General features: G+C 31.9%; 213 protein-coding genes, 4 pseudogenes and 2 riboswitches (2 of these 219 only partly in view). Of the genes and pseudogenes, 115 read left to right on the top strand and 102 right to left on the bottom strand.

Annotated elements, in window-relative coordinates; genetic code table 11:
- Both AC1QSP_RS03955 and AC1QSP_RS03950 read right to left on the bottom strand, forming a co-directional pair.
- On the bottom strand, nucleotides 1-158 hold the 5' portion of the coding sequence (locus AC1QSP_RS03955; RefSeq protein WP_322969620.1) for a glutathione peroxidase. 433 nt of this gene lie to the left of the window's left edge; 158 of the gene's 591 nt are visible here — the first part of the coding sequence; the start codon lies at nucleotides 156-158; its stop codon lies off the left edge, out of view.
- Between the two features lie 391 nt (nucleotides 159-549).
- Nucleotides 550-3,828 carry a cytochrome c biogenesis protein gene (locus tag AC1QSP_RS03950; protein ID WP_484079891.1) on the bottom strand — a complete coding sequence of 1,093 codons (3,279 nt, stop codon included), beginning with the start codon at nucleotides 3,826-3,828 and terminating at the stop codon, nucleotides 550-552.
- 301 nt (nucleotides 3,829-4,129) lie between these two features.
- Here AC1QSP_RS03950 and AC1QSP_RS03945 point away from each other — a divergent pair, with 301 nt between their 5' ends.
- Nucleotides 4,130-4,552, top strand: coding sequence for a CC0125/CC1285 family lipoprotein (locus AC1QSP_RS03945; protein ID WP_484079890.1), 423 nt, complete (start codon nucleotides 4,130-4,132; stop codon nucleotides 4,550-4,552).
- A gap of 34 nt (nucleotides 4,553-4,586) precedes the next feature.
- Here AC1QSP_RS03945 and AC1QSP_RS03940 read toward each other — a convergent pair whose 3' ends face one another.
- Nucleotides 4,587-6,617: a M3 family metallopeptidase gene (locus tag AC1QSP_RS03940; protein ID WP_484080383.1), complete on the bottom strand. Its 2,031-nt coding sequence runs from the start codon at nucleotides 6,615-6,617 to the stop codon at nucleotides 4,587-4,589.
- Between the two features lie 97 nt (nucleotides 6,618-6,714).
- Here AC1QSP_RS03940 and AC1QSP_RS03935 point away from each other — a divergent pair, with 97 nt between their 5' ends.
- The 5 genes from AC1QSP_RS03935 to AC1QSP_RS03915 all read left to right on the top strand — a co-directional run bounded on the left by AC1QSP_RS03935 (nucleotide 6,715) and on the right by AC1QSP_RS03915 (nucleotide 10,945).
- Nucleotides 6,715-7,329 carry a methylated-DNA--[protein]-cysteine S-methyltransferase gene (locus AC1QSP_RS03935; RefSeq protein WP_484079889.1) on the top strand — a complete coding sequence of 205 codons (615 nt, stop codon included), beginning with the start codon at nucleotides 6,715-6,717 and terminating at the stop codon, nucleotides 7,327-7,329.
- Complete coding sequence (locus AC1QSP_RS03930) at nucleotides 7,326-8,252, top strand: 2-hydroxyacid dehydrogenase (protein ID WP_484079888.1); 927 nt, start codon at nucleotides 7,326-7,328, stop codon at nucleotides 8,250-8,252. Before AC1QSP_RS03935 ends, AC1QSP_RS03930 begins: the two co-directional genes overlap by 4 nt.
- The gene (locus AC1QSP_RS03925; protein WP_484079887.1) at nucleotides 8,252-9,145 is read left to right on the top strand and encodes a helix-turn-helix domain-containing protein; all 894 of its coding nucleotides are present in this window, start codon (nucleotides 8,252-8,254) and stop codon (nucleotides 9,143-9,145) included. Before AC1QSP_RS03930 ends, AC1QSP_RS03925 begins: the two co-directional genes overlap by 1 nt.
- A gap of 120 nt (nucleotides 9,146-9,265) precedes the next feature.
- Complete coding sequence (locus tag AC1QSP_RS03920) at nucleotides 9,266-10,258, top strand: beta-ketoacyl-ACP synthase III (RefSeq protein WP_322969627.1); 993 nt, start codon at nucleotides 9,266-9,268, stop codon at nucleotides 10,256-10,258.
- A 60-nt stretch (nucleotides 10,259-10,318) separates the two neighbouring features.
- Nucleotides 10,319-10,945: an alpha-ketoglutarate-dependent dioxygenase AlkB family protein gene (locus AC1QSP_RS03915; protein ID WP_484079886.1), complete on the top strand. Its 627-nt coding sequence runs from the start codon at nucleotides 10,319-10,321 to the stop codon at nucleotides 10,943-10,945.
- 16 nt (nucleotides 10,946-10,961) lie between these two features.
- Here AC1QSP_RS03915 and AC1QSP_RS03910 read toward each other — a convergent pair whose 3' ends face one another.
- Nucleotides 10,962-11,732, bottom strand: a complete 771-nt coding sequence (locus AC1QSP_RS03910) for a M15 family metallopeptidase (RefSeq protein ID WP_484079885.1) — start codon at nucleotides 11,730-11,732, stop codon at nucleotides 10,962-10,964.
- 50 nt (nucleotides 11,733-11,782) lie between these two features.
- Between AC1QSP_RS03910 and AC1QSP_RS03905 the strand changes: the two genes are divergently transcribed.
- Nucleotides 11,783-13,066, top strand: a complete 1,284-nt coding sequence (locus tag AC1QSP_RS03905) for a hemolysin family protein (protein WP_484079884.1) — start codon at nucleotides 11,783-11,785, stop codon at nucleotides 13,064-13,066.
- Nucleotides 13,067-13,147: 81 nt separating this feature from the next.
- Here AC1QSP_RS03905 and AC1QSP_RS03900 read toward each other — a convergent pair whose 3' ends face one another.
- Both AC1QSP_RS03900 and pepT read right to left on the bottom strand, forming a co-directional pair.
- The gene (locus AC1QSP_RS03900; protein WP_484079883.1) at nucleotides 13,148-13,819 is read right to left on the bottom strand and encodes a head GIN domain-containing protein; all 672 of its coding nucleotides are present in this window, start codon (nucleotides 13,817-13,819) and stop codon (nucleotides 13,148-13,150) included.
- A 92-nt stretch (nucleotides 13,820-13,911) separates the two neighbouring features.
- Entirely contained in the window at nucleotides 13,912-15,153 is a 1,242-nt protein-coding gene (pepT, locus tag AC1QSP_RS03895) for a peptidase T (protein WP_484079882.1), read from the bottom strand.
- A 63-nt stretch (nucleotides 15,154-15,216) separates the two neighbouring features.
- Between pepT and AC1QSP_RS03890 the strand changes: the two genes are divergently transcribed.
- Nucleotides 15,217-16,083, top strand: coding sequence for a beta/alpha barrel domain-containing protein (locus tag AC1QSP_RS03890; RefSeq protein WP_484079881.1), 867 nt, complete (start codon nucleotides 15,217-15,219; stop codon nucleotides 16,081-16,083).
- A gap of 127 nt (nucleotides 16,084-16,210) precedes the next feature.
- Nucleotides 16,211-17,557: a peptidylprolyl isomerase gene (locus AC1QSP_RS03885; RefSeq protein WP_484079880.1), complete on the top strand. Its 1,347-nt coding sequence runs from the start codon at nucleotides 16,211-16,213 to the stop codon at nucleotides 17,555-17,557.
- 61 nt (nucleotides 17,558-17,618) lie between these two features.
- Here AC1QSP_RS03885 and AC1QSP_RS03880 read toward each other — a convergent pair whose 3' ends face one another.
- The 5 genes from AC1QSP_RS03880 to porX form a co-directional block, all read right to left on the bottom strand.
- Complete coding sequence (locus tag AC1QSP_RS03880; RefSeq protein WP_484079879.1) at nucleotides 17,619-18,155, bottom strand: lipocalin family protein; 537 nt, start codon at nucleotides 18,153-18,155, stop codon at nucleotides 17,619-17,621.
- 177 nt (nucleotides 18,156-18,332) lie between these two features.
- Nucleotides 18,333-18,707 (bottom strand): hypothetical protein, encoded by a 375-nt coding sequence (locus AC1QSP_RS03875; protein WP_322969636.1) that lies wholly within the window; start codon nucleotides 18,705-18,707, stop codon nucleotides 18,333-18,335.
- Nucleotides 18,704-19,909 carry an alanine dehydrogenase gene (locus AC1QSP_RS03870; protein WP_484079878.1) on the bottom strand — a complete coding sequence of 402 codons (1,206 nt, stop codon included), beginning with the start codon at nucleotides 19,907-19,909 and terminating at the stop codon, nucleotides 18,704-18,706. Before AC1QSP_RS03870 ends, AC1QSP_RS03875 begins: the two co-directional genes overlap by 4 nt.
- A 12-nt stretch (nucleotides 19,910-19,921) precedes the next feature.
- Nucleotides 19,922-20,326, bottom strand: a complete 405-nt coding sequence (gene tsaE, locus AC1QSP_RS03865; RefSeq protein WP_484079877.1) for a tRNA (adenosine(37)-N6)-threonylcarbamoyltransferase complex ATPase subunit type 1 TsaE — start codon at nucleotides 20,324-20,326, stop codon at nucleotides 19,922-19,924.
- A gap of 1 nt (nucleotide 20,327) precedes the next feature.
- A complete protein-coding gene (gene porX / locus AC1QSP_RS03860; RefSeq protein WP_484079876.1) occupies nucleotides 20,328-21,881 on the bottom strand; it encodes a T9SS response regulator signal transducer PorX in 1,554 nt (517 codons plus the stop codon).
- Between the two features lie 166 nt (nucleotides 21,882-22,047).
- On the opposite strand from porX, the gene AC1QSP_RS03855 reads away from it, so the two are divergent.
- The 6 genes from AC1QSP_RS03855 (at nucleotide 22,048) to AC1QSP_RS03830 (ending at nucleotide 27,871) form a co-directional block, all read left to right on the top strand.
- Entirely contained in the window at nucleotides 22,048-23,259 is a 1,212-nt protein-coding gene (locus AC1QSP_RS03855; RefSeq protein WP_484079875.1) for an HD domain-containing protein, read from the top strand.
- A gap of 72 nt (nucleotides 23,260-23,331) precedes the next feature.
- Nucleotides 23,332-24,357 carry a UDP-3-O-(3-hydroxymyristoyl)glucosamine N-acyltransferase gene (gene lpxD, locus AC1QSP_RS03850; protein WP_484079874.1) on the top strand — a complete coding sequence of 342 codons (1,026 nt, stop codon included), beginning with the start codon at nucleotides 23,332-23,334 and terminating at the stop codon, nucleotides 24,355-24,357.
- Nucleotides 24,358-24,363: 6 nt separating this feature from the next.
- On the top strand, nucleotides 24,364-25,752 hold the full coding sequence (locus AC1QSP_RS03845) for a bifunctional UDP-3-O-[3-hydroxymyristoyl] N-acetylglucosamine deacetylase/3-hydroxyacyl-ACP dehydratase (RefSeq protein WP_484079873.1): 1,389 nt from the start codon (nucleotides 24,364-24,366) through the stop codon (nucleotides 25,750-25,752).
- 7 nt (nucleotides 25,753-25,759) lie between these two features.
- Nucleotides 25,760-26,554 (top strand): acyl-ACP--UDP-N-acetylglucosamine O-acyltransferase, encoded by a 795-nt coding sequence (gene lpxA / locus AC1QSP_RS03840; protein WP_484079872.1) that lies wholly within the window; start codon nucleotides 25,760-25,762, stop codon nucleotides 26,552-26,554.
- A gap of 21 nt (nucleotides 26,555-26,575) precedes the next feature.
- Nucleotides 26,576-27,142 carry an elongation factor P gene (efp, locus tag AC1QSP_RS03835; protein ID WP_484079871.1) on the top strand — a complete coding sequence of 189 codons (567 nt, stop codon included), beginning with the start codon at nucleotides 26,576-26,578 and terminating at the stop codon, nucleotides 27,140-27,142.
- Between the two features lie 120 nt (nucleotides 27,143-27,262).
- Nucleotides 27,263-27,871, top strand: coding sequence for a SanA/YdcF family protein (locus AC1QSP_RS03830; RefSeq protein WP_484079870.1), 609 nt, complete (start codon nucleotides 27,263-27,265; stop codon nucleotides 27,869-27,871).
- Nucleotides 27,872-28,187: 316 nt separating this feature from the next.
- On the opposite strand, the gene menD is transcribed toward AC1QSP_RS03830, so the two are convergent.
- A complete protein-coding gene (gene menD, locus AC1QSP_RS03825) occupies nucleotides 28,188-29,858 on the bottom strand; it encodes a 2-succinyl-5-enolpyruvyl-6-hydroxy-3-cyclohexene-1-carboxylic-acid synthase (protein WP_484079869.1) in 1,671 nt (556 codons plus the stop codon).
- An 83-nt stretch (nucleotides 29,859-29,941) separates the two neighbouring features.
- Entirely contained in the window at nucleotides 29,942-30,685 is a 744-nt protein-coding gene (gene fabG, locus AC1QSP_RS03820) for a 3-oxoacyl-[acyl-carrier-protein] reductase (protein ID WP_484079868.1), read from the bottom strand.
- 144 nt (nucleotides 30,686-30,829) lie between these two features.
- Here fabG and AC1QSP_RS03815 point away from each other — a divergent pair, with 144 nt between their 5' ends.
- Nucleotides 30,830-31,204 (top strand): hypothetical protein, encoded by a 375-nt coding sequence (locus AC1QSP_RS03815; RefSeq protein WP_484079867.1) that lies wholly within the window; start codon nucleotides 30,830-30,832, stop codon nucleotides 31,202-31,204.
- Between the two features lie 55 nt (nucleotides 31,205-31,259).
- On the opposite strand, the gene metK is transcribed toward AC1QSP_RS03815, so the two are convergent.
- Nucleotides 31,260-32,519: a methionine adenosyltransferase gene (metK, locus tag AC1QSP_RS03810; protein ID WP_484079866.1), complete on the bottom strand. Its 1,260-nt coding sequence runs from the start codon at nucleotides 32,517-32,519 to the stop codon at nucleotides 31,260-31,262.
- 417 nt (nucleotides 32,520-32,936) lie between these two features.
- Here metK and AC1QSP_RS03805 point away from each other — a divergent pair, with 417 nt between their 5' ends.
- Nucleotides 32,937-33,398, top strand: coding sequence for an Lrp/AsnC family transcriptional regulator (locus AC1QSP_RS03805; RefSeq protein WP_322969651.1), 462 nt, complete (start codon nucleotides 32,937-32,939; stop codon nucleotides 33,396-33,398).
- A 2-nt stretch (nucleotides 33,399-33,400) separates the two neighbouring features.
- Nucleotides 33,401-33,931 (top strand): peptide-methionine (S)-S-oxide reductase MsrA, encoded by a 531-nt coding sequence (gene msrA / locus AC1QSP_RS03800; protein ID WP_484079865.1) that lies wholly within the window; start codon nucleotides 33,401-33,403, stop codon nucleotides 33,929-33,931.
- Between the two features lie 120 nt (nucleotides 33,932-34,051).
- Here msrA and AC1QSP_RS03795 read toward each other — a convergent pair whose 3' ends face one another.
- The 5 genes from AC1QSP_RS03795 to AC1QSP_RS03775 all read right to left on the bottom strand — a co-directional run bounded on the left by AC1QSP_RS03795 (nucleotide 34,052) and on the right by AC1QSP_RS03775 (nucleotide 38,961).
- Nucleotides 34,052-35,524, bottom strand: a complete 1,473-nt coding sequence (locus AC1QSP_RS03795; protein WP_484079864.1) for a TrkH family potassium uptake protein — start codon at nucleotides 35,522-35,524, stop codon at nucleotides 34,052-34,054.
- Nucleotides 35,525-35,592: 68 nt separating this feature from the next.
- Nucleotides 35,593-36,960 carry a Trk system potassium transporter TrkA gene (gene trkA / locus AC1QSP_RS03790; protein WP_484079863.1) on the bottom strand — a complete coding sequence of 456 codons (1,368 nt, stop codon included), beginning with the start codon at nucleotides 36,958-36,960 and terminating at the stop codon, nucleotides 35,593-35,595.
- A 28-nt stretch (nucleotides 36,961-36,988) separates the two neighbouring features.
- Complete coding sequence (gene prfB, locus AC1QSP_RS03785; protein WP_484079862.1) at nucleotides 36,989-38,092, bottom strand: peptide chain release factor 2; 1,104 nt, start codon at nucleotides 38,090-38,092, stop codon at nucleotides 36,989-36,991.
- 12 nt (nucleotides 38,093-38,104) lie between these two features.
- Nucleotides 38,105-38,512, bottom strand: coding sequence for a hypothetical protein (locus AC1QSP_RS03780; RefSeq protein WP_322969656.1), 408 nt, complete (start codon nucleotides 38,510-38,512; stop codon nucleotides 38,105-38,107).
- A gap of 44 nt (nucleotides 38,513-38,556) precedes the next feature.
- On the bottom strand, nucleotides 38,557-38,961 hold the full coding sequence (locus AC1QSP_RS03775; protein WP_484079861.1) for a DUF6146 family protein: 405 nt from the start codon (nucleotides 38,959-38,961) through the stop codon (nucleotides 38,557-38,559).
- A 43-nt stretch (nucleotides 38,962-39,004) separates the two neighbouring features.
- On the opposite strand from AC1QSP_RS03775, the gene arsC reads away from it, so the two are divergent.
- Nucleotides 39,005-39,352 (top strand): arsenate reductase (glutaredoxin), encoded by a 348-nt coding sequence (arsC, locus tag AC1QSP_RS03770; RefSeq protein WP_484079860.1) that lies wholly within the window; start codon nucleotides 39,005-39,007, stop codon nucleotides 39,350-39,352.
- A 1,752-nt stretch (nucleotides 39,353-41,104) separates the two neighbouring features.
- Here the strand turns inward: arsC and AC1QSP_RS03765 are convergent.
- From AC1QSP_RS03765 to AC1QSP_RS03745, 5 genes are all read right to left on the bottom strand, one after another.
- Nucleotides 41,105-42,181, bottom strand: coding sequence for a peptidylprolyl isomerase (locus AC1QSP_RS03765; RefSeq protein ID WP_484079859.1), 1,077 nt, complete (start codon nucleotides 42,179-42,181; stop codon nucleotides 41,105-41,107).
- A gap of 37 nt (nucleotides 42,182-42,218) precedes the next feature.
- Entirely contained in the window at nucleotides 42,219-42,746 is a 528-nt protein-coding gene (locus AC1QSP_RS03760; RefSeq protein ID WP_322969661.1) for an FKBP-type peptidyl-prolyl cis-trans isomerase, read from the bottom strand.
- A gap of 1 nt (nucleotide 42,747) precedes the next feature.
- On the bottom strand, nucleotides 42,748-43,770 hold the full coding sequence (locus tag AC1QSP_RS03755) for a DHH family phosphoesterase (RefSeq protein WP_484079858.1): 1,023 nt from the start codon (nucleotides 43,768-43,770) through the stop codon (nucleotides 42,748-42,750).
- A gap of 110 nt (nucleotides 43,771-43,880) precedes the next feature.
- Nucleotides 43,881-44,708, bottom strand: coding sequence for an ABC transporter permease (locus tag AC1QSP_RS03750; protein ID WP_484079857.1), 828 nt, complete (start codon nucleotides 44,706-44,708; stop codon nucleotides 43,881-43,883).
- 2 nt (nucleotides 44,709-44,710) lie between these two features.
- The gene (locus AC1QSP_RS03745; RefSeq protein WP_484079856.1) at nucleotides 44,711-45,607 is read right to left on the bottom strand and encodes an ABC transporter ATP-binding protein; all 897 of its coding nucleotides are present in this window, start codon (nucleotides 45,605-45,607) and stop codon (nucleotides 44,711-44,713) included.
- A gap of 70 nt (nucleotides 45,608-45,677) precedes the next feature.
- Between AC1QSP_RS03745 and AC1QSP_RS03740 the strand changes: the two genes are divergently transcribed.
- From AC1QSP_RS03740 to AC1QSP_RS03705, 8 genes are read left to right on the top strand one after another with little or no spacing between them, the layout of a single operon-like run.
- The gene (locus AC1QSP_RS03740; RefSeq protein WP_484079855.1) at nucleotides 45,678-46,559 is read left to right on the top strand and encodes a ChaN family lipoprotein; all 882 of its coding nucleotides are present in this window, start codon (nucleotides 45,678-45,680) and stop codon (nucleotides 46,557-46,559) included.
- A 25-nt stretch (nucleotides 46,560-46,584) separates the two neighbouring features.
- Complete coding sequence (locus AC1QSP_RS03735) at nucleotides 46,585-47,955, top strand: Gfo/Idh/MocA family protein (RefSeq protein WP_484079854.1); 1,371 nt, start codon at nucleotides 46,585-46,587, stop codon at nucleotides 47,953-47,955.
- Nucleotides 47,939-48,862 (top strand): nucleotidyltransferase family protein, encoded by a 924-nt coding sequence (locus AC1QSP_RS03730; protein ID WP_484079853.1) that lies wholly within the window; start codon nucleotides 47,939-47,941, stop codon nucleotides 48,860-48,862. Before AC1QSP_RS03735 ends, AC1QSP_RS03730 begins: the two co-directional genes overlap by 17 nt.
- On the top strand, nucleotides 48,862-49,878 hold the full coding sequence (locus AC1QSP_RS03725; protein ID WP_484079852.1) for a phosphotransferase enzyme family protein: 1,017 nt from the start codon (nucleotides 48,862-48,864) through the stop codon (nucleotides 49,876-49,878). Before AC1QSP_RS03730 ends, AC1QSP_RS03725 begins: the two co-directional genes overlap by 1 nt.
- Nucleotides 49,866-50,348 carry a GNAT family N-acetyltransferase gene (locus tag AC1QSP_RS03720; protein WP_484079851.1) on the top strand — a complete coding sequence of 161 codons (483 nt, stop codon included), beginning with the start codon at nucleotides 49,866-49,868 and terminating at the stop codon, nucleotides 50,346-50,348. The genes AC1QSP_RS03725 and AC1QSP_RS03720 overlap by 13 nt, the downstream gene beginning before the upstream one ends.
- A 1-nt stretch (nucleotide 50,349) precedes the next feature.
- Nucleotides 50,350-51,237 carry a diacylglycerol/lipid kinase family protein gene (locus tag AC1QSP_RS03715; RefSeq protein ID WP_484079850.1) on the top strand — a complete coding sequence of 296 codons (888 nt, stop codon included), beginning with the start codon at nucleotides 50,350-50,352 and terminating at the stop codon, nucleotides 51,235-51,237.
- 29 nt (nucleotides 51,238-51,266) lie between these two features.
- Entirely contained in the window at nucleotides 51,267-52,361 is a 1,095-nt protein-coding gene (locus tag AC1QSP_RS03710; RefSeq protein ID WP_484079849.1) for a Nif3-like dinuclear metal center hexameric protein, read from the top strand.
- Nucleotides 52,362-52,363: 2 nt separating this feature from the next.
- Nucleotides 52,364-53,149: a zinc ribbon domain-containing protein gene (locus AC1QSP_RS03705; protein WP_484079848.1), complete on the top strand. Its 786-nt coding sequence runs from the start codon at nucleotides 52,364-52,366 to the stop codon at nucleotides 53,147-53,149.
- A gap of 104 nt (nucleotides 53,150-53,253) precedes the next feature.
- On the opposite strand, the gene AC1QSP_RS03700 is transcribed toward AC1QSP_RS03705, so the two are convergent.
- Nucleotides 53,254-54,579: an NAD(P)/FAD-dependent oxidoreductase gene (locus AC1QSP_RS03700; protein ID WP_322969673.1), complete on the bottom strand. Its 1,326-nt coding sequence runs from the start codon at nucleotides 54,577-54,579 to the stop codon at nucleotides 53,254-53,256.
- Nucleotides 54,580-54,764: 185 nt separating this feature from the next.
- Here AC1QSP_RS03700 and AC1QSP_RS03695 point away from each other — a divergent pair, with 185 nt between their 5' ends.
- The 10 genes from AC1QSP_RS03695 (at nucleotide 54,765) to brnQ (ending at nucleotide 66,757) form a co-directional block, all read left to right on the top strand.
- The gene (locus AC1QSP_RS03695) at nucleotides 54,765-55,838 is read left to right on the top strand and encodes an NADH:flavin oxidoreductase/NADH oxidase (protein ID WP_484079847.1); all 1,074 of its coding nucleotides are present in this window, start codon (nucleotides 54,765-54,767) and stop codon (nucleotides 55,836-55,838) included.
- A 5-nt stretch (nucleotides 55,839-55,843) separates the two neighbouring features.
- Nucleotides 55,844-56,233 carry an SMU1112c/YaeR family gloxylase I-like metalloprotein gene (gene gloA2, locus AC1QSP_RS03690; RefSeq protein ID WP_322969674.1) on the top strand — a complete coding sequence of 130 codons (390 nt, stop codon included), beginning with the start codon at nucleotides 55,844-55,846 and terminating at the stop codon, nucleotides 56,231-56,233.
- Nucleotides 56,234-56,238: 5 nt separating this feature from the next.
- A complete protein-coding gene (locus AC1QSP_RS03685; RefSeq protein ID WP_484080382.1) occupies nucleotides 56,239-57,387 on the top strand; it encodes an MFS transporter in 1,149 nt (382 codons plus the stop codon).
- A gap of 99 nt (nucleotides 57,388-57,486) precedes the next feature.
- Nucleotides 57,487-58,266, top strand: coding sequence for a LytR/AlgR family response regulator transcription factor (locus AC1QSP_RS03680; RefSeq protein ID WP_484079846.1), 780 nt, complete (start codon nucleotides 57,487-57,489; stop codon nucleotides 58,264-58,266).
- On the top strand, nucleotides 58,253-61,282 hold the full coding sequence (locus AC1QSP_RS03675; protein WP_484079845.1) for a sensor histidine kinase: 3,030 nt from the start codon (nucleotides 58,253-58,255) through the stop codon (nucleotides 61,280-61,282). The genes AC1QSP_RS03680 and AC1QSP_RS03675 overlap by 14 nt, the downstream gene beginning before the upstream one ends.
- A gap of 313 nt (nucleotides 61,283-61,595) precedes the next feature.
- The gene (locus AC1QSP_RS03670; RefSeq protein WP_484079844.1) at nucleotides 61,596-62,315 is read left to right on the top strand and encodes a 3-ketoacyl-ACP reductase; all 720 of its coding nucleotides are present in this window, start codon (nucleotides 61,596-61,598) and stop codon (nucleotides 62,313-62,315) included.
- Between the two features lie 91 nt (nucleotides 62,316-62,406).
- Complete coding sequence (locus AC1QSP_RS03665) at nucleotides 62,407-63,024, top strand: hypothetical protein (protein WP_484079843.1); 618 nt, start codon at nucleotides 62,407-62,409, stop codon at nucleotides 63,022-63,024.
- 9 nt (nucleotides 63,025-63,033) lie between these two features.
- Nucleotides 63,034-63,333, top strand: a complete 300-nt coding sequence (locus AC1QSP_RS03660) for a winged helix-turn-helix domain-containing protein (protein ID WP_484079842.1) — start codon at nucleotides 63,034-63,036, stop codon at nucleotides 63,331-63,333.
- Nucleotides 63,334-63,400: 67 nt separating this feature from the next.
- On the top strand, nucleotides 63,401-64,741 hold the full coding sequence (gene creD, locus AC1QSP_RS03655; RefSeq protein WP_484079841.1) for a cell envelope integrity protein CreD: 1,341 nt from the start codon (nucleotides 63,401-63,403) through the stop codon (nucleotides 64,739-64,741).
- 735 nt (nucleotides 64,742-65,476) lie between these two features.
- On the top strand, nucleotides 65,477-66,757 hold the full coding sequence (brnQ, locus tag AC1QSP_RS03650) for a branched-chain amino acid transport system II carrier protein (RefSeq protein ID WP_484079840.1): 1,281 nt from the start codon (nucleotides 65,477-65,479) through the stop codon (nucleotides 66,755-66,757).
- Nucleotides 66,758-67,097: 340 nt separating this feature from the next.
- Here the strand turns inward: brnQ and AC1QSP_RS03645 are convergent, their stop codons facing one another.
- On the bottom strand, nucleotides 67,098-67,871 hold the full coding sequence (locus AC1QSP_RS03645) for a hypothetical protein (RefSeq protein ID WP_484079839.1): 774 nt from the start codon (nucleotides 67,869-67,871) through the stop codon (nucleotides 67,098-67,100).
- Between the two features lie 383 nt (nucleotides 67,872-68,254).
- Here AC1QSP_RS03645 and AC1QSP_RS03640 point away from each other — a divergent pair, with 383 nt between their 5' ends.
- The gene (locus AC1QSP_RS03640) at nucleotides 68,255-68,692 is read left to right on the top strand and encodes an FKBP-type peptidyl-prolyl cis-trans isomerase (RefSeq protein WP_484079838.1); all 438 of its coding nucleotides are present in this window, start codon (nucleotides 68,255-68,257) and stop codon (nucleotides 68,690-68,692) included.
- A gap of 45 nt (nucleotides 68,693-68,737) precedes the next feature.
- Here AC1QSP_RS03640 and AC1QSP_RS03635 read toward each other — a convergent pair whose 3' ends face one another.
- The 5 genes from AC1QSP_RS03635 to AC1QSP_RS03615 all read right to left on the bottom strand — a co-directional run bounded on the left by AC1QSP_RS03635 (nucleotide 68,738) and on the right by AC1QSP_RS03615 (nucleotide 73,745).
- A complete protein-coding gene (locus tag AC1QSP_RS03635; RefSeq protein WP_484079837.1) occupies nucleotides 68,738-70,393 on the bottom strand; it encodes a B12-binding domain-containing radical SAM protein in 1,656 nt (551 codons plus the stop codon).
- Nucleotides 70,394-70,439: 46 nt separating this feature from the next.
- Nucleotides 70,440-71,144, bottom strand: a complete 705-nt coding sequence (locus AC1QSP_RS03630; protein WP_484079836.1) for a peptidylprolyl isomerase — start codon at nucleotides 71,142-71,144, stop codon at nucleotides 70,440-70,442.
- Nucleotides 71,145-71,157: 13 nt separating this feature from the next.
- Nucleotides 71,158-71,802, bottom strand: coding sequence for a PAQR family membrane homeostasis protein TrhA (gene trhA, locus AC1QSP_RS03625; protein ID WP_484079835.1), 645 nt, complete (start codon nucleotides 71,800-71,802; stop codon nucleotides 71,158-71,160).
- A gap of 71 nt (nucleotides 71,803-71,873) precedes the next feature.
- Nucleotides 71,874-73,103, bottom strand: a complete 1,230-nt coding sequence (locus tag AC1QSP_RS03620) for a response regulator transcription factor (protein ID WP_484079834.1) — start codon at nucleotides 73,101-73,103, stop codon at nucleotides 71,874-71,876.
- A 219-nt stretch (nucleotides 73,104-73,322) separates the two neighbouring features.
- On the bottom strand, nucleotides 73,323-73,745 hold the full coding sequence (locus tag AC1QSP_RS03615) for a PaaI family thioesterase (protein WP_484079833.1): 423 nt from the start codon (nucleotides 73,743-73,745) through the stop codon (nucleotides 73,323-73,325).
- A 96-nt stretch (nucleotides 73,746-73,841) separates the two neighbouring features.
- Between AC1QSP_RS03615 and AC1QSP_RS03610 the strand changes: the two genes are divergently transcribed.
- Nucleotides 73,842-75,104: an acetyl-CoA hydrolase/transferase family protein gene (locus tag AC1QSP_RS03610; protein WP_484079832.1), complete on the top strand. Its 1,263-nt coding sequence runs from the start codon at nucleotides 73,842-73,844 to the stop codon at nucleotides 75,102-75,104.
- Nucleotides 75,105-75,134: 30 nt separating this feature from the next.
- Here AC1QSP_RS03610 and AC1QSP_RS03605 read toward each other — a convergent pair whose 3' ends face one another.
- Entirely contained in the window at nucleotides 75,135-75,716 is a 582-nt protein-coding gene (locus AC1QSP_RS03605; protein WP_484079831.1) for a DUF6642 family protein, read from the bottom strand.
- A gap of 108 nt (nucleotides 75,717-75,824) precedes the next feature.
- On the opposite strand from AC1QSP_RS03605, the gene AC1QSP_RS03600 reads away from it, so the two are divergent.
- From AC1QSP_RS03600 to AC1QSP_RS03560, 9 genes are all read left to right on the top strand, one after another.
- Complete coding sequence (locus AC1QSP_RS03600) at nucleotides 75,825-76,679, top strand: helix-turn-helix domain-containing protein (protein WP_484079830.1); 855 nt, start codon at nucleotides 75,825-75,827, stop codon at nucleotides 76,677-76,679.
- 311 nt (nucleotides 76,680-76,990) lie between these two features.
- Complete coding sequence (locus AC1QSP_RS03595; RefSeq protein WP_484079829.1) at nucleotides 76,991-77,650, top strand: MarR family winged helix-turn-helix transcriptional regulator; 660 nt, start codon at nucleotides 76,991-76,993, stop codon at nucleotides 77,648-77,650.
- 205 nt (nucleotides 77,651-77,855) lie between these two features.
- Nucleotides 77,856-79,325, top strand: coding sequence for a phytoene desaturase family protein (locus AC1QSP_RS03590; RefSeq protein WP_484079828.1), 1,470 nt, complete (start codon nucleotides 77,856-77,858; stop codon nucleotides 79,323-79,325).
- A 6-nt stretch (nucleotides 79,326-79,331) separates the two neighbouring features.
- A complete protein-coding gene (locus AC1QSP_RS03585; RefSeq protein ID WP_484079827.1) occupies nucleotides 79,332-80,174 on the top strand; it encodes a phytoene/squalene synthase family protein in 843 nt (280 codons plus the stop codon).
- On the top strand, nucleotides 80,171-80,614 hold the full coding sequence (locus AC1QSP_RS03580; RefSeq protein ID WP_484079826.1) for a hypothetical protein: 444 nt from the start codon (nucleotides 80,171-80,173) through the stop codon (nucleotides 80,612-80,614). Before AC1QSP_RS03585 ends, AC1QSP_RS03580 begins: the two co-directional genes overlap by 4 nt.
- On the top strand, nucleotides 80,611-81,066 hold the full coding sequence (locus AC1QSP_RS03575; protein ID WP_484079825.1) for a sterol desaturase family protein: 456 nt from the start codon (nucleotides 80,611-80,613) through the stop codon (nucleotides 81,064-81,066). The genes AC1QSP_RS03580 and AC1QSP_RS03575 overlap by 4 nt, the downstream gene beginning before the upstream one ends.
- A gap of 1 nt (nucleotide 81,067) precedes the next feature.
- Entirely contained in the window at nucleotides 81,068-81,781 is a 714-nt protein-coding gene (locus AC1QSP_RS03570; protein ID WP_484079824.1) for a lycopene cyclase domain-containing protein, read from the top strand.
- A 42-nt stretch (nucleotides 81,782-81,823) separates the two neighbouring features.
- Complete coding sequence (locus AC1QSP_RS03565; protein ID WP_484079823.1) at nucleotides 81,824-82,366, top strand: hypothetical protein; 543 nt, start codon at nucleotides 81,824-81,826, stop codon at nucleotides 82,364-82,366.
- A gap of 8 nt (nucleotides 82,367-82,374) precedes the next feature.
- Nucleotides 82,375-82,836, top strand: coding sequence for an OsmC family protein (locus AC1QSP_RS03560; RefSeq protein WP_484079822.1), 462 nt, complete (start codon nucleotides 82,375-82,377; stop codon nucleotides 82,834-82,836).
- Between the two features lie 21 nt (nucleotides 82,837-82,857).
- On the opposite strand, the gene AC1QSP_RS03555 is transcribed toward AC1QSP_RS03560, so the two are convergent.
- A complete protein-coding gene (locus AC1QSP_RS03555; protein ID WP_484079821.1) occupies nucleotides 82,858-84,180 on the bottom strand; it encodes a metal-dependent hydrolase family protein in 1,323 nt (440 codons plus the stop codon).
- Between the two features lie 286 nt (nucleotides 84,181-84,466).
- Between AC1QSP_RS03555 and AC1QSP_RS03550 the strand changes: the two genes are divergently transcribed.
- Nucleotides 84,467-85,120: a hypothetical protein gene (locus AC1QSP_RS03550; RefSeq protein ID WP_484079820.1), complete on the top strand. Its 654-nt coding sequence runs from the start codon at nucleotides 84,467-84,469 to the stop codon at nucleotides 85,118-85,120.
- A gap of 122 nt (nucleotides 85,121-85,242) precedes the next feature.
- On the opposite strand, the gene AC1QSP_RS03545 is transcribed toward AC1QSP_RS03550, so the two are convergent.
- The 6 genes from AC1QSP_RS03545 to AC1QSP_RS03520 form a co-directional block, all read right to left on the bottom strand.
- Nucleotides 85,243-85,941: a DUF1826 domain-containing protein gene (locus tag AC1QSP_RS03545; protein ID WP_484079819.1), complete on the bottom strand. Its 699-nt coding sequence runs from the start codon at nucleotides 85,939-85,941 to the stop codon at nucleotides 85,243-85,245.
- 157 nt (nucleotides 85,942-86,098) lie between these two features.
- Nucleotides 86,099-86,263 (bottom strand): hypothetical protein, encoded by a 165-nt coding sequence (locus AC1QSP_RS03540; protein ID WP_484079818.1) that lies wholly within the window; start codon nucleotides 86,261-86,263, stop codon nucleotides 86,099-86,101.
- 173 nt (nucleotides 86,264-86,436) lie between these two features.
- Complete coding sequence (locus tag AC1QSP_RS03535) at nucleotides 86,437-86,904, bottom strand: hypothetical protein (RefSeq protein ID WP_484079817.1); 468 nt, start codon at nucleotides 86,902-86,904, stop codon at nucleotides 86,437-86,439.
- 427 nt (nucleotides 86,905-87,331) lie between these two features.
- Complete coding sequence (locus AC1QSP_RS03530) at nucleotides 87,332-87,841, bottom strand: DUF4269 domain-containing protein (protein ID WP_484079816.1); 510 nt, start codon at nucleotides 87,839-87,841, stop codon at nucleotides 87,332-87,334.
- A 192-nt stretch (nucleotides 87,842-88,033) separates the two neighbouring features.
- The gene (locus tag AC1QSP_RS03525) at nucleotides 88,034-89,584 is read right to left on the bottom strand and encodes a GMC family oxidoreductase (protein WP_484079815.1); all 1,551 of its coding nucleotides are present in this window, start codon (nucleotides 89,582-89,584) and stop codon (nucleotides 88,034-88,036) included.
- 24 nt (nucleotides 89,585-89,608) lie between these two features.
- On the bottom strand, nucleotides 89,609-91,024 hold the full coding sequence (locus AC1QSP_RS03520) for an aldehyde dehydrogenase family protein (RefSeq protein WP_484079814.1): 1,416 nt from the start codon (nucleotides 91,022-91,024) through the stop codon (nucleotides 89,609-89,611).
- A 117-nt stretch (nucleotides 91,025-91,141) separates the two neighbouring features.
- Between AC1QSP_RS03520 and AC1QSP_RS03515 the strand changes: the two genes are divergently transcribed.
- Nucleotides 91,142-92,029, top strand: a complete 888-nt coding sequence (locus AC1QSP_RS03515; RefSeq protein ID WP_484079813.1) for a helix-turn-helix domain-containing protein — start codon at nucleotides 91,142-91,144, stop codon at nucleotides 92,027-92,029.
- Between the two features lie 11 nt (nucleotides 92,030-92,040).
- Here the strand turns inward: AC1QSP_RS03515 and AC1QSP_RS03510 are convergent, their stop codons facing one another.
- A complete protein-coding gene (locus AC1QSP_RS03510; protein ID WP_484079812.1) occupies nucleotides 92,041-93,489 on the bottom strand; it encodes an FAD-dependent oxidoreductase in 1,449 nt (482 codons plus the stop codon).
- Between the two features lie 199 nt (nucleotides 93,490-93,688).
- On the opposite strand from AC1QSP_RS03510, the gene ytxJ reads away from it, so the two are divergent.
- A complete protein-coding gene (gene ytxJ, locus AC1QSP_RS03505) occupies nucleotides 93,689-94,018 on the top strand; it encodes a bacillithiol system redox-active protein YtxJ (protein WP_484079811.1) in 330 nt (109 codons plus the stop codon).
- A gap of 83 nt (nucleotides 94,019-94,101) precedes the next feature.
- Here the strand turns inward: ytxJ and AC1QSP_RS03500 are convergent.
- Nucleotides 94,102-94,641 (bottom strand): annotated as a pseudogene (locus AC1QSP_RS03500) (ferrochelatase); the annotation flags it as partial.
- Between the two features lie 181 nt (nucleotides 94,642-94,822).
- On the opposite strand from AC1QSP_RS03500, the gene AC1QSP_RS03495 reads away from it, so the two are divergent.
- The 7 genes from AC1QSP_RS03495 (at nucleotide 94,823) to AC1QSP_RS03465 (ending at nucleotide 99,409) form a co-directional block, all read left to right on the top strand.
- On the top strand, nucleotides 94,823-95,185 hold the full coding sequence (locus AC1QSP_RS03495) for a hypothetical protein (RefSeq protein WP_484079810.1): 363 nt from the start codon (nucleotides 94,823-94,825) through the stop codon (nucleotides 95,183-95,185).
- Nucleotides 95,186-95,191: 6 nt separating this feature from the next.
- Nucleotides 95,192-95,479, top strand: coding sequence for a WYL domain-containing protein (locus AC1QSP_RS03490; protein WP_484079809.1), 288 nt, complete (start codon nucleotides 95,192-95,194; stop codon nucleotides 95,477-95,479).
- 263 nt (nucleotides 95,480-95,742) lie between these two features.
- Nucleotides 95,743-96,576 (top strand): hypothetical protein, encoded by an 834-nt coding sequence (locus AC1QSP_RS03485; protein WP_484079808.1) that lies wholly within the window; start codon nucleotides 95,743-95,745, stop codon nucleotides 96,574-96,576.
- A 177-nt stretch (nucleotides 96,577-96,753) separates the two neighbouring features.
- On the top strand, nucleotides 96,754-96,951 hold the full coding sequence (locus AC1QSP_RS03480) for a hypothetical protein (protein ID WP_484079807.1): 198 nt from the start codon (nucleotides 96,754-96,756) through the stop codon (nucleotides 96,949-96,951).
- A gap of 339 nt (nucleotides 96,952-97,290) precedes the next feature.
- On the top strand, nucleotides 97,291-97,992 hold the full coding sequence (locus AC1QSP_RS03475; RefSeq protein ID WP_484079806.1) for a hypothetical protein: 702 nt from the start codon (nucleotides 97,291-97,293) through the stop codon (nucleotides 97,990-97,992).
- 571 nt (nucleotides 97,993-98,563) lie between these two features.
- A complete protein-coding gene (locus AC1QSP_RS03470; protein ID WP_484079805.1) occupies nucleotides 98,564-98,857 on the top strand; it encodes a GIY-YIG nuclease family protein in 294 nt (97 codons plus the stop codon).
- Between the two features lie 258 nt (nucleotides 98,858-99,115).
- Entirely contained in the window at nucleotides 99,116-99,409 is a 294-nt protein-coding gene (locus tag AC1QSP_RS03465) for a GIY-YIG nuclease family protein (RefSeq protein WP_484079804.1), read from the top strand.
- A 336-nt stretch (nucleotides 99,410-99,745) separates the two neighbouring features.
- On the opposite strand, the pseudogene AC1QSP_RS03460 reads toward AC1QSP_RS03465, so the two are convergent.
- From AC1QSP_RS03460 to AC1QSP_RS03450, 3 genes and pseudogenes are all read right to left on the bottom strand, one after another.
- A pseudogene (locus AC1QSP_RS03460) lies at nucleotides 99,746-99,916 on the bottom strand (hypothetical protein); the annotation flags it as partial.
- A gap of 210 nt (nucleotides 99,917-100,126) precedes the next feature.
- Nucleotides 100,127-100,507, bottom strand: coding sequence for a hypothetical protein (locus AC1QSP_RS03455; protein WP_484079803.1), 381 nt, complete (start codon nucleotides 100,505-100,507; stop codon nucleotides 100,127-100,129).
- A gap of 13 nt (nucleotides 100,508-100,520) precedes the next feature.
- Nucleotides 100,521-101,057, bottom strand: coding sequence for a hypothetical protein (locus tag AC1QSP_RS03450; protein ID WP_484079802.1), 537 nt, complete (start codon nucleotides 101,055-101,057; stop codon nucleotides 100,521-100,523).
- Between the two features lie 607 nt (nucleotides 101,058-101,664).
- Between AC1QSP_RS03450 and AC1QSP_RS03445 the strand changes: the two genes are divergently transcribed.
- Genes AC1QSP_RS03445 through AC1QSP_RS03430 form a run of 4 tightly spaced genes read left to right on the top strand, consistent with a single transcriptional unit; the run spans nucleotide 101,665 to nucleotide 106,815 of the window.
- On the top strand, nucleotides 101,665-104,325 hold the full coding sequence (locus tag AC1QSP_RS03445; protein ID WP_484079801.1) for a hypothetical protein: 2,661 nt from the start codon (nucleotides 101,665-101,667) through the stop codon (nucleotides 104,323-104,325).
- Nucleotides 104,318-105,112: a hypothetical protein gene (locus AC1QSP_RS03440; RefSeq protein ID WP_484079800.1), complete on the top strand. Its 795-nt coding sequence runs from the start codon at nucleotides 104,318-104,320 to the stop codon at nucleotides 105,110-105,112. Before AC1QSP_RS03445 ends, AC1QSP_RS03440 begins: the two co-directional genes overlap by 8 nt.
- Complete coding sequence (locus AC1QSP_RS03435) at nucleotides 105,105-106,289, top strand: hypothetical protein (RefSeq protein ID WP_484079799.1); 1,185 nt, start codon at nucleotides 105,105-105,107, stop codon at nucleotides 106,287-106,289. The genes AC1QSP_RS03440 and AC1QSP_RS03435 overlap by 8 nt, the downstream gene beginning before the upstream one ends.
- 4 nt (nucleotides 106,290-106,293) lie before the next feature.
- The gene (locus tag AC1QSP_RS03430; protein WP_484079798.1) at nucleotides 106,294-106,815 is read left to right on the top strand and encodes a condensin complex protein MksE; all 522 of its coding nucleotides are present in this window, start codon (nucleotides 106,294-106,296) and stop codon (nucleotides 106,813-106,815) included.
- Nucleotides 106,816-106,953: 138 nt separating this feature from the next.
- On the opposite strand, the gene AC1QSP_RS03425 is transcribed toward AC1QSP_RS03430, so the two are convergent.
- The 4 genes from AC1QSP_RS03425 to AC1QSP_RS03410 all read right to left on the bottom strand — a co-directional run bounded on the left by AC1QSP_RS03425 (nucleotide 106,954) and on the right by AC1QSP_RS03410 (nucleotide 109,558).
- The gene (locus AC1QSP_RS03425) at nucleotides 106,954-107,544 is read right to left on the bottom strand and encodes a hypothetical protein (RefSeq protein ID WP_484079797.1); all 591 of its coding nucleotides are present in this window, start codon (nucleotides 107,542-107,544) and stop codon (nucleotides 106,954-106,956) included.
- A 549-nt stretch (nucleotides 107,545-108,093) separates the two neighbouring features.
- The gene (locus AC1QSP_RS03420; protein WP_484079796.1) at nucleotides 108,094-109,032 is read right to left on the bottom strand and encodes a HipA domain-containing protein; all 939 of its coding nucleotides are present in this window, start codon (nucleotides 109,030-109,032) and stop codon (nucleotides 108,094-108,096) included.
- Nucleotides 109,032-109,355 carry a HipA N-terminal domain-containing protein gene (locus AC1QSP_RS03415; RefSeq protein ID WP_484079795.1) on the bottom strand — a complete coding sequence of 108 codons (324 nt, stop codon included), beginning with the start codon at nucleotides 109,353-109,355 and terminating at the stop codon, nucleotides 109,032-109,034. The genes AC1QSP_RS03420 and AC1QSP_RS03415 overlap by 1 nt, the downstream gene beginning before the upstream one ends.
- Nucleotides 109,352-109,558: a helix-turn-helix transcriptional regulator gene (locus AC1QSP_RS03410; protein ID WP_121934664.1), complete on the bottom strand. Its 207-nt coding sequence runs from the start codon at nucleotides 109,556-109,558 to the stop codon at nucleotides 109,352-109,354. Before AC1QSP_RS03410 ends, AC1QSP_RS03415 begins: the two co-directional genes overlap by 4 nt.
- Nucleotides 109,559-109,762: 204 nt before the next feature.
- Between AC1QSP_RS03410 and AC1QSP_RS03405 the strand changes: the two genes are divergently transcribed.
- Nucleotides 109,763-109,969, top strand: coding sequence for a helix-turn-helix transcriptional regulator (locus tag AC1QSP_RS03405; protein WP_121934665.1), 207 nt, complete (start codon nucleotides 109,763-109,765; stop codon nucleotides 109,967-109,969).
- A gap of 108 nt (nucleotides 109,970-110,077) precedes the next feature.
- Here AC1QSP_RS03405 and AC1QSP_RS03400 read toward each other — a convergent pair whose 3' ends face one another.
- The 23 genes from AC1QSP_RS03400 to AC1QSP_RS03290 all read right to left on the bottom strand — a co-directional run bounded on the left by AC1QSP_RS03400 (nucleotide 110,078) and on the right by AC1QSP_RS03290 (nucleotide 138,207).
- A complete protein-coding gene (locus AC1QSP_RS03400; RefSeq protein WP_121934666.1) occupies nucleotides 110,078-110,281 on the bottom strand; it encodes a YwbE family protein in 204 nt (67 codons plus the stop codon).
- Nucleotides 110,282-110,571: 290 nt separating this feature from the next.
- Nucleotides 110,572-110,727 carry a hypothetical protein gene (locus tag AC1QSP_RS03395; RefSeq protein WP_484079794.1) on the bottom strand — a complete coding sequence of 52 codons (156 nt, stop codon included), beginning with the start codon at nucleotides 110,725-110,727 and terminating at the stop codon, nucleotides 110,572-110,574.
- Nucleotides 110,728-110,732: 5 nt separating this feature from the next.
- Entirely contained in the window at nucleotides 110,733-111,971 is a 1,239-nt protein-coding gene (locus tag AC1QSP_RS03390) for an McrC family protein (protein ID WP_484079793.1), read from the bottom strand.
- 3 nt (nucleotides 111,972-111,974) lie between these two features.
- A complete protein-coding gene (locus tag AC1QSP_RS03385) occupies nucleotides 111,975-114,170 on the bottom strand; it encodes an McrB family protein (protein WP_484079792.1) in 2,196 nt (731 codons plus the stop codon).
- Nucleotides 114,167-117,304: a type I restriction endonuclease subunit R gene (locus tag AC1QSP_RS03380; protein ID WP_484079791.1), complete on the bottom strand. Its 3,138-nt coding sequence runs from the start codon at nucleotides 117,302-117,304 to the stop codon at nucleotides 114,167-114,169. Before AC1QSP_RS03380 ends, AC1QSP_RS03385 begins: the two co-directional genes overlap by 4 nt.
- Nucleotides 117,305-117,307: 3 nt before the next feature.
- Complete coding sequence (locus tag AC1QSP_RS03375) at nucleotides 117,308-119,725, bottom strand: AAA family ATPase (RefSeq protein WP_484079790.1); 2,418 nt, start codon at nucleotides 119,723-119,725, stop codon at nucleotides 117,308-117,310.
- Nucleotides 119,726-119,818: 93 nt separating this feature from the next.
- The gene (locus tag AC1QSP_RS03370) at nucleotides 119,819-123,085 is read right to left on the bottom strand and encodes a DEAD/DEAH box helicase (RefSeq protein ID WP_484079789.1); all 3,267 of its coding nucleotides are present in this window, start codon (nucleotides 123,083-123,085) and stop codon (nucleotides 119,819-119,821) included.
- 93 nt (nucleotides 123,086-123,178) lie between these two features.
- Nucleotides 123,179-124,279 carry a restriction endonuclease subunit S gene (locus tag AC1QSP_RS03365; protein WP_484079788.1) on the bottom strand — a complete coding sequence of 367 codons (1,101 nt, stop codon included), beginning with the start codon at nucleotides 124,277-124,279 and terminating at the stop codon, nucleotides 123,179-123,181.
- 4 nt (nucleotides 124,280-124,283) lie between these two features.
- On the bottom strand, nucleotides 124,284-125,843 hold the full coding sequence (locus AC1QSP_RS03360; protein ID WP_484079787.1) for a type I restriction-modification system subunit M: 1,560 nt from the start codon (nucleotides 125,841-125,843) through the stop codon (nucleotides 124,284-124,286).
- A gap of 244 nt (nucleotides 125,844-126,087) precedes the next feature.
- The gene (locus AC1QSP_RS03355; protein WP_484079786.1) at nucleotides 126,088-126,450 is read right to left on the bottom strand and encodes a hypothetical protein; all 363 of its coding nucleotides are present in this window, start codon (nucleotides 126,448-126,450) and stop codon (nucleotides 126,088-126,090) included.
- Nucleotides 126,451-126,625: 175 nt separating this feature from the next.
- A complete protein-coding gene (locus AC1QSP_RS03350) occupies nucleotides 126,626-127,120 on the bottom strand; it encodes a hypothetical protein (protein ID WP_484079785.1) in 495 nt (164 codons plus the stop codon).
- A gap of 3 nt (nucleotides 127,121-127,123) precedes the next feature.
- Nucleotides 127,124-127,966 carry a relaxase/mobilization nuclease domain-containing protein gene (locus AC1QSP_RS03345; RefSeq protein ID WP_484079784.1) on the bottom strand — a complete coding sequence of 281 codons (843 nt, stop codon included), beginning with the start codon at nucleotides 127,964-127,966 and terminating at the stop codon, nucleotides 127,124-127,126.
- 5 nt (nucleotides 127,967-127,971) lie between these two features.
- Nucleotides 127,972-128,271 carry a plasmid mobilization protein gene (locus AC1QSP_RS03340; protein WP_484079783.1) on the bottom strand — a complete coding sequence of 100 codons (300 nt, stop codon included), beginning with the start codon at nucleotides 128,269-128,271 and terminating at the stop codon, nucleotides 127,972-127,974.
- A 117-nt stretch (nucleotides 128,272-128,388) separates the two neighbouring features.
- Nucleotides 128,389-129,258, bottom strand: a complete 870-nt coding sequence (locus AC1QSP_RS03335; RefSeq protein ID WP_484079782.1) for a toprim domain-containing protein — start codon at nucleotides 129,256-129,258, stop codon at nucleotides 128,389-128,391.
- 197 nt (nucleotides 129,259-129,455) lie between these two features.
- The gene (locus AC1QSP_RS03330; protein WP_484079781.1) at nucleotides 129,456-130,709 is read right to left on the bottom strand and encodes a primase-helicase family protein; all 1,254 of its coding nucleotides are present in this window, start codon (nucleotides 130,707-130,709) and stop codon (nucleotides 129,456-129,458) included.
- 110 nt (nucleotides 130,710-130,819) lie between these two features.
- Nucleotides 130,820-131,101 carry a helix-turn-helix transcriptional regulator gene (locus tag AC1QSP_RS03325; RefSeq protein ID WP_484079780.1) on the bottom strand — a complete coding sequence of 94 codons (282 nt, stop codon included), beginning with the start codon at nucleotides 131,099-131,101 and terminating at the stop codon, nucleotides 130,820-130,822.
- A 79-nt stretch (nucleotides 131,102-131,180) separates the two neighbouring features.
- Entirely contained in the window at nucleotides 131,181-131,951 is a 771-nt protein-coding gene (locus AC1QSP_RS03320; protein WP_484079779.1) for a hypothetical protein, read from the bottom strand.
- Complete coding sequence (locus tag AC1QSP_RS03315) at nucleotides 131,948-133,090, bottom strand: tyrosine-type recombinase/integrase (protein WP_484079778.1); 1,143 nt, start codon at nucleotides 133,088-133,090, stop codon at nucleotides 131,948-131,950. Before AC1QSP_RS03315 ends, AC1QSP_RS03320 begins: the two co-directional genes overlap by 4 nt.
- 182 nt (nucleotides 133,091-133,272) lie before the next feature.
- Nucleotides 133,273-134,670, bottom strand: a complete 1,398-nt coding sequence (mnmE, locus tag AC1QSP_RS03310; protein WP_484079777.1) for a tRNA uridine-5-carboxymethylaminomethyl(34) synthesis GTPase MnmE — start codon at nucleotides 134,668-134,670, stop codon at nucleotides 133,273-133,275.
- 323 nt (nucleotides 134,671-134,993) lie between these two features.
- Nucleotides 134,994-135,728: an SIMPL domain-containing protein gene (locus AC1QSP_RS03305; RefSeq protein WP_484079776.1), complete on the bottom strand. Its 735-nt coding sequence runs from the start codon at nucleotides 135,726-135,728 to the stop codon at nucleotides 134,994-134,996.
- A 67-nt stretch (nucleotides 135,729-135,795) separates the two neighbouring features.
- A complete protein-coding gene (locus AC1QSP_RS03300) occupies nucleotides 135,796-136,404 on the bottom strand; it encodes a thiamine diphosphokinase (RefSeq protein WP_484079775.1) in 609 nt (202 codons plus the stop codon).
- Entirely contained in the window at nucleotides 136,397-136,963 is a 567-nt protein-coding gene (locus AC1QSP_RS03295; RefSeq protein ID WP_484079774.1) for a cob(I)yrinic acid a,c-diamide adenosyltransferase, read from the bottom strand. Before AC1QSP_RS03295 ends, AC1QSP_RS03300 begins: the two co-directional genes overlap by 8 nt.
- A gap of 26 nt (nucleotides 136,964-136,989) precedes the next feature.
- A complete protein-coding gene (locus AC1QSP_RS03290) occupies nucleotides 136,990-138,207 on the bottom strand; it encodes an MFS transporter (RefSeq protein ID WP_484079773.1) in 1,218 nt (405 codons plus the stop codon).
- Nucleotides 138,208-138,318: 111 nt separating this feature from the next.
- Between AC1QSP_RS03290 and AC1QSP_RS03285 the strand changes: the two genes are divergently transcribed.
- The 4 genes from AC1QSP_RS03285 (at nucleotide 138,319) to AC1QSP_RS03270 (ending at nucleotide 143,356) form a co-directional block, all read left to right on the top strand.
- A complete protein-coding gene (locus tag AC1QSP_RS03285; protein ID WP_484079772.1) occupies nucleotides 138,319-139,179 on the top strand; it encodes a DUF6929 family protein in 861 nt (286 codons plus the stop codon).
- Between the two features lie 139 nt (nucleotides 139,180-139,318).
- On the top strand, nucleotides 139,319-142,222 hold the full coding sequence (gene secD, locus AC1QSP_RS03280) for a protein translocase subunit SecD (RefSeq protein WP_484079771.1): 2,904 nt from the start codon (nucleotides 139,319-139,321) through the stop codon (nucleotides 142,220-142,222).
- A gap of 88 nt (nucleotides 142,223-142,310) precedes the next feature.
- Complete coding sequence (locus AC1QSP_RS03275) at nucleotides 142,311-142,775, top strand: Sec-independent protein translocase subunit TatA/TatB (RefSeq protein WP_484079770.1); 465 nt, start codon at nucleotides 142,311-142,313, stop codon at nucleotides 142,773-142,775.
- The gene (locus tag AC1QSP_RS03270) at nucleotides 142,775-143,356 is read left to right on the top strand and encodes a phosphatase PAP2 family protein (protein ID WP_484079769.1); all 582 of its coding nucleotides are present in this window, start codon (nucleotides 142,775-142,777) and stop codon (nucleotides 143,354-143,356) included. The genes AC1QSP_RS03275 and AC1QSP_RS03270 overlap by 1 nt, the downstream gene beginning before the upstream one ends.
- Before the next feature lie 118 nt (nucleotides 143,357-143,474).
- Here the strand turns inward: AC1QSP_RS03270 and AC1QSP_RS03265 are convergent, their stop codons facing one another.
- Both AC1QSP_RS03265 and AC1QSP_RS03260 read right to left on the bottom strand, forming a co-directional pair.
- Nucleotides 143,475-144,608, bottom strand: coding sequence for an AI-2E family transporter (locus tag AC1QSP_RS03265; RefSeq protein ID WP_484079768.1), 1,134 nt, complete (start codon nucleotides 144,606-144,608; stop codon nucleotides 143,475-143,477).
- Nucleotides 144,609-144,672: 64 nt separating this feature from the next.
- On the bottom strand, nucleotides 144,673-146,817 hold the full coding sequence (locus AC1QSP_RS03260; RefSeq protein ID WP_484079767.1) for a S46 family peptidase: 2,145 nt from the start codon (nucleotides 146,815-146,817) through the stop codon (nucleotides 144,673-144,675).
- Nucleotides 146,818-146,967: 150 nt separating this feature from the next.
- Here AC1QSP_RS03260 and AC1QSP_RS03255 point away from each other — a divergent pair, with 150 nt between their 5' ends.
- The 6 genes from AC1QSP_RS03255 to AC1QSP_RS03230 all read left to right on the top strand — a co-directional run bounded on the left by AC1QSP_RS03255 (nucleotide 146,968) and on the right by AC1QSP_RS03230 (nucleotide 152,681).
- Nucleotides 146,968-147,816: a hypothetical protein gene (locus AC1QSP_RS03255; RefSeq protein ID WP_484079766.1), complete on the top strand. Its 849-nt coding sequence runs from the start codon at nucleotides 146,968-146,970 to the stop codon at nucleotides 147,814-147,816.
- Nucleotides 147,817-147,841: 25 nt separating this feature from the next.
- Nucleotides 147,842-148,576, top strand: a complete 735-nt coding sequence (locus AC1QSP_RS03250; RefSeq protein ID WP_484079765.1) for a hypothetical protein — start codon at nucleotides 147,842-147,844, stop codon at nucleotides 148,574-148,576.
- 53 nt (nucleotides 148,577-148,629) lie between these two features.
- Entirely contained in the window at nucleotides 148,630-149,343 is a 714-nt protein-coding gene (gene lipB, locus AC1QSP_RS03245) for a lipoyl(octanoyl) transferase LipB (RefSeq protein ID WP_484079764.1), read from the top strand.
- Between the two features lie 209 nt (nucleotides 149,344-149,552).
- Nucleotides 149,553-150,959: an MFS transporter gene (locus AC1QSP_RS03240; RefSeq protein WP_484079763.1), complete on the top strand. Its 1,407-nt coding sequence runs from the start codon at nucleotides 149,553-149,555 to the stop codon at nucleotides 150,957-150,959.
- A gap of 852 nt (nucleotides 150,960-151,811) precedes the next feature.
- Nucleotides 151,812-151,994 (top strand): hypothetical protein, encoded by a 183-nt coding sequence (locus AC1QSP_RS03235; protein ID WP_484079762.1) that lies wholly within the window; start codon nucleotides 151,812-151,814, stop codon nucleotides 151,992-151,994.
- 75 nt (nucleotides 151,995-152,069) lie between these two features.
- Nucleotides 152,070-152,681 carry a hypothetical protein gene (locus AC1QSP_RS03230; protein ID WP_484079761.1) on the top strand — a complete coding sequence of 204 codons (612 nt, stop codon included), beginning with the start codon at nucleotides 152,070-152,072 and terminating at the stop codon, nucleotides 152,679-152,681.
- 50 nt (nucleotides 152,682-152,731) lie between these two features.
- Here AC1QSP_RS03230 and metF read toward each other — a convergent pair whose 3' ends face one another.
- The 4 genes from metF to AC1QSP_RS03210 all read right to left on the bottom strand — a co-directional run bounded on the left by metF (nucleotide 152,732) and on the right by AC1QSP_RS03210 (nucleotide 158,931).
- The gene (gene metF / locus AC1QSP_RS03225) at nucleotides 152,732-153,688 is read right to left on the bottom strand and encodes a methylenetetrahydrofolate reductase [NAD(P)H] (protein WP_484079760.1); all 957 of its coding nucleotides are present in this window, start codon (nucleotides 153,686-153,688) and stop codon (nucleotides 152,732-152,734) included.
- 245 nt (nucleotides 153,689-153,933) lie between these two features.
- On the bottom strand, nucleotides 153,934-154,911 hold the full coding sequence (locus AC1QSP_RS03220; protein ID WP_484079759.1) for an IS110 family RNA-guided transposase: 978 nt from the start codon (nucleotides 154,909-154,911) through the stop codon (nucleotides 153,934-153,936).
- A gap of 370 nt (nucleotides 154,912-155,281) precedes the next feature.
- Complete coding sequence (gene metH / locus AC1QSP_RS03215; RefSeq protein ID WP_484079758.1) at nucleotides 155,282-157,945, bottom strand: methionine synthase; 2,664 nt, start codon at nucleotides 157,943-157,945, stop codon at nucleotides 155,282-155,284.
- Nucleotides 157,933-158,931, bottom strand: coding sequence for a homocysteine S-methyltransferase family protein (locus AC1QSP_RS03210; RefSeq protein ID WP_484079757.1), 999 nt, complete (start codon nucleotides 158,929-158,931; stop codon nucleotides 157,933-157,935). Before AC1QSP_RS03210 ends, metH begins: the two co-directional genes overlap by 13 nt.
- 48 nt (nucleotides 158,932-158,979) lie before the next feature.
- A riboswitch (SAM riboswitch) is annotated at nucleotides 158,980-159,079 on the bottom strand.
- Between the two features lie 405 nt (nucleotides 159,080-159,484).
- A riboswitch (SAM riboswitch) is annotated at nucleotides 159,485-159,586 on the top strand.
- Nucleotides 159,587-159,734: 148 nt separating this feature from the next.
- On the opposite strand from AC1QSP_RS03210, the pseudogene AC1QSP_RS03205 reads away from it, so the two are divergent.
- The 3 genes and pseudogenes from AC1QSP_RS03205 to AC1QSP_RS03195 all read left to right on the top strand — a co-directional run bounded on the left by AC1QSP_RS03205 (nucleotide 159,735) and on the right by AC1QSP_RS03195 (nucleotide 162,077).
- Nucleotides 159,735-160,877: pseudogene (locus AC1QSP_RS03205) on the top strand (trans-sulfuration enzyme family protein).
- Nucleotides 160,878-160,898: 21 nt separating this feature from the next.
- Nucleotides 160,899-161,870, top strand: coding sequence for a homoserine dehydrogenase (locus AC1QSP_RS03200; protein ID WP_484079756.1), 972 nt, complete (start codon nucleotides 160,899-160,901; stop codon nucleotides 161,868-161,870).
- Nucleotides 161,871-161,873: 3 nt separating this feature from the next.
- On the top strand, nucleotides 161,874-162,077 hold the full coding sequence (locus AC1QSP_RS03195; RefSeq protein WP_484079755.1) for a hypothetical protein: 204 nt from the start codon (nucleotides 161,874-161,876) through the stop codon (nucleotides 162,075-162,077).
- Nucleotides 162,078-162,102: 25 nt separating this feature from the next.
- Here the strand turns inward: AC1QSP_RS03195 and AC1QSP_RS03190 are convergent, their stop codons facing one another.
- Together AC1QSP_RS03190 and AC1QSP_RS03185 are read right to left on the bottom strand one after the other, a co-directional pair.
- The gene (locus AC1QSP_RS03190) at nucleotides 162,103-162,555 is read right to left on the bottom strand and encodes a thioredoxin family protein (RefSeq protein WP_484079754.1); all 453 of its coding nucleotides are present in this window, start codon (nucleotides 162,553-162,555) and stop codon (nucleotides 162,103-162,105) included.
- Nucleotides 162,552-164,594 carry a TonB-dependent receptor plug domain-containing protein gene (locus tag AC1QSP_RS03185; RefSeq protein ID WP_484079753.1) on the bottom strand — a complete coding sequence of 681 codons (2,043 nt, stop codon included), beginning with the start codon at nucleotides 164,592-164,594 and terminating at the stop codon, nucleotides 162,552-162,554. The genes AC1QSP_RS03190 and AC1QSP_RS03185 overlap by 4 nt, the downstream gene beginning before the upstream one ends.
- A 99-nt stretch (nucleotides 164,595-164,693) precedes the next feature.
- Between AC1QSP_RS03185 and AC1QSP_RS03180 the strand changes: the two genes are divergently transcribed.
- On the top strand, nucleotides 164,694-165,350 hold the full coding sequence (locus AC1QSP_RS03180) for a metal-dependent transcriptional regulator (protein ID WP_484079752.1): 657 nt from the start codon (nucleotides 164,694-164,696) through the stop codon (nucleotides 165,348-165,350).
- A gap of 46 nt (nucleotides 165,351-165,396) precedes the next feature.
- Here the strand turns inward: AC1QSP_RS03180 and AC1QSP_RS03175 are convergent, their stop codons facing one another.
- Nucleotides 165,397-165,762 (bottom strand): DUF1573 domain-containing protein, encoded by a 366-nt coding sequence (locus AC1QSP_RS03175; RefSeq protein WP_484079751.1) that lies wholly within the window; start codon nucleotides 165,760-165,762, stop codon nucleotides 165,397-165,399.
- Nucleotides 165,763-165,871: 109 nt separating this feature from the next.
- On the opposite strand from AC1QSP_RS03175, the gene AC1QSP_RS03170 reads away from it, so the two are divergent.
- The 4 genes from AC1QSP_RS03170 (at nucleotide 165,872) to AC1QSP_RS03155 (ending at nucleotide 172,284) form a co-directional block, all read left to right on the top strand.
- Complete coding sequence (locus AC1QSP_RS03170; RefSeq protein WP_484079750.1) at nucleotides 165,872-167,488, top strand: LIC_10190 family membrane protein; 1,617 nt, start codon at nucleotides 165,872-165,874, stop codon at nucleotides 167,486-167,488.
- Between the two features lie 297 nt (nucleotides 167,489-167,785).
- Nucleotides 167,786-170,407 carry a valine--tRNA ligase gene (locus tag AC1QSP_RS03165; RefSeq protein WP_484079749.1) on the top strand — a complete coding sequence of 874 codons (2,622 nt, stop codon included), beginning with the start codon at nucleotides 167,786-167,788 and terminating at the stop codon, nucleotides 170,405-170,407.
- A gap of 123 nt (nucleotides 170,408-170,530) precedes the next feature.
- Nucleotides 170,531-171,547, top strand: coding sequence for a pirin family protein (locus AC1QSP_RS03160; RefSeq protein WP_484079748.1), 1,017 nt, complete (start codon nucleotides 170,531-170,533; stop codon nucleotides 171,545-171,547).
- Nucleotides 171,548-171,555: 8 nt separating this feature from the next.
- Entirely contained in the window at nucleotides 171,556-172,284 is a 729-nt protein-coding gene (locus AC1QSP_RS03155; RefSeq protein WP_484079747.1) for an alpha/beta hydrolase, read from the top strand.
- A 127-nt stretch (nucleotides 172,285-172,411) separates the two neighbouring features.
- On the opposite strand, the pseudogene AC1QSP_RS03150 reads toward AC1QSP_RS03155, so the two are convergent.
- Nucleotides 172,412-172,534 (bottom strand): annotated as a pseudogene (locus AC1QSP_RS03150) (TMEM175 family protein); the annotation flags it as partial.
- Nucleotides 172,535-172,949: 415 nt separating this feature from the next.
- On the opposite strand from AC1QSP_RS03150, the gene AC1QSP_RS03145 reads away from it, so the two are divergent.
- Together AC1QSP_RS03145 and AC1QSP_RS03140 are read left to right on the top strand one after the other, a co-directional pair.
- Nucleotides 172,950-173,147 (top strand): hypothetical protein, encoded by a 198-nt coding sequence (locus AC1QSP_RS03145; protein WP_484079746.1) that lies wholly within the window; start codon nucleotides 172,950-172,952, stop codon nucleotides 173,145-173,147.
- Between the two features lie 33 nt (nucleotides 173,148-173,180).
- Entirely contained in the window at nucleotides 173,181-173,840 is a 660-nt protein-coding gene (locus AC1QSP_RS03140) for a LysE family transporter (protein WP_484079745.1), read from the top strand.
- On the opposite strand, the gene AC1QSP_RS03135 is transcribed toward AC1QSP_RS03140, so the two are convergent.
- Together AC1QSP_RS03135 and AC1QSP_RS03130 are read right to left on the bottom strand one after the other, a co-directional pair.
- Entirely contained in the window at nucleotides 173,841-174,023 is a 183-nt protein-coding gene (locus tag AC1QSP_RS03135) for a hypothetical protein (RefSeq protein WP_484079744.1), read from the bottom strand.
- Between the two features lie 213 nt (nucleotides 174,024-174,236).
- Nucleotides 174,237-174,674, bottom strand: a complete 438-nt coding sequence (locus AC1QSP_RS03130; RefSeq protein WP_484079743.1) for a hypothetical protein — start codon at nucleotides 174,672-174,674, stop codon at nucleotides 174,237-174,239.
- A 51-nt stretch (nucleotides 174,675-174,725) separates the two neighbouring features.
- On the opposite strand from AC1QSP_RS03130, the gene AC1QSP_RS03125 reads away from it, so the two are divergent.
- Both AC1QSP_RS03125 and AC1QSP_RS03120 read left to right on the top strand, forming a co-directional pair.
- Nucleotides 174,726-176,138, top strand: coding sequence for an aldehyde dehydrogenase family protein (locus AC1QSP_RS03125; RefSeq protein ID WP_484079742.1), 1,413 nt, complete (start codon nucleotides 174,726-174,728; stop codon nucleotides 176,136-176,138).
- A 74-nt stretch (nucleotides 176,139-176,212) separates the two neighbouring features.
- Nucleotides 176,213-176,620: an RrF2 family transcriptional regulator gene (locus tag AC1QSP_RS03120; protein WP_484079741.1), complete on the top strand. Its 408-nt coding sequence runs from the start codon at nucleotides 176,213-176,215 to the stop codon at nucleotides 176,618-176,620.
- Between the two features lie 33 nt (nucleotides 176,621-176,653).
- Here AC1QSP_RS03120 and AC1QSP_RS03115 read toward each other — a convergent pair whose 3' ends face one another.
- The gene (locus tag AC1QSP_RS03115) at nucleotides 176,654-177,316 is read right to left on the bottom strand and encodes a hypothetical protein (protein ID WP_484079740.1); all 663 of its coding nucleotides are present in this window, start codon (nucleotides 177,314-177,316) and stop codon (nucleotides 176,654-176,656) included.
- Between the two features lie 37 nt (nucleotides 177,317-177,353).
- Nucleotides 177,354-178,157, bottom strand: a complete 804-nt coding sequence (locus tag AC1QSP_RS03110; protein ID WP_484079739.1) for an endonuclease I family protein — start codon at nucleotides 178,155-178,157, stop codon at nucleotides 177,354-177,356.
- Between the two features lie 61 nt (nucleotides 178,158-178,218).
- On the opposite strand from AC1QSP_RS03110, the gene tilS reads away from it, so the two are divergent.
- On the top strand, nucleotides 178,219-179,520 hold the full coding sequence (gene tilS / locus AC1QSP_RS03105; protein ID WP_484079738.1) for a tRNA lysidine(34) synthetase TilS: 1,302 nt from the start codon (nucleotides 178,219-178,221) through the stop codon (nucleotides 179,518-179,520).
- Nucleotides 179,514-181,607: a protein-disulfide reductase DsbD family protein gene (locus tag AC1QSP_RS03100; RefSeq protein WP_484079737.1), complete on the top strand. Its 2,094-nt coding sequence runs from the start codon at nucleotides 179,514-179,516 to the stop codon at nucleotides 181,605-181,607. The genes tilS and AC1QSP_RS03100 overlap by 7 nt, the downstream gene beginning before the upstream one ends.
- A gap of 37 nt (nucleotides 181,608-181,644) precedes the next feature.
- Here the strand turns inward: AC1QSP_RS03100 and AC1QSP_RS03095 are convergent, their stop codons facing one another.
- Complete coding sequence (locus tag AC1QSP_RS03095; protein WP_484079736.1) at nucleotides 181,645-181,986, bottom strand: hypothetical protein; 342 nt, start codon at nucleotides 181,984-181,986, stop codon at nucleotides 181,645-181,647.
- Nucleotides 181,987-182,111: 125 nt separating this feature from the next.
- Entirely contained in the window at nucleotides 182,112-183,212 is a 1,101-nt protein-coding gene (locus AC1QSP_RS03090) for an endonuclease (protein WP_484079735.1), read from the bottom strand.
- 114 nt (nucleotides 183,213-183,326) lie between these two features.
- On the opposite strand from AC1QSP_RS03090, the gene AC1QSP_RS03085 reads away from it, so the two are divergent.
- Entirely contained in the window at nucleotides 183,327-184,304 is a 978-nt protein-coding gene (locus tag AC1QSP_RS03085; protein ID WP_484079734.1) for a bile acid:sodium symporter, read from the top strand.
- Nucleotides 184,285-185,337, top strand: coding sequence for a DUF3810 family protein (locus AC1QSP_RS03080; RefSeq protein WP_484079733.1), 1,053 nt, complete (start codon nucleotides 184,285-184,287; stop codon nucleotides 185,335-185,337). The genes AC1QSP_RS03085 and AC1QSP_RS03080 overlap by 20 nt, the downstream gene beginning before the upstream one ends.
- 19 nt (nucleotides 185,338-185,356) lie before the next feature.
- Here AC1QSP_RS03080 and AC1QSP_RS03075 read toward each other — a convergent pair whose 3' ends face one another.
- A complete protein-coding gene (locus AC1QSP_RS03075; RefSeq protein ID WP_484079732.1) occupies nucleotides 185,357-186,328 on the bottom strand; it encodes a hypothetical protein in 972 nt (323 codons plus the stop codon).
- Nucleotides 186,329-186,486: 158 nt separating this feature from the next.
- Between AC1QSP_RS03075 and AC1QSP_RS03070 the strand changes: the two genes are divergently transcribed.
- A complete protein-coding gene (locus AC1QSP_RS03070) occupies nucleotides 186,487-187,296 on the top strand; it encodes a WG repeat-containing protein (RefSeq protein WP_484079731.1) in 810 nt (269 codons plus the stop codon).
- A 12-nt stretch (nucleotides 187,297-187,308) separates the two neighbouring features.
- On the opposite strand, the gene AC1QSP_RS03065 is transcribed toward AC1QSP_RS03070, so the two are convergent.
- The 3 genes from AC1QSP_RS03065 to prmC all read right to left on the bottom strand — a co-directional run bounded on the left by AC1QSP_RS03065 (nucleotide 187,309) and on the right by prmC (nucleotide 189,423).
- Nucleotides 187,309-187,878: a GNAT family N-acetyltransferase gene (locus AC1QSP_RS03065; protein WP_484079730.1), complete on the bottom strand. Its 570-nt coding sequence runs from the start codon at nucleotides 187,876-187,878 to the stop codon at nucleotides 187,309-187,311.
- A gap of 62 nt (nucleotides 187,879-187,940) precedes the next feature.
- Nucleotides 187,941-188,450, bottom strand: a complete 510-nt coding sequence (locus AC1QSP_RS03060; protein WP_484079729.1) for a hypothetical protein — start codon at nucleotides 188,448-188,450, stop codon at nucleotides 187,941-187,943.
- Between the two features lie 139 nt (nucleotides 188,451-188,589).
- Nucleotides 188,590-189,423, bottom strand: coding sequence for a peptide chain release factor N(5)-glutamine methyltransferase (gene prmC / locus AC1QSP_RS03055; protein WP_484079728.1), 834 nt, complete (start codon nucleotides 189,421-189,423; stop codon nucleotides 188,590-188,592).
- Nucleotides 189,424-189,557: 134 nt separating this feature from the next.
- Here prmC and uvrA point away from each other — a divergent pair, with 134 nt between their 5' ends.
- On the top strand, nucleotides 189,558-192,359 hold the full coding sequence (uvrA, locus tag AC1QSP_RS03050; protein WP_484079727.1) for an excinuclease ABC subunit UvrA: 2,802 nt from the start codon (nucleotides 189,558-189,560) through the stop codon (nucleotides 192,357-192,359).
- Nucleotides 192,360-192,425: 66 nt separating this feature from the next.
- Here the strand turns inward: uvrA and AC1QSP_RS03045 are convergent, their stop codons facing one another.
- The 4 genes from AC1QSP_RS03045 to AC1QSP_RS03030 all read right to left on the bottom strand — a co-directional run bounded on the left by AC1QSP_RS03045 (nucleotide 192,426) and on the right by AC1QSP_RS03030 (nucleotide 194,492).
- The gene (locus tag AC1QSP_RS03045; protein WP_322969844.1) at nucleotides 192,426-192,989 is read right to left on the bottom strand and encodes a TlpA family protein disulfide reductase; all 564 of its coding nucleotides are present in this window, start codon (nucleotides 192,987-192,989) and stop codon (nucleotides 192,426-192,428) included.
- Between the two features lie 84 nt (nucleotides 192,990-193,073).
- On the bottom strand, nucleotides 193,074-193,364 hold the full coding sequence (locus AC1QSP_RS03040; RefSeq protein ID WP_484079726.1) for a response regulator transcription factor: 291 nt from the start codon (nucleotides 193,362-193,364) through the stop codon (nucleotides 193,074-193,076).
- Between the two features lie 60 nt (nucleotides 193,365-193,424).
- The gene (locus AC1QSP_RS03035) at nucleotides 193,425-193,769 is read right to left on the bottom strand and encodes a PAS domain-containing protein (RefSeq protein ID WP_484079725.1); all 345 of its coding nucleotides are present in this window, start codon (nucleotides 193,767-193,769) and stop codon (nucleotides 193,425-193,427) included.
- 111 nt (nucleotides 193,770-193,880) lie between these two features.
- A complete protein-coding gene (locus tag AC1QSP_RS03030; RefSeq protein ID WP_484079724.1) occupies nucleotides 193,881-194,492 on the bottom strand; it encodes a thioredoxin family protein in 612 nt (203 codons plus the stop codon).
- Between the two features lie 112 nt (nucleotides 194,493-194,604).
- Here AC1QSP_RS03030 and recG point away from each other — a divergent pair, with 112 nt between their 5' ends.
- The 4 genes from recG to AC1QSP_RS03010 all read left to right on the top strand — a co-directional run bounded on the left by recG (nucleotide 194,605) and on the right by AC1QSP_RS03010 (nucleotide 199,410).
- Nucleotides 194,605-196,710, top strand: a complete 2,106-nt coding sequence (gene recG / locus AC1QSP_RS03025) for an ATP-dependent DNA helicase RecG (protein WP_484079723.1) — start codon at nucleotides 194,605-194,607, stop codon at nucleotides 196,708-196,710.
- A gap of 161 nt (nucleotides 196,711-196,871) precedes the next feature.
- The gene (locus AC1QSP_RS03020; protein ID WP_322969848.1) at nucleotides 196,872-197,033 is read left to right on the top strand and encodes a hypothetical protein; all 162 of its coding nucleotides are present in this window, start codon (nucleotides 196,872-196,874) and stop codon (nucleotides 197,031-197,033) included.
- A 279-nt stretch (nucleotides 197,034-197,312) separates the two neighbouring features.
- The gene (locus tag AC1QSP_RS03015) at nucleotides 197,313-198,836 is read left to right on the top strand and encodes a catalase (protein WP_484079722.1); all 1,524 of its coding nucleotides are present in this window, start codon (nucleotides 197,313-197,315) and stop codon (nucleotides 198,834-198,836) included.
- Nucleotides 198,837-198,897: 61 nt separating this feature from the next.
- A complete protein-coding gene (locus tag AC1QSP_RS03010) occupies nucleotides 198,898-199,410 on the top strand; it encodes an ankyrin repeat domain-containing protein (RefSeq protein ID WP_484079721.1) in 513 nt (170 codons plus the stop codon).
- 28 nt (nucleotides 199,411-199,438) lie between these two features.
- Here the strand turns inward: AC1QSP_RS03010 and AC1QSP_RS03005 are convergent, their stop codons facing one another.
- The gene (locus AC1QSP_RS03005) at nucleotides 199,439-201,313 is read right to left on the bottom strand and encodes an Nramp family divalent metal transporter (protein WP_484079720.1); all 1,875 of its coding nucleotides are present in this window, start codon (nucleotides 201,311-201,313) and stop codon (nucleotides 199,439-199,441) included.
- 261 nt (nucleotides 201,314-201,574) lie between these two features.
- Between AC1QSP_RS03005 and AC1QSP_RS03000 the strand changes: the two genes are divergently transcribed.
- The 5 genes from AC1QSP_RS03000 (at nucleotide 201,575) to ctlX (ending at nucleotide 207,155) form a co-directional block, all read left to right on the top strand.
- Nucleotides 201,575-203,818: a RelA/SpoT family protein gene (locus tag AC1QSP_RS03000; RefSeq protein WP_484079719.1), complete on the top strand. Its 2,244-nt coding sequence runs from the start codon at nucleotides 201,575-201,577 to the stop codon at nucleotides 203,816-203,818.
- Between the two features lie 3 nt (nucleotides 203,819-203,821).
- Nucleotides 203,822-204,094 carry a hypothetical protein gene (locus tag AC1QSP_RS02995; protein WP_484079718.1) on the top strand — a complete coding sequence of 91 codons (273 nt, stop codon included), beginning with the start codon at nucleotides 203,822-203,824 and terminating at the stop codon, nucleotides 204,092-204,094.
- Between the two features lie 151 nt (nucleotides 204,095-204,245).
- The gene (locus AC1QSP_RS02990) at nucleotides 204,246-205,223 is read left to right on the top strand and encodes an amidohydrolase family protein (RefSeq protein WP_484079717.1); all 978 of its coding nucleotides are present in this window, start codon (nucleotides 204,246-204,248) and stop codon (nucleotides 205,221-205,223) included.
- Nucleotides 205,224-205,300: 77 nt separating this feature from the next.
- Nucleotides 205,301-206,215, top strand: a complete 915-nt coding sequence (locus tag AC1QSP_RS02985) for a dimethylarginine dimethylaminohydrolase family protein (protein ID WP_484080381.1) — start codon at nucleotides 205,301-205,303, stop codon at nucleotides 206,213-206,215.
- Nucleotide 206,216: 1 nt separating this feature from the next.
- Nucleotides 206,217-207,155, top strand: a complete 939-nt coding sequence (gene ctlX, locus AC1QSP_RS02980; protein ID WP_484079716.1) for a citrulline utilization hydrolase CtlX — start codon at nucleotides 206,217-206,219, stop codon at nucleotides 207,153-207,155.
- Between the two features lie 47 nt (nucleotides 207,156-207,202).
- Here the strand turns inward: ctlX and AC1QSP_RS02975 are convergent, their stop codons facing one another.
- The 3 genes from AC1QSP_RS02975 to gldJ all read right to left on the bottom strand — a co-directional run bounded on the left by AC1QSP_RS02975 (nucleotide 207,203) and on the right by gldJ (nucleotide 210,763).
- Entirely contained in the window at nucleotides 207,203-207,745 is a 543-nt protein-coding gene (locus tag AC1QSP_RS02975) for a hypothetical protein (RefSeq protein WP_484079715.1), read from the bottom strand.
- Between the two features lie 58 nt (nucleotides 207,746-207,803).
- Entirely contained in the window at nucleotides 207,804-209,084 is a 1,281-nt protein-coding gene (locus AC1QSP_RS02970) for a UDP-N-acetylmuramoyl-tripeptide--D-alanyl-D-alanine ligase (protein WP_484079714.1), read from the bottom strand.
- A gap of 62 nt (nucleotides 209,085-209,146) precedes the next feature.
- Nucleotides 209,147-210,763 carry a gliding motility lipoprotein GldJ gene (gene gldJ / locus AC1QSP_RS02965; protein ID WP_484080380.1) on the bottom strand — a complete coding sequence of 539 codons (1,617 nt, stop codon included), beginning with the start codon at nucleotides 210,761-210,763 and terminating at the stop codon, nucleotides 209,147-209,149.
- 166 nt (nucleotides 210,764-210,929) lie between these two features.
- On the opposite strand from gldJ, the gene porU (AC1QSP_RS02960) reads away from it, so the two are divergent.
- From porU (AC1QSP_RS02960) to AC1QSP_RS02925, 8 genes are all read left to right on the top strand, one after another.
- Entirely contained in the window at nucleotides 210,930-212,126 is a 1,197-nt protein-coding gene (gene porU / locus AC1QSP_RS02960; protein ID WP_484079713.1) for a type IX secretion system sortase PorU, long form, read from the top strand.
- A complete protein-coding gene (gene porU, locus AC1QSP_RS02955) occupies nucleotides 212,041-214,827 on the top strand; it encodes a type IX secretion system sortase PorU (RefSeq protein WP_484079712.1) in 2,787 nt (928 codons plus the stop codon). Before porU (AC1QSP_RS02960) ends, porU (AC1QSP_RS02955) begins: the two co-directional genes overlap by 86 nt.
- A 207-nt stretch (nucleotides 214,828-215,034) precedes the next feature.
- Nucleotides 215,035-216,216 (top strand): type IX secretion system outer membrane channel protein PorV, encoded by a 1,182-nt coding sequence (gene porV, locus AC1QSP_RS02950; protein WP_484079711.1) that lies wholly within the window; start codon nucleotides 215,035-215,037, stop codon nucleotides 216,214-216,216.
- 110 nt (nucleotides 216,217-216,326) lie between these two features.
- Nucleotides 216,327-217,211 (top strand): pirin family protein, encoded by an 885-nt coding sequence (locus AC1QSP_RS02945; RefSeq protein ID WP_484079710.1) that lies wholly within the window; start codon nucleotides 216,327-216,329, stop codon nucleotides 217,209-217,211.
- A 3-nt stretch (nucleotides 217,212-217,214) separates the two neighbouring features.
- Nucleotides 217,215-217,610, top strand: a complete 396-nt coding sequence (locus tag AC1QSP_RS02940; protein ID WP_484079709.1) for an OsmC family protein — start codon at nucleotides 217,215-217,217, stop codon at nucleotides 217,608-217,610.
- A gap of 174 nt (nucleotides 217,611-217,784) precedes the next feature.
- Nucleotides 217,785-218,858, top strand: a complete 1,074-nt coding sequence (locus AC1QSP_RS02935) for a hypothetical protein (protein WP_322969863.1) — start codon at nucleotides 217,785-217,787, stop codon at nucleotides 218,856-218,858.
- 290 nt (nucleotides 218,859-219,148) lie between these two features.
- Nucleotides 219,149-219,769 (top strand): hypothetical protein, encoded by a 621-nt coding sequence (locus tag AC1QSP_RS02930; RefSeq protein WP_484079708.1) that lies wholly within the window; start codon nucleotides 219,149-219,151, stop codon nucleotides 219,767-219,769.
- Nucleotides 219,759-220,160, top strand: coding sequence for a hypothetical protein (locus AC1QSP_RS02925; RefSeq protein ID WP_484079707.1), 402 nt, complete (start codon nucleotides 219,759-219,761; stop codon nucleotides 220,158-220,160). The genes AC1QSP_RS02930 and AC1QSP_RS02925 overlap by 11 nt, the downstream gene beginning before the upstream one ends.
- 36 nt (nucleotides 220,161-220,196) lie before the next feature.
- Here the strand turns inward: AC1QSP_RS02925 and AC1QSP_RS02920 are convergent, their stop codons facing one another.
- Both AC1QSP_RS02920 and ligA read right to left on the bottom strand, forming a co-directional pair.
- The gene (locus AC1QSP_RS02920) at nucleotides 220,197-220,751 is read right to left on the bottom strand and encodes a hypothetical protein (RefSeq protein WP_484079706.1); all 555 of its coding nucleotides are present in this window, start codon (nucleotides 220,749-220,751) and stop codon (nucleotides 220,197-220,199) included.
- Nucleotides 220,751-222,745 carry an NAD-dependent DNA ligase LigA gene (gene ligA, locus AC1QSP_RS02915; RefSeq protein ID WP_484079705.1) on the bottom strand — a complete coding sequence of 665 codons (1,995 nt, stop codon included), beginning with the start codon at nucleotides 222,743-222,745 and terminating at the stop codon, nucleotides 220,751-220,753. The genes AC1QSP_RS02920 and ligA overlap by 1 nt, the downstream gene beginning before the upstream one ends.
- A gap of 119 nt (nucleotides 222,746-222,864) precedes the next feature.
- Between ligA and AC1QSP_RS02910 the strand changes: the two genes are divergently transcribed.
- The 6 genes from AC1QSP_RS02910 (at nucleotide 222,865) to AC1QSP_RS02885 (ending at nucleotide 228,658) form a co-directional block, all read left to right on the top strand.
- Entirely contained in the window at nucleotides 222,865-223,467 is a 603-nt protein-coding gene (locus AC1QSP_RS02910; RefSeq protein ID WP_484079704.1) for a hypothetical protein, read from the top strand.
- 79 nt (nucleotides 223,468-223,546) lie between these two features.
- Nucleotides 223,547-223,801 (top strand): hypothetical protein, encoded by a 255-nt coding sequence (locus tag AC1QSP_RS02905; protein WP_484079703.1) that lies wholly within the window; start codon nucleotides 223,547-223,549, stop codon nucleotides 223,799-223,801.
- 829 nt (nucleotides 223,802-224,630) lie between these two features.
- Nucleotides 224,631-225,335, top strand: a complete 705-nt coding sequence (locus AC1QSP_RS02900) for a phosphoadenylyl-sulfate reductase (RefSeq protein ID WP_484079702.1) — start codon at nucleotides 224,631-224,633, stop codon at nucleotides 225,333-225,335.
- Between the two features lie 12 nt (nucleotides 225,336-225,347).
- The gene (gene cysD / locus AC1QSP_RS02895) at nucleotides 225,348-226,253 is read left to right on the top strand and encodes a sulfate adenylyltransferase subunit CysD (RefSeq protein ID WP_484079701.1); all 906 of its coding nucleotides are present in this window, start codon (nucleotides 225,348-225,350) and stop codon (nucleotides 226,251-226,253) included.
- Between the two features lie 203 nt (nucleotides 226,254-226,456).
- On the top strand, nucleotides 226,457-227,695 hold the full coding sequence (locus AC1QSP_RS02890; RefSeq protein ID WP_484079700.1) for a sulfate adenylyltransferase subunit 1: 1,239 nt from the start codon (nucleotides 226,457-226,459) through the stop codon (nucleotides 227,693-227,695).
- 12 nt (nucleotides 227,696-227,707) lie between these two features.
- Nucleotides 227,708-228,658: a sulfite exporter TauE/SafE family protein gene (locus AC1QSP_RS02885; RefSeq protein ID WP_484079699.1), complete on the top strand. Its 951-nt coding sequence runs from the start codon at nucleotides 227,708-227,710 to the stop codon at nucleotides 228,656-228,658.
- A 175-nt stretch (nucleotides 228,659-228,833) separates the two neighbouring features.
- On the opposite strand, the gene AC1QSP_RS02880 is transcribed toward AC1QSP_RS02885, so the two are convergent.
- On the bottom strand, nucleotides 228,834-229,574 hold the full coding sequence (locus tag AC1QSP_RS02880; RefSeq protein ID WP_484079698.1) for a hypothetical protein: 741 nt from the start codon (nucleotides 229,572-229,574) through the stop codon (nucleotides 228,834-228,836).
- Nucleotides 229,575-229,813: 239 nt separating this feature from the next.
- Between AC1QSP_RS02880 and AC1QSP_RS02875 the strand changes: the two genes are divergently transcribed.
- On the top strand, nucleotides 229,814-230,686 hold the 5' portion of the coding sequence (locus AC1QSP_RS02875) for a hypothetical protein (protein WP_484079697.1). The gene runs 84 nt beyond the window's last position; only the first 873 of its 957 coding nucleotides appear in the window; it begins with the start codon at nucleotides 229,814-229,816; its stop codon lies beyond the right edge, outside the window.

The raw sequence follows: 230,686 nt of genomic DNA, 5'->3' as shown, positions 1-230,686 counted from the left end.
AATTGATCTCCATTAATGTCTTCGAACGTATAATCATAAATTGATTTCATCTTTTTTGAAGTTTGAGTGGTTGTTGGTTTTGTGGGCTTTTTCGTTTTCTTTTCTTGTGCATTGCAGGATGCAAAAACGCTTAATAAAGCAATTATTAAATATTTCATATCTATAAATTGTCTAACAAATTTACAATATATGATCAATTAATAAATTGATATACGTCAAAAAATGTTTTTCATTTTATAAAGTGCAATAAATTCGTAATTCCTCCGCTCAGATAAATGATAAAGCAAATTAAAGCCAATGCGAATAGAAGTAGAATTCGAATGATTGTCTTATTTTCAGATTTATCATCTTTAATTTTTTTATAATCAAATTTTTTTGGCTGTTTCATTCTATTCGTAAATCACGAGTTAAATATTAGTAATTTTAAATAATTTTCACAGTTTAAGGAATTGTGTTGTTAAATAGGTAATTATAAAGATAAATAATTATGAATCATAAAAAAAAGCTCATACTGAAAAGTATGAGCTTTAAAATTATATGCAATTTATTTTATTTTTTATGCAAGTATTTAGGTACTAAACGAGAGGCTAATGTCAAAATAACCATCATCGCTAATGTCCAATAAATCCAATCTGGAATTGGAACTGGATCTCCTGCTGCATATGAGTGTAAACCAGATAAATAGTAGTTTACTCCAAAATACGTCATAATCACTGACCATACGGCCCACATTGCTGCAACATTAAAAGTCCAAAATCCTCTTAAACCTGGCACTAATCGCATGTGTAATACAACAGCATAAACAATTACAGAAATAAAAGCCCAAGTTTCTTTTGGATCCCAAGACCAATAACGACCCCAAGATTCATTCGCCCACATTCCTCCTAAGAATGTACCAATTGTTAGCAAATAGATCCCAATGGTTAAGGACATTTCAGAGACATAAGACATTTCTTTGATTGAAACTTCAATTTTCTTATTCTGTTTAAACATCATAATAATTAAAGCAAAGAATCCTAAAACTGCACTTAATCCAAAGAATCCATAAGATGAAACAATAATGGCAACGTGTACAATTAACCAATATGATTTAAGTACCGGTACTAAAGGTGTAATTTGTGGATCTAGCATAGCTCCACCATGAGCAAATCCCATCATAATCACAGCAACCATTGCTCCCGTTGCAGGAATAAAAGCATTACGGTTTTTATGTAAAATTAAACCAGCTAATACACCTACCCAAGAAATAAAGATAATGGCTTCATATCCATTTGACCATGGCGCGTGTCCTGTTAAATACCAACGAATTCCTAATCCAGTAGCATGCGCCAGGAAGACGATAAAGGTTAAACCTAAAACGACATTAATGGCATATTTAACAAATTTATTTTCTGTAAATAATTGAACAAAGGCTAAAATGATCAAGATAGAAGCTACAACGAAGTAAGCAATCATTATCCAAAAGAACACATTGGCTTTGTTATAAAAAACTTCTAATTCTACCTTTTGTGCGGATGGCACAACATTTTTACCCCATTTTTGTTGGTATTCGTTGATGTAATCGATGGCATTATCAGCAGCTGTAAAATCACCTGACTTCATCCCCTCAGAAACCATGTTCATATAAACTGAAACCATTCCTAGAGCGAGAGTATCAATTTCAACAGGTTTTTCATTGGTTTGATAAATCCAAGATGTCCAACGGTTTGAAGGGTCATTTTGAACAGGGATTATTTTTAATTGATATCCTTTTGCTGTATTATCTAAAATATTAAAGCGTTCTGTAACCGCAATTACTTCTTCATCAAATTTAGAACGTTCTGCAGGTTTACGAGAAAAAGCTTCACTGTATAATTTATCTAACTTAAATCGTGTTGTTTGTGGATCAACTAAATTCATTAATGAAGTATATCCTTCATCATTAGCATTTGTTAATTGTTTCAATTGATCACCCCCTTTACTACCCACTTTAATTAATGGAGCATTTGCCCAATAAGCAGGATCCATTTGTAAAGAGATAAACCATTGATCAGATGTTAATCCATGAAACTTATCTTTTTTGTAGATTTTTCGTAAAATTTCTAAAGATTGTGTATTAATTGGTTTAATACGTCCTTCAATATCTTGAATCAATAAGTGACCAAAACGATCGGCATGCTCAACAGGAATTTTAAGGTTTTGTACTAATGTCTTCGGGTCAGACATTTCTTTCGAAACCCCGTGATTTGCATGAGGAGCTTTAATTTGTTGCTCTTTTGCCGGTTCTCCATGTCCTTCTCCTGATGCATGATCATGACCAGCATGAGGATCAGTCGCTTGACCAAAAGCTAAGATAGAGAAGAAGAAAGGAATTAAAATTAAAGTTTTCTTTTTGTGTAGATTTTTTAATAAATCATTCAATTGTAAGAAACGTGTTCCTTTCCAGAATAATGATACGAACATACCTCCAAATAATAAGAAATATCCAACATAGGTAATATTTGTTCCCCACCAGTCTTGATTTACAGATAAAACAGTACCGTTTTCTGTAGGGAAGTAACTTGATTGGAAGAAACGATACCCTTTATAATCCATTACATTGTTCATGTAAATGTGTTGAGGTGTTTCAACTCCCTCATCAATCACTGTAATTTTAGATTCAAATGATGATGGATTCGTTGAACCAGGATAACGATCTAAGATAAAGTCATCTAAACGTATGCTAAATGGTGTTTTTACAATACGAGCACCGTATCCTAATGAAATATTTAAACCATCGATTGAAACATCGGCAGTGTAATTTTGTTGACCTTGACCACCAACAATTGTAACTGTATCTCTTTTGTCTCCAACAATCACTTCGGCACGAATTGCACCAGGTAAATCTTTTTGTTCAGGATGATGTTTATTCCCTTCACTGTATACAACTTCCCCTAAGAATGCAGGGTTTGGAATTACAAATTGGGCGTTAAGTATTGAATATAATGAACGTAATTTTAAAGGTTCCATCACATTGAAACCTACTTTACCTGCTGATTCTTTTAATTTCGCTTCATCAGTAACAATACCTATTTGCTGTCCGGTCATTTGGACGTACTCTCCTTCGAATGGGGATTTGATGGTTAAATTTTCACCTTCACCCATTATTTGTACAGTACCTTCCATTGGACGGTTGAAAGAAACTAATGTTCCTCCTAAAGATTTAATTTCACCAGACTTGATGAATACAGATTGACGTCCATTTTGTCCAATTGTAACCAATTCTAAGATCGGTTTTCCAGTTGATTTTCGAACAATCGTGTCTAAAGCATGAGGGATATAATCGAACGTTTTTAACGTGATTAATTTATTTTTGAATTGATATTGACCTTCGAAATTGCGATAGAACATTGAATTTGTGCTATCCTTTCGGTCAAAATAAGTCATTTCGTAGTTGTGATTATCGTATGCTAAACGCTGATCACCATCATCTACGATTAATTTGAAGTAATTTTTATAGGATACAATTTCGTTTGTTGTTTCACCTTCTGGAATTTGCATATTTCCTTCAAAGCTGATGTAACGTGTAACTGCACCACCAATAAAAATGAATAAAAAGGCCATGTGAAAGACAAGTAAAGACCACTTTTCACGTCTCCATAATTGATATCTTTTGATATTGGCGATGAATAATACAATCAACCAAACCATCAAAATTTCAAACCATGTTGCCTCGTAAATTACAGCTTTGGCTGTTGCTGTATCATAATCATTTTCAACAAATGTAGCAATGGCCATTGAAACTGCATAAATCAGTAACAAAACGGACATGGTACGTGTTGAAAATAAATATTTTTCAAGTTTGTTCATGCTATAAAATTGATTTACAAAAATACTAGAGTTCTTAGGATAAACAACCAAATTTATCAATGATTTTTGTTATTCTATTTTAGTTAATGAATTGTTAATATTACATTATAAGTTATTTAATTAAGTTGATGTATATCAAATAAATATAATATTTTACATCTCTTTAAGACCAACAAAATTGTCTCTTTTATTAAGTTTTTTTTTAGAAATGTTAAATAATTGTAAAGTTAATTTTCATCGATTACCAATCATCTATGGTATTGATTTTGTAATAACCCTAAATATCACCAAAACTATTAAAATGAAAAAGGTTATTATTTTATCAGCATTTGCCTTGGCTTCCATGGGTCAATTTAGCTGTCAATCCAATAAGTCAGTGTATCAACAAACAACTGAAAATATTTCAAGTGATTTTCAGTCAGGTTACTTTGATCAACACGTGAAGGGTAACGAATATGAAGTAACATATCGTGGTGTCAAAATGAATCAAAATAAAGTTTTTGACTTGTCGATGTTACGTGCAGCAGAAATTGCAAAAAATAAAGGATTTAAACACTTTGTTGTTTTGAGTAAAGTTTCAGAAAGTACACAAATCAATAAGCAAAAAATTAATAGCAGTACATTAAAAGTGGCATTGTATAATGATGTGCCAGCCAAATATCAAACTTTTTATGATGCTCATGCAGAATACGATCGTTTGACTAAAAAATATAATTTGAAATAAAAAAAGCTCAACTTTTAAAGTTGAGCTTTTGTATTTATGCAACTAATCCTGCACGTTTCAAAAGTGCATCAGGCGTCGGTTTTTTTCCTCGGAATTCAATATATAATTCCATTGGGTCTTTTGTTCCTCCAGATGATAATAGAGTGTAATATTTCTGAGCTGTTTCCTCATTGAAAATTCCTGTTTCTTGAAAATAAGCAAATGCATCTGCATCCAATACTTCTGCCCATTTGTAGGAATAATATCCTGAAGAATATCCTCCTTGGAAAATATGAGAAAATGAAGTACTCATTAAATTATCTTGAACCTGAGGGTATAATTCTGTAGGTTGAAAAGCCATCTTTTCAAATTCTTGTACATCATGAATTTCGCTTGGATTATTGGCATGATATGCCATGTCTAATAGTCCAAAACTAATTTGACGTAAAGTTTGATATCCATCCATGTAACTTGAAGCATTTCTAACTTTATCCACTAATTCTTGAGGAATTATTTCTCCTGTTTGATAGTGTTTTGCAAATAGAGCTAGAGCTTCTGGTTCATAGCAAAAATTCTCATAGAATTGTGATGGTAATTCGACAAAATCCCAGTAGACATTTGTTCCAGCTAAACTTTCAAAAACGGTATTAGGTAACATTCCATGTAACGCATGACCAAATTCGTGAAATAGTGTTGTCACTTCTTGGAACGTTAACAATGAAGGTTTATCTTTTGTTGGTTTTGTAAAATTACATACAATAGAAACATGTGGGCGGATAGATTTCCCATTAACATTTGAAGCTTCTCTAAAACTTGTCATCCAAGCACCAGGACGTTTTCCTGCGCGTGGAAAGAAATCTGCATATAATAAACTTAAAAAGTTTCCATCTTTGTCCAAAACTTCATAAGTCACCACATCTTCATGATATTTGTCGATGGTATTTATTTCCTTGAATGTAATTCCAAATAACTTTGTGGCGACATTAAAAGCTCCTTGGGTTACATTTTCCAATTGGAAATAAGGTTTTAACTCTTCTTCAGACAGATTAAATTTAACTTGTTTCAATTTTTCAGCATAATAGGCATGATCCCAACGTTGTAATGTGTCAATACCGTCTGTTTTTTTCGCAAATGCAGCAAGTTCTTCAATCTCTTTTTCAGCAAAAGGACGTGCTTTAACCAATAAATCATTTAAAAATTCAATGACATTCGATGGTGTTTTTGCCATTCGTTCTTCTAGAACATAATCAGCATGTGTAGTATAGCCTAATAAATTTGCACGATCGTAACGAAGTTTTGCAATTTTTTTGATGTTTTCTTCGTTGTTATATTCGTTATTTTGATAGGCTTTACGTCCACTCGCACGGAACAATTCTTCACGCAATGCTCTATTTTCAGCATACTGCATAAAAGGAATATAGCTTGGTGCTTGCAATGTGAAAATCCATCCTTCTTTATTTTTAGCTTCGGCATCTGCTTTTGCTTGTTCTATAGCATAATCAGGTAAACCTTTTAAATCATCTTCATTGGTAATGATTAATTCATATAAATTTGTTTCAGCTAAAACATTTTGCCCGAATTGTAAAGTTAATTGCGCTAATTCTTTATCAATATCTCTTAATTTCAGCTTTTCGTCTTCGTTAAGATTGGCACCATTACGAGAGAATCCTTTGTATTTTTTCTCTAATAAATAAGCTTCTTCTTCTGTAAGGTTTAGCGTATGGCGTTGATCATAAATAACTTTAATGCGTTGAAAAAGCGCTTGATTTAATCGGATGTCATTCCCAAACTCAGATAATGCAGGAGAAATTTCTTGTGCTATTTTTTGCATTTCATCAGACGTTTCAGCAGAGTTTAAATTAAAAAATATCGAAGAGATACGTCCTAATTTTTCACCTGAAAGTTCCATGGCAACGATGGTATTTTCGAAAGTAGGCTCTTGTGGATTATTAACGATTTGATCGATTTCTTCTTTGGCTTCTTTAATTGCTTGTTCGAAAGCCGGTTGATAATGTTCTATTTTGATTTTAGAAAATGGTGCGCTTTCAAATGGCGTATCAAATTTTTCTAATAATGGATTATTCATCATTTCTGAATTGTATTTTGTGTAAATTTATCAAATTAAATTCCAATTTAGGAGTTTCTGACAAACCGTCATTCAAATTAAATTTCATCTTAACTTTATGTCGATTGATCTTACACCACAATTTTTAAAGGAACGTTTTTCTGAATCAGAAGATTTAAAAACAAATTTTAAAATTAATTATAATCGCTTTCAGTCAAAGAATTACTATAAACATTATAGCGAGGACTATATTTCATTTGCTTTGTACCCATCACCTTATGGTGATATTATCATTGGAAGCGTGTCAGATGGTATTTGTTATTTGCATTTTGTAGAAAATCCCAAACAAGCGATTGAAAATTTCAAACAATTTTTTTTCGATTGCAATTTGCGGGAAGAAAAAACAGATCAACAACAGATCGCGTTAAGAATTGTTACAGAAAATCAGTGGCCAGAAATGGTGAAGATTTATGCAAAAGGAACTGATTTTCAGTATGAAGTTTGGCGAGCGTTGACTAAAATTAAATTTGGTCAGATTACAACCTATTCGGAACTGGCTAAAACTATGGGAGTAAAAAGTGCATCGCGCGCCGTGGGATCTGCTATTGGTGCGAATGAAATTGCATATCTGATACCGTGTCATCGTGTGGTGCAAAAAACAGGTAAATTATCGGGATTTCGTTGGGGTGAAGCTTTAAAAGCCGAAATTTTAAAACATGAATTATCATTATGAGTATTGCCATCCTATTTAATCAAAAGGATCCATTGGTATGGATGAATCAATTGAAAGAAAAATTACCAGAGGAGAAAATTGAAATTTATCCTGCTATCGAGAACAAAGATGAAGTAGAGGTTTTGCTGACTTGGAAACCGCATCAAGGATACGTCAATGAATTTAAAAATCTAAAAGTGGTTCAGTCCGTCGGTGCCGGCATTGATCATTTGTTGCATACGCCTATTCCAGAATCTATCAAAGTTACACGTATTGTGGATCCTGCGTTAAAACAAGATATGTTTGAACATGTTTTGATGTGCATCATGGCGTCGATGAAAAATACGATGTTATATTATAAAGATCAGTTGAACCGATCGTGGTTACCTAAATCTTATGAAAGCATTCATTCTACAACAATTACCATTCTAGGGATGGGGGAAATTGGAAAATTTGTTGCTGTACAATTGAAAAATTTAGGATTTCAGGTACAAGGTTGGTCAAATTCACCTAAAAAAATAGATGGTATTTTAACTTTTGCAGGACGTGATGCTTTATTTGATTCTGTTCGTACTGGAGATTTTATTGTGAATATTTTACCACTAACGGAAGAAACTAAAGAACTATTGAGTCATACGTTATTTCAACAAATAGCAAATCAACCTGTTTTAATCAATGTGGGTAGAGGAGGGCACATGAAAGATGAAGACTTGGTTACAGCATTGGATAATGGTTTTCTTAAAGCTGCTTATTTGGATGTTTTTCATCAAGAACCTTTAGAAATTGATCATCCCTTTTGGACTCATCCGAATATTTATATCACTCCGCATATTGCAAGTATAACCAATCCTGACACAGCCATCGATTTGGTGATTGAAAATTATAAACGTTTTAAATCCAATAATGAACTACAACATGTGGTTGATTTAAAAAGAGGATATTAATGAAAGATGTTATTCTCCAATATTCGATTCGTGATTTAATTGATCAAGGGCCAAAAAATTTATGTCATAAAAAAGTGACTATGTTTGATTTGAAAGCCCGATGGCATAGTCGTTATTTATCCAAAGAGACAGCTTACAAGTTTTCTTCTTTAGGGATCATTCATGTTTATCGTGGATATTGTGATATTACAGTAAATTTAGAAGAAAAACGTATCATTAAAGATGATATTATGGTGGTCTTACCCAGCCAAATTTTTGAAATTATTCAATTTTCTGATGATTTTGAAGTGAAAGCGGTATTTGTTGATTCTGAAATGATTGTGGAAGCTGGTTATCATATCAAATCACAAAACTTAATAGAATTTTTATCTCCTCAGTATCCAAAAATTATTTCTTTGGATCGGAAAACAGCACGTGATGTAAAATACAATTTCACTAAAATATATACTTACATTTTTAAAAATAGCAATGTGTTTTCCGATGAATTGGTGATCCATCATTTGTCCATCTTAATGTATGAGTTAGGAAACTTTTACCATCATATGGTTCATTCGACCAATGGTCATAAGCCAAATCGAAAAGAAGAACTCGCTAAGCAATTTATTTTATTGGTAGGAACTCACTTTAGGGAAAGTCGAGAAGTGCAGTTTTATGCTGATAAATTATTTGTCTCCCGTAAACATCTGACGAAAGTAATTACAGAGGTTTTAAAAAAATCGCCAAAGACAATTATCTCTGAGGCGGTCATTCTAGAAGCGAAGGTTTTATTAAAAAATCCCAATTTTACCATTTCTGAAGTGGCTAACTTACTTAATTTTCTTGATTTACCCATTTTTAATAAGTTTTTCAAGAAAATTACAGGATTATCACCTACAGAATACAAAAACTCTTAATGCGTCTTTTTGACAAATAATCACGTTTATTAAACAAGAGGTTTGTGAATTGATTTCGGAACTTTGTGATGTTCAAAACAAGATGGTTCTAAAGTAGAATTTTCTTACATAAAAATTGAAATGAAATTTACTGCCACAAAAAACATTTTTGCAAATATTACTGCTATAGGAGGTTTTGTACCGAAAGGTCGTAGAACAAACGATGATTTAGCACAAATATGTAATACATCTGATGAGTGGATTACAAAGCGTACAGGGATTAAGGAGAGAAGGATATTAGAGGAAGGTTTAGCAACATCAGATATGGCTGTAGAAGCAATATTAAACCTTTTTGACAACTATGATAAAGATTTATCAAAAGTAGATGCGTTAATCGTAGCGACATCGACTCCAGATATGTTGATGCCAGCCACGGCTAATATCATTTGTGAAAAATTAAACATTCATAATGTTTGGGCATTTGATTTAAATGCAGCATGTTCAGGTTTTTTATATGCATTAAACGTAGGTTCAGGTTTAATTGAATCAGGTCGTTATAAAAACATTCTTGTTGTCGGAGCTGATAATATTAGTTCTTATGTTGATCTTAATGATCGTTCAACCAATATTTTATTTGGTGATGGCGCAGCAGCTGTATTATTAGAACCAAATCATGAATATGGAGTAATGGATTCATTACTGCGCAGTAATGGTGAAGGTCGTGAATTTTTACATATTGAAGGTGGAGGTTCGTTGTACCCTGCTTCTATCGAAACTCTTGAAAAACACTACATCAAACAAGATGGTAAAGTGGTATTTAAAAAGGCTGTAACGGCTATGAGTGAAACGTGCACAGATCTTTTAAACAACAATAAGATTACAACAGAAGATATTAAGTGGTTGGTCCCACATCAGGCCAATAAACGGATTATAGATGCGGTGGGGGCAGGAATTAATATCGATCCAGATAAAACAATGGTTAATATTGAGAAATATGGTAATACTATAGCAGCAACCATTCCGCTGTGTATGTGGGAAAATATTTCTAAATTCCAAAAAGGAGATTTCGTCTTATTAACCGCCTTTGGGGCAGGTTTCTCTTGGGGAGCTTCATTAATAAGATGGGGACTTTAAATAGTTTTTTTGTGAGGGGCAATAGCAATATTGCTCTTTTTTTTTGCTTAAATTTAAGTTATGGATTTGTTTAATGATTTATATGATGGTACTGAAAATATTCTTCCAAAAGATGGAATAGTGAATTATTACGGTCAAATCTTTTCAGATGAAGAAGTTTTGTATCTTTCAAAAAAATTGTTGGAAGAAATCCCTTGGACCAACGATCAAGCGATAATTTTTGGAAAATTAATTACAACACGTCGCAAATATGCTTGGTTTGGTGAATTACCATTTCAGTATACCTATTCTAAAATCACGAAGAAAGCATTGGTGTGGAATGATATTTTATTGGAGATCAAGAAAAGGGTGGAAAATATAACAGAAGAAAATTATAATTCATGTTTATTAAATCTCTATCATACTGGGGAAGAAGGGATGTCTTGGCACAGTGATTCTGAAAAAGAATTGAAAGATAAGGGAGTTATAGCTTCATTGAGTTTTGGTGTAGAAAGAAGGTTTGATTTTAAACATCGAATCACGAAGGAAAAAATTTCAATTCATCTTCCCGCTGGAAGCTTGTTGGTAATGAAAGGTGAAACTCAAACCTATTGGTTGCATCAATTACCAGTTTCTAAACGCATCAAGTCCTTTCGCATTAATCTTACCTTCCGTCAAATGAAATGTGAAATAAAAAAAGCACCATAATAATGATGCTTTTGTATTATTTAACCAATTGAGGATTGATATCTAAGATATTTTCAGTTCTGTATTTTGCGATAAATTCTTCCGTAAAATGTTCACTTCCCATCAACTTATTTTCTTGTAATAATTTTTTTAAATCCAATTTCTTATATTCTTCCATCATACGATCAGAAATGGGTTTGTATGTAAAATGCCAAGGCTCGTATTTAAATCCTTTACGTGCATCATCTTTGGTGTAAACCAAATGGAAACCATATTTGTGCGCATTTTCATCCAACCATAATTTAAATTTATGCATTTGCCCTCCTGGATTAAAATGTTTTTCATGTAATGGATTTAATGGAATTCCTTTAGTCATATCAATAATATCGATGTCTGTACCCCAATGATGGCGTGAAGTACCTGGAATCGTGGAATATTCAATGATTTTTTCTACATTTTTGATTCCTTTGATTCCTTTTGCCAAATTGGCTTTGTATTTTCTTTCCCAAATTCCATTTTGATAAGCATAGTTGCGATAACTTGAAATGACGCAGATATCAAAACCAGCAGCCTTGGCATCTGTTTTCATTTTTTCCAGCGCAACAGCAACTTCTGGTAAAACGCGATATTCCTTCCCTTTTGATAGATTTGGGTTAGATTTACCGATAAGGTCTAAAGTTGTAAATTGATGATTAGATGTTACTTCGGTCGTTTCTTCTATAGCAGTTTGCGCCATTAAAGGAGAAGTTAAAAGTATTCCGAATAATAGGGCAAAGGTTTGATTCATTTGCTTAAGGTTGATAAACATAGTTTTGTATTGAAATTATCTTTATTTTTAAGCAAATTTAAAGATAATCAGTGGAAATAATTATTTTAATCGTTCTTATTCTCTTAAATGGTGTTTTTTCCATGTCAGAAATGGCATTGGTCTCCGCACGAAAATTTAAATTAGAAAATGAGAAAAAACAAGGAAGCTCAGGAGCTAAAGCTGCTTTAGAGTTAGCTGAAAAGCCTGATACTTTTTTATCTACCGTTCAAATTGGAATTACTTTAATAGGGATTTTACTTGGGGTTTTTTCTGGAGATGCATTAACAAAAGATTTGGCCGATTTATTACGTCAAATTCCAATGATAGGAGGGTACGCTGAAACTGTAGCTTCAGTGTTAATGATCATCATAATTACGTATTTTTCAATTGTTTTTGGTGAATTATTGCCAAAACGTATAGGTTTAACGTTTCCTGAAACGATCGCTAAAACGGTTTCTAAACCCATGCGTATTTTATCATTAGTGACTTCACCATTTGTTTGGTTATTAAGTTTTACAAATAATATCATGCTTAAAGTATTAGGCATTAAGGATAATAATGAAGTAGTATCGGAAGAAGAGATTAAATCAATTATACGTGAAAGTACGGAGGGGGGAGAAATTCAAGAAAAAGAACATGACATTGTAGAGCGTGTTTTTGAGTTAGGAGATCGACGTGTAAATACTCTAGCGACTCATCGCTCAGAGATTGTTTATCTTAATATTACCGATCCATATGATGTTGTACGGAATAAAATAAAAAAGAATAAGCATTCAGGGTATCCAATTGTTAAGAATGATAATTTGGATGAAGTGGTAGGTGTCATTCATTTAAAAGATTTATTTGGAACATCGAAAGAAGATTTTCAATTAAAAAAATATTTGCGTAAAGCTATTTTTGTGAACGAAAATTCGTTTTGTTATCCATTGCTTGAACGCCTTCAGAATTCACATTCACATTTTGCTGTAATGATTGATGAATATGGGACAACAGCAGGGATCATTACCATAAATGATATTATGGATGAATTGATAGGGGAATCTCCTGAAAATGAGGAAGAAGATTATGAAGTGATAGAAAGAGAAGATGGCTCTTGGTTAATTGATGGTCAATTTTCAATTTATGAATTTGAACGTTATTTTAATGTGGATGTTCACGATGATGTCGAAAATTTATATGTAACGGTATCAGGATTATTCTTTAGCCAAACTGAAGAGATGCCTAAAGTAGGCGATAAAATACAAGTGGATAATTTAGTCCTTGAAATTATTGATAAAGATGGGAACCGAATTGATAAAATTTTAGCTTATCGTATTGAGGAGGGTATAGAATAAGATTTTATAATTTCAGAATATAAAAAAAATCCTAACTCATTTTCGAAGTTAGGATTTTTTAATTTATTCACGGATTTGAGATTAATCTCTAAAATTAATTGTTCCTCCAGCGATTGTTTTATTGTTTTTTACTTTCGGTGAACCGTATATATCAATTGTTCCACCAGCTCTCGTTTTAGCATCTACAGATTCTTTCACTTTTGCTTCAATAATCCCGCCCACGTTCGTTGTTAAAGATGCATTTTCTGTATTTAATGTTTTACCATAAAATTTACCTCCTGAATTGGCATTTACTGTAAGCGCGTCTGCATCACCATTTAAAATTAATTCTGCACCTGAATTGATTTTAGCATCCACTTTCTTTGTATCAATATCTAACTTAATTGAAGATCCTTCGTTTGATGATAATTTTAAAATACTTGATTTGATTTTATCATCCGAGTAGATCATTGAACCTTGACTTGCTTGGATATCGTATAAATTCTTGTAGTAAACTTTTACTTTTACTTTAGAACCTTGCATTAAGTTTAATGAATTCATCTTAATTTTAAGATCTCCATTTTTATTCACAACATCTACTTCTTTTTCTAAATCACCACTGACTTCAACTTTATTGGTATTGGATTGAATTAACTCGACCGGAATGCGATCGTATACTTTTAAAGAATTATAGTCTCCTACATTTTTAGTAAGTTGTGCAAATGAGAATGGTGTACCGATTAGTGCTATGGCAGTAAAGAATATATTTTTCATAAATAAAAAAGTTTTCAAATTTTGATTTGAGTATTTACAAATTTCAAACCAAAATAAGAAAACTTAGAAGTTTTGTCGGATGACAAAAATTATTATTTTGAAGTCTCAGCTGTAATTTCAGCGATTCTTACGATAATTTCAGTAGCTTTTTCCATTGATTCCACCGGTACATATTCATAAGGACCATGGAAGTTGTGACCTCCAGCAAAAATGTTTGGACATGGTAATCCCATAAAAGATAAACGTGCACCATCAGTTCCACCACGAATCGGTTTGATGTTTGGTGTTACTCCACAGTCTTTTAATGCTTGTTCTGCAATTTCAACGGATTGGAATTTTTCTTTTACTTTTTCAATCATATTAAAGTATTGGTCTTCTACAGTAGCTACAACCACTTCATGATCAAAACGTTCTTGGATATCCTCTGCGATTTGTAAAAATAAAGCTTTACGTGCTTCGTATTGATCCATATCGTGATCACGAATAATGTATTGTAAACGTGCTTCTGTAACAGAACCAGACATTTTAGCTAAATGGAAGAAACCTTCACGACCATCTGTTAATTCAGGAACCTCATCATTTGGCAATTGAGAAGCAAACTCCATTGCTAAATTCGCAGCATTGATCATTTTATTTTTAGCATAACCTGGATGAACTGATTTTCCTTTAAAAGTAACAATTGCTGAAGCAGCATTAAAGTTTTCATACTCTAATTCTCCAATTTCAGAACCATCCATTGTATATCCCCATTCAGCTCCGAATTTCTCTACATTAAAGAAATCAGCTCCACGACCAACTTCCTCATCAGGAGTAAATCCAACAGCAATACGTCCATGTTTAATTTCTGGATGAGCCACCAAATATTCAGCAGCCGTTACAATTTCAGCAATACCTGCTTTATCGTCAGCACCTAATAAAGTTGTACCATCTGTTGTGATGATTGTATTTCCTTTATATAAATTCAATTCTGGGAATTCTGAAGGAGATAAAATCATATTTTCATTCAATTGGATATCTCCACCGTCATAATTTTCCCAAATCTGAGGTTTTACATTTTCAGCAGTGAAATCTGGTGATGTATCCATATGAGAAACGAAACCAATTGTAGGTACTTCGTGATCTACTGTAGAAGGTACATAACCGAAAACATATCCGTTTTCGTCGATTGAAACGTCCTCTAATCCGATTGATTTAAGTTCTTCAACCAAATAATTTGCTAAATCCCATTGACGTTCTGTACTTGGGAATCTGTCTACAAAAGCCTCACTTTCTGTGTATATACTTACATATTTTAAAAAGCGTTTTACAAGCTTTTCTCTCCATTCTGTTTGCATTGCGTTTTAATTTTTGTCAAAATTAGTAAATTATATACCTTTAAAGCGCAAATAACCAAAAAAATGAGTGAACAAACTTTTAAAATAATAGAATGCCCACGTGATGCAATGCAAGGAATTAAAGAATTCATTCCAACGGCTCAGAAAATTGATTATTTAAACCGATTATTAACCGTTGGATTTGAAGCAATTGATTGTGGGAGCTTCGTTTCGCCTAAAACGATTCCTCAAATGGCTGATACACAAGAAGTGTTAGATCAAATTGAGATGGGGAATACCAAATCGAAACTGTCAGTAATTGTTGCAAATCTAAGTGGAGGAAAGAAAGCTGCAGAACACGAGAAGGTAACTTATTTAGGGTACCCGTTTTCTATTTCAGAAAAGTTTCAGCATTATAATACCAACAAATCAAGAGAGGAAGCGTTTGAAATGGCCAAAGGTTTACAAGAAATGGCTGCTGCTAATGAAAAAGAATTGTTGGTTTATTTTTCAATGGCTTTTGGTAATCCTTATGGAGAAGATTATCAAGTAGAGGATGTAAAAATGTGGGCAAAGCGATTCGCGGATATAGGTGTAAAAACCATTAATTTATCGGATACAATTGGAGTGGCTCAAAAAGAAGTCATTACAGAATTGTATAGTACATTGATTCCACAGTATTCAGAAATTGAATTTGGTGCACATTTTCATACCGAATATTTGAATTGGAATGTAAAAGTATATTCGGCTTATGCCGCTGGATGTCGTCGTTTTGATGGAGCGATCAAAGGATTAGGAGGGTGTCCGATGTCTAAAAGTGAAATGGTAGGAAATATGCCAACTGAAAAATTAATTAGTTTTGCGAATCAGCATAAAGAAAAGCATGGACTAAATTTATTTGACTTTGAATCGGCATGGAATGTTGCTTTGCGTACGTTCCGTTTAGTATAAAATGCAAGTAATTGCATATTCTTTTGTTAAAGGAATTGTAAATGTGTTTCACTTTACCAAAAAAAGTTAAATTTGCTCAACGTTACCAACGTTAACATAGCTATTAAAATAAATGAAATTAAAGTATATGAACCTTAAAGCATCAATGATGTTGTTTTTTACAGCATTATTTACTGTAAATGCTGTTGCGCAAACTGCAAAACCTGTGAAATTAGATGGTATTGCCGCAGTTATTGGAGATCAAATCGTTTTAGATTCTGATGTAGAAAGAGATTTTATCTTATCACAACAACAAGGTCTACAAGTTGCCGATAAGTGCGAATTTTTAAATGACATTTTAATGGAAAAAATGTTAATTGATCGTGCAAAGCAAGATACTTTAATTTCTGTAACACAAGACGAAATTACGAGATCTTTAAATGCTCAAATTGAAGATTTTAAACAACGTGGTGGAGGCGAAGAACAAGTCTTAAAATTCTTTGGATTCCGTACAATGGCGGAAATGAAGAATGAGATGAAATTTATCGTAGAAGACAACATCTTTTCTCGTCGTAAACGTGAAGCGTTAGTGGCAGGGTTAGATGCAACTCCTGAGGAAGTTCGTGAATTCTTTGAAAAAAATAAAACGGAATTACCTGATGTAAAGGAGGAAATTACATTGAGCCATATCATCATGTATCCAGAAGTATCAGCGGAAAATGAACAAAAAGTCATAGATGAATTAAAAGGAATCAAGCAAGAAATTGAAGAAGGTTCATCTTTTGCTACCAAAGCGATCTTATATTCAGAAGATCCAGGTTCTGCCAATAATGGAGGTCAATACCTTAAAGTTACGCGTGGGAAAATGGTAAAAGAGTTTGATGCCGTAGCTTTCAATTTAGAAGAAGGTGAAATATCTGATCCATTTAAAACGGAGTTTGGGTACCATATTATTCAATTGGATAAACGTAGAGGGCAAGAATTAGATTTACGTCATATTTTAATTACTCTAAAACCAACAGAAGAGGAATTAAATAAAACGATTGAAAAATTAGATTCGATTCGAATTTTAATCAACGAAGGTAAAATGACTTTCAAAGATGCAGCGATTCGTTTTTCAGATGATAAATACACTAAATATAACGATGGAAATTTAACAAGTCCTCAAACAGGGGAAGATCGTTTTGAGAAAATCAATTTACCTTTAAATGAATTCTCTGCTATTACATCGTTAGGAGAAGGTGAATTATCAAATGTATTCTCTGATGAATATCAAAACAAAAAAGTGGTTCGATTAATGCGCGTAAATAAAATTTATCCAGAACATAAAATTAATTATGAGGATGATTATTACCGTATCAAACAATTTGCAATTCGCTACAAAGAACAAGACGTTTTAGTGGATTGGGTGAAAAAGCAAATTCCTGACGCATTTATAAAGATTGGAGATGAATATAAATCATGTAATTTTCCAATCAACTGGGAACAGAAATAAACTAAATATTAGTATATATTAAAAGCACTTAGTGATCTAAGTGCTTTTTTTATGAATAGTTTTAAATTTTTTCGTGTGTAGGCCAAATTAATCGATCTGTTTCATAACCCAACGCTTCAGCTTTTTGTAAGAATCTTGATTTAATCCCATCTGGAATAGATTTTTGACGTGATAATATCCATAAATAATCCGTGTTTTTTCCGGCAACTAAAGCATATTGATAATGTTCATCTAAGTCGATCACATTATAAGCGGAATACAATGGACCAAAGAAAGAAACTTTAAATTTACCATATCCAGGTTTGGTTTGTTTGGCAATCCCTTTACTTTTTTTCCATTCTTTTTTCTTCTCATCGTATCCTCGGTTAATCACTTGTACCGAACCATCTTCATTCATTAAGTAACGAGCGGTTGTATTGGTTTTGTCCTTTTCCCAATAAAAATCCATTCGAGCAATCTCGTACCATAATCCTAAATATTTATTAATATCAAAATTTGGTACAACTTCGAACGCAATATTCTTATCCGATCGATTTCTGATAAGATAGGCTGCAGCACCAAGCGCTAAACCAGCAAGTGCCATATTTTTATATTTCATAATTCGATAATGTTTTTGTTAAACTATCAATTACTCTACCAATTTGAATGAAATGGTGTGTAATTTATGTTCATCAGTTGGTATAGATTTTATATAAACCTATAAAATTTATTGTTGATTTTCAACTTTTCGGAAAATTTTCCATAAAAAAAGCGTTACAAAAAGTAACGCTTCATTTTATTTCTTTTTGATGGAGATTAATTTAGATGTTTCTTTACAAATTTCGAAAACCATTTCGTAATTTTTAGATTCATCCTTGTAATCGGCTAAATATGTTCGGCAAGGAACACCATTTTTATCCGATTTATCAAAATCAATTTTACTTTTAGAAAATAATTTTTTCTTTAAAAAGGTAGAGTCTAATCCTTCTGTTTCAAAAAACACAGCTGCTTCATTAGTGAATTTTAAATTCTTTGCTGTGGCTTCTTCTAATACACGGGCATTTGGAAAATAGTTACAAGAAAATGCACGTGGACCAAAAGCCATGGCAACAAACACTAATCCGATAGATACACCCATCAAATACTTTAATAATCGTTGTGTGAACGTCATACTATTAATAAATTTATATCGTGAAAGGGTAGATCAAACCAATCGCATATGTTCTTTTTTACAACCCTTCCGTGGTACAAATATACACCATTTCTGACAGTTTTATCAGTTTTAACTACGGATGAAAATCCTCCTTCATTGGCAATCATTAATAAATAGGATAAAAAATAATTGCTGAGTGCTTTTGATGAGGTTCTCGACACCCTTGATGTAATATTAGAAACAGCATAATGTATAACCTCATGTTTTACACGAATCGGATGATCGTGAGTTGTAATTTCTGAGGTCTCAAAACATCCACCTTGATCAATACTTACATCAATAATGACAGCTCCTGGTTTCATTTGTTCTACCATTTGTTCGGTTACCACACAAGGAGTTCTAGTGTCGCCACGAAGGGCACCAATGGCTAAATCACATCTTCTTAATGCTTTTCCTAATTCTTTAGGATCGATTGTTGAAGTAGGGATACGTTGACCGATGTTTTGTTGTAAACGTCTAAGACGTGACAACGAATTATCAAATACACGGACAGAAGCTCCTAGACCAATAGCTGTACGGGTTGCATTTTCAGCAACTGTTCCTGCTCCAAGTATAACGACTTCTGTAGGTCGAACCCCTGTCACACCACCCATTAAAATACCAACACCTCCATTCACTGAAGACATTAATTCAGATCCTACAAGTATAGCGGTTGTACCTGCAATTTCACTTAGTAGACGTAAAACAGGCAATTGGTTTTGTTCATCTTTAATAAATTCAAAACCAACTGCAGTAATACGTTTTTTCGTTAATTCTGTAAAATATTTTTTGTTGAGTGAATTGGTTGGAACGCTAGAGACTAAAAATGCTCCTGGTTTCAACCATTCAATTTCTTCGTCGGTAACAGGACCAACTTTTAGTATGACGGGTTTCTCAAAAATTGATTGGGGGCTGTATACAATCTCAGCACCAGCTTCAGAATATTCGCGATCAGTAAAATTTGCACCTTCTCCTGCGCCAGATTCAATGCTAATTTGATGACCATTATTCACCAATACTTCAACAGCATCGGGAGTCAAAGAAATTCTTTTTTCTTGATTATTGGTTTCCTTTGGAATTCCGATACTGAATCGTTCCTTCTTACGTGGGATTTCTAAACACTCCGGTTGAGGAATTAAATCCTCATGAGTAAAAGGGGTAAATATAGGCTGATCTTCCATGCAATGATTGGCTTATTTTAAAGTTAAATAACGAATTCCGTCACGATTTTCAATGGTAATAATATGATGTTCTTCTGGAATCAAATTTTCAACGCGTGATGGCCATTCCATCAAGCAATATGCATTTGAATAAAAATAGTCTTCGATCCCAAAGTCTAAAGCTTCTTCTTCATCATTTAAACGATAAAAGTCAAAATGATATACTTTTCCTTTTTCTGTATCATATTCATTTACAATTGAAAATGTTGGACTAGAGATATCGTCATCTGTTCCTAATAATTTTACAAATTCTTTAATGAATGTCGTTTTTCCAGCTCCCATTTCTCCTTCAAAACAGATTAGTTTATACTCTAATTGTTTTAAAATTTCTCCCGCTACTTCCGGAATTTGATCTAAACCATTAATTTGATATTCCATTTTATTTTTTAGGTGTTAATACAACCAGTGGGATAATCATTTCTTCTAAAGAAATTCCACCATGTTGATACGTATCTTTATAATAATTTACAAAATGATTGTAATTCTTAGGATACGTTAAAAATAAGTTTTCTTTTGCAAAGATATATTTAGATGTCACATTAACCTTAGGTAAAAAGAATTTTTCTGGTTGATCAATAGCAAAAACATCTTTTGGATCATATTGCAATTGACGTCCTAATTTATAACGTAGGTTGGTACTTGATTCTTTGTCCCCAATTACTTTAGTTGGTTCTTTAACGTAAATTGTTCCATGATCTGTGGTAACAATGATTTTAATCCCTTCTGCCGCAGATTTTTTTACAATATCCATCAAGTAAGAGTTTTCGAACCAATGTTTGGTTATTGAACGATAGGTTTTATCATCACGAATGATTTCACTCACAATGCGATTATCCGTTTTAGCATGCGATAAAATATCGATAAAATTATAGACAATCACATTTAAGTCATTGTTTTTATAATTGTTAAAATCATCTGCGATTTTTTTCTCAAAATCAGAATTTAAAATCTTAAAGTAATTGAAATTTCGGTCACCTAATCCTAATTTTTTTAATTGTAATCCAAGTAATTCCTTTTCATACATGTTTTTATTTCCTTCATCGGTGTCATTTAACCAGAATTCTGGATATTTTTTTTCAATCTCTAACGGCATCATTCCTGCAAAGAATGAATTTCGAGCATATTGAGTAGCGGATGGTAAAATACTATAGTATAGATTTTCTTTTTCTTGATTATAATATTTATGAAAAAGGGGCTCGATGGTTTTCCATTGATCAAATCGTAAATTATCCACAAGAATTAATAAAACTTTTTCGTTAGGTGTAACTTGTGGTTTGACCAATTGTTGGAAGACATTATGGGATAGGATAGGGGCATCCTCTTGATCATGAAGCCAATCTTCATAATTTTTTTCAATGAATTTGAAAAAAGCGGCGTTGGCATCTTTTTTTTGATTTTCGATGATATCGACTAATCCTTTGTCTTCGATATTCTCCAATTCCAATTCCCAATGCACTAATTTTTTGTACACTTCTTGCCAATCTTCGAAATCACGCGCATTCATAATATCCATGGCAATGGTTCTAAATTCTTGTTGGTAATTGATTACCGTTTTCTCAGAAATGATTTTAGAACTATCTAAGATTTTTTTAAGACTTAGAAGGATTTGATTAGGATTAACAGGTTTGATTAAATAATCGGCAATGTGTTTCCCAATCGCATCTTCCATAATATGCTCTTCTTCCGACTTTGTTACCATAATTAAAGGTAAATTTGGTCGAATTTCCTTGATTTTTGGTAAAGCATCTAAGCCACTCATACCTGGCATATTTTCATCAATCAATACTGCGTCATAGTTGTCATTGTCAATCATTTCTATGGCGTCTGTAGCATTATTTGAAGTATACGTTTCGTATCCTTTTTTTTCGAGAAATAATAAGTGAGGTTTTAAAAAGTCGATTTCATCATCGACCCATAATATTTTTATTGGCATACAATTAATTGTTATGTTATCAAGTGTTCTTTCTGATTCACTCAAATATAGATAAATTCATTTCAAAACGTTTCAAAATACTTTGTTAAGGTTTTCAGTATAAAGTATCAAATTTTTACCGTTGATTGTGTTATCTTTGTACTAAATATCGCTATAAACTTCGAGAATGAAGAAAAAGTTTAAAATAATAAACGATCCTGTTCATGGAATTATTACAATTCCAAATGCATTAATTTATTCTATTATTCAGCATCGTTATTTTCAGCGACTACGTAAAATTTCTCAAAACGGTTTAACGGAATTGGTTTATCCCGGAGCCAAACATTCTCGATTTAACCATGCATTAGGTTGCATGCATCTGATGCAAAAATCCATTGAAGTTTTAAAAGAAAAAGGTGTTGAAATATCTGCAGAGGAAGAAAAAGGAGCGTATGTTGCGATATTACTTCACGATTTAGGTCATGGCCCATTTTCTCACTCGTTGGAATATTCAATTATTGACGGTTCACATCATGAAGAAATTTCTTTGCAAATGATGGAAGAGTTAAACCGTGAATTTAATGGAGAACTAACATTAGCCATCTCTATTTTTACGGGGCAATACCCTCGAAAATTTTTGAGCCAGTTGGTGTCCAGTCAGTTGGATGTAGATCGTTTGGATTATCTTAAACGGGATAGTTTTTTTACAGGAGTTGTAGAAGGGAATATTAATCCTGAACGCATCATTTCGATGATGAATGTAAAGAATAATGAGTTAGTTATTGATGCTAAAGGAATATCTTCAGTTGAAAAATTTTTAATGGCAAGAATATTCATGTATAATAATGTGTATCTTCATAAAACGTCATTTTCAGCAGAGAACTATTTAATTCAAGTCCTACGAAGAGCAAAAGAACTTACACGTCAAGGAGAAGATTTATTCGCAACTTCAGCATTCAAATATTTTCTGGAAGGAAAAGAATCAGGAAAGTTATCGAAGCATGGATTGGAATTATTTGCTCAACTGGATGATTCGGATGTATTGAGTGCGATTAAGGAATGGCAATTTCATCAAGATATCATTTTATCCACTTTAGCACAAGCCATTGTTGAACGAAGATTACCAAAATCTGAAGTCAAAATTCAAAAAAATCCTGAAACTAAAATTAGAAAAGAGGAAGAACGAATCAAAAAACTTTTAGGGATTGATGATGCCAGTTATTTTGTGCAACAATCTGAAATTAAGATCACTCCATATCAAACGGATAAACATCCCATTCTTATCGCTTTCAAAAATGGAAATGTAGAAGAAATTGTGGATGTTCCTCAAAGTATTCTACGCGAGGTTTTAAAACAACCCATTATAAAGTATCATTACCATACAATTAAAGTGAAATAAAGATTGACAAAATTGTTAATTTTAGAAATAAAGTGATGAAGAATTTAATAAAAATAACTACTTTTGCGGACTATGAAATTTAAAGCAGCAGAAATTGCGAAATTACTTAATGGGTCTGTAAAAGGAGATGAAAATGCAGAGATTTGGACACTTTCAAAAATTGAAGAAGGTGCTGAAGGAAGTATTTCGTTTCTAGCTAATCCAAAGTATGAAGAATATATTTACACGACAAAATCGTCCGTTGTAATTGTAAACAAAAGTTTTGTACCATCACAACCAATTCAAGCGAATTTAATCGTTGTTGATGATGCATACCATGCTTTCACTATTTTATTAAATCATTACAACACCATAAAAAATAATAAGACAGGTATTGAAGAATTTGCACGTATTTCAGAAACAGCTCAATTAGGAGAATCTGTTTATGTGGGAAGTTTTTCTTATCTTGCTTCGAATGTGAAGTTAGGGAATAATGTGAAAATTTATCCTAATTGTACAATTGGAGAAAATGTTGTTATTGGTGATAATACAGTTATACACTCGGGTTCACAAGTTTATGAAGGTTGTGAAATAGGTGCAAATTGTATTATTCACTCTAATGTTGTCATTGGTTCAGATGGGTTTGGTTTTGCGCCAAAGGCTGATGGAACTTATGATAAAATTCCACAAATTGGAAATGTAATCATTGAAGATGATGTTGAAATTGGATCGGGATCTACGATTGATAGAGCTACAATGGGATCAACGATTATTCGTAAAGGAGCAAAATTAGACAATCAAATTCAGATTGCGCACAATGTGCAAGTTGGTGAAAATACAGTGATTGCTTCTCAAACAGGAATTGCAGGATCAACTAAAATTGGACGTAATTGTATGATTGGAGGACAAGTTGGTATTGTTGGACACATTAAAATTGGTGACTTTGTTCAAATTCAAGCACAATCGGGTGTCAATTCGGATGTGAAAGACGGTCAACAGCTTTATGGGTCACCAGCAATCAATGCGGTAGATTTCAGAAAATCATACGTTCATTTCCGTAAGTTTCCAGCGATTGTGAAACGAATTGATCAGTTAGAAAAAGAAAACAAACAAAAGTAAAAGTTAATGTCTGATAAGCAAAAAACTTTAGCGAAAGAAGCTGTCCTTTCTGGGGTCGGACTTCATACGGGGAATAATGTAACATTAACATTTAAACCTGCAGAGCCTGATACAGGTTTTGTATTTGTAAGAACAGACTTAGAAGGGAATCCTCAAGTAGAAGCAGATGCACAATATGTTGTAAGCACTGCTCGAGGTACAACTTTAGAGAAGAAAGGGGTAAAAGTTCATACAACAGAACACGTCTTAGCGGCTCTTGTTGGAATGGATATTGACAACTGTTTCATCGAAATCGATAATGCTGAACCACCAATTATGGATGGGTCATCGAAATATTTTGTAGAAGCGATTGAAAATGCTGGTATAGTCGAGCAAGATAAAGATCGTGAATATTTCAAAATTAAAGAAATTGTTACTTATGTAGATCCTGAGACAGGGTCTGAAATAACGGCAATTCCGTCTGATGAGTATCAAATTACTGCAATGGTTGATTTTGGGACTAAAGTCTTAGGAACACAAAATGCAACTTTATCGTCTATGAAAGATTTCAAAAAAGATATCTCTCAAGCCCGTACATTTTGTTTCTTACACGAGTTAGAGCAATTGTTAGCCGCAGGACTAGTTAAAGGTGGTGATTTAGATAATGCGATTGTTTATGTGGACAAAGAAATTACTCCAGAAACAAAAGAACGTTTATGTAAAGCGTTTAATCGTGAAGATGTAGCCATTCGTCCTAATGGTATTTTAGACCATTTAACGTTGCATTACCCAAATGAAGCAGCACGTCATAAATTATTGGATGTTGTAGGAGATTTAGCTTTAATTGGAAAAAAATTAAAAGCAAAAATTATTGCAACAAAACCTGGGCATCAGACTAATACAAATTTTGCAAAAAAATTAAGCAAACAAATCAAATTAGCACAACGTAATAAAGTGCCTGAATTTGATCTAACTGCTGATCCGGTATACGATATCAATGATATCATCAAATTATTACCTCATAGACCTCCATTTTTATTAATTGATAAAGTAATTTCTAAAACAGCGACTGAATTAATCGGGGTGAAAAATGTAACCATGAACGAACCTTTCTTCGTGGGACATTTTCCAAAAGAACCTGTTATGCCTGGAGTGTTACAAATAGAAGCTATGGCTCAATTGGGTGGTTTATTAATCTTAGGAGAGTTAGAAAATCCACAGGATTATTCAACATACTTCATGAAGATTGAAAATGCTAAGTTTAAACGTAAAGTAGTGCCAGGAGACACTTTAGTGTTTAAACTGGAGTTATTAGAGCCAATCAGAAGAGGAATTGTACATATGCAAGGGTATGGCTATGTAAACAATACAATTGCTGTAGAAGCAGAAATGATGGCTGTTATTACTAAAGAATAATTAAGAAATGGAAATTGTAAATTATCCGATGGCTTATGTACATCCAAATGCAAAAATTGGTGACAATGTAACAATAAGCCCATTCTCGACAATTATGGATGATGTTGAAATCGGCGATGGAACATGGATTGGTCCAAACGTAACGATTATGGAAGGTTCGAGAATTGGAAAAAATTGTAAAATTTATCCAGGAACAGTAATTTCGGGAGAGCCTCAAGATTTAAAATACGAAGGGGAAAAAACGTTAACTTTTATTGGTGACAACACGACGATTCGTGAATGTGTTACTGTGAATAAGGGGACGAAAGCATTAGGATATACAAAAATTGGGAACAACTGTTTAATTATGGCAACGGCTCATATTGCACACGATTGTGTGGTTGGGAATAATGTTGTTATTGTAAATGGTTGTGGTTTAGCTGGGCACATAGAAATTGGAGATAATGCATTTATTGGAGGAATGAGTGCTGTACACCAATTTACTAAAATTGGAGAACACTCTTTTATTGCCGGAGCTACACAGGTTCGTAAAGATGTACCACCATATGTTAAAGCTGCTAAAAATCCAGTTGCTTACGCAGGTGTTAATGCCATTGGTTTACGTAGAAAAGGATTTTCATCAGAAGAAATCTACGAAATTCAAGGGATGTACAGAATCCTATACCAACAAAAAAATAATGTCTCACAAGCAACTGAGCAAATCTTAGAGAAATTTCAACCATCAGTTCATCGTGATAAAATCATTGAATTTATCAATACGAGTGAACGTGGTGTAATGAAAGGTTATAGCTCAGGATCATAAACTTATAAAACTCAAACTTAAATGGCAACAACTGCTGATATCAGAAAAGGTTTATGTATCATTTTTAACAACGATACATACAAGATTATCGAGTTCTTACACGTTAAACCAGGGAAAGGTCCTGCTTTCGTAAGAACAAAATTAAAATCGTTAACTACAGGTAAAGTTTTAGATAATACTTTCTCTGCTGGTCACAAAATTGATGAAGTACGTGTAGAAACGCGTAACTACCAATATTTATACGAAGATGATAATGGTTTCCACTTCATGAATAATGACGATTTCTCTCAAGTTTATTTAAACAAAGACTTAATCGAAAACTCACAATTCATGAAAGCTGGTGATGAGGTGAAAATCTTATTCCGTGCTTCTGACGAAACTGCTTTAGCTGCTGAATTACCAAATACAGTTGTGTTAGAAATTACTTACACTGAGCCAGGTTTAAAAGGTGATACTGCAACTAATGCAACTAAACCTGCAACAACAGAAACAGGAGCTGAAATTCGTGTTCCTTTATTCATTAACGAAGGTGATAAAGTTAAAATCAACACTGAAGACGGTTCTTACGTAGAGCGTGTAAAAGAATAATTGATTGATCAATCAATATATTATATAGCCATCATTTTTGATGGCTTTTTTTATTCTGAAAAATGTATACTAAAACCTTAAGATTTTAGTTCAACATATAGGCTAATTCTATATGTTTATATGAGAAAATCTTTTATAAAATCGACATTTAAATTTTTATTAAAATTCAGCTTATTTTTAATATTAGTTGTATTTGCTTTAATTTGGTTGAGTAATTATCGCATTAATGCTACAACCTCTGAATATGTATCCGATGATTATAAAGATTTACCTTCTATAAAAGTTGGGGTAGTGTTGGGTACAAGCCCCAAGTTGGCTAATGGGTATTCAAATTATTATTTTACTTATCGAATTGAAGCAGCTGAAAGATTATATCATTCCGGAAAAGTGACCCATTTTATTGTTAGTGGTGATCACGGACGAAAGGATTACAACGAGCCGGATTATATGAAACAAGTCTTAGTGGAAAAGGGGATTCCATCTAATCGTATTTATGTAGATTATGCCGGCTTTAGAACATTAGATTCGATGGTGAGAGCAAAAGAAATTTTTGGGCAGAACAAGTTTATTGTTATTTCACAAAGGTTTCATAATCAACGTGCAATTTTCATTGCGCGTCAATATGGGATAGAAGCATATGGTTATAATGCCACTGATGTTAATATTAGAGGTGGAATGAAAACTCGTATTCGTGAATATTTTGCGAGAACAAAAGTTTTTGTTGATTAAATTTTAGACGTAAAGCCACGATTTTTAGGAGAAAAAATTGAGATTTTATAGCCATCGAAAATTGATATAAAAATATATATTTACTGAGGTTAGTATATTTCAAATATGGTCATTTTTGTTTGTCCATATATAGTTTTTTTTATTTTTAGAATTATATTTCATATCTGAATTATTATAATCATCTTACGATTAAATCCTATGAAAATCCTCATTTTTACTCTACAATTTATTTTTTTAAGTTGTTAGCCTTGAAATAATTTTTAAAAAATATAACCCGAAAAACGAATTTCCGGGTTAGAATATTTAGAGTAAACACTTATTTTATACTCGAAAAATAAGCTCTTAAAATACTATCATTTGCAGCGTTTTTCGTGTCAATTTCTAAAATTTTGGGGCGATCACTTTCGGCATAGAAATTAGCATAAGCATTTTCTAAATCACTCAAATTTGAAACGATTTGATGTTCGAAGTTGAACATTTTTGCTAAATGCTCGGCTGTTAAATGATGTTTTGTTTCAAAATAATCTTCAACCAAGTCTGTTTCTGATGGTCCAGGAATAAATTTAAAAATATTCCCACCGCCATTATTGATTAAGATAATTCTGAAATTCTTCGGCATATTTACATTCCATAAGGCATTTGAATCATAGAAAAATGAAATATCACCCGTAATCATAACTGTATTTTCTCCAGATGCGATACAAGCTCCAATTGCCGTAGAAGTAGAGCCATCAATACCGCTTGTTCCGCGATTACAGAACACAGGATTTGATTCGTTGTGATCAAATAATAATCCATAACGGATCACTGTGGAGTTTCCATATTGAATTTGCCAATTTTCAGGATAATTCTTGATGATTGAGTCAAATGCTTTTAAATCGGAGAAAGGAATCATTTGGATGTATGCATCATGTTTTTTCTCGTTATTTACACGAATTGTATTCCATTTCTCGAAGTAATCGGATTCCTTTGGATTCACAAAACCAATTAATTGTTCTAAGAAAAATTCTGGTTTTGTCTCAATTTTATCCGTCAAAACTTGATACGTATCCGGTTGCCAATATTCATCTAAATGCCAATGTTGCTCTGCTTTGTGCTCACGTAAAAAACGTTTGACTTTTTTCGAAACAATATTTTGTCCAATCGTTAATAAAATTTCAGGTTTTAAATCTTCCAATTCTTCATCAGGATAAGGAAAAATTACTTGATCAATTTTATTAAAAAATCTTGGATGATGAATATTCGAAGTGACTTCATTTAGAATGACAACCGAGTCATCTTGGGCTAATTGAATCAACAATTCGTTTAATGCTTTACTTGGACTGTGCATTCCAACTAGCACCAATTTTTTCGATGAAGAATTCCAACGACGCATATAATCAAATACATCAATTTCTGGATATTGTTTTTCGTCAATGGTTATGTTATCTATGACAATATCGGGTGTTGTCACATAATCGTATAACGGTTCAGAGAATGGCATATTGATATGGATAGGAGCCGATTTATGAATACAATCGGTTAATGCATATTTAGTCAATAACATATTGCGTGTTAAATCATCTGTTTCTTCACTTTCAGACAACTGAACATTATGAACGCTATGTTTCTCGAATAAGTCTTTTTGACGAATGGTTTGTCCATCAAAATTATCTACCAAATGTTCTGGTCGATCAGCCGAAAGAACAATTAAAGGTACGTTTTGAAAAAATGCTTCCGTTACAGCAGGGTAGTAGTTCGCAGTAGCTGATCCTGATGTACAACAAACGACAACAGGTTTTTTGATCTGTTGTGCCATCCCAAGCGCAACAAAACCAGCTGAACGTTCATCTACAACACTATATGTTTTGAATCGATTATCGTTTGCAAATTGCATGGTTAATGCACCATTACGAGAGCCTGGAGAAAGTACAATATGATCAATTCCAAACGCTAATAAAGTTTCTGCAATTAATTGTACATTCAGTTTATTTGATATTTTTCTCAAGGTAAAAAGTCTTTAAATAAAAAAGGTTTTGAATAGCAAATGTACTAAACAAAACCCTTTATAAATATGATATTTTTAAGATATTAAGTATGCATTCCTCCGTCTACACTTAATACTTGACCTGTTACATAACTTGATAAATCAGAGGCTAAATATAAACAAGCGTTGGCTACATCTTCTGGTTGACCTCCACGTTTTAATGGAATACCTGCACGCCATTCTTCAACGACTTTAGGATCTAAAACTTCAGTCATTTCAGTTTCAATAAATCCTGGTGCAATGGCATTGCAACGAATATTACGAGAACCTAATTCTAAAGCAACCGATTTTGTAAATCCAATTAGACCTGCTTTAGAAGCCGCATAATTTGCTTGTCCTGCATTTCCTGTAATTCCCACAATTGATGACATGTTCACGATTGATCCTGAACGTTGTTTCATCATTGGTTTGATTACAGCTTTTGTTAAATTGAATGCAGAATTTAAGTTGGTTTGAATTACTTTTTCAAAATCATCTGAAGACATTCTCATTAAAAGTCCATCTTTTGTAATCCCTGCATTATTAATTACAATATCAATTTGTCCAAATTCAGCTAAAACATCTTCCACTAATTTTTGAGCAGCATCATAGTCTGAAGCGTCCGATTGATACCCTTTTACTTTTCCGTATTGTCCTAACTCAGCTTCTAAAGCTTGTGCTTTTTCTACTGAAGATGCATATGTAAAAACAACGTTCGCACCATTTTTTACAAAAACTTCAGCAATGCTTTTTCCAATACCACGTGTAGCACCAGTAATAATTGCAGTTTTTCCTTGTAATAAGTTCATATAATAAGATCTTTAGAGGTGTCAAAAATACAATAATTTTTATATAAACCTTAAGGAAAGAAATGAATGTGGATTTCTTAAAATTTAATTTTTAAGAAAATTTGGTATTAAGGTTGTAATTATCTCACTATAAACAAAATTATTATGAAAAAATTATTGAAGTTCTTTTTAGTAACATTTTTTGCACTATTTGTATTTGCTGCATGTTCTGATGATGATGATCCTGTAGATAATGATTTATTTGTGGGAACTTATACAGGAACTGTAGGGTATACCGATGCTAATACAACGATTAATGCAGATGGAAACGTTCGTGTGGTGAAAGTAGGAAATAAGTATAATTTTATTTTCTCGAATAGTATTCCGAATATTACAGGAGTAGAATTTAGAAGAGAAGATGCGAATTACAGCATTAATGTCGATGGATCAGATTTATCTTATATCCGTATTAATGCAAATGATTTAAAAATTTTCTACGTTGTAGATGGGAAAACGTGGACAGCAAATGCGTCCAGATAATTCAAGTAATAGAAAAAAACTCGACCATTTGGTCGAGTTTTTTTTATGATATAGATTAGATATTAAAAGCTTGTTTAACTTGCTCTACAAAATCTAATTTTTCCCAAGTGAATAATTCAACTTCCACTTCAACAACATCGATTCCATTCGCAGATTCAAAACGTTTTGTTACTGTTTCTGGTTGACGTCCTAAGTGTCCGTAAGATGCTGTTTCTTGGTAAATAGGATTTCTTAATTTTAAACGAGTTTCAATAGCATAAGGACGCATATCGAAAATGTTTGAAACAATCTTAGAAATTTCACCATCAGTCATCTCTACTTTAGCTGTACCTTTTGTATCCACTAATAAAGAAACTGGAGCCGCAACACCAATAGCATAAGATACTTGTACTAACACTTCATCAGCAACACCAGCCGCAACTAAGTTTTTTGCAATGTGACGAGCAGCATATGCAGCAGAACGGTCTACTTTTGATGGATCTTTTCCAGAGAAAGCACCACCACCATGTGCACCTTTACCACCGTAAGTATCAACAATAATTTTACGACCAGTTAATCCTGTATCTCCGTGAGGTCCTCCAATGACGAATTTTCCTGTTGGGTTGATGTGATACGTAATGTTTTCATCAAATAATTCACGAATATGAACAGGTAATTGAGCTTTAACACGAGGAATCAAAATGTTAATTAAATCATTTTGGATTTTATCTTGCATTGCTTGTTCGTTCGCAAAATCATCATGTTGCGTAGAAATAACGATTGTATCGATACGAACAGGCTTGTTGTTATCATCATACTCAATAGTAACCTGAGATTTTGCATCTGGTCGTAAGTATGGTAATAAATCGTTTTCGTGTTTACGAATATAAGCTAGCTCTTTCAAGATACGGTGAGATAAATCTAACGCCAATGGCATATAGTTATCCGTTTCATTCGTTGCATAACCGAACATCATACCTTGGTCACCTGCACCTTGTTCTTCTTCAGAAGTACGTTCTACACCTTGGTTGATATCTGGAGACTGTTCATGAATTGCTGATAAGATTCCACAAGAATTTGCATCGAACATATATTCGCTTTTTGTGTAACCGATTTCTTTAATCGTATCACGTGCTACTTTCTGTAAATCGATATAGGCTTTTGATTTTACTTCTCCGGCTAAAACGACTTGACCTGTAGTTACTAATGTTTCACAAGCAACTTTACTTTGAGGGTCAAAAGCAATAAAATGATCTAATAATCCGTCAGAAATTTGGTCAGCAATTTTATCTGGATGTCCTTCAGATACAGACTCTGATGTAAATAAATATGACATTTAACTAATATTTTTTATTTGAAAAATAGAGAGAATGCAGCAACTGAAGTTTCCTGGTTTAGCATTTGTTTAATGAGGTTGCAATCAGTCAAATCATTCCTCTCGATAATTTGTGGGTTCAAATATACGATACCTAGCCGAATCTAAAAACTTTTCAACTTACAAAATCGGCATTTTGAAAATATTTTACTATTAATAATCTAGTGAACTAATAGACAAAAGAATTTTTTGTATTATGCTTTTTTTTAGAAAAATATTCATGGTGCTGACATGGCTATTTTAGAAATCTGATCAAATTTACTCTTGAATAATTTATTTATAGAAAATAATTCTATAATGTAGCTTAAAAAAGTAAATATTTTAACATTGAATCTTGGAAAATCTATTTAAATTAGAAAAAAATTATTTACTCCTATTATGAAAATTGATGAATTAGATCAACTCTTATTAATGCATTTACAGCAAAACAGTAAGATTACGTATAAAGAATTATCCGATAAATTAAATCTTTCTTCTACAGCAATTCATGAGCGCATAAAGAAATTAGAAAAATCGGGTGTAATTAATAAATATGTAGCATTAGTAAATAGAAGGTTGATCAATAAAGAATTATTGGTATTTAGCCATATCAAATTAAGTCAACATTCACATGATAATATTAATTCGTTTGAATCTGAAATTAAAAATTTAAAAGAAGTCCAAGCTTGTTTCCATGTTAGTGGTGATTATGATTATATCGTAAAAATGGCGTTCGAAAGCATGGATGAGTATCGAGATTTTATGGTGAATAAATTAACGACGATTAAAGGTATTGGCAGTACACATAGTACGTTTGTGATTGGAGATATTAAAGATGAAACATCATATCAATTAATATAAAAATGAAAGAGACAGCAATATTTGGAGCAGGATGTTTTTGGTGTGTAGAGGGAGTGTATAATCTTCTTCAAGGTGTAGAACTAGCAACATCTGGTTATTCAGGTGGTACAACAGAAAATCCAACATATAAAGAAGTTTGTACAGGTGAAACGAATCATGCAGAGGTGGTAAAAATTGATTTTGATCCATCAGTCATAAGCTATGATGAATTATTAGATGCTTTCTGGACTGTACATGATCCGACGAGTTTAAATCGTCAAGGGGAGGATGTAGGTACGCAATACCGTTCTGTCATTTATTATTTAAATGAAGAGCAAAAAGCAAAAGCTGAGGCTGCAAAAGCCAAATTGGATGCTTCTGGTTATTATGACAAACCTATTGTAACTACGATTGAACCGTTTGATGTATTTTATCCAGCTGAAGACTATCATCAAGGTTATTATAATGAAAATCCAAATCAACCATATTGCTCAGGAGTGGTAGGACCTAAAATTCAAAAATTTAGAGCAAGATTTGCAGATAAATTAAAATAAATTATAGATGAGAATTATTTTGGTATAGTTCTTGTTTGTAATAAATTACAAACCAACCAACCAAACCAACCGTAGGCGAAAGGGGGCTCTTCATAAACGTAAGAACTACTTTCGCCTTTTTTAATTATTTTTCCAGAAGTAACTAGTGAAAAGGATAAGAATTGTAAATAATTCTAAACGACCTAATACCATCAATGAGCATAAAAGAAATTTAGCTGTATCTGTGATATCATTGATTGAATTTCCTGGACCATATTCTCCTAAAGCATTTCCTACATTTCCTAATGTTGATGCAGTAATTGTCAATGAAGTTAAAATATCGTGTAAACTCATCGTGACACCATAATTGAATAAGGCAAATAGAATGGAACTTGCAATCCAAATAAACATATACATGACAAAGAAAGCCATAACATGGAATACAACACTTTGTTGTAATGATTTACCATTATATCGAACTGGTATAATCGCATTAGGATGTAAAATTCGTTTAAATTCGGCAAAACAGTTTTTAATTAAGATAACATGACGAATCACTGTAATTCCTCCCGAAGTTGAACCTGCAGAACCACCAATAAAAAATAATGCAAAAAACATTAGAGAGGTAATGCTCAGCCAACTGGTGTAATCTTCAATATAAAATGCAGTGGTTGAAACAATCGAAGTAACATGGAATAATGCCATACGAAAAGAATGTTCAGCCCCTAATAAATTATATGTAGATAATCCATTATTAGGATAGACAAATAAGAATAGTGCTGTAAATATTAGCACGGTGATTAAACCGATTAGACCAATGTACCATCGGAATTCTTCATTGTTCCAAACTTTTTTAAACTGACCTTTAATCAATAAATAAATTAAAGCAAAATTAGCCCCACCAATAAACATTAAGATTATCAAAATGTATTGGACGGCAATATTACTATCCCAATAAGCAACTCCCATATTTTTGGTGGAGAATCCACCCGTCGAAATTGCACTCATGGAATGATTGGTGGCATCAAACCAATTCATACCTGAGAAATAGAGTAAGATGGTAAATATTAATGTTAGTACCACATATAATATCCAAAGATTCTTCGCTGTATCGGTAATTCGTGGATGAATTTTATCGGTATATATTCCTGGTGCTTCTGCTAAAAATAATTGTCGCCCACCAATTCCTAGAAATGGTAAAATCGCAATCGTTAATACAATAATTCCCATTCCACCAATCCAATTGGTTGTACTACGCCAGAATAAAATACTTTTTGGTAAATTTTGTGGATCATCAAAAATTGATGTACCTGTGGCGGTATATCCCGATACAGTTTCGTAAAATATATTCGTGAAATTAAATTCGTTATTGATTAAATCTTCTGCCGGTAAATAAAAATAAGCAGCAAAATAGGGAATACACCCCGAAAGAATTAAAAATAACCACCCCACAAAAACTACAATATAACCTTCACGTTTGGAAACATGTTTTCTTCCTTCTCGGGTAAAATAGACCATTAAGAATCCAATAAGACCGATAACAGTTCCTGAAATTAGAAAAGAATAGGTAAGGGTATCGCCAAAATAAATGCTGACCAACATACTGAAGTACATAAATAAAGCATTTAAAAGTAATAATACGCCAGAAAGGTTAAGGATTACTTTATAATTGAGCGATTTCATTATTTGAAAAATTTGGTCACTTTTGAAATTAAATTGGCTTGACTAAAAACGACAACACGATCTAATGGCTCTAATACAAAGTCTTTGGTTGGTATCCAACCTTCATTTCTTCGTACAATACCCGCAATTACTGCATCTTTAGAGTATGGGAAATCCGAAATTTTCTTATAGGCAGCATCCGAATCTTCATGAATTTTAAATTCTAAAACCTCTGCATCTAAATCTGAAATTCCAGTGACATCCATAACTTGACCTTGACGAATATATCGGAAAATACTGTCAGCCGATAATAATTTTTTATTGATAAATGCATTAATCCCTACTTCTTGAGAAAGATGGATATAATCAATATTTTCGACCAGAGCAATTGTTTTTTTAACCCCTTTGGAACGAGCTAATAAACAAGACATGATATTGGTTTCTGAGCTTCCTGTAACTGCTATAAAAGCGTCAGAATCTGAAATTCCTTCTTCTACCAATAATTCTCCATCACGTCCATCACCGTTAATGATAAGAATATCGCTTAAATCATCAGCAAGATCAAAAGCCTTTTCTCGATTAATTTCAATTAATTTTACATTATGTTTGTTTTCGTTTAAGATTTTAGAAGTTTTTATTCCAATGCTTCCTCCACCTAAAATGATAATATTTTTAAAGTATTCTTGCTTTTTCCCAAGGATCTTATAGATTTCAATGATTCCGGTCTTTCGGACAATAAAATAAATTTGATCGCCTAATTGAAATTCGGTATCATCTTCAGGGATAATGGTATAGTATTCTCCACGTTCATTGCTGCGGATAATTGCAATAGGCATGAATAAATTTTCAAAACCGCCTTTCGAGGTCAGATACATGTCTTTGTATCGTTTCCCTATAATTTTAGCATCACGATCCAAAACTGTACCGACTAAAAACAATTGTCCATTAGCAAATGAATGCATTGTATTGAAAGCCGATTGTTGAATAAGGGAATAAATTTCACTTGCAGCCAATTGTTCAGGAGAAATAATGGCATCAATACCTAAACTTCTTACCCATAATTGATTATCACGATGCAAAAATTCAGGATTAGAAATACGTGCGACCGTCTTTTTAGCCCCCATTTTTTTTGCAATCATGGCGCTGGTAAGATTTGTATTCTGTAATTGGGTTACAGTAATAAACATATCTGCCTCATCGGCTTTAATTTCTTTTAAAGCGCTAAACGAAGTAATATCTCCGCGGAAAGCCATTACATCAAGGTTGTTTTCGATAAATGCTAATTTATCTTTATCCATATCAACGATGATGATATCATTTAATTCATTGGATAATAACTTGGCTAAGTGGAAACCAACTTCCCCAGCGCCTCCGATAATTATTTTCATTCTGTGAAGCAGAAATTAATAGATTCGATTATTTTGATGAGGTTTCTTTTTGTCCCATCAACATTAAGAATGATTTCAAGAAATCATCCAAATCACCATTCATAACAGCATCCACATTTCCTGTTTCATGCCCTGTACGAACGTCTTTCACTAATTTATAAGGATGCATTACGTAATTACGAATTTGTGATCCCCATTCAATTTTCATTTTGTTGGCTTCAATCTCATTACGAGCAGCCATTTTCTTTTCAAGCTCAATTTTGTATAACTCCGATTTTAACATTTCCATGGCACGTTCACGGTTAGCAAGCTGAGAACGCTCCACTTGACATACAACAACAATCCCTGTTGGTTTATGAGTTAATTGAACTTTAGTTTCTACTTTGTTGACATTTTGACCTCCGGCACCTCCCGAACGAGAAGTTTGTAATTCGATATCTGATGGATTAATTTGAATATCAATGGTATCATCAACGATTGGAGAAACATACACAGAAACGAAAGATGTATGACGTTTCGCATTGGAATCAAAAGGAGAGATACGAACCAAACGATGAACCCCATTTTCACCTTTTAAGTATCCAAAGGCATATTCACCATCAATTTCTAAAGTTACTGTTTTAACACCTGCAACATCACCATCTTGATAGTTTAATTCTTTTACTTTATATCCATGTTTTTCAGCCCACATTAAGTACATACGCATTAACATACTTGCCCAATCACATGATTCTGTACCTCCGGCACCCGCAGTAATTTGTAATACAGCTCCTAAATTGTCTCCTTCCTCAGAAAGCATGTTTTTAAATTCGGTAGCTTCGATTAAATCCAATGCAATTTTGTATTGTTCATCAACCTCTTCATCTGTTATATCACCTTCTTTATTGAATTCGACTAGAACTTCAAGATCATTTACGGCTGAAGCAATACTATGGTATTCATCAACCCATTTCTTTTTTCCTCGAAGTATACGCATAAAAGCTTCTGCTTCTTTTGGATTGTTCCAAAATTCAGGAGATGCAGCAGTTTCTTCTTCATTCTGAATTTCGATTTCTTTTTGTTCGATTTCTAAATAAGTATGTAATTCAGCAGTGCGCTGTTGTAAGTCTTTTAATAAATCTGTATTAAACATAATAAGAATATTTTAAGCGTTAGTAGGATGGATTATATGATCTTCCGTACCATCCCACGATAAGAATTTATACGTGATAAAATCCTCTAATTGTAATTCATGTCCTTTAATTGCAAAGAATGAATCATCCCATTCATCATCTTCATATGCTACAACCCAAAACATTTCATTAGAAACGATACCTCCAATGATATAGATTAATTCTTCTACTGAATCGACAGCATATGTTGTGAATGCATGTGTCGCTCTAATCCAAATTTGATCATCTTCTGAAGTTTGGATAAATAAATTTCCTAATGCGGAAGGATTATCATTTTCTAATTCAAATTCAAGTAATTCAGTGTCTTGCTTATTTAAACCTTCTAATTGAGGAAAAATTGCAATTATCTGATGGTATATTTCTGTTGAGAATTGATTCATACGTTGATAAAATAAGGTGGCAAATGTATTGCATTTTGCTCAATTTACATGAAACGAACTCTATATTTCCACTCGATAAACTTAAAAAATTGATACAATTTATATTCAAATTCATGTCCGTATTCTATATTAGGGTCCAAATCAATACTGACCGCATATAAATCTGTATTATACACAGAGGGCATCATATGTCTTTGATTCCAAATTGATACATAAAATCGATTACGATTTTTATAAAATTCATGGGATTGAAAATTTTGAGGTCGAGCATGGGTTTTTAAATAAATGTCATATTGAGGGTCAAATACAATAATATCATATTCACCATTTTCATCAGGCTTAAAAGTTAATTTATTGGATTCCGTATCGGGTTGATTCTGGACAACTTGATGAGCACAATTTGTGAATGACAAAAATCCTATGATAATTAAAAGTATTGCTAATCTCATCCGTAATAAATTTATTAATTTTATAAAAAAGAAATATAGCAAAATGTACACCATATTACACAATTCTCGTTGCGGAAAAAGTAGAGATGCCGTAAATTACCTTGAAGAGCAAGGTGTTGAATTTCAGGTTCGTGAGTATTTGAAAGATGAACTGTCTTTTGAGGAATTAAAATCTATTCTTGATGCACTTCAAATAGCACCAATCGAATTAATACGCACGAATGAATCCATTTGGAAAGAACAATTTAAAGGGAAAGATTGGTCAGATGATGAATTGATTAAAATTATGATTGAACATCCAAAATTAATTCAGCGTCCTATTGTATTAAAAGATAATCAAGGAGTTGTAGGGCGTCCTCTTGAGTTAATTCAAGAATTTATTAAAAAATAAAAGATTCTTTAAAAGAACCTTTTACCAACCTAAATTACTATAAAAAAACACTATGAATATTAAAAACAACTTGATAATATTTAATTTATCAAACTGTTTTAGAATGAATATGAAAAAATTAATTTTCTGATACAAAGTTGGGGTAAAAATTTTAAAGTTTAATAAATTGATAGTTAATTTATTATATTAAGAAATAAGGTTTATTTATAATTCCATTGATTTTAATGTTGGAATGTGCAAAATTGATGGATTCAAAAACATTCAATATGGATTAAAGGATTATTAGATGTGTTGAATTTTAACATTTAATCCATTTGAAATCAATGGTATGAACAAAAAAAAAGGTTTTGTAAATACAAAACCTTTTTAACCAACCTAAACTACTATAAAAAAACCACTATGAATAATCAGGGATATCATCCCTTTCTATAATGTAAACTTAATTAGAATGTATTCATAAAGAAGGGAAAAAAAGGTTCAAAGTATTGAACCTTTAACCAACTTAAACTACTATGAAAAACATTATTAGAAAATTCAGGGATAAAACGATCGAACATCATCATCTAATTGCATGGGTTCTATCCCTTAACTTTCTGATGCAAATTTCTAGAATAAATTTATCTGAAATTGATAAAAATTAGAAAATTTTCTTATTAACAAATAAACAAAACTTATAATTTCCTAATATCAAATAAGGAAATAGAGCAATAATGTAAGTTTTTGAATTTATCAATATAATATAAGAGCTAGTAAATTAAATTTTTCTTTAACATTTATAGTTGAAGGATAAAAGAAAAGGTTTTGCAATTGCAAAACCTTTCAAACCAACTAAACTACTATAAAAAACACTATGTACACATTGGCAATGCCAATGGAATTGTAAAATTTGTCATCTAAAGAAGGGAAGAAAAGGTTCAAATTTTTGAACCTTTAACCAACCTAAACTATTATAAAAAAAACACTATGAATGACAAAGGATTAATTTCTTGAACATTAAATATCATACCAACATTTAATTATTCCTTTTTAATTTTCTTTGACAAAGTTCAATCTTTTGAATTTCTTAAATTAATAAATATCAATGAAATTTTCTATAGTATGATTATTTAAACTTATTATATTTCAGGAGATTAGGTTTGATTATGTAGCAATGCTTGTTTAATTATATTTCAATAAGATTTAATTGTAAAAAAAAATTATTTAGATTGATGGATGTAAGAAATAAAAAAAGGTTTTGCAAACGCAAAACCTTTTTAACCAACCTAAACTACTATAAAAAACACTATGAATTAATTGGGAATAACCCCAAAATATAATGTAGAAAATCTTTCTATTGAATAAATTGTGATTTCTATAAAAAGGAAGAAAAGGTTCTAAACTGAACCTTTAACCAACCTAAACTACTATAAAAAAACACTATGAATAACAAAGGGATAATGGTTCCATTTCGACAATCAAACAACATTTGATTATCCCTTTAATTTTCTGATGCAAAGTTGGGGATAAATTTTAACCGAAATGAATAAATATAAGAAAATTTTCTTATTAAGAAATAGATTTAATTTATTTAATTCGTGATAGAGGTCATAAGTCGCCTATATATAATAGATTTGAATTTTTAAAAATGAAAAATTATGTTGTGGATAAATTTAATTTTTAACAATTTTAACAATTTATTAAGGCTGTTTTTTGAATGATTTGCAAAAAAATAAGCTGTAGTATCTACAGCTTATTTTTTATTTATAAAAGTAATTAGTTTAAAACTTCCATGTCGAAATATAAAGTAGCATTAGCAGGTACAACGCCACCAGCACCTCTTGATCCATATCCTAATTCAGAAGGAATAATTAAGAATACTTTAGATCCTTTTTTGAATAAAGTTAATGCTTCCATCCATCCTTGAATTAATCCAGTCACACCAACTTGAACATCTAATGGTTGATTGCGATCATATGAAGAATCTAATTTTTCACCATCAGCTAAACGCAATGTATAGTGTGTTTTAATAGCTTCTCCATGAGTTGGAACTTCACCATTACCTTCTTCTAAAATAACATATTTTAATCCAGAAGCTGTTGATGTAGCTTTTGCTTCTAACTCTTTTTGACGAGCAATTTCGGCGTCTAATTCAGCTTGCTTTTTTGCTGCAGCTTCAGCTTGCTTTTTTGCATGATTGGCTTTTGCTTCATCAAATGCTTTATTTCCATCATATTTTGCATATTTGTCACCTTTACGAGCAATTTCTAATTTTTCAATTACTACAGGAACAATAGGTTTATCGTTTGGAGTTTTTTCGACATTAGCAATAGAATCAATAACATCTAATCCTTCGATTACTTTACCAAAAACAGTATGACGTCCGTCTAACCATGGTGTAGCCACTTCTGTAATGAAGAATTGAGAACCGTTTGTCCCTGGTCCAGCATTAGCCATAGATAATACACCTTTCCCATCGTGTTTTAATGAAGCATCAAATTCATCTTCAAAATCATATCCTGGTCCTCCTGTTCCGATTCCGTCAGGATCACCACCTTGGATCATAAAATCTTTAATTACACGGTGGAAAACAAGTCCATCATAGTAAGGAACACCTTTAGCTTTAGCTTTGTTTTCTTTTGTTCCTTCAGCTAATCCCACGAAATTAGCAACCGTCATAGGTGCTTGTTCTTCGTATAATTTGATTGTCATTGCTCCATGATTAGTTGTCATTTTAGCATACAATCCGTCTTCTAAATTTTTAAATTCTTCTTTACTCATCGATTTTGGTATTTTAACACCACAACTTACTAACGTCGTTATGATAGTTAAGATTAATACTAGTTTTTTCATTAATTCTATTCAAAGATGTTTTTCGTAGTATATATGGTTAATTTTTCTTTATTGTGTTTACTTTAATGTCTAAAATTAAAGGTTGGTTAGGTCCAATTTTAGCATCATCACCCATTCCACCATAGCTTAAAAAAGAGGGTAGAAGTACACGGGCTTGCGTTCCTTCTTCAATTAATTGTAAGGAGGAATGTAGACCTCTGATGATATCGGCTTTACCTAAAATAACTTTTTGTTCACCGATTTCATTGTAATTATAAATGATATTATTATCTAAATCATATACTTGATAAGTGAAATTGATATAATCTCCCACCTTGGCAGTTGTATTCGTTTTTACTCCCGCATTGGTTATCCAAATTCCGCTTTCAGTTTTATTAAATTTTAAATCTGATTTGGCTCTATAATCATTAAACCAAGAGACTTCTTCTTGCAATAAAATTTTTCCTCGTTCTTGCGAGCGTTGCATAAAATCATCATTATTATAACTCACAGGATATTGTACTACCTGATTATCACAACTCCATAGGGAGAATAGAACGAGTGTTGCAAAAAGAAATTTTTTCATATTAGATTTCAACTTTTAATAAACTTTCTTGATATTCTGGTAATATCGATTTAAAAAATTGGATGGTTTCTTCCATTGGTACGTCAGATCGTCCGCCAGCAGCATTCATATGTCCTCCACCATTGAAATATTTTCGAGACAATTCATTAACATCAAAATCACCTTTTGAACGAAGTGAGATTTTAATAAAATTATGAACAGTATCTTCGATAAAAATAACTGAGAAAATATAATTTTCTACACTTAAACCATAATTTACAAATCCTTCTGTGTCTCCTTTTTGAAAACCATTTCCCAATAAATCTTCACGTTTTAAAAACATAAAAGCAGTACGATATTCAGGTAAGAATGTTAAATTATTTAGTGTTAAGGATAATAATTTAAGACGTGCTTCGGATTGAGAATCGTTAACATAAGAAGTCACTTTATCCACTTCAACACCACGGTCTATTAAATCGGCAACTATACGATGTGTTGATGAAGAAGTATTTCTAAATCTAAATCCTCCGGTATCTGTCATCATTCCGGTATATATACAAGGAGCAATCACATCATCAATTAAATCTACGTCACCCATGGCTTCAATAAAATTATAAACCATTTGACATGTAGCAGGCATTTCAATATCAGAGTACATAAAATCAAATTGATCAGGTTCTCTGTGATGATCAATTAAAACTTTTGGAGCTTTCGATCGTTCTACCCAGTTCCCTAAATCATCAATACGTGTCACTGTATTAAAATCTAAAATAAAAATAATATCCGCTTGGTGAATAATAGCCTCCGCGCGTTTTGGTTGATAATCTGCAATTACAATTTCTTTTGCAGAAGGCAACCATTTCAAAAATTTAGGAAAGTCGTTTGGTGCAACGATATTGCATGTATGTTGATGTTTTCTTAAGTAATGGTACATGGCTAATGTTGAGCCAATTGCGTCTCCATCTGGATTTTTATGGGGTAAAATTGCAATCTTCTTTGGTGTCGATAACAATTCTTTTAAAGCGTCAAAATTCGTCATTTGCATAAAGCAAAGATAATAAAACAAGTTAAATACAATACGTTTTCAAAAAGAAATAAGGCCTGTACAATTCAGAATTATACAAGCCTTTGAGAAGTATTTCATGCATTAAAAAGCTATAAATCTCTTTTTTTGATTAAGATATAGGACAATCCAAAAAATGCTAGAATATAAAAAATATTGATGCTTAAATATTCCCAATGTACAGCAGATGAAGTAAATAATTTCCCTGAAGTAAGGTATTGCGTTAAACTTACTGGAGGATAATCGATAATATTTCCATTGGCTGCTAATGGCAAATAAGAAGTTATAAATGTATATTTTTCTTCTCCATCAATAGACGGTTTAAAAAAGAAGAAAGCTTCGATCCCTTTTAAAATTAATTCAACAATATATAATACAAAAATAATTAAAATAGCAAACGTGCTTTTCTTGAATAAAAAGGCTAAAAACATTGCTAGAGCAACAAATGCTAAAATCTCGACGAAATATCCCAATAGAAATTCTATTCCCGAAAATGGTTCGAATACTTCTGCGAATGTTGCGCCCAATCCAAAGACAATTCCAAAAACCAATAAGGTTGAGGCAAAAACAAATAAAACATTCATATAAAGTTTGGATGAGAAAAATTCAAGACGTGATAATCCATCAATAGTATTTTGTTTAAATGTTCCAAATGAATATTCATTCGAAATATTATTAATGACGATAACAGCTAAAAAAAGTTTTCCAAATCCAATCAACCAAGTGATATTATGCCAAATAACAGGGAAGTTCAAGGCGCCCATTTCAATGAAATTTACTTGAATTCCATTCATTTGAGGTTTTATATTGGGTAAAACTGCCCCCATTAATCCAATCAATATAAAATATAAGATTAAGAAGATTCGAGTTCCTTTATTGTAAAAAAACTTATTCCATTCGATACGTAATAATCTGTTCATTTCTAATTGTTTTGTTGAATTAATTGGAAGAATTTATGTTCTAGGCTATCTTTTCGCATGACTAAATGGGATAGGATGATTCCTTGTTCGTATAATTTTTGATTGATTTCAACAGTTGATACTTCAGTATTTAATACAGCTTCAATTGTTTTAGGTTTTTCTACAATTTTAGAGAAATAAGGCATTTGATGAAGGGCAGCTATTAATTCATCTTTATTGTTTGCATTCAGTTCTATTATACCATAAGAAGCACTAATGTGATCCACTTCTCCAGCAAAGAGCATTTTACCTTGCTTGAGTACAACAACATGAGTACACACTTTTTCAACTTCATCTAAAAGGTGAGAAGCTAAAATAATTGTTGTTCCTAAAGATGCAATTTTTAAAATTAATTCTCTGATTTGGATAATCCCTTGCGGATCGAGTCCGTTGGTAGGTTCATCTAAAATTAGAACTTGCGGATCATTTAACAACGCTCCAGCAATCGCTAGACGTTGTTTCATACCTAAGGAATAATTTTGAAATTTATCTTTTTTACGATCAAGTAAACTAACTAATTCAAGTTTCTCATCGATTTTAGAATACGGAACCCCTTTGATGTCTGCTACAATTTCTAAATTTTTTTCCGCTGATAGATAAGGATAAAATTTAGGACTTTCGATTATGGCTCCGATTTTCTTTAAGGTATCTTTATTGGGTTCTTCACCAAACCATTTCCAATTTCCATGTGTAGGATTTATAATGTTTAGAATAACCCCTAAAGTAGTTGATTTACCACTCCCATTTGGTCCAAGTAATCCGTATACATTTCCTTTTTCTACCGAAAAGCTTATGTCATTTACGGCTGTGAAAGAACCAAATTTTTTCGTCAGATGGTTTATTTCAAGTATTTTTTGCATAATAGTTTTAGATCTTTATTCTTATTTAGTCGATGATTTATTTACTTTGTTACAATTAAATATAAATAACGTGAAAAAAATATATAGTTTGTTCATTATAATGGTTGTTCCTTTTATATTGAATGCTCAAGATTTAAAATCATATCAATTTTATAATAAAAAGGGTAAACCCATTAAATTTCATCAAATGGTGAATCATTTGGCTGATTATGATGTGGTTTTATTTGGTGAACATCATAATAATTCGACAAATCATTGGCTGCAATTGCAATTATTAAAAAGTTTGTTTGAAGCAAGGAAAGGTCAATTAATCGTTGGAGCAGAAATGTTTGAACGTGATAATCAAGAGGGGATAAATCAATATTTGAAAGGTATAATTAATGAAAGTCAACTTAAAGATCACGTACGTTTATGGTCGAATTATAAAACAGATTATCATCCTTTACTATCTTTTTCTAAAGTTCATCAGATTCCATTTATAGCCACGAATATTCCGAGGAAATATGCCTCAGTAGTTGCGAAAAAGGGAGTAGAAGAATTAATGAATTATAGTTCGGAAGAAAAACAATGGATGGTTGAAATGCCTTTTCCTATTGATTATTCCGCGCCAGGCTACCCTGAAATGATAGCGATGATGGGGGATCATAGAGATAAAAGATCGGAAAATTTTGTGGCGGCACAAGCCATAAAAGATGCAACAATGGCTGAATCTATCGTTAAATATTATAAATCCAATACCTTATTTTTACATTTTAATGGGGATTATCATTCCAAGCAATATGGAGGAATTTATTGGTATTTAAAGCAATTTAAACCAAATTTAAAAGTTGCAGTGATTCAGATTTATGAGTCTAATTCAAAGGATTTAGCGATAAAAAAAGAAGAGTTTAAAAATTTTATTTTTACTGATTTTACGTTAGTTTTACCAGAAGATACAATCAAAACATATTAAACTATACTAAAAAAAAACATTTCTAATGAACCGTAGAACATTTTTACAAAATGCATCAATTGCTTCTTTTGGAGCTTTGATCTTACCACAATCGTTGTTTGCTTATAATCATCAATCTAAAAAAGTTCGTGTAGGACTTATTGGCGTAGGAATGCGTGGACAAGTTCACTTAAACGAATTATTGAAACGAGAGGATGTGGAAGTCGTAGCTTTAGCTGAACCTGATTCTCGAATGATTGAACGATGCAATAAGATTTTTGAGCGTAACAATAAAAAGCCGGTTCAATATTTTAGTAAAGGGGAATATGATTATCGTAATTTGTTAAAAATTAAGAATCTAGATGCAGTAGTGATATCGACTCCATGGGAGTGGCATGAAATTCAGACTTTAGAATCCATGAAAGCGGGTAAAATTGTAGGCTTAGAAGTTTGTGGAGCATTAAATCTAGAAGAATGTTGGAAATACGTGGATTGTTATGAAGAAACTAAAGTTCCTATTTTTATGATGGAAAATGTTTGTTATCGACGTGATATATTATCTGTTTTTAACATGGTTCGTAAAGGGAAATTTGGAACAATTGTACATGGACAAGGAGGCTACCAACATGATTTAAGAAACGTACTATTTAACGATGGTAAACAACCATATGGTGGAGGAGTTGAATTCGGGGATAAAGGTTTTTCAGAGGCAGCTTGGCGTACCAACCATTATGTAAAACGTAATGGGGAATTATACCCAACGCATGGTTTAGGTCCAGTAGCTACGATGATGGATGTTAATCGAGGCAATCGTATAACTCATCTTACAGCAATGGCTTCTAAGCAAGCAGGATTAACCGATTATATCGTAAAACAGGCGGGAGAAAATCACCCAAATGCAAAAGTACAATTCAAGCAAGGGGATATAGTACAAACCATTTTAAAATGCGAGAATGGTGAAACGATTTTATTAACGCATGACACCTCTCTACAACGTCCGTATAACTTAGGTTTCCGTGTACAAGGTACCAATGGAATTTGGCAAGATATCGGTTCGGGTGGTTTTAATCAAGGATTCTTATATTTTGAAAATGAGATGGAAAAAAATCACAAATGGACGAACTCTGAAGAATATTTAAAACAATATGATCATCCTTTATGGAAAAAATATGAAAAACAAGCTGAAGGCGCTGGTCATGGCGGGATGGATTTTTTCTTAATTAATGATTTTATTGAATGTATAAAGAATAATCGTGAGTTTCCATTTGATGTTTATGATTTAGCCACTTGGTATGCAGTGACACCATTAAGTGAAAAATCTATTGCAGAAAATGGATCATCACAAGAAATGCCTGATTTTACAAGAGGAAAATATAAAACAAGAAAACCAATTTTTGGATTTGAAAACAATATCTAATCAATTATCCTTAGTGATTCTAGCTGGCGGAATGGGTAGTCGATACAAAGGCCAGAAACAAGTAGACCCTATTGGACCTAATCGCGAATCATTGATGGAATATTCCATTTATGATGCGATGGAGGTGGGGATAAAACATTTTGTATTTATCGTGAATCAAAATTTTGATAACGAAACCAAAAAATACTATCAAAAATTAATCGAAAAGAAAGAAGCACACGTTGAGTTTATTCTACAAACAACATACACTGCTGTTCCACGTGATTTCTTCGATAATATTATCGATCGTCAAAAGCCATGGGGCACGGGACATGCGTTACTTTGTGCTAAAAGCCACGTTCTAAATCCATTCATAGTCATCAATGCTGATGATTTTTATGGTCGGAATGCCTATAAAATGGCAATGCAATTCATTACGAATGAGAATATAACGCCTAACAAATATGGAATTATAACCTACGAATTAGGAAAAACGTTAAGCGAGAATGGAAGTGTATCGCGTGGAATTTGTAAAATTTCGAATCAAATTTTAAAAGATGTTGTAGAACACACCAATATCTTGCGTTCAGGTGAAACCATTGTTTTTGAAGAGGATAATATCTCAGGTATAATGGATGAATCTACACCAGTTTCTATGAATTTTTGGGTATTGCATCCATCTGTATTTAAAGTCTTAGAATATCAGTTCGAAGAATTTATGAAGCATAATTCCAAAGAATTAAAAAAAGAATTCTTTTTACCACAAGTCATTAATCAATTAATTCATGATGATATTGTTGAAGTTATTGTTGAGAATTCTAAAGATCAATGGTTTGGAATGACTTACCCTGGAGATAAACATATCGTACAAGATGAAATTATGGAAAAGATTTCAGAAGGTATTTATCCTAAACATTTGTGGGGGTAATGGAGTATATTTTATCCTATTATTTTGAACGACCTGAAGATGTTCTCGTTCAGCCCATCACTGAGGGACTAATTAATGATACTTTTCAAGTAAGTTTAGGAATTAATCGTTTTATTCTCCAAAAGATTAATACGTCAATTTTTAAATCACCCGAAGTAATAATTTCTAATACTTTGGCCATTGGTCAACATTTGAAAAACAATAATTATTCAAAAGAGGTGGTAGAAATTATTCCGAATCGAAATGGAAATTTCATCACATTTTCAAATGGTGAAATCTGGCGCATGACAAAATATATCCCTAATTCGGTATGTATTAATAAAGTGCAGTCTAAAGAACAGGCTTTTGAAGCTGCGAAATGTATCAGTGAGTTTCATCGTTTACTTAATGATTTTTCAACGGATCGTATACAATCGTCCATACCAGGTTTTTTGGATTATAAAAAAAGAGTAAATGATTTTAAATTGGCTCTGAAAAATGCCAATGAAGAGCGTCAACACATTGCAAGAGCTGAAATTGATTATATTAATGCTCATCTTTCTTTAATTGATGAATATCTTCAAATCGAATTTCCAACAAGAGTAGTTCATGCAGACGCGAAAATTGGAAATTTTTTATTCGATGCAAATGATTCGATGAAACCTATTGCATTAATTGATTGGGACACCATTTTACCGGGAAATGTGTTATGTGATTTTGGTGACATGATTCGTACCTACTCTAATTTAAAAGTTGAAGATGATCCTGAAGGAAAGAATAATTTTTCGTTAACATATTATCAATCAGTTAAAGATGGTTTTTTATATCATTTGAGCGATGTTTTAACAGAAAAAGAGATCGAAGCAACGGATCTAACAGCTTTTGTTGTAATATTAATTCAAGCGATTCGATTTTTGACAGATTATTTAAATGGTGATATCTACTACCATACGACGCGAGAAAATCAAAATTTAGATCGTACGATTAATCAAATTAATTTGCTAAAAGCGATTGAAGAAGAATTATGCATTCATTAAATTACATCAAATTTGAACCTGAAGATCTTGACATTTACCTTAAAATCGTTTCGAGTGATTCAGTTATGAAATATATTACGGGTCGAGCGCGATCACGAGAAGAGAATATCAAGCGGTTTAAAGGTATTTTAAAAGCCAATACAGACCATGTAAAAGGCGGTTATTTTAAAATTTATGATCGCGGAAATGTCATCGGACTCGGAAAATTAGAATATTACGATAAAGAAGTAGACACTATAGAAGTAGGATATATCCTAATGGAAGATTATTGGGGTATAGGTTTTGGGAAAACAATTTGTAAAGATTTAATTCAATTTGCACGAATCAACGAAATGGCAAAATACATTATAGGAATCATCGATCCTGAGAATATTGCTTCGAAACGAATATTAATGAGTAATGGGTTAGAATCTTATTTTTTAGGTATAGAAAATGATGTGCCTACGGAAAAACTTCGCATGAAATTATAAAATGGGAAAAAAGAAAATTACATTTATTGTTAATCCCGTTTCTGGAAATCAAGAAGGAAAAAAGTTAATACAATTACTAGAGAAGCATAATCCTCATCCTGAATTTGAACTAACTATTATGCAAACGCAATTTGCAGAACATGCAGTTCAATTAACAAAAGAAGCATTGGATAAACATGCTGATTATATTGTCGCTTGTGGAGGTGATGGGACCATTAATGAAGTGGCCCAACAATTAATTGGGAAAAGTACACCTCTAGGTATAATTCCAATAGGATCAGGGAATGGTTTAGCAACGAATTTAAATCTTTCTAAAAATTTAGAGATTGCCATTCAAGATGTTTTTAAATTGAAAACAACAACGATTGATGTGGGGCAATTTGATGATTATTATTTTTTTAGCAATATTGGATTTGGATTAGATGCAGAAGTGATTAACGAATATTCTACTGCTGAAGAGCACACCTTAACAGGTTATGTAAAAGCGTTTTTTAATGCGTATAAAAAATACCATTCTCGCCAATTAAAATTAACGATTGATCATCATTTACACATTGAGAAAGAAATGTTCTTTTTATTGTGTTCCAATTCAAATGTTGCAGGCTACGGGATTACGTTTACACCACAAGCAACACTTAGTGATGGAAAATTAGATTTAGTGGCAGTTGAAAAATTAACGTTATTAGAAATGTTTCAATTTGGTTTTCATGTGATTAATCAGAGTTTAGATCAGTTTAATCGAGCTCAATTTTTTCAATTAGAACATTTTACCATTAAATCGTTAGATGGACCATTGATTGTGCAAATGGATGGTGAAGCCTTTGCATTTGAAAAATCAAATGGAGAAGTGAAAATATTAAAACAAGCTTTAAACGTTTTAATACCATAATTAACCAAATATCCTTTATTTTAGCAGTTATGAAAGTAAAAGATTTTACATCAACATTAGAACAAATTGCTCCGTTAAATTATGCGGAAGGTTTTGATAATGTAGGTTTATTGGTCGGAAATTATCATGATGAGGTTACCAAAGTGTTGGTATGTTTGGATACAACACCTGATGTGGTGGATGAAGCCATACGAGAAGGTGCAAACTTGATTATTAGTTTTCATCCCATTGTTTTTTCTGGTTTAAAGAAATTAAATGGAAAAACATACGTCGAACGTGCGGTGATGAAAGCCATCAAAAATGATATTAATATCTACGCCACACATACGGCTTTAGATAATTCGTTTGAAGGGGTAAATCGGGGAATTGTAAATCAATTGCAGCTAAAAAATGCACAAGTATTGATTCCAAAGAAAGATGCCATCAAAAAATTAGTGACGTATGTACCTAGTGAAAATGCTGAGCAACTAAAAAAAGCTTTATATGAAGCAGGTGCGGGGAAAATAGGTTTATATGATTCATGCGGATTTCTATTAGAGGGTAAAGGAAACTTTAGACCTTTAAATGGTGCAAATCCAACCATTGGTACAATTGGAGCATTAGAAGAAGTCAATGAAACTCGTATAGAAGTTGTTGTTCCTCAACATGTAGAACGTCATGTTCTTTCAGCATTGTTCCAAAATCATCCATATGAAGAAGTGGCATATAGCCTAATTTCATTGGTCAACAAAAACCAATACATCGGTTTAGGTATGATTGGTGAATTTGATAATGAGATGTCTGAAATGGAATTTATAGCTTTTGTCAAAGAAAAAATGAATACGCCTTTGATTCGTCATTCGCGTTTATTAAATAAAACAATTAAGAAAGTTGCGGTTTTAGGAGGTTCAGGTGCTTTTGCAATTCCAAATGCAATAGCGTCTGGCGCTGATGCTTATATTACTTCCGATTTAAAATATCATGAATTTTTCTCAGCCGAAGATCAAATTATTTTAATGGATATTGGACATTACGAGTCCGAACAATTTACAATTAATTTAATTTCTTCGTATCTTAAAGAAAAATTTAGTAATTTTGTCGTCTTTAATTCTGGAATTATTACCAATCCTGTTAATTATAGTTAACTATGTCTGAAACAAAAAATATTAAAGAAATGAGCGTTGAAGAAAAACTACGCGCATTATTCGATTTACAATTAATTGATTCACGTTTAGATGAAATCCGTAACACAAGAGGTGAATTACCTTTAGAAGTTGAAGATTTAAAAGATGATGTGATTCAAATGGAAACGAGAATTCAAAAAATCGTTGACGAAACTAAAGGTTTGGAAGAAGAAATTAAATTAAAGAAAGAGGTAATTAAAAATGCTGAAGCTTTAATTAAGAAATATACAAAACAGCAAGATAATGTGCGTAACAACCGTGAGTTCGACGCATTAGCTAAAGAAATTGAATTCCAAGGATTAGAAATTGAATTAGCTGAGAAAAGAATTCGTGAGTTTAACATTAAAATTGAGCAAAAAAATCATGCTGTAGCTGAGGCTGAAGCTAATTTAGTTGCAAAGAAAGAACACTTATCTCACAAACAAGCGGAATTAGAAACGATCGTAAAAGACACAGAGAAAGAAGAAAATTTATTAATTAAATTATCTGCTGAATACTCTGCTAAAATTGAAGAGCGTTTAATTCAAGCTTACAATAGAATTCGTTCTTCAGTGAAGAATGGATTAGCTGTTGTTCCAGTAGAGCGTGGAGCTTCTGCAGGATCATTCTTTACAATTCCACCACAACGTCAAATGGACATCGCTCAACGTAAAAAAATCATTACTGATGAGCATTCTGGACGTATTTTAGTTGACTTAGAGTTAGCTGAAGAAGAAAGAGCTAAAATGGCTGAAGTTATCAAAGGATAATCAACGCTAAATCATATAAAAAAACGCTTCCGATTATTCGGAAGCGTTTTTTTATGGATTGACTTTTTTTGATAAATCGAATAAATCAAAAAAAGTAGAAGCTATTAGGCTTCTACTTTATTACGATTTTTTGGGAATTTTCTGTAATCCTTAATGTTGTGTTTGTAATCTTTTTTCGTAGGACGAGTAATGATTCGAATAGATGTATCATCTGTAAAGAATGATTGCATCCAGTTCAAGAAAATAAATAACTTGTTACGAACGCTTAAGATTAACATTAGGTGTAAGAACATCCATGTAAACCATGCTAATAATCCTTGGAATGAGAATTGAGGTAAATCCACAACAGCGCGGAATTTTCCTACTGTTGCCATTGATCCTGGATCTGCGTATTCGAACTCAGTCCAATTTTCAATAGGCGTTCCATGTCCTAAAGCGATAAAGTTCTTAGCTAAGTTTAACCCTTGGTTGATGGCAACATTAGCTAATTGAGGATGACCATGAGGATACTTAGGCGTTTCCATGTAAGAGATGTCACCGATAGCAAAAATGTTATCTGATCCTTTTACACGGTTGATACGGTCTACTGATAAACGGTTACCACGTTGTAAAATTTCTTTATCTGTACCTTCTAAAACATTTCCTGTTACTCCAGCTCCCCAGATTACAGTTTTAGTTTTAATAACACGGCCATCAGCTAAAGATAAGATTTTACCATCGTATCCAGTTACACGTCCTTCAGTCCAAACGTTTACACCTAATTCTTCTAAGTACTCACGAGATTTTTTGTGAGACGCATCAGACATCGGTCCTAATAAATTTGGTCCACCTTCAATAATGTAGATGTTTAATCCTGAAAAGTCAAAATCAGGATAGTCTTTTGGAAGAATTTTAGTCTTCATTTCAGCAATCGCTCCTGCAAGCTCCACACCAGTTGGTCCTCCACCTACAATTGCAATGTTCATGATTTCTTCTAACTCTTCTGGAGTTGCAGAATAAGCACTCTCAAAGTTTGTGATCAATCTATTCTTAAGCGTAATCGCCTCGTCTGTAGATTTCATTGGGAATGTTAATTCTTCAATTTGTTTGTTGCCAAAGAAATTTGTGGTACATCCATTGGCTAAAACAAGGTAATCGTAAGAAAAATCTCCGATTGTTGTTTCAACTTCGTTTTTATCTTTATTGATTCCTGTTACTTCAGCTAAACGAACTTGAACATTGTTGCTTCCTTGAAATACTTTACGTAGAGGAAACGAGATGTTACTCGGTTCAATTCTTGCAGTGGCAACCTGATAGAATAAAGGTTGAAATTGATGAAAGTTATAGCGGTCTATAAGTGTAATAGAAAAGTTTGGGTTATTTTTTAATTTTCGAGCTAATCTAAGGCCTGCAAATCCAGCACCTACGATGACAATCTTTTTCTTTTCCAAAATTCACTTTTTTGTAAAATTACGAAGTTTATCAAGTATAATGCAACAAAATTGGCTTTTTTTTGAAAATAAATTAATTATACCCAACTACAGCTTTGATTGATAATAAGTTGGAAAATAAGACTTTTAGGAGTTTTTTGTCATCTCATTTTTATTTCTAATTTTAAAGTCTAAATATTATAAAAATGGCAAAATTATTTGAACCTATAGAAATTAATTCCAATCTCAATTTAAAGAACAGAATCATCATGTCTCCGATGTGTCAATACTCTGCAATAGATGGCTTTCCTAATACATGGCATCACGTGCATTATGTATCTCGTGCAATTGGAGGAGTAGGTGCCATAATAGTAGAAGCAACTGCCGTTAGTCCAGAAGGTCGAATTTCTTATGGGGATTTAGGAATATGGAACGACGAACAAATGGAAGCCTATTCCGATCTAATAGAAGAATTAAAAAAACACCAATGTGTTCCTGGAATTCAGCTAGCACACGCAGGTCGAAAAGCAAGTTGTGGTAAACCTTGGATTGATTATCATCAAATTAAACCCAACGAAGTCAATGGATGGAAAACAGTGTCTTCAACTTCAATACCATTTTATGAACAGGATGTTCCTCCTCAAGAATTGTCTGTGGATGAAATCAAACATATTATTGACGATTTTAAACGAGCAGCGCAACGTGCTGTGCAAGCTGGTTTCGATATATTAGAAATTCATGCCGCTCATGGGTATTTAATCCATCAATTTTATTCTCCACTCATTAATCAGCGCACCGATGAATATGGTGGATCATTCGAAAACAGAACGCGTTTCCTAATGGAAATAGTGGATGCCATTAATGCTGTAAAGCAAAATTCCTCTTTATGGGTGCGTATTTCTGCGACGGATTGGGCTCCTGGAGGTTGGGAAATTGAAGAATCAAAGCAATTGGCCTTACTTCTTGAAATAAATGGAGTAGATGTGATAGATGTATCGACAGGAGGTGGAGTCGCTCATCAAAAAATTGATGTGAAAAAAGAATACCAAGTTCCTTTTGCAGCTTCCATTAAAGAAATTTCAAGCATGAAGGTGGGTGCGGTCGGTTTAATAGAAACGCCACAAGAAGCAGAATCAATTTTAGATAAAGATCAAGCAGATTTAATTTTTATTGGACGTGAATTGCTTCGTAATCCTTACTTTGCGCTTCAAGCTTCTATCGAATTGAACAAAGACGTAAAATGGCCCAATCAATATGAAAGAAGTAAACCCAAAAAATAAAAAAAATGTTGGGTATAAAAAAAGTTCATCATATCGCTATTATATGCTCTGATTATCAGAAATCTAAAGCTTTTTATACGGAAATATTAGGTTTAGAAACAATTCGTGAAGTTTATCGAGAGGATAGAGATTCTTATAAATTAGACTTAGCTTTGCAAAATCAATACATTATTGAGTTATTTTCATTTCCAGACACACCGCAACGATTGTCGCGACCAGAAGCATCCGGTTTAAGACATTTGGCTTTTGAAGTGGAGGATATTGAATATAGTATTGATTTTTTAAAATCTAAAAACATTAAGGTTGAGCCAATCCGTGTGGATGAATGGACTTCAAAACGATTTACGTTTTTTGAAGATCCAGATGGTTTGCCTTTAGAATTATATGAATTATAAGAATGATTAAGAAAAGTTTAGTTGCTTTAGCATTAGGAGGATTAGCAATCGGGATGACCGAATTTACAATGATGGGCGTTTTGGAAGATTTTGCTAAAGACTTGAATATTTCAATTCCAAAAGCTGGAAATTTTATTTCGATGTATGCCATGGGTGTAATGGTTGGTGCGCCAACATTGATAATGGCTACCAGCAAATTTTCACCTAAGAAAGTTTTGATGTTTTTCATGCTCTTATTTGCGATATTTAATACTCTTTTTGTCCTATCACCCAGTTATACAACGTTAATTATTGCTCGCTTTTTATCCGGCTTACCTCATGGGGCGTTTTTTGGTGTGGGTTCTGTTGTAGCAAGTCAATTAGCTACGAAAGGAAAAGAAGCTCAAGCGATTGCTTTCATGTTTATGGGGTTAACTGTTGCTAATTTAGTTGGTGTGCCTTTAGGCACATGGCTTGGTCAAGTATTATCTTGGCGATATACCTTCGCGATTATTGCTTCTTTAGGATTAATTACGATGTTGGCCATTCAATTTTGGGTTCCAGATGTTAAAAATAGTAATGAAGGAAGTCTAGTAAAACAATTGTCGTTTTTTAGAAAATGGCAAGCTTGGATGTTGATTGTAATGATATCTATTGGTACGGCAGGATTATTTGCATGGATCAGTTACATTTCACCTTTAATGACCGAAGTTGCAAAACTTAGTAAAGAAACTGTTCCTATTATTATGATTTTAGTAGGATTGGGAATGTGTTTTGGAAATTTGATAGGTGGAAAGGTTGCCGATTCATTATCTCCCAATAAAGCAACAATTATTTCATTTGCGAGTATGAGTATTGCATTATTGATTGTTTATTTTACTTCTGAAATTAAAACTATGGCTTATGTAATGTCTTTCTTTACAGGACTAGTAGCCTTTACCATTGGTTCTCCAATTCAAGTGATGTTAATTAATAATGGGAAAGGTTCTGAAACTTTAGCCGCAGCAGCTGGGCAAGCCAGTTTTAATATTGGAAATGCTTTAGGTGCTTTTTTAGGAGGTATACCTATAGCTTTAGGATATGGCTTTAATTCCCAATTATGGGTAGGAGTAGGAATGGCTTTAATTGGAGCCTTAATCGCATTTATCTTTTTAAAGTTACAACCCGAGAAATAATATTATTTCTTCAGCAATATCAACAGAAGTTGTGTGGTCTCACACAACTTTTTCTTTTTATATTTGTGGCCAAATTTCATAAAACCTTAACTAATTATTGTGTTTAAAGCCTTAATTATCGATGATGAATTTCCTGCACAGGAAGGTCTAAAAAAATTAATCCACCATTCTAAACCGGAATTATTTAAAGAAATACTGGTGGCTAGTTCTGTGAATGAGGGGGTAGAACTTATTCGTGAACATCAACCCGAATTAGTGTTTTTGGATATTAATATGCCTAATGAATATGGGTTTAAATTATTTGATTATTTCGATAAGATAAGCTTTGATGTCATCTTTACTACGGCTCACTCTGATTATATTATGGACGCCATTAATAATTGGGGATGTTTAGGTTATTTAATGAAACCTATTTCCATTTTAGAATTAAAAAATGTCCTTCATCGATTTGAAATAAAAAATTCAAGTTCAATTGATTTAAAATTAGATGAGTCTGAAGATGATGAAAATGATCAGGAACAGTCCATCAAACAAACATTAAATCAACAAGATGGTGTATTAGTTTTTGCTTCTGTAAATGAAATGATTTTTATTAAAATTGAAGAGATTATTTATTGTAAGGCTTCAGACAATTACTGTGAAATTAAGACTACTCAGAAGTTATTTACAATTTCTAAACCTTTGAAAGAGGTGGAAAAAATGATTGATCGTACCTCTTTTTTACGTGTACATCGTTCTTATTTGGTGCATATTAAATACGCAGTTCGTTTAGATAAAAAAAGTAATACGCTGTTCTTGATGGATGATTGCAATAGTACAGAAATTTTAATTCCCGTTACAGCTTCAGGTCTAAAGATTTTAAATCATGTGGCTTCGTAAATTATTCATTTTCTTTAGTATTCTTTTTTATCATTTAGGATATGCTCAAAGTATTGTGGCCGATCAATACACCAGTGACAGTGGACTTGATTCGAACGAAATTTTAAAAATCTTTCAAGATTCCCGTCAAACATTATGGGTTACTACACGCTATGGTACCTATGTGAAGGATATGAATCATTTTCGTCGTATAGACCGTTTTAATGAAATTCAATTTAGTAACGTAAGAGATATTAAAGAGGATCAAAATAAAAACTTATGGTTTGCAAGCTATGGTCACGGTATTGTTTTTTTTAATGGTTCGGTTACAAAGTTATTGACAGAAAAAGATGGTTTGCTTACCAATCGCTTTCAAAATCTTTATCTTTTTAAAAATAAAATTTATGCTGGTGGATATAAGGGCGTTGTATCTATTGATCCCAACACGTTCGAAATAAAAAATTATCACGTTCCTCCATCGTTTAAACATACGATAGACATTAATAGTTTTGTTGAAATGAAGGGTGAATTGTTTATCACGACCTTAAATCATGGTGTGTTTAGAGTCGATGAGAATGGACTCCATCAATTCAGTTATTTTACACCTATCTTATCGTCATTTTCATTTGATGATAAAATTCTATTTTCATCAAATAAAGGGGTTACCATTTTCAATCAAAATCAGTTATTAACCGATAAAACTATTTTTAGAGAAAGAGAATTTCCTGTTATCTGGGATTATTCCCCTGTAAAATATCCTAACAATAAATGGGTTATCACTTCAGATTTAATTTCAGGGACTGGACGAATATTTAAAAATGTAGGAAGAGAATTTCGAGACATTACGAAAGAGGTAGGAATATCGTCCGATTTTCCAAGAGGAATAGTTTACGATAAATACAATAATGTGGTCTATATTTCTACGTTGGATAAAGGATTGTATCGTTTGTTATTGAATATGCCATTTGAGTATTATCCATTTGGAAAAAGACAAGTTATTCGCGTAGTTTCTGTTCCTTATACGGATTATTTGTTGACTCCAAGAGAATTGCATATTCAAGAAAATCATCAAACAAAACGAATTATAGGTGCGAAAGAATTATATGACTATTATCAAAATCATAAGCATATACATCGTTCAAAAGTCGAAAATAATGATCAATTTTTTCCGATTGATTTTTCTCAAAATTCCGATTATATTAAACTTTATGACCTAAAGCAATACCGGGATTCTATTTATTTAGGATCCAACATAGGTATTTTTCGATTGGATATGCAGGGGCAAATTTTGGGATATATTCCGATTCATGGATTTAAATTTGCTGTAACAGAAAATGCTTTAATTGATTTAAATCCTTATCGTGATGTAAAGATTATTCATGATTTCGATCGAATGACTTATTCGGAAATCGATAAACATGATCCCAATCGTCCTACAAATATTGTATCTACAAGCAGCTATGTTCGTTCAGTATATCTTGCATCTTCATTGGAGGGATTATTCCGCTATGAAAATGGAAAATTTCACTCCTATTTACAAGATGGCGAATTTTTAGAATCAAAACTGAAAATTGTAAAATGCATTTCAAATAGTCGTTTGTTGGTGGCTACAGAAGCAGGAGATGTTTACGTGTTAAAAGCAATAGGTGACCGTTTAATCCAAGAGCGAAAAATTAGTCACAAACAAATTAATGACGTTAATATTTCTTTATTGAATGAAGTAAATGCATCAATCATTATTGGGACCAATAAAAATGCAATTATTGTTTCGGGGGATCAATTCTTTTATTTGGATAAAGAACAAGGTTTTAAATACAATAATATTTATTATTCTTCAATTCAAGGAACCCGTTTAATTGTAGCGACAGATGAAGGTTATTATAGTCTGAATATCCATAAAATGGTACAATATGTAGGCAATAAACCACAAATTAATATTTCTGGGATTACGATAAATAATGCCAAATTTGCTCGTAGTAAATTTCACTGGTTCAATTTAATTGATCGGAAACTGAAATTAAAAAGCGATGAGAACAATATTATTGTAGATTTTATTATTATCAATCCGAAATATTCTTACAAGTATAAATATCGTTATCGTTTAAATCCCAATGAAGCGTGGAGTGAATATTTTACCGAAGAATCCATTAAATTTAATTCATTAAAATATGGGAATTATCATCTTGAGTTGGAAATTACTGATCTTACCGGTGGAATTAAAACCATTTTACCATTGCTAGAGATTAAAATCGATCCTCCATTTTATTTGAACATCTATTTTATTGCTGGTAATATTTTAGTAATTGTACTTATATTACTATTGTTATATCGTCGTAAGATTAAAAATATTAAGTTAATCAATGATTTAAAAATTAATCAAATTGTTGAAATTAATAAAGCTGAAAAAAAACGTATTTCATTAGAAAAAAAATTATCTGAAGTTCGTTTGATGGCTTTACAAAGTCAAATGAACCCGCATTTTATCTTCAACATATTAAATTCAATTCAATATTATATTATTGATAACGATGTCGATAATGCATTAGAATGTCTAAGTCGTTTTGCTACGTTAATCCGTAAAATGTTAGATCTGTCCAGCAAGTCATCTATTTCATTAATAGAAGAGATAAAATTCCTTGAACTTTATGTACAAGTTGAGAATTTTAGATACAAGAATAAAATTAATTTTAGTGTGTATACAGATCCTGAAATGCATTTGCATGAAGTGATGTTTCCTCCCATGTTATTGCAACCTTTATTAGAAAATTCAATAGTTCATGGATTTGATACCACGAAAGAGAACAACACCATTTCGGTTCATTTTGAAAAAGAAGAAGATTATTTACACATTATTATAGATGATAATGGACGAGGATTAATTGCGTCTGAAAAATCAAATAAATTACATGAATCTAAAGGATTAAAAATTATCCGAGATCGTTTAAAATTATTCAATCAGGAAAATGCCAATTTTGTAGAAATACATGAAAAAAATCCGGGAACAAGGGCTATTGTGAAAATAAAATTACTGAATTAAATAATTATAAATGAAATTCACCCGAATAAAATCGACATTCACCTTTAGAAAAATGCATTTAACGAAATGAGATATGATTTATTATATTAGGACAAATAACCGCTATATATTTGCATCTCTGAATTACATCAGTAAACAACAATATACCAACAAGCTGTAATGGAGCTATAATAAACATTAATTTAACTTATAAGGGATAAGGCCTTAACCCAACAACTAAACCTATAAAGCTACGACCTCTATCGTAGCTTTTTTTATTGTATAATTGTTCTTAAATTTGGGTCTAATTAGAATAAAAAATACAGAAATTATCATGCAATCTTTACAAGGGAAAAATGCTTTAATTACAGGGGGAAGCCGTGGATTAGGGAAAGCTGTAGCAATTGCTTTAGCAAAAGAAGGAGTAAATGTAGCGATCACAGGTCGTAACATTGCATCATTAGAAGAAACAGTGGCTGAAATCAAATCTTTAGGTGTGAATTCTGCTTATGCATCTTTTGATGTTTCTGATAAAAATGAAGTGAAATCTGGTATCGAAAATCTTACGGGTAACTTTGGTACATTTGATATTTTAGTAAATAATGCCGGAATTGCCGCTTTTGGAGGTTTCTTAGAAATGGAAGAAAATCAATGGGAAGATATTGTGAAAACAAATTTATTTGGACCATACTATGTTTCTAGAGCTGTTGTTCCTGGAATGATTGAAAAGAATGGAGGTGACATTATTAATGTTTCATCTACTGCTGGTTTAAAAGGAAATGCAGTAACTTCAGCATATTCTGCATCTAAGGCAGGTTTAATTGGTTTATCAGAATCATTAATGTTCGAATTAAGAAAGAAAAATATTCGTGTAGCGACATTAACTCCAAGTACAATTGCGTCTGATATGTCAAAAGACGTATTAAAAATTACAGATGGTAATCCTGAAAAAGTTTTACAACCAGAAGATTTCGCAGAACTAATTGTTGACATTTTAAAATTCAACAAACGTGCGATGTTAGCTTCTGCTTCAATTTGGTCGACAAACCCTTAATCATAAATAAAAAGCAATCTGTTAAAGATTGCTTTTTTTATTTTGTCGTTTTAATTTATTTATTAACTTTGAAAATCAAAGCACTTTAAATATGAATGAAGTTAATCCATTTGAGCAATTAGAGGAAATTAAATCCATGATGCAAAAGACAACTAAATTTTCTTCCATCAATGGATGGAGTGGGATTTGGGTAGGTATAATTGGCTTAGTTGCATCATATTTGGTTTATTCCATTATTTTAGAAAGTTCATTTCAATGGCATGGTTTAGCTCCAGATGAATCTCGTGATGCTAAATTAGCATTCATGTTGATCATCACTTTAATTGTTGCTTGCAGTGGAGGGGTATATTTTATCGCAAAAAAATCAAAACGAAATGGTGAATCTTTTATAAACTCGGTCACAAAGCGTATTCTGATCCGCTTTCTTACAATTTTAGGGATTGGTGGTCTAGTTTGTGGTTTATTGTATTATCATTTAAGTTTTGTTTACGTAGCACCATCTACCTTATTATTTTACGGATTAGCACTTCTATACATTGAACGAGATACAATTAAAGAATTAAAATATCTTGCATTTGTAGAGATTATATTGGGATTATTGGCTTTTTACTTCATATACAATGGATTATTATTTTGGACGATTGGTTTTGGAATTGTTCATCTATTTTTTGGAGTATTTTTGGTCAATAAATACAAAGACAAACCTTAAATTTGCTTCATGAATTTTAATTTGAATAAATTAAATAAAGTCTTTGATAATCGTATCCGTGTAGGGATTATGAGTGCTTTAATGATGAATGAAGAAATATCATTTAAAGATCTGAAAGAGTATCTTGATCTGACCGATGGTAACTTAGCATCTCATTTAAAAAATTTAGAAGAGAATGAATATATTACTGTATACAAAGGTTTTATTGGACGTAAAACCAACACCACTTATGCAATTACTCCACTTGGACGCCAAGCCTTTCAAGAGCATTTAGCTTATTTGGAAAAATTGATAAAAAATATTAAATAAAAAATTTTGTATTTAAACTTTGAAAAACAAAGTGCTTTTAAATATTATTTAGATTAAAATTCATCCTATGGAAAATCATCATCAACCCATTGAAAAAACGAAGTTTAATGCTTCAAATTCTACACTTTTAAAAGGGTTCTTCGTCTTTATTTTAACATTAATCCTGCTTATTCCTATTCCAATCATCCTTTCGATCATAGAAGAACGGTCGAATTATCAAGAGCAGGTCGTAAACGAAATTTCAACTAAATGGAGTGGGGAGCAAGTTCTTTATGGTCCTTATTTATGGATGAATTACAAAGTAATTTCTGAAAATGAAAAAGGAGAAAAAATTGAAATAAATGAGTCAAAATTTATTTCTGCAAATTCAAATGCAGTGAAAGGGAATGTAAATACAAGTGTAAAAAAGAGAAGCTTGTATGAAACGGTAGTTTACCATTCTGATCTCAATTTGCAATCAGTTTTTCCGAAATACGAACAAATTTTAGAACACCTGAACATCCAAAATGCTCAAGTTCTTTCGACAAAACTAGTTTTTGGAATACAAGATTTAAAAGGTATGGAAAACCGAATTATTTTACATTCCAATGGAAATAATTATGAATTGAACTCAGATGATGCTTTACAACTAGAAATTGATTCAGAAAACAAAAATAATAATTTAACACTATTATCTACAACAATAGTACCTGATGCTTTTAATATGCAATCTTTTAACATGAATATAAAATTAAAAGGTTCTAAAGCTTTACAATTTATGCCATCAGCATCAGAAACATTTGTTGAAATAACGTCAGATTGGTCGGATCATAAATTTGATGGATATGCATTGCCCATCCAATCCATCCAAAAAGATCAATTACAAACAATGCAATGGAAAATATTTCAAGAACATCCAATGAAAGGGCAGTATTGGAATGGAAAAGTAGATCAAAAAAATTATCAGTTTGGAATAGAATTTCTGCAATTAAATGATCATTACGAAAAAACATATCGCTCTACAAAATATGCCATATTATTTATAGGATTAACATTTGTCGCATTTTTCTTTATCGAAAATAGGAACAATTTTAATATTCATTTGGTTCAATATGCTCTAGTTGGGTTCGCAATATGTGTAAATTTTGTTTTGCTATTATCTATTTCTGAATATTTAGGATTTGATTGGGCCTTTATCATTTCATCAACTGCTACAATCGCTTTAATCACCTATTTTGTATATGGATTTTTAAAATCGTGGAATCTAACTTTTAAAATTACGGGAATGTTAGTGATATTATACAGTTTCATTTATTGCATTCTCCAATTGAAAGAACATGCACTTTTAGTGGGAAGTATTGGATTGTTCTTTATTTTATTGGTCATCATGATGTATTCAAGAAATATCGAATGGAATTCGAAAAAGTAATATTTCAATTGGAGTTATTTGTATATGCAGTGGTAAGTTTATACTTACCACTATTTTGTAGCACTTCCTCGAGGAATCAAAATTTCTTGAATCATCATCACTAAAATCTCTATTTTATGTACTTATATTTCACAAAAGCGAGAAATTTTCTTAAATCAAAATTTTATTTTCAATCTTTTACTCAAAGCATAATATGTTTAAACGGTATAAATCTATTGTTTTTAATTGCATGTTATGTGGATCTAGTCATTGCATTTAATCAATTTGAAGTGCCCTTAGATGTAATAATTGTATTGTTTATAATCAATATGTTAAGCAGTAATGGAATTGCAGTTTTCACTATTCTTCTTTTAAAAGAAGATAATCACGTAATATTTAAATATTCAGGATTACTAGGTACAATATTAACGATCATTTGGTTTGGTATAATCAGTTTAATGAGTGTTACACTTATTGTTTTATCATTTCTTATGAATGGTATAATAACTTCATTCGTGTGTATTCTTTACCTGATCCAAATACTAGCATTAATAAGGCCTAGCGTAAAAAATGTTTTAAATTTATCATAATATGTCATCCAAATAATGAAGATAATTTAATTGAATTTATCTAAAACTGCCGAATATTCATCAAAGTGTAATAAATAGAGAACTTTTATGTTTAAAATGATGTTAAAATATGTTTATTTTTTAATTTGCGTCCACAATTTTGAATATAATTTCCAAAGGGAACACAATGGATAAAAAGAGAATAGGAAATATCCTTACGTTAGGTTTTGCATTATTTGCAATGTTTTTTGGTGCTGGTAATCTTTTATTACCACCATTAATTGGAGTAGAAGTAGGCTCAAGCTTCTTTATTGCAATGGTTGCATTCGGATTATCAGGTATATTATTGCCTTTTACAGGAATTTTATCCATTATACAATCAGGAGATCGTTTCAAAGATTTAGGGAATCGTGTACATCCATGGATTGCACCGATTTTAGGAACGATTATTATGGTTTGTATTGGACCATTAATTGCTATTCCACGTACTGCGGCTACAACTTTTGAGGTAGGGATTCAACCATTTTTTCCTCAATTACAATCATTTTGGGGATCTTTAATATTTTTTATAATCACTTTATTCTTAGCCATCAAGCCTTCGAAGGTAGTGGATGTTATTGGTAACTATTTGACACCTATTTTATTAATTTTATTAGCGATTTTAATTACGATTGGAATTGTAAATCCTACAAGCGCTTTGAAAGAGTCAGAATTGTCCATGATTCAATCATTTAGCGAAGGATTTATTGAAGGGTATCAAACTTTAGATGTCTTAGCATCTGTTATATTTGCCGGTATTATTATTTCAGCGGCGAAAGCAAAAGGGTATCAAGATCAAAAAAGTAAAACCCAAGTGACCATTATATCGGGGATATTATCATCGGTTTGTTTATTGTTCGTTTATGGAGGTTTAATCTATTTAGGGGCTACTTCTGGAATTACTAATCCTGATATCAAGCGTTCTGAATTATTAATCTTAATTTCATCCAATCTATTAGGTCAATATGGACTGATTGCAATTGCTGTTTGTATGGCATTCGCGTGTTTAACGACGGCAATATCTTTAACTTCTGCTGTAGGTAGTTTCTTTAGTGATTTATTGAAAAACAAAATTGGCTATGTTCCCATTGTTATATTATGTACAATAATCTCTTTTGGATTATCAATTAAAGGAGTTGATCAAATCATTCAATTTGCCTATCCACCTTTAGCTTTTATATATCCTATTGTAATGACGTTGGTTATATACATCGTCTTTTTTGGTAAAATAATCTCATCTAAAGAACCCTATGTTGGTGCAGTTATCGCTTCTACATTGGTTGGATTCTTAGGATTATTAAATGTCTTAGGATTACTAAGTCCATCGACTTTCGAAATGTTGAAAATTATTCCATTCTTTGAATATGATTTAGGCTGGGTAGTCCCATCCATTATAGGATTTGGAATCGGATACTTATTTAAAAAATAATAAAAAAGGGAAGCTAGTAATGCTTCCCTTTTTTATTTCTCTTGTGTGAAAAAAGACATTCAAATTATGAGATTGGTAAAATGAATAAAAGATATAATTTGAATGTCATGAACAATTAATACGTACGATAAACATCTACAGTTTAAAATTACGGGTTAAAATTCATTTATAAAATACTCATTTTTAAGTATAAAAAATGATTTGATTGCTCAAACCATTCATAAACCAACCTTAAATATCATGAATTCATATGATAGAAAATCTATCAGAGAACATTTTATTTCCACAAATATAATGCGTTCATCTATTAAAAACAATAACAGATAAAAGAAATGTTCAGTTATTGAAAGAATGTCTTAATTTTTTCTTTTAATGCGTTGGCTTTAATCGTTTGATTCGTTTCTTCTAAAGCTGTAGCATATTCGTTTAAAAATGATTTAATATCTTCATCTGAAGGATTAGCAAAATTTTCTAGGTAATTTTCTACTCCCATCGGATGAATTAAATCATCTACAATTTCAACCACTTTATTCATTTCATTCATTTTAAAATATAAAGAGGAAATGGTGTGATGAATGTAAAAACGATTGATCTCTGCTTGTTCACGATTTTCTTCTGCTTTGAAAAAATCATGATTCAAATATTCTTTATACGAATTGATCGCTTGTTGATATTCATTTAATGCTTCGTAACAACGTCCAATAAAAAATTTAATTTCATGAAATTCTTCAGCATCTATTTTAGAAAAGAATGTAATTGATTCTTTTGGATTTACATAAAATTTGCGATAACCGATAATGAAATCCTCCACAAAATCAACTTCCGTTTGTTCCAAAGCATATTCTAATACTTTCGCTGATTGTTCTTCGGTAAGCTGACCAATAAATGCTTCCCAATAATTCACTAAGGTATTAAAATCATACGCCAAATCCTCAACAAAGATTTGTGCAGCAGTACGTAAGAAGTGACTTTGTAATTGGTCAATTAAATCATGATCTTCATCCGTTAATTCTGTTGGATTGTATAAAAGTGTTTCAATAATTTCAGAAGCTTTCTCTTCGCTATATTCATTACTTAACGCTTTTAGAGCAGCTGTCAGATCAAATTCAGACATATTAAATGTTTTAATTTTATAAAAAGCAAATATACATGGAATAATTTCAATCTCTAAACTTGATACAGCTTTTCAAATAAATAGTAGCTTAATTAGATAAAATAAGTTATAATTTATTAATATAAGAAATAAATATTCTTCGTTGAATGATTAAAAATTATGAAATAAATTAATTATGATTCATTAAGTTACGAATTTTATCAATCAAATTAACGTTTTTTTAATGTTACAATTCGCTTTTTATGCGGTTTATATTTAAATTTGCATACATTTTTAAAACTAAAACAATAAAGAGTTAAGGTTTCTCCTCATCTGTAATTTCCACTGCAGTATAGATTCCCTAGCTCTTTTTTTTATTTTGTACTTTTGATAAAATTTTATAAATGGGTGTAGCAGAGTTATTATTAAAACGTAAACAAGAACTTGCTGAAAAAAATGCAAATGAAGGTGCTGCTTTTCGGGCTGAATATGCAAAAAAAGAAGGGGTAATTGAATTACCTAGTGGATTATTATATGAAGTGATTGAAATGGCTGATGGTCCTCAACCGTCAATGAAAGATAAAGTTTTATGTCATTATCACGGAACAAATATTGATGGTGAAGTGTTTGATAGCTCCGTTCAACGTAAAGTTCCAGCTAGTTTTCTTTTAGAAAATGTGATTAAAGGATGGGCAGAGGGAGTTATGTTGATGCCTGTGGGTAGTAAATTTAGATTAGTTGTTCCACCACATTTGGGATATAAAGACCGTGAAATTTCAAAAGAATTAGGCCCGCAATCTACAATGATTTTCGATATTCATTTATTAGCCATTATGGACTAAATATAAAGCCTCAACAATTGTTGAGGCTTTTTTATGATCTAATAGTTATTTTTGAATTGAATAATAATTTGGAAGCTGATTTCCAGGATATTCTAAAATCAAATACTGTTCATTTAAAAAAAGAGCCGATTGATTGTACCACATATTCCAATCAAAGTCTAAAGGTAAAATTACAACTCGATGTTGCGTATTGATACCATAACTTTCTTTGATTTGTTCAACTTGAGATTTTTCTAATTCCAATTGAAATAAATCTTTAGGTTTGGATTTTTGTGTAGCATAATAATCGACAGCTAATAATTGCATAATGATTGGATTTTCTGGGTAATATTCTTTCGTGAAATCAACGATTGTTTCATAAATTTCAATTACAGAAAATTTATATGAATGATTACGTGCAACAAAATAAGTCCCTAAATCTCTTAAATATTCAAAAATGCTATAATGTTCCGAAATGTATTTTAAGGTATGAACAGCACGAGGTTTATTCCAATAAATTTCTAACGCATGTTCTAGATTTGTAATATTCTTAAGATCATCCTCGCTTAAAAAATTACTTTTAATAATTTGATAGGGTGGTTGAGGGTCAAATACATAACCGTAATTTTCATACTTTTCACGTACGGGTGTTCCTTTCAAAAATTTTAAAAATCCCAATTGCAATTCAGGAGGATATAATTTGAATGTAGATTCGAAACTAAATTTTAAATCATCGATATATTCTAATGGCAATCCAACAATTAAATCAAGATGCATTTCAATTCGGTCTTTTAATTGGTGAATAACATGAGATGTTTTTTCGAAATTTTGTTTTCGACTTACTTCTCGGTTACTCTCTTGGTTTATAGTTTGAATACCAATTTCAAATCGAAATAATCCTGGAGGAACTTTTTCATTAATAAATTTAATAATATCAGGATGGACAATATCTGCAGTAATCTCAAATTGGAATACATTTCCTGGACGGTGATGATCTAAAATGAATTGAAATAATTCTATTGTAAAATCACGTTTGATATTAAATGTTCGATCGAGAAACTTAATCGTTTTACCATGCTCCATTAAATACAATAAATTAGATTTAATAGTATCCATAGGTAAATAACGCATTTTATTGTCTAAACTGGCTAAACAAAATTCGCATTTATAAGGACAACCTCTTGAGGTTTCAATGTAACAAACACGATGAGCCAATGTAGCAGGATCATCGTATTGGTAAGGATTACGCTCTTTTAAATTGATAATATCGAATGTAACATTCTTTTTATTGAAAATAACTTTTTCGTCTACTTTATACATCAAGTTAGATACTTGATCAACCGCTGGATAATGTGTTACAAATTCTTCAAAAGGGATTTCTCCTTCACCGACAATTATATAATCAACTGCAGGATTTCCTATAATTTCATCATTTTCATAACTCACTTCAGGTCCTCCCAATAGAATTTTTGTTCGAGGAGACATCTGCTTAATCAAGCGTGCGACTTCCAAAGTTTGCGTAATATTCCATATATAACAACTGAAACATACCACATCATAGGTCGCACAGTGGTTGGCTACTTCATTAAAATCAGATTTAATGGTGAACTCTTTCCAGTCGATATTGCCATGATGATGGTTGAGATCGTATAAAATTCGAATGGCTAAATTGAGATGGATGTATTTGGCATTAAGTGTTGTTAAAAGAATTTTTGGTTGCATTTCGATTATCTTTAGGGGTGCAAAATTAATGGAAGTTTTTTGATTATTAGTGAGCAAATCCTGCGCCTAATGATATACTTGTACGATTAACTTTTTTAGGCAAGTTGCGTTTGGCTTTGATATTAAAGATCACCATATCGTCGGGTAAATCATGAGCATCTGTATCCAAATGGCTTATTTTTAAAACCACATTAAGCCCTTTCGTAATTTCTCCAAATACAGTGTAATCATGATCCAGTCGGGGTTGACCACCAATTTTTAAATAAGTTTCACGCTGTTCTTGAGTGAATTTTATCCCTTTTTTTTGTTCTAAATCGTCCAATTCTCGGGCAGTTATTTTTTTACCTACTACAAAATAAATTTGATTGTAATAAGATCCTTTTTCTGTATTTTGATCTCGGCCTGCACCTAATGCACCTAATTTATGAAAGGCTTTTGGATGAAATTCAGGCGCTAAACGATTCGGTTTAATATGGGATTGTGTTGCTTCACGCGATAATATAGATTCGTCTAATTCACCGCCTTGAATAACGAAATTCTTAATCACACGATTAAATTGTGCATTTTTATAAGTTCCCTTATGGATTTCACTCAAAATTAAATCACGGTGTTTCGGTGTGAAATCATAAAGCATTACATCAAATTTGCCGTAATTCGTTTTAAATTTTAAAGTATACGTTTGTGCTGTTAAATGGATACCACTGAATAGAAGTAAGAATCCAAATATCAATTGTAGTCTTCTATTGTTCATGAATCAAAGGTATTTATTTCACATAAAAAAATACAGAAATATAATGGCAAAAAGTACCGATTAAAACAAACACATGGAAAATGGCATGGTTAAATGGAATTTTTTTAATGCTATAGAGTACGGCACCAACAGTATATGAAATTCCACCTGCAATTAACCAGTAAATACCATCTTCTGATAATGTTGTGGTTAAATCCTTCCATGTAAATACAATCATCCAGCCCATAAAGACATACATTAACGTTGAAATCACTTTAAAACGTCCTGTGAAGAATAATTTAATGATAATCCCAATGCACGCAAATGCCCATACAATGAAAAATATAATCCATCCCTCATGGTCTTTTAAAGAAACTAATGTAAATGGGGTATACGAACCTGCAATTAATAAATATATGGATACATGATCGAATATTTTTAATCGCGCTCGTTTTAATGGAGTTGTTGAACGATGATAAAGTGTAGAAGCAGTATATAAAATGATCATGGAAAGACCAAAAATGCAAAAGCTAAGAGTTTGAATGGAATCCTGATTTTCAATTGATTTTTGAATTAAAAATACGAAACCAATACAGCTTAAAATAATTCCCAACAAATGGCTATACACATTTAGCCGTTCTTCTTTTGGATCGTACACGTTAATTAAATGTTCTTTCATAAATCAAAGGTAAGTATTATGCATTTGACATTTATTTACCTTGTATTTATTTATAATGAAATCGAATTACATTACTCTTTGATCAACGAGTTACGATTGGAAATCCCCAAGGTATTATATATAATTTTAAGATGATATTTCACGGTGTTCTCAGAGATAAAAAGGGCAGCACCAATTTCTTTATTGGTTTTTCCTTGTTCGACAAGTCGAATAATTTGTTTTTGTCGTTCAGATAAATTGAATTGATTTAAATCCAAAGCGTTTTCGCCCGTTTTATTCAACATCAAATTTAGTGATTTTAATTCTGCACGCATTTCACTGTTTTCTAATTCTACGAACTTTCTTTTATACTTATTGATTTTGAATAATTGATATAATACAAGAAGTAATGCGATTAAAATTACAGTTAGAATAATCAAAAATAATCTAATGTTTTGTTCATTTTTTATTTCCAATTGATTTTGTTCCTGCATCATATTTTTTTCCAAAATCAAAAGTTTACCGCTTTGATTTAGAGCATCATATTTAGAAGCTAATTCATTAACGATTATCCGGTTTTGGTAGGCGCTTTTATAGTCTTCTATAGAAGCATAATAAGTCGTTAACTGCTCATATAAATTCAATACATAGACGTCCATTTTGTATTTATGAGCATAGGCAATACCATCATTAAAAGCTTTTATTACTGCTTCATGGTTATTCGTCTCTTCATATAAGCGCATTTTGGCACGATACAGATTAGCCAAATGTTCAGGAGCCCCCAATTCTAAAATTCGAATCCCTTTATCATAATAGGCTTCAGCTTGTTTATAATTTTGATCAATTAATTGAAAAGTTCCGAGCACGGAATAATAAAATCCTTGGGTTTCAAAATCAACATATTTCAAGTCTTGCTCAGCAATGGATGTGATCAATTGTCTCGCTTCATTGTATTGCAAAAGATCAAATTTTAAAAAAACCTTTTCTATCGCTATACGTGTTTGTACTTCATTTAATTCCTTAGATTTTAATCCAAATTCTTCAGCCTTTTTTAGATTAATTTCAGCTTCTGGGTAATTGAATAATGTTTTATATGTTACATATTTTAATAAGTGTGCAGCATATTTATCATACGCATTGGCGTTAGGGTCATTAAGGATTTGATTTAATCGTTGAATGCTTTGTTGGTAATTTTTAGATGCATTCGATTGTGTAATTTCTTGATTTAATTGATTAAAATTAATTGTATTCGCATAAGAATAGTAGCTTAATAGGAATAAAAAGCTTTTAAAAATCAGAAATTTTATTTTTACATGTATCATTTAAAACATTATAAATCAGTAATTAAAGACGCTACCATGTGGGTAGTAGAACAACTATACTTTAACTACACGGTCTAAATTAGGAAAAAAATGAATATAAAGTCAAATTTGTAACAGAAATCCGTGAAAGAAATCCGCTACGATTAAAAGGAGTTTTCTAACTAACATCAACTTAACTGCAATAGTAAAAAAAAAGCATAACAACTTGTTATGCTTTTTTTATTTTATTCGCATCATGGTTACCAATGAGGTTGCAACATGTTTTTCTTGACTTGAATGTTGATCAGTGGTATAAATTTCAGTTCGTATCACGCTGATTTTTTTCCCACCTTTTACCACGTATGATTTCGATAATAAGTGTTCTCCAATTGCTGGATGCAAATAATTTACTTTTAATTCTACAGTTACAACATAGCAATCATCATCATAATGACTTACTGCTGCATATCCAGATGAAACATCAACCAAAGAAGCAATCATTGCACCATTAAACATCCCATGTTTTCGAGTCATATGCTGTTGTTTGGGTAGCTGAATAGAAATATAATCAGTATCTAGTTCAACCAAAGTGGCGTTATAAAATTTTAAAGTTTCCGAGCGATTAAAACTTGCTTCGATTAAAGCTCTTTTTTCGTTTGTCATAAGCTTCGATTTGAATTATCGTATAGCAAAAATGCAAATAAATCATATGTTTAGACCAATTTAATCTCTATTTTTGTTACTATCAATCGAATGAATATGAATTTTACAACGCCACAAGAAGCGGTTAAAGTCGTACAATCCGGAGATCGTGTTTATGTACATTCTGCTTCAGCTACGCCAACAATTTTAACGGATGCATTAACGGATCGCCATGAAGAGCTTTCCAACGTCGAACTTTGTCATATCCATACGTATGGAATTGCCAAATATGCCGATATAAAATATAAAGATTCATTCTTTGTGAATTCATTGTTTACATCTGCAAACGTTAGACATACAATCAAACAAGGAAATGGTTCTTATACACCAATCTTTCTGAGTGAGATGGGACGTGCGATGTTAAAAGGAGATTTGAAAGTTGATGTAGTATTTATACAAGTTTCAGAACCAGATCAACATGGTTACTGTTCTTTAGGAACATCTATTGAAAATCTAAAAGAGGCTATGACGACTGCTCGTGCAATTGTAGCTCAAGTCAATCGCTATATGCCAAGAACATTTGGAGATACATTTGTGCACATTAGTAAATTTACTCATTTGGTGGAGCATCACACGCCTTTATATACTATGGAAATGGGTACAGCGACTGAAGAAGAGATTACGATCGGAAATTATATTGCAGAATTGATTGAAGATAAAAGCTGTTTGCAAATGGGGATAGGTTCTATTCCGAATGCAGTATTATCAAATCTTACCAATCATAAAGGTTTAGGAATTCATACCGAGATGTTTTCGGATGGAATTATTCCTTTGGTCGAATCTGGTGTCATTACGGGAGAGCATAAAGGAATTTTAAAAGGTAAAATTGTATCTACGTTTGCGGATGGTTCACAAAAATTATATGACTTTATCCATAACAATCCAATTATCGAAATGCGTACTGCTGCATTCACAAATGATCTGGAAAAGATCGCTATGAACGATCGAATGATTTCTATTAATTCAGCCATTGAAGTAGATGTAACGGGACAGGTTTGTGCAGATTCGATTGGTCCGAAAATATTTTCAGGAGTAGGAGGGCAATTGGACTTTATAACAGGAGCAGCTCGAAGTAAAGGCGGTAAATCAATTCTAGCGCTTACTTCTACAACCAATAAAGGTGTTAATAAAATTGTTCCATTTTTAAAAGAAGGTGCAGGTGTAGTAACCACACGAGCACAAGTCGATTACATAGTGACGGAATATGGTGTTGCTAAATTATACGGACGAAATATTAAAGATCGTGTGAATGCTATGGCTGAAATTGCTCATCCTAATTTTAGAGAAGAAATTGTCAAAGCATATTATGATCGCATATAAAAAAAGGATTGGTTAACCAATCCTTTTTTATTAATAATATAATCGAAATCCTAGTGATAAGCATAAATTGGAATGTTTTTCAAATAATGCTTCAACAATTTCAACTTCATCATCATATTTTTTTGCCATCTCAAAATAATGTTGATCTAGCAGAGTACTTAATATTGGTGCATTCTTAACATATCCAGATACCGCTTTTGCCCCAGTAACATCAAGAAAATATTGAAATGTTTCTTCTTGTAAATCCAAACATTTGGTATTTGAAAAATGAATAATTTTATCGGTTAAACGTCCTTGAAATAATTCAGCTATTTCTTCTAAACTATAGTAATAACCATCGATCTCGATGGAATCATTGGGTCCTTTAAATATGAAATAAAGGATTTTATAATCTCTAAAGTTCTTATCATGAAACAATAAATTAGAGATAGAAGATTCAAATCCTTCAAAACTATCACAAGTTTGATATACATTGGTAATGTTTTTCTCTATTGCCAAATGTTGTAAAAAATCCAATAGTATAGAGGAACTTTCTTCTTCAACATCATCTACCCCTTCCAAACAATACAATTTAAAATCATCCCATTCTTCGTCATATAATTCTACATCCATTGTTATCTATTAAAAAAAATAAAAGTATAAAAATCTCTTGGTAAAATAGTGAAGAATCATAAAATACAGGGCATAACTAATTACCTTTGTACTCTAAAATCTTCTATTTTGCATCCATCATTATCAGATAGTTTCAATGAAATTCGCGTACGAAATCAAAATGATATTTTTGATTTCATCCCATTTGGTCATCCTTATCGACCAATGACACCAGCAATACTTTTTGTCATAAAAGGTACAGTGGTACTTAAAGAACAAATTAATACACATACATTGTATGAGAATTGGATGATGATTATTGATACAAGCAGTGTGTACGAAGTATTGGAAGTTTCTGAGGATTTAGAAATACGATTACTAGCTTACAGTCGTACTTATTTGGACCAAATTGCCATTCAATTAAATAAAATTAAGGTCTATGATAATCTTAAAAAACAACTTAAACGAAAATTTCTATTGGATGCGTATGAAATGACGCGATTGATCAGAAATATTGATGCGCTGGTTTTATATATTCAAAGCGAATCGAAAATGACCTATTATTTGGAAATCATTCACCATCATTTTATTGTGATTTTATACCATTTGGCAAGTATTGTTGAAAAAGGGAATGATGAAGAATTTGATAAACTTACTCGAAATCAGAAAATACTTTATGAATTTGTACAATTGGTCGCTTCACATTATTTAGAAACAAAATCAGTAGAATTTTATGCCAATAAATTACAAATGACCAGCCGATACCTTAGCCGAGTGATTAAAGAAGAATCGGGAAACACACCGAATGAAATCATTACTCAATACATCTTGAATGAAGCTAAAGCCCAATTGTCAAGTACACTAAATCCAATAAAAAGCATTGCGAGCGAACTTCATTTTAGTGATCAATATTCATTTGCTCATTTCTTTAAAAAACATGAACAGATGTCTCCAAGTGAATATAGAAAGCAATTTTTAACTTAATATATTACTTTTAAACATCTTTAAGTGAAATTATAGCATTTTTGATTTAAGAGGATAAGTATAACTTTGCAAAGTAAGAGTATTCGTAAAAAAACAAATATTCTTTTCGTTAGTTTATATTTATGTTTCTACTGAAACAATAATTGCCATTGAATATGCCACATTCATGAAATTTGTTCAGTATGATCGTATTAAAAGCCTAAAACTGTTTAGGCTTTTTTCTACATCTAGTTGATAATCATTCTATTATTTTTTAATTTACAATCGTATATAATTATTTTATATATTTGTAGTATAATAATATACTATCTATGTATTATAATGTTTTAAAGGATGTTGTCGGACTAGTAAAGGAATTTGAAGAGGGAAATGCCAATGAAAAATATCCTGTGACTATAGATGGTTTTAAACAATGGATGATAAATCAAATCAATCCAGAATTTACTTTAGAGAATTTTGAGTACGAAGGTAAAATCAATGGAAGAAGTTTGGATAGCGTCATCAGTACGTTATTAATTCATTTAGCCCGATATGCCCGCTTATATTCTAAATCAATTATTATTAATTCTCCATTTTCTACACAAGAAGAATATATATTTTTAATCACACTTAAAACGTTTGGTCCCATGAGTAAAATGGAATTGATAAAACGTAATATTCAAGATAAACCAGGAGGGATGCAAATTATTAGTCGCTTGTTGCACAATAATTTTGTTATTCAAGAAAATGACTTGAAAGATAAGCGAAGTAAAATTTTATCGATTACACCTTTAGGTTTAGAAACATTGGAAGAATACATGATTAATATTCGAAAAGCTACGACAATTGTATCAGGGAAATTAAATGAGACTGAAAAAATGCAGTTGATTCATTTATTGAATAAATTAGAAGAGTTTCATTGGCCTATCTATTCTAAAAATATTGATCCAGAAAAATTATTGGATACCGTTCAAAATGATTTCTTGAAATAAAATTCGAAATATCGCATTGTATTTCAAAAAAATAGAATTATCTTAAAATCCATAATACGAAAGTGTTATGGATTTTTTTAGTTTAAAAATACATTAAAATCTTTGTTTCTACCCTTAAAACAGATTGTTTTTATCATATTAATAGTATATATTTGAACTATATTTGTCAATATTAATATTTAATTAGTAAAATATAATTCTATATATGAGCGTAACTAAAGTTGCTGTTATTGGAGGAGGAATCGCTGGCTTATCTGCAGCATGCTACGCCGCTAAAAAAGGATATCAAGTTGAAGTATTCGAAAAGAATGATACGATAGGTGGTCGTGCAAGACAAATGAAAACACCAAATGGATATACTTTTGATATGGGACCTTCTTGGTATTGGATGCCCGAAGTGATGGAGAATTTTTTTCAGGATTTTGGTTACCAATCATCGGATTTCTATGAATTAATCAATCTTAATCCACAATTTGAAATCATTTTTGAAAATGAGAATGTGCAAGTTCCCGCAAATTACGATGAACTTAAAGCATTATTTGAGTCGTATGAAAAAGGATCTTCTACTCAATTGGATCGATTCATGGATAAAGCCAAAATTAAATATAAAATTGGCATGGAAGATTTCATTGAGAAGCCTTGTCATAGTTGGCTGGAATTTTTTTCATTTTCCATCCTTAAAAGTGCGATTCAACTGGATATTTTAACAGATTTCAGAACATATGTTTCCAAATATTTTAAACATCCATTTTTACAATCCATTATGGAGTTTCCAGTGATATTTTTGGGTGCTGCCCCGCAAAATATACCAGCAATGTATTCATTAATGAATTATGGTGGATATCGTTTAGGCACCTGGTATCCGATGGGAGGATTTTTTCAACTGATTTTAGCGATGGAAAAAATTGCCACTCAATTAGGGGTAAAATTTTATACCAATTCTCCAGTGGAACGATTAATTACCAATGGTGATAAGGTGGAGGCCATCCAAGTGAAAGGACATATGTTGAATTTCGATGCTTTAATTGGTGCTTCAGATTATCATCATTTGGAAACCTTATTGGATGAAAAAGACCGAAATTATTCACAAGAATATTGGGAAAAGAAAACTTTTGCTCCTTCATGTTTAATTTTTTATTTGGGAATTCAGGAACAAGTTCCTCATTTAAAACATCATACGTTATTCTTTGAAAACGAACTCGATCAACATATTAATGATATTTATGCCGATAAAAAATGGCCCTTAAAACCATTATTTTATGTGTGTTGTCCTTCAAAAACAGATCCCCATGTCGCACCCAAAAATCATGAGAACTTATTCTTATTAATGCCTCTGGCCATTGGGATTGATGATCGTGAAGAGTTGCGTGAAAAATATTTTGATCAAATGATTACTCGTATTGAAAAACATACGGGAATAAAAGATTTAAAATCTAAAATTGATTATAAAAAAAGTTATTGTATACAAGATTTTAAAACTGATTACAATGCCTTTGGAGGGAATGCCTATGGATTAGCCAATACCTTAAATCAAACGGCTATTTTAAAACCTTCTATTCGAAATAAAAAATTAAAAAATTTAGTCTATGCAGGTCAACTTACAGTGCCAGGACCAGGTGTGCCACCTTCTTTAATATCAGGTAAAATTGCCGCAAACCAAATCAACCCAAAATAAAAGCTTATGAAAAAATTATTTGATGATATCTCGTTTAAGACCAGTGAAGTAATTACTAAAAAATACAGCACAAGTTTTTCCATGGGAATTCGAGCATTGCATCCTACATTGCGTCATACGATATATGCGATTTATGGATATGTACGTATTGCAGATGAAATTGTCGATAGTTTTCATGGTTACGATCAGCGCCGATTATTGGATGAATTAGAACAGGAAACTAAAATGGCTTTGGATCGTAAAATATCTTTAAATCCAGTTATCAATTGTTTTCAAGATGTGGTGCATCAATATGGTATTGAGTATCAATTGATCGATCAATTTCTGAAAAGTATGAAAATGGATCTTCAGAAATTGGAATACAATAGCGATTTATACAAGGAATATATTTTAGGATCGGCAGAAGTGGTTGGTTTAATGTGTCTACATGTATTTGTAGAAGGAAACAAAGAAAAATACGATGAATTAAAACCATATGCGATGAAATTAGGGTCAGCGTTTCAAAAGATTAATTTTTTACGCGACTTAAAAGATGATTACCATGTATTAGGCCGTACGTATTTCCCAGAAGTAGATTTAACGCAATTTAATGATGGAATTAAAAAATCGATTGAAGCGGATATAAGAGAAGAATTTCATGAGGCTTTGGTTGGAATTAAAAAGTTACCAATTACCTCTCGATTTGGTGTATATTTAGCATATAAATATTATTATTCATTGTTTAATAAGATTCAATCGACACCTGCACAAAGGATATTGAATGAACGAATTCGTATTCCTGATTCAAGAAAAGTTTCCATGCTGCTGGGATGTTATTTAAATTATAAAATCGCAAATACGATTCAATGAAGTTAAATATAATAGCCTTTTTATTTTTTGGATTGGTTGCCTTTGGACAAACATTAAATGAGCTTCGATCAAATTATACAAAAGCTGTAAATGATAAATCAGTTTGTGAGCAAATGATCAAGCAATTGGAAAATAATCATAAAACGCCTTTATATCAAGCCTATTTAGGTGCCTATCAAACCATTTGGGCCAATCATGTGATTAATCCAATTTCTAAACTAAATACATTTAAAAAAGGAAAAAATAATCTTGAAAATGCCATTCAATTGGATCAAAATGTCGTAGAAATTCGATTTTTAAGGTATTCCATCCAAAAGAATGCACCTCAATTTTTAGGCTATTCAAAACAGCTCAAAGAAGACGAAACTTTTCTGAGAAACCATTTAAAAAATGTCCAATCTCCTGAACTATCTAACGCTATAAAATCAATTCTAAAATGAATTTCTTAATCGTTGTATTGGTATTTACTCTAATGGAACCCATGACTTGGTTAATCCATAAATATGTGATGCATGGATTCTTATGGATATTGCATAAGGATCATCATGACCATAGTACGCCAGGCCATTTAGAAAAAAATGATTACTTCTTCGTTATTTTTGCCATTCCAGCAATTGCATTATTCTATTTTGGTGCTTTACAAGGGTATAATTATTTGTTTTATATTGGTTTAGGAATCACACTCTATGGTATGGCATATTTCTTCGTACATGATATCTTTATTCATCAACGCATCAAAATTTTTAGAAATACCCAAAATCCTTATTTTTTAGCGATAAGAAGAGCCCACAAACAACATCACAAATACATAGGAAAGGAAGATGGTGAATGCTTTGGATTCTTATTCGTTCCAATAAAATATTTTAAAATGTTTTTTAAACCATCCAAATAATATGCAGCCGTATACCTATTTATTGATTAATTTTTTTACGATAATCATTTGTTTTATTTATTCTTTTGATCGTAGAATTCAGTTTAATCGTCACTTTGGAACCTTTGCTAAAGCAAGTATTATAGTTGCAATTCCATTTATCCTATGGGACATTTATTTTACGAAAATAGGAGTCTGGTGGTTTAATGATGCTTATGTCATAGGATGGCGAATAGGAGGATTACCCTTTGAGGAATGGTTATTTTTTATTTGTATTCCATTTTCTTGCGTTTTCACCTATTTCTGTTTGACGAAATTTTTCGATTTAAGTTTATTCAATGCATTTAATAACATTATTGTTTTCATCACAACCATCGTTTGTGCAGTTGTGGCATTGCTTTATTTTGATCGTACGTATACAATGGTCACTGCTATTGTAACAATCTGTTCAGTCATTTACTTTCATTTTATAGCTAAACAAGAATGGATTGGTCAAGCTTCCTTCATATTCTTTGTCTTAATGTTAGGTTTTTTCCCTGTTAATGGTATTTTAACAGGTACAGGATTAGAATCTCCCATTGTTAATTACAATTCCAATGAATTTTTAAACCTTAGGATGGGTACTATTCCAATTGAAGATGCAGTCTATGGATATGCTCAATTTTTATGGAACATTTATTTCTTTACGAAATTCAAAAAATCAAAGGAGAGGATTGAAAATTCAATAACTTCTTAATAATTACTATTTTTTTTGTAAATTATGGTTTAAACCATTAGTATGAAAAAATTATTAGTTGTCCTTACGATGGGCGTTTTCTTACAAGCATGTATCGTTTCTACAGCGACTAAAGCGGTAACTACTGTTGCAAAAGCAGGTATTGGTGTCGTTAAAGGAACGGTGAAAGGAATTAGTTGGGCGGTAAGCAAAGCGAATGGGAAAATTGACAAAGATCGATTGAATGGGACATGGAAACTGGTCGGAATTTATAACGGAAGTTTTGAAGAATATTCTAATGAACGTCAACCGAATGTGTCATTTCAATCGTTTTGTAATGAAACTGAATCAATTTTAATTTTTAAATCCAAGAAAGATAAATTTCAGCCTTTGCATTGTGCTGATTCTAAAGAAAATTGGGTAAAATATAAATTTGATTTTGGTAAAAATCCATCCACACGTGAAAAAGAAAATTACATCGAATACAATGGAAAAAATTACATCACCATTATTGATGTTTCCAATAAAAATTTAGTTTTAGAAGGATATCTAATAAATAACGATATGCACTCAGGAAAGAAATTATATTTGTTCGAAAAGAAATAGTTTACAAAGTGATCCATACATTTACAGCCCATCTAGACTGGAAAAAGAAATCAGATTTCGAATTGAAATTGAACCGAAAAGCCATCAAAAATCATGTGATTGAAATTGAGCATAAAACTCCATTATCAATATCTGCAGCTAAATCTTTTAAGGGGGATCAAACACTTTATAATCCAGAAGACCTTTTACTTAGTAGTCTAGCCTCTTGTCACATGATGTCTTATCTATATTGTTGTGATCGAAATCAAATTGAAGTTTTACATTATCATGATCATGCAGAAGCTATTTTAGAAGTATTTCCTGACGGAAGTGGTAAAATTATAAAAGCCATTTTAAATCCTACCGTTACAATTAAAGATGAAAAGAATTGGGCTAAAGCGATTGCCCTGCATTGCGAAGCACGTCAATTGTGTTTTATAGCTAATTCATGCAACTTTGAGATCGAGCATCACCCCATAATAGTCATTTAAAAAGCCTCTTAATAGAGGCTATTATTTTTGAAGGATGTTTTTGTAAATTTTTCCATTTTTCATGATAAGCAAGAATTTCGATTCGGGTTGCGTTAATAATTCCAGATGCTCTAATGGATTCCCATCAACAAGAATTAGATCTGCAACCGCATTTTCTTTAATCACTCCCATTAGTCCAGGGTATGGACTTCTAAGACCTGAGAGCTGAAGCAATTCGGCATTATCTTTCGTAATCATTTTTAATATTTCTGCATTCGTGAACCATTTTTTTAATCGTAAGATATACGTATTTTGATCTTTATTCATTTCTGGTTCAAACAAAAAATCAGTTCCCCAGGCGAGTTTTACACCCAATTTTTTAGCTAATGGCCAAACTTTTTCTTGTCCTTCTAAAACAGGTTGACGTTTCTCTTTTCTTAATTGGTCCATATGTTCATGATTGTCCATTAAGTTTTGTAAACTCAACCATATCCCTTTATTTGCCATAATTTGTAGGGTTTCTTCGTCTAGCATTTGACCATGTTCTATCGATTTTACACCAGCCTCAATTGCGCGTTGCACTGCACGTGGAGTATAGGCATGTACCATAACATATGTTCCCCAATCTTCTGCAGCTTCAACAGCAGCTTTCATCTCATCTAGCGTATATTGCGTTACATCAATAGGATCATATGCAGAAGATGTTCCACCTCCAGCCATTAATTTTATCTGACTGGCTCCAAAACGAAGATTTTCGCGCGTTGCGGTTAAGACATCATCACGACCATCGGCTATAAATGTCGCTCCCATTTCTTCTGCACGTGAAGCTTTGCCAAAAAATCGTCTAGAACGTTCATTGGGTGTCCTAAAGTCCCCGTGTCCTGCTGTTTGGCTAATTGTAGCTCCAGATGGCCAAATTTTAGGACCTCTGATTTTCTCTTGATCAATTTGTGATTTTAGAGGAAATATGGGACCTCCTGCATCTCGTACACTAGTAAAACCACGCATTAACATCGCTTCAGCATTATGAGTAACCTTTCGCATCATATCATTTTCTGAAAGATTAGGATTCATTAATTCCTGCATTGTTAATGCACCAAATACTAAGTGCACATGTACATCAATTAATCCCGGAATTAATGTTTTTCCTTGACCATTAATCAGTGTGACAGGTTGTTCTTTTATATGAATTTTCGAATTACTTATTTTTTGTATCAGTTGGCCTCGAATCAAAACGGAAAGCGGTGAGGATAATGTTTGTGTATCATGATCTAATACGCGTACATTCTCAATGATAATGGTTTCTTGGGCGGAAATGGGTTGAAACTGAAGTAAAACTGCAACCCAAAGTAATTTAATTTTCATTGTGTTGATTTAGGAAAGTATTAAGATACAATTTTATAATGATATGATCTGTTGATTTAGAGGAGGTTGTTGATATTTTATGATTACTTAATGAAATTGAGTTTTATAGTAGGAGTATAGGTTTATCCTACCATTAGATGAATGATTTATTGAAGACAAAATTTTGATAAAGTGTACTTGTGGCAAAAACAAATCGTGAAGTTTTGATGTATAATAACTATAGATAAAATTTAGCGTCATGTTTTGGCTATATTGTATATTAGTTTTGTTAATGAAAATTAATCCTATGAATAAAAGCATCGATTTTACCTCTGATCCAATATTTATCCAGAAAATATACGATAGTGTACCACAATCATTGAAATTAACATGGTTAGAGTTATTATTTTCTTATTTGGAAAAATACGCATCCAACTTACCCATTCATTTTAAACAAATTAAAGAAGCATTAAACACTCCAATAAATCGTACTATAAATGAGTTGGATGTCACAAGCAGCTGGTTGGATTTTATCCAAATGATAAAGGGAAACCCAACAGATTCTTCAATTGGTCTTATTTTAGTCAAAAAATTAAATGAATTATTCGATTATTTAGATGGTGCCGAAATGGTCGTTATCCATTACGTGGAAAGTGCGTTAACCCTATTTTATTATGAAGCAAATATTAAAGAAATAATATCTAATTCCGAGGATTTGCGCAAATTTATAATCTTAGATGATATACTTTGGAATGACTGGGATCCAATTCGTGTTAATGGAACTAGTGCGAGACACGAATATTATCGATACAATCTTCAATTGATCGAATTATTAAAACAAAATCCAGATGATGAAAAAATATTAGAATTTTTTCAAGATTTACACCAAAATCAATTGGGAATAGTATATGATGATCGATTATTGCATCAGTTGATTCAGAAAATAAAAGCTATTAATTAACTAAAAGTTTAAAAATTGTTTTCATGGGAATGAAGAAAATTAACAATGATACAGCTCAGCAGCGATGTTTTAAATTAAATGATATAATGATTTACCATCTTTAATATATTAAATGAGGATGCTTAGCATATCATTAGTAAGCGCAATTCATTGTCATTTTCTTTGGGAGCTCGATGGACACACGGTCTTACTTTTTGATTGGGATGATCTACCGCTAAACGCCAAAGATGGATATTCCCGAGATTATAGGGACGTGCATGCGGTAATTCATGATAATGTAAATCAAAATAATTCTCAGTTAAAAACGATTCAAACCCACTTTCATCACCTTCATAAATTTCCAATAACTTTTGACGAATTTCGGGATGATCTTTTTTTAAAATAACATGTTCATTTGGAATAATATCACTCGATGCGCCATAATAAGTACAGAGAATGGTATCTGTTGGTACAGGAGAACGATCAACATGAAAAGAATAGACATCAGTAGATATAAAATCAAATTCATCGTCGATGGGATAAGATTTTAATAGGTTGAGACTAGGTTGTGCTCCTTGTAGTTCTAAATTCTTGAAATCTTCGATAATAATGGAACGTGCTTTTTGACCAGAAACCGATAAATTCAATGCATACAAATCGGACATACTCACTTCGGTAATTTCCTCTTCTAATTTTAATTGATCTACAATTTCTTTAAAATCGGCATCAGTACTTCGAATCCATCCTATGGCGTTTACTTGATCATGAAATTCAAGATCAAATAATGCTTGAAAAGAGTCTACAATTTCGACTTGTGGTGATGGATTTGGTGTAAGTTTCATGCCTGCAAAATTAAAGGGAATAAATGATTATTTGGAAATATGATGGAAAAACCTTTGCTATAAGTTCCATAATTCAAGATTGTTTTTAAACTCAAATGGTTGAGGTGATTGAATCATCTCGATAATGTTACCATTTTTCAATTTTAAATGGAGTGCTTTATTCGCTTTTTGTATCGCGTTGTAATTTGATGATGGAGTAGTTATCTTTAAAATCATCTGCTGTATTTCCGTTCAATTTTAATATTTCATCCATTAGATTCAAGCCATATTTAACCGTATTGTCGTTTGGAATAATTTGAACGATTTTTAGCTTTTGATCCATTTTCAATATAAAATACCCAAATTCTTTATCTGTGTTACTTGCTGATGGTTTTTGGCGAGGTGAAAGTGCGTAAACCTTTCTGCAGAAGTTTGAATAATCAAATTGTAATGATCTCTAAAAATTCGATTGCCTAAAACCAGTTCTCGATTTGTTTTACCAAAATTGAGACGTGGTTATTGGATTAAAGTTTGTCCGCCTAAAGTCCAATGGTATTGATCTTTAATTGTAAATGCTGTATCAATTGGAGCAACACCTGTCACGCTTACGGTTTTTAAGCCTAAAATTTTTGTTGCTTTTGCACGTGAAAAAATTGAAGCATTTTGAAGATTTATTTCAATTTCATCTGCATTAGAACCAAAATCAATTTGGGCATAAGTTGGAATATCATAAAACGTAATGGGCATATAATGCAATTGATAATCATCAATAACAAACGGAAGCTTGAAGAAATTTTCTGTGATTTCGAATGGTTTTTGACTGACTTCTACATAATTTTCATCAAAGTTAAAATTCCAATTCAATTGATTAATCACTGATCCTCCTAAAACACCATGTAATCGAATCGACTCTGTCATTGTTAATGCTTTTGAATCAAAGATGATAAATGGTGTTTCTTTTATTTGTATGGTATTTATTTCCATCAGGTCGGCAATTGCAAATTGACCTGTAGTTGTTTGATGATTACCATCTCGTAAGGTTACGGAATTATCTTTTGATCCAAACGGTTTTAACCCATATTCTTTAACGAGTGTTTGATCAATCCCTGAAACAGTAAATCCAGTGTCCTATAAAAATGTAGAAGGATGACCATTTATTTTTAAATGAATCAGAATCATATCATTCCATATTTCTAAAGGTAACCGTACTACTTCTTGATTAGAAGAAACTTGTCCTGATTTAGAAAAGATTTTAATTTTTTAGTTGATTGAGCATATAATGATAAAGTATTAAAAAGGAGTAATAAAAAGGAATCCAATAAATAGAAATGTTTTTTCATAGAATTTTCGTTTCCTCATCATCAACATCAATTGTTCCAAATTGATGAAAGGGTCAAGGTTTAGCTAAAATTTAACCGCTATATTTCAGTAATTCGAGATAAGGATCACCTGCTATTCCCAATGCTTTACAAAATGCGGGTTCCGTTTTATAACCGGATGATTTCTGACGAATGATTTTTTGTTTAAATTCTTCTCCTTTTGCAATTAATAGATGATGTTCTTTCACCATATGTAAATATCCCATTTGTTCTGTCGTGCAAATCGGAGCTGCATAGATTTCGAAAGGAAGAGCATTGCATGTAAATTGAACTACAAGTTTTTCATGGTTTCGTTTACATTTAAATTGAGGATAAAAGCCAAAAAAAGATTGCATTTCTAATTCCAGTTGGTGTGTATCATAACATTCGAGAATGATATCCACATCGCTTCCTTCAATCGCAATATCAATTGGGATAGTGCCGACAACAATAGGATTATAATCGGACAATTTATCAAGTATTTGATGCGTTATTAAAGTTTTGTAAACGTTTCTTTGCAAAGGATTTCCTTTACTCAAATAATCAATCGATTTAAAATTCATAAATCACGAGTAGAATAATTCTTAAATAATCAGATTTCAAAGATAGGAATATAGACTGTCATACAATTAACAGTTAGTAATAGAATAGAATTTTGATTCAGATGAATGATAAATTAATTTAGAATCCATTAAAAATCCCCAATGAATAACCATTGGGGATTTTTAATGTTTGAGTTAATAATGATAAATTAATTATAATGCGTGTGTTAGATTGCTTTCATGTTGTTTGATTGAATAGGTTGCCATTATCATATCAGCAGCTTTTTCACCCACCATAATAGCTGGAGCATTCGTGTTTCCTGAAGGAACATCAGGCATAATGGATGCATCAGCAACGCGTAACCCTTCGATTCCATATACTTTTAACGTTGGATCAACCACAGCATCTTGATCAATACCCATTTTGCAAGTTCCTGTCATATGGTGATATGTGCTTGCTGCTTTGCGGATATAATCTAGGACTTCTTCTTTGGATTTATCTTTTCCAGGATAAATTTCTTCTTTCATCCAATCTTTTAAAGCTTCAGTTTGTCCTAATTTTCGGCAAAGTTCTACGGCTTCATATAAAGCATCCAGATCAGCTTGTTCAGATAAATATTTTGGATCGATCATCGGATAATCTTTTGGGTTATTGGATTTAAGTTTCATAAATCCTTTTGAAGCTGGTCGTATCATTCCAGCACAAAATGTAAATGCGTTCTCAGGTCCTTCAAATCCTGGAGCGTAGTAAGGCAGAGCCATAAACAAAGGTTGTAAATCTGGTACAATCATTTCAGGTCTACTTTTCCAGAAAATTTGTGCTTCTAATAAATTGGCTTTAGGTGGAACAATCGTTTGTTTGGCTTCGAAAATAACACTGCATAACAAATGATCTTGTAAATTTTTACCAACTCCTGGTAAATGTTGAATCGCATCAATCCCAACTTCTTTCAATTCATCACGATCACCAATACCTGATAACATTAAGATTTGTGCAGATCCGATGGTTCCAGCAGATAAAATAACTTCTTCTTGTGCATATACACGATTAATTTCTCCATTTTTTTCATATTCCACACCTACACAACGTTGGTTTTCGATGATCAAACGATGCACCAATGCTTCTGTCGTAATGGTTAAATTTTCACTCGAAAGATGAGGTTTTAAGAAAGCTTCTGCTGTTGAACAACGGATCCCCTCTTTTGTTACAGACAAATCATTTAAACCTGCACCCCATATATTCGTATTAAAATCATCTGTGGTTGGATATCCTAATTCTTTACAACCATTGATTGCTGCAATAGAAATCGGATTAGGTTCTTTAATTTTCGTAACCGTCATAGGACCATTTCCTCCATGCATTTCGTTTTCACCTAATTCATAAGCTTCTGATTTTTTGAAGTAGGGTAGGACGCTCTCATAATCCCAACCATAACATCCTTTATATGCCCAATTGTCATAATCCTGTTTTGCGCCACGAATATAAATCATTCCATTAATGGCACTCGATCCTCCTAAAGTTTTACCACGAGGCCAATATTTTGTCACATTACCAGCATGTTCTTGAGGTACGGTATGATAAGCCCAATCGCGAGGCGTATTCCATATTAATGGCCATTGTGCCGGAGATTGTATTTCCTCAGCGATATCGGAAGGTCCAGCTTCTAAAATCAATACGTTTAATTCTTTATTCTCAGCTAAACGAGAAGCTACTACTGCACCCGCAGATCCTGCTCCTATGATGATATAATCGTATGTTTTCATTTGTATGTGGTTTTGGTTTAGATTTTATTTTTTATAACTAATAATTTTAGGTAACGTAACTGCTTTTAATCCTTCGATACCGAATTCAACTCCGTATCCCGATTGTTTTACACCTCCAAAAGGAACAAATGGATGAATCGCACCATGTTGATTAATCCATACTGTTCCAGCTTCCATTTGTTGAGCCACTGAATCAAGTGTATGTTCATCAGTGCCCCAAACAGAAGCGCCTAAACCAACTTCTAATTCATTTGCTTTACGGATAGCTTCATCTAATGTTGTATAAGTAATAATCGGTAATACAGGTCCAAATTGTTCTTCATCAACGATAGCATCTCCATGATCTACTCCAGTGACCAATGTAATAGGAATAAAATAGCCTTGAGTTGGAATTTCTGGATTTGGAATTATAATTTTAGCATTAGAGTTTTTCTTGGTTTGCTCTAATAAGGTGTTCACTTTATCATATTGCATTTGATTTTGTAAAGGACCTAAGAACACGTCTTCTTCGATACCATTTCCCATTTTGATGTTTTTGGTAACAGTCGTTAAAGCTTCCACCGTTGCATCTAAATCATCTTCATGTACATATAAGCGTTTTAAAGCAGCACACGTTTGTCCCATGTTTAGAAAGCTTCCCCAAAATAATCCTTCTGCAATTTGATGCATATCTGTTCCAGGTAAAACAATTCCTGCATCATTTCCTCCACATTCTAATGTCAAGCGAGCCATATTTTTTGTAGATGCTTCAATAATTCGTCGTCCCGTAGCAATTGAACCCGTAAACATAATTTTTGAAATGTCCTGATGTGCCGTTAAGTGTGCTCCAATTTTTCCATCTCCTGTTATAACATTTAATACTCCTGCCGGTAAAATATCATTGATGATTCGGAACAATTCTAATGAAGCAATGGTTGTATATTCAGAGGGTTTGATAACAACTGTATTTCCCATTTTAATCGATGGAATAATTTGCCAAATGGCAATCATTAATGGCCAATTCCAAGGCGTAATAGCAGCTACAACGCCAACAGGTAGACGTTTCAAAACATCTTTTCTGGTATCATCTTCAAATACGATTTCATCCGAAAGCTGTAAGGATGCAGGAACTTGTGTCCATCCTATACAAGCATCTATTTCAAATTGAGCACCAGGACCATTTAAGGGTTTACCTTGCTCTTTTGTAATCCATTCAGCCAAATACGATTTATTTGAGCCTATGGCATCTGCAATTTGCAGGATGAATTGATCGCGTTCTTCTTGACTTAGTTTTCCCCATATTTTTTGTTGGGATTTAGCTGTCGCAATGGCTTCTTCAACATCTTCAATAGTAGAGGCATAATACTTTCCAATTAACTCCCCTGAGGCTGGGTTATTTACTTCGATAATTTCGTTAGATGTTTTATGTACACCATTAATGATATAAGAAAATGTATTCATTGTAATTTATTTTGTGTAATTTCATTATTCCAAATGTTGCCATTTTTAGTTGTAATCGATTGATTTATTCTACAAATGGTTTGATTTATTCTACAAAAATGATCGTGAACTTGCCATATGAATAAGATAGAAGAGAAAACAGTGTATAGTATACCCTATGGAGAGATTTGTTTATATGAAACAAATGTTCCGTTTAAGGGTATGAATTTTAATTTTGATCATCCATCCATTTCGATGATGATCCAAGGAGAAAAGAAAGTAAAATGGAATGATGAATGTTTTGAATTTGGAACTCGAAAAATTTTAATTCCAGAAAAAAAACAAATTCTAACAGTTGATATTGATGAAGCTTCCTATGAACAACCCATCAAATGTGCCATACTTTCCATTGATGAAGATTTTGTGAGCTCATTTTATGATGAAATTACAGGCTTACAAAATAAAGATTGGTTAGATGTAATTGGTGGTGATGAAAAGGAAATTTTAAACTACTTTGTCTCAGAAGAAGGTTTGTTGATTAATAGTTTCTTCAACCTTTTAAATGATCGTACATCCATCAAAGAGAAAATGAATCATTTGGATTACATCTTTCAATTAAAAATGAAAGAATTAACTTATTTAATTTTACAATCAAAGGCGAGAAAACTAATCTTAAATCAATCATTGGCTCAAAATAATCCTTTGTACGAAGTCATTAATTATATCAATGCCAATTTTAAAGAAAAAATTAAGATCAGTGATTTGGCGAAAATAGCATGCATGAGCGAATCCAAATTATTTTCAAAATTCAAAGAAAATTTTGGATGTTCACCAAATCACTTTATTGTTCAGAAACGTTTAGAGTTTGCTCGTCAATTGTTGACCAACCATATGAAACAATTAACTATATCTGAAATCAGTTATATGAGCGGTTTCAATAATGTTGAACATTTTAACCGTAAATTTAAAGAAGTGTATAATGAAACTCCTACACGAATGAAAAAAGAATTAAATTCAATTTCTTAATCGTCTTGAATTTATAATTCATCTTTATTCGAATTGAACTTAGATCCAAAAGTTACGTTCCCTTTTTTTAATACAATTTCAGAATGTAAAAATTGTGCTGCCTCTGCTGATTTCTTCACTTTTACACTGCTTCTCTTGATCATTTCTTCCTCAAAAGGTTGTAAAATGGCCTCGCGAATTGCAATGGCCTCGTGCTTTTGGCTGTAAATTGTTTTAATTTTTTGAGCCAACTGCAGAGCATCCAATAATGCTTGATTCGCTCCTTGACCTTTGAAAGGACTCATAGGATGTGCCGCATCCCCAATGAGAGTGACTGGTCCAGCATGTGTTAAATAAGAAGGATTTAAAATTTCACGATCATACACGGGATAACCCGTAATCTTTGTAGGATGAGTTGCTTCAATAATTTGTGGAATAGGCGTATGCCATGCCGTACGTTTCATTACTTCTTCTTTTAAGGCAATGGCACCTTTTAGGCTAATGATTTTTGCATTTTGTTCTGTTATAGGAAAACTAAATTGCCACATAATGGAATTTCTATCATAAGGCATCATATACATGCGCTCAGTTCCGTTTGCTGTTTGGAAAACGGTGTGACCATCCAATAACTCGTGTGGTGGGAGAGGTATGCTATCCAAAGAACATATTCCTAAAACAACAAGACATCCTAAATATCGCAATGGATAAAGTTCTTCAGCAATCAATTGTTGGCGTACTGCACTACGGATACCGTCAGCACCTATCAAAAGATCCACTTCGTAATGTTTATCTTGTCCATTCACATCAAAAATTAATTCAACCTGATCGGCGGTATGAAAACTTTTCAAACGATGATTCCAAACGACTTGATCATTACCACCCAATTGATCTAATAATGCCTGGCGCAAAGCTTGTCGTGCAATATGAATGTTGGTTGAACGATTTTTATTTTTTTCGGCAATTTTTTGTTGGTCGGTAAGATTTCGTAATCCCCATTGACCAATAACTTCTCCTTCGTGAGTATGAGCTAAATGTAGGGTAGAAACTATTCCTTCTTCAAGCGATGAAATCCCAAACTTTTTCATTTCTTTACTGGCTTGTTGTAAAGTTAAACCATAACCTTGGGAACGATCGTCAAATGCACGATCGCGTTCAAAGAGTGTAAATGGGATTTGACGATGCAAACAAGCAAGGGCTAAAGCAACTCCTCCAATTCCTGCTCCTATAATACCCACGTGCGGATATGTGGATTGCGATGCTGGAATTGTTTCACAGGCGATTAATCCAGTTCCTTCACAAGCGGTACAAATTTGTAATGTTGCCGTTGGCTTTTTTAAATGATTTGGAATGGGCTGATCATTTTTCAATTGAGCTAAAGCGGATTCATAACGTTGTAACTTTCGTTTCGAAACCCCCTGACTTTTCATACCATTGCCATGGCATGAAGTACAACTGATATAATTCTTGATTGCTTTTTTCAATTGATTCTTTTTTGCAAAAGTAATTCTTATGAATCGATTTTAAAAAAGGGAATGAAAGAGCTTTTCTCCTAAAATAGAATAATAGCTTTCATTACATAGAGAAGTGAATCAAATGTTTGATTTGTTCGAAGGTATATTTTACAGATAACGTTGTATCTTTGAAAGATAAAAATCAAAGTGTAACGATAAATTAGCGACCATGACCAAACATGATATTCAAACAATTGAACAATTAGATGAAATCGATCAAGCTTCATTTCAAAGACCACAAATCATATATAAACACAGTACAACATGTGAATTAAATCAAATGATTTGGAATCAATTACAACAGAGCGATTTGGAACTGCAATATTTGGATTTATTAACTTATCGTCCAATTTCCAATGCCATTGAAGCGCGCTACCAAGTAAGACATGAATCGCCTCAGATTTTAATTATTAAAGAAGGGAAATGTGTGTATCATGTATCTCATCGAAAAATTAAAAATGAAGAGATTAAAGCTTTTCTAGATTCATTAAATGCATAAAATAAAAAGAGATGTACATCAATTGGACATCTCTTTTTTTGAATAAACGATCGGATATAAGCTGGATTAAGGTTTTTTAACGATCATATTAAGTAAAATTCATTTAGCTTTTCTTTGCATAAGTCATGAATGACTTCTACCCATGCGTCATTGGCATTTAAACATGGAATATATTCAAAATGTTCACCACCATTTTCTAAAAATATATCTTTTCCTTCCATGGCAATTTCTTCTAAAGTTTCTAAACAATCTGAAACAAATGCGGGGCAAACCACAGCCAATTTTTTAACGCCTTTTGAAGGCAATTGTTCTAAGGTTACATCAGTATAGGGCTCAATCCATTTGTCTTTTCCTAATCGGGATTGAAAGGATACAATCACTTTTTCTCGAGGTAAATTCAATTGTTGGATGACTTGATTGGTTGTTTCAAAACATTGGTGACGGTAACAAAAGAAATGGCTTGGGTTATTTGTTCGACTACAACAATCATTTAAATTGCACGTTTTCGTTGGATCTGTTTTATATATATGGCGTTCAGGAACCCCATGATATGAGAAAAGTAACGCATCATATTCTTCCGTTAATTTTTCTTGTATGCTTTCGGCAAAACTTTTAATTGAAATATATTCCTGTTTGAATCATTGTAAATCGATGTCCGTTGATTTAGATGCATTTCACGAGAATTCTTTAATTTAATTTTGTTTTTTCGAGGTGTATAGTTTTAGGGAGAGCTATATACCTCGTTTATTTTAAAATAAAATTGCGATTAAATGCTATATTGTATTTAATCTGAAAAAAATAGGTATGACGAAAACAAGTCCCTTATTACGAATGGTTCGAATGGTCCAATTCATTAAGACCAAGAATCATTCTAAAGTTAAAGTGAATAAACAATCCATTTTTCATTTTATTTCGATGCTATATCCTGATAATGAGTACTCATGTCATATGTTTGATCGGGATAAACGTCGAATCAAAGAAGAATTAGGGATTGCATTAGAATACAATAGCAGAGAAGGGTATTATATTAATTCACTGGATCAATTGAATCAGCTTGAAACAAGCTTGGACTATTATGAACTTTTTTCTGTATTAAATCATACCAATGCTTTACCGAGTATGTTCTTATTATCAGAACGCCAACCGAAAGGTGTACACCTTATTTAAGAGGTCGTGAATCATATTAAGAACCAAGAGGTCATTCAGTTCGAATACCTTAAATATGATTCGAATCAAACGGAAATTCGACAAATTGAACCTTTAGCCATTAAAGAGAGTAGGGAACGTTGGTATGTGATTGGTAATAACTTTCCCTATAATAATGGATTACGTGCTTTTGCATTTCAGAATGAATTTCTAACTCATGTGTCAAAAATAAGTGATTCATCACTGCTAGCGCATAATCAAAAGTTAGTTTTCGTGTCAGTAAAAAATTATCCCCTGAAAAATATTGGATTGTGACTTTGTTGATTAAAGAATCATAAGCCGTTTCGACTTCATAATGAAATTTGATATTCATAAAAAAATGATGGTATGTTTCGAATACAAATCTTTTAAGCATTCACTATCATTTAAGGATAGTCGGAATGATTTTTTTTAATTTATGGATAGATAATAAAGTTTTAGAAATAAAATAAGCATGGAATGGTTTTAAATTAAAGATTGAATTGTTTAAATGTATATAAATCATTAACTTGTGTGTTTTAACCAATTCAATTAAATCCATGAATCATCGCATTATACGACTTATAGCTTTAGTCACATTGATAGGATGGTGTATTCCATCAAAGGCTCAAATTTTAAATTCTATTGGAAGAAAATTAGAAAAAAAGGCAAATGAAATTATCCATAAAAAGCCAAATTCATCTAAAGACATTCTACCGCAAGTGAATAATACAAGTTCCTCATCCGTTCAGAATAATCCTTTTCCAACCCATGTGATGAAATCCAATGATTTTCGTTCGGGACAGATGATTTTTTCAGATGATTTTACATCTGAAGCCTTAGGAAGTATGGCAAAACAATGGACGAGTAATGGAACGGGATCGGTTACCGAAATCAATGGATTTGCTGGCCGTTGGTTGAAATTATTTGATCAAAATACATACAAAATAAAAAATTCAAATGGTTTGCCATCCAACTTTACAATCGAATTAGATGTCGTAGTATTAGATGATGGACAAAAGAAAATCGCTTTAGACTTCGGCTTTGATTATAAAAAAGCGGCAAATGAGCATTATTATTTAGCGGATCGTAATCCTTTAAACATAGAAGCTTCCTACCAATTCGATTCGTTTAATTTTACGAGCAATGAATTGTCATCAAAAAAACAAAGTTCACTTAAAAGTAATATGTCTTACTTCATCAATGACGTGATGAGGTTAAAAATTTCGGTATTTGGTGAACAAATGAAAGTTTATGTGAATGACTATAAAATACTTGATACGGAGATGAGTAATCCCAATTCAAAAAAATATTTTTACATCGCAACAGAAAATGAGAAAAATGCAGCCCAAATCTATATTTCAAACGTTAAGATTACAGATTTAGGTCAATAGGCAATATTTAGCTTGTTGTGATACATTTTAAGAATATACTTTACTTGAACAAATCGATATAACATCTTAAGGAAGAGGATCCATTTGAGTTAATTTCGAATCGCATGCGTAGCTATTTTTATTGAGAATGTAGTTAATGGTATATTAATAAAATATAATTTCCTTTAATCCATTATTATGCATGTATTTAAGTGTTTATTAACGAATAAAATATTGAGCCACAATAAAAAAAAACTTTTTATTCCTTTTTTACTTTTATCCTATAATGCTGCATTCTCACAAGTAGGTGTAAATACGAATGAACCTAAAGCAACTCTCGATGTTGTTGGTCAAGCAAGCGAATCATCCATTTCTGATGGAATTATCCCACCCTAATTAACGAAAGAGAATTTAGTTAGTAAATCTCCAACGGCATATACTGCCAATCAAACAGGAGCTCTTATCTATGTCACCAATGTAGAGGAGAATTCTACCGATCCCCGTGTAGAACGAATGATTTATCCGGGGCACTATTATTTTAATGGTATGCAATGGATTCCATTTCAAACCCCTTGGATTCCATTAACAAATTTTAATGGTAATCGATCGGGTGTATATCTTTAAAGTTTAGGTAATGGTAAAGAAAGAGGATTAAGAGAAAAAATTAATTTCTTAGATAATGGAAGAATTGGATTTGGAACTAATACTCCAAGTACCAGGTTGCATTTATCGAATATGAGGGAAAGTAGTGAATCACCATCAACTGCAGTTATAGCTGAAAAAGCTATACTAACAATTGAATCTTTCGCAGGTGATCCATTAACCACTTTAAAAAGTGCTCCTATCATTAAAATGATCCAAGCAAGAGGAATTGGAACAGGGAACGGAGGAGTGATAAAACCAGATAATAATGACTCGATGGGAGGATTAGAATATGTTGCTGCCTTTGGAAATCATGATGGTTCAAGAGCATTAACAGCTGCAAAAATTGATGTAAAATACAGATCAGATATTGGATCGAGTAATCAAAATAATTCGGCAGATTATTATTTTAAAACTAGTGAATGGGCAGGAAATGACCATACGTTGACAACTCGTTTGTCGATATTACATGATGGAAAAGTGGGGATAAACACTTCTGCGCCAACAACCAATTTATATGTACAAGGATCAACCGGTACTTCTATCAATAATGAAACAGTATCTTCTCCAAGTACTTTATCTGTACGTGGTAAAAGTTCGGTTTTTGTGAGTGTTAATTCAGGGGCACAATCCATAACTTTAACCGATGGTGTTGTAGGTCAACGTGTAGTCATTGTAAATACCTCAGCTACGAATACATTAACCATTTTAAATGGAGCCAATTCTATAATTATAAATACTAACGAAGGAAAAGAACTAATTTATTACCAAGAAAAATGGTATTCGTTATCATAAGATATAAAAGGCTGTTTCATTGAGAAACAGGCTTTTTAGTTTTCAATTAAAATTGAAATATTCTGAGCTTATAGGTATATTTTATTATGTTCTGATAATAGTTATTTTACTGCAAGCACAACAGATTTAGAATTAAGATTAAAAACATCTTTAAAATGAAGATGGGGCGAATCATACGAAAAAAAGATTACCTGTTCGATTAATTTATTTTGAAGAATATTCTCGAATTGATGAAGCATTTTATAGAGAAAAACAAGTACAAGGTTGGAGTAAGAGAAAGAAAGAGGCTTTGATCAATGGTAATAGGGATATGTTGCCTGAAATAGTTAAATCCTATGAAAATTTAAAGAAATGAAATAATTCCTATTATTTCGGACCCTGAGGCACTCGAAGGGTAAGAAATAAGTTAAAATGGTGGCATCGAGAGCCTCAGCCACCGAATAAGAGTAAAATGTGACTTCGAGAGCCTCAGCCACCCTAAAATTCTCACTCATTTCCAATTAAATTTTCGGTCACTGAGGTTCTCGAAGTGATAGAAAATTTATAACTTAAAGGTATCAACCAAATAGTTATGAAGGCTTATATGTATATTTTATTATGTTCTGATAATAGTTATTATACTGGAAGCACGACAGATTTAGGATTAAGATTAGAACAACATCAAAATGGAGAAGGGGCGAATCATACGAAAAAAAGATTGCCTGTTCGATTAATTTATTTTGAAGAATATTCACGAATTGATGAAGCATTTTATAGAGAAAAACAAGTACAAGGTTGGAGTAGGAGAAAGAAAGAGGCTTTGATCAATGGTAATAGGGATATGTTGACTGAAATAGCTAAAGCCTATAGAGATTTAAAGAAATGAAATAATTCCTATTATTTCGGACCCTGAGGCACTCGAAGGGTAAGAAATAAGTTAAAATGTGGCTTCGAGAGCCTCAGCCACCGATTGGCTTTTTTTTTCGCACCCTGAGGATCTCGAAGGGTAAGAAATAATTGTAAAATGTGACTTCGAAAGCCTCAGCCACCCTAAAATTCTCACTCATTTCCAATTAAATTTTCGGTCACTGAGGCACTCGAAGTGATAGAAAATTTATAACTTAAAGATATCAACCAAATAGTTATGAAGGCTTATATGTATATTTTATTATGTTCTGATAATAGTTATTATACTGGAAGCACGACAGATTTAGAATTAAGATTAGAACAACATCAAAATGGAGAAGGGGCGAATCATACGAAAAAAAGATTGCCTGTTCGATTAATTTATTTTGAAGAATATTCACGAATTGATGAAGCATTTTATAGAGAAAAACAAGTACAAGGTTGGAGTAGGAGAAAGAAAGAGGCTTTGATCAATGGTAATAGGGATATGTTGACTGAAATAGCTAAAGCCTATAGAGATTTAAAGAAATGAAATAATTCCTATTATTTCGGACCCTGAGGCACTCGAAGGGTAAGAAATAAGTTAAAATGTGGCTTCGAGAGCCTCAGCCACCGTAGAAAGTAAAATTTTTTATATATCGCCTTTCAGCTCCGCTCATGGAACGCTATTAAATTTTCGGTCACTGAGGTTCTCGAAGTGAAAGAAAATTAAAGAAATACTTTTCAAATCTAGACTTAAAATGCCTTAATTAAATATTATTTCCGCAATATATTATGGCATCATTGTATGATATATTTAAACTAAAATAATGTAATACCATGAAAATCTATATTTTAGATAATAAGATTACCTAATTCGTCTTTTATCTCAATTTTTTTCGTCTATTATTGCAAGATATTTCAGTCTTGATTTATGCTTTTGATTACAGTTGAAATTATTTATTGTAAAATCAGTTCCTAACTGTTGTCTAAAGGCTTGTAGGAAAGTATCTTTTAAACGATGAGAACCGTTAGGATTTAATAACTTGGCAATAAGTGCTGATTGTGTATTTCGTAATGATTAACTCCACAAATTTTAAACATATTAAATCTTGATCCAGAAGCTTTTGTTATCTCTTCATTTTTATTATTTAGAATTGCTACCTGATTTATGATCTGCTCTATTTGATTTGTTATTAAAAAAGTAAATATTATATATAAGTAACTTTATAATCATAAAAAACCTCTATAATTATAGAGGTTTTATGGTTTATTGTAATTCAGCTTCTTTTTCTGCAATTTCCATTAGTTGTTCTTGTAATTGATCCTCATCAATTTTCTTTTGATAGTATGATTGTAAAAGTTCAATTACATCATGATAAACTTCTTTAAGGGTGTCATAAGTTTTTTGACAAATTTTAGTTTCTTCCTCTTTTGTTAATTCTAATTCTTTGTCACCATCAAATTTAGCATCGTATTTAAATGCCATAACGTCTGGACCTTCTCCTTGTGCGATATGATCAACGTTGAAGCGCAAAAAGATAAATCTTTCATCATCCAATTCTTCATTGTTATTTAAACGTTGACTTCTTGCATTTAAGATATCTACAAATAAATTTCCTAAATCATAGGCATAATTAATGTTTTTCATTTTTTATAGTATTTTAATGTTGTATTTTACTCAATATATAATGATTGTTTTTTGATATAATCTCAAATTTTAATCGTTGATTTGGTTTTAGATTCAAAAGACGAATCATCTCTTCATCTAATTTTAATAAGGATGAACGTTCTTCTTTTAATGAATATTTTGAGTTAAATTTTTCATCTCCAATTTGGATGGTTATGATAGCATCACGAGTTGGAAAATAATCTTTTAAATCTACAGTGATACGTAATGTCTTTTTTTTAATATCATTTTCCGTAATCGAATTTCCATGACTTGGAAGTATGAATTCTTTTTCAGGTTTAATTTCTAGAGCAACTTTTTTTGTTTCTTGTATTGAATTAATTTCTTGTCTAGGTTTAATAGCATCTATAAGCAATTGATAATATTGCTCTTTATTGGCTATAGAAGCACTATGAAATGGCATTTCATAAACCAATACTTTTCCAATTTTTCCAATATATCCATATCTGTTGTTTTGTACATCTGTAAGTTTACCAGAATTACGAATACATTTTCCAACTTTAGAGTGCATTAAACATAGCTTCTTGACATGATTGCTTTCAAGTATTTTTAGTATTCTATCCAAATGCTTTGTTTCAATTTTAAATTTTGTCTTTTCGATATTATACGTTTAATATACTTAGTTTATAGAACTATTTTTAATTAACACTTTCTAATATTATTTTGCTTTGCGTATTATTTAGTTGCACTAACTTCTGTATTCATAAATATTAAATACATACTTGTGGTTATTCTTTTTTTTAATTCATTTGATGTAAATGAAGAAGATAAACAAGTGAAATTTGTTACTCTAAATAATAAAAATAATTTTTAAGAAGAAGCTGTAGATGAAGCGCTTTCTCTTTATTATTTAAGAATAGTAAATCTTTATTACAATGATAAATTTGTTTATTCTATACTTGTTAAAGGGTAAAATTATAACATTTAATGCATCAAATTCTAAAAAGCGAATTGGATAAATCCTATCTTTTAATTCATTTTATGTATTATTGAAATACGTAATTAAATTTTCGGTATAGAAATTCGGATTTTATCTAAATATTAATTCATTTAGCATGTTGTTGTTTATTAATCAAATGTTTATATTTAATGAATAGAATATAATCAACTCTTTTTTCATGTTAAATCGATTAATTATACTGAATTCTGATAGCTATGCCAAAGCGGATATCGAATTGTATGATTGCAATTCGATGCAATTGGTTGGCCCTAATAATATTGGGAAAAGTACTTTAATATACGCATTAAATTTTTTATACATTATTGAAGGAAATAAAATGGTATTTAGCGGGAATCGCTCAGGCGATAAGGTAACTTTTAATCACTATTTCCCAACCTTCAATAATAGTTACATCATCTTTGAAATTTTTAAGCAACGATACTATTGTATTCTAGTGAAGAAAAACCTTGATGGTCAATTGGAATATTATAAAATCGACCATGAATACCGAGAAGATTTATTCTTGGAATATGCGACAGATGGACAAATATTAAAAAAATTTGATAAGGTGCAATCCGAATGGTTGACTCAAGGGATTGCATTTAAGAAATTTACAACCCGAAGAGAACTTTTTAATTTTGTCTACCAAAAAGGTCGAAAGAATAATGCAGTGGTTTGGTTAAAAGATGAGGTGTTCAATGACCAGCGTGAGATATCCAATAACTTTTCAAAAATATACAGGTATTTAATCCATTCTCAATTAATCAATCATACAACGTTGAAAGAAGCTTTGATGATAGCAGATTATAAGGATGGAGAATTTATCGCGTTTACAAAGAAAAATCTTAAGGATGTGAGGGATTTGCAACTGTTAAATCAACAGTTGAAAACTTTAAAACAAATTCAACCTATTTTTGAACGCTTTAAGGTATCATTTACTGAATTAGAAGGTTTGAAGGAATTAATAGGAGAAGTCGTGTTTAATTTCAATAAATGCTATCCTATTGAATTCAAACTTTTACAAGATGAAATTCAATTGATTAATCAAGAATTACATACAATTGATCACAACATTCAACAACTTAATCTAGAAATTAAAAACCATCTTATTGAAAGTGGTAAAATTACAGAAGCTTTAAACCAAATCAATCAGAAAATACATCAACAGTATCAATTGATTCATCAAATTAAAGGATATGAATCCGAAAACTTTATGCGTCAAAGTATTGCCAATTTAGATGAAGATCGAAAAAAGTTAGAAGCAAAATTGGTGCAAATAGAATATCAAGAACTAAATGAACAGAATCTATCGAGAAAATTGCAAATTTTACAAAATCAACTTCAATTTCTCGAAACTCAAATTCAATCCAATGACTCTTTGTTAGTGCAACACATTAGTAACGATTTAAATACAAGAGAATATTTAAATGCCATTCTTTCAGATGAGATTAAATACTTGTCCAAGGAAAATATTGTTAAAAAGGTAAATGATGTAGAGCAAAATTTGAAAATATTTGACGGAGAGATAAGGCTTCCGAATGATTTTAAAACTAAACCACTAGATGCTATTGAAGTTTTAATTCAACGCAAAGTTGATGCAGTAAAAGAAGCTGAACATTTAAAACATTTGTTGAACGTTGCTCAGGACTTAGATCAATATAAAAAAGAATTAGCACAAGTTGAGAAAGCGATTGAAGAGCTGAATATAAAATTAAAGCAAGTTCTTGATTTACCACGTTTGGATAAAGAATTGAAAGATTTAGAATTCCAATTTAACTCCTACCTATCAAAAGAGGAGACATTAAAAAACAATCAAAAAGCATTAGAAAACCAACGCTCAGAGAAACAGGAAAGAAAGCATCATTTAAAATTAAGACTTGATCATCTAACACAAGAAATTCAACAATTGGGGCAATGGAAAATCCAAATCGAATCTTCAACTTTTATTCCGTATGAAACGATACGAAATCAAAGTATAAAAGAGCTTTATTCTAATTTTGTTCATTACAAGGATCAATTCCAGAAACTTCAACCACAAATGCGAGAGGATTTTAATGAGTTGAAATGGAAGTTACAAATTCATTTATCTTCTGAACAAGCATTCATCGATGAACTTGATCAAGAATATGCAGCTATTGATGAAAAGCAAAAAAGCATCGAACATTTATTAACGAATATATCGACTCAGTTTGCTATCCCTTGTCATACTTTAATGACGAAATTGAACGAATTTAAAGCTTTTATTCAGAATCAATTCAATACTAAAATCAAAAAAATTAAAATATCGGATATAGACGCGTTATCGATTGAAATTATTCCCAATGAAAAATGCTTGAAAGATTTGCAACAGATTGCTCAAATCCGAAACTTAGAACAAGAGTTAGTTTTCGAAGAACAGACTGAAAATTTAAACGTGTTGAACATGTATTTGGAACAGCAACGAATCGTTTGGTTCGAAGAATTATTTGATTTTAAATTGCATTTATATCGAAAAGGCAAACATAAAATAGTTAATCTTAAACAACAAATCGAATCGGATGGTACAGATCGTATGATTCGATTAGTTTTGATAATGTCTATTATTCATCAAATTGTAGTGAATGATCCCGAAAATAAAATTGTAGTGTTTATCGATGAAATTGGAACTATCGATGATAGTAACCGTATTTCTCTTTTAGATTTTTGCGTGGAACATCATTTCCTTCCCATTTCAGCAGCTCCATTACATCCATATGATGGATTTGATAAATATTATTTGATTCGAAGAAATGAAGGTAAGATAGTATTAAGTAAGTCCAATGGAAATGTCATCCATCGTAAAGTGTTAACTGATGAATAAAACAAATTTTGAATTTTATCATTCGTTGAAATCGAATGGATATGTGCAAGAAAAACGTGTACCAATTACAATTCGGAATTCTGACACTTTTAACGGTTTAATTCAAAGTCAAATTTTAGGTAAAATTCAATCGGGGAGAGGTTTTCGTTATGTTATACAACATGAAGAATTATTCGAATCCTTTTTTCAGACTCATTTTCCTGAAAGTATTGTGATAGGAAATAAAAGCGACAATGTTCGAAAATACCGCAATTCGAAAGTTGAGAAAACCATCTCATCGCATATCTTTTTATTAAGAGGTTATACACATGTGGAGGTTAATCATCAGTCAGTGGATCTCCAAATGATGAATGAGACTTTCGGAGTATTTAGTTGTGATTCAAAAATTATTGCCGCTCAGAAAATATGTCTTGTAGAAAACCTAGATATATTTTTTATTGCAGATCGTTTATTCGGTTTGGATTATGTCTATGTACACAAATATGGGCGAATTGGGAAACAATCGATACAATACATTCAGTCAGATGAATTATTAGTTTTTGTTGATTATGATTACAATGGATTAGATGAATATTTGCGGATTAAAGCATGTCAACCGCATGCAACATTATATGTCCCTGAAAATTATGAGGAGTTGTTTTTACGTTATTCAAAATCATTAGAAAATAATCAAGCAAAAATGAGCCATCGATTAAAAAATACAACTGATGAATTAGTTATAAAAATTAGAGATAGTGTAACTAAAGCCAATCGATTTTTGGAACAACAGTTTTGGAGATATGATTAAAGCAGAACCAAAATCAATACTTCGATTTTTACATCAGCATTATGATTTTTTGAAAGAACTTTTTGATGTACAATGCAATGAAGGCTTCATTTCAATGGAAATTTTCCAAAGAAAATTAGAGGCATACGATGTTATGATTGAACATCAATTGCAAGATTTTGCGATTTTAATTGACCAAAATGGAGTCTATTACTGGAATGAAACTTATTACCAATTATTTGAATTTATACATCAAGAATTCAAACCTTTATTACCAGAGGAAATAGAATCCTATTACCAATTATTATCCGGAATTCTAATAAAGCTTAAAGGTTTTAGTCATCAAGACAAGAATTTAACATTAAATCAAATTGATGCATTGAAGAAACAACTGTTGAAGTTTAGAAATACACTTCAAAACAATACAAAAAGTTTACTTGCGGAAACACAGAAAATCAAAGCCAATTTAGCCAATCTTACTTATCATGAAAAGATAAAATCGGCTAGCTTTCTAATCGATCATTATATTGTCCCTCTGAATCAAATGTTGGATGTGCAGCATAGTCAATCCATCTATCAATTATTCTTGTCGATATCTAAATATTCGAATCTAAGACGCTTGGATTATAATCACGAATCGTTAAGAAATGAATTTGAAAAATTATACCATCTAACGAGCGAACTCATTAAAGATTTAGCGCATGAAAGTAAAATCATTACCAATGAATTAATTCCATTTTTAGAGCGCATAAAAACAGAAAGTGAATATTTAAAAGGGTTTTATATGTATTTAAATCAAGGGAATTGTTATAAATTGATTCAACCACCGTTTTTACCTAAAAAGTGGAATAATATTGTTTATAATCCATCTATTTATGAAGAGACGAAAGAATATTTTGATCAATTCGTAGAAGAAGAGGATTTGTTCATCCAAGAAGAGACGTCTCCGACAAAGCATTGGTTTTTTAATAAAGAAAATTTTTTATTGAAACTCCAATCAGAGTTGCCGATTTTAAATTTTTTTGAATGGTGTTTGGAAAAAATTGCTCAGGAAAAAGCTGATTTTACATTAGATGATTATTTTCTTTTAACAGGATTGATGTACGAGAATACATTAGAAATTGAACATATAGAAGGAGATGTTCAAATTTTTATAAATGAAATTGAATTGAAAGTTCCACATTTTCAAATTAAATAGTCATATGAAGTATCCAGAATTTCATCAACAAATTGTCACAACCTTATTGGAAGGTAAATTCATCACACAGACGGATGATTTATTTTATCAGCTGAAAAAGGAAGAAGAGTTTTATGTCAATTTTTTTAAATCATCATTTGGATTTGATTTACATGCACAACAAGAATTTTATTACCTTATTTCCAATGAAACCAATGAAACTACTTCTAGGAATTTTTCAATTTTTTTCTCCATTCTTTGTTTTGAATTGGATAAACAAGGAAAAAATTTTATTGATGAACTCAATGAACATGAATTTAGTTTAGTTGATTTTGTCGAAATTTTTAATCATTCAACTTGGCAAGAGGTCATCAAAATTAATCCCCAATTGAATTCGGAAGAGGGGTTAAAATCGATAATGAATCAAATGATGAGACGTAATATTGTTCAACAAACCAAATCCAATACGTACCAATTTACCAAAGCTTATTTGGTATTTATTGATTTTGCAAGGAGTTTAGTTCGTTCTAATGAAAAATCTTCTTGAAATTTTGTACTCAGAAGGAATTTTCAACAAGTTATAGCTTATTGAGATAAGTTTGTTTTTAAACAGTTTTAAATGTATTCATTTTAAGGGATACAATTAATTCTCTATTAATGTTTGTTTTGTCAATTTATCAGCTCATTAGTTTCCTTTTTGTAAAAGCTGAGCATAGGGGATAAGGCCTAATTTACGAATTCTCGCATATATGGCTCCTCGGTTACGATACAATTTTTCTGCAATTACAGCTATACTTGTTCCTTGGGCTAACTCATTTACCAACAACATTTCTTCCTCCTCTGTCCATTTTTGGTAAGCATTTTTATATTTTGATTTTGTAATATAATAATAGACTGAAGTTGGAGAAGATGGTAATTCTTTAAAATAGTAAAGAGGATGGTAGATGGATGTGAGATGATCCACTAATTCTTGCCTTCCTATACGTATGATATGGTAGGAAAGATCTAAATGGGGGATCTGTTTAAAGGGAAGATTTGTAACAAACTTTTTTTTGTTAGATGGTATAGAGATTCCTAAATTACAAATCATTGCATAAGTTGTTTTCAAATTGGAGCTTTGTCCAATGCATTGGATCTGTTGATGCTTCCATAATAAGTAAACACATGGTTTCGACGGTAAAAGTTGATCATTTATATTTGTAAATAGTTTACGATGTATAGGTTGTGCAAGTAATTCTTTTTCTAATCTTCGGATGTAGGCTTCAACTTTTGACATAATTACTCATTTTTAGAACTTTAATTTACAACGGTTTAAAAATTGTAAACAAAAGTTAAGTATTTAATTTTCGTTGAAAGCCTCAATAAAAGTTGCGTGTTTACTTTTATAAAATTGAATGTAATAAAAGCAGATGCAGATGGAACGGTACTAATTTGAACCATTTTCATTAACCCTTCGTATATCCAAGAAAAATATTCTACTAGAATGGAATAGCTTAGAAAATCCTTTAAAATGGTTAACACCGGTTAAACACCGGACGAAGTACGGACAAACACCGAACAAACTCAACTGAAAATTTTTCGGTTGTAGATAAATCGATTAGGATTTCTGTGGAGCATTTTACACAATAAAATTCTATTTTTAACCCATAACAAACCTCTTAAATTAGTTTAAGAGGTTTGTTATATGTTTTGTTATGGTTTACTTAGATGAGGTTACTTTCCGATACAGAATGTGTAAAACTCTTTATATATAAGTGTTTACACATAATGATGTGTAGTTTTGGTGAAGTGATTTTATTGAAAGTTTAACATTATTGCTTAGAAATTATTGGAAGATCTTCTTAAATCTGTTATTAACTATTTCTTGATATTCTAGTTTAACATCATCGTTTAAAAAACTTTGTTGAATAAATTCATCCCATTTTGGTTTAACCTTGACGAATTTTTTATAGATAGATTGTAATGATTTCTCTGAGATTTTAAGCGATTTTGCTAATTGATCAAAATCTTCAATTTTTAGTCTATTTTTCTTACCATTAATTGTCAATGCGGATTCTTCTTTATCATCTGGTATAAGAATTAGTGTATTTAATAAATCATAAGCCGGTGATAACTCATACTCATTAAATTCATTTTCAATTAATGAATAATTCTTTAGATGCATATCTGCATTAGCGACTAAATAATTGAATAGTACGATTTCAAATAATCTTTGAGCCTCTAAACCACTGTTTTTAGTATATAGGTAGATTAATTTACTTATTTTTTCTATAGACCCACGATATTTATGCTCAGTTAGATTTTCGCTCAATTGGCAAAAATCTTCAACTGAAATTTTTTGATTTTCTTTTCTATCAAATCTTTTTGTTAAATAAGCTAATTCACCTGATTTAAGGCGAATTAAAGTATGTTTGGCTGTTTTAATTTTAACTAAATCAGCTAGATGCATAGTTAAATCTTCATTTTCAGGTAAATTAATATACTTATTTGATGCAGGTTTTAGAATATAATTACCCTCAAGATCAACAATTGTAAATCTTGATTGTTTATTTTTATTATTAATTAGATTTAAAGATAGCTTTGGTTGAACTCCTGTTAGTGCAATACTTTTATTAATAATTCTCTTAGCTAATTCTTCAATTTGCTTACTATCAAAATCAATTCGTGGTAGAGTATGACTACCAAATATTTTTCTAGCACATTTAGAATGGAAATCAATTTCGTTTTCTGACAGCTCTTTATAACAGCTTAAACACTTTTTCATTATTTCTCATTTTTTGGTATGATAGATATGCTACCAATACAATCTTTGCAAAGTAAAAGTAACAGGCCAAATCGATCTTTTGTATTCAATTTCCAGTTTTTTACAGCTATGTTTAAAAGCCATCCTTCTGGTATTAAACCATCGAAAAATGGAAATAATATTTTGCTTTCATAGCTTTCAAGTTGCTTTGGCAGGGTTAAACTAATAGGTTTAGAATTTTCATCTTTTAAATATTCTATGTCATATTTAAATATAAACCCGTCCTCATTTTCAGAAATTATACCTGCAAATTTGTCTTTATAGTATACTAATCCTTCTCTCATATCTCAATTTTATCAATAACACCAACTTCAGATCCAAACAATGCTAATACTTGATTTACTTTATCTAATCTTAAAGTTGGTTTACCTTGTTCTAATTCTCGAACGAAACGAAGACCAACACCAGCTCTTTCAGCAAGTTCTGGCTGAGTAATCTTTAATCTTTTTCGTTTTTGTTTTACAAAATCTGCAATTGATAAATTCATATTATACCCTTTAAGGTATAAATATATGAAATAATTTTTAATTATACCTTTTAGGGTATAAAATTTTGTTTTATAACTATATTTATACCCTTTAAGGTATATGATTATAAAAATGTAGTCAGGTTAATAAATTAGTGCAATATATAGCACTAATTTTACACTTTATATTAAATAAACAGTAATATATCTATAAAAGTGCAATATATGACACTATTGATAATTCATCAAATCAAAGAAAGACGTAAAGTTTTAGCGATATCACAAGAAACATTAGCTGAGATTTCAGGTGTTGGTTTACGTACGATAAAACAATTTGAAAGTGGCAAAGGGAATCCTACATTGGGAACACTATATAAGCTGTGTGATACATTAGGATTGGAGATTAAATTAGAGGTTAAAACAATCGAATAGTTTATTCCTTCTTTTCAACGTAATTTTATAAGTGAAATAATAGAAATAAAAATGTTAAAAGCTCTTATCAATAATGATAAGAGCTTTTAATTTATAGTTTAATGCGTTCTAAAAATCGTCTTCAATAATTTCCTGTACACGTCCAATTTGTCCATCCATCAAACGAACTTTTATACCACGATGATGATAAGGCGCAGAAGTCAATAAATCTTTCACTACACCCTCAGTCAATTCGCCAGTTCGTTGATCCTTTTTCAATACAATATTAACCAGTGTTCCTGATTTTATATTTGCTCTTGTTTTACCATCCATATTACAAATATCTTAAAATAAATGGAAAAGATATTCATTCTATCGTAAAGGAAATTAAAAAATTACTTGAAATGCAAACAAAAATTGGAGAATAAGTTAAGCTACATTTTTATAACTAATTTTTTGTTGAATATAAGAATTATTTACAGGCACTACAGATTGGAATAAATTTCTAATGTATTAGGATCACTTGTATCGTCTACATGTTCGTTGTATTCTTTTCTACAATTAACGCATTTCCATAATATTTTTTGGTCTACGGCAATACAACAACCTCCTAAAAGTACTTTTTAATTTTCAACAAGTTCCCACGTTTTGTCTGTTGGTTCTTCATAGATGACTCTAAGTAATTTACCTTTACATTTTGTACATTCTTTAAGTTTACTTGTAATCTTAATTGGAGTTGGTTCATCAAAATCTTCAACTATTAAATCTTTTAAATCCATAATTGTTAATTAAACATTCTTATAATTTTTTCACCAATTTGATTATTTAATAGACCATCTGAAGTAAATATACTCAGTTTTCCTAATGCACATGCATGATCAGTATCTTCAAATTCGATGAATTGATCGGACTGTAAATTGGTGTCATTCGATGGGTACAATAACATAGATCGTTGAGCTTTCCAATATTCATTATATACATACATTTGTCTTAAATCGTGTGTTGAAGGTTGACTTTGATCAATATTTTTCCATTTGGTATCAATAACTAAAACATCTTCCAATTTTCCATCAGTTAATTTCCTTAATACAATGTCAGGTCGAATGGTAATACCATTCCAAAATATTTTAGAATATTGCCCATAAACCTCAATTCCATATTGTGGTGCAACTTTTTTCAATTGAACTAAAATATATTCCTCCCATAAATTATTCATATCAAATAATAAGGCTAACATGTTTTCAGTACCACTTTTAATATTAGGAGCATAATTAAGAAGTATTAATCGAGCGATTGATAATGCTTTATCATATATTTCTGTTTTTCTGTTTTTTGGTACTTGATTAAAAGTAGATTCATTTACCTCAATTGATTTTACATTTGGAAAATCCAATTGAATTTTCTTACAATTGATGTATCTGTATGTTCCTTTAGAAAATTGTGAAATAATAGACAATGCTTGACCTAAAATTTGATGAATCAGATGATCGTCATGGTACACTTGATGCGTGGTAAAAAAACGATCTTTATGTACTAAATTCTTTTGAATGTGTTGGCTAAATTCTAATTTACCTTTTAAGGCTTTTACATTTCCCGACTTTTTATCATATCGTTTAATTAACCCTTTGTGAAGAAGTATTTCTATTTCTTTTAAGAACAAATCAAAATAGATATCCAATAAATGAATGGACTGTTTAGATACATTTGCTTCTCCAACTTGTTGGATGTTAAGTTTTCGTGTTGCTTTCAACATTTGAATTAAAGCCTTTTGCCACTTATTCTTATTTGCTTGTGAATCTGATTCGTTACGATCAATTTTTGGTAATATTTCAATCGTTAAATCACCAACTTGTAACACACCCACAAATTGCTTGAAAAGGACACCATTGTGTTTCAAGTCAAAATAAGCATATTGATGCAAGGCATTCAGCTTTGATAATGCAACAAAATGTTGATGCTGAAATATTTCATCAAGAGGTAAAAAACTATGTTCAAAAACCTGTATAAATTTTTTATATGCCATAAATTAATGGATCAATAGAGAAAGTGCTTCTTCAAAATTGATTTCGTTGAAAGGAATTAATTCATATGTTTTAATTAAATCAATGTCATGGATAGTATCAAAATCAGCAAAAACATTAGAAACATTTTGTAATGAAGTGGCTTTAATTCTAACAAATCCTTTACCTAACACCAACCCAATTTTGCTATAATCGTTGTAAAAGTATTCTTGTAATAAAGGAACTATTTCATTCTCGAATGAATGTTTGAAATTATCCTTCATAAAGTATGCATGTCCTAACATATAATTGCGATCTAATAACAATTCTATGCGTTCATTGATTTTTTTCATGATTTTAGCGCGTGGAAAGTCAGTAAAATTTTGACTATCAATAATTGCAGGATTTGGTAACATTTCGGTGAAGCTAAATCGACGTCGTAAAGCTGTATCTAATGCTTCTACACTTCGGTCTGCTGTATTCATTGTACCGATGATGTAAAGGTTATTAGGTACACCAAATTCTTCTTTAGAGTAGGGTAGAGTAACTTTTAGTTCCTCTTTATTACCTAATCGTTTGCTTTCTTCAATTAACGTAATTAATTCTCCAAAGATTTGTGAGACATTTCCACGATTGATTTCGTCGATGATTAGGACGTGGTTTTTTTTCTTATCTTCAACTAAATCTATTGGATAATTAGTAATGAAATATTCACAAATTGCTGTTGTATAAGGTTTCCAATCTCTAATTTTACCATAAAATATAAAATCTCTAATCATTTTTTTAGTTACAACCATCTCGGCTGCCTTTTCAGTTTGTGGTATTACGATAAATGATTGGTTCGAGTTTATTCTAATATTAAATGGTTTTTTATGAGTTGGAGTTTTTAAAACGATGGATTCATTTTCAATAAATTCATTAATGAATAATTCGTATAAATCGTCAAAATTTGATGAGTCTTTTGTTTCATTTGATTTAAAACATAAGGTTTTAAAAATACCATTTATTATTTCGTAAGTAACATTATCATTTGTGACAACAGGCTTTATCCCTTCAATAAAATCTTCATACGACATACTTTGATGGAAAGTTGTAAAAGCAATTTGTCCTTCATTTACTAAACGATTATATTCTGCTTTAACAATTGATCTATCTTGGTTTAAATCAAACGAAGGATTTGCAATTTCGATTGCTTTATTGATGGTATGATAGGTTTTTCCTGTTCCTGGAGGGCCGAATAAAATTTGGTTGAGTGGAATGTTTTTCACGTATAATTGTTTTTGTTTAGTCATAAATGGACTGAGCATATTTTTGACTTCCCTAACTTTATCTCCAATATTTTCTTCTAAATAGAGTAAAGATTTAGCTAACTTTTCTACTAAATTTTCATCATTTATATCAAAAGCTGTATTATATCTTATACTTTTTGATTTTTGCCATTTAAACCATTCAATATTATTAGGTAAATTTTCTATTTCATTATAAAAAATATCTTTTGAATTTTTATTACCTTCAAAATGTATTTCGGTATAAATTTTATTCTTTCGAGTAATAATCTCATAATGAGCAACCGAATCTCCAATTTGATTTTCATTATCTGATATCCATACCCATTTAGAATTATCTTTTACTTCAGAAATTTTAAAATCTTTAAGAATATTATTTTCACCTAATAAATAAACTTTTAACTCATTAATAATTTGGCTAAATTTCAATTTCATATTAGTTACATCTATAGTTAAATATTCATCTAATAATTCATCATCCATAGCAATTTGATATAACTCATTAATATGATATATTCTGTATTGTGATTTTTGTTGGCTAGGTAGATATTCTTTACAGCATTTTAGCCAATATTTTGTAAATAAATCTATATTATCAATTACGTGATCAAATGAAAATGAAACAAGAAATGCTATAGGATCATGTTTTTCAAACGATTCTTTTTTAATATAAGGAATATTTTGAAAATTACTCCAGTCTTCTTGATTGATCATAAAACCAAACTCATATCCATCTTTTATATAAAGAATCAGTCGACTATTCAAATTTACAGAAAATCTCTTCCTGTAATCATTTCTTACATTTAATACAAATCTTTCATCATTTTCAGAGATAGAATTGTCTTTAATAAATTTATTGATGAAATTAAAAAATACTTTGATAGCTTCAGGATGCGCTATAGAATCTATACGCTTTTTTATATCTAAATTCATCATCTATTCTTCTTAAAATTCTCAGCTTGTTCTAACACGTTTTTATAAACATCTTCCTGTGTAATAGGAGGGTAACCAAATTCATGTAATTTGATAATAATATCCATTTTTAATTGAGCTTTAATATCATCACGTTCAGCCCAATCAGGGTATTGAGAGGCGTTATCTACAATCTTTTTTATTTCACGAGCTAGTTCTAGCATTTTATCTTTATCGAATTCAAATCCATAATTTTTACAGATGACATCCAAAATATCATAGAACGCTTTTTCTTCATAATCGATTCCTAAATCTTCGAATGAAGCCATTTCAGTGCGTAATTTGATGATTAAATCTAGCATTTGTTCTGCTGTATCAGCTTGAATACCATCATAGTCTAAAATATCTTTTTCACTACGTTCGTTGTAACGATCTACAATGCTTTTTAAACGATCAGCAAAGTCTTGACCTTTCACTTTATTCACTTTTTTAAAGTCAGTAATCGTTTGTTTTAATAAACGTTCTAAGATTTTAATTTTTGTATTCGGTAGTTCAAGATTAGAGATTTTCTCAATGAATTTATCGTTAAACAAATCAATGGCATTGGCTTTATGATCATCCAGTTTAAAGATTTCTTCTACTCCTTCAGAAATTATTGCTTCTTCCACCATTTTAGCTACTTTCTCATTCATTTGAGCTGTATCAGGTGCTTCGCCTTTTGTCAATTTTACCACAATAGATTTCACCGCAAAATAGAAATGAATCTCATCTACTTCTTTAGGCGTGAACAATTCAGAACCACTCACCAAATTATAGGCTGATTTTAATTTCTTCGTTACATTAACAAAGAATTTCTCTGAATCTTCAGTTTGTAAAACCAATTCAGAAGCTTTGTTTAAACAGCTTAATCGTTCAACGGGATTTCCTTGGTAATAATCAGTAGCATCAAACTGATGAAAATATTGACGTAATAAATCCATTTGATCTCTCACGATGATTTCAGCTTGATTTAAATCTTCAAAATCGTCATCTGCCGTTTGATTATTGAACATTCCTAATGCCTTATTCAGATTCTTTTTGATTCCGATGTAATCTACAACCAAACCTCGATCTTTACCTTCGTATTTTCGATTGACACGAGAAATCGTTTGAATTAAGTTATGCGTTTGTAAAGGCTTATCAATATAAATGGTATCTAAAAAGGGTACATCAAATCCTGTTAACCACATATCCACCACAATCGCAATTTTGAAGTTGGATTTGATTTGTTTAAACTGTCGGTCTAATTCTTTTCGTTCATCTTTATTACCCAAAAGTTCCCAAAGCTCTTTTTCATCATCTTTATTGCGTGTCATCACCATTTTGACACGTTCAATTGGTTTGATTTCTTTTTGTTCCTTTTCAGTTAATCCATCCGAAATATTTACTTGTCCCCATTCTGGTCGTAAGGCTAATATTTCTTGGTACAATTTATAAGCAATGGTACGCGAAGCACATACAAACATTGCTTTTCCTGCAACAGTAGCACGTTCTTCGATTCGTTTTTCGTAATGCGCAATAAAATCTTGTGCAATGGCTTTAATTCGGTCGGTATCTCCTAATACAACTTCCATTTTGGCAATGGCTTTTTGGCTGGCTTCTACATGATATTCAGATGCTCCTTCAGCGACTGCATTTTCGTAATAATTTTCAATTTCTTGAACTTTATTGTAATCTAAATTGACTTTAGCTGCTCTTCCTTCATAAACCAGACGAACGGTAATTTCATCATTTACCGATTCAAACATCGTGTATTGATCTACCACCTCTCCAAAGACTTCTAACGTTTTGTCGATAGGTGTTCCTGTAAATCCTACATAAGTTGCATTCGGTAACGAATCGTGCAAATATTTAGCAAAACCATAGGATTTAGTGACTCCTTTTTCTTCGTCAATTTTAACTTTTAAATCGAGATTCACTTGTGAACGGTGCGCTTCATCTGAAATACAAATGATATTGGTACGATCGGATAAGATTTCAGCATCTTCAGCAAATTTCTGAACCGTCGTTAAATAAACACCACCACTTTCGATGCCTCTTAAACGAGCTCGTAAATCGGCTCTTGATTCGATATTGATGATATTTTCATCCCCAATGAATTTCTTAGCATTCGTAAAATCCTTCGACAATTGATCGTCTAAATCGGTACGATCTGAAATGATAATAATCGTAGGACTAGCAAAATCGGTAGAACGCATCAATAAACGCGTTAAATACAGCATCGTATAACTCTTTCCACAACCCGTCGCTCCAAAGTAGGTTCCACCTTTACCATCGCCTATTGGTTTACGATGTGCTTTAATATTTTGATACAGCTTATTGGCTGCATAATATTGCGGATAACGACTTAAAACCTTTAGCTCTTTCTTAGAAGAATCAGGAAACAAAACAAAATGATGTATTATGTCAACTAATCTTGTTTGGTTCAGCATTCCATGAACAATAGAAGTTGTGGTTTCTATACCTGTTAAAGCTTTTTTCTCGTCACCTGTAATTTTGTTCCAACCGTAATAAAACTCGTAAGGAGAAAAGATGGTACCTGCTTTGTTATTCACTCCATCACTAATTACAGTAAAAACATTGTATTTTAACAACTCTGGAATATCACGACGATAACGCGTTGTGAGCTGTTTATACGCATCGTGAATGGTAATTTCTTCTTCAATAGCTGTTTTGAATTCAAAGACGACGACAGGAATCCCATTGATGTATAAAATCAAATCAGGAATTCGTAATTCTGTTCCTTGAATTTCTAATTGATTAACAATCTTGAAGGTATTATTTTGGATATTTTCTACATCAATATAGCGAATATGCAAGTCTTTTTTGCTAGGATTATTGCGTTTGAAAATTAAACCATCTGCCAAAAGCTTACAAATTGTTTTATTCGATTCGTATAGAGTAGAAGTCGACTGAAAAGCTAACTCATTGATTAACGTTTCAACTTCAACTTCTTCTAAATCGGGATAGCTGTTGAAAAGAAAAGAACGTAAATCTTCTTTAAGTAATACCTCTTGATTAGAAGTTCTTGTTAGTTCTTTTCCGTTAATATAGTGATAGCCTTCTGTTTCTAAAAGGCTGATAAATGCTTGTTCGAGTTGTGATTCGGTGTATTTCATTTGTTAGTTTAAAATTGGTTCATCAGTATTTTGAACAACAGTTTCCTCAACGCCTATACTTTCTAATAATGCATTGTATTGTTCTTCATCTTTCTCCTTTATCTTATCTAGTATAAATTGAGCAACTCTTTTTAATTCGGGAATTTCAACTGGACTCATACCTCTATCGAAAATTTCTTCTAAATGAGATAACTCATTATTGACCCTATCTGTTAAAACAGTTGCCTGCTGATCTCCTCCAAAGTATTTTAACAAACGTTTTGAATTCGCATTAGTGGTTTGATTATCAATTCTAGAAGGATATTTGTAAAAAAGTAATGCTTCTAAAAATTTTCTTGCATTATTACCAAAATTATAATACAAATGATGGTTTTCATCTGTAATAACATCAGCATTAGCACAATTATAGATTTGTTCGAATAAAAAATTAAATTCAGTAACATAATCTTTTAAATATTTAGGCATTATGGTAATTGTACTAAATTCTTGATATCGATTAATTATAAAAAATTCGTGTTGATTTTTAGTTAACTTTAATCTCTTTAAGTATTTTAAAAAATCTAAATTATGAGTAGAAATAAAAATCTGCTCGAATCTGTCCTTTAAAAACAATTCTGAGTTTATTAAACTATAGATGTAAAAAATATGATTACTATCTAAACTAGAAATAGGATCGTCAATTAAAATAATAGGTTTTTGTCCAGCAGTATGAATATCATCTAATTTTGCCATAAAGTAGCAAAATGAAATAATACTACACTCCCCTTCACTTAAGTGATATGCAATATCTCCGTTTCTTACAATATTAAATCTTATTTTTTTATCCGAATCGATTTCTTCCTCTATTGCCTGTAATTCTAAATTTTGATGACCAAAATAACTTTGCAAATATTCATTCACTTTTCTGGCACCCTCTTCCTCATTATTCAATTGTCGGGCTAAATCATTTATTTCTGCTTCCTTTGTTTTTATATATTCGGCTAAATCTTTTCGATCTGATTCTTTGGCTAAATATTCAGCTTCTTTATCTCCTATATTTTGTATTTGGTTATTATATTGAATTGTATCTACAAAACGCTTCACTTCTAAAAGCCGTAGCTCCTTTTTTGCTTCATCAATTTTATCTGATAATTCGCTTGAATAAGTATTATTTCTGGATTTAATATCTTCATAAACCGCAAGAATCTCATTTAATTCGTCTTCCGAAAATGTGGCTGTATAATTATAAACAACAGGAGTATGAAGCTGACCTAAACGTTCATTTATTTTAGAAACTAAAAATTCTAAATCTGATTTATATTTTAAAATACAAGCATCAAATGATATTGTACACGTTGTAATCTCATCATTAAAACTTAAGTAGAATGAATCTATTCCTGCCAATTTATAATTTACAACATTAACAATCTCACTTTCAATTTTTTGTTTATAAACCATTAGTGCTGATTCAAGTTTTTTCGACTCTTCATCAAAATGGTTGTCTAACTGTTCCCAACGAGATTGTGTTATAGGGTTACCACAGAATTTACAATCACATGTTCTATCATCTGTATGGATTTCATATCCTTTTTTGACCCATTCATTTAAACTAGAGTTTGCTAATAATTCAGCAATTTTATTACCATCTAATAAACCTTGATTCAACAATTTAGTTATTGCTGAAAGTTCACGATCATAAACATTTGTAAAATTAATAGTATGATTTACGTTCGCCTTTTGAACTTCTAAAATTTGTTTTTGATTTAGTGCCTCTTTATTCGCATCAATTGAAACAAAAGATTGTTTAAGTACTTCACTAATATCATTTCTTAACTTTGTAATATTATAGCTAATATCTCCAAACTTTGAATGCTGTTGTTTTATACTATGTGTTCCACCCGTTGCTTTATTAGATAACTGAGAATCTAGAGCACTTTGTAAAGATGTAAACTCTGTATGTTTTGATTTAACTAACACAGTTAAATTTTCTAACTCTTTATATTTTAAAGTTTTTAAATCATCTTCATTTTCACCCAATTCATTTTTGATTGCTTCAATTTGTGATTCTATTTCGCTATTTTCTCCAAGAATAGCAAATGGTTTAATCTCAGAATCGGGATTGATAATAAAACTTAAATTGTCTTTAATAAAATCTTCGTTAAAGCATCTAACATTTAGAGAGTTTGTATCATAATCAGACTGATTAATTATAGTATTATCTGTTAATACAATTTCAAATTCTGGATTAATATATCTTGAGGAAATTTCCTTTGTTTCTAAAGCCCTAATTATTCTTGACAATGTAGTTTTACCAGAATAATTTCTTCCATAAATAATGTTTTCTTTTTTTAAATCAATAACACCATTCCCTTTATCCCTAATGGTATCCCAGTTGAATGCCTTAAATAATCCTAAATTATTTATGTTAATTCTTTTTATCATAATTCATAGTGTTTCTTAAGTTAATAGTAGTTTAGTTATAGTTTACCCCTCTAACGTTGCTAAGCGACTTAACAACGATAGCGTTTGGGTTATTTATTCATTAACAATTACTCGTAAATCAATATCAGCAACCTCTTTTAGATAATTAGCCGTTACTCCCAGTAATGTCATGATAGAATCTGAAGTATTTTGTTTTGATAAACTCGGTTGTACAATGAAAATTTCAAAATTCATCGGTTTTTTATTTTTTGCAATAGCTAAAAATCTTTCAAGGTCAGCTTTAGTGCCTTTTTCTATTCTACTTCGTTCATGACCATTTCTAATCTTAATTTCTCTTCTTAACAAATGTTGAAAAAATTCAAATCCACTTTTATGCTTCCAATGAATTGATTTTTGTGCCTGACCACATACTTCATAAAAATTATCAACTCTAGTGTTGATTATACCATCTTTCGCAAATTTCAAATGGTAAAACCGTACATTAATCTCATTCTCATGTTCTTTTATAGTAATGACATCTGCTATTTCCCCTGAATAATCATCATCATAGACAATATCAACATCTTCAGCGATAAGATGCTGTATTACTTTATATTGAATAGAGTCTGTTTTTAACGGATGAATTCCCTGAGATTCCTTACTAAGATCTACACCATTCCAATTCCAACCAATCAATCTTTCTGTTGGATACGGTTGAATTATTTGCTTTAATTGTACATATTCATTCCCTTGCAAAGCCGATCCATCTGCGAACCATATAATAGGTGGAAACTGATTGAAATACTCAAGAAGAGTAAACGATTTTGAAGCAATTTTTACGTTGCTCTGAACCGTATCTAACTGAATAATTCTAAAGTTTGGAAATTCATTTCCCTCGGCATCACTATCTATAAATAGTTCTTTACGGAATATTGCAGTACCGTTAGGTGTTATAACTTGAAAATCAATAATTCCTTGATCATTCTGATTGATTACTTCAATTGTACAATAAGCAGAGTTGAAAATTCCGTTTATTGTGATTTCAATTTTTGATTCGGGGAAATCATAAAAATTATTATCCCAGTCAATATAAGTTGGATACAAATGAGGAACTTCTGTAATAACCTCTGGAATCAAGGTATCACGTAAAACTTGATTTGGATCAATATTGTCGTCAATCAACTTTTTTCCTAAATTATTACACCAATGAATGAAACCTTTAAGATCACTTCTCATATAGCTCCAAATTCTACCTTTATAAGAGCATCCTATTGTAATTTTATCCCCATCTTCAAAACCAGAACCAAATACAAAAGCTTTTTCACCTCTTTGTTGTTCTGCTAATGAAAGGGCATCTTGAATATCTGTTCCAACCCGCATTGTAAATCTAATTTTTCGGTTTAAAAATTCTTTTAAGCCGACATTCTGCAATGAAACACGTTTGACATCATAGAAACTACGGTAAACTAATAATTTGTGTATCAACTCATACCGGTCCCCCAATACGGATTTTGCAAGATCTCCATATAAACTAGATTTGTCGGAACTATGAATGAATAGCAGATTGTTTTCTTCATTGTAGTATAGTATTGTCAATGTCCAATTTAAACCAAAAACTTCTTTATAATTTACCCATTCAAGTTCTGATTTTGATGCTGTAATAATTACAACCGTATTTTCAGTTGGATTATAATCATCAAATCTATATTCCAATTCATCATAACCCGAAATTCCCTCTTTAAAATTTAATAAATTAAAAGAATTATCAGGATTTGAATTTTTATAAACAACAGTACTTAGCGCAAACTTAATATTTTGAAAAGGAATTTTAGAATTATCAAAATGCTGAAAACCATTAATAAATTCATCAAAATCTATTTGCTCATCAATCTCATCAGAACTCAATTTTGATAATAAAGAATTCCAATCCGAATCTTGTGCATATAAGTCGCTAAGTTCATTCTCGGTTTCAGAATCTGCTAAATTTGCAATAAAGGTTGCATTGCCCAGCTCGTCATCTATTGCAGTTCTTGTAAATCTCCCCGCAAACTGTAAAGTGATTGGTAAACTTTTCCTGATATCATGGAATGCTGCTATTTTGAGTTGGGGCAAATCAAAACCTTCGCCCAACATATTTACAGCAACAATAATTCTATGTTCACCCTTTATTATATTTTGCAAAATTTCGTTCTTACCTGAGACCGACGAATGTATCAATATAGGTTTTAAATCTTCGTATTCCTCGTAATATTTAAAAACCTCTGAGGCTTTAACCGTATTAACGCATCTAGCCATTAAAATATGATTATAACCATTTGCAAGATCTTCCCTAAGTTTTTCAACTGCTTTTTCTGCTATTATTCTGTGACCCTTATTTAGATCATATTCTCTTATTGGCAAAAAATTAATTGGCTTAAAATAACCTTGTTCTTGGGCTTTTTTCAAACTAAAATTAAAAATTACTTTTCCTTCTATTCGTTTCTGGTCATTACGGAAAGGGGTTGCAGTAAATTGCAAAATTTTATTATTGTCAAATGCTTTTCTAACACGTTTCCATGAGTTTGCTTCTACATGGTGTGCTTCATCAATAAAAATATTAGAGATTAACGAATTTAGGGTTGCTAATACACTAGGTTGAAAATTTGACAAAATATTCATTGTTGTTACAATGACATTTGACTTCTCAATAAATTCAAGTAAATCTTCGTTATTTTGAAAACTTTGGTAAATTATACCAACTTTAGGATTAATGACACTTTGATTGATAATTCCAAATTGTTTTAATAATCCCAATTTTAAAAACTTATTAGCAATTTGGGTTCTTAACGCGTCAGAAGGTACAGTTATAATAACTTTATTCAATTTACCGGCAACCAAAGTAGATAGCATAGTCTCAGTTTTTCCTGTACCTGTTGGCATAACAACAGTTCCAATTTCATCTGAAACTTTTAAATGACTTAAAATTGAATAAAGAGCTGCAATTTGAGGCTCTCGCAAACCATTTACATTAGCATCAAGATCTTCCTCTAAAAAATTGAAATTCCTTGTCCATGAGTTTGCTATTTCGGAATTAGAATACTCTTTTTTCAAAGGATGCTTCAACCATCTTTTTAATACAATTTCACCTTCATTTTCTAAAGATTGCTCTGTTGGCTTTTTATTCGATAGTATAATATACTCATAACTAGAAGATTCAAAATCTTTATTAGATGTGATGCAAATTGGAGTTCCGTCAACCAAGACAACAACATAACCTCTGTAACTATTTTGAAAAAAATAGTCGACATCATCTTTCTGTGAAATAATTTGCTCAACAGTATTTTTCACACCTACTTTATTAAAATAGGATAGCCTTAACTCTGGAAGTGTAATTTTAGTCATTTATAGTTTTGGTTAATAGTAGTTTAGTTTTTTACCCCTCCAACGTTGCCAAGCGACTTAACAATAACGATTGTAGTTGAGTGAGTTGTTGGTTTAGTTTTTATTAATAGAATCTCTCACGCCTTTCATTAAAATTGGACAAAGTGGTTGTAAAGATTCCTTTAATTTTTCATTTAGTTTTTTTCGTGTTTCTAATGTGTGATATATGGTTACAATTGCCTTTTGCTTCTCTATAGTTGGTATTGGCAACATTACTTCGCACATATCCTCCCAATTAAATGTTTCCCTCGCACTTCCCCAAGAATGGAATCTTGCATAACGATCAAACTCTGGTCTTGAGAACCACAAATAGAGGAACTCAGGTAATAAATCATTAGCATCTTTTACTTTAAAAACATTATATGTAGCCGAAACTAAACCAGGCTTTCCATCAAGTAATGCAATAGAGATTTTCCCTCCATTTCGAGAGGTGACTGTTACAAAACTGAATTCTCTATGTTTTACTATTTTATAATTGACTAGATTTAAATCTTCTTTTTTAGATTTAGTTGGAATAAATACTTTATTTACACTAATTCCTAAAAGATTATCAACACTAAAGTCAGTATTTCTATTATCAACAGGTTCAATATACTCACCTAATCTTTTTTGAGGTTCAGACTTAATTAAATTTTCAATATAACCATCACAAATCAATTGCAAATCTTCTAAAGAGTTTTCATAACAAGCTTGATTCTTTAAAAGTGAATTGTAAATGGAAACATATTTCTTTTGTTCATTTAATGGAATAATTGGAATTTCAATTTCCTTAAATCTATACCATTCAAGTCCTCCACGAACACTTGAATCACATAAATTCCAAGCGTATCGATCAAATTCTGGTCTTAAAAAATTAATCATTAAATATTCTGGAAGTATTTCAACATCTGGTTTAATTCCAAAAACTTTATATGCTGGAGAAACTAAAGCTGATGTTTCATTTTGATATAGTGCAATAGGTAATCTTTCGTCTCGATCAACGTGCATAATATTTGTTGCAAATTGACCTTTCGATACAACTCTATATTTTGTAAGATCTACATTAGTTAAATTTGCTACTGAAGGCATAAATGTTTTGAAAATATTTACTCCTAAAACCTCATTATATTCACCTGATTTGTTCTTCAAATCGATATCTTCAATAATATTTTTCAATTTCTCAAATCTCATAACCCAAAGTTTTAAATGCTGCAATCAATTCTTCTTGAGATTCTTTTTCCTCTTGAATGATAGATTTAAATTTCTTTTGAATTCTTTTCATTTCAGTATCAAAATCAATTCCTAAATCTCGATCCACAAATTCTACATATTTACTAGGCATCAAAGCGTAATCATTTTTACGAATTTCATCAATGGTCGCTGAATAACAGTATTCGGGTATATTTTGATAAGTAGTTTTATAATCTTGTTGTTGCCAATTATGAAAGTTTCCTGCAATCTTTTTAATATCTTCTTCGATAAATTCAATATATGATTTTTCGTAAGGAGTTCCCCATTTTCTTAAATCCATAAACAACACTTCACCTTTGCGGTTACGATAGTTTTTTACACCATCATTTACTTCTACAGTGCGTTCTTTTTTATTTCGGTTCAAAATCCAAAGCGTTACCGAAATATCTGTAGAATAAAACATATTTCTTGGTAAGACCACAATCGCTTCTACCAAATCGTTTTCTATAATTTGTTTACGGATTTTGTATTCTTCACCACCACCCGAAAGAGCGCCATTGGCTAAGATAAAACCAGCGACACCGTTTTGCGATAGTTTCGAAATCATGTTCAAAATCCACGCATAGTTGGCATTGGATTTTGGAGGAACTTCGTAACCTGTCCAACGTGGATCGTCCGTTAATTCGTTTTCTGCGCGCCAATCTTTTAAGTTGAACGGAGGATTCGCCATGATGTAATCGGCTTTCAGTTCTTTATGCTGATCGTCACCAAACGTATCGGCGGCTTTATTTCCTAAATTGGCAGAAATCCCACGAATGGCTAAGTTCATTTTTGCCAGTTTAAACGTGGTATTCGTTAACTCTTGTCCGTAAATGGAAATGTCTTTTTTGTTACCTTGGTGTTTCTCAATAAACTTCAACGACTGCACAAACATACCACCCGAACCACAAGAAGGGTCATAGATTTTCCCTTTGTAGGGTTCTATCATTTCGGCAATTAGGTTTACAATCGACTTCGGCGTATAGAATTCTCCTTTCCCTTTTCCTTCGGCAATGGCAAACTTGCTCAAGAAATATTCATACACACGCCCCACAATATCTTGTGCTTCATCACGAAGCGTATCGATGTTGTTGATGGTATCCAATAAAGCCGAAAACTTAGATTGATCCAATCCCAAGCGAGAGAAATAGTTATCGGGTAACGCACCTTCCAATGATTTGTTGGTACGTTCTATGGTTTTAAGTGCGGTATCTACTTTTAAGGTAATGTCTTCTTGTTTGGCATTTTCGATAATGTAATCCCAACGAGATTCCTCTGGTAAATAGAATACATTTTCTGCCTGATAAAATTCTGGTATTTCTAAGAAGGCTTCTTTACCTTCATTAATAAGTTCTTCTCTACGTTTGATGAATTTATCACTTGCAAATTTTAAGAAGATTAAACTCAATACCACGTGTTTATATTCTGACGGTTCTATCGAACCACGTAATTTATTTGCTGCATCCCAAAGGATTTCTTCTGTACTTTTGGTTTGTACTTTTTTAGCCATATTGTTATTCTGTACTTAAGTTGTAAATATACTAATCGTTTTACTGCTAATAAAATCATAACAAAAGATAATTACTTCCTATTAAACCTATTTGTAATGATAATAACAAACATAAATATTCACAACGTCAAAACAAGTCGTTTGGATAATAAATGTATAACAAAGAGATAGAATAGGATAGAAGCTGGTGAGAAGAGAAATTCTTAAATTATAAATAAAACTGAGAATCCTAAAATTCTCCGTTTTATTTTAAATACTTACGGTTATGTAAATATTTATGGCACTCGTGATGAACCATTACTGTTCTTTTACTACAACCAATGTAAAAATTTGGACAGATTGATTTACATCGTTTACAGTCTTGTAATCCTTTTAATTTATATAACTGACATCCATGGTCATAATCGATATGATGTAATGTAGAATGTTGAAATATTTCTTCTTCACAAATTGGACAGATAAACTTTTGCTCTGCTAATTTTTGATTTCTAAAATCTATATTAAATTGAATTTTTATCGCAAATAATTGCCATGAAATTTTATTATTATATTTTAATTTCATTTTCTCTAAGCGATTCTTCGCTGAATATTTAGCCAAATTTTTCATAACATTTTTTGCAAAATGCTAAAATCAAAAAGCAGTAAAATTCAAGAATGAAATACCTTTCATTTACGTGTTCTTGAATTTCACGATGTTGATTTAAATTCGCTAAAAACTGGAATGAATAAAGCCACTTCCTTATTGGAAAAAAATAAAGGCAAGATTACTCTTGCCTTTTCAATTACTTCGTGTTATAAATTTCTAACACTTCTTTATTTGATTTTATAAAATTAATGTAATGTTCATTTTGTTCTATTGCTCGTTTCTTTTCAGCATATAATTTACCTGCATAAAACATAGAGCAAATCGTAATTCCAATTATACCTGTCAGAAAATAAATAACATAATCAACTCTATATTTTGTTAGCTTGTTTAATGACTTATCAAAAAATGTAATTTCTTGTTTTAATTTTAAAGAAGCTTCATTTGAAGTTTCTATTAAATTTTGATTAATTATTTTCGTTTCAGATACTAATTTTGATAAGTCAATTTCAAATTTCAACTGTTTTAATTGATAGATTTTTTTATCAATTTCATTATTAAAATTAACGCTCTTACTATCTATATTTTGATGTAATTTTTCGAGTTTTAAAATTGATTTTTCAATAGCTTCAACTCGATCAATAAAAACATCTAAAGTATCTGTAAGTTTAGGTTGTTGTTTTTTATAACTCATAGATCAACGTTTAAATTTATAAGATGTCGATTGACCTTCCGACAGACTTAACTGTTTTAATCCTTCTTCATAAGGTTTTTCTAAAGTCTTGTGTAACTTTTCATTCTTATCAGGTAGAATTCCTGATTTTATCAAATTGCTTAAACTTAACGAACGATGAATATCACTCGCTTTATAGTCAATCCCTGTATGTAAATCAATGATTCGATGCCCTTGTAACTGTTCTTGTTTATTTAGAAATGGCTTAACTTTAAAACCATGCTCAAACATTTTTAGTTTATACTGTTCATAATTAATATTACAAGATGTAATCGATTTATGAGCATTTAATATCTGTTTCTGAACTGATTTAATTTGATTTTTCTCTGCTTCTATTGATTTTATAGTCTCAATCATTACTTGTTTTGCAGAAGTTAATCCTCTTTTTTCAGCAACACGATGAGCAGCCCATTGTGCTTTTTTACCAATGTGATTATCCTTTATTAAACTTCCGTCTTCTTTAACTCTTGAAAATAATATATGGATATGAAAATGATCTTTTTCGGTATGTAAAAAAGATATGTAAGGCTGATTTTTATAATCTAAATCTAATTCATTTAGAAAATCCTTTGTCAAAGATTTAAAATCCTTAATATTTAACTTTTTACCATCATTAATTGAAGGACTTAAAACCATTGAAAAGATCTTTTTTGAAGCTCTTTGGTTTTGTTCAATATAAAGTTTAAAATCATCGAATATCTCTTTAGAATTTGATCCAGAAATAAAATTTCGATCAACTTCATACCCTTTTTCAGGATTACATACATAATTGAAAAGTGTGCCTCCTCCTGAAACTGATTTACACATTCCTATCATGTTTTTAATCGATTTAAATGTTCACGAATAAGTTGAGCAGTTTCAATTGAAATTTCTTTGACTTTGGTTGAATCTCCCAATTTGAATAAATTTCCGATTCGTCTAAAGTTATCAGCATACTTATTTAATTCTTTATAGATTTCTATTTCTTCTTGAGATAATTTATAAGATAAATTATATTCTAAAGCGATTGCTCTTAAAAATTCTGATGTTGAAATTCCAGCTTGTTTTGCTTTTTTATGAATGATATAAAATTCAGAATTTGAAACTCTTATTTGTATTTTTTTTGACTTCATTTTGTAAATATTTTAGATACTTTTTAGAACCTTTTGCGACTGTATAGGAGAAAAAGCGAGATTGCTATTTAGTCAGAAAGATCAACGATCTGTACTGACAATGGCACATCTCGATTACTAAGTCTTACTATTTATTAGATTTTCAATAATAAAATCCCCTAAATCATTATGATTTTTATACTCCATTCTGTGATCTATTACAGAATTAGTAAACTGATTTATCAGTTTGTTTGTGCAATTATCACCAGCTTCATCATTATCTAAATAAAGATGGATTTCGCAATAATTTACATTGTTTAAATGCGTAATTAATCGATCAGAATTTGTAATAGAATTCATCACAATGATATTGAAATTTGGATAATTATTTAATTCCATAAAACTTAAGAAATCAAAGAAACCTTCAAAAATAAATACTCGATTTTCATTCTCATTATTCAAAATCATGGATAAATTTTTACCAGTACAACCTTTGAAAATTTTGTTTCTGAGTTCATAATTTCCATCAATATTTTTAAATCCTAAAGCAAATTGTGTTGATCCATTATTAATTTTAAAAATGATTTCTTTTAAATACTTGTAAGCTTTATTGGATATAATATTTCGATCTTTTAAATAATTTTTGAGGGGATAACTAAAGATCTCTTTTACTTCAATAATTGAAATATTACTTTTGAATATTTCTCGGTTTTGGATACTATATTTATGCTTTTGAAAAGAAAAATTATTTTTTGAATATTTAGAAATAATTTCCTTGACTGTTATATTTTCTAGTTTTATAATTAAGTCAATCAAAGTTCCTCCGAATCCTTCTCCAAAATCGTAAAAAAGATTCTTAGAATTATCAACTTTAAAGGATGAAGTTTTTTCAAATCGAAAAGGACTTAAATACCAATAAATATTTTGTTTAACAGATATTGGGTATTTGTTTTTTTGAGCTAAATAATCTGTTATTTTAATATTGTCGTTTAAAAATTTACAATTCATTTATTGAATGGTTTAAATTTTACAAAAAAAATGATGATTGATGACGTGGTTTTGTAAACGAAAGTAAATCAATGATATACATTGTCATCATTTTGTCATCAATCATCAAACTCAAATTTTATTTTCTAATTTCTGTCATCAAATTAATTTTTGATGACGGTTTGATGACGGTTTTGATGACAGTATATTATTAAATATCAAATAGTTATAAGGTTGTCATCACTGTCATCAAAAAAATGACGTATTTCGCTGAAAATGATTGTATAATACCTTCCTTTTCTATCGATTTTTACGAATTCCCCGTATGTTAAATATTCATAACCTTCGTATTTGTTTGAATTTGTAGAAGGGAAAATATCTAGTGATTTTAGTACATTTCTAATTTCACTTAGTTCAAGTGAATTTCGTCCATGAATTCGTTTAGAAATTACTTGAATATCTTTAGGCGCAATGTGTATTTTATTTTCATCGAAATTTTCGTGTATTTCATTTAAGATTTCAAAAACTTTATATTTAGCATTTTCATCTTCATTATTCATTAACCTTGTTAAAGCTGTTGTACGTATCTGATCTGGAGTAAACCACATACGAGTTTGCTTTGGAGTCGAATATGTTATTCGTACTAAATAATTTAAAAAGTATGGGATTTCTTTGTACAAATGTTTGTCAAACTCAGGATTCTTGTTAATTGATGGAATTTTTCGTACCCAAAATCGGGTTTCTTTTTTATCAATTTTAATAAAGTTTTTTTCAAAGTTGGAAGTCATAACGAACTTATAAAATGATTCAACTTCCTCTTTATCTTTTCCCTTGCTTTCAATTTTATTTCGATCTGCTGTGCTAAGAAATTTAATACGTTCAGTTACTTGTTGATTATCAGTAATTATTTCATCAACCAATACAAGCAGTTTTCCATTTAAATCTGAATTAAAGTTGTTTACGAACGAATCTGCATTTATATATGTAGCATTGAAAGAGAAAATTTTTCGAAGCCATTTTAAAAAAGTACTTTTTCCTGTCTCACGTTCTGAAGATACCAATACGAGTACTGGAAGAATTTGTGTTGGATTCTCTAATAATATTTTCAGATAATCTAGACCTAAGAAATATTGTTCTCCGAATATATGTTTGATATATTGAAGGGTGTAGGGAATTTGTATTTCTAATTCTTCTAAATCTATATTTGATTCGTTATCAATATCAAAATCTAATGGATGATAGATATTATAAAAATCCCCAATCTCTCGTTCATAATTAATGTGCAGAGGGATACAACAGAAACCGTAATACTTTTTGATTGAAGAAATGTAATCTTTACCTAGGTCATTTACAATAGTTTCTTTATTCCAAGAAATCATTATTTTCTCGGTGTCTTTTGAGATAGTAGGGCGTTCGATTATGGCAAAATACGATGTGCCCACTCGAATAAATTCGGCAGAATCTAAATTCATAATATTAAATTTTTTGGATTAAATGCTATGATTTATCTTTGTGCCTAGGATTAAAGATATTACATAACGTAATGAGGAATTAGAGCTTAAATTGAGACTTAAGCTCTTTTTTATTTTCTATGTACTGTTGTATATTTATAAGCTTCAGATTTTAATTGATCTTTCGATTTATTCCCTTTTGATAGAAGCCATTGGTCAATTAAATCCTTATCAAAAAACAAATGTTTTCCGTTTGGCTTCGAATAAGGTATAATTTCACCTTGTACGAGTTTGTATAAAGTTGATCTAGAATATCCAGTATAATTAGCTAATTGATCAATATTCATTACCTTCTTTTTATCAAGTAATAAAGTTTCAATACTTAATAATTTTTCTAAAATTAAATTGTCCATTGGTATATCGTTTTTATGATTATACCAGCAAAGTTGAATATTCAACAAAGATTGAAAGCTTTATCAATACTTGATAATTTTAATCAATCTTTAGAATTTCGGAAATTTTATTAAAAGACTTATTATTTTCATTATTGAATTCTTGTAGTATAATACAGTAAGTTTGTGAAAATGTTTTTTCTGATACTTTTCTATTTAAATCAAAATAGGGTAGAAATATTGACTTATAAACTACTGTGGAATCAATTCCTTTCAAATTATAATTCAATTGAAGAAAGTATATTAATGTTTTTAAATTATTTAAACTTGAATTAGTAGGTGATTTGTCTATCCACTTGATTTTATAGTCTATCTCTTCTAAATTAATAATAGCATTAAAAACTTTTATATTATTTTCATTTTTAGAAATGATATTTTCTTTTTCAAGTTGTTTTACAACTTCAATTTGATTAAAGTTTTTATCTGAAAATTCTATAGATATATTCTTTTTTTGAGAATGAAAATTTATTTCACTCTTATTCGTGATCTTATTCCCATTTATATTTTCATTTATAGAGTTTTCATTAATTATAGGATAAATCTGTTTAGTTAAGTAAATTTTTCTTAATACCAATACAATTAAAAGTAAAGAAGTTAAAAATATAATAATCCAAATAATTAATGTTATATCATCAGCTACTTTATAAGCATTATAGCCAAAAATAATACTGTTAATAAGTGTAATAGCAGGAAGGACTAATACTTTGTAATTATTACTTAATTTCTTTATTAAAGTAAAATAAACATATAATATTAAACCTATGCATATTATGAGTTTGATAATAAAAACGATAGTTTCTTCTGTATTCATAATTCAAAATTTAGAGTTGGTAATAAATTAGCTGCTTCTTTTAATTTTTTATCGACGATTTTAGCGTAGATCTGGGTTGTTCGAATGTCTTTATGTCCTAAGACTTTCATTACAGTATATAAATCTGCTCCATTTTCTAATAAAAGTGTAGCAGCAGTATGTCTGGCGCAATGGAAAGTTATATGTTTAGTAATACCAGCTTTCATGCACCAGCGTAACAATTCGGTATTGGTGGCAGAGCCATAATTTAGATTTATAAATACCCTTGGATTACCCATATTTCGTTCTCCTAATAGCTCACGAGCTTGTTTACTGATGTACATATATTCTAAATCATCCGTTTTTTGCTGAGTGAAAATAATACGATGCTCTTCATTTTCATCTCTTACTTCGTGCCATTGTAGTTTATAAATATCGCTCCATCTTAATCCTGTTAAGCAACTGAAAAGAAAAGCACGTTTTAATACATCGTATTTACATTCTGTCTTTGCTAAAGATTGAACTTCATCAAAAGTCAAATATTCCCGTTTTGATTCTTTTTCTTCAAAGGATTTTATTTTAAGAAGTTTGTGATTTGTAATATATCCTTCTTCATACGCTTGTTTTATTGTCGCTCTAAAGCGATTAAAATAAGAATATTTTGTACCATGTTTAAGAGGTAATCCATGTTTAGATTTAGCTTCTTTATCTAAAAAACGTTTGAAGCCATTCACAGAATCAACAGTTAATTCGGATAGAGTAGTAGAGGAATGAAAATATTGGTCTATATATCGTTTAACCGATTTCCAAGTGCCATAGTTTGATAAGTAAGAAGAACGATGTTCTTTTAACGTATCGAAGTAATCAGTTAATGATATTTTAGATTTATCGCGATCTACAATTCCAAATTTACCTTGAAGTAATTCACTTTTTCTTATAGCAAGTATATTCTCAGCTAATTCAAGAATTTCTTTATTCTTTTTCTTTTCATCAGCTCTAAGAGGATCGATAATTAAGTAACCAATTTCTTTACTTAAATATTCAAATTCACGATTATGAATTTCTTTTCCATTTTCATCTTTATATGATCCTTTGTAATATTCAAGGTAAAGACTAATTTTGCCAGAGTTAAGTTTCTTTTGTTTTAAGCTTATTTTCATAATGATAACAGTTAGGTGTAGAATTCTACATCTTAATTAAAGAAATGAAATTTGTGGTGTAGTAGAGATACAAATAATATCTTAACAACATCATTTCAACTGCTAACAAAACTAAAACAAAAAACCCTAACAATCACTATATTAAGCACTTGTTAGGGTGTTGTTATCTTTTATTAACCTTTCTACTTCCCGATACAGAACTTTCCAAAAATCGTCCCTAAAATATCCTGATCCACATCAATTTCTCCCGTGATATGTCCTAAATAAGTTAAGGCCTCACGAATATCCATGGCCAATAAATCCCCTGGAAGTCCATGGTCCATTCCTTGTTTAATTTTACCAATCTGAATCAACGTATTTTGCAAAGCTTCTAGGTGGCGAGAATTGGTTACAATGGTATCATCTTGATTAGAACCTTTTAATTTCATTTGATAAACCAACTGTTCTTTTAATGCATCAATGTTAAATTGATCTTTTGCAGAAATTTCTAAATGAACAATATCTTTAAATTCCTGTTTGATCGCGTCAGATATTACTGATTCGTTATTTGTTACATCAATTTTGTTCGCAACATTGAACAAGATTTTTCCTTTACCTTGTAACTCATCTAATTGTTGAGCAATTTGATTATCAGAAGTGATATTTGCATCATATAAGTAGATGACAATAGATGCATCATTGATTTTTTCAAATGTCTTTTCAATTCCAATTTGTTCAATGGTATCTCCAGCTTTTCGAATCCCAGCAGTATCAATAAAACGGAAACCAACCCCTTCAATATAAATCGTTTCTTCTATCGTATCACGTGTTGTTCCTTCGATATCCGATACAATCGCACGCTCTTCGTTCAATAAAGCATTTAATAAAGTTGATTTACCGGCATTAGGAGCTCCCACAATAGCGACAGGAACACCATTTTTAATCACATTCCCGAAAGCAAATGAGTCAGCTAAACGTTTAAGAATAGATTGCAATTGGTTCAATAAAGCGTAAAACTGTGTACGATCTGCAAATTCAACATCTTCTTCCGAAAAATCCAATTCCAATTCCATTAACGCCGCAAAATTGATCATTTGATCACGTAAATCTTTGATTTGATTCGAAAATCCTCCACGCATTTGCTTGATGGCAATTTCATGCGATGCTTTCGAGTCAGAAGCAATTAAATCTGCAACGGCTTCTGCTTGTGTTAAATCCATTTTTCCGTTCCAGAATGCACGGAAAGTATATTCTCCTGGATTGGCATTACGGATTCCGATTTTGTTCAATAATTCCAATACTTTTTGTTGGATGTAAATTGAACCGTGAGTCGAAATTTCAACCACATCTTCACCGGTATAAGAGTGTGGATTTTTGAATATAGAGAATAATGCTTCGTCGATAATGGTATCACCATCCATCACATAACCCAAATGGATCGTATGAGAGTCAGCATCATTTAGTGATTTATGCTTATTAAATTTGGATTGATAAATCTGTGCTACTTTCGAAATGGCTTCAGGACCAGAAATTCGAATAACGGCAATGGCACCCATTCCGTTCGCAGTAGCTAATGCGCAAATTGTATCGTTATTGATCATGTTACAAAGTTATAGAATTTATCATTCTTTCACTAATATCTTCGAGGGGTGTTATTTGTTAAAAAATGAGATAAATTACATTTTAACATTTGTTGGCATAATATTGGTGTTTTTGTATGGAAAACATTAAGAAAATGTCGAACTCTAAGAAAAACTACGCTACTAAAAGAGGAATCGGATTTTACAAAATTAAATTAGTTGATATTTTAATTGTTTGTTCTATTGTTCTTTTATTATTAATTGCATTATTTTAAATTAATGCATTTTAATTACCAACATCTTAAAGATTTACAAAATAACCATTCCGACGGAATGGTTATTTTTTATTGAGCACTATAGCTTGTTTTTACTGTAATGTTTGCCGTTTTTTGGCGAGATGTCGTGTTAAATGCTCCTCCATAAGAGTATTCTTCATTATCATTTTTCCCTGTGATTTGGAAAATTCCTAAATCTGCCTTTTTTAAATCGCCTAATTTACTTCCCGATTTTTCGGCTATATTTTCTGCTCGTTGTCTCGCATTTTCAGAAGCCTGAGCAATTAATTCTAATTTTAAATCTTCTAATTTTGAATAATAATAATTAGGATTTGATGAGTTTAATTCAATACCTTGGCTGATAAGGTTAGAAATCTCTCGCGATGCTTTGTCAATTTTATCTAAATCCTTGGATTCTATTGTAACATCTTGGGAAAGTATATACCCATTAAATTGTGAAATAGAATTGCCATGAATATCTGTTCCATATTGGATATCCTTGGTAATATTCACCGCTTCAAAGACAATCTCTTTCGCATTGATTCCTTGAGAAATCAAGAAATTACGAACCACAACTTGATCCGCTTTTAGTTGATCAGATGCGGTTTTTAAATCAAAATTATTTCGGCTATAGGTAGCGCGCCATTTGACGTAATCGGCATCAAAGTCTTTTAATGCATTTCCAGTTACGTTGATATTTTGGGTAGATGTAAATTTGTACTTATACGCATTTGCGATAAGGAAAGAACCTACTATTAGCGCGAAGGCAATAATAGCGGTGGCAATTACTGAAAACTTATTCATAGTGATTGATTTATAACCTAAATTTAAATTAAATTTTCAGGAAATCTATCACTTAAAATAGGTAATTTTAATCCATAAGGAATAAAACTAAATCCCCCGATTCAAAAGTAATTTTTATTGTAGGAGCATTGGTTTCATTTCTTGTCCCCATTCGATTAATTATAGATAAATCTTCCTGATGTAATGGATATAATAAACCATCGGTGGTAATCCCTTTACAATTAGGAAAAGGAACTAATGATACAATTTTACCAACAGGAAGTTCGAGAATCGTTTGATTTTCAGCAAAAAAATAAGTGGAATAATTATCAATGAATTTAATTTTTAATTTTTCTTTGAATTTATAGGCTGCATTTAAGTTTCCAATGAAATGATCCTGTTGTTTGCCACTTGCTCCATAGACATCTAAAATTTTATACCCATCATCAACGATGATTTGCATGGCTTTCTCAAAATCTGTATAATTTTGATTGGGTGTATTCACAATTCTTAATGAATGCTCAACACTTTTTAAATTTATCGAATCAAAATCACCCGATAAAATGTCAGGTTGTATTCCATGTTGTTGCAAATAGGTGTAACTCCCATCGGTACAATAAATTTTATCGTATACACTTAACTCAGGAAAGACAAGTGGAGGTTCTCCGTTGAGAAACAAAATAACTTTTTTATTCACCAGGAATCCATTTAATGTCTTCGTGTGCGTTATCCTTTGCAATTTTTCGTGCGATTGTAAACAAGTAATCCGATAAGCGATTTACATATTTCGCTATTTCAGGACGTACCGTTTCTTCATGACCCAATGCCACAATTAATCGTTCTGCCCTGCGACATATACAGCGCGCCACATGAGCATGTGAACTGGCTTGATTCCCCCCTGGAAGTATAAAATGGGTCATCACTTCTAATTCTGCGTCAATGGCATCAATCCAATGTTCCATCGTTTCAATTGCAGATTCATCAATCATTACTTTCAATCGAGGTTGACCATTAGCCAACATGACTTTATCCGATGGTGTAGCCAATTCTGCACCTATATTAAATAAATCTTTTTGAATGGTAATCAGCTGATCATATAAAATGCTATCCAATGGATATGATCGTATTAAACCAATATAAGAATTTAGTTCATCCACTGTTCCATAAGATTCAATTCGGATATGATCTTTGTTCACCTTCGTTCCTCCATATAAAGAGGTAGTTCCTTTATCTCCTGTTTTTGTATAGATTTTCATGGTGTTGGGTTTGAATGATAAATGTACTATTTATTCCCGATTAATTTCTTAACTGTAATTTTAAATCCTATGGCCGTAATCAATAAGACGATAGCTGTGGCAAACCACAAAATCTCGAAATTAAATTTTGTTGCGATAATTGTTCCTAAAAAAGGGGAAACAATAAAAGCTAAAGCGCCTGATAATCCATTTAATCCCATATATGCGCCTTTATTGTTAATCCCTGCACGTAATGCTGTAACCGTGGATAAAAATGGTAAAACCAACATTTCTCCGATACTCATTAAGAAAATGGCCATATACATAATGATTAAATGATGTGTAAATCCGAAGATCGAATAACTGATTGCTGTGACAATGGAACCGTAAAAAAGAATGTCTACTATTGTAAACTTCTTTTCTGCCCAATGCACCAATAACATCTCTAATAAAAATACACAGAATCCACTAAAACCGATTAATAACCCGATTTCGTTTTGAGTTAATCGGACTTCTTCTTTATAAAACAGTGGTAAAGTGTTTAAAATTTGAAAGAATGCAATACAGAATGTAGAACAGAAAAGTGTAAACAAGATGAATGGGACATCAGTATAAGCATTTCGTTCTTTTGTTTCGGATGCATTCGTTTCTTCTTGCACATCATCCACTTCATTACGCTCTTTACGGTTATAAAAGAAAGCGATAAAGGCGATTCCTGCGATTAATGCAGCAAAACCGTTGCAATAAAATAATAAATCATATGAATAGTTGGATAAAAAACCACCCATGGCAGGGCCAAAAGAAAATCCCAGATTAACCGCCATACGATTTAAGGAAAATGCACGTGTAATATTTTCTTTTTTCGCATATTTGGTAATCGCTACTGAATTGGCAGGTAAAAACGCCATCGTAATTGCGCTTAAAATCAACATCATAATCGAGGCGGATTCCAACGTCTGAAATTGAGGTAATATGGCATACAATGGGGCACTTACCAATAAACTTAAGGCTTGCACTTTGAAATTCCCTAATTTATCGGTTAAGAAACCACCTAAAAATGACCCTATTAATGATCCGATTCCGAAACAACTTAATACGATACCCGAATCCTTTAACGAAAATCCTAATTTATCCGTTAAATAAATTCCAAGAAATGGTAAAACCATAGAACCCGTACGATTCAACAGCATCACAATAGCCAACATCCACGATTCTTTCGATAAACCACTGTAAGAATCTACATATATTTTTAATATCTTATTCATAGTATTGATTTGCGCTGCAAAAGTAAGATGTATTTTATTAATTCATTCGATTAATTGTGCTTTAATCCTAGTTTTTATACTTTTGGGAAAATCAGTTCAAAATTTCCGTTTATGTTTCATTATTTATTGCTCAAAATTCTGTTTACACTGCAAGGTTTAGGTGCTGCTTCAGGAATTGTAATGGTCGACCAAAAGGTTTATGTGGTGGCCGATGATCGAGCATTTCTGTATCAATATGACCAAAAGACTGGAATGCAACAAAATTTTCCGTTTGATACTGCGATACCTATCGATCAAATGAACCGTAAGGATAAATTAGATTTAGAGTCTTTGGTACATATAAAAGGATCATTGTATGCACTTGGTTCTGGTTCGAAAGATAATCGAAATGAATTACACCATTTTGATTTGAATCATCAAACGATGACACGTTATTCGGTGGCTGAAGTTTATAAAAAATTAAGAGAAGCATTTGCCATCGAGGCTAAAGATTTTAATATCGAAGGTTTTGCATACCACAAAGGAAAAAGTTATTTGTTTAATCGTGGAAATGGAAAAAATAAACGGAATGGAATATTTATTTTCGAAGGTTTGCCTCATAAAACAAATTTATCGCAAGCGGTATTCATTCCAATTCAATTACCTACGATAAAAAATGAATTAACTACGTTTTCAGATGCAATTATTGTCAAGAATAAAATTATATTTACGGCTACAATAGAGTCTGAATCCACGGTTCAAAAGGATGGTGAAGTAAAAGAATCCATTGTTGGAGTGATAAATCGCAAAACATTTGCCATAGAAAAATACCATATTATTTCTGAAAAGCAGAAAATCGAAGGATTAGCTTTACAATCACATTCAAAAAAAGGGTATACATTTTTACTGTGCGAAGACAATGATGATGCTTTATTAAACCATTCTAAAATTTATGAACTTAAATTAACCAATGATTTCGACTTAATACAATAAAATCAACAATAAATTATATTATAAACACTCAATTTTAAATTAATCGGTCAGATGTCGCGAGAATCTTAACAATTTATTGTGAAAGTTTTCTTAAGACTATTATATTTGCCCGTTAAAAATTATTTTTAAAGACACAATTATGCGAGGAAAAGGGCTGATTGCGATATTTGCAATTATTTTAGGTCTTTTGTGTATCAAGCAGCTTAGCTACACTTGGTATACAAACAAAGTCGAGAGCGAAGCCAAGCGTCTAGCAACTAAACCAGCAGACGAACAACGCGTTTTAGACAGTTTAGCACAACACCCATTAGATTTAGGAATCATTACATATGATTACAATGATGCTAAAAACAAAGAGGTTAACTTAGGTTTAGATTTAAAAGGGGGGATCAACGTGATCTTACAAGTATCTGAACGTGATTTAATTGAAAATTTAGCAGCTAAATCAGAAAATCCTATGCTTACAACAGCATTAGATAATGCTGATGTTGCACACAAATCAAATGGGAATGTTCCTTATGTTGAATTATTCTTCAACGAATTTGATAAATTAAAAGGAGCAACAAAATATGCAGCTCCAGATATCTTTGGGAACAAAGCGAATGCTGATAAAATTGCTTTTAATGCTTCTGATGATCAAGTAAAAGAAGTGATTCGTAAAGATGTAGAAGCGAAAGTTGCTACAGCTTACCAAGTGATTAGTTCTCGTATCAACCAATTTGGGGTAGTAGAACCAGTAATTCAACGTTTAGGTGATGAAGGAGACGGACGCATCTTAGTCGAGTTACCAGGTGTTTCGGATACTGATCGTGTAAAAAAATTATTACAATCAACAGCAAAATTAGAATTCTGGCAAGCTGTACGTGGGGATCAAACGGTTATTTCTCATTTCTTAGGAATTAAAACAGATAAATACAATGTGATCAACCAAGCGACAGGGAAACCTTATGCCAACTTAGGAGAAGTGTTACAACCTGCAGGTTCTAACGCAAGTTTCTATGTTAGTATTGCAGATACGGCTGTTGTTAATCGAGTGTTAGCGGATAAAGAGGTAATGACAAAATTACCAAACAATATTCGTAATTATAAATATGCATATTCTAATAAAGCATTAGAATTAGTTCCTGGAACTAAAATGTTAGAATTATACGCTTTAAAAGGAGCGAATGGTACTAAAGAACCTTTATTAACAGGGGATAAAGTAGCATCTGCTTCAGGTGAGCGTAATGCAGGTTCTATTGCGAACGAACCAGTGGTTTCAATGCAAATGAATCAACAAGGTGCTCAAGAATGGGCTAGAATTACAGATGAATTAAAACCTGCAGGTCCTGGTCAATTAGGACAAGGGGTAGCTATCGTTTTAGATAATTTAGTGTATTCAGCTCCAAATATTAATGATAAAATTTCTGGAGGTTCTTCAATGATTTCTGGATCGTTTACATTAGAAGAAGCAAAAGATTTAGCGAATATTTTACAAGCCGGTTCATTACCTGCTTCATCTAAAATTGTTTCGGCTGAGGTGGTTGGACCATCATTAGGACAAGAAGCAATTACGTCTTCTGTAATTGCATTTGCTGCTGCATTTATTATTGTATTGGTTTGGATGGTATTCTATTACAGCCGTGCAGGTATTTATGCCAATGTAGCTTTAGTAGTAAACTTATTATTCTTATTAGGATTCTTAGTATCATTAAAAGCGACTTTATCTTTACCAGGGATCGCCGGGATTATTTTAACGTTAGTAACAGGTATGGATGCTAACATTATTATTTACGAGCGTGTAAAAGAAGAAATTCGTAAAGGAAAATCATTACGTCAAGCAGTTGATTTTGCGTATTCATGGAAAGGTGCATTATCCGCTATTATTGATGCGAATGTAACTTCATTCTTAACAGCATTAGTATTATTCTTCTTAGGGAAAGGGCCAGTAGTTGGTTTCGCAACAACATTTATGATTGGGGTCTTAACTTCTACTTTTACAGCGATATTTATTACACGTTATTTCGTGGAGTCTCGTATGGCGAAAGGAAAAGAAGTGGCTTTCTTCACGAATTTTACAGCGCACTGGCTACAAAATATTCATGTTGATATTTTAAAGAAACGTAAAATTACATACGTTATTTCTCTTATATTAACGTTATTATCACTATTTTCAATCTTTACAAAAGGATTTGATTTAGGGATTGAATTTAAAGGTGGACGTACATACACAGTTCGTTTTGATCAAAATGTAGAAGCAAATAAAATTGCTGATGAATTAGGGAAAGTATTTGTTGTTGATGGAGAAGAGGTAGTACCTCAAGTGAAAACGTATGGTGGAGCTAACCAAGTGAAAATTACAACTTCATACAAAGCGGATCAAGAAGGTACAGAGGTAGATGATGAAATCAAAGCTAAATTATTTGAAGGATTAAAACCTTATTTACCACAAGGATTATCGACAAAAGATTTCTCTGAAGATAATGCAACAATTGGTTTAATGTCTTCTGCGAAAGTAGGACCAACAATTGCAGATGATACAACACGTGCTTCATTTATTGCAGTTGCATTAGCATTATTAATTACAGGTACTTATATTTTTATTCGATTCAGAAACTGGCAGTATTCAGTATCTACGATTTTAGCATTAGCACACGATGTGATTATTGTTTTAGGTATCTTCTCTTTCTTAAGAACGTGGATGCCATTCAATATGGAAATTGATCAATCGTTTATTGCAGCGATTTTAACAGTAATTGGATATTCATTAAATGATACCATCATTATCTTAGACCGTATTCGTGAGAATTTAGGATATAAGAAATCAGATGCATTCTATACAATCATTAATGATTCTACAAGTACTACATTATCGCGTACAATTAATACGTCTTTATCGACTTTCTTAATTGTATTATGTATTTTCATCTTCGGTGGAGATTCAATTAAAGGATTTATGTTTGCGATGTTAGTGGGTGTAGCTATCGGTACATTCTCTTCATTATTCGTAGCATCACCGTTATTATACGATATGACAGGAGAAAATAAAAAGCCAAAAGCTTAATTTTAAAAATAATTTTATAAAAAACCGCCAAGTTTATTGGCGGTTTTTTTGTTTTTGTACCTTTGTCCTTTAAATTTGTAGTGTGAATATGTTAGTGATATACCCCGCTTTCCTAGAATTTAAGGAAATTATGATCATCTTAGTGGTGGCCGTTGTTATTTTTGGCCCAGATAAAATTCCCGAAATTGCAAGAGGATTAGGACAAGCTGTCCGTAAGATGAAAGAAGCTACAGAAGATATTAAGCAAGAAATCATGAACCCTGTGTCGGATTTAGATCCAACCAAAGAGATTCGTGAAACGATAGCTGATTTGGATCCGACCAAACAAATCCAAGATGCGTTTCAGTCTGCCGATCCTTCAAAAGATATTACACGTGCATTGGAAGATCCTATCAATGATTTTGAAAAATCAGTGATGGGAATGGAAGAGCAAGAAGGTAATGCAACTGATCAACCCGTAAAAGACATTAAAGAAACAATCGAAATTGCGAAATCTGAAATTGAAATTCAGGCTGAGCAAGAGTTAGGGAGTGGAGGTTCAGTTAGTCGATAATGGTACAAGATTTTTTTGATTGGGATGTAAATATCTTTTTATATTTCAATAATTTAGGGAGTCCACAATGGGATGCTTTTTGGTTATTGATTACGGAAAAGGAAACTTGGATTCCATTGTATGTAATTTTCCTGATTTTATTGTATTTAAAATTTGGATGGAAAAAGACCTTAGTGGCTGGAATTTGTATTGCATTAATGATTACTTGTGCTGATCAATTTACAAATATTTTAAAAAATTATTTTCAAAGATACAGACCCTGTCATAATCCTGATATCCAAGGAATGTTTCGTGCCATAGGATGTGAGGGGAGAGGTCGATTTGGATTTACTTCCGCTCATGCATCTAATCATGTAGCAGTAGCAATTTTTGTGGGAGTCGTACTGAAAAAACATTACAAATACTTGATTTACATTTTATTATTTTGGGCAATGATGATTGCTTACAGTCGAGTATATGTTGGTGTACATTTTACAGGCGATGTTTTTTTCGGATCTATTATTGGAATAGTTGCTGGTATCGTTTTCTTAAAATTATATCAATACCTTATTTTGAAATATCAATCGCAACTCGAAAATTAAATGATAATATATAAAGGTCAGCTAAATGCTGACCTTTTAATTTATAATGAGCGATTAATTATGTAAAATAGAATATGGAATATTTCTTATTCTGTTCAATGTGTTTGTAAAATAGAGATTAATTTTCTTTCTGTTTTTTAAAGAATAATCGTCTATTTTTTCTGAAATATTGCTCCACATTGGGGTTCAATCGTTCAGATTTTTCTTCACCTAATAAAAATCCCCAAGGTTTTAATTCTGGTATATGATCAAATACAATTTTTATCATCGCAAGAATTGGAATCGATAAAAACATCCCCATAATGCCCCAAGTCATTTCGCCTACGACTAAACCAATGATAACGATTAAAGAATTGACTTTTACTTTTGATCCTACAATTTTAGGCATGACGATATTACCATCAATGGCATGTACGATGATAAAAGCAAACAACAAAAGTAATACTTGACTTGGTGCAGCAGTAGCCAAAGTTAATATCACCGAAATAATCAAAGAAAGGATGATCCCAACATAAGGAATAATATTAAATATACCAGTCATTAAAGCTAATACAAAACTATATTTGATTCCGATAATAGAAAATGCAATAAAACTTAATGCAAAGACAATAAGCATTTGTAAAAATAATCCAATCAAATATTGTTTAACCATATTTTGCGTCGTATAAATTACAGACAAAACATGTTTGTGTTTTCGTTCATGAAAAATATAAAAAACAAAACGGATCAAATGTCTCCGATATATCAGAATAAATACGACATACAGAAAAGTAAATAATATCAGGATGGAATAGCGGGTTAAACCACCAAGTATACGTTCGATAAAAAGAGTTCCAAAATCAAATGTTTTACTTAAATTTTCATTTAAGAAATTCATTTGCATACGTGAACTAACCCCAAAATTTTGATGTATCCATCGTTGAACAGTCTCAAATAATTCGATGACTTGTGCTTGGAAGCCAGGCCATTCATCAGAGATGTCCAATAATTGGTTAATCAATAAATAGAATACACCGACAATCATTCCACAAAATAAAGTGGTTGTCACAATGCTGGATACTACACGAGGCAGAAATAAAAATCGTTCCAATAAATTACAAAATGGAACCAATAATATGGAAATTAAAAATCCTAAAATTAAAGGAATAAGGATTGTTTGCCCAATAATCGCAAACCATCCCAATAGCAATATCGAAATTAGCGTACAAGCTAACTTCACATAAAAGGGGAGTTGTATGTATTTCTGTATCATGCAGTATAACATTTAAAAAAGCACTTACAGAAGTAAGTGCTTTTTAAAGTTAATTGAAAATATCTTATTTTACAATGGTCATTTCGTCGATTAAACGTTGTGCACCAGCATATTTTTCAACCACCCACAAAATGTATCGTGCATCCACCATGATGTTTCTACAGATTTCTGGATCATAATTTAAATCTGACATTGTTCCTTCCCAAACACGGTCAAAGTTTAATCCTATTAATTCACCTTTTGCATTTAAGGCAGGTGAACCAGAGTTCCCCCCTGTTGTGTGGTTTGTAGCAATAAAGTTGATTGGTAATTTACCTGTTTCATCTTTATAATTTCCATAATCCTTTGATTCGTATAAATGAAGCATATGTTTTGGTAAATCAAATTCATAATCTCCTGGGATATACTTCTCAATAACACCATCAATGTAAGTAATTGGTTCGTAACGCACAGCATCGCGTGGGTTATATCCATCCACCTTACCATAAGTTACACGTAATGTTGAATTTGCATCTGGGAAAATTTTCTTATCTGAAAAGACTTCCATTTGCCCTTTCATATAAGTACGCATCAATTTATTGATTTGTGCATTATTTGCTAAGTAATTTGGAGCAACTTTCGTGTTGTTTGCTTCTAATACTTTACGCAATTCTTTAATTAATGCATCTTCTTTAATAGCAGCAATAAATGCTTTGTCATCTTTTGCAATATCTTGAATTTTACCTACAAATGAAGCATTGTTAACTTTTTTCGTACCATTTACAACAGAGTTCTTCAAGGCATCTTTAATAGCAGTAGCAGTCGTTTCTGGTAATAAATTGGCTGGAATTGCTTGGAAATAGTTATCAGCTAAGTCCGAAGAAATAGCTGCATCTAATTCAGCATTATAATCTTTGTGCATTCCTGCTAATTGATTAACCACACGACGTTTAGTTTCTTCGTATTGAGGTTGTCCAACAGCATTTAAAACATTGTTTAATGCTAAGGCCATACGGAATGTTTCTGAATTTGATCCAAATGTTTCAGCATACACATTATACGCTAAATTATATTGCTCATTGGCTTTTACCACTTGGTTCAAGTCATTGATAATCGTTCCGTATTTTTCGTTTAATTTTTTATTTTTTTGAATTCTTTGATTGAATTCCGCTTCATATTGTTTACGTTTTTCAACGGCATTTGAACGGTTTAAACCTAAGTTTTCACCAATCCATTTCTTATGTGCATTAGAAATACGCGCTTGTTTTGAAGCGTAGGCAATACGAGTGGCATTATCTTCACGCATTTTAGCATCGATATGTGATAAAGCAATCGTACGTACTTTTATACGTGCTGGGTTAAGTACTTCTTTAATATGTTCAATTGATGAGGCAGGTAAATACTCATCTGTAGTTCCAGGGAAGCCATAAACGAAAGTAAAATCATCTTGTTTAATACCACCAATATTTACGGGTAAATAGTGTTTAGGTTTATAAGGTACGTTGGATGGCGAATATTCTGCTGGATTGTTGTTTTGATCAGCATATATACGGAACATCGAGAAATCTCCTGTATGACGTGGCCAAACCCAGTTATCGGTATCATTTCCATATTTACCAATAGCAGAAGGTGGTGCACCAACTAATCGAACATCTTTAAATGTCTGTGTTGTAAATTGATAATATTCGTTTCCTTTATAAAAAGGTTTAATAAATGTCTCTTCGTATGCTGAAGTTTTAGTGTTTTTCGATAATTTTTCGATGTTTGCCTTAATGATTGTATTGCGCTCATCTTCTGACATCGAATCTTTAACACCTTTTAAAATGTCTTTCGTAACATTCTTTATATCAATAATAAATGTTGCTGTTAAATCTTTATTCGGCAATTCATCTTTTAACTCCTTTGCCCAAAATCCATCTGTTAAATAATCATTTTCTAATGAAGAGTGTGATTGGATTTGACCATAACCACAGTGATGATTCGTTAATAATAAACCTTGTGGAGAAATAACTTCCGATGTACATCCACCACCAAAGTGGGCTACGGCATTATTAATACTTTTATCACCTGTACTAAAGATATCCTTAGATGAAATTTTTAATCCCATCTCTTTCATTTCTTTTTCATTCAACTCTGTAGGAATCCACATACCTCCACCTTGTTGAGCAAATCCCATGTAACTTGCCAATAAAGCGAATAATAATGATCCTCTAACCATCATTTTTTTCATGATTATAACTTTTATTGTAAATAAACTTTTCAAATATAAAAGATTCATGGTGTATAATCAACATTTCAAAATACATATTTTAGTGTAGAGGGAAGACTTTTATACGTTTCTTTCCTTTTTGTCGTTATTAGAATAATTATAACAACATTTATGAAAAACTTTTTACTTTTTTTAAGTTCAATTTTTTTGGTGACATCATGTACTATTAATGAAAATGTATCAGTATCAGAACAAGGAGAAATTGAATATGTTCAACGCATCGAAATTCCTCAAATAGCAGCAATGATGGGGGCGTTGAGCGATGAAGATAAAATTCAATTCAATCAAATCTCCAATTCAGAACATAATTATCTGGACTTTATTATGAGCTTACAGTCGTTTGGAGAAACGAAAACAACTTCAGAAATGGAGAAGTATATGTTATACAAAGAAGAATTACATGCAATCGATTTTATCAAATTTAGGTTAGACTTACGTGATAATTTTGCATTTGAAATTATCAATCGTTCGAAATCGACAGATGATTTTAATCAAAGAAATACCATAATTGAAGAAGTCTTTGATCAAATAAACCTTAAAGAAAATGCACGTGTAGAGGCTGAATTAGCTGCAGAAACACCTAAACAACGTAAAAAACGTCTAAAGAAAGGAGAAGAAATTGAATCAATATTTGGTGATAACCCATTGTCGGGATTATCGAGTATGACATATGCTTATGATGGAAAAACCTTTAAGAAAAATATAGATGCTGTAAAATACCTTAAGGGAGCTTCAATGGATGAAACTTTTAAAACCGAAGAAGAAAAAGCTATGATGAATTCAATGTTAAAACAAATGAAATTCAAAACAAAATATACTTTTCCTCGTAAAATAAAATCAGTAAATGTCCAAGATGCCATGTTAACTGCTGATGGTAAGTCATTTGTTGTAGAATATACATTAGAACAAATTCTCAATCGTCCTGAGATTACTGATTTTGAAGTGATTTTAGAAGATTAGGAAGTGTTCATTTAAAACAATTAATTTGAAAAAGATTTTATTCGCAAGTATAGTCCTTTTAGGATTGCAATCTTGTATAATTTCGGAAGAATATCAAGTGACAGATCGTGATTCTTATTCACGTCAAATCACGTATGATTTACATGATATGAAACCGATTCTTCCGGAGGATTTGACACGAGATTTCACTTCAGAGTTAGAAGAGTTAAGCCATCATTTGAAAAAAGGCGTAAAAATTTCCGAATTAGAAGACCATTTGCAAAAACAAACATTTAATCCAGAATTTATATCTTACTTTAAAGAGAATCAATCGTTGGTCTATAAATATAAAGATATCGTGATTACGTTTGATGTTGATCAACTAATATATCATATTGATTTTGGTGCACATTCCGATGTTAAAAATAAAGAACTTCTTGATTTCCTCAATGGTATTATTTATTTGACAGAGTTACCATTAGGAAACGAGAATATGGTAAAAGAAGTAGTCACGGATTCCAAACAGATCACCGTACATTTTGATGGAAAAGCCATTGAGAAATTTTCGAATCAATTGTATCAAATTTTTAATGAAATGACAACGCCTCAAGGTTTTCAATCTTTAATCAATTACCAATTAACCATTAAAACGCCCAAGAAAATTAAAACGTCTTCCATTAATGGAAATTATTTTAGTTTAGATGGACAATCTGTAACGTATAATTTCAAATTATCCGAAATCATTTCAGGTAAAGTTTCAGAAGTAAAATTAGCGTATTAAACGTGTTAGTTCCATTTCGCTTTTGTAAATTTGAACCACAAAATTACTATTGAATGAAGCAAGAAGTGTTCTTCCAAGATTTGGGTATAAATCGAGATTACCAAGAAATTTGGGATTTGCAGGAAGAGTTATTAGCAGAAAATGTAGCCATTAAACAACACAATAGAGCACAAGAAAAAGAAGGTTCAACCAATTTTAAAGCAACTAAAAATCATTTATTTTTTGTAGAACATCCTCATGTCTATACGTTAGGAAAAAGTGGTGACATAGAGAATATGTTGGCGAATGAAGATAAATTAAATGAAATTCAGGCCACTTTTGTTAAAACTAATCGCGGTGGGGATATTACCTATCATGGACCTGGACAATTGGTGGGCTATCCCATTTTAGATTTGGAAACATTTAAACCCGATATTCATTTATACATGCGAAATTTGGAAGAAGTAATCATACGAACAATCGCAGAATATGGATTGAAAGGAGAACGTTCAGAAGGTGAAACTGGAGTTTGGTTAGATGTTGGAAAACCTTATGCCCGTAAAATTTGTGCGATGGGAGTTAAAGCTTCACGTTGGGTAACAATGCATGGGTTTGCGTTAAATGTTAATTCTGATTTGCGTTATTTTGAATATATCATTCCATGTGGTATCAAAGATAAAGCAGTCGCATCATTAGATCGCGAATTAAATCGAACAGTTGATATGGATGAGGTGAAAGGGTTTGTTAAAAAGCATTTTGAAGAAGTTTTTGAAGTGAAATTATCATAAATTAAAAAAGGGACTGAGAATCAGTTCCTTTTTTTATTGTTTTTATTCCGTTGTTTGTTATCCTTTTGAAGATGAATTCTATGGATTAAGATTCAATATTTTTTGAAATTATCCGTTATACCACTTGTTTTATTCTATGATTTAAACATATATTTAACAAATTCAAAAGAATTACAAGGGAAAATATTAATTCACTATTTAACAAACACATGAATCAATCACAAAAAACAAATTGGGGGCAATTTATTCCTCTAGTAACCGTTTTTTTCTTTTGGGGTTTCGTTGCGGCGAGTAACGATATTTTAATCCCGGTCTTTAAAAAATCGTTCGATTTAACTCAAGCACAAAGTCAATTGGTTTCTTTTGCTTATTATATTGCTTATACAGTAGGTGCTGTCATCTATATGCTTATCTCTTTATTAGCGAAACAAGATTTAATCGTAAAATATGGATATAAAAATTCATTATCCTTTGGTTTAATTTTATCAGCCATTGGAACATTATTTTTCATTCCAGCAGCCAATATAGGATCATTTCCATTAATGTTAGCTGGATTATTTACGGTAGGATTAGGATTTTCAGTACAACAGACAGTTGCCAATCCTTTAGCTATTGCGTTAGGTAGTAAAAATACTGGTTCACAGCGTTTAACATTGGCAGGGGGGATCAATAATTTTGGAACAACTATCGGACCATTGATTGTAGCATATGCTATTTTTGGTGGAGCTGGCGATGGAGATACCAATTTAAGTATTGAAGCCGTTAAGATTCCTTATATGATTTTAGGTGTTGCTTTCTTATTGGTCGGTATTTTCTTGAAATTTTCAAAAATTCCAAATCATCCGGAAGTGGAAGAGGAAGTAGAAGATGGAGTTCATAAAGATCGTAATTCAGCTTTAAAATATCCTCAATTGGTATTAGGAATGATTGCCATCTTTCTATACGTAGGAGTAGAAGTTTCAACAGTAAGTAACTTACCGGATTATATGCAAAAGGAATTAGGATATAGCATAACGGGAGTTGCACCATTTGTATCGTTGTATTGGGCAAGTATGATGATTGGTCGTTGGGGTGGTGCTGCCGAAGCATTTGGATTGGATAAACAAAAGACTTTAGCTTTAAAGTTTATTGCTCCATATCTAGCTTTTGGAGTTTTCTTATTGGTTAATTTTATTGCAGGTCATGATTTAACACCATTTTATTACTATGCTGCGATTATTTTGGTCATGATAATTGCTTCTATTTGGACCGAAGGAAATCCTGCAAAAATGTTAATTACTTTCTCTCTTATAGGAATTATTTCTTTATTAATTGGAATGAATACGAAAGGATTAGTTAGTATTTATGCCTTAACAAGTGTTGGATTATTTTGTAGTACACTGTGGCCATGTATTTTCGCTTTAGCTATCAATGGTTTAGGTAAAAATACTTCACAAGGGAGTTCATTCTTAATTATGATGATTATGGGAGGTGGATTAGTTAGTATTTTCCAAGGGTATATAGCAGATTTAACTTCAATACATTTTAGTTATATTGTTTGTATTATTTGTTTTGCTTACTTGGCTTTTTATGCTATAGCTACAAAAAGTATTTTCAAAAATCAGGGTATAGAATAGAAATTATATTTTTATAGATATAATGGGAGATTCGAAAGAATTTCCCATTTTTTTTTTACAATACATTTAAATCTTAATTGATGATAAAAATATTACTTTGTAACATCCATTTATAACTGCTTAGATAGAATAATTTTCATTTTATTAAATTATTCTTAAAAAAAAATGGTATATAAAGTAGAAATGTTAAAATATAAACTTTAATATTATCAATAATGCAATAATTTTATATTGTGCCGAACAATATCCTAACCAAATATTGTATGAACCAACCTAAAAATCAATTTATGAACATATATTTACTTTCAAGAAGAATCTAACTTCTACATCAAAGATTCTGTTACTACCTAATCAATAGATCTTTCGAGTGTATCATGCTTTTATGTACTTAAAGGTATGCATCTTTATTTTCCAAAATTAACCAAACCAAACTATAAATTATATGAAAAAGTCAATCTTATTTCTAAGTGTATGTGCTATCTCTACATCTATGAATGTCTCTGCTCAAGTAGGTATTGGTACGAGCGAACCGAAGTCCTCTTAACATATTGTTGGACAATCAAATTTATCTAATGTTGCTGATGGTGTAATTGTACCAAGAATTTCTAAACAAAATTTAGCCAATAAGGCGAATGGTGTTTACGCTTTAGACCATGTGGGGCTATTGTCTATGTAGATACAATTACTAATGTAAATTCAGGTCCAAGTCTTAACCAAGTATCAAATATTAAGACATTAGGCTATTATTATTATTATTATTATTATTATTTTGATGGTCAACGTTGGCAACCAATTGCAGGCGATACTACAAATGATGCATGGATCAATAATTCAACATAACAAAGAGTTGAATTGTTTGCGACATCCATTGGTCAAAATAGAACCGCAGGTTCTGAAGTTGTAATAAAAGATAATGGAGCATTGGCTCTTGGTAAAAATGATCCGCGTACCAAATTGGATTTGAATGGAACGTATTCGAATAATGAACAAGTTTATGATGTAACTTCTAACACAACTATTCCTTCAATAACATAAGCTCAATTATCATTAACGGGTAATCCAGCCAGTGAATTTACCATCAATTTACCAAATGGCGTTCCAGGACAAAAATTGGTAATCGTAAATAATACAACATCTTCCAAAGATGGTAAAGTTGGACCTTATTACATTACCAATAACAACGCAGTAGAATTTATTTATAGTAATGGAAATTGGAAGGCGCTAGGTAGTGGTATCAAATCCAATGTTTCGATTTATGGAACAACATTGCCTATATTGCCTCATGCCAATAACAATTCAGGAGTTAATTATAAAAACACAACCAATACAACGTTAGGAATTGTATCTCCTGGTGGAGATGGTATGTGGCATGTCGTTAGTCAAGTCAATTTCAAATCCGATTTGAATTATTATTCTTCTACTGGGTTTAATGCATCGAGTAGGAAATTGGTGGAATATGAGTATTCAGGTTCACCGTTTGATGCAACTAAAGTATATCCTATCGTGACTCCTGGAAATAATTCCAAAGAATATGGAGATGTTTTTAGCGCGAATGTGGTTTCTTTTGAAACGGTAAATGGAAAAACCCGCTTAAAACTATCTATTGTTAGAAGTGATTACTCAAGTGATACCTCAAGTTATGCAGCACAAGGTTATCCCGTTTCAACCAGTGATTGGCAAGGAAGTTTTTATGTAAATGTATTATTAGCGACTAAAAATTAAGGAAATAAGATATAGATTAAAACCTCATCTATTTGATGAGGATTTCTTATTCAATATATAGCTTCAGCTACTTTTCGAGTATTGGATGAATTACTCATTGTATAGAAATGTAATCCAGGTACGCCAAAGTCAATTAACTCTTTGCATTGATTGATACACCATTCTAAACCGATTTCTTTGATTGCTTCTTTGTCTTTTGCTTTTAGAACTTCAATGGCTAAATCTTCAGGTAAATCGATATAGAAATTTTGAGGAATTTTTGTCAATTGATTAAATGTTGTTAATGGTTTAATTCCTGGAATAATCGGAATATGAATATCCATTTCACGGCATTTATTGACAAAATCAAAATATTTTTGATTGTCAAAAAACATCTGTGTAACAATGTAGTCGGCTCCTAATTCAACTTTTTTCTTCAAGTAATACATATCCATCGCTAAATTCGGAGATTCAAAATGCTTTTCCGGATAACCTGCTACACCAATACAAAAATCCATCGCATGGGTTTCCTGAATGTCATCGTCCAAGTACTTTCCTTTATTCAATGAAGTCACTTGTTCGATTAATTCCGATGCATACGCGTGTCCACCTACTTCAGGAACAAATGTTTTTTCTGTTTTAATGGGATCTCCACGTAAAACCAAAACATTATCAATCCCTAAGAAATTCAAATCGATTAAGGCATCTTCTGTATCTTCTTTGGTAAATCCTCCACAAATTAAATGGGGTATCGCATCAATTTTATAATGATTCTGTATCGCCGCACAAATCGCAACTGTTCCTGGACGTTTTCTGACTTGGTAACGTTTTAATAAGCCATTATCTTTTTGTTTGTAAATAAACTCTTGTCGATGATAAGTGACATCGATAAAAGAGGGATTCAGTTCCACTAAAGGATCCAAAGTTTTGAAGGTGCAATTTACATCTTGCCCTTTTAAAGGCGGTAAAATTTCCACCGAAAACAATGGTTTTCCTTTTGCACGTTCTATATGTTGAGTTACTTTCATGGTATATCGTTTAACGAAAATTGAAATTCGTTTTTTGTGTTTTTTTATTTGGGCGTTCCCTTCGGGCGGGTTTTTCGTTTCAATCTTTGCTTTTGGTTTCGACTCCGCTCAACCACCAGCAAAGGATTTTCACTTCAACCCCTAACGCATTTATTAGTATTGTTTTTAATTCTAAGTTTTCGTCAGTTCTAGTGATGTTTCAGCATTGTATCGAGAACTAAGTCGGAATGTTGTCATTCTGATTTCTATGACAAAACCAAGTTATTTTTATAAATCGTTTGATTTTTAATTAGCGCATAAATTCGATGAATAATTTTATTTCGAACAGCATTCAAAACCGACATTTTATTTTTTCCTTCTTCAACCTTACGATGATAATATATAGCTAAGTCATTTTCCAGTCGAATAGCACTCATTGCAGCTAAATGCAATAATTTTTTCAACTCTTTATCTGCCATTGAAGAAACCTTAGGTTTTCGTCTTATGGATGTTCCTGACTGAAAATCAAAAGGAGCTATTCCAGCATAGCAAGCCATTTGTCTAGGAGAATTTATGGTTGTAAAACCATCTGTTTTTATCAACATATTAAAAGCTAAAACTTTTCCCACACCAGGAATTGATTGTATTCTTTTATAATGGTTATGAAGTTGTTCATCTTCACAAATTAATTGATAGATTCTGTCTTCTATTTCATTAATTTGTTTGGTTAAGACATCTATAAGCTTAGAGTTTAAACGTAAAACAGCTTTATCCATAATTGATTTTAAGAATTGTTCATCTTGTGTTTGAGCTAATAATCCAGCTCTTATTTTAACACGATGTTTTCTTTCTGCATTCAATAATTTTATTTTTTCAATGACTTTCGAATTAGGTTTCCATTGCTCAAGATCCATATAATTCTTTAGTAAAAATACAGCAATACGTTCGCTGTCAATTTTATCATTTTTACCTCTAACTAAACCCATACTTTTTTTCAAATGCAAAGGATTGATAACATAAACGGCAAAAGAATGATGAATTAATACATTGTAAAGAAGAGCATTAAATCTTCCAGTATTCTCCATTCCGATTAGAACATTTTGTCTCCTAACAAATTGTTTGAAAAAAGATTTGATAGCTTTTTCAGTATTAGCAATAGTTTCAAAACGATTCACTCCATTTTCTTGAATACAGATGTCTAAAGTTAATTTACTCACATCAATACCGATAACAATTTTTTCCATAAATTTGAATTTAATGAGAAGAGAAACTTATCAATAACTCGATTCCTTACTAATGGGTTTTTAACCCGAATTTCTATTTGAGAATTTGATAAGAAAGAGTTGAGTCTTAATCAGAATATGAGATTATATAGCTCTGAGCTCGTTATAGTGTACTCAAACTCTTTTCTCTTCTTTTTATACTACAATTTAAGATTTTCAAATCTAAAGGAACTTGTTTCAGAATCACATCCTGATTAATTCATTTTGATGAGAAGCTGAACTAAATTCAGCTTGACTAATCGTGTTTTGTCATCTTAAGCCTGTCAAAGAATCTTGTATTATTGATTTTAAGGATAAACTCATCACTTACAACCCAAAACTCACAACTTTCTTACGCTAAATTCGGACTTAACCAACGTTCCGCTTCTTCAATAGCAATTCCTTTGCGTTGTGCAAAATCTTCCACTTGATCCATTTTGATTTTTCCAACCCCAAAATATTTGGCTTTTGGATTTCCAAAATAGTACCCTGAAACCGAAGATACTGGATACATGGCCAATGAACTCGTTAATTGAATTCCAGCATTATTCTCCACATCTAAAATTTTGAAAATTGTTTGTTTTTCTAAATGGTCAGGACAAGCAGGGTAACCAGGCGCAGGTCGAATTCCTTTGTATTTTTCAGCAATTAGTTCCGAATTTTCTAAATTTTCTTCTGCTGCATAGCCCCAATATTTCGTTCGAACTTCTTGATGTAAAAATTCTGCGTAAGCCTCCGCTAAACGATCGGCTATCGCTTTGACTAAAATCGAATTGTAATCATCTAAATTATCTTGAAATGATTTCGCGAAATCTTCAATCTCCGTTCCAGCTGTAACCGCAAATGATCCGATATAATCTTCAATTCCTGAATCTTTCGGAGCGATAAAATCAGCAATGGATAGGTTAGGAGCATCTTTCGATTTTTTCGATTGCTGACGTAGGGTGTAAAATTCATCGATTTTGGTTCCATGTTCATCTGCTAATTCAATCGTATCATCGTTGATTGTATTCGCTTTAAATAGACCGAAAACCGCTTTAGGCTTTGCTAGATTTTCTGCTTCAATTTTATTTAACATTGCTAAAGCGTCGATGTATAATTCCTTCGCATTAGTTCCAACCACTTCATCTTCTAAAATGGCTGGAAACTTCCCATGTAAATCCCACGTTTGGAAAAATGGCGTCCAATCGATGTAATTCTTTAAATCAGTTACAGTTGCTGTGTGCGTAAACACACCCAATTGATTGGGTTTGAAAGGCGCATTTTCTTTAAAATCAAGTTTTAATTTATTGGCTCTCGCTTCTTCAATTGTTAGATAATCTTTGGCAACAGCACGATTAAAGAATCCTTCACGAATTTTATTGTAATCGTTTTGTGTGTCTTCTAATAATTCAGTTTGTTGTTGTCCAATTAATTTCTGACAAACGGTAACCGAGCGAGAAGCATCTAACACGTGAATTACTTTATCGTATTCAGGAGCAATCTTCACCGCTGTATGCGCTTTAGAAGTGGTTGCACCTCCAATCATTAATGGAATCTCTAAGTTTAAACGTTTCATTTCTTTGGCTACGTGCACCATTTCATCCAATGAAGGCGTAATCAAACCAGAAAGTCCAATAACATCAACGTTATGATTCTGCGCTTCTTCTAAAATTCGTTCAGGTGGAACCATTACCCCTAAATCGATAATTTCGAAACCATTACAGCTTAAAACAACAGAAACGATGTTTTTACCAATATCATGAACATCTCCTTTTACAGTGGCCATTAATATTTTGGCAGGTTCTTTATCGCTTTTATTTCTTAATTTTTCCTCCTCCAAATAAGGCGTTAAATAAGCCACGGCTTTCTTCATTACGCGCGCCGATTTTACAACTTGAGGCAAGAACATTTTACCGCTTCCGAATAAATCTCCAACGACATTCATTCCATCCATTAAAGGACCTTCAATGACGCGTAGGGGAGAACCGATTTGTTCTAACGCTTCAGCAGTGTCTTCATCTATGTATTCTGTGATACCTTTGACTAAAGCAATTTCGATTCGTTTTTCCAGTGGTAATTCGCGCCATGCTTCATCTTTTTTCTTTTCCTTCGTAATGCCTTTTAATCCTTCCGCAAACTCGATTAAGCGCTCTGTGGCATCTTCACGACGATCCAGTAAAACATCTTCTACATGTTCTAATAATTGAGGATCGATATCATCGTAAATCTCAATCATTTCTGGATTCACAATACCCATATCCATTCCGTGTTGAATCGCGTGGTATAAGAAAGCCGAATGCATGGCCTCGCGAACCGCATTGTTACCTCGGAACGAGAACGAGACATTTGAAACGCCACCCGATACTAAAGCGTGTGGAAGATTTTCTTTGATCCATTTAGTGGCTTCGAAGAAATCAATCGCGTTACGACGATGTTCATCCATTCCCGTTGCAACAGGGAAAATATTGACATCGAAAATGATATCTTTGGGATTGAATTTGACTTGATTCACTAAAATGTCATACGAACGTTTCACGATTTCGATACGTCTGTCGTAATTATCCGCTTGACCTTGTTCATCAAAAGCCATAATGACGGCAGCAGCACCAAAACGTTTGATTTTTTTGGCGTGTTCAATGAATAATTCTTCTCCTTCTTTTAAGGAAATTGAATTGACAATTGCTTTTCCTTGAACGTTTTTTAAACCCGCTTCGATAATTTCCCATTTGGAAGAATCAATCATAATGGGAACTCGAGAAATATCCGGTTCTGAAGCGATTAAACGTAAATATTTCGTCATTGCTGCTACACCGTCAATCATTCCTTCATCCATATTGATGTCAATGATTTGTGCTCCACCATCGACTTGGTCGCGGGCAACCTGCAACGCTTCTTCGTATTTTTCTTCTTTAATTAAGCGTAAGAATTTTTTCGAACCTGTGACATTGGTACGTTCACCAACGTTTACGAAATTTGAATTTTCACGTACAATTAAAGGTTCTAATCCGGCTAATTGAATTTTTACTTCTGACATTGTACAGCGATTTTTCTTGGTTCATATTCTTTGGCGATATCGGCCATCATACGGATGTGATCTGGTGTAGTCCCACAACAACCTCCGATGATATTCACTAATTTTTTTTCTAAAAACGGTTTGATGTGTTCGCGCATCATTTCTGCGGTTTCATCGTATCCACCAAACGCATTTGGCAGTCCGGCATTGGGATAAGCACTCACATAAAATGGCGCTTTATCTGCTAAGACTTCTAAGTATGGAATTAAATCTGTTGCGCCTAATGCACAGTTTAAACCAACCGATAACAAATCGATATGCTCCAATGAAATTAAAAAAGCTTCTGTTGTTTGTCCTGAAAGCGTACGACCTGATTTATCGGTAATGGTACCAGAAGCCATTAAAGGAATAGCTGCTCCAGTTTCTTCTAATGCATCTTGAATTCCGTAAAATGCAGCTTTGGCATTTAACGTATCAAAGATAGTTTCGACTAAAAGTGCATCAACACCTGCTTCGATCATCGTTTTTGCTTGACGATAATACACATGCGCTAAGGTATCAAAATCAATATCGCGGAAACTTGGATCATTGACTTGTGGTGAAATAGAAGCTGTTTTATTCGTAGGACCTAAAGAACCTAACACAAAACGAGGTTTCTCTGGTGTAGAATATTCTGCACAAGCTTCTTTTGCTAAACGAACGGCCTCACGATTTAATTCATCGACTAAATCCACCATATCATAATCTTGCATCGAAATGATATTGGCGTTGAAGGTATTGGTTTCAATTAAGTCTGCACCGGCAGCTAAATATTCGCGGTGAATATCTTTGATGATTTGAGGTTGAGTAAGAACTAATAAATCATTGTTCCCCTTTAATGAAGTGTGGAAATCTTTAAATCGTTCACCTCTATAATCTTCTTCCTGTAAATGGTACTTTTGGATCATGGTTCCCATCGCACCATCCAAAATGGCAATTCGCTCTTTTAGTATATCTTTTAAAGTCATTGTATAAATTGATTATACTTATGAGCGAAAGTAGAAGTGATTTCCATTTCCTTATTTTTCTCTTGAGTAGAGTAGGATGTAGCACCCAACTAAATTTGGGTTGCTAAGATATCTTCGGGCCTATTCCCTCCATCTTTCGTCATAAGGTCAGTGCAAATGTATCAATTTTAATCATAATCCGAAAAATTTTCTAAATAGTGAATTAATAGTAAGATTAAAATTAATTATTTAACAGCTTAAACCTCTATTAAATGAAATAATTTCTAATTAATCTGTATAATTTTAATTTGGAATTAAAATTTATAGAAAATAAATCATCTTTCTAAAAATGCTATAGGACTTGTAGAGTTTATCAAGAATAAAATGATTTTTACTTCTGATAGAATAATCGGAATAAAAATCTATAAAAAATATATTAATAGAATAATATAAATATAAAATAACTAAAAAATTAATAAAATAGAAAAAATATTAATTTTAACATTTTAAATGTTTGGATATTCAAACCATCTTCACTTAAATTTGTTTCCAGAAATAGTTCATTAAAATTTTCAATTTATCAAGAAAAGTGGAGGGATATGGCCCTGTGAAACTTTAGCAACCTGATCGACGGATCAAGGTGCTAATTCCATCCTTATAATAGGAAAGATGAGTGAAAGACTTGTAACCAACCAATTATTATACAGTCTCATGTTGGTTCAGCTATGTTTTCACTGACATGGTTGAACCAATATTTTTTTTACCCACTTTCTTTACTTGATAATTGTTTTTAAAACAATCATTTTATGAGTAAAGCAACATAAATTTTACATTCAATTCCTGTTGATCAATTGACAGGATCCATCTCAGTACCAGTGTATCAAACTTCTACTTTTGTACAAGAAGCTCCAGGTTTGAATAAAGGATTCGATTATGCACGTTCTAATAATCCAACTCGCAAGTCTTTAGAAGATATTATAGCTCAATTGGAAGGTGGTCATTCGGCTTATGCCTTTGCAACAGGTTTAGCAGCAATAGACGCTGTTGCAAAATTGTTGAAAACAGGTGATGAAATTGTTGCTGTGGATGATATTTATGGAGGTGCCTATCGTTTATTTACACAGGTATATGAAAAGTTAGGAATTAAAATCCATTTCGTAGATACATCAGATGCTACGAATATTATTGATTTCATTACAGAGCGTACAAAATTAGTTTGGTTAGAATCACCTACGAATCCAACGTTAAAAATTTCGGATATAGAAACTATTGCTAACATTGCTCATGCAAATGGAGCTCTCGTGGTAGTTGATAATACATTTGCAAGTCTAGTAGCACAAAATCCTATTACTTTAGGTGCGGATATCGTAATACATTCAGGTACAAAGTACATTGCTGGATATTCGGATTTAGTCGCAGGTATTGTGGTCGCAAAAACTAAAGAGTTGGGTGAAAAAATCAAATTTATACAAAATGCCACTGGAGGAATTTTAGGCCCTTGGGATTGCTTTTTAACGATACTAGGGATTGAAACTTTAGAATTAAGGTATGAAAGAATTTCATCAAATGCATTAGAGTTGGCTCAATTCTTGAAAAGTATACCACAAATCGATCAAGTTTATTATCCAGGATTGAATGATCATAAAAATCATAACATTGCCAAAAAACAACAAAATAACCTTTTCGGAGGGATTATATCATTTACCTTAAAAGAAGATTCTATAGAGGCAGCTGTTAAAGTTGTTACAAGTACACATTATTTTAAGTTAGCAGAAAGTTTAGGGGGTGCGAAGAGTTTATAGTGTCATCCCGCCTAAATGACGCATGTCTCTGTGCCGAGAGAAAAACGCTTAAGATTGGGCGTGCAAGATTCATTGATTCGTTTATCCGTAGGAATTGAAAACGTAGAGGATCTAAAGCAGGACATCGAACAAGCTATTGCCCAATTGAAATTCGTTAATGTTTAATCATTCTTACAATTTACTACCATGAAGAAATTAAACATCGGATTATTTGGATTTGGAATCGTTGGTGAAGGTATTTATAAAGTTTTAGAAGAAAAACCTCAATTAAACGCAAACATCAAAAAGATTGTCATCAAGGATGCGCAAAAAAAACGAAATGCGCCTTCTGAACTATTTTTTACGGACCCTAATTCAATATTAGAGGATCCTGAAATCAATGTGGTTGTCGAGCTAATCTCTGATGCAGACGTAGCTTATCACATTATAAAAAAAGCACTTCAAAATGGAAAACATGTTGTGAGTGCCAACAAAAAAGTAATTGCCGAACATCATGTAGAATTGTTAGTATTACAAGAAAAAAATAAGGTTTCATTCTTGTATGAAGCTTCAGTTTGTGGTTCAGTGCCGATTATTCGAAATTTAGAAGAGTATTTTGATAATGATTTATTGAACTATGTTTCAGGAATTGTTAACGGTACGACGAACTATATTTTAACTAAAATGGCGCAAGAAAATTCATCCTATCAAGATGCGTTGAAATCTGCTCAGGTGAATGGATTTGCTGAAGCTGATCCCACTGCTGATGTAGAAGGATTTGATGCAGCTCAAAAATTATCGATTGTTACATTGCATGCTTTTGGAACAACCATTGACTCTTTACAAGTAATTCGTAAAGGTATAACTGCATTACAAGAAAAAGATTTTGTATATGCGAAAGAAAAAGGGTTTGCGATTAAATTAATTGCCAATACAAAAATCATAAAAGAGACCAACGAATTACAAGCAACAGTTTTACCCACGTTTGTTCAATTGGATCAGACCATAGCTTTAGTGAATAATGAATACAATGGTGTTTTAATTGGAAGTTCGCTATCTGATGAACAATTTTTATATGGTAAAGGGGCAGGACGTTATCCAACTTCTTCGGCTGTATTAAGTGATATATCTGCTCTACAGTATGATTATAAATATGAAGTGCGTAAAAAATTGGATTAACCTTTGATATATAATCAAAACGGTTATCGAAAAATATATATCGGTTCTAAATTCTCATTAGATTTTATAACCAATAAATTAGAACATATTGAAGAACGTTTTGATGGTGCAGGATATCATTACATCATTGGGAAGATATCTTTTGATGAATTAAAGAAAGAGGATTTCATCCATCATCCGCAATTATCCATCATCGTTTTTGAGTAAATTTTTTGTGGTGTAAAAGAGTAATCTAAGGATTACTCTTTTTTATTTGAAGCATTAATTTTTCAAAATTTTTCTTCTGAATCAGTCCTGAAAATTTACCTAAAACGTCGAGATTATGATCTAATACAATCCATAAAGGATAAGAAACCTCATGTTGTGAAATAAATTCGATTACAAATGGATGTGTTTTGACTTTTTGAATAGGAATGTATCTCTGTCCCAAGAAATCAATGGGATCTTCAGATTCTCCATTAAACTTTAAAAAATATACATCTTGTTGTAAGAACTCAAGAATTTTTTCATTTTTTTCAATTTGCGTCTCTTGAATTTTACAAATGTTACACCAATCAGTATAGAAATATAAAATGATAATTTTAGGCTGTTCTTTAAATTTGAAATTGAATTCCGTAAGACTGATTTGTGCTTGAGTGGAAGACGAAAAAATAAAAAAAAGTATAGCCAATAGATGTTTCATCATCGAATCATATATCTTAAACCAATAAAACCTCTTACCCCTTGTAATGGAGCATAATTATATGCAGTGTCGAATGTATATCCATTCGGGTTAGTGATAGGATTAAGTACATCATTATTAAATGGGTCAAATGGACGCATTAATGGATCTTTTGGTATAAAATTGAATAAGTTTTTAACTCCACCATATATTTCAAATTGATTCCAAGATTTAGTTACCTGAATATTGGTCAGCATATAGGTATCAGAATATTCTGGGCGATAATCATTCTCTAAAATAGGTAAGCGCATTTTACCATACCAATTTCCTGTTAAATCAACCTTCCAACGTTTAGGAAAGGTATAAGATACGGTATAATTCCCTGACCATTTTGGTGAATGTAATTGTTGAGTTTTTTCTAAAATACTTTCCTCATTACGCTCTTTTCTATAAACATCAATGTAAGAAACACCAACATTTACACGTAAAGGAATTTGGAAAACAATATCTGCATTCAACGATACGCCTTGTGATACTGCATGTCCATCTAAGTTATCATAAATAATTAAATCCTGATCCGTTTCGAAATCTCCAATAATTTTATTCGTAAAGTAAGAATAGAAAGCTGTAGCATCTAAATTAAAATGACCAAAACCAAACGTTTTATTGTACACATAATTCAAATTACCATTGTAAGATTTTTCTGGATTTAAATCATTTTTAATGATGACATCTCGTGAACCAGTTAAAGCCGCGTGATCTTCTGTAAATAAATTAACAACGCGGAATCCTGTGCCAAAACTTGCTCTGAAAGTATGTTTTTTATGGGGTGCAAATTTATAAGCTACTCGTGGAGAATGTATGCCTTTGTGGTTTTTATCATAATCAAAACGATACCCCAACAATAATTTATGCTTTGGATTAAACGTAAGCTCATCCTGTACAAAAATTCCTGGTAATGGAGTTTCCATCGGCATATTTTTCGTGCCATCGTGATTTAATGTTCCTATGGTATTATCATCATATAACGTATATCTAAAGGTAACACCAGTTAAAAGGCTGTGTTTTCCAATTACTTTATCCCAATACATTTGCCCAAAAGCAACGTGCTGCTTTGCATGGTAATAATCAGTGCCATAATAAGAATCTTGCTCATGGTAGTTGTAAGAAAATTGTGTGTAAATATTTTCGGTGGTAGGTAATTGATACATACCGATTACCTCGGCTCGGTTGGTATAAATACTTTCACCATAGACTTCATCTCCACCTCGGTGTATTTTTTTATTATACTGCATTTCACCTCCCCAACGATCTTCATACACATAACGAGCTGCAAGATGAGCAATACGGTTACTTTGACGTTCAAAATTCCATTTATTAAAAATCGATACACGATCTTGTAACGTGATATCTGTAAAGTTGTCGTTATTTTTATCTTGTTTATTAGCGTATTTAAAATAATTAACACCTAATAAACTATTTACATTTTCACCTATTTTAAATTTATAAGCTAAGTCGACATTATTTTCTAGCCATGTAGTTGTATACAAATCAGCATGAAATGTGTTGGTCTTGGCGGGATTTTTAGTAATGATATTTATCAAACCACCCATTGCTTCAGTTCCGTATAATGATGATGCAGGACCCTTCACAACCTCGATACGCTCGACCAAACTGTTTGGAATACCATTTAAACCATATACTGTTGATAAGGCAGATACAATTGGCATTCCGTCAATTAATATCATTGTGTAAGGACCTTCCATTCCGTTGATATGAATATCACCAGTTGCACATACATTACAATTGATTTGAGGTTGAATTCCATTAATCATCCCGATGGATTCAAATAATGATGGATTCGGATTAGTTTTGAAATATTTTGGTGTATAAACTTCCACCGGAACAGGAGATTCTTTTCGGGATACAGGTTTCATTGTTCCCGTTAAAACCACTTCTTCTAACAATCCATTATCTTCTGATTGTACGGAATCAATCTTTATTTCTTGTGCCATTCCAAATGTTGATACTAAGATGAATGTCGTTGTATATTGTTTAAACATAAATAGATGATTAAGTTGAAAATAAAAGTTAGACAAATCTAACAAAATATTAATTTAATAAAAACAATTTGTTATGGAAGAATCGTTTATATTTGTTATATGAATTCATTGATTGAAGAAAACTATCTTAAAGCTTTATTTCATCTTTCTAAAAATGGAGTTGGTGATGTAAACGTTAAAGAATTAAGTCAACATTTAGAAATAAAAATGCCCACAGTTAATAGTATGATGAAGAAATTAGCTGAAAAGGGGTTGGTTCATTATGAATCGTATAAACCTCTTCGATTAACTGAAATCGGGGTGCTTAAAGCAGCGCTTATTGTGCGTAAACATCGTTTAACGGAGATGTTTTTGGTCGATAAAATGGGATTTGGTTGGGAACATGTTCATGAAATAGCAGAACAAATTGAACATATTAACAGTGAATTGTTTTTTGATAAAATGGATGAATTATTAAATTATCCTAAAATTGATCCGCATGGATCTCCAATTCCGGACCGTGAAGGTCGATTTGAAACCATAAATTATAAAAAACTTTCAGAATTTAAGGCAGGGGATGAAGTAGAATTCTCTGCAGTTACATTTTCTTCAGAGGAATTTTTAATTTACCTGAATTCAAAAGATTTACGATTAGGTGATCGATTAAAAATCAAGACAATTGAAAATTTTGATGGAACCATGGAAGTTATTTTCTTAAAAAATCAAAAGCATGAATTTTTAAGTCAAATGGTTACAAATAAATTATTAGTGAAATAAAAAAAGGAAGTCCATGGACTTCCTTTTTTATTTAAATGTATACATATTATTTTGCTGTACCTTTAACTCTAAAGATTGTACGAGATGCATTCACATCATTCGATGTAATTGTAACTGTTTTATTAAAGTTTCCTGCGACAGAACCTACTGAATAATTCACTTTAATGTCAGCAGTTGATCCTGGAGCAATAGGAGTTTTTGGAAATTCTGGAACAGTACATCCACATGAACCCACTACACTTTTAATGATTAATGGCTCTTTCCCTGTGTTGGTTACTTTCATCACTGAATTCACAGTTGTTCCTAATTTAACATCTCCTAATTCTAAATTTTCTGATCCTAATTTAAGTTCTTGTGCAAATAAAGTAGACATACCCATTGCAAAAGCACCTAATAACATTATTTTTTTCATAATTGAGTCTAAATTTCTTAATCAAATTTATAAAAACATTTTTTGATTACCCATTAAAAATTTCCAAAATTTTAATCAAATTGTTAAATTGGCAATCTAACACCGATACATGCTCTATCTAATTATATCATCCATTATTTATTTCATCGTTTCATACGGATTTGGAAAATTAATGGATCCTTTGATGAATAAAAACCAATTATTGAGTATTCGATTAATCAATGGACTATTCTCAATAGGTATTCTATCCTTGATTTTTGCAATATTCATACCATTAAATATTTATTACGAGGTTATTTTGTTGACCATTGGAATTACATTATTTATTCTTCAGAAAGGATGGAAAACATCATGGGAGAGGGGTAAATCATTCTTGATTATATTCGCTACTATTTGTTTAGTCGGAAGTATGAATGCATTTATGTTTGATACCTATTCGTATTATTTACCGACAATCAAATGGTTAGATCAATATGGGTTAGTAAAAGGAATAGCTAATTTTGATTTTAATTTAGGGCAACATTCTTTATGGCATATTATTCAAGCCTCTTTTAATGAGAGTATCGATGGATATTACAAAATCAATGTTTTTTTAATGATTATTTATATCCTATATGTTATTGAAATAAAACGTTTTCAGCTTTTACTAATTCTACCAATATTTTTTTTATTTACTACATCTCCTTCACCAGATTTAGCGGTGTTTGTGCTTTCAATCCTTATGATTTCTCAAGTGTTGATTTCTCATAAGGACATTCTCCATCAAAATTTAATCTATAGTGCAATTCTTATTTTAATAAAACCAATTGCCTTCGTATTACCGGTATACATCTTCATTATTTCAATAAAACAATGGAAAAATCATAAGAATGCGTATGGAATTGTTTTGGTTTTAGCGTTATTATTTTTGTTTAAAAACATTTATTTAACGGCTAATCTTATATTTCCTTTAAAAATAGGGAATATTAAATCGTTAACGCATTCGATCCCTGAATCCATTTATGATATATCAGCCATTGATGGAAGGTTGGTCACTCTTAAACATGTAAGGGATATCAATATGGAATGGTTTAAAACATTGTCTTTAAAGCAATATTACATGTATTTATTTGAAAATATGCATTATAGTATATTTTTATTTCTTGCATTTTCTTGTCTAATGATCATATATTTTATCCATCAATTTATGACACAGGGATCTATGAAATTATTATCTTTATTATGGGTTCTAAAAGTAATTTTATTTGCATTAATTACTGTACAATATCGGTTTTTGTTAGATGGAATAGTGATTTTGGGAGTTCTTTTTTTATGGAATTTTAAAATTCAATTGAAAGTGATTCAACCCTTTATTGTTATTTCAGCATTCATATTAATCCTTTATCCCAATTTAAATCATAATAAAGTTAGTTATGCACGTTTGATGCAACCCTATGCATTCGAACAACTTTTGAAACCACAGAAAATGGATGTCAAATACCAAAACGTAACATTATTTCATGCGCCTTATCGAGTGATACTGAATTATGATGTATCATGTGATGTTGATCCCTTAAATATTAATAAGATGCTGATTGATCGCTATGTGTATCAAGGGTATCATGCAGAAAATATTAATCATCATGAGATCAAATCAGGATTTAAAGCAGTAAAGAATTCCAATAGAGATATATTTGATTTAACGAAGTATTATTATATGATTTATTATTCGAGAAAAATTAAATAACAATCGCCCTTTATCCCTATCAAAATCAACATCCAGAACTGATCGATTCTTTATATCTAAAATCTGGTTTTAAAATGATTCCTAAATTGCCAAAACATAATGATGAAATAGAAATGCATTTAAATAATATTATGAAATATTGTAAAGAATATTTAGATTCAAAATTTTAGATTGAGTTTAATTCTAATATATTATAAGATTATTTCAAAACGATCTGAAATTAGCAGTTACAATACATCAATATATTGGGCAGATTGATTAAATTTGCCCAAATTTGTTTTTAAGAATAAATATACAATGGAAATCGCATCGAAATATACGCCGACAGAGGTTGAAGGAAAATGGTACCAGTACTGGATGGAGAAAAAATACTTTAAATCTACACCAGACGAAAGAAAAGCTTACACAATTGTAATTCCACCACCAAACGTCACAGGTGTCTTACACATGGGACACATGTTAAATAATACGATTCAAGACGTTTTGATTCGTCGTGCGCGTATGCGTGGATTCAACGCATGTTGGGTTCCTGGAACTGACCACGCTTCAATTGCAACTGAGGCAAAAGTCGTTGCGAAATTAAAAGAAGAAGGTGTTTCTAAATTTGATATTGGACGTGAAAAATTCTTAGAGCATGCTTGGGATTGGACACATAAACACGGTGGAATCATCTTAGATCAATTAAAAAAATTAGGAGCTTCTTGTGATTGGGATCGTACTAAATTCACGATGGATCCAGATTTATCTGAATCTGTTCAACGTGTATTTGTCGATTTATACAACAAAGGATTAATTTACCGCGGTTACCGTATGGTCAACTGGGATCCAGAAGCAAAAACAAATATCTCTGATGAAGAGGTGGTTTACAAAGAGAAAAACGGAAAATTATACCACTTAAAATACCAAGTCGTAGGTTCTGATAAATACATCGTTGTAGCGACAACTCGTCCAGAAACTATTTTTGGGGATACTGCAGTTTGTATCAATCCAAACGATGAACGTTACGAGTGGTTAAAAGGACAAAAAGTAATTGTTCCTTTAGTTGGTCGCGAGGTAAACATCATCGAAGATGAGTATGTGGATTTAGAATTCGGTACTGGATGTTTAAAAGTTACTCCAGCACATGATACGAATGACTACGAATTAGGAAAGAAACACAACTTAGAATTCATCGATATCTTTACGGATGATGCGAAATTAAACGATTACGGAATGCATTATGCTGGAATGGATCGTTTCAAAGCGCGTAAAGAAGTTGAGAAAGAATTAGAAGAAAAAGGTTTACTTGAAAAAGTAGAAGATTATAAAAATAATGTAGGAACTTCTGAAAGAACTGGAGCGGTTATCGAACCTAAAATCTCGAACCAATGGTTCTTAAAAATGACAGATTTAGCTAAACCTGCATTAGATAACGTAATGAACGATACGATTAAATTTCACCCAGCGAAATTTAAAAACACATACCGTAACTGGATGGAAAATGTAACAGATTGGAACATTTCTCGTCAATTATGGTGGGGACACCAAATTCCTGCATTCTTCTACGGTGATGGAAACGAAGATTTCGTTGTTGCATTAACAAAAGAAGAAGCGTTACCATTAGCACAAGAAAAATCAGGAAATGCAGCATTAACAATCGAAGATTTACGTCAAGATGAAGATGCTTTAGACACGTGGTTCTCTTCTTGGTTATGGCCAATTTCAGTTTTCGATGGAATCAATAATCCTGAAAACGAAGAAATCAATTATTACTATCCAACACAAGACTTAGTAACGGGTCCAGATATTATCTTCTTCTGGGTGGCACGTATGATTGTTGCTGGATACGAGTACCGCAACGAATTACCATTCGAAAATGTATATTTCACAGGTATCGTTCGTGACAAACAAGGACGTAAAATGTCGAAGTCTTTAGGTAACTCTCCAGATCCAATCGAATTAATGAACGAGTACGGAGCGGATGCTACACGTATGGGAATGTTATTAACAGCGCCTGCAGGTAACGACTTACCATTTGATGTGGAACTATGTTTACAAGGACGTAACTTCGCCAACAAAATTTGGAATGCTTTCCGTTTAATTAAAGGTTGGGAAGTAAACGACGAATTAGAGCAAACTTCTGCGCAAGCAAAAGCGGTAAACTGGTTCGAGAATAAATTCCAACAAGCGTTAGCTGATATTGAACACAATTACGACCAATACCGTTTATCAGATTCGTTAATGGCGATCTATAAATTAATTTGGGATGATTTCTGTTCTTGGTACTTAGAAGCGATAAAACCTACATTTGGTGAGCCAATCGATCGTAAAACATACGAGGCTACAATCGTTTACTTAGAAAATGTATTAAAAGTGTTACATCCATTTATGCCTTTCTTAACAGAGGAAATTTGGCACTTAATTGCTGAACGTACAGAAGATGAAGCTTTAATTATTTCGAAATATCCAGAAGTTACTTCATTCGACGAAACTGTAATTAAGGCATTCGAAAATACAAAAGAAGCAACGACTGCTATTCGTGGATTACGTTCAGAAAAAGGAATGTCTCCAAAAGAAGCGTTAGAAGTTTTTGCTGATGCACAAGCAGCGAATGAAATCTATGTAGATGTATTCTCGAAATTAGGAAACGTTTCGAACTTCAATACAGGAGATAAACCAGAAAAAGGTTTCGGTTTCCGTGTAGGTACATTAGAATTTATGATTCCAATGTCAGATAACATCGATATTGAAGCTGAACGCGAAAAATTACAAAAAGAATTAGAGTATAACCAAGGATTCTTAAACTCAGTTCGTAAAAAATTATCAAACGAAAGATTCGTTGCTGGTGCGCCAGAGCAGGTAATTAATGCAGAGCGTAAGAAAGAAGCAGATGCTTTAGCTAAAATTGCACAAATTGAAGAGCAATTAGCAGCATTATAAATCGTATTTAGAGATTAGATTTTAGTATATAGAATGAGCCACTCCAATTTGGAGTGGCTTTTTTGTGATGGTGATTTAATTATTAAGGAATATTATTTGATAAGATAAGTGTAAATGACTACTATGAAAATCAAACAAATTATACCCATCAATGGTCCAATGCCGATTCGAGATCCTTACATCATGGGCGTTCATCATTATGACATCTATCCAAAAGGAAATGGAAATATGGGACCATCAGAAGATATCTCCGATCGCAGAATAGGAAATGATTTCGATCCCACGAAAAAATGGAGAATGTATCACGGCGAAAAAGTGCCTGGATTTCCACATCATCCGCACCGTGGTTTCGAAATTTGTTCGATAGTTGATGAAGGTTTTGCGGTCCATTTTGATTCAAAAGGTCGTTATGGTGATGGTGATATTCAGTTGATGAGTGCTGGCGCAGGGGTTTTGCATTCCGAAATGTTTCCTTTAATCTATGATGACAAGGAAAATCCATTACGATTGTTCCAAATTTGGATCAATTTACCAAGTGGAAGTAAATTAACACCTCCCGATTATAAAATGATTTGGAAAGAAAATGTACCAATCAAATCATTTGAAGATGCTGATGGAAATTCTATTCGTATTAGAGTGGTGTTGGGAGAATATGAGGGAGTAAAAGCAGTTGATCCTTTACCAAACTCATGGGCAGCAGATCCCGCGCATCATATGGGGATTGCATTGGTTGATTTAGATCCCAATGCAGAGTTCACGCTACCAGTTGTGTCTGAATCCTTGTCGCGTTTTGTCTTATTTTATGATGGAGAAGGAGAGATTCAAGTGGATGATGCATCCGTTCAGGTAAATCATTTATTGGATTTATACGGCAATCAAGCAATTACCTTTAAAAATGGAACGGCTAAAAGTAAAATCTTAATTTTGGAGGGTGAACCAATCAATGAACCCGTTGCGGCTTATGGTCCTTTTGTGATGAATACAGAATTGGAATTACAAGAAGCCTTTGCGGAATATCGTCGTACTGAATTTGGTGGTTGGCCTTGGGGTGATACCGAAATGGATTTAGTGAACGAAAAAAATGCAGGTCGTTTTGCAAGTTATAGCTTTGGAGAAGTCATTGATCGTCCCGAAAACTAATTGACAACATGCATACTATTTCAGAATTTGAAATTGATTCGATTCATTTGAATCAAGTGAGAAGGATTAATTGCAGTATTCCTGTTGACTATCGCAATCAACCCTTACCGGTTGTGATGCTATTAGATGGAGGGAAATCAGAACAATTACATTTTATATTGGATCAAGTTTCGGAGTTGTTGTCGACGCATCAAATTGAACCGTTTATACTTGTCGGGATAGAAAATGTAGATCGTAATTTTGATTTTACAACGCCAACACAAGAATTATCAGATTTGAAATGGGTGTCGAATACAGGTAATGCTACTCAATTTAAAGGATTTATTGTCGATGAGTTAATTCCGTTTGTTCAAGATCAATATATGGTTGAGCATGATTTTGGAATTATAGGTGAATCTCTTGGAGGCTTATTGGTCATTAATCTATTACTGGAGCACCATACGATCCTAAAACGTTATATTTCAATCGATCCATCGTTGTGGTGGAATAAAAATGAATATTATAAAGCATTTGTTGAGGTAGTAAAGTCAAATAAATTGAATTATAGTCAGTTATGGTTTTCTTCTTCTAAAACCAAAACAATCAAAAACTTAATTCAAAAGATAGAAATTGAAGTGGAACAGGAAGAGATAGATACATCACGTATTCACTTTCATTATGATCTTCAAGCAACTCATTTTAGCGTATTTAAACGAACATTGAAGCAAGCCATCATTTGGATGTATCCAAAAAAATAAGAAAGGATTTCTGGTGAATTTCTTTTTGAATTAAAGAAACAATTATGCATTAATTATTGCAAATATAACCTAAACATTTTAACTAAGTTGTTCCATAATGTTCATTTATCTAATTCTTTCAATGGTGTGGAATAAATGGTTTTAAGCTATTTAAATCATCTCCTACAGGTATTTTTAATTCTAAGACCATAATGGTAAGAATAATGGCTAATACGCCATCACTAAAAGCTTCTAATCGGTTGGTTGTCATGTTTAAGAATATAGGTTTATGTTTTTAGGCTGCACTACAATTATATAAATTACACTTTAGCGGATTGTAATTGTATAAAAATCAATAGCATTACGAATCCATTTAAATAAAATTATGCATTTTATATCAATTCGACGGTTTAAAATTGTGATTATGAATGGTATAAGTCCTCTTGAGTCATTGAGTTTTCGTATAGAAAAAGAGTGACGATCGTGGGGCGGTAGTTTGAGTTGTTTATGGGTGATGGGAGGGAATAGATACGAAGTAAGTATACAGTTGGGATAGCGAAAGTACGGAGGAAGTACGGAGATGATCGCTTGTTAGGGCCTAGTTGAGGCGACATCAAGGTAGCATAGAGGTAGCATAGAGGCGGCATAGAAGCGGCATAGAAATGGGAGTCTAGAGGATCAAAGCCTTGAAAATAGAAGCAACATTTGCGAATTTTGTGTACCGATCAAGGCTTAACGCATGGGTAAAGAATACACCATTGTTGCTGAATGGTATCGTGTACAATTTCAAAGGGTTGTATAAATTTACGGTAATTTTAGCAATGTACAAAGAACGTAAAAATGGATACCGTTGCTTCTTGTTTGATTTTATTTTTACCGAATAATATCATTTATTTTCCAAAGTCAAATGCTTACTTTTGCAGTCATTATACGGTTACATGCACTATTTAGAACTTATTTTAATTGGAATTTTTACAGCCATTATTGGATCTGCAATTCCTGGTCTTTTGAATATGACAGTGGTGAAAATTGGAAAACAAGAAGGTTCTAAAAGTGCGTATACCTTTATGGCGGGAACGGCAGTAACTATTGCCTTACAAGTTTATATTGCCATTTTTTTGGCGAAATTCATCAATTTTAATGCAGAAGTAACGAAAATTTTTAGAGAAGTAGGTTTAGCTGTCTTCCTATTGATTACCATTTATTTTTTATTTTTCGCTAAAAAGCAAGATCAAAAGAAGAAACGAAAAAAAGAAAAACAAATCGGAGAGGTTCAGCAAAAAAATAAGTTTATGTATGGGGTGATTCTATCCGCGATTAATGTTTTTCCCGTACCCTTTTATGTTTTCTTAAGTGCCACCTTAAAATCTTACCATATTTCTGTTTTCAATCAGCCCAACAGTTCCATTTTTGCATTAGGTGTTGTCCTTGGTTCGATGATTATTTTTAGCTTATACTTAAAGTTTTTCAGTTCGAAAACGGAAGAGAATTCGTTTATTTTAAAGCATATTAATTACGTTATTGGTGGCGTAACCAGTGTGGTTTCTTTATTAACGATTTATCAGTTATTAAAATAATTACGGATTTATTTGTCCGTTAGAATATCCCCTAAAGACTTTTACATCATTAGCTGTTATCCATTCGATAAAGTCTGCATTATTTTGACTTACAATAAAGTCAATCTTGGATTTTATATGTCCAAAGGTTTCAAACTCATCATATAAAGCATAGATTTTAAGACGGCCATTCTCGGTCTTCACCTAAAATTCATAAAAATTATCGTTTTTGTTTCCTTGGGGAATAAAGTAATTTTGAGGTCATTTTTCACACGAACAATCTTCAATGGTCATATAAAATTTTCCATCGCATTGTAATTCATAAATACGAAAAACTCCTATATCTCTATATTTTTTATAATCATTAGAACAGGAGAATAACAAGCCGATTAAAATAAAAGTGTAGATAAGCTTCATTTAATTTAAGTTTCGTTTCGGATGCGCATATTTTGTAAGATATTCCATGACATCATCACATTGTTTACCGTCCATGACAAAGCCTAAAACATCTTCAATTAATTCATCTACAATTTGTGGATTAAACTCATATTTTTTGGCTAGGTTGGTACAAAAATCAATTTCATTTTGATGTATCTCTAAATCAGAAACCATTAAAACCACTAAATCGTAGAGTGTTGCCAATCGATCTGTAAATGTTTCTGGAATGGTGAAAGGGATGTCATCTGAATTAGACATAATGTAATCGATATCTTTAATGCCTACATTATGATGTCTGGCGATTTGAGTAATAATATCGATTTCGATTTCAGATAAATTATGATCGCTTTTTCCTAATAATACGAGATGCTTAATATGGTTTAATTTGTCGATGATTTTTAGCGTATTGTTTTTCATAGCAGTTAAAATATGTCTAAAAATAATTATATTTAACCTAAATCATTTAAAATGTCAGAAAAAGAATTTCCATATATTGATCACATCTATCATTTGCAACGTGAAAATCGTTTAGCTATCCAAAGAACAACGATCAAAGAACGCATTCAACTGTTAAAAAAATTAGAAAATGAAATTTTTCTTGCTCGAGATGAAATTGTAGATGCATTACATAAAGATTTTCGAAAAAGTAAGATAGAAGCTGAATCGACAGAGCTATTTCCTGTGCTTTCTGAAATTCGCTTATTCATCAAAAATCTAAAAGATTGGTCTGCAAGTAAATCGGTATCAAATAATTTAGTTTTTTTTGGATCAAAAGCAAAACTAGTTTACGAACCAAAAGGAAATTGTTTGATCATATCCCCATGGAACTATCCCTTTCAATTGGCGGTAGTTCATTTGGTCGCATGTATTGCTGCTGGAAATACGGCTATAGTAAAACCTTCAGAATTTGCCCCTGCAACAAATCAAGTATTAAATTCCATTTTTGGAAAGGTTTTCGAATCGAATCATGTCCAATTGATTTATGGAGAAGTAGAGGAAACAACGTATTTGTTATCGAAGAAATTTGATCACATCCATTTTACAGGTTCACCTAAAGTAGGTAAAATTGTAATGGCTGCAGGTGCAAAGCATTTGGCTTCGGTTACGTTAGAGTTGGGAGGGAAATCCCCACTTATCATTGATGGTACATTGGATATGAAAACCGTTGTTTCAAAAGCAATTTGGGGAAAACTAATTAATAACGGACAAACATGCATCGCTCCAGATTATCTATTGATTAAAGAAGAATTAAAAGAAGAGTTTATTTCTACTTTTATTCAGCATATGGAAAAAACATTTGGAAAGAATCCGATGGAAAGTCCGGATTTGGCGCGCATAATTAACCTAAGAAATTTTGATCGCATTCAATCATTGGTGGAGAATGCGATAGATGGTGGTGCCAATTGTCCTTATGGTAACGAATATGTTCGATCAGAATTATACATTAAACCTACGCTTCTTACCGATATTCCTGATGATGCTGAGATCTTGTTTGAAGAAATTTTTGGACCTGTTTTTCCAATGATTACTTATCAAAATATTCAAGAGATTACAAAATTTATTAATGATCGAGAAAAACCTCTAGCGCTTTACATCTATTCAAAAAATCAAGAATTGATTGATTTTATCGTCCATAACACTTCCTCTGGAGCCGTATTGGTAAATGAAACTTTGTTGCATATCATGCATCCCAATTTACCATTTGGTGGAGTAAATAACTCAGGGATAGGTTGTTCAACGGGACGTTTCGGGTTTGAAGATTTTTCTCATGCCAAGCCGGTATTACAAGTTAACCAATGGTTTTCACCAACAAAATTTATTAATTATCCCTATACAGGATTTACTCAAAAAATTGTAAATTTTATGATGAAGTATTTATAGAATCGTTCTAAACACTTTTGATTTGCTAAATACAAAGGCAAGAAGTATTTTTGTTGAACTAAAAAGAAACGAAATTGCTATCAAAAAAGACGAAATACGGTTTAAAAGCAATGGCTTATCTTGCTCGTCAGGAAAGTAATAAGCCTGTTTTAATTGGTCAAATTTCTGATGTTGAATCGATTCCTAAAAAATTCTTAGAAGCTATCTTATTGGATCTAAAAAAATTAGGGTTTGTCAATTCAAAACAAGGAAAAGGTGGAGGATATTATTTGGCACGACCTGCAGAAGAAATCTCCTTAGCATCTTTAATTCGTGTGTTAGAAGGACCAATTGCTTTATTACCATGTGTAAGTAAAAACTACTATGAAAAATGTGATGATTGTCCAAATGAAGGTGTTTGTCAATTAAACAAAGTCATGACAGAATTAAGAGATTCAACCCTAGAGATTCTAGAAAATAAATCTTTAGCGAGTTTACGATAAAAAAAAGCCTGTAAGAAATTACAGGCTTTTTGATTAATAGTAGGTATAGTGAAAAACCTGTGCAACTTTTAAACTGTATGCATCAGTTATTAACTCATCAATTTTCTTTAATTCCTCTGCAAGACGATTCTGATTTTTCGAATAGTTCGGCAAATTATTTAAATGAAGGTTTTGATTTTTAGTCTTAATTTTTTGCTGAATACTTTTGATAAAAAACTTTTTTTGTTTATCGACATCAATTGGACCTAATCGCGATTGATCAATCGTATTGATTTCATAGATCGAATATTCCGCATATGCAATAAGCATCGATTGCATTTGTTCGTAATATCCTATTTGTGTATCAATCAATTGATTCACATGATTGATGGATTGATACAAAGCAATGAATTGTTTTCGATACGTCGAATAAGGATTTTCAGTATTTAATTTTTGTAGATGTTGAGCATAGATCAAATAAAATTGTAATTTTCCTTGATCTCCTATAAAATCGCTCGAAAAACCTTTGGTTTTACGTCCAATTTCATATGCTGTATCGGGATGATTCGCTTTTGTTTTTGTAAAGACATCAGGATATTTTTCTTCCATTGTTCGTGTATCCATCTGAATCTGATATGAAGATAAATCTTGTGCAAAAGCATAAGTTGAGCTTATTGTCGTGATAAAAATGGATAATATAATAAAGTTGTATTTCATTGAAATATAATGTTATAATGTGTTTTTATTGAAGTGATTATTTAATTTCTTTCCATCTGTTTTGGGCTTTTGGACCACCCCAAATTTTAGTGGCTAAATAAGGGTTGTCAATAAATGGATTTCGATTGCCTTGCCCAAATGTATTGGCTAAATTACCTAAATATTCGTTACGTTGCATTTCAAACTTTGAAACGGGATCTTCTGCATTCCATTTTAAAAATAAGTCGGGCATATCTTTATGATATGTATTTTTACTTTTAGCCACACGATTAGGATGTGCTTGATTGCCATAACGCACGTACATATACATAATAATTCGTGCAATATCACCTTTCCATTCATTTCCAGGATACCACGCCTTTTGATCTCGTTTAGAAGCTTTTCCAGTGCCGTCAATAAATGGCAAATTACTACGTTTCGTGTTTCGTGTTACATCTGCTGGCCTTAACATATGGGCATCTGCACCTGGTCCAGTTTGTCCTAAATTCGGTTGCCCCAAAGATTTAGGATATACATGTTCACGGCTCCATAATCCTTTTTCACCACCCGATTTCTTTTTATCACGACTACGATGCACATCTTTTTCACGTGCTCCATCATCATAACCATAAATCATCAATACGTTTTTTGAATTTTTAGGATCAGCATCTGTGATGGCTAACGCTTTCCATAATTCTTTATAGGTCAGTTGATTTTTATGCGTAGATTTTATAAGTTGTGCTAATTCATTTTTCAACTCATTCCCTTTCTTATCGAAATGAATTGATTTATAATATTTAGGCATCTGTGCTTGTACCAAAGCCAATGCTGAAAAACTGATAATAAATAGTATCTTCTTCATTAATATCCCTTATTTTTGAGGGGCAAATATAATTGGATAATACGGAATATAGCAGATGAGAATGAGTATGAAAAGTGAATTTCAACGTATCTTATTGAATCATAACACCAAAGGTTTTAAATACCTTTTAGCCATTAGTGGAGGTGTAGATAGCATGGTTCTATTGGATTTATTTCGTCATTCCGTTGCGTCATTTCAAGTGGCACATTGTAATTTTCAGTTGAGGGAAAATGATTCCATTCAAGATCAACTGATGGTGCAACAGTATTGTGGAAGACATCAAATTCCATTTCATACCATTAATTTTGATGTAGAAGCCTTTAAAGCGACTGGAAATTATTCAACTGAAATGGCGTGTCGTTTGTTGAGGTATCGTTGGTTTGACGAAATCATGCAAGTCAATCACTTGGATTATCTTGTGACTGCTCATCATTTAGACGATAATATTGAAACCTTTTTGATTAATTTATCGCGTGGAACGGGAGTAAGTGGACTACGTGGCATGAAAATATTATCCCATCAAAATATATTTCGTCCTTTACTTAATTTTACAAAAGAATGTTTATTGACCTATGCACATGAAAATAGCATTCATTGGAGGGAAGATAGCAGCAATGGCACTGATGATTATACACGTAATAAAATTCGACACCATATTACGCCGTTATTACGTGAGCTACATCCTCAATTTGATTCCAATTTTAAACATACTTTAAATATTTTATCCGATACAGAGGATTTTATTTTGAATCAAATTCAAAGTATTCGAAATGATTTGATTCCTCATGATTTTAACTGTAAGATTAAAATTTCTGCTTTAGATCAGTTAAAACCTAAAGACTTTATACAGTTTTATTTGTTTGATTATTATGGTTTTAAGGATGTTGATTTAATTAATCAGTTAAAGCAATCGGATAATAGTAGTGAGTTAAGATCAAAAACGCATCGATTAATAAAAGAGAGAGAATATCTGATTTTGACTCAGCTTTCGGAAATCGATTCAGATGAAATTATCATAGAACAAGAAGAAGTAAAAATCAATTCACTAAATTTGAAGTTTGTTTGTTCAAATGGACGATTGGATAATGCTTCTGAAATTTTGGATGGTGATCAAATTCAATATCCTTTAAGATTGCGTAAAGCAAAAGAAGGGGATTTCTTCTATCCATTAGGAATGAACGGTAAACGTAAACTAATCAGTAAATTTTTTAAAGATTTAAAGTTTTCAAAAATTGAAAAAGAAGATGCATGGTTGTTAGTCGATAATCAAGACCAAATTCTTTGGGTTGTAAATCATCGAATAGATCATCGTTTTCGAATAAAAGAACATAGTATGAACTTTTTAAATATTATTGTATGTTAAAAAAACTTTGGATTCTCTTTTTGTTTCCAATTTTAGTACAAGCTCAATTTTTTACGCCGGCAAAATGGTCGACTAATGTAAAAGATTTAGGTAAAAATGAATTTGAAGTAGAGGTAATTGGAAAAATAGATGCGGGTTGGCATTTGTATTCATCCAAACATCCAGATGGAGGTATTGGAATACCTGCATCAGCTAGTTTTAAAGCTGCTAAAGGTGCTCAATTGGTTGGTTCTTACAAAGAGGTAGGGAAACGTATTGACAAATACAGTACTGTATTTGAACAAGATGAAAAATACTACGAAAAGAATGTCAAATTTGTTCAAAAAGTCAAACTTAGTGGTGATCAACCTTCGACCGTAGACTATACGATTGAATTTCAGATGTGTGATGCTGAACGTTGTTTGCCACCGGATGAAGCTTCAGGAACTATAAAACTTACGCCTACCGCTAAAGTAGAAGTAAAAGAATCTGTAGAAAATGAAATTCCAACAAATGAATCTTTAATAGAATCTTCAGAAATCAGTAGTGATTCAGTGGTAAATATGGCTGAAGATTCACTTTCGATTTCAAATGATACGATAAAGGAAGATAACATTCAAGTTTCAAATCAGTTGGATGAAGAATTATTCGGTGAAAATGAAAACAAGAATAATGGTTTATTCAAGATTTTTACATTAGGATTTTTAGGTGGTTTAGCTGCATTACTGATGCCATGTATATTTCCGATGATTCCCTTAACGGTAAGTATGTTTACGAAACAAAGTAAATCAAAGGGTGAGGGAGTTGGAAAAGCGTTTATTTATGGTATTTCGATAATTGTTATATATGTCCTACTAGGCTTGTTAGCGACACTACTGTTTGGTCCTTCTGTACTGAATGAAATGTCGACAGATCCATGGGTTAACATTGGATTTTTTATCATATTCATCGTTTTTGCAGCGTCATTTTTTGGAGCTTTTGAATTAACATTACCAAGTAAATGGGTGAATGCTGCTGATAAAGGGGCTGATAAAGGAGGATTAATCGGGATTTTCTTTATGGCGTTTACTTTAGCATTGGTATCATTTTCTTGTACAGGTCCAATTATTGGTTCTTTATTAGTGCAAGCTACACAAGAAGGAAACCATTTGTCATTGGTGATCGGAATGTTTGGATTCTTGTTAGCATTAGCGATTCCATTTACCTTATTTGCAATGTTCCCAGGTTGGTTGAATTCTTTACCGAAATCAGGGGGGTGGTTAAATACCATTAAAGTGTCCTTAGGATTCATTGAGTTGGCATTTGCTTTTAAATTCTTATCAAACGCTGATTTGGTATGGCAAATGAATTGGTTGCCAAGAGAAATCTTTTTAGCGATTTGGATCGCCATCTTCTTTGTATTAGGATTGTATTTATTAGGAAAATTTAGATTAGAATTAGATTCACCTACGCAAACTATAGGAGTACCACGCTTATTTTTTGCATTACTCGCCTTTACATTTGTGGCATATATTGTCCCTGGATTGTGGGGAGCTCCATTAAAGTTATTAAGTGGCTTAACGCCACCGATGACGTATTCTGAATCTCCTCGAGGTTTTCATGAAGGGGCATCTACAGGATCAACAGAATCAAATGCCTTTGAAGATCCTAACATGGTCGCAGGTCCTCATGGAATTCCAACATTTAAAGATTTCGATCAAGCCGTTTTATATGCTGAAAAGACGAATAAGCCTTTGTTATTGGATTTTACAGGTCATGCTTGTGCCAATTGTCGTAAAGTAGAAGAGCGTGTTTGGGTGGATCAACGCATTAAAGATAAATTATCGAAGGATGTGGTTTTGGTATCATTGTATGTGGATGATCAAAAAGAATTACCAGAAGATCAAAAAGTGTTTTCTAAAGCATTAAATCGAAAGTTAAAAACAGTAGGCAACAAATGGACTGCCTTTGAAATGGAGAATTTTAATGCTAATGCACAGCCTTATTATATTATAGTCGATAAGAATCTGAAACGTTACACCGCGCCTTTAGAAGCAGAATTAGATATCGAGAAATATTTAAATTGGCTTAATAAAGGAATTGAAAAGTATCATTCAGAAAATAAATAAATTAAAAAAGGTTCCATCATGATGGAACCTTTTTTAATTATGCAATCTGTTTAATAATCATCGAATTATCCGCATTTTGTTGGATAACATAATCATATACTTTTCGGTATATAACTCCATCGCTAAAGTCGAAGCTAGTGACTAAATTAAAATCAAAACCTAAAAGTTCTAATTCCGTTCGAGTGACACTTAATTTACTTAATTCAACTAAATTTTTTAGAATCTTATGATTCTTTTTTAGTTTGTTGTTTGTGATTCGAATCACTTCAACATTTTCTTTGTTTAAGTGATTATTGTACGTGTTACGGCAAAAGTCATTGCAGAACTTTTTATCTCTTCTTCCGAAAAGAGTTTGCCCGCATTGCATGCAATTATTCATTGGTTATCTAGTTAGGTTATTACACGACAAAATTATTAAATATTTAATTTGCAAAAAAATATTTTTTAATTCTAACGTAAAAATACCTATAATTAGGTATTAATTTATTAATCATTTATAACCACTTAAATAACTATTTTTCGATTAATTTCATAATTGATTCCCAACACTTTAATAATATATATCCCCGGAGTAGTAATACAGATATCTATTGATGTTAAAGAGGTATTGTTATGTAGTTCTTTTATAAGTTTACCCTCTATTGTGAATATGTATATTTTTTCTATTAAACGATTATTGTGATTTGCTTTTACTGTATATGTTGTTTTATTTTTTTTAAATATTTTAATTTGATCTCTTTCTTGATATTCAAATTCATTTGAAGCTAAATTTTCACCCCAAATTTGTTGCGCGAATTCTGGATGATCGATAAATGGATTTCGATTATTTTGTACGCTGTAGATGGCATTATTTAAAGCAATTTCTCGTGGTGAAACCGGATCATTGACATGCCAAGTCATTAAAATTCGAAGAAATGTATCGGTGAACACTTTGTCTTTTGTGCCGTTAAACATCGGATAATTCCAATTTTGAATATTATTTTCTTGATATCGTGTCGCAAAATAAAAATGAGCTCGTGCAAAATCACCTTTAAACTCATCAATAGGCTCAAACACTGTTCCTGAATAACCGGCAGAATATCCCGAATTATAATTACTCCCTAATTTAGATCCGTTTTGAGAAGTCCAAGTAGGGGAGTTCACGACTCCAAAAGGATAACTATCGCGACGACCATTGACATATCCATCCGTTGGCCATATGTGAAAGGCATCCGTAACCATCGGTGCAGATTGACTAAACACACTTTGAGGAATAATATGCTCACGATTATAACAAACACCCTCTCCATTATAGTTTCCACATTGATTTGTGCCAGGGGTATAGGTATAGGGATCTGGACCATTGGGGTTTTCGCTGTAAACATCTAGTATTTTATTCGAATCCGTAGGATCATACCAATTATCGTTATAGGCTTGAGGATTGGTTGTATACAGTGTCCATAAATTACCATAACTCATGGCTTGATGCCCTTTAATGATTTGATACAATTGTGTTTTTAAAGTATAGCCCGTTCCAGTGGCTGAATTATAATATCCTTCAGGGGCCTGTGCATAGCTCAAAATAAAGTTTCCGAAAGTAACTATCGAAAGTATAAGTTTTTTCATATATAATAAATTGATTATTACTAAATTAAGTATAATCTATTGAAAATAAGCACTTAGAAGTTATCTATTTTGAGTGTATCGTTTGAGAATTAGCTATATTTATTGAAAAATTTTATGTCTCTCATTAAAAAGATATTTCCTGATCCATTAATTTTTTATTTGATTTTAGCGCTTATTTTCGCGTTTGTGTTTCCACAATTGAGTTACATTAATGTCTACACTATTACGTTAAGTAAAATCATCAATATTGGAGTCATTTGCGTTTTCTTTTTTTATGGTTTGAAATTAAAATGGAGTGAAGTTTTCAAAGATTTAATGAATTGGAAATTGCATCTCCGCATTCAATTGATTACATTTCTTTTGTTTCCTTTACTTGGTTTGCTTTTTTACCCGTTAACTAAAGTCGATTCCTCTTATCAAATGATGTTTCTTGCTGTTTTTTATTTATGCTGTTTGCCTAGTACAGTTTCATCATCTGTTGTCATGGTTTCCATTGCAAAAGGGAATATGATTTCTGCTATTTTTAATGCCAGTCTATCGGGATTAATTGGGATTATTCTAACCCCTTTATGGATGAGCTTATTTATCCATCAAGATGGTGAGGTCGACTCATTTTCCATTGTGACAGATTTGGTCTTAAAAGTGATTTTACCCGTTGTAGTGGGTGCATTTTTACAACCCTATTTGGGTAAATATTACGATAAATACAAACAATTGTTAAGTAACGTAGATAAATTTACCATTGTTCTAATTGTATACGAAAGTTTTAGTCATACTTTTTCTGAAGGATTATTGCACGTTTTTGGTTTTAAAAAAATACTGGTGATGACGATTGTAGTGATCCTATTATTTTTTATAGTCTTTTATCTTATACAATTATTAAACGATAAATTTTGGAAATTTAAACGGGAAGATTTTATTGTTTTACAATTCTGTGGTACTAAAAAATCGCTGGTTCATGGATCCGTTATTGGGAGTATACTTTTTGGATCTGAAATCGGTTTTATCTTACTTCCGATTATGATTTATCATACGTTTCAGTTGTTATTCATTAGTTATAAAGCAAGTCAATATGCAAAACAAGTGGTATAAATGGATTGTACTATTTATCGTTCAATGGATGGTTTGGAAGCTTTTATTTCAATTTCCAACATTTAATGATTTTTGGTTTAATTATCCCTATCAATTGTACTATGAGATCATTCATTCGATTACATCTGGAGTGACAATCCCTATGGGTGAAATTTTCTATGGATTATTCATCATTTTTATTTTATGTGTTTTCATTCAATGCATACGATCAAAATCCTATCATTATTCGTTGAATTTATGCTTTAAAGTATTCACTTATATTTTATTGTGGTATAATTCCGTTTGGGGGTTTATGTATTATAAAGAGAATTTCATCGTTGAAAAGCAAGAGATTAACCCTGAGATTTTAAAAGAGTTGTATTGTGAGGCTTTAGAACAAGCCATTCATCATCGTGAATCTTTTAATGCATCTCATCAACCGATAAAGTTTGAGGTGAATACAAATGATATTTTAAGTGAATTTGGAACTAGACAATATGCGATTCAACACGAAAAATGGATTAAAAATTACCATATGATTGAACAACCAATCGCTAAACTATCATTTATTTCATCTTTAATGAATCATCTGGGTATTCTAGGCTATTATAATCCTTTTAGTATAGAAAGTAATATCAATCGAAATAACACCGATTTAAAACATGCATATACGATAAATCATGAACTAGCGCATCAGATGGGGTTTTCTTCAGAAAATGAAGCGAATTTTATAGCCTATTATCTTAGTCATCAATCGAAATTCAGTGAAGTGGTATATGCGGCAAATTATAAATTGATGTTTTCCATTTTATCGGCCTTACGCCTTGCTGATCCGTTATTTGTAGAATTTCAATTGAATCAATTACCTGAATCCATTCAAAATGACCGGAAAGGTGAGATTAAATATTATCAACAGTTTGAAGGGAAGACCAGTGAAGTTTTTTCTGAAATGAATAATCAATTTTTGAAAGCCAATAATCAAGAAGGAATTATTACTTATTCAAAATATATTGATCTCGTATATTATTATAAAACAAAAAAGGCTAATCTTTAGATTAGCCTTATTAAATGGATTATAATTTATATGTTTCTTTGTATCGAATGGCAGATTTAACTCTATAATTCCCCTCTTCATCCATTTCAGTTAAGACTAAAATTGGATAATATTCACCACTTGGGATTGTCTTTGTGATGTTTGTAGAGATTTTAGGATTCTTTAATTCTGCAGATGCTGAAATTGGTTTGATGTCTACGTTTAATAGCTCATATCCTTCAACAGTTTTGAATTCTTCTGCAGGATTTTCAGAAAAATAGACCAATAATTTTAAATTATTACTAGGCTTTGAAGTTTTATTTTGAATCGCATTATTATCACCGGTAATGTTCACCATTAATGTTGAAAAATCGACATCCAATTTCCAATCACCTGCTAATACCAATTGATTGGGTGTATATGCTAAACTTAAAGAACTTTTTACAGTAGAATAAACATTAGATAAAGAATTATCTGCTTTTTCACCATTTAATAAATAATTTGTACTTGTTTCATCAACTAAACGAAATTGATTGTCTACAAAACGGAAGGTATTATTTAAAATATGGTAATTTAAAATCTGAGCAGATTTTTTATCACGTAATACAACAACTGTATTATAAACACCAGGTGAAAGATGTTCTAACTCTTTTTGACTGAATTGGATTCGAACATTATTGTAACTTGTATTGTTTCCATCAATTTGCCCTAATGCTGTTTCTCGATTTAATTTATTGGGTAACTCACTAATTTTATAGACAGATTGGGTTGGTACAAAATGAACAGTTAATTCCAAATCATTACTTCTTAAATTTGTGTTGTTCATAATTTGGCTACCAAGAATAATGTATGAATTATTCATGTCATCGCTTTTAATATTCCAACTTCCTTTAAATTCGTAATTTTTATTGTATGTAGCAGGTAAATCTTTGATTACTACAGTGTGTTGAGCATAGGCTAAACTACCTGTTACTATGGCTGTTGTTAGTAAAATTTTCTTTAAGCTGTTCATAGGTATTACTTTTTAAGTATTTTCACAAATTTAAGATTATTTTTAGAAATAAATGCAAATCTTTATGAGATATCTAATGTAAGTTATTAATATTTTATGGATTATTATTCAAAATTACTGTATGTTTTTTTACTTTTGAGCTGACGAAAAGATATACAATGAAGATTACGATAAAAGATATTGATCAGTACGATGAATTAATCCATAACGAAAATACTCGTTTTGATGAGGTAACAACTTTTGATCGAAATGGTTTAGCACCCGTAAGCATTGAGAATAAAGTAGGTTTAATCAATCCTTTAGGTGAAGTAGTGATCCCTTTTGAATATGAGTCAATTGCGAATTCTACTGTAAATGCTTATAGTGTTTCAAAAGATGGGAAATGGGGCTTTATCACAAAAAATCATCACGTTTTAATTCCAATAGAATACGATTTAGTATCCGATTTTATTGAAAACTTCTGTGCTGTCAAATTGAATGGAAAATGGGGATTTATCGATTTGTTGAATCAAATCGTCATTCCATTGCAGTATGATGGGTGTACTGATTTTCGTGCAGGATATGCAGGGGTAGTTATGGATGAAAAATGGGGATTAATCAATACCTCAAATGAATTGATTATTGATTATCACTATGAATACCTTACACCAGTGGACGAAAATTTTATCACATTTGGTCAAGCGACCGATTTAAAAGTTGAACGTCCTGATATATTAGCATATTTTCCTTACATGTTATCCCAAGATAATTATTTGATGAATTTTGGTTTAATTACCAGCGATAATCAAATGATATTGGAGCCAATTTCTGAATTACCTATATTAGAGAGTTTCGAAGGAAATCCTGTAATCCGTAAAAATTATCAATTGGGCTATTTAAAAGGAATGAAAGAATTTGTTCCATTTGAACAATTTACGATTGATCCTTACGAAGAGAAGATCTTAAAACAAATCAATGTGATGAAATAAAGAAAAGGAGCGTTATGCTCCTTTTTTATATTGCATATGTTCATGATTTTCACTCATCAGTTGTTTTTCGCCCACGACTTTAAAACCTTTCGATTCATACAATTTTTTTGCTTTGGGATTGGTGAAATCGACGAGTAACCCTAAAGTCAATCCTTTTTTGTTCGCGAATTCTTCAATGATATAATCCAAAATACTATTTCCAAAACCTTTTCCTCTGAATTCTGGAAAAATAGCGATGGTATCGATGTAATATTCACCTGCTTCCGTTTCATCTTGTGGATGTATAACGCGATTATATTTGTTTTTTAAGAGATCTATTACCGGTTGACGTAATTCATCCAATTGCTCCCCATTGTAAATGGTAAAACTTCCAGCAATTTGATTTTCAAATTCTAGAATCCAACTGTTTTGATAACTGTATTGATTGTTTTCTTGAGCAATTAATTCACTTAAAAATTGTTTTGATTTTTCTTCATTTTGCTCACCGATAAAATCAAAAACAATATCTTTCATGGCAAAAAACATTAGATCGGCTATGGTTTTAGCCTCCTCACGGTTTGCTTTTCGTATCGTATATTCCATTTGTAAAATAAAAATGCCTTGAAAGAATTCAAGGCATTCGTTAAACGTTATTGAAATTAAAATTATTTAATTTTAGCTTTCTCTAAAGTATTATTAATTCCTTGTTTTGCATCTTCAGCTGCTTTATTCACACCTTCTTTCGCATCTTGTGCAGCCTCTTTTACATCTTCTTTTGCGTCTTTCGCAGCATTATTGATATCATTACCAACTTCTTTTGCTTTCGCATCAACAGCATTGGCAGCATTATTAACACCTTCTTTTACATTTTGAGCAGCATTTGAAACGGCAGCTTTAGCATTTTCCCAAGCTACATTTGCATCATCTAATGTTTTACGCGCTGCTTCTTCAGCTGCTTTATCTCCTCGAGCTATCGCTTCGTCTAAATCTTTTTGTGCTTGATCAACTTTAGCTTTAGCTTCAGCTTCAGTTAAAACAACACCGTCTGTTGAAGTCGTTTCAACAACAGCAACTGTATCGTTATCACCATCTGTTACTACAGTTTTATTTGTTTCTGTTTTACATGATACAAATGCTAAACCAGCTACTGCAGCTAATACAAATAATTTTTTCATAATTCTTTCGTTTTTTATTTAAGTTTTGAGTTGACATACAAACAACAATTAAACCATTTTAAAAATGATACTTTGTTTCGTATACTTAAACTTATAAAATAAATTGAATTATTTGCATAAAAAGTTAAAATTTAACATTTTAAAACCAAACTTCTGCAATACGATCATTTCCTGAGATGTCTTTATGGATTTCAGCATTTGAATAATTTTCAAGAAACATATGTTTTGTTTCTTCGCCGAGGTATTGATTGATTTCACAAAATAACTTTCCATTAGGTTTTAAATGGTTTAAGCCAATTTCAGAAACGCGACGGTAAAACAACAATGGATCGTCATTGGATACAAATAAAGCCAGATGGGGTTCATGATCCAATACATTTTGATGCATGTCGCTTTTTTCTAATTCACGGATGTATGGAGGATTAGATATAATCAAATCAAACGTTTGACCATAATCAAAGTCCTTTAACATGTCATGATGAATAAAATGAACGTTTGTGCCATGATAATCATTGTTGAATTTTGCCACCTCTAAGGCTTCTTCTGAAACATCTACTGCAAATATTTCTGCATTTGGAAATAATTTGGATAAGGTGATCGGGATACAACCTGTTCCGGTACCAAAATCAATTATTTTTAATGAAGCTTCTTTCGGGAATTTTTCAGTGATCAAATAAATTAATTCTTCAGTTTCGGGACGAGGAATTAATGTATGTTCATTGACTTTAAAGAAATAATCATAAAAGAAAGCATAACCCACCACTTGTTGAACAGGTTTTCCTTGTTTTAAGGCTTGTATATCGGCTTCAAGAAAGGGGGATTCAAATTCTTTTGTATCATCATTGAACCAAAATGAATCTAATATATTGAATCGTATTTCAACATAAAATCTAAAAATGGCTTGAATTTCGTCTTTATCATAAAGCGAAGCCAATTCAGTATATAATCGGTCTTGAATTCCTTTAATTGTCATTGAACAAAGATACATTTTAATGATGGAATTGCCTATTTATCGGAATTAGATTGTCATTTCAATAGGCTGACATTAATTTTTTTAAGCTTTCAAATAGTTTAGAAGCCATCAAAAAATCATAAATTTGCCGTTCCATGAAAAAAGATATCAGCAAATTAAATCCAAAGGAATATATACTGATTAAAGGAGCTAAGCTTCATAATCTTAAGAATATTGATTTAGCCATTCCTAAAAACAAATTAATTGTGATTACAGGGATGTCAGGATCCGGTAAATCGACTTTAGCATTTGATACACTTTATGCCGAAGGGCAAAGACGATATGTCGAAAGTTTATCTTCCTATGCACGTCAATTTTTAGGAAAATTAGATAAACCTCAAGTCGATTATATTCATGGAATTGCACCAGCAATCGCCATTCAACAAAAAGTGAATTCTACCAATCCGCGTTCAACAGTAGGAACTTCAACCGAAATTTATGATTATCTGAAATTATTATACGCGCGAATAGGAAAAACATACTCACCAATTTCGGGTGAACTGGTTCATAAAGACTCAGTAACCGATGTGATTGATTTTATGAAATCATACCCTGCTGAATCAAAGTTCATATTACGTGTTCCATTAAATATTCCTGAAGAGCGTACTTTTTCAGAGCATTTAGGAATTTTACAACAGCAAGGATTTACTCGTTTGTCGGTGGATGATAATCCCGTTAAAATCGAAGATTTGATTTCGTTTAACTTTGAACCTCAACCGGAAAATAAAGTTCATCTTGTGATCGATCGTATTTCGATTCCTGTGGATGCTGAAGATTCTTTTTATCATCGCTTAGCTGATTCCATAGAAACTGCATTTTTCGAAGGGAAAGGTGAAATTGAACTTCAAATTTTAGAGGAAAATATTAAAAAAGTTTTTTCAAATAAATTTGAAGCGGATGGAATGATTTTTAATGAACCTAATACTCACTTCTTCAGTTTTAATAACCCTTATGGTGCCTGTCCAACATGCGAGGGATATGGGAAGGTTATTGGAATTGATGAGGATTTGGTTGTTCCTAATAAAGCGCTTTCTGTTTATGAAGATGCAGTTGTCGCATGGAAAGGAGAGAAGATGAGCGAATGGAAAATGCATTTTATGAAATTTGCATCCAGCTTCGATTTTCCAATTCATAAGCCTTACTTTGAATTAACCGATGAGCAAAAAGATATTTTGTGGCGAGGTCAAGGAAAATGGGAAGGATTGGATGGTTTCTTTGCCATGGTAGAGCAAAATACCTATAAGATTCAATACCGTGTGATGTTGTCGCGTTACCGTGGGAAAACGACATGTCCAACGTGTAGAGGGAGACGATTACGTAAAGAAACAGATTATGTAAAAATTAATGATCGTTCAATTTCGCAATTGGTGGATTTACCTCTTAATGAGTTGAATGATTTTTTTCAATCAATTGTATTCTCAGATTTTGATCGTCAGGTCGCGAATCGTATTATTTATGAGATTGGTTCTCGTTTACAATTCTTATTGGATGTAGGTTTAGATTATTTAACCCTAAATCGTGCTTCTAATACTTTGTCGGGAGGAGAATCACAACGTATTAATTTAGCGACTTCATTGGGAAGTAGTTTAGTGGGGTCAATGTATATTTTGGATGAACCATCGATTGGTTTGCATTCAAAAGATACGGAGCGTTTTGTAACGATTTTACAGCGATTACGTGATTTAGGAAATACAGTAATTGTAGTAGAGCATGATGAAGATATCATGAAAGCTGCGGACTATATTATAGATATTGGTCCAGAAGCAGGTACTAATGGCGGACATGTTGTCTTTGAAGGTACTTATGAAGAATTATTGAAAGCGGATACGTTAACAGCAGGATATTTGAATGGAAAATTAGAAATTGAAGTTCCAAAGAAAAGAATTCAACCTCAAAATTATTTAAAAGTACTGGGTGCACGCGAAAATAATTTAAAAAACATTGATGTTAAGTTTCCTTTAAACATGCTTACGGTGATTACAGGAGTTTCGGGTTCAGGGAAATCTACACTGATGAAAGAAATTCTAACGCCTGCATTGGAGCGTCACTTCGAAATATTTGGAAATCGAATAGGGGAACATGATGGATTAATTGGTGATCTAGACCGATTGAAAGGCATCGAATTAATTGATCAAAATCCGATTGGTAAATCAACACGATCTAATCCTGTCACCTATGTGAAAGCATATGATGATATCCGTACGCTATTTGCTAATACAAAAGCAAGTAAGCTGAATGGCTTCCAGGCAAAACATTTCTCTTTTAATGTGGATGGAGGGCGTTGCGATACGTGTAAAGGTGATGGTACAATTACCATTGAAATGCAATTTATGGCTGATGTAGAATTAGTTTGTGAAGAATGTAATGGAGAACGATTCAAAAAGTCAGTATTGGAAGTGAAATATGAAGGTCTTTCCATTTCTGATGTATTGAACTTAACCATTGATGAGGCCATTGAATTCTTTGGTCAACATCAACAAAAAAAGATTGTGGATAAGATAAAACCTTTACAAGATGTTGGTCTAGGTTATGTAAAATTGGGACAATCATCAAGTACATTATCGGGTGGAGAAGCTCAGCGTGTAAAATTAGCTTACTTTTTAACGAAAGGGGAAACAACCGATAAAACGCTTTTTATTTTTGATGAGCCTTCAACAGGTTTGCATTTTCATGATATCCAAAAATTAATTAAAGCCTTACGAGCATTAATTGATTTAGGACATTCGGTATTTGTCATTGAACATAACATGGATATTATCAAAGTTGCCGATTGGGTCATTGATTTAGGTCCTGAAGGAGGTAAAAAAGGAGGTTACTTGGTGGCTGAGGGAACTCCAGAAGATGTAGCAAAAGTCGAAGAATCATTTACAGGTCAATTTTTAAAAGATAAATTATAAAATCGTCCAAAAAAAAAATCCCATGATATTCAAGCCATGGGATTTTTTTATAATAAGTATAAAAGATTATTCTTTAATTAATTTTTCCAATAAAGTGTTGATTTCGGCATCATTCCAATCTCTCGTTTTTGTTTCTTTTAAAACAATTTCACCTTTTTTATTTAAGATATATGTCGTTGGAAAAACATGAGGCATCATATTTACAGAGATTGGACTCGTCGGTTCGTAAACTGGCATGGTATATCCATTCTTTTGTAAAAACGCATTGAATGTTTTTGGTTTATCTTGTATAGCCACTAAGACAAATTTTACTTTCTGTCCTTTCGATTCGTACAATTTTTGGATACTTGGCATTTCTTCAACACATGGAGGACACCAACTTCCCCAAAAATTAATAAATACGACTTCTCCTGATTTTTTAAAATCAACTAAATTTGAATTACTTGCTCCGTTGTGTCCTAACAGATCAATATCGAAATCACTATCACTTAAATTTTCATCTCGTACTGCCACCAAATGATCTTCACCTTCAATCATATTTTTTATTGCTGTCCCAATGGGTGTAAACATGATTGCAATTAATCCTATTACAACAACAACAGCTAAAATGATTTGATTATTCTTTTTCATGGGTAAAAAATTCTTAAATCGTATAATTTAAAATCAATAGCAAAGATGAAAACAAAATTTAGATTCCACAAATATTAATGCACATCAATTGGATTGATGGTTTAATATCATGAAACTTCTAGAATTGGTTTTGGATAAAATATTTTTTCGATGCGTGTCCACAGTAAGTTTACTTAGATGCAACATTTCCGAAATTTCAATGCTGGTATGCCCTTTTTTAATCAATTCAAAAATTTCTTTTTCCCGTTTTGTTAGATTAAAACGATTCTCAGCATGTACATATTGATTGGACTGACGATCAAATATTTTAAAATCATCTTTTTCGCGTTGCTGATGATAGTCTATGAACTCATGAAAGACAATGGCGCGATTCATATGTCCCAGTTCATTGACTTCTAAGGCTTGATAGCTTTGTTTTAGACGTATATAATGGCCTTATGCTGTTTTTACACGATAGGTGTACGTCGTGACAAAACGATTTAATTCGCTAACGGATAATTTCGCTGTAAACTCAATAGCTTTTCGTTCGCATTCCATCACATATTTTACATCTTCAGGATGCAAAAATGTCATAATTTCGATAAAAGAGTAATCATCTTTCGTATAACCTAAAATTTTCTCGAAACTGTCATTCGTAAATAGGATTTCATTCGTTTCACAGTTATATATATAATAATAACTTGGATGAATAATCGGTTGATGATTTTCGGTTTTTTGTAAATTATTTGGATAATTTAACCAAAAATCCCAATCGGATTTTATTTTAGATGGGCTACTCATATTTGTGGTACTAAGTACAACAAATGTAAAGAAAAAGTAAATGAGTATTTTATAAATGGTTAAAAATATCTATGAATCGTTGTTTAGATTTTAAACAAAAAAAAGAGGAAATTAATCCTCTTCAGTTTGTATATCTGATTGATAGTCTTCAATTAATTCGATGATTTCTGATATAATATCTTGTCCATGATTTTCCAAATAAAAACGGTCTAAATCTTCGATAAAATCATCTTTAGAGTATTTGTCTGGATCTTTTTTGAAACGATTGGTAAATTCCATTGCTTTAGAAGGGCGTGGTCCAAAACGAAAGGCTTCTTCTCCTTCTGGGGTAACTCCAATGATCATCGGAACAGAATGAGAACCATCTGTATGATATTCTTCCATTAATTCTAAATTTTCATCACGTAAAATGATTTTACATTCAGCACCAATGGTTTCTGCAAGTCGATCTACAATGGGTACAATTTGTGCCGCATCTTCACACCAACCTTCAGAAATGATTAAAAATTTTAAATCTGCTTGATAGGATTTAGCCTTTTTCTCCATTCCGGGATTATATCGAAAATTCTTTCTGATTTCTCTACTTTGTTTTAAATTCATCGCATAAAGAGGAACTAACTCTTTTGGATCATCTAATTCAATTTGTGCTTCTAATTCATCCTCAATTCGTTCAAGATAATCTTCAAAATGATATCCGTTTTGGATGTATTTTAGTAATGACATAAAATTCCATTTATTTTCACAAAGATAGACTTTTATCCTTATTTACTTTATATGTTTTGTGACATATCATGTCGTTAAAAATCTTTAAATTCGCAAGTGTAAATGCCATTTTATGTATCGTAATCCACTGAAAAAAACTGTAGAGTATTTAAAAGGTTGTGGGCCAGAACGTGCCAAAACCTTACAGGCTGAATTGGGTATCTTTCGATATGAAGATTTACTGAATCATTTTCCATTTCGTTATATCGATCGCTCGAAATATTACACGATTCGAGAAATTCGTTCTACAGCAGCTGAGATTCAGCTGAAAGGACAAATGGTGGCGATGCAAGAAATAAAACAAGGGAAAGTGAATCGCTTGGTCGCCAAATTTCAAGATGGTACAGGTACAATTGAATTAATTTGGTTTAAAGTGACCAAATGGCAACGTGAAAAATTGCAAGGCGATTTATTCAAAGAATTGGTCGTTTATGGAAAATTGAACGAATTTAATGGGCATTATAGTATTGTTCATCCTGAAATCGATACAGTAGAAGATGCAAAGAAAATTCCACAAGGTTTATTTCCGGTATATTCAAGTACAGAAATGTTACAGAAAAAGGGAATTACCAATCGAATCCTACAAAAAATGGTCGCAGCTGTATTTGCAGAGCAGATTTCAATCCCAGAAAATATTCCGCAACATTTGATCGATCATTTTAAATTAATGTCGCGTGAACAAGCTTATAAAACAATTCACTTTCCTCAAAATTTAGATGATTTAAAACGTGCTGAAAATCGATTGAAATTTGAAGAATTTTTCTTTTTAAATTTAAGTGTGCTTTCTAAAAAAATCCAAAATAAAGCGAAGAATAGAGCATTTGCTTTTCCTAAAATTGGAGATTATTTTAACACTTTTTATAAAGAACGAATGCCTTTTGAACTTACTGGAGCTCAGAAGCGTGTGATAAAAGAAATTCGAAGTGATCTCAAGCATCCTGCTCAAATGAATCGTTTATTACAGGGAGACGTGGGGTCTGGAAAAACAATGGTTGCTTTATTAAGTATGCTTATTGCATTGGATAATGGATACCAAGCGGCATTAATTGCACCGACCGAAATTTTAGCTCAACAACATTATAACAGTATTGTAGAAATGTTAGGAGATATGAAGGTTGAAGTAGCCCTATTAACCGGATCAGTAACGAAGAAAAAACGTGAACCGATCTTGGAAAACTTAGCCAATGGAACTTTGCAAATTATTATCGGTACCCATGCGTTATTAGAAGATACTGTAGTTTTTAAAAATTTAGCTTTGTCCATCATCGATGAACAACATCGATTTGGCGTAGCTCAACGTGCCAAATTCTGGCGTAAAGCCCAATTACCCCCTCATATTTTAGTGATGACGGCTACACCTATTCCTCGTACATTATCGATGACCATGTACGGCGATTTGGATGTTTCGATAATCGATGAACTTCCTATAGGAAGAAAACCGATTAAAACCATTTCTAAGACAGATGCGCATCGCTTACAGTTGTTTAGTTTTATGCGTCAGGAAATTGAAAAGGGTAGACAAGTGTATATTGTCTATCCATTAATTGATGAATCGGAAAAACTTGATCTAAAAGATCTTATGGATGGTTTTGAAAGTATTTCAAGAGAATTTCCTCTCCCGAAATACGCAGTAGGAATTGTACATGGGAAACAGAAAGCCGCGGATAAAGAATATGAAATGCAACGATTTAAACGTGGAGAAACCCAAATTTTAGTTGCAACGACAGTTATTGAAGTCGGTGTTAACGTTCCAAATGCAAGTGTAATGGTTATTGAAAATGCTGAACGATTTGGTCTCTCTCAATTGCATCAGTTACGTGGACGAGTAGGACGTGGAGCTGAACAATCATATTGTATTCTGATGGTTGGAGGAAAATTAAATCCAATTTCACAACGAAGAATTGAAGCCATGTGTGAAACGAATGATGGGTTTAAATTGGCTGAAATTGATTTGGAATTAAGAGGTCCTGGTGATATGATGGGGACGCAACAAAGTGGCGTTTTAGATTTTAAAATTGCCGATTTAACCAAAGACAAAAAGATTTTACATGCCGCGAGAACATGCGTTGAGCATATTCTAAAAAGTGATCCTGAAATGAATTTACCTGTTCATCAATCCATGAAAAATTACTTTTTAGAAAATCTTAAAGAAAAGGTGGGTTGGAGCAATATTTCTTAAAATTAACACCGATTATAATATTTTGGCATAATATATGTTAATATAAAAGTGTAAAGCATAATGTTGAATAAATGGAAGGTTTAGATCTACTGAAATAAGCGTTTAATATATTTTAACATTTGTTTTTAATATTAACATTTATTTAATTAAAACTATTAATTATGATGAAGTATTTTAATACAATCGATGTAAAATCGTTACAGGGTGTTGAAGTGGAAGGGAATTCATTATGGATTTTTAATCACCACCAAAATTTAATGGTTCTAGCCAATAATCACAGCATTACATCAAAACCAAATATGATGTTTCAAAGAGCCAGATAAATTGTATATTATGAAGAATTTAAAGTGAAAGCGAAAAATAAATCAATTATTTTTCGCTTTTTTTATGATATGAAGTTTGATATAACTGACCTTTCTATGATCATTAATTTTTATAATGTTATCTAAATATTCGATTCCTATACATTTATAACTTTAAAGCCTTTAAAATCAACTATCATAAAAAAATATTATAATTCATAGATATTATAGATTTGATTTATATTTCTTCTGATTCTACATTTGTTCCAGAAAAAATAAATAATACATAAATCTATTAATATGATCAAAAGAAGTTTAGTATTAGGGTTAGCATTTTTATCTACAATTGGATTTGCTCAACAATTAACGACTAATACAGGAGCGCCAGTAGGGGACAACCAAAATTCTAAAACTATTGGAAACAATGGACAAGTTTTATTAGAAGATATTCATTTAATTGAAAAATTAGCTGCATTTGACCGTGAACGTATTCCAGAACGTGTTGTTCATGCACGTGGAGCTGGTGCTTTTGGAGAATTCGTCGCTTCTGCTGATTTTTCAGATGTTACCATGGCTGATTTCTTATCTCAAGCAGGTAAAAAAACACCTTTATTTGTACGTTTCTCTACAGTAACGCACCAACAAGGTTCTCCAGAAACTTATCGTGACCCTCGTGGATTCGCTGTAAAATTTTATACAGAACAAGGGAACTACGATTTAGTTGGAAACAACTTACCAGTTTTCTTTATTCGTGACGCGATTAAATTCCCAGATATGGTACACGCATTCAAACCATCTCCAATTACAAATGGAGCGTCTGATGCAAACCGTGTATTTGACTTCTTCTCTAATTTACCAGAGTCAACACACATGTTAACTTGGTTATTCTCTGATTACGGAATTCCAGCAAACTACCGCCAAATGGAAGGTAACGGGGTTCACGCTTACAAATGGGTAAATGCGAATGGAGAAGTAACTTACGTTAAATATAAATGGGTTCCTCAACAAGAGGTGAAGAACTTAACGCAAGAAGAAGCGGATAAAATCCAATCAACTGCAATCGAACACGCTACATTAGACTTACGTAACGAAATCGAAAAAGGAAATTTCCCAAAATGGGATTTATACGTTCAAATGTTAAAGCGTGAAGATTTTGATCAATTAGATTTTAACCCAGTGGATGTAACGAAAGTTTGGCCAGAATCTGTAGCGAAATTCGTGAAAGTTGGTACCATGACTTTAAATGAAAATCCAACGAACTACTTCCAACAAGTAGAGCAAGCTGCTTTCTCACCTGGTACATTAGTACCTGGAATCGAGGCATCTGAAGATAAATTATTACAAGGTCGTTTATTCTCTTACTTTGATACACAACGTCACCGTTTAACGGGGAACTTCCAACAAATTCCTGTAAACGCGCCTAAGAACAATGTGAAGACGTACAACCAAGATGGTTACATGTCTATCCTTGAGCAAAAAGGGGATGTAAACTATCAACCATCTACAAATTTACCAGAGGTAAAAGATAACGCTAAATTCAAATATTCTAAATCAGTTTTCCCAGCAGGAACAACAACTGCTCAAGCGACTATTGATAAAGAAAACAATTTTAAACAAGCGGGAGATTTATATAAATCATTCTCTAAGAAAGATCAAGATAATTTAATCAAGAACTTATCAGGCGCTTTAAATTCAGTTCAGAATAAAGTAATCGTTCACAAAATGATTGCTCACTTCTACCAAGCAAATACAGCGTATGGAACTCGTTTAATGAAGGCGACTAATACTTCTATGAACGATGTAAAACAATACTTACCAAAATAATTTCAAGTGGATTGGAGTCGATTGAGTTCGGCTCCATGACTTTCAACAAAATCAAATCATCATGAAAAAAATATTCTTATCATTAGCTTTCGCATTAACTTTTAACTTTGTTAATGCACAAGATTTATTCGCTGCAGCAAGAGCAAATAACGTTACTGAAATAGAACAATTGATTCAAAATGGTCAAGATATTAACCAAGCTAATAATAGAGGATTTACACCTTTGATTTTAGCCGTTTATAACAATAATAAAGAGGCTGTAAAATTATTATTAGAGAAAGGGGCAAATCCCAATGTACAAGATCAATCCGGAAATAATGCATTGATGGGGGCAGCATTTAGGGGTTATCCAGAAATGGCTAAATTGTTAATTGAACATAAAGCAGATGTTAATCAAGTCAATTTCAATGGTGCATCATCTTTAATTTTTGCTGTAACTTTTGGTCAAAATGAAATTGCGAAAATGATTATTGAAGCTGGTGCTGATTTATTTATCAAAGATAATAGTGGTAAAACTGCTAAAGATCACGCTATCCTACAAGAGAATAACGAAATTTTAAAATTCTTAAAATAACTGAAGGTGGATAATTAATTCACCTTTTTTATTGCGCAATAAACACTGGAATATTTACTTCGTGTCTTAATTTGTTAATTGTTTCACCAAAAACAAAATCTTTTACGCCTTTATGGCCATGTGATCCTACAATCAATAGATCGGCATCGTGTTTTTTACAAATCATTGTAATTTTCTCTATTCGATTATTAAAGGCAAGCTCTACATCTGTTGGATGATGAATAGAGTTGAAATAGTCAGCATATTTTAATAACCGTTCCATATCAGATTTAGCTTCTGCGTCATTGGTTTCTTCTCCTGTATATTTAACTTGTGCATTTTCTACAACATGTACTAATACTAATTTAGTTTGTTCCTTAGAAAGTTGTTTAGCGTATTTAAGAACTTTATAATCAGAAGTAGAAAAATCTAAAGCAACGACGATTGTTTTAAACAGAATTGGTTCAGCCGATAATTTTTCGATATTTAATGCAGAATCATGAATATGATGATGGTTGAATTGTTTTTTACTGACTAAAGGATAGATGATTGTTATAGCTAAAAGGGCTAAAAGTGCAGCTGAAATTGAAATCAACAAAATAGTTATCCAAATAGAATTTAAATCAGTAATCCAATTCGACACTTCATCGTAGACCAATTTAATATTTAAGATAGAGATTATTATTGCAATTAACCAACTGCTGATTTGCAGTAAGGGTTTGATTGCGAATTCACCCATTTTCTCTTTATCACTCACAAAATGTATCAAAGGAATTACCGCAAATGCTAATTGCATACTTAATAAAACTTGAGAAAAGATTAATAATTCCCCTACCTTACTTTCCCCAGCAATTAATATGACTAAAACTGCAGGTAGAATAGCAATGCAACGTGTAAGTATGCGTCTTAGTGTAGGATTAATTCGTAAGTGTAAATAACCTTCCATCACAATTTGCCCAGCAAGTGTTCCAGTAACCGTAGAACTTTGTCCAGCTAAAATTAAAGCAATTGCAAATAGTTTTGACGCCCAAGCTGTACCTAGCATTGTTCCTAATAAATTATATGCATCTTCTAATTCTGCTACATCATTCATTCCGTTTTGATGAAAAACTGTAGCCGCTAAAATCAGAATAGCTGCATTAACTAAAAATGCTAAATTCAATGCTATTGCACTATCCCAAAAATTATATTTTAAAGCTTTGAATATAGATTTTTTGTCTCGTTTAATCTTTCTTGTTTGTACAAGAGCCGAATGCAAGTAGAGATTATGAGGCATTACAGTAGCTCCAATAATACCTATACTAATATATAAAGCAGTTTCATTTGGTAATGATGGAATAAAACCTTTGGCCACTTCATTAAAATTAGGTTGAGCAATAAACATTTCGGTTAAAAAACATAAACCAATTAATGTAATTAATCCGATAATAAATAATTCCATTTTGCGCATCCCTAATTTTTGCAGGTATAGCAATAAAAAAGTATCTAAGAAACTTATAGTCACCCCATAAATTAAATCTAAACCAAATAGTAATTTTAATCCGATAGCCATTCCTAATACTTCAGCTAAATCACAGGCAGCAATAGCTATTTCGGCCAATCCATATAAAAAATAATTTACCCATTTAGGGTATGTTTCTCGATTACATTGAGCTAAATCTTTTCCTCTTACAATTCCCAATCGTGTACATAGACTTTGCAAAATCAAAGCCATAACATTACTCATTAACAAAACCCAAAGTAATGCATATCCAAATTGGCTTCCGCCTGCTAAATCTGTTGCCCAGTTACCAGGATCCATATAACCAACACTTATTAAATATGCAGGACCAAAGAAACCAAGTATTCTTTTGATAGTTGATTTCTTTTTTGTTAAGTCAACGCTTTCGTGTACGTCATCTAAAGATTTAGATTGTTGGGACATATAAAAATGTTTTTAAATAACAAATTTATACAACTATATATGGAAATAAACATTAATTATCAGAAATTTTAATAGAAGTTAAATTAATGGAGGTTTGATAAAAATCAATAAATCAATTAGTTATTTTTTAGACTGATTTTTAATTAATCAATTCGATAAATAATAGACATTTCGATTGTTGATTTTTTTGAGAATACGTATATTTAGCTAAAGAAATATAATTTTCAAGAGAAAATATTTAATCGAACTAACATCTAACTTATGGCTACTCCATTTGTGATTACTCAAGAGCAACTTGAGCAAGAGAATATTGAGATTACAAGACGTTACAAAGAGATGTTGAAAAACACCTATGTAAGTTTGTCTGATGAAGATAAAAAGTTAATCCGTAAAGCGTTTGATTTAGCTGTTGAAGCACATAAAGATCAACGTCGTAAAACGGGAGAACCCTATATATATCACCCAATTGCGGTAGCGCAAATCGTTTCTGATGAAATTGGTTTGGGGGCTACATCAATTGCTGCTGCCTTGATGCATGATGTTGTAGAAGATACAGAATATACTTTAGATGACATCGAAAAGTTATTCGGTAAAAAAATTGCTAAAATCATCGATGGTTTAACGAAGATTTCCGTTTTAAATAAACAAGATGTTTCGATTCAATCGGAGAATTATAAAAAGTTATTGTTAACCTTATCAGAAGATGTTCGTGTTATTTTAATTAAGATTGCCGATCGTCTTCATAATATGCGTACGCTTGAAAGTATGCGTGAGGATAAACAACTAAAAATTGCCTCAGAGACCATTTTTATATATGCGCCATTAGCTCATCGAATGGGATTGTATAACATCAAATCTGAGTTAGAAGATTTAAGTTTAAAATACACTAAACCCGAAGATTATTATGGTATTGAGCGCAAATTGACGGAAACGAAACAAGAACGTGAAAAATACATTAATGATTTTATTTCAGCCTTAAAGGAGAAATTAGATGAGGAAGGTTTAGAATTTGAAATTAAAGGACGTTCTAAATCGATTAATTCGATTTATCGTAAAATGGTAAATCAAGGAATTCCCTTTGAAGACGTCTACGATTTATTTGCTATTCGGATCATTTATCGTTCAGATCGTAAAAATGAAAAATTTTTAGCATGGAAAATCTATTCCATGGTTACCGATTTGTACATTCCTAATCCCAAACGAATGCGTGATTGGATTACACAACCCAAAACTACTGGTTATGAATCTTTACATGTAACTGTGATGGGCCCACAAGCGCGTTGGATTGAAGTTCAAATTCGTTCGGAACGTATGGATGAGGTTGCTGAGATGGGGATTGCTGCCCATTATAAATACAAAGAAAATTATAGTGAAGAAGATACCAAGGTAGACGAATGGATTCACCAAGTGCGAGAGATGCTTGAGCAAGAGGATACGAAAGATGCCATCGAGTTTATGGATAATTTTAAGTTCAACTTGTATTCGAAAGAAATTTATGTCTTTACGCCTAAAGGTGATTTACATTCCCTTCCAAAAGGAGCGAGTTCATTGGATTTTGCTTATTCCATCCATTCCAATGTTGGAGATCGATGTTTAGGTGCAAAAGTCAATGGAAAATTATCTCCTTTATCCTATAAGCTCCAATCAGGAGATCAAGTGGAAATTATTACATCTTCGCAACAGAAACCAAAATTAGAATGGTTGGATTATGCCATTACATCTAAAGCACGTAGTAAAATTAAAGCGTCTTTAAATTCAGATAAGCGTCGTGTAGCGGAAGATGGAAAAGAAGTATTGATCCGTAAGTTACGTCATTTAAAAGTTGATTTTTCAGAACAAACAGTCAATCAGTTGCAACAATTTTTCAAATTAAGTTCAAGTTTGGATTTATTTTACAATGTTGCGATGGGAATCATCGATAACAACGAGTTACGACGCTTTGCCGATAAAAACACTGGTTTTACAGGGTTATTTAATCGTTTAAGAAAAACAACGTTCACTTCGTCGCCAAAACCGAGAGCTGAACAGCCCGTAGTCGATAAATCAAAGCTAGATAGTTTAGTTTTTGGTAATGATGAAGAAAAGTTAGATTATGAGATTGCATCTTGTTGTAATCCTATACCAGGCGATAAAGTGTTTGGATTTATCACCGTATCGAAAGGGATTAAAGTACATAAAGTGGATTGCCCAAATTCAGTTTCTTTACAAGCCAATTATGCTTACCGAATCATTAAGGCCAAATGGATTGATTCGACGATTCAAGAATTTAAAGCCCTTGTGGAATTAGAAGGAATTGATCGTCCTGGGATGGTTTCTGATATTACCTTGGTCGTTTCTAAGAACAACTCTTTAAATATGCATAGCATCAATCTTTCAGAAGAAGATGGAATTTTCAATGGTAAAATCACCCTTTCTGTCAAAAATAAATCGCAGTTAGAAGATGTTATGAAAGAATTGGAACGAATAGATGGTATTCAAACGGTAAAAAGAACCTATAAAAATTAAGAAATGAAATCCTTCTCAGTCGTTTTATTTTTGATTTGTAACTTACAAGTTTTTGCTCAAAATCCCTTAAAAAAAGAGATTAAAAACGAATCATTGTTACAACAATCAAATCAAATTAAAAAAGTTAATCCACCTACATTTATGGTTGATGGTGTTCTTAAAGATTTGAAGGATACCGTGAAAATTACATTCGATTTAATTAAAACAATAGAAATTGTAAAAACAGATCCAAACTACCCAAATGGATTGGTAAAAATTACAATGAAAAAAGAATGAAAAAAGTCCAATGAATGCGTTGGACTTTTTTGTTGAGACAAGTAATAAAGGCACAAAGTTACAGAAATCTTTTAGAATAAATCGTATGATTTTCGTTAAGAAATAAGGCAAATCCGTATTAATTTTACACCCCGAAAACAAACAACACACAATGAACTCAAAGAACTACAATCCCATCGAAGAAGTATTAGAAAAAGTAAAAGCGAAAGGAGGCTGGGTAAATGCTCACTCTCATTTAGATCGTGCTTATTCTTTAACTTCTGATACATTTGCTTTATCCAATTCATTTTTAAAAGAAAAATGGCATTTAGTAGATGACATGAAACGTAAATCGTCAGTAGATGATATTTATTTCCGTATGGAGAAAGCGATTACTTACATGTTAGAGCAAGGGGCACAAGCCATTGGATCATTCATTGATTGTGATGAAGTTATCGAAGATCGTTCTATTCAAGCGGCACAACGTTTAAAAGAGAATTACGGAAAAGACATTGAGATTCGTTTCGCGAACCAAGTTTTAAAAGGAGTAATTGATCCTAAAGCACGTCAGTGGTTTGATTTATCAGCGGATTTTGTGGACATCATTGGAGGTTTGCCTGCGAAAGATTTTGGTCGTGAAGATGAGCATTTGGATATTTTATTATCAACTGCAAAAGCTAAAAATAAGTTGGTTCATGTACATGTGGATCAATTCAATACAGATGAAGAGAAAGAGACCGAACAATTGGCTCGTAAAACCATCGAACACGGGATGCAAGGAAAAGTATCTGCAGTACACTCTATTTCTGTAGCTGCACATCCAAGAAAATACCGTTATGAATTATACGAGTTGATCAAACAAGCAGATATGCATATCATTTCTTGTCCAACTGCTTGGATCGATCACAACCGTACAGAACGTTTAGCGCCATCTCACAATTCAGTAACACCAGTAGATGAAATGATTCCAAGAGGAATTAACGTCGCTTTTGGTACAGATAACATTAACGATATCTATAAACCATTCTCTGATGGGCATTTACTGACAGAATTACGAGTGATGTTAGAATCTTGTCATTTCTATGATGTAGATAAATTGGCAGAAATTGCAACGGATAATGGATTAAAAGCCTTAGGAATTCAAAAATAAAATGTATATTTATACAGAAATTTAATAATCTCGCTTTATGCGGGATTTTTTTTGGAAAATCTTAAAATTACTACATGATGAAATTAAATGTTAAAAATGAATCGTCTAAATTAAAATCAGTTGTTCTTGGTCGAGCAGAATCGAATGGTCCGGTACCAACTTTAGAGGAAACATTTGATGCGAAATCCTATGAATCAGTATTGAATAATGATTTTCCGAAGGATGAAGATTTAATTCGCGAAATGGCTGAATTTGAACAGGTACTTAAAAAATACGATGTTGAAGTATTACGTCCAAGTTTAATTGAAAATTGCAATCAAGTTTTTTCAAGAGATGTGGGATTTGTTATTGATGATGAATTTTTTGTCTCGAATATTATTCCGGATCGTGAGCCTGAAGTAGCAGCCTATCAACATATCAAAGAGAAATTTGCAGGCAATAAAATTACATATTTACCAGAACACATTTATGTTGAAGGGGGCGATGTTATTCTTTATAATGATTATATCTTTGTAGGAACGTACAATCAACCGGATTTTAAAAATTTTAAAACTGGTCGTACGAATATAGAATTTGTTGATTTTATTCGTCATAAATTTCCAAATAAAAAGGTATTGAATTTTGATTTGAAAAAACACGATACCAATCCTTATGAAGGAATTTTACATTTAGATTGTACATTTCAACCTGTAGGAATTGATAAAGCCATTATTTATAAAGATGGTTTTTTGTTTGAAAAGGATTATCAGCAATTGGTAGATATTTTTGGTAAAGAAAATTTATTTGAAGTAACTAAAGAAGAAATGTATTGGATGAGTCCAAATGTATTTTCAATTTCTCCTGATGTGGTGGTAATTGAAAAGAATTTTGTACGTTTAGCCGAACATTTGGAAAATAGATGGGGGATACATGTAGAGCCAATAAATTACCGAAATATTTCTAAGATGGGTGGTTTATTAAGATGTTCTACTATGCCTTTAATTAGAGAATAACATGAAAAGAAAACAATATACAAATACCATTTTAATGGTTGAGCCTGTGAATTTTAACTATAATCCACAGACTGCTGTAAATAATTATTTTCAACAAGAAGCGAACGAAGAAGCAGATGCTATTCAGCAAGAAGCTTTAACCGAATTTAGAACGATGGTTTCTACTTTGCGTTCGAAAGGAATACAAGTGCTTACAATTCAGGATACTCCAATTCCACATACGCCTGATTCAATTTTTCCGAATAACTGGATTTCTTTCCATGAAGACGGAACTGTTGTTTTATATCCTATGTATGCGGAGAATAGAAGACAAGAACGCAGAGAGGAGGATGTTTTATCATTTTTAGAGGAAAAGGGATTTAACATAACGGATGTTTTAGATTTTACAACTGCTGAAGAAGAAGACATTTTTCTTGAGGGAACAGGAAGTATAATTCTGGATCGTGAAAATGATATCGCTTATGCAGCAATCTCTCAACGTACTGATGAAGAATTGTTTATAGAATTTTGTGAGGAATTAGAATATACTCCAGTTATTTTTACGGCTAATCAAACGGTAAATGGTGAACGATTACCCATTTATCATACCAACGTTATGATGTGTATTGCGGATCAATATGCCATTATTTGTTTAAGTACGATTGATGATAAAAAGGAACGTAAAAATGTAGTCGAAAATTTAAAAGATTACGGCAAAGAAATTATTGCAATCAGTGAAGAGCAAATGCATCAATTTGCTGGGAATATGTTGCAAGTAGGAGGGATGGGGCAATCGTATTTAGTGATGTCGCAAACAGCTTATGATTCTTTAACTGAAGATCAAAAATCTGCAATTGAAAAATATAATCCTATTTTACCTGTAAAAATAGATACAATTGAAAAATTAGGAGGGGGATCTGCACGTTGTATGATGGCAGAAGTATTCTTACCAAAAATATAAATCGAATTTTAGAAAAAAAAGCGTTCAATCATTGAACGCTTTTTTTATTATTTGTAATTCTGCTTATACTTATTGTATTGTTGTAACGAATCTTTATATTGTTTTTCTAACATTTGGTATAAATCAGGTTGATTCTGTAAAATCCCTTTATACTTTAAACGTTCTTTTTGAAAATAGGCCACTTGTTTTGTAATGACTTTACGATAAGCATCTTTGTCTTTACTTTTTCTACGGTTTAATTCTTCAACATCCTTTCTTGCTTTTCTGGCATATAATTCTTGTAAGTTCCACACGAATTGATATTCTTTTAATAATTCATCGTGTTTAATTGACATCCAAGAGTGCGAAGGATCCATGCGATTGTAAATTTTGTAAACCGGAAGTTTGCCCGTCTCTTCAGTTATTGTCCAAGAAATTTTTGAAGCAAATTCGCCTTCTGGAGATTTTGTAACTTTTCCTTTTCCTTTAAAATCGTTAAAAGTTAATTTCTTTTCAGACCAATCAATCATTGGTTGTTCTTTCGTTTGCTGTGCATCAACTGTTATGGGTTGAATGATACTGAAAAATAATGTTGCTAAAGTGATAATCATAATTTAATGTCAAGTATAGTTGTATAACTCATATTCTAACGATTTATTATCTATTGAATTAAAACACTTCCGTTAATAAATCTAAGCGCATCCCGTGTGAGCCTTTGATTAAAACATTGTCTGAATATTCAAAATTGGATTTAACATAATCTTCAAAATCTTTACGGTTTTCGAACTTTTTAATTCGATCTGATGTAACCGTTGTTTTCATAAAATGTTGACCTAATAAATAGATCTGATCAAATCCATAGTTAATTGCTTGATTTGCAATATTATTATGTTCATCTTCAGAAGATGCTCCTAATTCAAACATATCTCCAAGGATTACCGTTTTACTGCCTTCGAACGTTGAAAAATTCTTTAATGAGGCTTCCATACTCGATGGATTTGCATTATAAGCATCCATTACAATTTTGTAATGTTCTCTTTCGATGATTTGTGAGCGATGATTTGTTGGCGTATAATTTTCAATTCCTTTTTTAATTTGATCCAAAGTCAAATCAAAATGTTGGCCCATTGCAATAGCACAAGAAATATTACTAAAATTATAAGAACCTGTAAGATTGGTTTGAATTCGAATTCCATTTACTTCAACCGCTAGATAATCGGATTGTTCTTGAATAGGAGTAATGATGTATTGTCCCGAGTGGATGCCAAAAGTAATACGATTAAAATCTTCCGTTTTTTCAACTTGAATTTTATCTTCAAGATTGACAAAAGCGGTTTTATTTTTCGTTCTTAAAAAGTCATACAACTCTGATTTTCCTTTAATTACGCCTTCAATACCGCCGAATCCTTCTAAGTGTGCCTTCCCAAAATTGGTAATATAACCATAGTCTGGTCGTGAAATTGTACACAATAATTCAATTTCTTTTTGGTGATTCGCACCCATTTCAATGACAGCAATTTCAGTATCAGAAGGAATAGAAAGAATAGTTAATGGTACACCAATATGATTGTTTAAATTTCCAAATGTATAATGAACCTTATATTTTTCTTGTAGCGTAGCGGCAATTAATTCTTTCGTTGTCGTTTTTCCGTTTGAACCAGTTAATCCAATGAATGGGATTTTCAAATAATTACGATAGGCACGTGCTACATCTTGTAAAGCAGTAAGACCATCGTTTACATAAAAAATATTTTTTGAGGCATCTTCATATTCTTTTTCATCTACAATGGCAGCAATCGCACCTTCCTTAATTGCTTGATTAGCAAATTGATTTCCATTAAAATTTGCTCCTTTTAATGCGAAGAAGATTGAGTTTTTTTCGATTTTTCTAGTATCAGTAGTTACCTTTTTGTATTTTAAAAATAACTCGAAAATAGATTGTGTGTTCATGAACTAAAGGTATAAAAAAACTCGGTTCAATGAACCGAGTTTTTAGAAAATATTGCTTGAGATTATACACCTCTTCTTTTACGTTTTGACTCTTTTGTACCTTTGAAGTCTTGAGCAACACGGAATCCAATCCATGATGTAGCTTCAGCTTGGTGCATATAACGTCTTTGACCTGGATCTACCCAATAAATTGGATCTCTCCATGATCCTCCTTTTACAACACGAACCTCATCTGATAATTCAGTTGTTCTTTGAGAACCATCTTTTTCTAAGACTACTTTTCCGTTAGCGTCTACAACAAAACGACGAACTGGAGAGTTGTACATATCATCAGTAGATTTTTCTTCACTATTCGTTAAGATTAAAGAAGAAGAAGAATCACCATCACGGAAGTTACTATAATCTTTTACCACTTCTTTTTTGTAAGAACCTGGTAAACCTTTGTAAACTAAACGACCATTATTTAATGTATCGTATTCCATGTTTGTTGCATCATATTTAACAAAACCTCCGTTACCATTATCAATTGTTGATTTGTAGTTATTTCCACGGAAGTAGTTGAAATCGTTTGCTTCATCATCGATGATAGGGCGGTAGATATCAGCTGTCCATTCGGCAACATTACCTAACATACCATAAACTCCGTAATCGTTTGAAGCAAATTTCTTCACATCATTAGTGATTGCAGATCCATCATTTCCGAAACCTCCAATACCAGAATAATCTCCACGACCTTGTTTAAAGTTGTCTAAATATTGACCACGGTTTTTACCTTTTTCTGTACGGAAACTGTTTTGATTAACTTCTTTTCCTTTGTTTTGGTTGAACTCACGGTTTCCAGCTAAACCTAATGCTGCATATTCCCATTCAGCCTCAGTAGGTAAACGGAATTCTTGAACATCATTAGAACGTGTTAAACGGTTAGCATTTTGAATACGTGTGTTAGTCGATTTAATTTGATACGTCTTTAATAATTTTGTCGAATCAATCGCTTCACTTACGTTTGAATCATTCTTTTTATACTGTTCAGTATTGAATGTTTTCTCTCCGTAGTTATATTCTTCGTTTGAATAATAGTCTTTTGCTAAGATACCTTTATCCATTAACGCTTTCTCATTGGCACGGTCTGTTAACCAATCACAGTAGTTAACTGCTTGTAACCATGTGATTCCAACCACTGGATAATAGCTAAACTCTTGTGAAAACATGTAACTTTCTGTAGAGAAGTTATCACGTGATAATGAGTTGTTAAAGATTGATTCATCAGGCAACGCACTGTTGTAGATATCTTTGTATAATTCCTCTTCCGGTGGGAAAACTACTTTTAACCAAGTTAAGTATTCACGATATTCGTAGTTTGTTACCTCTGTTTCACCGATGAAGAAGGAATTAACTTGCATACGTACTGGAGAGTTATTCCAATCACGCATTACATCATCCTTAGTAAGTCCCATTGTGAAAGATCCTCCCTCAATGTAAACCATACCAGGCCATCCTTTAATATTTTTTTGTTGTTTCCCGGAAAAAAACCATCCTTTGCTATCATTTGGTTTCCAACCTGTACGGCTTGTGAAATTTTTTGTTCCACCACCTTTTTTCTTTCCACCACTTGATGCACAACTCACAAAAGTTAAAGAAGCTGCAGCAAGTACTAAAGAAAAAATACGTCCTTTATTCATTTTCATAGAATACTTATGGTTTTCAAATATTAAATTTATTGCAAATAAAAGCATTTAACAGCAATTTAACAAAGCTGTTTGCTACATTTATTTAACTCAAACGAAATATTTAATTTTTTATTTTATAAATCTAAAAATATATTTGTTCAATATACGTTTTCTTACAATGAAGAGATACTTTGTATTAGCACTTACACTGTTAAATTATGGTCATTTATTTTCTCAAAGTTATAAAATTAATTGGGAAAAAAATCAAGAATACTCATTAACGAATGGACAAAAAATTGAAGTTCCATTTTTTAATAATTCAGCTCATTATGCTTTAAATGAGTATTATATGCCGAATTATACCATTATTTTTAATGAAGCGTATAATCAAGTCTCAATTGAGAATGTGCAAACTTCTCCATTATCGGCTCAAGAATTAATCACTTTTAGAGGGTATGAATTAGTGAGCGAAAAAATTAATTTTTCAAGTTCCATTTTTTTTGAAAAAAATCTTAAAAAAACATTCATAAATGTTTTTCCATTTGTTAAAAAAGGGGGAGTTATCCATCGAATAGATGCGTTTTCTGTCGTTAAAAACAATATAGATTTAAGATCAAATCAAAATCGTCAAATTTTTGATGATTCACGTCAAAGTGTTTTAGCGAATGGAAACTGGTATAAAATTAAGGTTGATAAATCAGGTGTCTTTAAATTGGACAAACGTTTTTTTACGACCCATGGAATTCCAACAACAGGATATCATTTATCGACATTAAAGATATATGGTAATGGAAATGGTCGTTTGCATGAAAATTTAACTGAGTTTAGATATGGTGCTTTACAAGAAACTCCTATCGAATTTGTAGGAAGTGAAGATAATTCATTTGATGAAGGAGATTATATTGCATTTTATGCAAAAGGCCCTCATCAATGGTATCGACAAGCCAATTCAACTTTAGCGGATGTATTTTTACGTTTTAATACGTATGATGACTATTCTTATTATTATATCACATTTGATGGGAATGCGGGAAAACGTATTGCCGAAAGTACAACTTCAGGAGATGTAAGACGTAGCTTTACTACATTTGATGCTTATCAATTTCACCAAAAAGATTCTTTAAATATCAATCAAGTGGGGCGTCAATGGGTTGGTGAAATGCTGAATGGAAGTAATTCTTTTCGTAAGAACTTTAAAGCCAATCAAGCGGTTGTAAATGAAGCGGCTTTTTTAAATTATTCCATCGTTGGTAAGAATGCTCAAAATACAGTGGCTAATATTACCATTAATGGTGCAAATCCAAATTCGATTAATTTCTCTACTGGTACATTCAATCGTTCGAACAGGGCAAATTCAATTTCCAGTAAATGGTAATGAATTTAACGTTGATGTTTCATATACCAATTCATCAAATCCTGCGGGATTAGCGTTTATTGATTATTTCGAATTAAAATATAAAGATCAACTTCACTATTTGAATCAACAATTTGAATTTCGACAATTGACGAATCTAAATGATGGTGCAGTATACGGATTTAATTTTACGAATGATACAGGTGTAAAAGTGTGGGATGTCTCTGATATTTCTTCGATCAACGCATTATCAAAAACTCAAAACACCTATAAATATCAATCCAACGCTACAAACTTTTTCAATGAATTTGTGGCTTTTAAACCAGAGCATCTTTATGATGATGTGGCTTATGTGGGGCGTGTAAATAATCAGAATATAAGAAATTTAGAAAATGTTACTTTAGCCATCATTACACATCCGAGTTTAAAGGAACAAGCATTACGTTTGGCTCGATTTAGAGAAGAATACAATGGTATTAAAGCAGCAGTTGTAACAACTGATGAAGTGTATAATGATTTTTCGTCGGGAAGTAAAGATCCTATTGCGATTCGTGATTTTCTCAAACATTTAAAGGATAACGGAAATCCTTTAGAATATGCGATTTTATTCGGAGCAACGACCTATGATCCGAAAGACCGTGTACAAGGGAATATTAATTTAGTTCCATCCTTTTACAATTTAAATTCAGAATCTTTAGAAAATTCAAGTACTTCGGATGATTATTTCACGATGATAGGTGACGGAGTAGTTTTTGCGGGGAATGCGGGGAATGGAAGCTATGATTACAATGCCAATAATTTGCAACTAGCCATTGGTCGTATCCCTTCTACAAATCTTTCGGAAGCTAAAACCATGGTGGATAAAATTATTTCCTATTATCAAAAGATTCCTAATAAAGGAAATTCTTATGGTGATTGGCGTACTAAAATTGTTGCCATTTCAGATGATCCAGAATATGCATCCATAGAAATTAATACACCAAAGTTTGATCGCGACATTAATACTGTTTTTGATCAAGAACGAAATAAGTTTTATGCAGTTAATAAGTTATTTATTGATGCCTATCAACCAGAACAAACTTCAGCTGGTCTGCGTTATCCCGTCATTAATCAAACGATAACCAATAACCTGGAGTTAGGGACTAATTTTATGATGTATTACGGTCACGGAGGTCCACGATCTTGGGCGCAGGAACGTATTATTACTGGAGAAGAATTGGCCAATCTGACGAATTTTACGAATACCTATTCTCGTGTACCTATTGTAGCAACCATAACTTGTGATTTTACGGTTTGGGATTTGCCTCAATATGATTCTGCAGGAGAAATGATGTTAAAAAATGCCAATGGTGGAGCATTATCTATGCTAACAACGAATCGTCCGATTGGAACCATCTATGGATCAGCTTTCAACTCCTATTTATTGAATGAATTATTTCGTGAAAATAATCACCAAAATATTTCAACCGGTAAAGCATTAATGGAGGCGAAGAAAAATTATAATGTGACATCCTTAGATCACAGTAAGGTCAATTTATTAGGAGATCCAATGGTTGCCGTTTCGCGTCCAAAACAAGATGTTCAGATTACTCGATTCAAAGTCAATGGTGAAGAAGTTGATTTCAATTCTCATCAAATTAAAGCGTTAGATTTCATCGAAATTGAGGGTGAAGTTTTAAAACCAAATGCTCAATTGGATGAAACTTTTACAGGAAATATTCAAAATATTTTATACGAAAAGCCTGTTACAAAACCTCTACGCAATAACAAAGGTTTTGCGAATTTTACACCTTATTCTTTTACGGAAGAATTTAAAACCATATACAAAGGGACATCTAAAGTAACCGATGGGAAGTTTACCATTAAATATTATGTACCGAAAGATATCAATTATGAATTAGGCGATCGTAAATTGGTGCTTTATGCTTATAGTGAACAATCTGATGCTGTGATGCATACCAAAGTAAAAGTAGGTGGCTTGAATGAAAATGGTTTGAATGATAATGAGGTACCACAAGGAAAACTTTACATGAATAATCTAAATTTCGCCAATGGTGGTATTACAGATCGTGATCCATATTTGATTGGGTGTTTAACAGATAATACAGGAATTAATGCTACTGGAGCTAGTATTGGGCATGATATCGTAGCGACATTGGATGGTAAAATTCAGGAAGCTTATGTGTTGAATGAATATTTTGAGTCAGGTGACAGTAATCCATGTGTCAATAAATATTATGACGATTACCAAAAAGGCCAAGTAATTTATCAATTAAAAAACCTTGAATTAGGTCAGCATCAAATAGAGATGAAATTCTGGGATATTAATAATAATTCGAATACCGCAACATTAGATTTTGTTGTTCTAGAAAATGGATCGAATGAGATACGCATTGATAAATTATTAAATTGGCCAAATCCATTTACACACAATACGTTCTTCCATTTTGAGCATAATTGTGATACTGAATTGGATGTCATGGTTCAAATTTTTACCGTATCGGGTCGATTGGTAAAAACAATACGTCAAACAGTTTCAGCAGAACCATTTCGTGAAGGTTACCGAACAGGTAAATATGCCATAGAATGGGATGGTTTAGACGATTTTGGAGACAAAATTGGAAAAGGAACCTATTTGTATAAAGTGAATGTAAAAGGAGTGAACTCAGAATTATGTAAAGGGAATGCGACAGCTATTGAACGCCTTGTGATTTTAAAATAAATGATTTTATGAAGGTTAACAATAATAAAAATAAAATCACGTTACAAATATGATGTACAGATGTACTCATAACCAATGAAATACTAACCTAAATTATAGTTTTGTTAAAAAAGTTTGTTAACTTAACGAAACAATATTACAAAAGGAGTGTATATTTACAGACTTTTTTGACTTAAAAACTATAACAAAACTATACATAAGATACGAATGAAAAAGATTACAAGTAGCTTAATGGTGTTAATGTCTGTGGCGTTATTTGCACAGGAAATCCCAAATGAACCGAATCCAATTTTAACAGGTGCACCGTTCTTAAGAATTTCACCAGACGCCCGTGCAGGATCTTTAGGAGATCAAGGGGTTGCAACATCAGCGGATAATTTTTCACAATACTGGAATGCGGCTAAATATGCATTTAGTAAAGATTATTCAGGTGTGGCATTTACATATACACCTTATATGAGTTCATTAACAAGTGATGTATTTTTGTTAAATGCGAACTATTTTACTTTCTTAGGTACAGAAGAACGCAGTACTTTAGGCGCTAGTATTTACTATTTTAATATGGGTGAAATCGAATTAAATAGTTTAAATGCTGCAACTGGACAAATTGTTAATGAAGGTTTAGCTAAGCCCAATGAATTTTCGATCGACTTATCGTATGGTTTAAAGTTAACTGATAATTATTCGATGGCCGTTACGGGTCGTTTTATTCGTTCGGATTTATACAATGGTTTAAATGATGCGACTGTTCAACCTGCGAACACTTTTGCAGTGGACGTTGCAGGTTTCTACCAGTCTGAAACAATGAGTACGAATAATTTTGATGGTAAATTCCGTGCAGGTTTCCAAGTTTCTAACATTGGACCTAAATTGGATTATTCAAATCAAGAAGATAATTCATCATATTTACCAACAAACTTACGAATTGGAGCAGGATATGATTTTAAATTCGATGATTACAATAAAGTAGCAATTTCTACAGAGTTTTCAAAATTATTAGTTCCAACACCTCAATATGAATTTGATGAAGAAGGTAATGTACGTTACCGTTATATCCCAAATAAAGGACCTATTGATGGAATTTTTAGTTCATTTGGAGACGCTCCAGGTGGAGGGAAAGAAGAGTTAAAAGAAATTACTTATTCTATCGGAGCTGAATATTCATATAATGAAGCATTATTTATCCGTGCAGGTTATTTCCACGAAAACCAAATGAAAGGTGATCGTCAACATTTAACGTTAGGAGCTGGATTGAAATATAATTCATTTGGAATTGATTTCTCGTATTTAATTCCAACATCTAAAACGAATAATGCATTAGAAAATACATTACGATTTGGAGTATCTTGGAACTTTGGTGGAGAAACACAAAATTCATACGATTACTAAAATTATAATTTAAGAGATCTAAAAAGTCAACCATACGGTTGGCTTTTTTTTATTAACTTACATCAAGCATTATTGCATCACATAACCTTAATTTCGTAAAAAATACGATTATGTCAAACGTAGGATTAATTATAGAAGAAAGAGCAGCCGACTTAGGGAATTTTTTAGTGGGGCGCCTTTTACCATTTAATCAAAAAAGAGCAGTTGGACCGTTTGTCTTTATTGATCATATGGGACCAGCTCATATGAAAGATTATCAGAATTTAGATGTTGGCCCTCATCCGCATATTGGTTTATCCACATTAACCTATTTATTTGAAGGTTCTATACAACACAAGGATAGTTTAGGGAATAATTTAGAGATTAAACCTGGAGCTGTCAATTGGATGACCGGTGGTCGTGGAGTTGTTCATTCTGAACGTACACCTGAATATTTACGTACGACCGATAAATCTCTCCATGGTTTACAAATTTGGATAGCTTTACCAAAACATTTGGAGGAAATTGAACCTAATTTTACGCATATTGAAGCAGACGAATTACCAACGTGGTCTGAAGATGGAGTTGATTTTAAATTAATTGCAGGTGAGTATAAGGGATTTAAATCTCCAGTTCCAGTGTATTCTCCATTGTATTACATTGAAATTAAAGCTACAAAAGATGTGAAGGTAAATTTTGGAGATGGATTATATGGAGAATCAGCACTTTATATCTTAGAAGGTGAAGTAAAAGATGAAGGTGAAATATATGGACCAAAGCAACTTTTAGTTGCAAAAAATCCATCATTATGTATTTTAGAAATAAAAGCCCATTCAACTTTATACCTCTTTGGAGGTGATGCTTTTCCAGAAGAACGGTTTATTTATTGGAATTTTGTAAGTTCTTCGAAAGAACGTATTGAACAAGCCAAAGAAGATTGGATCAATCATCGTTTTCCAAGTGTTCCAGGAGATGACGATTATGTTCCTATGCCTGATTATACTAAAAAGAAATAACAAATGTCAGTTAACATTAAAGGAGTTTCATCTGATGAAGCTTTTATTACATCATTAGAAACAAGAGGTTTATCTTTAATTGTAGATGAACCTATCGATAAAGGAGGAAAAGATACTGCTATGACTCCAATGGAATTGATTGGGGCAGCCTTATCATCTTGTACGATTATTACATTACAAATGTATTTTAACCATAAAGGTTGGTCTTATCAATCCGTTGAGGTGGATGTTGATTTTGATTATACCACTTTACCTACCACCTTTCAACGGGTTGTACGTGTAAAAGGGGAGTTTGATGAAAAACAACGTGGTCGAATCGATAAAATTGCCAATGCTTGTCCAGTTCATAAATTATTAGAAAAAGGCCACACGATTGAAACAATAATTCAAGTGGTTTAAAAAATAAAAATAAGAGAAAAAATTTTCTCTTATTTTTTTTAGGGAGTGCTTTAGATACTGTATTGATAGATAAGTTTTAAGCTTTTGTCAATATTAGATTGAAGATAAAATTTATCATTCAATAAAAAGTTAAGATGACCAATGTATTCTTTTGTTTGGCTATAAATGCCTAAATTGCGTAGAATTAAGAAAATTGAGAAAGTGACGCATCAACAAAGAACAAGTATTATTCGTAAAGAGATCTCTCAATCCTATAAAGATCTTAAAGCTAAATACCCTATTCTGAAGCATCAAAATGCTATTGGTTTTGCCATATTTGCCTTCGCAGTAATCGTAAGTTTACTGATGGGCTATCTGTGGTACCAAGGGATGGTTTCGGCTTGGGTTTTAATTCCTGTCAATGCCTTTTTATTTGGTCTATTGCACGAATTAGAGCACGATTTAATTCACTATATGTACTTTAAAAGCAATAAAGCAGTACATAATTTTATGCTGGGATGGATTTGGATTTTACGTCCATTAACTTTAAATCCTTGGTTTCGTCGAACGTTACATTTCCATCATCATCGTTTCTCTGGAACATTACATGATGTTGAAGAAAGAGGAGTAACGAATGGAGAAAAATGGTCGATTAAACGTTTATTATTCTTACCTGATTTAGTCGTAGGGAATTTATTACGTGTTGTAGGGCTTTTTGGGGATATTAAAAGAGAAGTTGAAAATGGTAATCTTAAATTTGAGGTTGCAAATAAATTGAAATTATACGGTGTTTTCGGTTTAATTCCGTTGACTATTATTGCACACGTTTTATTATACATTTATTCAGCCGATGCTGTAGTGAATTTCATTAATGGAATTTTCGATACAAATTTTGTATTACCTACTTGGATTGATAGCGTTTTGCAATGGAGTAATCCAATTATTTATATTGTTTTATTACCAAACTTATTGCGTCAATTTTCATTACACTTTATTACATCAAACTTACATTACTTTGGAGATGTAGAGAAAGGTAATGTAACTGAACAAACACAGGTTCTTACAGTTTGGTGGACATTCCCTTTCCAAATCTTTTGTTTTTTCTTTGGATGGACGCATGCGATTCACCATTTTGTGGTTAATGAAACGTTTTATGTTCGTCATATAGCACGTAAAAAGGCACATGAAGTAATGAAAGCTAATGGTGTTCGATTTAATGATTTAGGAACTTTCCGTAGAGCCAATCGTTATCACGAAACTTCAAAATAAAATAGAATAAAAATATTTTAAAGCGACCCGTTGAGGTCGCTTTTTTTATGCAATAGATTTATATTTCAAACGTTTATATTTTATGTTTAAAAGTTATCCCTTTACAAAATTATTTCTATTATCAATTTTATTCATGATTCTTGGATGGATCTTAAATGAAATGATGTGGGCTGGACATTTACCTTTTAAATTCAATGAAACAACGCTATTTATAGGATTTATTGTAATGTATATAGGCTTCGGTTTGATGGTTGTCAGTTTGATCTTCGGTTTGTTTAAAATAATACGAAATGTCTAAATTCTTTAAATTCCTATTAGGGTGTTCAATTGTTTTATTTCTCTTTATTCAATTTCAACGTTATTTTGATTTAGACTTTATTTCTTTTCTATTATACATCATCGAGATTTTCATCTTAATTTTCGTTCTAATCATGATACTTATTGGAATATATAAATGGATGAATAATCCGAAGCGGTCGCATAAAATTGTTTTATGGATAAGTAGTATTTTATTAGGACTAATCATTTACAAACCTTTCGGATTAATCACAGATAAAATGATTTATGGTGAGAATATTATGTATGCTTATGAAGAAGGTGTAGCAAGTTGTTCTTCTTCATTTTCATTCAAAAAGAATGGGATTTATATTCAGGAATCTTTTTGTTTTGGATCTAGACGGAATGTTGGAAACTATAGTATTACTAATGATACTATTGTTTTGGATACAACTAAAATCAAGCAATTTAAATATGGTGTAATTAATCGTAAAGATTCTATTTTAGAAATGTATTTGACACATCCCAAAACAGCAAATGATTTTGATTCCAAAATGGATTCTATTTTTGTGCAACAGAAAATTGAACAATCTAAAAAATCATATTTTAAAATTTATACGATTAATGAATTATAATAAATATAAATGGTTTATATCAATTTTCATTGTGAAGTTAATTGCTCTCATTGGTATTATAAATTATGGATTCTATCAAATGGATAAAGAAGACCGATATGGAGATTTTTATTATCTGTTGGATGAAGTTCAAGATGGAGATTTTTTAGTTTATTCTACTTATGATAATAAGAATGAATTTAAAAACTTTGGAGTTGTTAATCGATCTTTTTTTAATATAAAAATATACGATTATCAAAATACAATACCTAAGACAGCTTATGATTGGTATGATGATCATTCTATTTATCGCGTAAAATTATATAGACCTAAAAAATTAAATTCTTCTTATTTTCATTTAAACGAAATACAAGATTCTGATCAGTTTGACCTGATTCATCAAACCTACTAGAATAGAAAAGCGACCTTTACGGGTCGCTTTTTTATTTTAATAATCTTCTAGTTTTTCAAATCGAACGGTATCGTTATTTTTTTTAAATACAAAAGAAGATGTTCGTATCGTATATTCATCAATTGGTTGGTAAGTTTCGACCACATATTGATCTTTATGTCTAAAACTTCTGACGATTTTACCAGAAGGTCGTCTTTCCATTTCTTTTCTTAAGTTTAACATGGTCGGAGAAATCAAATAATCTGGTCGATTTTCAATTCGTTTAATGATTTGATTGATTTCAACAGAGTCTAAAATAAATATTCCATTTTGTTCAACTGATTTGAAGCCAGAAATCTCATTTTCCAATACTCGAATTGGACCTTTGATTTGGAGATTCGCTTCATTAAAATCAACCAATGCATCTTCTTTGCTGTACATTTGACCTCGATAGGCCAATTTCAGCAAAGGAATTGATACGATGAAGAAAACTGCGAAGCTAATTCCAACCGCAGCTTTTGGATAACCCGCCATTCGAATCCCAAAATAGATGAATGGAACTAATAATAGTATAATGATTCCCAAAAGAATCACTGAAAATCCAGCACCCATTATCCGTTGATCATTGTTAAGAATTCATCTTCCGTTAAAACGATAACGGTTCCAATTTCTTCGGCTTTCTTTAATTTACTTCCGGCTTTTTCCCCTGCAATTAAGTAATTCAAGTTTTTAGAAACGGCTGAAATGTTTTTTCCTCCGTTTGCTTCCACCATTTTTTGCGCTTCCGTTCTCGTGAATTTCGTTAACGTTCCTGTAAACAAGAAAGTCTTTCCTTCTAAAACATCCGATTGAGGTTTTTCAGCTTCTCCCATTTCGAAGTGTAAACCATATTCACGTAAACGAGCAATTAAAGCTAAGTTATCTTCATTTCTAAAGTAATCCTTGATCGAAATCGCAATCTTTTCTCCAATATCACCAACCGAAACTAATTCTTCCATTGTAGCAGCCATTAGTCGGTCGATGTTTTGAAAATGTTTCACCAATTTCTTCGCAACGGTTTCACCGACGTGTCGAATTCCAATGGCATAAAGCACTTTCTCAAAAGGTTGTTCTTTAGACTTAGCAACAGAATTCACAATATTTTGAGCTGATTTTTCTGCCATACGATCCAACGGTAAAATATCTTCTTTTTGTAACGTATAGAAATCAGCAACATTATTCACTAAACCAGCTTGATACAATAACGCAGCAGTTTCACCACCAATGCTATCAATATCCATTGCTTTGCGCGAAATAAAATGTTCTAATTTTCCAATAATTTGTGGTTCACAACCGGTATCATTTGGACAATAATGTTGTGCTTCTCCTTCTTTACGTATTAATGCAGTTCCACAAGATGGACATTCTTTAATGAATTCAATTTCTTGGGTTCCTGGTTCACGAACATCGGTATTAACCCCAACGATTTTTGGTATAATTTCTCCACCTTTTTCCACGTAAACCATATCACCAATTCGGATATCCAATTTCTTGATAATATCTTCATTGTGAACCGATGCACGTTTTACTATTGTTCCTGCTAAAGAAACAGGCGCAAGGTTTGCTACAGGTGTAATGGCTCCTGTACGTCCCACTTGGTAATCAATGCTTAATAATTCAGTTTCAGCAGCTTCAGCTTTGAATTTATACGCCATGGCCCAACGGGGAGCTTTTGCTGTATAACCCAATTCTTCTTGTTGCGCAAACGAATTTACTTTAATTACAATTCCATCGGTTTCGTATGGTAAATTTTTACGTTCCACATCCCAATAGTTCACAAATTCTAAAACTTCTTCTAGAGAAGAACATAATTTAGACGTATTTGGAACTTTGAAACCATTTTCGTGCGCAGCTTCTAACATTTCCCATTGCGTTGCATAAGGCAAATTATTTCCGATAAAATAATAAGGGAAACATTGTAACCCACGTTTAGCAACTTCGGTATTGTCTTGAAGCTTTAATGAACCTGAAGCTGTATTTCGAGGATTCGCATATAATTCTAATCCATTATTTGCACGTTCTTCATTAATCATTTTAAACGTATTCAACGGAATCGTAATTTCTCCACGCATATAAAACTTGTCCGGATAATTTCCTTTTAATTTTAAAGGAACCGAAGGAATCGTTCGAATATTATTCGTGATTTCGTCCCCTTGGTAACCATCACCACGGGTAACGGCTTGTTTCAATTCCCCATTTTCGTAATAAATCGAAATCGAAGCTCCATCATATTTTAATTCACATACGAATTCTACTTTTTCTCCTAAAGCTTTTTCAATACGCTTTTCCCAATCCTGTAAATCTTCAACCGAATAGGAATTGTCTAAAGAATACATTCGAAACTCGTGCTGAACAGTCGGGAAATTCTTTGTTACTAAACCTCCGACACGTTGCGTAGGAGAGTTCACATCAAAAAAGATCGGATTCTCGTCTTCTAACTTTTTTAATTCCTTTAATTTCAAATCAAATTCGAAATCAGAAATCGTAGGGTTATCTAAAACGTAATAATTATAATTGTGTTGATTTAATTCTTCGCGTAAGGCTAATATTCTTTCTTGAATGTCCATAGTCGTTTTACTTGCAAGCAAAGATAATTCGTAGTTTTAATAAGCCCAATTATTTCAATTAATTTCCAATCATTATAATTTAGGAATGTTATTTGAGAAATATTTATCAAATAGATGTTATGCATTACAGATTCTTACTTTTTATTTTATTATTGAATTTAAATTGTACTAATAGTTTTAATATTAAAAATGAATCAGATAAAGATCCATTTGAAAATACAGTTTATCGTGTTTTAGATTTGTATAATGCTAAGAATCAGAAGAGCCTTAATCTTTATGTCAATCAAGATTTAAAGCTTTATTTTCTATTTAGAAGAGGTGCACATGATAATCTTTCAATTCAGGATAGTATTGAATTCAATCATCCAATTCCTGAATATTTACCATATGAGAAATTATCTTTTCAGAAAAGCTTACCAATCAATTATAATATAATCCCAGAATATAGTTGTGAAAAAGAATCTTGGAATATAGGAAAGGGTATTTATGTTTCTGATTTTGGAGGAGATAAAAAACGAACTGAAGTTGCAAAAGAGGAAAAATTATTAGAACTTAATGATTGGTCTTTGGAAGACATTAATCAATTACATCAAATAGAACAGCAAAGTAAAAAAGTAGTTGTAATTAATGAAGATGGTGCTGAACTAATTTTATATTTAACCTTATATCAAGGAAATTGGTTTTTGACAGGAATTGATCGATTTGAAGTTTGTTCCGCTTAAATTTCGATATTTAAATTTTCAATTCAATTTTAAGCCATAAATGCTATTTTTAACCTATAAAATTTAAACTAAAATATATATGAATAATTTATTCGATACATTAGATACAAAATCGAAAGAATTTGAACATACGGTTTCGATTGTAACAACTGGAGCCGCCGCTGGAATTGCTGTTGCAAAAGCCATTGAAAAGAACCAAAAGCTAGGAGCAGTGGTTGGAATCGGAATTGGTTTATTAGCTTATGCCATGTTTAGTCCAAAAAGTCGTTTGAAAAAAGAAAAACTAAAGTTAGAAAAGCAAATCGAGAAATTAGAGGCTCAGTTTGAAAAGTAAATATTTCTTTTGGGCGAGTATCATTCTTTTTAGTATCAGTTTGGTATTACCCGTTATATTAAGTAGAGATCATTTTATTGATTATTATAGAACAGATAATCCGGAAAACTTGGGTTATTTCTATTTAATAATGGGCTATCTAACAATTTTAGAATTACCAATTGATTTTATTTGCTGGTCAGGTAATTTTACATTATTACTTTCTTGGATTTTTTATCGATTCCCTATAAGCAAGTATTTAAATGTATTGGCAGTTATTCAAATGTCAATTTATGGGATAGATCATTTACTTCAATTAAAAATAATTGAATTTTCTGATTATGATTTCCCTTTATTTGGATATTGGTTTTGGTTGGTATCATCCATATGTATCCTATTGTACCATTTCATTCCTATAAAAACTAAAAATACAGAAAGTCAAATCTAACCGATTTGACTTTTTTTTATTACGAATTTTATAATTTGTACTCGATGAGGTTTAGATAGAATGTAAAAAATATTACAAATAATTATTAAATATATAAAAATGTAGAATTTTAACCCTGAAATCCTCTTATTTTAAGATCATTTAAACACAAAACACCTTTAAAACACCTTTAATTTAACATTTATTATCGTATTCGTAATTCGCTCTCGAAGCCGTTTAGATAAAATTTAAAATAATCGTCAATATTTTATTGATTTCATAAGTGAAAAACAATTATCAATTATACATCTATAAGCTCTATAAATAAAGTAGAGGAATTCCTTTGTTTTTGAAATCTTATTTTTTAAGTTTGGTTCTGAATAAAACTCTATTAAACCAATAGAGAATGTATTGATAATCAAAATGAACCATCTTCAAAATACCTTACAACACGTAAAAGCGCAGAAGACCTTAGAAGAAAAACTAAAATTTCTGAACGATAACGTGCAAGAAAAAATTGTTTTCTCGACAAGTTTTGGATTCGAAGACCAAGTCATTGCACATGCAATTATGAGTCAGAATCTTAGCAACATCGAAATTTTTACGTTAGATACGGGGCGTATTTTTCCAGAAACCTATACGACTTGGAATAAAACCGAACTGAAATATCAGCAAAAAATTAAACCCTATTATCCGCCAACTTCAGATCTTGAAACCTTCATTGAAGAAAATGGAATTAATCCTTTTTATGATTCTGTCGAATTGCGTAAACAATGTTGTTACATCCGTAAAGTCATTCCATTAAATCGAGCTTTAAAAGAAGCCTCTGTTTGGATTACAGGTTTACGTGCTGATCAATCGAATAATCGTCATTCCATGCATGAAATTGAATTTGATGAAGATCGACAACTCTTTAAGTTTAATCCATTAATTGATTTTACAACGGAAGATTGTTTCCATTACCTGAAAGAAAATCGAGTGCCTTATAATCCATTACACGATCAAGGTTTTATCAGTATTGGTTGTGCGCCTTGTACAAGAGCGATTAAAGAAGGAGAAGATTTCCGTGCCGGTCGTTGGTGGTGGGAAGATGAAAGTAAAAAAGAATGTGGTTTACACGCCAAATAACACCTTAAGCATATGTCAACTCAAAATAGTTATTTAAAACAATTAGAAAACGAAGCAATTTATATTTTCAGAGAAACTGCTGCTCAGTTTGAGCGTCCAGCACTTTTATTCTCTGGCGGTAAAGATTCGATCGTTTTAGTTCATTTAGCTTTAAAAGCTTTTCGTCCAGGTAAATTTCCATTTCCATTGGTTCACGTGGATACAGGTCATAATTTTCCAGAAGCGATTCAATTTCGTGATTATTTAGCCGATAAAATTGGTGAAAAATTAATTGTGGCTTCTGTAGAAGATGCGATTAAGAAATATAATTTAAAAGAAACAGGCGGTCGTTTTCCTTCTCGAAATGCATTACAAACGTATGCTCTTTTAGATGTTATCGAAGAAAATGAATTTGATGCCTGTATTGGTGGAGCGCGTCGTGATGAAGAAAAAGCACGTGCAAAAGAACGTATTTTCTCTGTTCGTGATGATTTTGGTCAATGGGATCCAAAACTTCAACGTCCTGAATTGTGGAATATCTTAAATGGTCGTATCGATCAAGGACATAATGTTCGTGTATTTCCTTTAAGCAATTGGACCGAACTTGATGTTTGGAATTACATTAAACAAGAAAATATCGAATTACCGAATTTATATTTTGCGCATGAACGTGAATGTATTCAGTATAATGATCGATTAGTTGCGACTTCTCAGTTTATTCAACCACAAGAAGGAGAAAGTTATGGTATAGAAACTGTGCGTTATCGTACAGTGGGTGATATGACGTGTACAGCTGCTGTACCTTCAACGGCTTCAACTGTTGATGCAATTATTGAAGAAATTATTCAAACTAGAGTTTCAGAACGTGGACAAACGCGTTTAGATGATCAAGTTTCAGAAGCCGCTATGGAAGATCGTAAAAAGCAAGGGTATTTTTAAGGACCGTAATACGTTGTACGTTTAACGTGATACGATTTGTCATTCTGAAATCGTCTCAACATCGCATCATTATAAACTTTACGATGCGATTCTGAAATAAATTCAGAATGAAAGTTAACTTAAAAAGTTGAATTCAATTTACATCAAATCATAAGTATTAAGCAAACTTAAAACTTACAACTTATGACTTACAACTTAAAAAAATGGATACATTAAAATTTATAACAGCCGGAAATGTTGATGATGGTAAAAGTACCTTAATTGGTCGTTTACTTTATGATTCACATTCTATACATACCGATCAATTAGGTGTTTTACAAAAACAATCGAAAAATATTTCAAAAAATAGTGCTATTGATTTAGCCCTTGTAACTGATGGACTTCGTGCCGAACGTGAACAAGGCATTACAATTGATGTGGCTTATAAATATTTTGCAACAGAAAAACGTAAGTTTATTATTGCTGATGCGCCCGGTCATGAACAATATACACGTAATATGGTGACTGGTGTTTCTAATTCTGATTTGATTATTATTTTGATTGATGCTCGAAATGGTGTAACCACTCAAACAAAACGTCATGCAAGTATTGGTTCTTTGATGGGACTTAAGAAAGCAATTGTTGCCATTAATAAAATGGATATTAAAAATTATTCAGAAGAAGTTTATACCAAAATTAAAACGGATTTTGAAGCGCTTTTACCACAACTCCATTATGATGAGGTGCATTATGTTCCAATTTCAGCTTTAGTTGGTGATAATATAGTTTCTAATTCTGATAATACACCTTGGTATAAAGGTGCTTCTATTCTAGAACTTTTAGAAACTGTTGAAATTGATACGCAAGAAAATTTACCTTCTCGTTTTCAAGTTCAATATGTCATTCGACCTCAAGAAAATCATTTACACGATTATCGTGGTTATGCAGGTCTTGTACTAAGTGGTAAATATAAAATTGGTGATGCAATTACCATTCTTCCTGCAAATATTTCTTCAACAATTACTCGTCTTGAACGTGATCTTACTGATGTTAATGAAGTTGTTGCTGGAGATAATGTGATCATTCATTTAGCGAATGATGTGGATATTTCTCGTGGTGATACTTTTATTCTTGCCAATGATGAGGTTCAACAAAATAATAAACTTACCACTTGGGTTTGTTGGCTTGATCATCAACATCTACAACTTGGGAAACCTTATTTGTTACAACATCGTTTTAAATCTGTACGTGTAAAAATTAAAGCGATTCAACAACGTTGGGATGTGAATCATTGGACTTTTGAAGATACGGATCAAATTGGCTTAAATGATATTGCTCAAATTCAGCTACAATCGAATCAGCCTTTAGTTTATGATGCATTCTTAACGAATAATAAAACCGGTAATGCAATTCTTGTGGATGAAACTACACATAACACGGTTGGAGCTTTAATGATTCTATAAACTGATAATCCTATGAATGATTATAACCTGAATGACATTCCAAAAGAAACGAAGTCGGCCATCATCGATGAATATCTGAAACGTAAAAAAGCCAATCCAACGCATCGATATAAACGCTTTGCTAGTTGGACGAGTGCAATATTCCTATCTTTTTTCTTTGGTTATGCTTTGGCGACTTATTATTCGTATGATGAATTAAGTTCGTTTGTCACTCAAATTCCAAATGAATTTTACATTATGCTTGCTGTTGGATTTTTTGCGCAGCTGGTTGATGGAGCGCTTGGTTTGGGTTATGGTATTACGTGTGCTTCGGCTATGATGTCGTTTGGAGTTAAACTTCCGGCCATTTCAGGAAGTATTCATACAGCCGAAATGTTTTCGAGTGCTGTTAGTGGATTTTCGCACTATAAGTTCGGGAACGTCAACAAAAAAATGTTGATTTGGTTAGCCATTCCTGGTGTTGTTGGTTCTATTTTAGGTTCTTTGTTTGTCATTTACATTGGCGAAGAATACGAATATTACGCTTATCCATTTGTCGCTTTATACTTAATCACGATTGCGTTGAGGTTATTGGCTTTGGCTTTTAAAAACAAAGTCGTTCGAAAACAAATTAAACGTTTAGGATTTTTAGGATTCTCAGGAGGTTTCTTTGATGCTTTTGGAGGCGGAGGTTGGGGACCAATTGTCACTTCCACTTTATTGACCAAAGGTCGACCATCAAAATATGTGATCGGAACGGTTTCCTTAGCTGAATTCTTTGTGACTTTTGCCGCAACCATGACATTCTTTACCAGTTTAGGTGTCGATTATTGGTATATCGTTTTAGGATTAATTGTAGGAGGAATGGTCGCCGCACCTTTTGCCGCAAAACTAGCTGGGAAATTACCACAAAAAGTAGCTTATATTTTAGTGGCAACATTAGTGATCATTGCCAGTGTAAGAATTATTCTGAAAATGATTTAATCAAAAATAAATAAACAACCATAACCTCATTGATCTTGTATTGATGAGGTTTTTTATTTAAAATTCTTCGACTGACCAAGAATGACAATTGTTTTGTGTGAATCTGAGATCGTACGATTTTAGAAGTTCGTTATCCTGAATTTATTTTAGGATCGTTTGGTTAAGTGAATTTTAATCAAAACTTTGCACCATACAAAACACAAGCTGGACAGAATTCTTTCGATTTTAAACTTTTTAGACCGAAAACTGGATTCATTTCAAAATATTCTATTTTTCCAATTAACAGTAAAAATCGGTTAGGAGGGAGGTTCGGTATCTCCCAATTCGTAGCCTCTAATTTTTGATTTTGATACACCGTAAATTCGCGCTGATTGTAGACAATGGCATTTGGGTGTTGCTCTAAGTCCGGATCGATTGAACATAATACTAAACTCAATTTCAGGTGATCAAAAGCCATATCTTTTACTTTTTGTTGAAATGACTTCGCGTACATTTCAGGAATTGAAACAGTTAGTTTATTTTCTCCTTCATTAATTGCAAGGTAATATGGCATTACATCTTCCCATTTCGAATTAACATTAAAGTTCAGACCAATATATTGTTTCGGATTTCCATCCAATATCTTGCGTTGATGAGCTTCTTTCGAATGGTTATGAATTAATAATTCATATAAAACTTTACGATGGCGGTTATGTAAATTTCCATCATTCATCAAATCCAATTGCTCGAGAAAGAAGTTACGGATTACAGATTCTTTTGAACTTGCATAACCAAATTCAGAATTATTCTTTTTTACTTTTTCAGAAGTTTTTGTTTCATCAGGGATACGTTGAACAATTTGCTTGCCGCGATAATTGCGGTAAATAAAATCACCAATTTTTCCTCTAATTAATCCATCCTTATCGATACGTGCCATATTCGTGCTAATTACTTCATCTAAAATAAGTTAAAATTTGATAAAATTCAAAATGAATTTAAATATATTTATATACTAAATAGTGGAACATAGTGGAGCATTATGGAGTAATAGTGTAAAGATATAAACTATTTTATATAGTTAATGTATTGTGTGAGTGGTATTTAAATTGATGTTAAGATATTTCAATTGTTTTTCATAAAGAGTTTCGTTAAATTTGATACAAACAATAAATTATTATGAGTACAATCCATTCTTATTATATCACATCTCAACTTTTTCAATTGGTTGAAGAGCGTGTAGCTTCTATTGAAGTTGATAAAAAATTAAGACCTCTAGCTTCTATTTTTGTGAAATTATTTGATGATTTAGATTATAACTTTTCAAATGAATTAGTGGCAGAAGCCTTAGAACGTTTAATTATTTTTGTTCAAAAGGATGGAGTGACTTCAACCGTGGAATTTTCTAAAGTTCAAGCATTTTTTACTGATGAAAACGATCATTTATTTGTACGTGTTGACGATATTGCCTATGCTGTGGTAGAACCCGCAGAAATTGAAGATGAATTTGAAGAATTAGATGAAGAAGAAGGAGTTGAATATGAAGAAAACGATTCGATTTCTTTAGAAGACGATGATTCTTACATTGTGATTGATGGAGACCAGGTCATTGAAGAATATGAACTAAATGATGATATTTCATTGGACGATGAAGATTCTTATTTAGTGATTGAAGATGAAGCAACCGACAATGACGAAGAAGCGGATGATCATGAAAATATTCATCAACTTAAATTTGATACGATTCCAATTGTCTTAGATCATGGATATGCTGAATTAGTCACATTAGCATCTACGACAGATATCGATGAATTATTGGAAGAACAAATTGATGATTTACCAGCTTTTAAAGAGGTTTTAGAAGAGTTGGATTCAATACGAAAAGCGGCTAAAAAAGAACTAAAAGAGGAAAAGAAAGACAAAAAATCAAAGAAGAAGTCGAAGAAAAAATCAAAAAAGAAAAATAAGAAATCAAAAGATGATAAAAAGTCTAAAAAAGACAAGAAAAAACAAATCGCTGCTAAAGTAGAGAAAAAATTATATCAATACATT

The organism is Faecalibacter sp. (assembly GCF_057177045.1).
Note: the sequence above shows the minus strand (reverse complement) of the source record. Positions and strands in the feature narration are given on the sequence as shown.

What these genes read in the sequence shown, in the direction of transcription:
- AC1QSP_RS03950 (WP_484079891.1), bottom strand. Translation starts at nt 3,828, where the DNA reads ATGAACAAACTTGAAAAATATTTATTTTCAACACGTACCATGTCCGTT.
- AC1QSP_RS03945 (WP_484079890.1), top strand. Translation starts at nt 4,130, where the DNA reads ATGAAAAAGGTTATTATTTTATCAGCATTTGCCTTGGCTTCCATGGGT.
- AC1QSP_RS03940 (WP_484080383.1), bottom strand. Translation starts at nt 6,617, where the DNA reads ATGAATAATCCATTATTAGAAAAATTTGATACGCCATTTGAAAGCGCA.
- AC1QSP_RS03935 (WP_484079889.1), top strand. Translation starts at nt 6,715, where the DNA reads ATGTCGATTGATCTTACACCACAATTTTTAAAGGAACGTTTTTCTGAA.
- AC1QSP_RS03930 (WP_484079888.1), top strand. Translation starts at nt 7,326, where the DNA reads ATGAGTATTGCCATCCTATTTAATCAAAAGGATCCATTGGTATGGATG.
- AC1QSP_RS03925 (WP_484079887.1), top strand. Translation starts at nt 8,252, where the DNA reads ATGAAAGATGTTATTCTCCAATATTCGATTCGTGATTTAATTGATCAA.
- AC1QSP_RS03920 (WP_322969627.1), top strand. Translation starts at nt 9,266, where the DNA reads ATGAAATTTACTGCCACAAAAAACATTTTTGCAAATATTACTGCTATA.
- AC1QSP_RS03915 (WP_484079886.1), top strand. Translation starts at nt 10,319, where the DNA reads ATGGATTTGTTTAATGATTTATATGATGGTACTGAAAATATTCTTCCA.
- AC1QSP_RS03910 (WP_484079885.1), bottom strand. Translation starts at nt 11,732, where the DNA reads ATGTTTATCAACCTTAAGCAAATGAATCAAACCTTTGCCCTATTATTC.
- AC1QSP_RS03900 (WP_484079883.1), bottom strand. Translation starts at nt 13,819, where the DNA reads ATGAAAAATATATTCTTTACTGCCATAGCACTAATCGGTACACCATTC.
- pepT (WP_484079882.1), bottom strand. Translation starts at nt 15,153, where the DNA reads ATGCAAACAGAATGGAGAGAAAAGCTTGTAAAACGCTTTTTAAAATAT.
- AC1QSP_RS03890 (WP_484079881.1), top strand. Translation starts at nt 15,217, where the DNA reads ATGAGTGAACAAACTTTTAAAATAATAGAATGCCCACGTGATGCAATG.
- AC1QSP_RS03885 (WP_484079880.1), top strand. Translation starts at nt 16,211, where the DNA reads ATGAACCTTAAAGCATCAATGATGTTGTTTTTTACAGCATTATTTACT.
- AC1QSP_RS03880 (WP_484079879.1), bottom strand. Translation starts at nt 18,155, where the DNA reads ATGAAATATAAAAATATGGCACTTGCTGGTTTAGCGCTTGGTGCTGCA.
- AC1QSP_RS03875 (WP_322969636.1), bottom strand. Translation starts at nt 18,707, where the DNA reads ATGACGTTCACACAACGATTATTAAAGTATTTGATGGGTGTATCTATC.
- AC1QSP_RS03870 (WP_484079878.1), bottom strand. Translation starts at nt 19,909, where the DNA reads ATGGAAGATCAGCCTATATTTACCCCTTTTACTCATGAGGATTTAATT.
- tsaE (WP_484079877.1), bottom strand. Translation starts at nt 20,326, where the DNA reads ATGGAATATCAAATTAATGGTTTAGATCAAATTCCGGAAGTAGCGGGA.
- porX (WP_484079876.1), bottom strand. Translation starts at nt 21,881, where the DNA reads ATGCCAATAAAAATATTATGGGTCGATGATGAAATCGACTTTTTAAAA.
- AC1QSP_RS03855 (WP_484079875.1), top strand. Translation starts at nt 22,048, where the DNA reads ATGAAGAAAAAGTTTAAAATAATAAACGATCCTGTTCATGGAATTATT.
- lpxD (WP_484079874.1), top strand. Translation starts at nt 23,332, where the DNA reads ATGAAATTTAAAGCAGCAGAAATTGCGAAATTACTTAATGGGTCTGTA.
- AC1QSP_RS03845 (WP_484079873.1), top strand. Translation starts at nt 24,364, where the DNA reads ATGTCTGATAAGCAAAAAACTTTAGCGAAAGAAGCTGTCCTTTCTGGG.
- lpxA (WP_484079872.1), top strand. Translation starts at nt 25,760, where the DNA reads ATGGAAATTGTAAATTATCCGATGGCTTATGTACATCCAAATGCAAAA.
- efp (WP_484079871.1), top strand. Translation starts at nt 26,576, where the DNA reads ATGGCAACAACTGCTGATATCAGAAAAGGTTTATGTATCATTTTTAAC.
- AC1QSP_RS03830 (WP_484079870.1), top strand. Translation starts at nt 27,263, where the DNA reads ATGAGAAAATCTTTTATAAAATCGACATTTAAATTTTTATTAAAATTC.
- fabG (WP_484079868.1), bottom strand. Translation starts at nt 30,685, where the DNA reads ATGAACTTATTACAAGGAAAAACTGCAATTATTACTGGTGCTACACGT.
- AC1QSP_RS03815 (WP_484079867.1), top strand. Translation starts at nt 30,830, where the DNA reads ATGAAAAAATTATTGAAGTTCTTTTTAGTAACATTTTTTGCACTATTT.
- metK (WP_484079866.1), bottom strand. Translation starts at nt 32,519, where the DNA reads ATGTCATATTTATTTACATCAGAGTCTGTATCTGAAGGACATCCAGAT.
- AC1QSP_RS03805 (WP_322969651.1), top strand. Translation starts at nt 32,937, where the DNA reads ATGAAAATTGATGAATTAGATCAACTCTTATTAATGCATTTACAGCAA.
- msrA (WP_484079865.1), top strand. Translation starts at nt 33,401, where the DNA reads ATGAAAGAGACAGCAATATTTGGAGCAGGATGTTTTTGGTGTGTAGAG.
- AC1QSP_RS03795 (WP_484079864.1), bottom strand. Translation starts at nt 35,524, where the DNA reads ATGTACTTCAGTATGTTGGTCAGCATTTATTTTGGCGATACCCTTACC.
- trkA (WP_484079863.1), bottom strand. Translation starts at nt 36,960, where the DNA reads ATGAAAATAATTATCGGAGGCGCTGGGGAAGTTGGTTTCCACTTAGCC.
- prfB (WP_484079862.1), bottom strand. Translation starts at nt 38,092, where the DNA reads ATGTTTAATACAGATTTATTAAAAGACTTACAACAGCGCACTGCTGAA.
- AC1QSP_RS03780 (WP_322969656.1), bottom strand. Translation starts at nt 38,512, where the DNA reads ATGAATCAATTCTCAACAGAAATATACCATCAGATAATTGCAATTTTT.
- AC1QSP_RS03775 (WP_484079861.1), bottom strand. Translation starts at nt 38,961, where the DNA reads ATGAGATTAGCAATACTTTTAATTATCATAGGATTTTTGTCATTCACA.
- arsC (WP_484079860.1), top strand. Translation starts at nt 39,005, where the DNA reads ATGTACACCATATTACACAATTCTCGTTGCGGAAAAAGTAGAGATGCC.
- AC1QSP_RS03765 (WP_484079859.1), bottom strand. Translation starts at nt 42,181, where the DNA reads ATGAAAAAACTAGTATTAATCTTAACTATCATAACGACGTTAGTAAGT.
- AC1QSP_RS03760 (WP_322969661.1), bottom strand. Translation starts at nt 42,746, where the DNA reads ATGAAAAAATTTCTTTTTGCAACACTCGTTCTATTCTCCCTATGGAGT.
- AC1QSP_RS03755 (WP_484079858.1), bottom strand. Translation starts at nt 43,770, where the DNA reads ATGCAAATGACGAATTTTGACGCTTTAAAAGAATTGTTATCGACACCA.
- AC1QSP_RS03750 (WP_484079857.1), bottom strand. Translation starts at nt 44,708, where the DNA reads ATGAACAGATTATTACGTATCGAATGGAATAAGTTTTTTTACAATAAA.
- AC1QSP_RS03745 (WP_484079856.1), bottom strand. Translation starts at nt 45,607, where the DNA reads ATGCAAAAAATACTTGAAATAAACCATCTGACGAAAAAATTTGGTTCT.
- AC1QSP_RS03735 (WP_484079854.1), top strand. Translation starts at nt 46,585, where the DNA reads ATGAACCGTAGAACATTTTTACAAAATGCATCAATTGCTTCTTTTGGA.
- AC1QSP_RS03725 (WP_484079852.1), top strand. Translation starts at nt 48,862, where the DNA reads ATGGAGTATATTTTATCCTATTATTTTGAACGACCTGAAGATGTTCTC.
- AC1QSP_RS03720 (WP_484079851.1), top strand. Translation starts at nt 49,866, where the DNA reads ATGCATTCATTAAATTACATCAAATTTGAACCTGAAGATCTTGACATT.
- AC1QSP_RS03715 (WP_484079850.1), top strand. Translation starts at nt 50,350, where the DNA reads ATGGGAAAAAAGAAAATTACATTTATTGTTAATCCCGTTTCTGGAAAT.
- AC1QSP_RS03710 (WP_484079849.1), top strand. Translation starts at nt 51,267, where the DNA reads ATGAAAGTAAAAGATTTTACATCAACATTAGAACAAATTGCTCCGTTA.
- AC1QSP_RS03705 (WP_484079848.1), top strand. Translation starts at nt 52,364, where the DNA reads ATGTCTGAAACAAAAAATATTAAAGAAATGAGCGTTGAAGAAAAACTA.
- AC1QSP_RS03695 (WP_484079847.1), top strand. Translation starts at nt 54,765, where the DNA reads ATGGCAAAATTATTTGAACCTATAGAAATTAATTCCAATCTCAATTTA.
- gloA2 (WP_322969674.1), top strand. Translation starts at nt 55,844, where the DNA reads ATGTTGGGTATAAAAAAAGTTCATCATATCGCTATTATATGCTCTGAT.
- AC1QSP_RS03675 (WP_484079845.1), top strand. Translation starts at nt 58,253, where the DNA reads ATGTGGCTTCGTAAATTATTCATTTTCTTTAGTATTCTTTTTTATCAT.
- AC1QSP_RS03670 (WP_484079844.1), top strand. Translation starts at nt 61,596, where the DNA reads ATGCAATCTTTACAAGGGAAAAATGCTTTAATTACAGGGGGAAGCCGT.
- AC1QSP_RS03665 (WP_484079843.1), top strand. Translation starts at nt 62,407, where the DNA reads ATGAATGAAGTTAATCCATTTGAGCAATTAGAGGAAATTAAATCCATG.
- AC1QSP_RS03660 (WP_484079842.1), top strand. Translation starts at nt 63,034, where the DNA reads ATGAATTTTAATTTGAATAAATTAAATAAAGTCTTTGATAATCGTATC.
- creD (WP_484079841.1), top strand. Translation starts at nt 63,401, where the DNA reads ATGGAAAATCATCATCAACCCATTGAAAAAACGAAGTTTAATGCTTCA.
- brnQ (WP_484079840.1), top strand. Translation starts at nt 65,477, where the DNA reads ATGGATAAAAAGAGAATAGGAAATATCCTTACGTTAGGTTTTGCATTA.
- AC1QSP_RS03645 (WP_484079839.1), bottom strand. Translation starts at nt 67,871, where the DNA reads ATGTCTGAATTTGATCTGACAGCTGCTCTAAAAGCGTTAAGTAATGAA.
- AC1QSP_RS03640 (WP_484079838.1), top strand. Translation starts at nt 68,255, where the DNA reads ATGGGTGTAGCAGAGTTATTATTAAAACGTAAACAAGAACTTGCTGAA.
- AC1QSP_RS03635 (WP_484079837.1), bottom strand. Translation starts at nt 70,393, where the DNA reads ATGCAACCAAAAATTCTTTTAACAACACTTAATGCCAAATACATCCAT.
- AC1QSP_RS03630 (WP_484079836.1), bottom strand. Translation starts at nt 71,144, where the DNA reads ATGAACAATAGAAGACTACAATTGATATTTGGATTCTTACTTCTATTC.
- trhA (WP_484079835.1), bottom strand. Translation starts at nt 71,802, where the DNA reads ATGAAAGAACATTTAATTAACGTGTACGATCCAAAAGAAGAACGGCTA.
- AC1QSP_RS03620 (WP_484079834.1), bottom strand. Translation starts at nt 73,103, where the DNA reads ATGATACATGTAAAAATAAAATTTCTGATTTTTAAAAGCTTTTTATTC.
- AC1QSP_RS03615 (WP_484079833.1), bottom strand. Translation starts at nt 73,745, where the DNA reads ATGACAAACGAAAAAAGAGCTTTAATCGAAGCAAGTTTTAATCGCTCG.
- AC1QSP_RS03610 (WP_484079832.1), top strand. Translation starts at nt 73,842, where the DNA reads ATGAATTTTACAACGCCACAAGAAGCGGTTAAAGTCGTACAATCCGGA.
- AC1QSP_RS03605 (WP_484079831.1), bottom strand. Translation starts at nt 75,716, where the DNA reads ATGGATGTAGAATTATATGACGAAGAATGGGATGATTTTAAATTGTAT.
- AC1QSP_RS03595 (WP_484079829.1), top strand. Translation starts at nt 76,991, where the DNA reads ATGTATTATAATGTTTTAAAGGATGTTGTCGGACTAGTAAAGGAATTT.
- AC1QSP_RS03590 (WP_484079828.1), top strand. Translation starts at nt 77,856, where the DNA reads ATGAGCGTAACTAAAGTTGCTGTTATTGGAGGAGGAATCGCTGGCTTA.
- AC1QSP_RS03585 (WP_484079827.1), top strand. Translation starts at nt 79,332, where the DNA reads ATGAAAAAATTATTTGATGATATCTCGTTTAAGACCAGTGAAGTAATT.
- AC1QSP_RS03580 (WP_484079826.1), top strand. Translation starts at nt 80,171, where the DNA reads ATGAAGTTAAATATAATAGCCTTTTTATTTTTTGGATTGGTTGCCTTT.
- AC1QSP_RS03575 (WP_484079825.1), top strand. Translation starts at nt 80,611, where the DNA reads ATGAATTTCTTAATCGTTGTATTGGTATTTACTCTAATGGAACCCATG.
- AC1QSP_RS03570 (WP_484079824.1), top strand. Translation starts at nt 81,068, where the DNA reads ATGCAGCCGTATACCTATTTATTGATTAATTTTTTTACGATAATCATT.
- AC1QSP_RS03565 (WP_484079823.1), top strand. Translation starts at nt 81,824, where the DNA reads ATGAAAAAATTATTAGTTGTCCTTACGATGGGCGTTTTCTTACAAGCA.
- AC1QSP_RS03555 (WP_484079821.1), bottom strand. Translation starts at nt 84,180, where the DNA reads ATGAAAATTAAATTACTTTGGGTTGCAGTTTTACTTCAGTTTCAACCC.
- AC1QSP_RS03550 (WP_484079820.1), top strand. Translation starts at nt 84,467, where the DNA reads ATGAATAAAAGCATCGATTTTACCTCTGATCCAATATTTATCCAGAAA.
- AC1QSP_RS03545 (WP_484079819.1), bottom strand. Translation starts at nt 85,941, where the DNA reads ATGAAACTTACACCAAATCCATCACCACAAGTCGAAATTGTAGACTCT.
- AC1QSP_RS03540 (WP_484079818.1), bottom strand. Translation starts at nt 86,263, where the DNA reads ATGGATCAAAAGCTAAAAATCGTTCAAATTATTCCAAACGACAATACG.
- AC1QSP_RS03535 (WP_484079817.1), bottom strand. Translation starts at nt 86,904, where the DNA reads ATGGAAATAAATACCATACAAATAAAAGAAACACCATTTATCATCTTT.
- AC1QSP_RS03530 (WP_484079816.1), bottom strand. Translation starts at nt 87,841, where the DNA reads ATGAATTTTAAATCGATTGATTATTTGAGTAAAGGAAATCCTTTGCAA.
- AC1QSP_RS03525 (WP_484079815.1), bottom strand. Translation starts at nt 89,584, where the DNA reads ATGAAAACATACGATTATATCATCATAGGAGCAGGATCTGCGGGTGCA.
- AC1QSP_RS03520 (WP_484079814.1), bottom strand. Translation starts at nt 91,024, where the DNA reads ATGAATACATTTTCTTATATCATTAATGGTGTACATAAAACATCTAAC.
- AC1QSP_RS03515 (WP_484079813.1), top strand. Translation starts at nt 91,142, where the DNA reads ATGAATAAGATAGAAGAGAAAACAGTGTATAGTATACCCTATGGAGAG.
- ytxJ (WP_484079811.1), top strand. Translation starts at nt 93,689, where the DNA reads ATGACCAAACATGATATTCAAACAATTGAACAATTAGATGAAATCGAT.
- AC1QSP_RS03495 (WP_484079810.1), top strand. Translation starts at nt 94,823, where the DNA reads ATGACGAAAACAAGTCCCTTATTACGAATGGTTCGAATGGTCCAATTC.
- AC1QSP_RS03485 (WP_484079808.1), top strand. Translation starts at nt 95,743, where the DNA reads ATGAATCATCGCATTATACGACTTATAGCTTTAGTCACATTGATAGGA.
- AC1QSP_RS03480 (WP_484079807.1), top strand. Translation starts at nt 96,754, where the DNA reads ATGCATGTATTTAAGTGTTTATTAACGAATAAAATATTGAGCCACAAT.
- AC1QSP_RS03475 (WP_484079806.1), top strand. Translation starts at nt 97,291, where the DNA reads ATGAGGGAAAGTAGTGAATCACCATCAACTGCAGTTATAGCTGAAAAA.
- AC1QSP_RS03470 (WP_484079805.1), top strand. Translation starts at nt 98,564, where the DNA reads ATGAAGGCTTATATGTATATTTTATTATGTTCTGATAATAGTTATTAT.
- AC1QSP_RS03465 (WP_484079804.1), top strand. Translation starts at nt 99,116, where the DNA reads ATGAAGGCTTATATGTATATTTTATTATGTTCTGATAATAGTTATTAT.
- AC1QSP_RS03455 (WP_484079803.1), bottom strand. Translation starts at nt 100,507, where the DNA reads ATGAAAAACATTAATTATGCCTATGATTTAGGAAATTTATTTGTAGAT.
- AC1QSP_RS03450 (WP_484079802.1), bottom strand. Translation starts at nt 101,057, where the DNA reads ATGCACTCTAAAGTTGGAAAATGTATTCGTAATTCTGGTAAACTTACA.
- AC1QSP_RS03445 (WP_484079801.1), top strand. Translation starts at nt 101,665, where the DNA reads ATGTTAAATCGATTAATTATACTGAATTCTGATAGCTATGCCAAAGCG.
- AC1QSP_RS03440 (WP_484079800.1), top strand. Translation starts at nt 104,318, where the DNA reads ATGAATAAAACAAATTTTGAATTTTATCATTCGTTGAAATCGAATGGA.
- AC1QSP_RS03435 (WP_484079799.1), top strand. Translation starts at nt 105,105, where the DNA reads ATGATTAAAGCAGAACCAAAATCAATACTTCGATTTTTACATCAGCAT.
- AC1QSP_RS03430 (WP_484079798.1), top strand. Translation starts at nt 106,294, where the DNA reads ATGAAGTATCCAGAATTTCATCAACAAATTGTCACAACCTTATTGGAA.
- AC1QSP_RS03425 (WP_484079797.1), bottom strand. Translation starts at nt 107,544, where the DNA reads ATGTCAAAAGTTGAAGCCTACATCCGAAGATTAGAAAAAGAATTACTT.
- AC1QSP_RS03420 (WP_484079796.1), bottom strand. Translation starts at nt 109,032, where the DNA reads ATGAAAAAGTGTTTAAGCTGTTATAAAGAGCTGTCAGAAAACGAAATT.
- AC1QSP_RS03415 (WP_484079795.1), bottom strand. Translation starts at nt 109,355, where the DNA reads ATGAGAGAAGGATTAGTATACTATAAAGACAAATTTGCAGGTATAATT.
- AC1QSP_RS03410 (WP_121934664.1), bottom strand. Translation starts at nt 109,558, where the DNA reads ATGAATTTATCAATTGCAGATTTTGTAAAACAAAAACGAAAAAGATTA.
- AC1QSP_RS03405 (WP_121934665.1), top strand. Translation starts at nt 109,763, where the DNA reads ATGACACTATTGATAATTCATCAAATCAAAGAAAGACGTAAAGTTTTA.
- AC1QSP_RS03400 (WP_121934666.1), bottom strand. Translation starts at nt 110,281, where the DNA reads ATGGATGGTAAAACAAGAGCAAATATAAAATCAGGAACACTGGTTAAT.
- AC1QSP_RS03395 (WP_484079794.1), bottom strand. Translation starts at nt 110,727, where the DNA reads ATGGATTTAAAAGATTTAATAGTTGAAGATTTTGATGAACCAACTCCA.
- AC1QSP_RS03390 (WP_484079793.1), bottom strand. Translation starts at nt 111,971, where the DNA reads ATGGCATATAAAAAATTTATACAGGTTTTTGAACATAGTTTTTTACCT.
- AC1QSP_RS03385 (WP_484079792.1), bottom strand. Translation starts at nt 114,170, where the DNA reads ATGATGAATTTAGATATAAAAAAGCGTATAGATTCTATAGCGCATCCT.
- AC1QSP_RS03380 (WP_484079791.1), bottom strand. Translation starts at nt 117,304, where the DNA reads ATGAAATACACCGAATCACAACTCGAACAAGCATTTATCAGCCTTTTA.
- AC1QSP_RS03375 (WP_484079790.1), bottom strand. Translation starts at nt 119,725, where the DNA reads ATGATAAAAAGAATTAACATAAATAATTTAGGATTATTTAAGGCATTC.
- AC1QSP_RS03370 (WP_484079789.1), bottom strand. Translation starts at nt 123,085, where the DNA reads ATGACTAAAATTACACTTCCAGAGTTAAGGCTATCCTATTTTAATAAA.
- AC1QSP_RS03360 (WP_484079787.1), bottom strand. Translation starts at nt 125,843, where the DNA reads ATGGCTAAAAAAGTACAAACCAAAAGTACAGAAGAAATCCTTTGGGAT.
- AC1QSP_RS03355 (WP_484079786.1), bottom strand. Translation starts at nt 126,450, where the DNA reads ATGAAAAATTTGGCTAAATATTCAGCGAAGAATCGCTTAGAGAAAATG.
- AC1QSP_RS03350 (WP_484079785.1), bottom strand. Translation starts at nt 127,120, where the DNA reads ATGAGTTATAAAAAACAACAACCTAAACTTACAGATACTTTAGATGTT.
- AC1QSP_RS03345 (WP_484079784.1), bottom strand. Translation starts at nt 127,966, where the DNA reads ATGTGTAAATCAGTTTCAGGAGGAGGCACACTTTTCAATTATGTATGT.
- AC1QSP_RS03340 (WP_484079783.1), bottom strand. Translation starts at nt 128,271, where the DNA reads ATGAAGTCAAAAAAAATACAAATAAGAGTTTCAAATTCTGAATTTTAT.
- AC1QSP_RS03335 (WP_484079782.1), bottom strand. Translation starts at nt 129,258, where the DNA reads ATGAATTGTAAATTTTTAAACGACAATATTAAAATAACAGATTATTTA.
- AC1QSP_RS03330 (WP_484079781.1), bottom strand. Translation starts at nt 130,709, where the DNA reads ATGAATTTAGATTCTGCCGAATTTATTCGAGTGGGCACATCGTATTTT.
- AC1QSP_RS03325 (WP_484079780.1), bottom strand. Translation starts at nt 131,101, where the DNA reads ATGGACAATTTAATTTTAGAAAAATTATTAAGTATTGAAACTTTATTA.
- AC1QSP_RS03320 (WP_484079779.1), bottom strand. Translation starts at nt 131,951, where the DNA reads ATGAATACAGAAGAAACTATCGTTTTTATTATCAAACTCATAATATGC.
- AC1QSP_RS03315 (WP_484079778.1), bottom strand. Translation starts at nt 133,090, where the DNA reads ATGAAAATAAGCTTAAAACAAAAGAAACTTAACTCTGGCAAAATTAGT.
- mnmE (WP_484079777.1), bottom strand. Translation starts at nt 134,670, where the DNA reads ATGATCAATAACGATACAATTTGCGCATTAGCTACTGCGAACGGAATG.
- AC1QSP_RS03305 (WP_484079776.1), bottom strand. Translation starts at nt 135,728, where the DNA reads ATGAATAAGTTTTCAGTAATTGCCACCGCTATTATTGCCTTCGCGCTA.
- AC1QSP_RS03295 (WP_484079774.1), bottom strand. Translation starts at nt 136,963, where the DNA reads ATGAAAATCTATACAAAAACAGGAGATAAAGGAACTACCTCTTTATAT.
- AC1QSP_RS03290 (WP_484079773.1), bottom strand. Translation starts at nt 138,207, where the DNA reads ATGAATAAGATATTAAAAATATATGTAGATTCTTACAGTGGTTTATCG.
- AC1QSP_RS03285 (WP_484079772.1), top strand. Translation starts at nt 138,319, where the DNA reads ATGTTTCATTATTTATTGCTCAAAATTCTGTTTACACTGCAAGGTTTA.
- secD (WP_484079771.1), top strand. Translation starts at nt 139,319, where the DNA reads ATGCGAGGAAAAGGGCTGATTGCGATATTTGCAATTATTTTAGGTCTT.
- AC1QSP_RS03275 (WP_484079770.1), top strand. Translation starts at nt 142,311, where the DNA reads ATGTTAGTGATATACCCCGCTTTCCTAGAATTTAAGGAAATTATGATC.
- AC1QSP_RS03270 (WP_484079769.1), top strand. Translation starts at nt 142,775, where the DNA reads ATGGTACAAGATTTTTTTGATTGGGATGTAAATATCTTTTTATATTTC.
- AC1QSP_RS03265 (WP_484079768.1), bottom strand. Translation starts at nt 144,608, where the DNA reads ATGATACAGAAATACATACAACTCCCCTTTTATGTGAAGTTAGCTTGT.
- AC1QSP_RS03260 (WP_484079767.1), bottom strand. Translation starts at nt 146,817, where the DNA reads ATGAAAAAAATGATGGTTAGAGGATCATTATTATTCGCTTTATTGGCA.
- AC1QSP_RS03255 (WP_484079766.1), top strand. Translation starts at nt 146,968, where the DNA reads ATGAAAAACTTTTTACTTTTTTTAAGTTCAATTTTTTTGGTGACATCA.
- lipB (WP_484079764.1), top strand. Translation starts at nt 148,630, where the DNA reads ATGAAGCAAGAAGTGTTCTTCCAAGATTTGGGTATAAATCGAGATTAC.
- AC1QSP_RS03240 (WP_484079763.1), top strand. Translation starts at nt 149,553, where the DNA reads ATGAATCAATCACAAAAAACAAATTGGGGGCAATTTATTCCTCTAGTA.
- metF (WP_484079760.1), bottom strand. Translation starts at nt 153,688, where the DNA reads ATGAAAGTAACTCAACATATAGAACGTGCAAAAGGAAAACCATTGTTT.
- AC1QSP_RS03220 (WP_484079759.1), bottom strand. Translation starts at nt 154,911, where the DNA reads ATGGAAAAAATTGTTATCGGTATTGATGTGAGTAAATTAACTTTAGAC.
- metH (WP_484079758.1), bottom strand. Translation starts at nt 157,945, where the DNA reads ATGTCAGAAGTAAAAATTCAATTAGCCGGATTAGAACCTTTAATTGTA.
- AC1QSP_RS03210 (WP_484079757.1), bottom strand. Translation starts at nt 158,931, where the DNA reads ATGACTTTAAAAGATATACTAAAAGAGCGAATTGCCATTTTGGATGGT.
- AC1QSP_RS03200 (WP_484079756.1), top strand. Translation starts at nt 160,899, where the DNA reads ATGAAGAAATTAAACATCGGATTATTTGGATTTGGAATCGTTGGTGAA.
- AC1QSP_RS03190 (WP_484079754.1), bottom strand. Translation starts at nt 162,555, where the DNA reads ATGATGAAACATCTATTGGCTATACTTTTTTTTATTTTTTCGTCTTCC.
- AC1QSP_RS03185 (WP_484079753.1), bottom strand. Translation starts at nt 164,594, where the DNA reads ATGTTTAAACAATATACAACGACATTCATCTTAGTATCAACATTTGGA.
- AC1QSP_RS03180 (WP_484079752.1), top strand. Translation starts at nt 164,694, where the DNA reads ATGAATTCATTGATTGAAGAAAACTATCTTAAAGCTTTATTTCATCTT.
- AC1QSP_RS03175 (WP_484079751.1), bottom strand. Translation starts at nt 165,762, where the DNA reads ATGAAAAAAATAATGTTATTAGGTGCTTTTGCAATGGGTATGTCTACT.
- AC1QSP_RS03170 (WP_484079750.1), top strand. Translation starts at nt 165,872, where the DNA reads ATGCTCTATCTAATTATATCATCCATTATTTATTTCATCGTTTCATAC.
- AC1QSP_RS03165 (WP_484079749.1), top strand. Translation starts at nt 167,786, where the DNA reads ATGGAAATCGCATCGAAATATACGCCGACAGAGGTTGAAGGAAAATGG.
- AC1QSP_RS03160 (WP_484079748.1), top strand. Translation starts at nt 170,531, where the DNA reads ATGAAAATCAAACAAATTATACCCATCAATGGTCCAATGCCGATTCGA.
- AC1QSP_RS03155 (WP_484079747.1), top strand. Translation starts at nt 171,556, where the DNA reads ATGCATACTATTTCAGAATTTGAAATTGATTCGATTCATTTGAATCAA.
- AC1QSP_RS03130 (WP_484079743.1), bottom strand. Translation starts at nt 174,674, where the DNA reads ATGAAAAACAATACGCTAAAAATCATCGACAAATTAAACCATATTAAG.
- AC1QSP_RS03125 (WP_484079742.1), top strand. Translation starts at nt 174,726, where the DNA reads ATGTCAGAAAAAGAATTTCCATATATTGATCACATCTATCATTTGCAA.
- AC1QSP_RS03115 (WP_484079740.1), bottom strand. Translation starts at nt 177,316, where the DNA reads ATGAAATACAACTTTATTATATTATCCATTTTTATCACGACAATAAGC.
- AC1QSP_RS03110 (WP_484079739.1), bottom strand. Translation starts at nt 178,157, where the DNA reads ATGAAGAAGATACTATTTATTATCAGTTTTTCAGCATTGGCTTTGGTA.
- tilS (WP_484079738.1), top strand. Translation starts at nt 178,219, where the DNA reads ATGAGTATGAAAAGTGAATTTCAACGTATCTTATTGAATCATAACACC.
- AC1QSP_RS03100 (WP_484079737.1), top strand. Translation starts at nt 179,514, where the DNA reads ATGTTAAAAAAACTTTGGATTCTCTTTTTGTTTCCAATTTTAGTACAA.
- AC1QSP_RS03095 (WP_484079736.1), bottom strand. Translation starts at nt 181,986, where the DNA reads ATGAATAATTGCATGCAATGCGGGCAAACTCTTTTCGGAAGAAGAGAT.
- AC1QSP_RS03090 (WP_484079735.1), bottom strand. Translation starts at nt 183,212, where the DNA reads ATGAAAAAACTTATACTTTCGATAGTTACTTTCGGAAACTTTATTTTG.
- AC1QSP_RS03085 (WP_484079734.1), top strand. Translation starts at nt 183,327, where the DNA reads ATGTCTCTCATTAAAAAGATATTTCCTGATCCATTAATTTTTTATTTG.
- AC1QSP_RS03080 (WP_484079733.1), top strand. Translation starts at nt 184,285, where the DNA reads ATGCAAAACAAGTGGTATAAATGGATTGTACTATTTATCGTTCAATGG.
- AC1QSP_RS03075 (WP_484079732.1), bottom strand. Translation starts at nt 186,328, where the DNA reads ATGAACAGCTTAAAGAAAATTTTACTAACAACAGCCATAGTAACAGGT.
- AC1QSP_RS03070 (WP_484079731.1), top strand. Translation starts at nt 186,487, where the DNA reads ATGAAGATTACGATAAAAGATATTGATCAGTACGATGAATTAATCCAT.
- AC1QSP_RS03065 (WP_484079730.1), bottom strand. Translation starts at nt 187,878, where the DNA reads ATGGAATATACGATACGAAAAGCAAACCGTGAGGAGGCTAAAACCATA.
- AC1QSP_RS03060 (WP_484079729.1), bottom strand. Translation starts at nt 188,450, where the DNA reads ATGAAAAAATTATTTGTATTAGCTGCAGTAGCTGGTTTAGCATTTGTA.
- prmC (WP_484079728.1), bottom strand. Translation starts at nt 189,423, where the DNA reads ATGACAATTAAAGGAATTCAAGACCGATTATATACTGAATTGGCTTCG.
- uvrA (WP_484079727.1), top strand. Translation starts at nt 189,558, where the DNA reads ATGAAAAAAGATATCAGCAAATTAAATCCAAAGGAATATATACTGATT.
- AC1QSP_RS03045 (WP_322969844.1), bottom strand. Translation starts at nt 192,989, where the DNA reads ATGAAAAAGAATAATCAAATCATTTTAGCTGTTGTTGTTGTAATAGGA.
- AC1QSP_RS03040 (WP_484079726.1), bottom strand. Translation starts at nt 193,364, where the DNA reads ATGAATCGCGCCATTGTCTTTCATGAGTTCATAGACTATCATCAGCAA.
- AC1QSP_RS03035 (WP_484079725.1), bottom strand. Translation starts at nt 193,769, where the DNA reads ATGAGTAGCCCATCTAAAATAAAATCCGATTGGGATTTTTGGTTAAAT.
- AC1QSP_RS03030 (WP_484079724.1), bottom strand. Translation starts at nt 194,492, where the DNA reads ATGTCATTACTAAAATACATCCAAAACGGATATCATTTTGAAGATTAT.
- recG (WP_484079723.1), top strand. Translation starts at nt 194,605, where the DNA reads ATGTATCGTAATCCACTGAAAAAAACTGTAGAGTATTTAAAAGGTTGT.
- AC1QSP_RS03020 (WP_322969848.1), top strand. Translation starts at nt 196,872, where the DNA reads ATGATGAAGTATTTTAATACAATCGATGTAAAATCGTTACAGGGTGTT.
- AC1QSP_RS03015 (WP_484079722.1), top strand. Translation starts at nt 197,313, where the DNA reads ATGATCAAAAGAAGTTTAGTATTAGGGTTAGCATTTTTATCTACAATT.
- AC1QSP_RS03010 (WP_484079721.1), top strand. Translation starts at nt 198,898, where the DNA reads ATGAAAAAAATATTCTTATCATTAGCTTTCGCATTAACTTTTAACTTT.
- AC1QSP_RS03005 (WP_484079720.1), bottom strand. Translation starts at nt 201,313, where the DNA reads ATGTCCCAACAATCTAAATCTTTAGATGACGTACACGAAAGCGTTGAC.
- AC1QSP_RS03000 (WP_484079719.1), top strand. Translation starts at nt 201,575, where the DNA reads ATGGCTACTCCATTTGTGATTACTCAAGAGCAACTTGAGCAAGAGAAT.
- AC1QSP_RS02995 (WP_484079718.1), top strand. Translation starts at nt 203,822, where the DNA reads ATGAAATCCTTCTCAGTCGTTTTATTTTTGATTTGTAACTTACAAGTT.
- AC1QSP_RS02990 (WP_484079717.1), top strand. Translation starts at nt 204,246, where the DNA reads ATGAACTCAAAGAACTACAATCCCATCGAAGAAGTATTAGAAAAAGTA.
- AC1QSP_RS02985 (WP_484080381.1), top strand. Translation starts at nt 205,301, where the DNA reads ATGAAATTAAATGTTAAAAATGAATCGTCTAAATTAAAATCAGTTGTT.
- ctlX (WP_484079716.1), top strand. Translation starts at nt 206,217, where the DNA reads ATGAAAAGAAAACAATATACAAATACCATTTTAATGGTTGAGCCTGTG.
- AC1QSP_RS02975 (WP_484079715.1), bottom strand. Translation starts at nt 207,745, where the DNA reads ATGATTATCACTTTAGCAACATTATTTTTCAGTATCATTCAACCCATA.
- AC1QSP_RS02970 (WP_484079714.1), bottom strand. Translation starts at nt 209,084, where the DNA reads ATGAACACACAATCTATTTTCGAGTTATTTTTAAAATACAAAAAGGTA.
- gldJ (WP_484080380.1), bottom strand. Translation starts at nt 210,763, where the DNA reads ATGAATAAAGGACGTATTTTTTCTTTAGTACTTGCTGCAGCTTCTTTA.
- porU (WP_484079713.1), top strand. Translation starts at nt 210,930, where the DNA reads ATGAAGAGATACTTTGTATTAGCACTTACACTGTTAAATTATGGTCAT.
- porU (WP_484079712.1), top strand. Translation starts at nt 212,041, where the DNA reads ATGGTGCAAATCCAAATTCGATTAATTTCTCTACTGGTACATTCAATC.
- porV (WP_484079711.1), top strand. Translation starts at nt 215,035, where the DNA reads ATGAAAAAGATTACAAGTAGCTTAATGGTGTTAATGTCTGTGGCGTTA.
- AC1QSP_RS02945 (WP_484079710.1), top strand. Translation starts at nt 216,327, where the DNA reads ATGTCAAACGTAGGATTAATTATAGAAGAAAGAGCAGCCGACTTAGGG.
- AC1QSP_RS02940 (WP_484079709.1), top strand. Translation starts at nt 217,215, where the DNA reads ATGTCAGTTAACATTAAAGGAGTTTCATCTGATGAAGCTTTTATTACA.
- AC1QSP_RS02930 (WP_484079708.1), top strand. Translation starts at nt 219,149, where the DNA reads ATGTCTAAATTCTTTAAATTCCTATTAGGGTGTTCAATTGTTTTATTT.
- AC1QSP_RS02925 (WP_484079707.1), top strand. Translation starts at nt 219,759, where the DNA reads ATGAATTATAATAAATATAAATGGTTTATATCAATTTTCATTGTGAAG.
- AC1QSP_RS02920 (WP_484079706.1), bottom strand. Translation starts at nt 220,751, where the DNA reads ATGGGTGCTGGATTTTCAGTGATTCTTTTGGGAATCATTATACTATTA.
- ligA (WP_484079705.1), bottom strand. Translation starts at nt 222,745, where the DNA reads ATGGACATTCAAGAAAGAATATTAGCCTTACGCGAAGAATTAAATCAA.
- AC1QSP_RS02910 (WP_484079704.1), top strand. Translation starts at nt 222,865, where the DNA reads ATGCATTACAGATTCTTACTTTTTATTTTATTATTGAATTTAAATTGT.
- AC1QSP_RS02905 (WP_484079703.1), top strand. Translation starts at nt 223,547, where the DNA reads ATGAATAATTTATTCGATACATTAGATACAAAATCGAAAGAATTTGAA.
- AC1QSP_RS02900 (WP_484079702.1), top strand. Translation starts at nt 224,631, where the DNA reads ATGAACCATCTTCAAAATACCTTACAACACGTAAAAGCGCAGAAGACC.
- cysD (WP_484079701.1), top strand. Translation starts at nt 225,348, where the DNA reads ATGTCAACTCAAAATAGTTATTTAAAACAATTAGAAAACGAAGCAATT.
- AC1QSP_RS02890 (WP_484079700.1), top strand. Translation starts at nt 226,457, where the DNA reads ATGGATACATTAAAATTTATAACAGCCGGAAATGTTGATGATGGTAAA.
- AC1QSP_RS02885 (WP_484079699.1), top strand. Translation starts at nt 227,708, where the DNA reads ATGAATGATTATAACCTGAATGACATTCCAAAAGAAACGAAGTCGGCC.
- AC1QSP_RS02880 (WP_484079698.1), bottom strand. Translation starts at nt 229,574, where the DNA reads ATGGCACGTATCGATAAGGATGGATTAATTAGAGGAAAAATTGGTGAT.